The organism is uncultured Microbacterium sp. (genome assembly GCF_963528945.1).
Taxonomy (GTDB): Bacteria; Actinomycetota; Actinomycetes; order Actinomycetales; family Microbacteriaceae; genus Microbacterium.
Genome location: NZ_CAURWX010000001.1, coordinates 1,191,327 through 1,417,514, shown reverse-complemented (window position 1 = coordinate 1,417,514; position 226,188 = coordinate 1,191,327). Strand labels below are relative to the sequence as shown.

At 69.9% G+C, this 226,188-nt stretch carries 228 protein-coding genes and 5 tRNA genes (2 of these 233 running past the window's edge); 158 read left to right on the top strand and 75 right to left on the bottom strand.

All coding sequences use genetic code 11. From position 1 onward, the window contains the following. From RWS82_RS06780 to RWS82_RS06760, 5 genes are all read left to right on the top strand, one after another. Positions 1-1,370 carry the 3' portion of a dipeptidase gene (locus RWS82_RS06780; protein WP_314648014.1) on the top strand. 40 nt of this gene lie to the left of the window's left edge, so 1,370 of the gene's 1,410 nt are visible here — the last part of the coding sequence; its start codon lies beyond the left edge, outside the window; the stop codon is at positions 1,368-1,370. Positions 1,371-1,478: 108 nt separating this feature from the next. Further along, positions 1,479-1,841 (top strand): iron-sulfur cluster insertion protein ErpA, encoded by a 363-nt coding sequence (gene erpA, locus RWS82_RS06775; protein ID WP_314648012.1) that lies wholly within the window; start codon positions 1,479-1,481, stop codon positions 1,839-1,841. Positions 1,842-1,938: 97 nt separating this feature from the next. Beyond that, positions 1,939-2,835, top strand: coding sequence for a cytochrome c oxidase subunit II (coxB, locus tag RWS82_RS06770; RefSeq protein WP_314648010.1), 897 nt, complete (start codon positions 1,939-1,941; stop codon positions 2,833-2,835). A 3-nt stretch (positions 2,836-2,838) separates the two neighbouring features. Then, positions 2,839-4,572, top strand: coding sequence for a cytochrome c oxidase subunit I (gene ctaD / locus RWS82_RS06765; protein WP_314648008.1), 1,734 nt, complete (start codon positions 2,839-2,841; stop codon positions 4,570-4,572). A gap of 3 nt (positions 4,573-4,575) precedes the next feature. Further along, the gene (locus RWS82_RS06760) at positions 4,576-5,010 is read left to right on the top strand and encodes a cytochrome c oxidase subunit 4 (RefSeq protein WP_314648007.1); all 435 of its coding nucleotides are present in this window, start codon (positions 4,576-4,578) and stop codon (positions 5,008-5,010) included. Between the two features lie 67 nt (positions 5,011-5,077). On the opposite strand, the gene RWS82_RS06755 is transcribed toward RWS82_RS06760, so the two are convergent. The 6 genes from RWS82_RS06755 to RWS82_RS06730 form a co-directional block, all read right to left on the bottom strand. Beyond that, positions 5,078-5,497, bottom strand: coding sequence for a rhodanese-like domain-containing protein (locus RWS82_RS06755; RefSeq protein WP_314648005.1), 420 nt, complete (start codon positions 5,495-5,497; stop codon positions 5,078-5,080). An 81-nt stretch (positions 5,498-5,578) separates the two neighbouring features. After that, the gene (locus RWS82_RS06750) at positions 5,579-6,100 is read right to left on the bottom strand and encodes a GNAT family N-acetyltransferase (RefSeq protein WP_314648003.1); all 522 of its coding nucleotides are present in this window, start codon (positions 6,098-6,100) and stop codon (positions 5,579-5,581) included. A 77-nt stretch (positions 6,101-6,177) separates the two neighbouring features. Then, entirely contained in the window at positions 6,178-7,995 is a 1,818-nt protein-coding gene (locus RWS82_RS06745; protein ID WP_314648002.1) for a cytochrome bc complex cytochrome b subunit, read from the bottom strand. Then, positions 7,992-9,068 carry a Rieske (2Fe-2S) protein gene (locus RWS82_RS06740; RefSeq protein WP_314096602.1) on the bottom strand — a complete coding sequence of 359 codons (1,077 nt, stop codon included), beginning with the start codon at positions 9,066-9,068 and terminating at the stop codon, positions 7,992-7,994. Before RWS82_RS06740 ends, RWS82_RS06745 begins: the two co-directional genes overlap by 4 nt. A gap of 36 nt (positions 9,069-9,104) precedes the next feature. Beyond that, positions 9,105-9,905: a cytochrome c gene (locus tag RWS82_RS06735; protein WP_314096604.1), complete on the bottom strand. Its 801-nt coding sequence runs from the start codon at positions 9,903-9,905 to the stop codon at positions 9,105-9,107. Positions 9,906-9,925: 20 nt separating this feature from the next. Then, positions 9,926-10,579, bottom strand: a complete 654-nt coding sequence (locus RWS82_RS06730) for a heme-copper oxidase subunit III (protein ID WP_314096606.1) — start codon at positions 10,577-10,579, stop codon at positions 9,926-9,928. Between the two features lie 191 nt (positions 10,580-10,770). Here RWS82_RS06730 and trpD point away from each other — a divergent pair, with 191 nt between their 5' ends. Further along, positions 10,771-11,835 (top strand): anthranilate phosphoribosyltransferase, encoded by a 1,065-nt coding sequence (gene trpD / locus RWS82_RS06725; protein WP_314648001.1) that lies wholly within the window; start codon positions 10,771-10,773, stop codon positions 11,833-11,835. 7 nt (positions 11,836-11,842) lie between these two features. Beyond that, a complete protein-coding gene (locus RWS82_RS06720; protein ID WP_314648000.1) occupies positions 11,843-12,829 on the top strand; it encodes a PHP domain-containing protein in 987 nt (328 codons plus the stop codon). Positions 12,830-12,837: 8 nt separating this feature from the next. Here the strand turns inward: RWS82_RS06720 and RWS82_RS06715 are convergent, their stop codons facing one another. Next, a complete protein-coding gene (locus RWS82_RS06715) occupies positions 12,838-13,776 on the bottom strand; it encodes a 5'-3' exonuclease (RefSeq protein WP_314647999.1) in 939 nt (312 codons plus the stop codon). A gap of 206 nt (positions 13,777-13,982) precedes the next feature. Between RWS82_RS06715 and rpsA the strand changes: the two genes are divergently transcribed. The 3 genes from rpsA (at position 13,983) to uvrB (ending at position 18,255) form a co-directional block, all read left to right on the top strand. Continuing rightward, positions 13,983-15,437: a 30S ribosomal protein S1 gene (rpsA, locus tag RWS82_RS06710; protein WP_314647997.1), complete on the top strand. Its 1,455-nt coding sequence runs from the start codon at positions 13,983-13,985 to the stop codon at positions 15,435-15,437. 79 nt (positions 15,438-15,516) lie between these two features. Then, positions 15,517-16,116: a dephospho-CoA kinase gene (gene coaE, locus RWS82_RS06705; protein ID WP_314647996.1), complete on the top strand. Its 600-nt coding sequence runs from the start codon at positions 15,517-15,519 to the stop codon at positions 16,114-16,116. Positions 16,117-16,182: 66 nt separating this feature from the next. Then, on the top strand, positions 16,183-18,255 hold the full coding sequence (gene uvrB, locus RWS82_RS06700) for an excinuclease ABC subunit UvrB (RefSeq protein ID WP_314647994.1): 2,073 nt from the start codon (positions 16,183-16,185) through the stop codon (positions 18,253-18,255). A gap of 70 nt (positions 18,256-18,325) precedes the next feature. Here the strand turns inward: uvrB and RWS82_RS06695 are convergent, their stop codons facing one another. After that, positions 18,326-18,568, bottom strand: coding sequence for a hypothetical protein (locus tag RWS82_RS06695; protein WP_314647992.1), 243 nt, complete (start codon positions 18,566-18,568; stop codon positions 18,326-18,328). A 44-nt stretch (positions 18,569-18,612) separates the two neighbouring features. On the opposite strand from RWS82_RS06695, the gene RWS82_RS06690 reads away from it, so the two are divergent. The 11 genes from RWS82_RS06690 (at position 18,613) to RWS82_RS06640 (ending at position 30,561) form a co-directional block, all read left to right on the top strand. Next, complete coding sequence (locus RWS82_RS06690; RefSeq protein WP_314647990.1) at positions 18,613-19,056, top strand: MarR family transcriptional regulator; 444 nt, start codon at positions 18,613-18,615, stop codon at positions 19,054-19,056. Between the two features lie 51 nt (positions 19,057-19,107). After that, complete coding sequence (gene uvrA / locus RWS82_RS06685) at positions 19,108-21,996, top strand: excinuclease ABC subunit UvrA (protein ID WP_314647988.1); 2,889 nt, start codon at positions 19,108-19,110, stop codon at positions 21,994-21,996. Further along, entirely contained in the window at positions 21,996-23,999 is a 2,004-nt protein-coding gene (gene uvrC / locus RWS82_RS06680; RefSeq protein ID WP_314647986.1) for an excinuclease ABC subunit UvrC, read from the top strand. The genes uvrA and uvrC overlap by 1 nt, the downstream gene beginning before the upstream one ends. A gap of 33 nt (positions 24,000-24,032) precedes the next feature. Further along, on the top strand, positions 24,033-24,905 hold the full coding sequence (gene rapZ / locus RWS82_RS06675) for an RNase adapter RapZ (protein ID WP_314647984.1): 873 nt from the start codon (positions 24,033-24,035) through the stop codon (positions 24,903-24,905). A gap of 67 nt (positions 24,906-24,972) precedes the next feature. Continuing rightward, positions 24,973-25,950: a DNA-binding protein WhiA gene (gene whiA / locus RWS82_RS06670; RefSeq protein ID WP_314647982.1), complete on the top strand. Its 978-nt coding sequence runs from the start codon at positions 24,973-24,975 to the stop codon at positions 25,948-25,950. Between the two features lie 185 nt (positions 25,951-26,135). Continuing rightward, positions 26,136-26,762 (top strand): superoxide dismutase, encoded by a 627-nt coding sequence (locus RWS82_RS06665; RefSeq protein WP_314647980.1) that lies wholly within the window; start codon positions 26,136-26,138, stop codon positions 26,760-26,762. A 103-nt stretch (positions 26,763-26,865) separates the two neighbouring features. Beyond that, positions 26,866-27,870 carry a type I glyceraldehyde-3-phosphate dehydrogenase gene (gene gap, locus RWS82_RS06660; protein WP_314647979.1) on the top strand — a complete coding sequence of 335 codons (1,005 nt, stop codon included), beginning with the start codon at positions 26,866-26,868 and terminating at the stop codon, positions 27,868-27,870. 10 nt (positions 27,871-27,880) lie between these two features. Beyond that, positions 27,881-29,095, top strand: a complete 1,215-nt coding sequence (locus tag RWS82_RS06655) for a phosphoglycerate kinase (protein ID WP_314647978.1) — start codon at positions 27,881-27,883, stop codon at positions 29,093-29,095. Further along, on the top strand, positions 29,086-29,877 hold the full coding sequence (gene tpiA, locus RWS82_RS06650; protein ID WP_314647976.1) for a triose-phosphate isomerase: 792 nt from the start codon (positions 29,086-29,088) through the stop codon (positions 29,875-29,877). The genes RWS82_RS06655 and tpiA overlap by 10 nt, the downstream gene beginning before the upstream one ends. 82 nt (positions 29,878-29,959) lie before the next feature. Beyond that, on the top strand, positions 29,960-30,208 hold the full coding sequence (gene secG, locus RWS82_RS06645; protein ID WP_247622132.1) for a preprotein translocase subunit SecG: 249 nt from the start codon (positions 29,960-29,962) through the stop codon (positions 30,206-30,208). After that, complete coding sequence (locus tag RWS82_RS06640; RefSeq protein ID WP_314647973.1) at positions 30,208-30,561, top strand: RNA polymerase-binding protein RbpA; 354 nt, start codon at positions 30,208-30,210, stop codon at positions 30,559-30,561. Before secG ends, RWS82_RS06640 begins: the two co-directional genes overlap by 1 nt. 69 nt (positions 30,562-30,630) lie before the next feature. On the opposite strand, the gene RWS82_RS06635 is transcribed toward RWS82_RS06640, so the two are convergent. Together RWS82_RS06635 and RWS82_RS06630 are read right to left on the bottom strand one after the other, a co-directional pair. Next, positions 30,631-31,854 (bottom strand): hypothetical protein, encoded by a 1,224-nt coding sequence (locus RWS82_RS06635; protein ID WP_314647972.1) that lies wholly within the window; start codon positions 31,852-31,854, stop codon positions 30,631-30,633. 95 nt (positions 31,855-31,949) lie between these two features. Then, positions 31,950-32,020: transfer RNA gene (locus RWS82_RS06630), tRNA-Gly, on the bottom strand. A gap of 107 nt (positions 32,021-32,127) precedes the next feature. Here RWS82_RS06630 and RWS82_RS06625 point away from each other — a divergent pair. The 10 genes from RWS82_RS06625 to clpX all read left to right on the top strand — a co-directional run bounded on the left by RWS82_RS06625 (position 32,128) and on the right by clpX (position 41,509). Then, positions 32,128-32,201, top strand: a tRNA-Pro gene (locus tag RWS82_RS06625). A gap of 63 nt (positions 32,202-32,264) precedes the next feature. Beyond that, the gene (gene tig, locus RWS82_RS06620; RefSeq protein WP_314647971.1) at positions 32,265-33,776 is read left to right on the top strand and encodes a trigger factor; all 1,512 of its coding nucleotides are present in this window, start codon (positions 32,265-32,267) and stop codon (positions 33,774-33,776) included. Between the two features lie 91 nt (positions 33,777-33,867). Further along, on the top strand, positions 33,868-34,362 hold the full coding sequence (locus RWS82_RS06615) for a tetratricopeptide repeat protein (RefSeq protein WP_314647970.1): 495 nt from the start codon (positions 33,868-33,870) through the stop codon (positions 34,360-34,362). 81 nt (positions 34,363-34,443) lie between these two features. After that, positions 34,444-35,034: an ATP-dependent Clp protease proteolytic subunit gene (locus RWS82_RS06610; RefSeq protein ID WP_314647969.1), complete on the top strand. Its 591-nt coding sequence runs from the start codon at positions 34,444-34,446 to the stop codon at positions 35,032-35,034. A gap of 20 nt (positions 35,035-35,054) precedes the next feature. Beyond that, positions 35,055-35,696, top strand: a complete 642-nt coding sequence (locus RWS82_RS06605) for an ATP-dependent Clp protease proteolytic subunit (protein WP_314647968.1) — start codon at positions 35,055-35,057, stop codon at positions 35,694-35,696. 152 nt (positions 35,697-35,848) lie between these two features. Continuing rightward, a complete protein-coding gene (locus RWS82_RS06600; protein WP_314647966.1) occupies positions 35,849-36,784 on the top strand; it encodes a sugar-binding domain-containing protein in 936 nt (311 codons plus the stop codon). After that, a complete protein-coding gene (gene deoC, locus RWS82_RS06595; protein WP_314647964.1) occupies positions 36,781-37,782 on the top strand; it encodes a deoxyribose-phosphate aldolase in 1,002 nt (333 codons plus the stop codon). Before RWS82_RS06600 ends, deoC begins: the two co-directional genes overlap by 4 nt. 12 nt (positions 37,783-37,794) lie before the next feature. Further along, entirely contained in the window at positions 37,795-39,237 is a 1,443-nt protein-coding gene (locus tag RWS82_RS06590; protein ID WP_314647963.1) for an aldehyde dehydrogenase family protein, read from the top strand. Next, positions 39,234-40,085 (top strand): aldehyde dehydrogenase family protein, encoded by an 852-nt coding sequence (locus RWS82_RS06585; protein ID WP_314647961.1) that lies wholly within the window; start codon positions 39,234-39,236, stop codon positions 40,083-40,085. The genes RWS82_RS06590 and RWS82_RS06585 overlap by 4 nt, the downstream gene beginning before the upstream one ends. Before the next feature lie 155 nt (positions 40,086-40,240). Then, positions 40,241-41,509, top strand: coding sequence for an ATP-dependent Clp protease ATP-binding subunit ClpX (clpX, locus tag RWS82_RS06580; RefSeq protein WP_314647960.1), 1,269 nt, complete (start codon positions 40,241-40,243; stop codon positions 41,507-41,509). Between the two features lie 61 nt (positions 41,510-41,570). On the opposite strand, the gene RWS82_RS06575 is transcribed toward clpX, so the two are convergent. Together RWS82_RS06575 and valS are read right to left on the bottom strand one after the other, a co-directional pair. Beyond that, positions 41,571-41,786, bottom strand: a complete 216-nt coding sequence (locus RWS82_RS06575) for a hypothetical protein (RefSeq protein ID WP_314647959.1) — start codon at positions 41,784-41,786, stop codon at positions 41,571-41,573. Further along, positions 41,786-44,401 carry a valine--tRNA ligase gene (gene valS, locus RWS82_RS06570; RefSeq protein ID WP_314647958.1) on the bottom strand — a complete coding sequence of 872 codons (2,616 nt, stop codon included), beginning with the start codon at positions 44,399-44,401 and terminating at the stop codon, positions 41,786-41,788. The genes RWS82_RS06575 and valS overlap by 1 nt, the downstream gene beginning before the upstream one ends. Positions 44,402-44,581: 180 nt before the next feature. Here valS and RWS82_RS06565 point away from each other — a divergent pair, with 180 nt between their 5' ends. From RWS82_RS06565 to ndk, 9 genes are all read left to right on the top strand, one after another. Beyond that, positions 44,582-46,195, top strand: coding sequence for an ABC transporter substrate-binding protein (locus tag RWS82_RS06565; RefSeq protein WP_314647956.1), 1,614 nt, complete (start codon positions 44,582-44,584; stop codon positions 46,193-46,195). 32 nt (positions 46,196-46,227) lie between these two features. Continuing rightward, positions 46,228-47,172 (top strand): ABC transporter permease, encoded by a 945-nt coding sequence (locus tag RWS82_RS06560; protein ID WP_314647955.1) that lies wholly within the window; start codon positions 46,228-46,230, stop codon positions 47,170-47,172. Beyond that, the gene (locus tag RWS82_RS06555) at positions 47,169-47,981 is read left to right on the top strand and encodes an ABC transporter permease (RefSeq protein WP_314647954.1); all 813 of its coding nucleotides are present in this window, start codon (positions 47,169-47,171) and stop codon (positions 47,979-47,981) included. The genes RWS82_RS06560 and RWS82_RS06555 overlap by 4 nt, the downstream gene beginning before the upstream one ends. Continuing rightward, positions 47,978-49,471 (top strand): ABC transporter ATP-binding protein, encoded by a 1,494-nt coding sequence (locus tag RWS82_RS06550; RefSeq protein WP_314647953.1) that lies wholly within the window; start codon positions 47,978-47,980, stop codon positions 49,469-49,471. The genes RWS82_RS06555 and RWS82_RS06550 overlap by 4 nt, the downstream gene beginning before the upstream one ends. A gap of 702 nt (positions 49,472-50,173) precedes the next feature. Further along, positions 50,174-50,497 (top strand): DUF559 domain-containing protein, encoded by a 324-nt coding sequence (locus RWS82_RS06545; protein WP_314647952.1) that lies wholly within the window; start codon positions 50,174-50,176, stop codon positions 50,495-50,497. A 310-nt stretch (positions 50,498-50,807) separates the two neighbouring features. After that, positions 50,808-54,167: an isoleucine--tRNA ligase gene (ileS, locus tag RWS82_RS06540; protein ID WP_314647951.1), complete on the top strand. Its 3,360-nt coding sequence runs from the start codon at positions 50,808-50,810 to the stop codon at positions 54,165-54,167. After that, complete coding sequence (locus RWS82_RS06535) at positions 54,164-55,516, top strand: folylpolyglutamate synthase/dihydrofolate synthase family protein (RefSeq protein ID WP_314647950.1); 1,353 nt, start codon at positions 54,164-54,166, stop codon at positions 55,514-55,516. The genes ileS and RWS82_RS06535 overlap by 4 nt, the downstream gene beginning before the upstream one ends. Continuing rightward, positions 55,504-55,926: a DUF4233 domain-containing protein gene (locus RWS82_RS06530; RefSeq protein WP_314647949.1), complete on the top strand. Its 423-nt coding sequence runs from the start codon at positions 55,504-55,506 to the stop codon at positions 55,924-55,926. The genes RWS82_RS06535 and RWS82_RS06530 overlap by 13 nt, the downstream gene beginning before the upstream one ends. 1 nt (position 55,927) lies before the next feature. Beyond that, a complete protein-coding gene (gene ndk, locus RWS82_RS06525) occupies positions 55,928-56,344 on the top strand; it encodes a nucleoside-diphosphate kinase (protein WP_314647947.1) in 417 nt (138 codons plus the stop codon). Positions 56,345-56,407: 63 nt separating this feature from the next. Here the strand turns inward: ndk and RWS82_RS06520 are convergent, their stop codons facing one another. Then, positions 56,408-57,022 carry a vitamin K epoxide reductase family protein gene (locus RWS82_RS06520; protein ID WP_314647945.1) on the bottom strand — a complete coding sequence of 205 codons (615 nt, stop codon included), beginning with the start codon at positions 57,020-57,022 and terminating at the stop codon, positions 56,408-56,410. Between the two features lie 281 nt (positions 57,023-57,303). On the opposite strand from RWS82_RS06520, the gene RWS82_RS06515 reads away from it, so the two are divergent. Beyond that, positions 57,304-59,928: an Rne/Rng family ribonuclease gene (locus tag RWS82_RS06515; protein WP_314647943.1), complete on the top strand. Its 2,625-nt coding sequence runs from the start codon at positions 57,304-57,306 to the stop codon at positions 59,926-59,928. Here the strand turns inward: RWS82_RS06515 and RWS82_RS06510 are convergent. After that, on the bottom strand, positions 59,893-60,159 hold the full coding sequence (locus RWS82_RS06510) for a DUF4031 domain-containing protein (RefSeq protein ID WP_314647942.1): 267 nt from the start codon (positions 60,157-60,159) through the stop codon (positions 59,893-59,895). The genes RWS82_RS06515 and RWS82_RS06510 overlap by 36 nt on opposite strands. 212 nt (positions 60,160-60,371) lie before the next feature. On the opposite strand from RWS82_RS06510, the gene rplU reads away from it, so the two are divergent. The 9 genes from rplU (at position 60,372) to rsfS (ending at position 67,133) form a co-directional block, all read left to right on the top strand. Beyond that, positions 60,372-60,680 carry a 50S ribosomal protein L21 gene (gene rplU / locus RWS82_RS06505; protein ID WP_314095150.1) on the top strand — a complete coding sequence of 103 codons (309 nt, stop codon included), beginning with the start codon at positions 60,372-60,374 and terminating at the stop codon, positions 60,678-60,680. 18 nt (positions 60,681-60,698) lie between these two features. Further along, entirely contained in the window at positions 60,699-60,956 is a 258-nt protein-coding gene (gene rpmA, locus RWS82_RS06500; RefSeq protein ID WP_314647941.1) for a 50S ribosomal protein L27, read from the top strand. Positions 60,957-61,065: 109 nt separating this feature from the next. Then, positions 61,066-62,565, top strand: a complete 1,500-nt coding sequence (obgE, locus tag RWS82_RS06495) for a GTPase ObgE (RefSeq protein ID WP_314647939.1) — start codon at positions 61,066-61,068, stop codon at positions 62,563-62,565. Continuing rightward, positions 62,562-63,344 carry a glutamate 5-kinase gene (proB, locus tag RWS82_RS06490; protein WP_314647937.1) on the top strand — a complete coding sequence of 261 codons (783 nt, stop codon included), beginning with the start codon at positions 62,562-62,564 and terminating at the stop codon, positions 63,342-63,344. The genes obgE and proB overlap by 4 nt, the downstream gene beginning before the upstream one ends. 29 nt (positions 63,345-63,373) lie before the next feature. Continuing rightward, the gene (locus RWS82_RS06485) at positions 63,374-64,627 is read left to right on the top strand and encodes a glutamate-5-semialdehyde dehydrogenase (protein WP_314647936.1); all 1,254 of its coding nucleotides are present in this window, start codon (positions 63,374-63,376) and stop codon (positions 64,625-64,627) included. Positions 64,628-64,678: 51 nt separating this feature from the next. Beyond that, positions 64,679-64,906: a hypothetical protein gene (locus RWS82_RS06480; protein ID WP_314647934.1), complete on the top strand. Its 228-nt coding sequence runs from the start codon at positions 64,679-64,681 to the stop codon at positions 64,904-64,906. Positions 64,907-64,912: 6 nt separating this feature from the next. Further along, the gene (gene nadD / locus RWS82_RS06475) at positions 64,913-65,515 is read left to right on the top strand and encodes a nicotinate-nucleotide adenylyltransferase (RefSeq protein ID WP_314647932.1); all 603 of its coding nucleotides are present in this window, start codon (positions 64,913-64,915) and stop codon (positions 65,513-65,515) included. Then, on the top strand, positions 65,512-66,756 hold the full coding sequence (locus tag RWS82_RS06470; protein ID WP_314647931.1) for a hypothetical protein: 1,245 nt from the start codon (positions 65,512-65,514) through the stop codon (positions 66,754-66,756). The genes nadD and RWS82_RS06470 overlap by 4 nt, the downstream gene beginning before the upstream one ends. Continuing rightward, complete coding sequence (gene rsfS / locus RWS82_RS06465) at positions 66,756-67,133, top strand: ribosome silencing factor (protein WP_314647929.1); 378 nt, start codon at positions 66,756-66,758, stop codon at positions 67,131-67,133. Before RWS82_RS06470 ends, rsfS begins: the two co-directional genes overlap by 1 nt. Before the next feature lie 39 nt (positions 67,134-67,172). On the opposite strand, the gene RWS82_RS06460 is transcribed toward rsfS, so the two are convergent. Then, positions 67,173-68,828, bottom strand: coding sequence for an ABC transporter ATP-binding protein (locus RWS82_RS06460; protein WP_314647928.1), 1,656 nt, complete (start codon positions 68,826-68,828; stop codon positions 67,173-67,175). A 168-nt stretch (positions 68,829-68,996) separates the two neighbouring features. On the opposite strand from RWS82_RS06460, the gene RWS82_RS06455 reads away from it, so the two are divergent. From RWS82_RS06455 to RWS82_RS06420, 8 genes are all read left to right on the top strand, one after another. Next, on the top strand, positions 68,997-70,205 hold the full coding sequence (locus RWS82_RS06455; protein WP_314647927.1) for a membrane dipeptidase: 1,209 nt from the start codon (positions 68,997-68,999) through the stop codon (positions 70,203-70,205). Next, positions 70,205-71,824: an ABC transporter substrate-binding protein gene (locus tag RWS82_RS06450; RefSeq protein WP_314647926.1), complete on the top strand. Its 1,620-nt coding sequence runs from the start codon at positions 70,205-70,207 to the stop codon at positions 71,822-71,824. The genes RWS82_RS06455 and RWS82_RS06450 overlap by 1 nt, the downstream gene beginning before the upstream one ends. Positions 71,825-71,855: 31 nt before the next feature. After that, entirely contained in the window at positions 71,856-72,818 is a 963-nt protein-coding gene (locus tag RWS82_RS06445; protein WP_314647924.1) for an ABC transporter permease, read from the top strand. Continuing rightward, positions 72,815-73,714: an ABC transporter permease gene (locus tag RWS82_RS06440; protein ID WP_314647922.1), complete on the top strand. Its 900-nt coding sequence runs from the start codon at positions 72,815-72,817 to the stop codon at positions 73,712-73,714. The genes RWS82_RS06445 and RWS82_RS06440 overlap by 4 nt, the downstream gene beginning before the upstream one ends. 10 nt (positions 73,715-73,724) lie before the next feature. Continuing rightward, positions 73,725-74,903 carry a Xaa-Pro peptidase family protein gene (locus RWS82_RS06435; protein WP_314647920.1) on the top strand — a complete coding sequence of 393 codons (1,179 nt, stop codon included), beginning with the start codon at positions 73,725-73,727 and terminating at the stop codon, positions 74,901-74,903. A 35-nt stretch (positions 74,904-74,938) separates the two neighbouring features. Next, positions 74,939-75,838 carry an alpha/beta hydrolase gene (locus RWS82_RS06430; protein WP_314647918.1) on the top strand — a complete coding sequence of 300 codons (900 nt, stop codon included), beginning with the start codon at positions 74,939-74,941 and terminating at the stop codon, positions 75,836-75,838. Continuing rightward, a complete protein-coding gene (locus RWS82_RS06425; protein WP_314647916.1) occupies positions 75,835-76,863 on the top strand; it encodes an Lrp/AsnC family transcriptional regulator in 1,029 nt (342 codons plus the stop codon). The genes RWS82_RS06430 and RWS82_RS06425 overlap by 4 nt, the downstream gene beginning before the upstream one ends. 109 nt (positions 76,864-76,972) lie before the next feature. Continuing rightward, positions 76,973-77,266, top strand: coding sequence for a hypothetical protein (locus RWS82_RS06420; protein WP_314647915.1), 294 nt, complete (start codon positions 76,973-76,975; stop codon positions 77,264-77,266). 79 nt (positions 77,267-77,345) lie between these two features. Here RWS82_RS06420 and RWS82_RS06415 read toward each other — a convergent pair whose 3' ends face one another. Continuing rightward, a complete protein-coding gene (locus RWS82_RS06415) occupies positions 77,346-77,519 on the bottom strand; it encodes a hypothetical protein (protein WP_314647913.1) in 174 nt (57 codons plus the stop codon). 86 nt (positions 77,520-77,605) lie between these two features. Continuing rightward, positions 77,606-78,748 carry an AI-2E family transporter gene (locus RWS82_RS06410; protein WP_314647912.1) on the bottom strand — a complete coding sequence of 381 codons (1,143 nt, stop codon included), beginning with the start codon at positions 78,746-78,748 and terminating at the stop codon, positions 77,606-77,608. Positions 78,749-78,913: 165 nt separating this feature from the next. Here RWS82_RS06410 and RWS82_RS06405 point away from each other — a divergent pair, with 165 nt between their 5' ends. Both RWS82_RS06405 and RWS82_RS06400 read left to right on the top strand, forming a co-directional pair. Continuing rightward, positions 78,914-79,408, top strand: coding sequence for a pyridoxamine 5'-phosphate oxidase family protein (locus RWS82_RS06405; protein WP_314647910.1), 495 nt, complete (start codon positions 78,914-78,916; stop codon positions 79,406-79,408). 43 nt (positions 79,409-79,451) lie between these two features. Continuing rightward, positions 79,452-80,282 (top strand): hypothetical protein, encoded by an 831-nt coding sequence (locus RWS82_RS06400; RefSeq protein ID WP_314647908.1) that lies wholly within the window; start codon positions 79,452-79,454, stop codon positions 80,280-80,282. On the opposite strand, the gene RWS82_RS06395 is transcribed toward RWS82_RS06400, so the two are convergent. Together RWS82_RS06395 and RWS82_RS06390 are read right to left on the bottom strand one after the other, a co-directional pair. After that, complete coding sequence (locus RWS82_RS06395) at positions 80,279-80,731, bottom strand: BLUF domain-containing protein (RefSeq protein WP_314647907.1); 453 nt, start codon at positions 80,729-80,731, stop codon at positions 80,279-80,281. The two genes, RWS82_RS06400 and RWS82_RS06395, sit on opposite strands and share 4 nt — an antisense overlap. Continuing rightward, complete coding sequence (locus tag RWS82_RS06390) at positions 80,728-81,003, bottom strand: hypothetical protein (protein ID WP_314647906.1); 276 nt, start codon at positions 81,001-81,003, stop codon at positions 80,728-80,730. The genes RWS82_RS06395 and RWS82_RS06390 overlap by 4 nt, the downstream gene beginning before the upstream one ends. 163 nt (positions 81,004-81,166) lie before the next feature. Here RWS82_RS06390 and RWS82_RS06385 point away from each other — a divergent pair, with 163 nt between their 5' ends. After that, a complete protein-coding gene (locus tag RWS82_RS06385; RefSeq protein WP_314647904.1) occupies positions 81,167-81,316 on the top strand; it encodes a hypothetical protein in 150 nt (49 codons plus the stop codon). Here the strand turns inward: RWS82_RS06385 and RWS82_RS06380 are convergent. From RWS82_RS06380 to RWS82_RS06355, 6 genes are all read right to left on the bottom strand, one after another. Continuing rightward, on the bottom strand, positions 81,313-81,462 hold the full coding sequence (locus tag RWS82_RS06380) for a hypothetical protein (RefSeq protein WP_314647903.1): 150 nt from the start codon (positions 81,460-81,462) through the stop codon (positions 81,313-81,315). The genes RWS82_RS06385 and RWS82_RS06380 overlap by 4 nt on opposite strands. 77 nt (positions 81,463-81,539) lie before the next feature. Continuing rightward, positions 81,540-82,148, bottom strand: a complete 609-nt coding sequence (locus tag RWS82_RS06375; RefSeq protein ID WP_314647902.1) for an energy-coupling factor transporter transmembrane component T — start codon at positions 82,146-82,148, stop codon at positions 81,540-81,542. After that, on the bottom strand, positions 82,142-82,837 hold the full coding sequence (locus RWS82_RS06370; RefSeq protein ID WP_314647901.1) for an ABC transporter ATP-binding protein: 696 nt from the start codon (positions 82,835-82,837) through the stop codon (positions 82,142-82,144). Before RWS82_RS06370 ends, RWS82_RS06375 begins: the two co-directional genes overlap by 7 nt. After that, complete coding sequence (locus RWS82_RS06365) at positions 82,834-83,946, bottom strand: thiolase family protein (protein WP_314647900.1); 1,113 nt, start codon at positions 83,944-83,946, stop codon at positions 82,834-82,836. The genes RWS82_RS06370 and RWS82_RS06365 overlap by 4 nt, the downstream gene beginning before the upstream one ends. After that, a complete protein-coding gene (locus RWS82_RS06360) occupies positions 83,939-85,048 on the bottom strand; it encodes a class I adenylate-forming enzyme family protein (RefSeq protein WP_314647898.1) in 1,110 nt (369 codons plus the stop codon). The genes RWS82_RS06365 and RWS82_RS06360 overlap by 8 nt, the downstream gene beginning before the upstream one ends. Beyond that, a complete protein-coding gene (locus RWS82_RS06355; RefSeq protein ID WP_314647897.1) occupies positions 85,045-85,689 on the bottom strand; it encodes a biotin transporter BioY in 645 nt (214 codons plus the stop codon). The genes RWS82_RS06360 and RWS82_RS06355 overlap by 4 nt, the downstream gene beginning before the upstream one ends. A gap of 182 nt (positions 85,690-85,871) precedes the next feature. Here RWS82_RS06355 and RWS82_RS06350 point away from each other — a divergent pair, with 182 nt between their 5' ends. The 3 genes from RWS82_RS06350 to RWS82_RS06340 are packed head-to-tail and all read left to right on the top strand — an operon-like array spanning position 85,872 to position 87,753. Continuing rightward, a complete protein-coding gene (locus tag RWS82_RS06350) occupies positions 85,872-86,498 on the top strand; it encodes an MSMEG_1061 family FMN-dependent PPOX-type flavoprotein (protein ID WP_314647896.1) in 627 nt (208 codons plus the stop codon). Then, positions 86,499-87,443: a PDR/VanB family oxidoreductase gene (locus RWS82_RS06345; protein WP_314647895.1), complete on the top strand. Its 945-nt coding sequence runs from the start codon at positions 86,499-86,501 to the stop codon at positions 87,441-87,443. A gap of 58 nt (positions 87,444-87,501) precedes the next feature. Further along, a complete protein-coding gene (locus RWS82_RS06340) occupies positions 87,502-87,753 on the top strand; it encodes a hypothetical protein (protein WP_314647894.1) in 252 nt (83 codons plus the stop codon). An 81-nt stretch (positions 87,754-87,834) separates the two neighbouring features. Here the strand turns inward: RWS82_RS06340 and RWS82_RS06335 are convergent. Beyond that, positions 87,835-87,907 (bottom strand) — tRNA-Ala (locus RWS82_RS06335). Positions 87,908-88,036: 129 nt separating this feature from the next. Between RWS82_RS06335 and RWS82_RS06330 the strand changes: the two genes are divergently transcribed. Genes RWS82_RS06330 through RWS82_RS06315 form a run of 4 tightly spaced genes read left to right on the top strand, consistent with a single transcriptional unit; the run spans position 88,037 to position 91,085 of the window. Next, positions 88,037-89,098 (top strand): NAD(P)-binding domain-containing protein, encoded by a 1,062-nt coding sequence (locus RWS82_RS06330; RefSeq protein ID WP_314647893.1) that lies wholly within the window; start codon positions 88,037-88,039, stop codon positions 89,096-89,098. A 4-nt stretch (positions 89,099-89,102) separates the two neighbouring features. Continuing rightward, positions 89,103-89,894: a hypothetical protein gene (locus RWS82_RS06325; RefSeq protein ID WP_314647892.1), complete on the top strand. Its 792-nt coding sequence runs from the start codon at positions 89,103-89,105 to the stop codon at positions 89,892-89,894. Beyond that, positions 89,891-90,418, top strand: a complete 528-nt coding sequence (locus RWS82_RS06320; RefSeq protein WP_314647891.1) for a hypothetical protein — start codon at positions 89,891-89,893, stop codon at positions 90,416-90,418. The genes RWS82_RS06325 and RWS82_RS06320 overlap by 4 nt, the downstream gene beginning before the upstream one ends. Before the next feature lie 10 nt (positions 90,419-90,428). Next, positions 90,429-91,085 carry an SDR family oxidoreductase gene (locus RWS82_RS06315; RefSeq protein WP_314647890.1) on the top strand — a complete coding sequence of 219 codons (657 nt, stop codon included), beginning with the start codon at positions 90,429-90,431 and terminating at the stop codon, positions 91,083-91,085. A 38-nt stretch (positions 91,086-91,123) separates the two neighbouring features. On the opposite strand, the gene RWS82_RS06310 is transcribed toward RWS82_RS06315, so the two are convergent. Genes RWS82_RS06310 through RWS82_RS06300 form a run of 3 tightly spaced genes read right to left on the bottom strand, consistent with a single transcriptional unit; the run spans position 91,124 to position 93,693 of the window. Next, a complete protein-coding gene (locus RWS82_RS06310) occupies positions 91,124-91,990 on the bottom strand; it encodes a 3-methyladenine DNA glycosylase (RefSeq protein ID WP_314647889.1) in 867 nt (288 codons plus the stop codon). Between the two features lies 1 nt (position 91,991). Next, positions 91,992-93,017 (bottom strand): phosphatase domain-containing protein, encoded by a 1,026-nt coding sequence (locus RWS82_RS06305; RefSeq protein WP_314647888.1) that lies wholly within the window; start codon positions 93,015-93,017, stop codon positions 91,992-91,994. 4 nt (positions 93,018-93,021) lie between these two features. Then, positions 93,022-93,693: a DedA family protein gene (locus RWS82_RS06300; RefSeq protein ID WP_314647887.1), complete on the bottom strand. Its 672-nt coding sequence runs from the start codon at positions 93,691-93,693 to the stop codon at positions 93,022-93,024. Between the two features lie 42 nt (positions 93,694-93,735). Between RWS82_RS06300 and RWS82_RS06295 the strand changes: the two genes are divergently transcribed. From RWS82_RS06295 to holA, 5 genes are all read left to right on the top strand, one after another. Further along, positions 93,736-95,127, top strand: coding sequence for an anthranilate synthase component I family protein (locus tag RWS82_RS06295; protein ID WP_314647886.1), 1,392 nt, complete (start codon positions 93,736-93,738; stop codon positions 95,125-95,127). A gap of 34 nt (positions 95,128-95,161) precedes the next feature. Then, positions 95,162-97,738, top strand: a complete 2,577-nt coding sequence (gene leuS / locus RWS82_RS06290; protein ID WP_314647885.1) for a leucine--tRNA ligase — start codon at positions 95,162-95,164, stop codon at positions 97,736-97,738. Positions 97,739-97,903: 165 nt separating this feature from the next. Beyond that, positions 97,904-98,596, top strand: coding sequence for a ComEA family DNA-binding protein (locus RWS82_RS06285; RefSeq protein WP_314647884.1), 693 nt, complete (start codon positions 97,904-97,906; stop codon positions 98,594-98,596). Positions 98,597-98,835: 239 nt separating this feature from the next. Then, positions 98,836-101,040, top strand: coding sequence for a ComEC/Rec2 family competence protein (locus RWS82_RS06280; RefSeq protein ID WP_314647883.1), 2,205 nt, complete (start codon positions 98,836-98,838; stop codon positions 101,038-101,040). Positions 101,041-101,049: 9 nt separating this feature from the next. After that, a complete protein-coding gene (holA, locus tag RWS82_RS06275) occupies positions 101,050-102,084 on the top strand; it encodes a DNA polymerase III subunit delta (RefSeq protein WP_314647882.1) in 1,035 nt (344 codons plus the stop codon). 97 nt (positions 102,085-102,181) lie between these two features. On the opposite strand, the gene rpsT is transcribed toward holA, so the two are convergent. From rpsT to RWS82_RS06245, 6 genes are all read right to left on the bottom strand, one after another. After that, positions 102,182-102,442, bottom strand: a complete 261-nt coding sequence (rpsT, locus tag RWS82_RS06270; protein ID WP_314647881.1) for a 30S ribosomal protein S20 — start codon at positions 102,440-102,442, stop codon at positions 102,182-102,184. 106 nt (positions 102,443-102,548) lie between these two features. Continuing rightward, positions 102,549-103,301 (bottom strand): alpha/beta hydrolase, encoded by a 753-nt coding sequence (locus tag RWS82_RS06265; RefSeq protein ID WP_314647880.1) that lies wholly within the window; start codon positions 103,299-103,301, stop codon positions 102,549-102,551. An 87-nt stretch (positions 103,302-103,388) separates the two neighbouring features. Continuing rightward, positions 103,389-105,095 (bottom strand): ABC transporter family substrate-binding protein, encoded by a 1,707-nt coding sequence (locus tag RWS82_RS06260; protein WP_314647879.1) that lies wholly within the window; start codon positions 105,093-105,095, stop codon positions 103,389-103,391. A gap of 119 nt (positions 105,096-105,214) precedes the next feature. Further along, the gene (locus tag RWS82_RS06255) at positions 105,215-107,158 is read right to left on the bottom strand and encodes an ABC transporter ATP-binding protein (RefSeq protein WP_314647878.1); all 1,944 of its coding nucleotides are present in this window, start codon (positions 107,156-107,158) and stop codon (positions 105,215-105,217) included. Beyond that, positions 107,155-108,084 carry an ABC transporter permease gene (locus RWS82_RS06250; protein WP_314647877.1) on the bottom strand — a complete coding sequence of 310 codons (930 nt, stop codon included), beginning with the start codon at positions 108,082-108,084 and terminating at the stop codon, positions 107,155-107,157. The genes RWS82_RS06255 and RWS82_RS06250 overlap by 4 nt, the downstream gene beginning before the upstream one ends. A gap of 1 nt (position 108,085) precedes the next feature. Further along, entirely contained in the window at positions 108,086-109,069 is a 984-nt protein-coding gene (locus tag RWS82_RS06245) for an ABC transporter permease (protein ID WP_314647876.1), read from the bottom strand. 247 nt (positions 109,070-109,316) lie between these two features. On the opposite strand from RWS82_RS06245, the gene lepA reads away from it, so the two are divergent. The 16 genes from lepA (at position 109,317) to leuA (ending at position 124,665) form a co-directional block, all read left to right on the top strand. Next, positions 109,317-111,170, top strand: a complete 1,854-nt coding sequence (gene lepA, locus RWS82_RS06240; RefSeq protein ID WP_314647875.1) for a translation elongation factor 4 — start codon at positions 109,317-109,319, stop codon at positions 111,168-111,170. A 2-nt stretch (positions 111,171-111,172) separates the two neighbouring features. Beyond that, complete coding sequence (locus tag RWS82_RS06235) at positions 111,173-111,679, top strand: DUF1990 family protein (RefSeq protein ID WP_314647874.1); 507 nt, start codon at positions 111,173-111,175, stop codon at positions 111,677-111,679. A 10-nt stretch (positions 111,680-111,689) separates the two neighbouring features. Next, positions 111,690-112,343, top strand: coding sequence for a DUF1990 family protein (locus RWS82_RS06230; RefSeq protein WP_314647872.1), 654 nt, complete (start codon positions 111,690-111,692; stop codon positions 112,341-112,343). After that, positions 112,343-113,560 carry a radical SAM family heme chaperone HemW gene (hemW, locus tag RWS82_RS06225; RefSeq protein ID WP_314647871.1) on the top strand — a complete coding sequence of 406 codons (1,218 nt, stop codon included), beginning with the start codon at positions 112,343-112,345 and terminating at the stop codon, positions 113,558-113,560. Before RWS82_RS06230 ends, hemW begins: the two co-directional genes overlap by 1 nt. 84 nt (positions 113,561-113,644) lie before the next feature. Further along, the gene (gene hrcA, locus RWS82_RS06220; RefSeq protein ID WP_314647870.1) at positions 113,645-114,676 is read left to right on the top strand and encodes a heat-inducible transcriptional repressor HrcA; all 1,032 of its coding nucleotides are present in this window, start codon (positions 113,645-113,647) and stop codon (positions 114,674-114,676) included. Between the two features lie 36 nt (positions 114,677-114,712). After that, complete coding sequence (gene dnaJ / locus RWS82_RS06215) at positions 114,713-115,828, top strand: molecular chaperone DnaJ (protein WP_314647869.1); 1,116 nt, start codon at positions 114,713-114,715, stop codon at positions 115,826-115,828. A gap of 3 nt (positions 115,829-115,831) precedes the next feature. Then, on the top strand, positions 115,832-116,560 hold the full coding sequence (locus RWS82_RS06210) for a 16S rRNA (uracil(1498)-N(3))-methyltransferase (RefSeq protein WP_314647868.1): 729 nt from the start codon (positions 115,832-115,834) through the stop codon (positions 116,558-116,560). Positions 116,561-116,609: 49 nt separating this feature from the next. After that, on the top strand, positions 116,610-116,960 hold the full coding sequence (locus RWS82_RS06205; protein ID WP_314647867.1) for a histidine triad nucleotide-binding protein: 351 nt from the start codon (positions 116,610-116,612) through the stop codon (positions 116,958-116,960). 88 nt (positions 116,961-117,048) lie between these two features. Then, positions 117,049-118,071, top strand: coding sequence for a PhoH family protein (locus RWS82_RS06200; RefSeq protein WP_314648209.1), 1,023 nt, complete (start codon positions 117,049-117,051; stop codon positions 118,069-118,071). After that, complete coding sequence (gene ybeY, locus RWS82_RS06195) at positions 118,068-118,526, top strand: rRNA maturation RNase YbeY (RefSeq protein ID WP_314647865.1); 459 nt, start codon at positions 118,068-118,070, stop codon at positions 118,524-118,526. Before RWS82_RS06200 ends, ybeY begins: the two co-directional genes overlap by 4 nt. Beyond that, positions 118,523-119,824, top strand: a complete 1,302-nt coding sequence (locus tag RWS82_RS06190) for a hemolysin family protein (protein WP_314647863.1) — start codon at positions 118,523-118,525, stop codon at positions 119,822-119,824. The genes ybeY and RWS82_RS06190 overlap by 4 nt, the downstream gene beginning before the upstream one ends. Beyond that, complete coding sequence (gene era / locus RWS82_RS06185) at positions 119,817-120,713, top strand: GTPase Era (protein WP_314647861.1); 897 nt, start codon at positions 119,817-119,819, stop codon at positions 120,711-120,713. Before RWS82_RS06190 ends, era begins: the two co-directional genes overlap by 8 nt. 52 nt (positions 120,714-120,765) lie before the next feature. Then, complete coding sequence (locus RWS82_RS06180) at positions 120,766-121,305, top strand: sigma-70 family RNA polymerase sigma factor (RefSeq protein WP_314647860.1); 540 nt, start codon at positions 120,766-120,768, stop codon at positions 121,303-121,305. Beyond that, positions 121,298-122,281 (top strand): hypothetical protein, encoded by a 984-nt coding sequence (locus RWS82_RS06175; protein WP_314647858.1) that lies wholly within the window; start codon positions 121,298-121,300, stop codon positions 122,279-122,281. The genes RWS82_RS06180 and RWS82_RS06175 overlap by 8 nt, the downstream gene beginning before the upstream one ends. Further along, positions 122,278-122,751, top strand: a complete 474-nt coding sequence (locus tag RWS82_RS06170) for a hypothetical protein (RefSeq protein ID WP_314647856.1) — start codon at positions 122,278-122,280, stop codon at positions 122,749-122,751. Before RWS82_RS06175 ends, RWS82_RS06170 begins: the two co-directional genes overlap by 4 nt. 159 nt (positions 122,752-122,910) lie before the next feature. Next, entirely contained in the window at positions 122,911-124,665 is a 1,755-nt protein-coding gene (gene leuA, locus RWS82_RS06165; RefSeq protein WP_314647854.1) for a 2-isopropylmalate synthase, read from the top strand. Between the two features lie 106 nt (positions 124,666-124,771). Here leuA and RWS82_RS06160 read toward each other — a convergent pair whose 3' ends face one another. Next, positions 124,772-125,458, bottom strand: coding sequence for a TRIC cation channel family protein (locus tag RWS82_RS06160; protein ID WP_314647852.1), 687 nt, complete (start codon positions 125,456-125,458; stop codon positions 124,772-124,774). A 34-nt stretch (positions 125,459-125,492) separates the two neighbouring features. Between RWS82_RS06160 and recO the strand changes: the two genes are divergently transcribed. Further along, positions 125,493-126,233, top strand: a complete 741-nt coding sequence (gene recO, locus RWS82_RS06155; RefSeq protein ID WP_314647851.1) for a DNA repair protein RecO — start codon at positions 125,493-125,495, stop codon at positions 126,231-126,233. After that, the gene (locus RWS82_RS06150; protein WP_314647849.1) at positions 126,230-127,033 is read left to right on the top strand and encodes an isoprenyl transferase; all 804 of its coding nucleotides are present in this window, start codon (positions 126,230-126,232) and stop codon (positions 127,031-127,033) included. The genes recO and RWS82_RS06150 overlap by 4 nt, the downstream gene beginning before the upstream one ends. Here the strand turns inward: RWS82_RS06150 and RWS82_RS06145 are convergent. Further along, entirely contained in the window at positions 126,973-127,584 is a 612-nt protein-coding gene (locus tag RWS82_RS06145; RefSeq protein WP_314647848.1) for an AAA family ATPase, read from the bottom strand. The two genes, RWS82_RS06150 and RWS82_RS06145, sit on opposite strands and share 61 nt — an antisense overlap. 53 nt (positions 127,585-127,637) lie before the next feature. Here RWS82_RS06145 and RWS82_RS06140 point away from each other — a divergent pair, with 53 nt between their 5' ends. Further along, on the top strand, positions 127,638-128,336 hold the full coding sequence (locus tag RWS82_RS06140) for a DsbA family oxidoreductase (RefSeq protein ID WP_314647846.1): 699 nt from the start codon (positions 127,638-127,640) through the stop codon (positions 128,334-128,336). Here the strand turns inward: RWS82_RS06140 and RWS82_RS06135 are convergent. Further along, complete coding sequence (locus RWS82_RS06135; protein WP_314647844.1) at positions 128,333-128,824, bottom strand: glutathione peroxidase; 492 nt, start codon at positions 128,822-128,824, stop codon at positions 128,333-128,335. The two genes, RWS82_RS06140 and RWS82_RS06135, sit on opposite strands and share 4 nt — an antisense overlap. 60 nt (positions 128,825-128,884) lie before the next feature. On the opposite strand from RWS82_RS06135, the gene dusB reads away from it, so the two are divergent. The 8 genes from dusB to RWS82_RS06095 all read left to right on the top strand — a co-directional run bounded on the left by dusB (position 128,885) and on the right by RWS82_RS06095 (position 139,001). Next, on the top strand, positions 128,885-130,039 hold the full coding sequence (dusB, locus tag RWS82_RS06130) for a tRNA dihydrouridine synthase DusB (RefSeq protein ID WP_314647842.1): 1,155 nt from the start codon (positions 128,885-128,887) through the stop codon (positions 130,037-130,039). Next, positions 130,029-131,423 carry a deoxyguanosinetriphosphate triphosphohydrolase gene (locus tag RWS82_RS06125; protein WP_314647840.1) on the top strand — a complete coding sequence of 465 codons (1,395 nt, stop codon included), beginning with the start codon at positions 130,029-130,031 and terminating at the stop codon, positions 131,421-131,423. Before dusB ends, RWS82_RS06125 begins: the two co-directional genes overlap by 11 nt. Continuing rightward, positions 131,423-133,285 carry a DNA primase gene (gene dnaG, locus RWS82_RS06120; protein ID WP_314647838.1) on the top strand — a complete coding sequence of 621 codons (1,863 nt, stop codon included), beginning with the start codon at positions 131,423-131,425 and terminating at the stop codon, positions 133,283-133,285. Before RWS82_RS06125 ends, dnaG begins: the two co-directional genes overlap by 1 nt. A gap of 36 nt (positions 133,286-133,321) precedes the next feature. Next, the gene (locus RWS82_RS06115) at positions 133,322-134,095 is read left to right on the top strand and encodes an ATP-binding cassette domain-containing protein (RefSeq protein ID WP_314647837.1); all 774 of its coding nucleotides are present in this window, start codon (positions 133,322-133,324) and stop codon (positions 134,093-134,095) included. A 97-nt stretch (positions 134,096-134,192) separates the two neighbouring features. Continuing rightward, positions 134,193-134,268 (top strand) — tRNA-Asn (locus RWS82_RS06110). 196 nt (positions 134,269-134,464) lie between these two features. Next, entirely contained in the window at positions 134,465-134,680 is a 216-nt protein-coding gene (locus tag RWS82_RS06105; protein WP_314647835.1) for a heavy-metal-associated domain-containing protein, read from the top strand. Then, a complete protein-coding gene (locus RWS82_RS06100; RefSeq protein WP_314647833.1) occupies positions 134,680-136,926 on the top strand; it encodes a heavy metal translocating P-type ATPase in 2,247 nt (748 codons plus the stop codon). Before RWS82_RS06105 ends, RWS82_RS06100 begins: the two co-directional genes overlap by 1 nt. Beyond that, positions 136,923-139,001 (top strand): heavy metal translocating P-type ATPase, encoded by a 2,079-nt coding sequence (locus RWS82_RS06095; RefSeq protein ID WP_314647831.1) that lies wholly within the window; start codon positions 136,923-136,925, stop codon positions 138,999-139,001. Before RWS82_RS06100 ends, RWS82_RS06095 begins: the two co-directional genes overlap by 4 nt. 60 nt (positions 139,002-139,061) lie before the next feature. On the opposite strand, the gene RWS82_RS06090 is transcribed toward RWS82_RS06095, so the two are convergent. Both RWS82_RS06090 and def read right to left on the bottom strand, forming a co-directional pair. Continuing rightward, positions 139,062-139,574 carry a septum formation family protein gene (locus tag RWS82_RS06090; RefSeq protein ID WP_314647830.1) on the bottom strand — a complete coding sequence of 171 codons (513 nt, stop codon included), beginning with the start codon at positions 139,572-139,574 and terminating at the stop codon, positions 139,062-139,064. A 120-nt stretch (positions 139,575-139,694) separates the two neighbouring features. Further along, on the bottom strand, positions 139,695-140,261 hold the full coding sequence (gene def / locus RWS82_RS06085) for a peptide deformylase (protein WP_314647828.1): 567 nt from the start codon (positions 140,259-140,261) through the stop codon (positions 139,695-139,697). Positions 140,262-140,318: 57 nt separating this feature from the next. On the opposite strand from def, the gene RWS82_RS06080 reads away from it, so the two are divergent. Then, a complete protein-coding gene (locus RWS82_RS06080) occupies positions 140,319-141,344 on the top strand; it encodes a DMT family transporter (protein WP_314647827.1) in 1,026 nt (341 codons plus the stop codon). Between the two features lie 9 nt (positions 141,345-141,353). Here the strand turns inward: RWS82_RS06080 and pgl are convergent, their stop codons facing one another. Genes pgl through tkt form a run of 6 tightly spaced genes read right to left on the bottom strand, consistent with a single transcriptional unit; the run spans position 141,354 to position 149,471 of the window. Next, positions 141,354-142,136 (bottom strand): 6-phosphogluconolactonase, encoded by a 783-nt coding sequence (pgl, locus tag RWS82_RS06075; RefSeq protein ID WP_314647825.1) that lies wholly within the window; start codon positions 142,134-142,136, stop codon positions 141,354-141,356. 5 nt (positions 142,137-142,141) lie between these two features. Continuing rightward, the gene (locus tag RWS82_RS06070) at positions 142,142-143,077 is read right to left on the bottom strand and encodes a glucose-6-phosphate dehydrogenase assembly protein OpcA (RefSeq protein ID WP_314647824.1); all 936 of its coding nucleotides are present in this window, start codon (positions 143,075-143,077) and stop codon (positions 142,142-142,144) included. Further along, a complete protein-coding gene (gene zwf / locus RWS82_RS06065; protein ID WP_314647822.1) occupies positions 143,074-144,624 on the bottom strand; it encodes a glucose-6-phosphate dehydrogenase in 1,551 nt (516 codons plus the stop codon). Before zwf ends, RWS82_RS06070 begins: the two co-directional genes overlap by 4 nt. A gap of 22 nt (positions 144,625-144,646) precedes the next feature. Beyond that, on the bottom strand, positions 144,647-146,254 hold the full coding sequence (locus RWS82_RS06060) for a glucose-6-phosphate isomerase (RefSeq protein WP_314647821.1): 1,608 nt from the start codon (positions 146,252-146,254) through the stop codon (positions 144,647-144,649). Continuing rightward, positions 146,251-147,363 carry a transaldolase gene (gene tal, locus RWS82_RS06055; RefSeq protein ID WP_314647819.1) on the bottom strand — a complete coding sequence of 371 codons (1,113 nt, stop codon included), beginning with the start codon at positions 147,361-147,363 and terminating at the stop codon, positions 146,251-146,253. The genes RWS82_RS06060 and tal overlap by 4 nt, the downstream gene beginning before the upstream one ends. Next, on the bottom strand, positions 147,360-149,471 hold the full coding sequence (gene tkt, locus RWS82_RS06050) for a transketolase (RefSeq protein ID WP_314648208.1): 2,112 nt from the start codon (positions 149,469-149,471) through the stop codon (positions 147,360-147,362). Before tkt ends, tal begins: the two co-directional genes overlap by 4 nt. A gap of 205 nt (positions 149,472-149,676) precedes the next feature. On the opposite strand from tkt, the gene RWS82_RS06045 reads away from it, so the two are divergent. Then, positions 149,677-150,591, top strand: coding sequence for a heme o synthase (locus RWS82_RS06045; RefSeq protein ID WP_400190071.1), 915 nt, complete (start codon positions 149,677-149,679; stop codon positions 150,589-150,591). On the opposite strand, the gene RWS82_RS06040 is transcribed toward RWS82_RS06045, so the two are convergent. After that, positions 150,537-151,040, bottom strand: coding sequence for a hypothetical protein (locus RWS82_RS06040; RefSeq protein WP_314647816.1), 504 nt, complete (start codon positions 151,038-151,040; stop codon positions 150,537-150,539). The two genes, RWS82_RS06045 and RWS82_RS06040, sit on opposite strands and share 55 nt — an antisense overlap. 79 nt (positions 151,041-151,119) lie before the next feature. Next, complete coding sequence (locus RWS82_RS06035) at positions 151,120-152,289, bottom strand: COX15/CtaA family protein (RefSeq protein ID WP_314647815.1); 1,170 nt, start codon at positions 152,287-152,289, stop codon at positions 151,120-151,122. 231 nt (positions 152,290-152,520) lie between these two features. Here RWS82_RS06035 and sufB point away from each other — a divergent pair, with 231 nt between their 5' ends. The 7 genes from sufB (at position 152,521) to RWS82_RS06000 (ending at position 159,190) form a co-directional block, all read left to right on the top strand. Beyond that, positions 152,521-153,939, top strand: coding sequence for a Fe-S cluster assembly protein SufB (gene sufB, locus RWS82_RS06030; RefSeq protein WP_314647813.1), 1,419 nt, complete (start codon positions 152,521-152,523; stop codon positions 153,937-153,939). A 1-nt stretch (position 153,940) separates the two neighbouring features. Further along, a complete protein-coding gene (gene sufD, locus RWS82_RS06025; protein ID WP_314647812.1) occupies positions 153,941-155,146 on the top strand; it encodes a Fe-S cluster assembly protein SufD in 1,206 nt (401 codons plus the stop codon). Continuing rightward, the gene (locus RWS82_RS06020; protein ID WP_314647811.1) at positions 155,143-155,469 is read left to right on the top strand and encodes a non-heme iron oxygenase ferredoxin subunit; all 327 of its coding nucleotides are present in this window, start codon (positions 155,143-155,145) and stop codon (positions 155,467-155,469) included. Before sufD ends, RWS82_RS06020 begins: the two co-directional genes overlap by 4 nt. Then, complete coding sequence (gene sufC, locus RWS82_RS06015) at positions 155,470-156,240, top strand: Fe-S cluster assembly ATPase SufC (protein WP_314647809.1); 771 nt, start codon at positions 155,470-155,472, stop codon at positions 156,238-156,240. It abuts the gene before it with no gap. 9 nt (positions 156,241-156,249) lie between these two features. After that, positions 156,250-156,579, top strand: coding sequence for a metal-sulfur cluster assembly factor (locus RWS82_RS06010; protein ID WP_314647808.1), 330 nt, complete (start codon positions 156,250-156,252; stop codon positions 156,577-156,579). Positions 156,580-156,656: 77 nt separating this feature from the next. Beyond that, on the top strand, positions 156,657-157,811 hold the full coding sequence (locus RWS82_RS06005) for an aminotransferase class I/II-fold pyridoxal phosphate-dependent enzyme (protein WP_314647807.1): 1,155 nt from the start codon (positions 156,657-156,659) through the stop codon (positions 157,809-157,811). Further along, complete coding sequence (locus tag RWS82_RS06000) at positions 157,808-159,190, top strand: MFS transporter (RefSeq protein WP_314647806.1); 1,383 nt, start codon at positions 157,808-157,810, stop codon at positions 159,188-159,190. The genes RWS82_RS06005 and RWS82_RS06000 overlap by 4 nt, the downstream gene beginning before the upstream one ends. Here the strand turns inward: RWS82_RS06000 and RWS82_RS05995 are convergent. From RWS82_RS05995 to RWS82_RS05980, 4 genes are all read right to left on the bottom strand, one after another. Then, complete coding sequence (locus RWS82_RS05995; RefSeq protein WP_314647805.1) at positions 159,151-160,503, bottom strand: acyltransferase; 1,353 nt, start codon at positions 160,501-160,503, stop codon at positions 159,151-159,153. The two genes, RWS82_RS06000 and RWS82_RS05995, sit on opposite strands and share 40 nt — an antisense overlap. A gap of 97 nt (positions 160,504-160,600) precedes the next feature. Next, entirely contained in the window at positions 160,601-161,269 is a 669-nt protein-coding gene (locus RWS82_RS05990; RefSeq protein ID WP_314647804.1) for a response regulator transcription factor, read from the bottom strand. After that, positions 161,266-162,507, bottom strand: a complete 1,242-nt coding sequence (locus RWS82_RS05985) for a histidine kinase (RefSeq protein ID WP_314647803.1) — start codon at positions 162,505-162,507, stop codon at positions 161,266-161,268. Before RWS82_RS05985 ends, RWS82_RS05990 begins: the two co-directional genes overlap by 4 nt. A gap of 32 nt (positions 162,508-162,539) precedes the next feature. Next, the gene (locus RWS82_RS05980; RefSeq protein WP_314647801.1) at positions 162,540-163,157 is read right to left on the bottom strand and encodes a VTT domain-containing protein; all 618 of its coding nucleotides are present in this window, start codon (positions 163,155-163,157) and stop codon (positions 162,540-162,542) included. Positions 163,158-163,321: 164 nt separating this feature from the next. Between RWS82_RS05980 and RWS82_RS05975 the strand changes: the two genes are divergently transcribed. Continuing rightward, positions 163,322-164,920: an ABC-F family ATP-binding cassette domain-containing protein gene (locus RWS82_RS05975; RefSeq protein WP_314647800.1), complete on the top strand. Its 1,599-nt coding sequence runs from the start codon at positions 163,322-163,324 to the stop codon at positions 164,918-164,920. A 40-nt stretch (positions 164,921-164,960) separates the two neighbouring features. After that, positions 164,961-165,536, top strand: coding sequence for a pyridoxamine 5'-phosphate oxidase family protein (locus RWS82_RS05970; protein WP_314647798.1), 576 nt, complete (start codon positions 164,961-164,963; stop codon positions 165,534-165,536). A 25-nt stretch (positions 165,537-165,561) separates the two neighbouring features. On the opposite strand, the gene RWS82_RS05965 is transcribed toward RWS82_RS05970, so the two are convergent. The 4 genes from RWS82_RS05965 to RWS82_RS05950 are packed head-to-tail and all read right to left on the bottom strand — an operon-like array spanning position 165,562 to position 167,540. Continuing rightward, positions 165,562-166,371 (bottom strand): SURF1 family protein, encoded by an 810-nt coding sequence (locus RWS82_RS05965; protein ID WP_314647796.1) that lies wholly within the window; start codon positions 166,369-166,371, stop codon positions 165,562-165,564. Then, positions 166,368-166,562: a hypothetical protein gene (locus RWS82_RS05960; protein WP_314647794.1), complete on the bottom strand. Its 195-nt coding sequence runs from the start codon at positions 166,560-166,562 to the stop codon at positions 166,368-166,370. Before RWS82_RS05960 ends, RWS82_RS05965 begins: the two co-directional genes overlap by 4 nt. Continuing rightward, entirely contained in the window at positions 166,559-166,921 is a 363-nt protein-coding gene (locus tag RWS82_RS05955) for a DUF3099 domain-containing protein (protein ID WP_314647792.1), read from the bottom strand. The genes RWS82_RS05960 and RWS82_RS05955 overlap by 4 nt, the downstream gene beginning before the upstream one ends. A 52-nt stretch (positions 166,922-166,973) precedes the next feature. After that, on the bottom strand, positions 166,974-167,540 hold the full coding sequence (locus RWS82_RS05950) for a DUF4190 domain-containing protein (RefSeq protein WP_314647791.1): 567 nt from the start codon (positions 167,538-167,540) through the stop codon (positions 166,974-166,976). A 141-nt stretch (positions 167,541-167,681) separates the two neighbouring features. On the opposite strand from RWS82_RS05950, the gene fabG reads away from it, so the two are divergent. Further along, a complete protein-coding gene (fabG, locus tag RWS82_RS05945) occupies positions 167,682-168,392 on the top strand; it encodes a 3-oxoacyl-ACP reductase FabG (RefSeq protein WP_314647789.1) in 711 nt (236 codons plus the stop codon). 60 nt (positions 168,393-168,452) lie between these two features. Here the strand turns inward: fabG and RWS82_RS05940 are convergent, their stop codons facing one another. Genes RWS82_RS05940 through RWS82_RS05930 form a run of 3 tightly spaced genes read right to left on the bottom strand, consistent with a single transcriptional unit; the run spans position 168,453 to position 171,119 of the window. Then, positions 168,453-169,151 (bottom strand): alpha/beta fold hydrolase, encoded by a 699-nt coding sequence (locus tag RWS82_RS05940; RefSeq protein ID WP_314647787.1) that lies wholly within the window; start codon positions 169,149-169,151, stop codon positions 168,453-168,455. A 40-nt stretch (positions 169,152-169,191) separates the two neighbouring features. After that, on the bottom strand, positions 169,192-169,827 hold the full coding sequence (gene serB, locus RWS82_RS05935) for a phosphoserine phosphatase SerB (protein WP_314647785.1): 636 nt from the start codon (positions 169,825-169,827) through the stop codon (positions 169,192-169,194). Between the two features lie 47 nt (positions 169,828-169,874). Continuing rightward, positions 169,875-171,119: a glucose-1-phosphate adenylyltransferase gene (locus RWS82_RS05930; RefSeq protein ID WP_314647783.1), complete on the bottom strand. Its 1,245-nt coding sequence runs from the start codon at positions 171,117-171,119 to the stop codon at positions 169,875-169,877. Positions 171,120-171,165: 46 nt separating this feature from the next. On the opposite strand from RWS82_RS05930, the gene glgA reads away from it, so the two are divergent. The 3 genes from glgA (at position 171,166) to RWS82_RS05915 (ending at position 173,503) form a co-directional block, all read left to right on the top strand. After that, positions 171,166-172,350 (top strand): glycogen synthase, encoded by a 1,185-nt coding sequence (gene glgA, locus RWS82_RS05925; protein ID WP_314647782.1) that lies wholly within the window; start codon positions 171,166-171,168, stop codon positions 172,348-172,350. Between the two features lie 17 nt (positions 172,351-172,367). Next, positions 172,368-173,153 (top strand): ABC transporter ATP-binding protein, encoded by a 786-nt coding sequence (locus tag RWS82_RS05920; RefSeq protein WP_314647780.1) that lies wholly within the window; start codon positions 172,368-172,370, stop codon positions 173,151-173,153. 92 nt (positions 173,154-173,245) lie between these two features. Next, positions 173,246-173,503 carry a type B 50S ribosomal protein L31 gene (locus tag RWS82_RS05915; RefSeq protein WP_021200734.1) on the top strand — a complete coding sequence of 86 codons (258 nt, stop codon included), beginning with the start codon at positions 173,246-173,248 and terminating at the stop codon, positions 173,501-173,503. Between the two features lie 184 nt (positions 173,504-173,687). Here the strand turns inward: RWS82_RS05915 and RWS82_RS05910 are convergent, their stop codons facing one another. Both RWS82_RS05910 and RWS82_RS05905 read right to left on the bottom strand, forming a co-directional pair. After that, a complete protein-coding gene (locus RWS82_RS05910) occupies positions 173,688-174,935 on the bottom strand; it encodes an alpha/beta fold hydrolase (protein WP_314647779.1) in 1,248 nt (415 codons plus the stop codon). A 37-nt stretch (positions 174,936-174,972) separates the two neighbouring features. Further along, a complete protein-coding gene (locus RWS82_RS05905; protein WP_314647778.1) occupies positions 174,973-176,970 on the bottom strand; it encodes a DUF262 domain-containing protein in 1,998 nt (665 codons plus the stop codon). A gap of 175 nt (positions 176,971-177,145) precedes the next feature. On the opposite strand from RWS82_RS05905, the gene RWS82_RS05900 reads away from it, so the two are divergent. Both RWS82_RS05900 and RWS82_RS05895 read left to right on the top strand, forming a co-directional pair. Further along, positions 177,146-177,919: a hypothetical protein gene (locus RWS82_RS05900; protein ID WP_314647777.1), complete on the top strand. Its 774-nt coding sequence runs from the start codon at positions 177,146-177,148 to the stop codon at positions 177,917-177,919. A gap of 187 nt (positions 177,920-178,106) precedes the next feature. Next, positions 178,107-178,610, top strand: coding sequence for a DUF3145 domain-containing protein (locus tag RWS82_RS05895; RefSeq protein WP_314647775.1), 504 nt, complete (start codon positions 178,107-178,109; stop codon positions 178,608-178,610). An 18-nt stretch (positions 178,611-178,628) separates the two neighbouring features. Here the strand turns inward: RWS82_RS05895 and RWS82_RS05890 are convergent, their stop codons facing one another. Then, positions 178,629-180,032: a PLP-dependent aminotransferase family protein gene (locus tag RWS82_RS05890; protein WP_314647774.1), complete on the bottom strand. Its 1,404-nt coding sequence runs from the start codon at positions 180,030-180,032 to the stop codon at positions 178,629-178,631. A 95-nt stretch (positions 180,033-180,127) separates the two neighbouring features. Here RWS82_RS05890 and RWS82_RS05885 point away from each other — a divergent pair, with 95 nt between their 5' ends. Then, positions 180,128-180,799 carry a hypothetical protein gene (locus RWS82_RS05885; RefSeq protein WP_314647772.1) on the top strand — a complete coding sequence of 224 codons (672 nt, stop codon included), beginning with the start codon at positions 180,128-180,130 and terminating at the stop codon, positions 180,797-180,799. A gap of 63 nt (positions 180,800-180,862) precedes the next feature. On the opposite strand, the gene RWS82_RS05880 is transcribed toward RWS82_RS05885, so the two are convergent. The 6 genes from RWS82_RS05880 to aceE form a co-directional block, all read right to left on the bottom strand. Next, complete coding sequence (locus RWS82_RS05880; RefSeq protein ID WP_314647771.1) at positions 180,863-182,098, bottom strand: beta-ketoacyl-[acyl-carrier-protein] synthase family protein; 1,236 nt, start codon at positions 182,096-182,098, stop codon at positions 180,863-180,865. Between the two features lie 93 nt (positions 182,099-182,191). Then, a complete protein-coding gene (locus tag RWS82_RS05875) occupies positions 182,192-182,440 on the bottom strand; it encodes an acyl carrier protein (protein ID WP_314647770.1) in 249 nt (82 codons plus the stop codon). A 68-nt stretch (positions 182,441-182,508) separates the two neighbouring features. Then, positions 182,509-183,510, bottom strand: a complete 1,002-nt coding sequence (locus RWS82_RS05870) for a beta-ketoacyl-ACP synthase III (RefSeq protein ID WP_314647769.1) — start codon at positions 183,508-183,510, stop codon at positions 182,509-182,511. Next, positions 183,507-184,427, bottom strand: a complete 921-nt coding sequence (locus RWS82_RS05865) for an ACP S-malonyltransferase (RefSeq protein WP_314647767.1) — start codon at positions 184,425-184,427, stop codon at positions 183,507-183,509. The genes RWS82_RS05870 and RWS82_RS05865 overlap by 4 nt, the downstream gene beginning before the upstream one ends. Before the next feature lie 96 nt (positions 184,428-184,523). Continuing rightward, positions 184,524-185,726, bottom strand: a complete 1,203-nt coding sequence (locus RWS82_RS05860; protein WP_314648207.1) for a helix-turn-helix domain-containing protein — start codon at positions 185,724-185,726, stop codon at positions 184,524-184,526. A 32-nt stretch (positions 185,727-185,758) separates the two neighbouring features. Further along, positions 185,759-188,485, bottom strand: coding sequence for a pyruvate dehydrogenase (acetyl-transferring), homodimeric type (gene aceE / locus RWS82_RS05855; protein ID WP_314647766.1), 2,727 nt, complete (start codon positions 188,483-188,485; stop codon positions 185,759-185,761). A gap of 152 nt (positions 188,486-188,637) precedes the next feature. Here aceE and RWS82_RS05850 point away from each other — a divergent pair. Then, positions 188,638-188,710: transfer RNA gene (locus RWS82_RS05850), tRNA-Val, on the top strand. On the opposite strand, the gene RWS82_RS15170 is transcribed toward RWS82_RS05850, so the two are convergent. From RWS82_RS15170 to RWS82_RS05840, 3 genes are read right to left on the bottom strand one after another with little or no spacing between them, the layout of a single operon-like run. Continuing rightward, complete coding sequence (locus RWS82_RS15170; protein ID WP_400190070.1) at positions 188,670-189,008, bottom strand: DUF6510 family protein; 339 nt, start codon at positions 189,006-189,008, stop codon at positions 188,670-188,672. The genes RWS82_RS05850 and RWS82_RS15170 overlap by 41 nt on opposite strands. Then, the gene (locus tag RWS82_RS05845; RefSeq protein WP_314647764.1) at positions 189,008-189,733 is read right to left on the bottom strand and encodes a ferredoxin reductase; all 726 of its coding nucleotides are present in this window, start codon (positions 189,731-189,733) and stop codon (positions 189,008-189,010) included. Before RWS82_RS05845 ends, RWS82_RS15170 begins: the two co-directional genes overlap by 1 nt. Next, on the bottom strand, positions 189,730-190,323 hold the full coding sequence (locus RWS82_RS05840; RefSeq protein ID WP_314647763.1) for a molybdopterin-dependent oxidoreductase: 594 nt from the start codon (positions 190,321-190,323) through the stop codon (positions 189,730-189,732). The genes RWS82_RS05845 and RWS82_RS05840 overlap by 4 nt, the downstream gene beginning before the upstream one ends. Between RWS82_RS05840 and RWS82_RS05835 the strand changes: the two genes are divergently transcribed. The 34 genes from RWS82_RS05835 to RWS82_RS05670 all read left to right on the top strand — a co-directional run bounded on the left by RWS82_RS05835 (position 190,322) and on the right by RWS82_RS05670 (position 217,907). Then, positions 190,322-191,380 carry a sigma-70 family RNA polymerase sigma factor gene (locus RWS82_RS05835; RefSeq protein ID WP_314647761.1) on the top strand — a complete coding sequence of 353 codons (1,059 nt, stop codon included), beginning with the start codon at positions 190,322-190,324 and terminating at the stop codon, positions 191,378-191,380. The genes RWS82_RS05840 and RWS82_RS05835 overlap by 2 nt on opposite strands. 107 nt (positions 191,381-191,487) lie before the next feature. Then, positions 191,488-192,351, top strand: coding sequence for a flagellin (locus RWS82_RS05830; RefSeq protein ID WP_314647759.1), 864 nt, complete (start codon positions 191,488-191,490; stop codon positions 192,349-192,351). Between the two features lie 108 nt (positions 192,352-192,459). After that, complete coding sequence (gene fliD / locus RWS82_RS05825) at positions 192,460-193,824, top strand: flagellar filament capping protein FliD (protein ID WP_314647757.1); 1,365 nt, start codon at positions 192,460-192,462, stop codon at positions 193,822-193,824. A 27-nt stretch (positions 193,825-193,851) separates the two neighbouring features. Further along, positions 193,852-194,265 (top strand): flagellar export chaperone FliS, encoded by a 414-nt coding sequence (fliS, locus tag RWS82_RS05820; RefSeq protein ID WP_314647755.1) that lies wholly within the window; start codon positions 193,852-193,854, stop codon positions 194,263-194,265. Between the two features lie 5 nt (positions 194,266-194,270). Beyond that, positions 194,271-194,546 (top strand): hypothetical protein, encoded by a 276-nt coding sequence (locus RWS82_RS05815; RefSeq protein ID WP_314647754.1) that lies wholly within the window; start codon positions 194,271-194,273, stop codon positions 194,544-194,546. A 109-nt stretch (positions 194,547-194,655) separates the two neighbouring features. Further along, the gene (gene flgB / locus RWS82_RS05810) at positions 194,656-195,000 is read left to right on the top strand and encodes a flagellar basal body rod protein FlgB (RefSeq protein WP_314647753.1); all 345 of its coding nucleotides are present in this window, start codon (positions 194,656-194,658) and stop codon (positions 194,998-195,000) included. Further along, positions 194,997-195,389 carry a flagellar basal body rod protein FlgC gene (gene flgC / locus RWS82_RS05805; RefSeq protein WP_314647752.1) on the top strand — a complete coding sequence of 131 codons (393 nt, stop codon included), beginning with the start codon at positions 194,997-194,999 and terminating at the stop codon, positions 195,387-195,389. Before flgB ends, flgC begins: the two co-directional genes overlap by 4 nt. Beyond that, the gene (gene fliE / locus RWS82_RS05800) at positions 195,389-195,706 is read left to right on the top strand and encodes a flagellar hook-basal body complex protein FliE (RefSeq protein ID WP_314647751.1); all 318 of its coding nucleotides are present in this window, start codon (positions 195,389-195,391) and stop codon (positions 195,704-195,706) included. Before flgC ends, fliE begins: the two co-directional genes overlap by 1 nt. Positions 195,707-195,709: 3 nt before the next feature. After that, positions 195,710-197,353, top strand: a complete 1,644-nt coding sequence (fliF, locus tag RWS82_RS05795; protein ID WP_314647750.1) for a flagellar basal-body MS-ring/collar protein FliF — start codon at positions 195,710-195,712, stop codon at positions 197,351-197,353. Continuing rightward, positions 197,350-198,438: a flagellar motor switch protein FliG gene (gene fliG, locus RWS82_RS05790; protein WP_314647748.1), complete on the top strand. Its 1,089-nt coding sequence runs from the start codon at positions 197,350-197,352 to the stop codon at positions 198,436-198,438. The genes fliF and fliG overlap by 4 nt, the downstream gene beginning before the upstream one ends. Further along, entirely contained in the window at positions 198,435-199,070 is a 636-nt protein-coding gene (locus RWS82_RS05785; protein WP_314647746.1) for a FliH/SctL family protein, read from the top strand. Before fliG ends, RWS82_RS05785 begins: the two co-directional genes overlap by 4 nt. After that, a complete protein-coding gene (locus tag RWS82_RS05780; RefSeq protein ID WP_314647745.1) occupies positions 199,067-200,395 on the top strand; it encodes a FliI/YscN family ATPase in 1,329 nt (442 codons plus the stop codon). Before RWS82_RS05785 ends, RWS82_RS05780 begins: the two co-directional genes overlap by 4 nt. Further along, positions 200,392-200,814, top strand: a complete 423-nt coding sequence (locus tag RWS82_RS05775) for a hypothetical protein (protein ID WP_314647743.1) — start codon at positions 200,392-200,394, stop codon at positions 200,812-200,814. Before RWS82_RS05780 ends, RWS82_RS05775 begins: the two co-directional genes overlap by 4 nt. Beyond that, entirely contained in the window at positions 200,811-202,253 is a 1,443-nt protein-coding gene (locus RWS82_RS05770; RefSeq protein ID WP_314647742.1) for a flagellar hook-length control protein FliK, read from the top strand. Before RWS82_RS05775 ends, RWS82_RS05770 begins: the two co-directional genes overlap by 4 nt. A gap of 12 nt (positions 202,254-202,265) precedes the next feature. Next, positions 202,266-202,721 carry a flagellar hook capping FlgD N-terminal domain-containing protein gene (locus RWS82_RS05765; RefSeq protein WP_314647740.1) on the top strand — a complete coding sequence of 152 codons (456 nt, stop codon included), beginning with the start codon at positions 202,266-202,268 and terminating at the stop codon, positions 202,719-202,721. A gap of 24 nt (positions 202,722-202,745) precedes the next feature. Continuing rightward, the gene (locus RWS82_RS05760; RefSeq protein WP_314647739.1) at positions 202,746-203,909 is read left to right on the top strand and encodes a flagellar hook protein FlgE; all 1,164 of its coding nucleotides are present in this window, start codon (positions 202,746-202,748) and stop codon (positions 203,907-203,909) included. Positions 203,910-204,003: 94 nt separating this feature from the next. Beyond that, the gene (locus RWS82_RS05755; protein WP_314647737.1) at positions 204,004-204,219 is read left to right on the top strand and encodes a flagellar FlbD family protein; all 216 of its coding nucleotides are present in this window, start codon (positions 204,004-204,006) and stop codon (positions 204,217-204,219) included. A 4-nt stretch (positions 204,220-204,223) separates the two neighbouring features. Beyond that, positions 204,224-205,018: a MotA/TolQ/ExbB proton channel family protein gene (locus tag RWS82_RS05750; protein ID WP_314647735.1), complete on the top strand. Its 795-nt coding sequence runs from the start codon at positions 204,224-204,226 to the stop codon at positions 205,016-205,018. Further along, positions 205,015-205,827 carry a flagellar motor protein MotB gene (locus RWS82_RS05745; RefSeq protein ID WP_314647734.1) on the top strand — a complete coding sequence of 271 codons (813 nt, stop codon included), beginning with the start codon at positions 205,015-205,017 and terminating at the stop codon, positions 205,825-205,827. The genes RWS82_RS05750 and RWS82_RS05745 overlap by 4 nt, the downstream gene beginning before the upstream one ends. Before the next feature lie 5 nt (positions 205,828-205,832). Continuing rightward, positions 205,833-206,753, top strand: a complete 921-nt coding sequence (locus RWS82_RS05740) for a flagellar motor switch protein FliM (RefSeq protein WP_314647733.1) — start codon at positions 205,833-205,835, stop codon at positions 206,751-206,753. After that, a complete protein-coding gene (locus RWS82_RS05735) occupies positions 206,753-207,412 on the top strand; it encodes a FliM/FliN family flagellar motor switch protein (RefSeq protein WP_314647732.1) in 660 nt (219 codons plus the stop codon). Before RWS82_RS05740 ends, RWS82_RS05735 begins: the two co-directional genes overlap by 1 nt. Before the next feature lie 2 nt (positions 207,413-207,414). Then, entirely contained in the window at positions 207,415-207,843 is a 429-nt protein-coding gene (locus RWS82_RS05730) for a flagellar biosynthetic protein FliO (protein ID WP_314647731.1), read from the top strand. Between the two features lie 135 nt (positions 207,844-207,978). After that, a complete protein-coding gene (fliP, locus tag RWS82_RS05725) occupies positions 207,979-208,812 on the top strand; it encodes a flagellar type III secretion system pore protein FliP (protein ID WP_400190061.1) in 834 nt (277 codons plus the stop codon). Then, positions 208,812-209,087, top strand: a complete 276-nt coding sequence (gene fliQ / locus RWS82_RS05720) for a flagellar biosynthesis protein FliQ (protein ID WP_314647729.1) — start codon at positions 208,812-208,814, stop codon at positions 209,085-209,087. The genes fliP and fliQ overlap by 1 nt, the downstream gene beginning before the upstream one ends. Further along, on the top strand, positions 209,087-209,848 hold the full coding sequence (locus RWS82_RS05715) for a flagellar biosynthetic protein FliR (protein WP_314647727.1): 762 nt from the start codon (positions 209,087-209,089) through the stop codon (positions 209,846-209,848). Before fliQ ends, RWS82_RS05715 begins: the two co-directional genes overlap by 1 nt. After that, positions 209,845-210,948, top strand: coding sequence for an EscU/YscU/HrcU family type III secretion system export apparatus switch protein (locus RWS82_RS05710; RefSeq protein WP_314647726.1), 1,104 nt, complete (start codon positions 209,845-209,847; stop codon positions 210,946-210,948). Before RWS82_RS05715 ends, RWS82_RS05710 begins: the two co-directional genes overlap by 4 nt. Positions 210,949-210,974: 26 nt before the next feature. Beyond that, positions 210,975-213,035: a flagellar biosynthesis protein FlhA gene (locus RWS82_RS05705; protein WP_314647724.1), complete on the top strand. Its 2,061-nt coding sequence runs from the start codon at positions 210,975-210,977 to the stop codon at positions 213,033-213,035. Positions 213,036-213,119: 84 nt separating this feature from the next. Next, positions 213,120-213,368, top strand: coding sequence for a carbon storage regulator CsrA (gene csrA, locus RWS82_RS05700; RefSeq protein ID WP_314647723.1), 249 nt, complete (start codon positions 213,120-213,122; stop codon positions 213,366-213,368). Positions 213,369-213,488: 120 nt separating this feature from the next. Further along, the gene (flgN, locus tag RWS82_RS05695; RefSeq protein WP_314647722.1) at positions 213,489-213,971 is read left to right on the top strand and encodes a flagellar export chaperone FlgN; all 483 of its coding nucleotides are present in this window, start codon (positions 213,489-213,491) and stop codon (positions 213,969-213,971) included. Positions 213,972-213,974: 3 nt separating this feature from the next. Continuing rightward, positions 213,975-215,381 carry a flagellar hook-associated protein FlgK gene (gene flgK, locus RWS82_RS05690; RefSeq protein WP_314647719.1) on the top strand — a complete coding sequence of 469 codons (1,407 nt, stop codon included), beginning with the start codon at positions 213,975-213,977 and terminating at the stop codon, positions 215,379-215,381. A 25-nt stretch (positions 215,382-215,406) separates the two neighbouring features. Further along, entirely contained in the window at positions 215,407-216,282 is an 876-nt protein-coding gene (locus RWS82_RS05685; protein WP_314647717.1) for a flagellin, read from the top strand. Then, entirely contained in the window at positions 216,279-216,668 is a 390-nt protein-coding gene (locus RWS82_RS05680) for a flagellar assembly protein FliW (RefSeq protein WP_314647716.1), read from the top strand. The genes RWS82_RS05685 and RWS82_RS05680 overlap by 4 nt, the downstream gene beginning before the upstream one ends. Before the next feature lie 118 nt (positions 216,669-216,786). Then, positions 216,787-217,101, top strand: a complete 315-nt coding sequence (locus RWS82_RS05675) for an HU family DNA-binding protein (protein WP_314647714.1) — start codon at positions 216,787-216,789, stop codon at positions 217,099-217,101. A gap of 119 nt (positions 217,102-217,220) precedes the next feature. Next, positions 217,221-217,907 carry a sigma-70 family RNA polymerase sigma factor gene (locus tag RWS82_RS05670; RefSeq protein WP_314647713.1) on the top strand — a complete coding sequence of 229 codons (687 nt, stop codon included), beginning with the start codon at positions 217,221-217,223 and terminating at the stop codon, positions 217,905-217,907. A 6-nt stretch (positions 217,908-217,913) separates the two neighbouring features. Here the strand turns inward: RWS82_RS05670 and RWS82_RS05665 are convergent, their stop codons facing one another. Further along, positions 217,914-219,002 carry an AAA family ATPase gene (locus RWS82_RS05665; RefSeq protein WP_314647711.1) on the bottom strand — a complete coding sequence of 363 codons (1,089 nt, stop codon included), beginning with the start codon at positions 219,000-219,002 and terminating at the stop codon, positions 217,914-217,916. A 234-nt stretch (positions 219,003-219,236) separates the two neighbouring features. Continuing rightward, positions 219,237-220,196: an NAD(P)H-quinone oxidoreductase gene (locus tag RWS82_RS05660; protein WP_314647710.1), complete on the bottom strand. Its 960-nt coding sequence runs from the start codon at positions 220,194-220,196 to the stop codon at positions 219,237-219,239. A gap of 71 nt (positions 220,197-220,267) precedes the next feature. On the opposite strand from RWS82_RS05660, the gene RWS82_RS05655 reads away from it, so the two are divergent. Next, positions 220,268-221,221, top strand: coding sequence for an L-lactate dehydrogenase (locus RWS82_RS05655; RefSeq protein ID WP_314647709.1), 954 nt, complete (start codon positions 220,268-220,270; stop codon positions 221,219-221,221). A 40-nt stretch (positions 221,222-221,261) separates the two neighbouring features. Here RWS82_RS05655 and RWS82_RS05650 read toward each other — a convergent pair whose 3' ends face one another. Beyond that, a complete protein-coding gene (locus tag RWS82_RS05650; RefSeq protein WP_314647707.1) occupies positions 221,262-222,026 on the bottom strand; it encodes an SDR family NAD(P)-dependent oxidoreductase in 765 nt (254 codons plus the stop codon). 101 nt (positions 222,027-222,127) lie between these two features. Between RWS82_RS05650 and RWS82_RS05645 the strand changes: the two genes are divergently transcribed. Continuing rightward, entirely contained in the window at positions 222,128-222,964 is an 837-nt protein-coding gene (locus tag RWS82_RS05645) for a helix-turn-helix transcriptional regulator (protein WP_314647706.1), read from the top strand. 13 nt (positions 222,965-222,977) lie between these two features. On the opposite strand, the gene RWS82_RS05640 is transcribed toward RWS82_RS05645, so the two are convergent. Next, complete coding sequence (locus RWS82_RS05640) at positions 222,978-223,826, bottom strand: aldo/keto reductase (RefSeq protein WP_314647705.1); 849 nt, start codon at positions 223,824-223,826, stop codon at positions 222,978-222,980. 44 nt (positions 223,827-223,870) lie between these two features. Between RWS82_RS05640 and RWS82_RS05635 the strand changes: the two genes are divergently transcribed. The 3 genes in view from RWS82_RS05635 to RWS82_RS05625 are tightly spaced (at most 33 nt apart) and all read left to right on the top strand, a layout consistent with a single transcriptional unit that may run on beyond the window. Continuing rightward, positions 223,871-224,296 (top strand): YchJ family metal-binding protein, encoded by a 426-nt coding sequence (locus RWS82_RS05635; protein ID WP_314647703.1) that lies wholly within the window; start codon positions 223,871-223,873, stop codon positions 224,294-224,296. Positions 224,297-224,329: 33 nt separating this feature from the next. Then, positions 224,330-225,061 carry a C4-type zinc ribbon domain-containing protein gene (locus tag RWS82_RS05630; RefSeq protein WP_314647701.1) on the top strand — a complete coding sequence of 244 codons (732 nt, stop codon included), beginning with the start codon at positions 224,330-224,332 and terminating at the stop codon, positions 225,059-225,061. A gap of 22 nt (positions 225,062-225,083) precedes the next feature. Next, on the top strand, positions 225,084-226,188 hold the 5' portion of the coding sequence (locus RWS82_RS05625; RefSeq protein WP_314647700.1) for a bifunctional 3'-5' exonuclease/DNA polymerase. Its footprint extends 596 nt past the window's final position; 1,105 of the gene's 1,701 nt are visible here — the first part of the coding sequence; the start codon lies at positions 225,084-225,086; the stop codon falls past the right edge of the window.

The following is a 226,188-nucleotide window of genomic DNA, read 5'->3' as shown; positions in this document are numbered from 1 at the left end:
TGCTCGAGGCCGTCGCGACCGGACACCCCGCCGCTCTCGCCGACCTCGGAAGCCTCGTCCGCATCCCCGGGATGGCGTGGCCCGCGTTCGACCAGACGCAGCTCGAGCGCAGCGCTGAGGCGGTGGCCGAGCTCGCCGCGGGAACCGGGGTCTTCGACGAGGTCCGCGTGCTGCGGGCGGCGATCCCCGGGACCGACGAGCAGGGGCAGCCGGCTGTGCTCGCGACGCGTGCCGCACGCAACGGCCGACCGACCATCCTGCTGTACGCCCACCACGATGTGCAGCCTCCCGGAGACGACGCCCTGTGGGAGACCCCTCCGTTCGAACCGACGGTGCGCGACGGGCGTCTCTACGGACGCGGGGCCGCCGACGACAAGGCGGGCATCATGGCGCACATCGCGTCGATCCGTGCGGTGTCCGAGGTGCTGGGCGACGACCTCGATCTCGGTATCGCCCTGTTCATCGAGGGCGAGGAGGAGTACGGGTCGCGTTCGTTCGCGCAGTTCCTCTCCGACAACAAAGAGGCTCTCCGCGCCGATGCCATCGTCGTCGCCGACTCGGGCAACTGGGACTCGACCACCCCCGGCCTCACGGTGTCACTCCGCGGCAATGCGCGCTTCACGCTCCGTGTCCGCACGCTCGACCACGCGTCGCACTCCGGCATGTTCGGGGGAGCGGTGCCCGACGCGATGATGGCCACCGTCCAGCTGCTCGCGACGCTGTGGAACGACGACGGCTCCGTCGCCGTCGAGGGCATGGCGGAGCGGGATGCCGCAACGCCCGAGTACTCGGAGGAGACCCTCCGCGACGAGGCGGGGCTGCTGCCGGGGACCCGACCGATCGGCGGGGGCACGATCCTCAGCCGGATCTGGAACAAGCCCGCCGTCACCGTGATCGGCATCGACGCGACGAGCGTCGCCGCGGCGTCGAACACGCTGCTCCCCGAGGTCACCGTCGTCATCAGCGCCCGTGTCGCGCCGGGGCAGAGCGGGGCCGACGCGTACGCAGCCCTGGAAGCTCACCTGCGCGCTCACGCGCCGCATGGCGCCGAGCTAGAGTTCAGCGACGTCGACCTCGGCGACGGCTTCCTGGTCGACACGTCGGGGTGGGCCGTAGAGCTCGCCCGCGACGCGATGCGCGACGGATACGGCGTCGCGCCGGTCGACCTCGGCGTCGGCGGATCGATCCCCTTCATCGCCGACCTCGTGCGCGAGTTCCCGCAGGCCCAGATCCTGGTGACCGGGGTCGAGGACCCGCATTCCCGCGCCCACAGCCCGAACGAGTCGCTGCACATCGACACGTTCCGGCACGCCGTCTCGACCGAGGCGCTGCTGCTGGCGAGGATGAACGCCCTGACCTCGCCCCGCTGACCGTCGCCTCGCTGCGCCCCGCCGATCCGCCCGCACCGCCTCCCGCGGTGCGGGCGGCGGTAGAATCGGGGATGCACGCCGCGATGGCGGCCCGTCACAAGGAGCGACATGAGCGACACCACCCTGAGCACCGAGACCACCCGCGCGCACGGCATCACCCTGACGTCGGCCGCTGCCACCAAGGTGAAGAACCTCCTCGAGCAGGAGGGCCGCGATGACCTGCGTCTGCGCGTGGCCGTGCAGCCCGGAGGATGCTCCGGACTCATCTACCAGCTGTACTTCGACGAGCGCTACCTCGACGGTGACGAGACCGTCGACTTCGACGGCGTCGAGGTCATCGTCGACAACATGAGCGTGCCGTACCTCGACGGCGCGTCGATCGATTTCAAGGACACGATCTCGGAGCAGGGCTTCACGATCGACAACCCGAACGCAGCCGGAAGCTGCGCCTGCGGCGACAGCTTCCACTGACCCGTACCACCCCCGCCAACCTGCGTGGTTGGCATGAATCGGGTGTGAGGTTGCCCTAGACTTGGGGGTGCCCTATCCGCAATCTGAAAGGTGCATCGTGCCCCCGAAACGCCGCCTTCGTTGGGCCGCACTCCCTCTGGGAGTCGTGGCAGCCGTCGTCCTGGCGGGATGTACCACCGCCGAGCTGAACGGCTACCTCCCGGGTTTCGAGGAGGGTGCCGAGGCAACCACCAACCAGACCGAGCGGGTCTCCTCGCTGTGGGTCAACTCCTGGATCGTGCTCCTCGCGGTGGGCATCATCACGTGGGCGCTCATGGCCTGGGCGGCTATCGCCTACCGCCGTCGCAAGGGCCAGACCGGCCTGCCGGTGCAGATGCGCTACAACATGCCGATCGAGATCTTCTACACGATCGTGCCGCTCATGCTGGTGCTCGGCATGTTCTTCTTCACGGCCCGCGACCAGGCCGCCATCGAGACGAAGTGGGACGACCCCGACGTCGAGATCACGGCGATCGCCAAGCAGTGGGCGTGGGACTTCCAGTACGACGCCGAGTCCGATGACGACACGGTGTGGACGATGGGCATCCAGGCGCAGCCCGACGCCGCCGGCAACATCGATCAGGAGCAACTGCCGACGCTCGTTCTCCCCGTCGACCAGAAGGTCACGATCAACCTGCAGTCGCGCGACGTGATCCACTCCTTCTGGATCATCGACTTCCTCTACAAGAAGGACATGTACATCGGCAAGGACAACTCGTGGTCCTTCATCCCCACCCGCGTGGGCGAGTACAAGGGCAAGTGCGCCGAGCTCTGCGGCGAGTACCACTCGATGATGCTCTTCAATGTGAAGGTCGTCGAGCAGGACGAGTACGACGCCTACCTGAACGACCTCAAGGACCAGGGCAACACGGGCGACATCACCGACGCCTACGACCGTCTGGGCAACCTTCCCGGCACCACCGGAAACAACGACTCCGAGGAAGGAGAGGAGTAAGCCATGTCGACAACTGAAGCACCCCGCACCGACGAGGCGCACCGCTCCCGCCCCACCACTCTGCCCCCGCGCCAGGCCGCTCTGATGAGCACCACGCGCGTGGAGCAGAAGGGCAACGTCGTGGTCAAGTGGATCACCTCCACCGACCACAAGACGATCGGCTACATGTACCTGATCGCCTCGGTGCTCTTCTTCCTCCTGGGTGGAGTGATGGCGCTGGTCATCCGCGCCGAGCTCTTCTCTCCCGGCATGCAGATCGTGCCGACGAAGGAGCAGTACAACCAGCTGTTCACGATGCACGGCACGATCATGCTGCTGATGTTCGCGACGCCGCTGTTCGCCGGATTCGCCAACGCGATTCTGCCGCTGCAGATCGGCGCGCCCGATGTGGCGTTCCCGCGTCTGAACGCCTTCGCCTTCTGGCTCTTCCTGTTCGGCTCGACCATCGCGGTCGCCGGCTTCCTCACCCCGCAGGGTGCGGCATCGTTCGGATGGTTCGCCTACCAGCCGCTCGCGAGTGCATCGTTCTCGCCGGGTGCCGGTGGAAACCTCTGGATGCTCGGACTCGGCATCTCCGGATTCGGCACGATCCTCGGCGCGGTGAACTTCATCACCACGATCATCACGATGCGCGCCCCGGGCATGACGATGTGGCGCATGCCGATCTTCTCCTGGAACACGCTCGTCACGAGCCTCCTCATCCTGATGGCCTTCCCGGTTCTCGCCGCAGCGATCTTCGCCGCCGGTGCGGACCGCGTGCTCGGCGCCCACATCTACGACCCGCAGAACGGTGGAGTGCTCCTCTGGCAGCACCTCTTCTGGTTCTTCGGCCACCCCGAGGTCTACATCATCGCGCTGCCGTTCTTCGGCATCGTGTCGGAGATCTTCCCGGTGTTCAGCCGCAAGCCGATCTTCGGGTACAAGACCCTCGTGTACGCGACCATCGCGATCGCCGCCCTCTCGGTGGCTGTGTGGGCGCACCACATGTACGTGACGGGCTCGGTGCTCCTGCCGTTCTTCGCTCTGATGACGATGCTGATCGCCGTTCCGACGGGTGTGAAGATCTTCAACTGGATCGGCACGATGTGGCGAGGATCCGTGACGTTCGAGACGCCCATGGTGTTCTCGCTCGGCTTCCTGGTCTCCTTCGTCTTCGGTGGTCTGACCGGTGTGATCCTCGCGGCCCCGCCGCTGGACTTCCACCTCAGCGACTCGTACTTCGTGGTCGCCCACTTCCACTACGTCGTCTTCGGCACGGTCGTGTTCGCGATGTTCGCCGGGTTCTACTTCTGGTGGCCGAAGTGGACGGGACGCATGCTCAACGAGCGCCTCGGCTACGTGCACTTCTGGACCCTGTTCATCGGGTTCCACATGACCTTCCTCATCCAGCACTGGCTGGGTGTCGACGGCATGGTGCGTCGCTACGCCGACTACTCCGAGGCCGACGGGTGGACCTGGGGCAACCAGGTCTCCACGATCGGTGCGATCATCCTCGGGGCCTCCATGCTGCCGTTCTTCCTGAACGTCTGGATCACGGCCCGCAAGGCGCCGAAGGTCACCGTCAACGACCCGTGGGGCTACGGAGCGTCGCTCGAGTGGGCGACGTCCTGCCCGCCGCCGCGTCACAACTTCACGTCGATCCCGCGCATCCGCAGCGAGCGTCCGGCCTTCGACCTGAACCACCCCGAGGCCGCGGAGTTCGCCACGACGGCTCCCGGCGAGCGAGAGGTCCACTGATCCATGCGCGACAATGTCATCCTCTGGTGGATCCTGACGGCGTTCTTCGCCCTCATCGGAGTCGTCTACACGGGCTGGAACATCCTCGCCCACCCCACCCTGCCGCTCGTCAACCAGATCGAGTGGGTCGGGACCGTCGCGCTGTTCTTCGCGGCCGCGATGGGCGCGATGATCGCGTTCTACCTCGACCGCACGCACAACGCGCAGGGCGGTGAGCTGCCGGAGGACATCCTGACCTCCGACATCGACGACGGCGACCCCGAGCTCGGCGAGTTCAGCCCCTGGTCCTGGTGGCCGCTCGTGCTCGCGGCATCCGCGGCGGTGTTCGTCGTGGGCCTCGCCGTCGGTCAGTTCCTGCTCCCGATCGGTCTCGCCATCTTCGTGGTCGCGATCGTCGGCTGGGTCTACGAGTACTACCGCGGGAACTTCGCCCGCTGACCGGTACGAACACAGAGGAAGGCCCCGGGAAATCCCGGGGCCTTCCTCTTTTCGTCGGTGGACGGGGTCAGGGGCGCGTACGAATGCGCGGTACTCCCGTGAGCGGATCGACGGGCCGGCGGTGCACACCGTCGGCATCTTCGATGGGGTAGCCCTCACGGGCCCAGTATTCGAATCCGCCGATCATCTCCCGCACGCGGTAGCCGAGCTGCGCGAACGCCAGCGCTCCACGTGCTCCGCCGTTGCAGCCGGGGCTCCAGCAGTAGACGACGATGTCGGCATCTGTCGGGATCTCGTCCGGTGCGCGGTCGGCGATCTCGCTGTGGTGCATCGACAAGGCGCCGGGAAGGCGCCCCTGCGTCCACGCCTCGCGCGAGCGCACGTCGACCACCACGGGGCGCCCGTCGCCCGCGAGATCGTCGTACAGGTCGCTCGGGTCGGTCTCGTACGCGAGCTTGGCCGCGAAATAGTCGGTACGTTCCATCATGATCCGAGCCTAGAGATCGTGACCCGCGTGCGCGTTCGCGATCCGGTCGTCCGCCGTCGGAAATCTGCCACGGCGGGGGAGTCAGAGAAGGGCGGTCATCTGCACCCGTCGTCCCCAGCGGTCGAGACCCAGTCCGTCCTCGACATCGAGGAGAGACCGCAGGAACGCTCCTTCGGGAATGCTCTCGGAGAAGCCGCAGCTCGAATAGAAAGGCGCGTTCCACGGCACTTCGGCGTACGTGCGGAGCGTGATGCGGGAGTAGCCGCGTGCTCGCGCTTCCTCCATCCCCGCCTCGACGAGAGCCCGTCCGATGCCTCGTCGCCCATGGCTCGGCAGCACCGACAACTGCTCGAGGTGCGCGTGTCCGTCCGCGTCGAGAACGTGGACGAACCCGACGGGGGAGTGGTCGTCTCCCTCCACGGCGACGAGCGTGAAACCCGGTGCGGAGAGCCGGGCCGACCCCTCTGCCGCCGGCGGCCAGTCGGCGGCGCCGAGCGCGTCGCGCAGCAGGACGTCCGCGGCGTTCTCGATCGCCTCGATGTGCTCGGCGTCCGACGGGCGTGCTGCGCGCAGGGAGAAGGGCAAGCGGACCACAGATGTCATAGTCTCCGTCCTCGCAGAGCATGCAGAGAGGGGGCCCTGTCCGATGTGGACAAGGCCCCCTCTGACGCGTGAACGACTTACTTGTCGTCGTCCTCGGTCTTCTTCTTGCGAGGCTTCTTCACCGGCTCGGTGGCGATCACCGTGCTCGGGGTGTTCGGCGTCTCGTCGACGTGGTCCTCGGTCGCCTCGAGCGGGGCATCCGGGAACCCGGCACGCTCGTGAGCGCCCTGGATCTCGGCGGTCTCCGCAGCGGCTTCCTGCTCGATGACGTGATGCTGGTGAGCATCCGCCGCGGCGACCTCGGCCTGCGTGAGCGGGGCGAGACGGTCTTCGAAGAACCAGCGGGAGAGCGAGGAACGGAAGTTCTCGGTCCACGGAATGCGACCCTTGGCATTGGGGCGCACGACGAGCGGCTCGTAGCCGTCGACGTCGATGAGCTTCCAACGGTCGTACTTGTCGACCGGCTGGTGAACCTCGATGAACTCGCCGCCGGGAAGGCGCACGATACGGCCCGACTCGAAGCCGTGGAGCACGATCTCGCGGTCCTTCTTCTGCAGGGCGAGGCAGATCCGCTTCGTGACGAAGTAGCTGAGGATCGGTCCGATGAACAGCAGCGCCTGCAGGGTGTGGATCACGCCCTCCATCGTCAGCATGAAGTGCGTCGCGATGAGGTCGGACGATGCGGCCGCCCACAGCACGGCGTAGAACACGACGCCGGCGACACCGATCGCGGTGCGCGTCGCGGCGTTGCGCGGGCGCTGGGCGATGTGGTGCTCGCGCTTGTCGCCCGTGATCCACGCCTCGAGGAAGGGGTAGATCGCGACGACGACGATGAAGAGTCCGAGCACGGCGACCGGCAGCAGGATTCCGAACGACCAGGTGTGGTCGAGGAAGACGATGTCGAGGTTCGACGGAGCCAGGCGCAGCGCACCGTCGGCGAAGCCGATGTACCAGTCGGGCTGGGTTCCGGCCGAGACGGGGGAGGGGTCGTACGGGCCGTAGTTCCAGATCGGGTTGATCTGGAAGAACGTCGCGATCAGCACGATCGTGCCGAAGACGATGAACAGGTAGCCGCCCATCTTCGACATGTACACGGGCATCATCGGGTAACCCACGACGTTGTCGTTCGTGCGGCCGGGGCCCGCGAACTGCGTGTGCTTGTTGATGATCATGAGCATCAGGTGCAGCGCGATGAAGGCGATCACCATCATCGGCAGCAGCAGGATGTGCAGCGTGTACAGGCGCCCCACGATGTCGGTGCCGGGGAACTCGCCGCCGAAGAGGAGGAACGAGGTCCACGTGCCGATCAGGGGGAGACCCTTGATCATGCCGTCGATGATGCGGAGGCCGTTGCCCGAGAGCAGGTCGTCGGGGAGGGAGTAGCCAGTGAAGCCCTCGGCCATCGCGAGGATGAAGAGGACGAAGCCGATCACCCAGTTGAGCTCGCGCGGCTTGCGGAACGCACCGGTGAAGAACACGCGGAGCATGTGCACGCCGATGCCGGCGATGAAGACCAGCGCCGCCCAGTGGTGGATCTGACGGACCAGCAGACCGCCACGCAGGTCGAACGAGATGTGCAGCGTCGACTCGAGCGCCGCCGACATCTCGATGCCGCGCATCGGGGCGTAGGCGCCCGTGTAGTGCGTCTCGACCATCGATGCCTGGAAGAAGAACGTCAGGAAGGTCCCCGAGAGGAACACGACCACGAAGCTCCACAGCGCGATCTCGCCGAGCATGAACGACCAGTGGTCGGGGAAGATCTTGCGGCCGAGCTCCTTGACGATGCCCGACATGCTCGTGCGCTCATCGAGGTAGTTCGATGCGGCGCCGACGAATCGTCCGCCCAGGGGCGCCTTGGTGTCCTTGTCCTCTTTGGACAGCGTTGCGGTGCTCAATGGCGCTCCCAGAAGCTCGGGCCGACGGGCTCGGTGAAGTCACTCCGCGCGACGAGGTAGCCCTCGTCGTCGACGGTGATGGGCAGCTGCGGCAGCGGACGGGCGGCCGGTCCGAAGATGACCTTGGCGTGATCCGTGACGTCGAACTGCGACTGGTGGCAGGGGCAGAGGAGGTGGTGCGTCTGCTGCTCGTAGAGGGCCACGGGGCATCCCACGTGGGTGCAGACCTTGGAGTACGCGACGATGCCGTCGTACGACCAGTCCTTTCGGTCCTCGGCCTCTTTCAGCTGCTCGGGGCGCAGGCGCATCATCAGCACGATGGCCTTGGCCTTCTCCTCGAGGTAGCCGTCGTGGTGGCTGAGCTCGGCGAGGTCGGCGGGGATGACGTGGAACGCGGAGCCGAGGGTGACCTCGGCGGCGCGGATCGGGGTGCCGTCCGGGTCGCGGACGAGACGCATGCCCTCTTCCCACATCGTGTGCTTGAGCAGGTGCACCGGGTCCCCGGCGTGCGGGTCCTCGGGGGTGGCGTGCGGCGCCAGGCCGCGGAAGAGCGTGACACCCGGGATGATCGAGGCGACGACCGCGGCGAAGAGCGAATTGCGGATCATCGTGCGGCGTCCGAAGCCGGACTCCTCGTTCGCCGCCGCGAATGCGGCGATCGCACCGTCGCGGGTGGCGTCCTTGCCGCGGGTGGGGTGGCGGAGCTCGATGTGCTCCTTGTCGGCCATGAGCGCCTTGGCCCAGTGGATCGCCCCGAGGCCGAGCGACAGGAGCGCGAGGCCGATGCCGAGACCGATGAACAGGTTGTTCTGTCGGATGTCGATGAGCGCGCCGCTCTCGATCGGGAACAGCATGTAGGCCGCGACGGCCCAGATGCTTCCCGCGAGCGAGAGGTAGAACAGGGTGTAGACGGTGCGGACCGCGGTCTTCTCGACGCGCGGGTCCTTATCGGTCATCCGCTCCCGGTGCGGCGGCAGCCCCGGGTTCTCCACGGGGTCGCTGACTGCGACACCCAGCCCCGGCGAGGGCTGGTAGGCCCTGTCCAGAGCCTTCGAGTCGTCGTCGTGTGCCATGGTGCTCCTCGTACGTTCCTCTTCGATGAATAAGCGTCAGTTGGACTTCGCCGTGATCCACACGGTCACGGCGACAAGAGCGCCGATGCCGAAGATCCAGGCGAACAGTCCCTCGGAGACGGGGCCGAGGGAGCCGAGCGAGAAGCCGCCGGGCTGCACGGACTGCTGCTGGTACAGCAGTGCGGAGATGATGTCGCGCTTGTCCTCGTCCGAGAGGTTCATGTCGCCGAAGACGGGCATGTTCTGCGGGCCGGTGACCATTGCGGCGTAGATGTGGAGCGCGCTGGTGCTGGTGATCGGCGGGGCGTACTTGCCCTCGGTGAGCGCACCACCCGCGGCGGCCACGTTGTGGCACATCGCGCAGTTGACGCGGAACAGCTCGGCGCCGTGCGAGACGTCGCCCTCACCGTCGATGATCTCGTCTTCCGGGAACGTGGGGCCGGGGGCCTCCGCCTGGACGTACTTCGCCATCGCGAGGATCTGCGGCTCGGTGAACTGCGGGTGCTTCTGCGGAGCCTGGGGACCCTGCATCTGCAGCGGCATGCGTCCGGTCGACACCTGGAACTCGACCGCGAGCTCGCCGACGCCGTACAGGCTCGGGCCGTTCGGGGTGCCCTGGAGGTCGAGACCGTGGCACGTGGCGCAGTTGGCCTGGAACAGCTTCTCGCCGTCCTCGACCGTCAGCTCGGTCGACGCGGTGGGTGCATCGGTCGCGGCGAAGGCCGCGGATGCTCCGGCGTACACGGCGCCGGTGATCATGAGTCCTGCTCCGATGAGGGCCGCGGCAGCCAGGGGGCTGCGGCGACCGCCAGAACGGCGCTTCTTCTCTCGTGCCATCTCGGGGATCAGCTCCGCTCTTATTTCAGGAAGTAGATAACGAAGAACAGCACGATCCAGACGACGTCGACGAAGTGCCAGTAGTAGGACACCACGATCGAGGAGGTCGCCTCCTTGTGCCGGAAGTTCTTGACGGCGTACGCACGGCCGATGACCAGGAGGAACGCGATGAGTCCGCCGGTGACGTGCAGGGCGTGGAAGCCCGTGGTCAGGTAGAAGGCGGAGGCGTAGGCATCGGCCTGGATGGGCATGCCCTCCGCCACGAGCTGCGCGTACTCCCACACCTGGCCGGAGACGAAGACCGCGCCCAGGGCGAAGGTGAGGAAGAACCACTCGACCATGCCCCAGCCGAACAGGCGGCGGCGACCGGCGGCGTTCTTCTGACCCTTCGCGATGCGGTAGGGCTGCAGGTCCTCCGCCGCGAACACGCCCATCTGGCACGTGAAGGAGGAGAGGACGAGGACCGCCGTGTTGACCGCTGCGAACGGGACGTTGAGCAGGTCTGTGCGGTCGGCCCACAGCTCGGGTGAGGTGCTGCGGAGCGTGAAGTAGATCGCGAAGAGTCCCGCGAAGAACATCACCTCGCTGCCGAGCCACACAATGGTGCCGACAGCTACCGGGTTGGGCCGCTTGATGGTTCTCGCCGCCGGGGCATACGTCGCTGAGGTCGTCACCCTTCCATTATGGCCGATGCGCGGGGGTGATTCTCCCACCGCGGGGGTCCGATCCGCTCGTGTTGCACTTAGGGGACCCTAAGAAAACACTGCGAATCGACGGTGAATCCGCAGGAAACCGCACCTTGAACGGGTTCCGCGCCCGAGCAGCGCTGCGGTGCACGTTTTCTCGCGCCGATAGGATCGCACACATGGCTGAAACCCTCACCTGGTCCGATCTGCTCACCACTCTTCTCGAGCGGCGGGATCTGAGCGTGTGGGAGTCGACCTGGGCCATGCGCCGCATCATGCGCGGCGAGGTCTCGGAGGCTCAGCTGGCCGGCTTCCTCGTCGCCCTCCGCGCCAAGGGCGAGACCATCGACGAGATCGTCGGCTTCCGCGACGCGATCCTCGAGGCCGCCGTCCCCCTTCCCGTCTCGCCCGACGTGCTCGACATCGTCGGCACCGGTGGAGACCGGGTCGGCACAGTGAACGTCTCGACGACGGCCGCCGTCATCATCGGCTCCCTCGGCATCCCCGTGGTGAAGCACGGCAACCGCGCCGCGAGCTCGGCCTCCGGTTCGTCCGATGTGCTGGGTGCTCTGGGGCTGGAGCTGTCGCTCGACCCGTCTGCGGTCGCATCGATCCTCGACCGCACGGGCATCACGTTCGCGTGGGCGGGGGCGTTCCACCCGGGGTTCCGGCACGCCGGGGCCGTCCGCTCGCAGCTGGGGGTGCCGACCGTCTTCAACATGCTGGGCCCGCTCTGCAACCCGGCCCGCGCCGAGGCCAACGCCGTCGGGGTCGCCCAGCTCGAGCGCGTTCCGCTCATCACGGGCGTGTTCCGCACGCGCGGGGCGACCGCGCTCGTCTTCCGGGGCGACGACGGCCTCGATGAGCTCACGACCACCGGGCACAGTCGCATCTGGGAGGTCACTCGCGGCGACGTGCACGAGCACGACCTCGATCCGCGCGACCTGGGAATCCCGCTCGCCGAACTCGACGACCTCCTCGGAGGCTCACCCGAGCACAACGCCGAGATCCTGCGTCGCACGCTGGCCGGCGACACGGGGGCGGTGCGCGACATCGTGCTTCTCAACGCCGCCGCGGGCATCGTCGCGTACGAGCTCAGTCAGGACGCGTCCCAGGTGCAGTATCCGATACTCGAGCGTCTGCGCAGCGGCTTCGACCGTGCCGCCGCCGCGGTGGACGACGGGCGCGCCTCCGCCAAGCTGGATGCCTGGATCGGCGCCAGCCGGGAGCTCGCGGAGGCCTGAGGCGGACATGGACCCCGTCAACGCACTCCTCGAGATCGCCTCGCTCCTCGAGCGGGAGCGGGCATCGCGTTACCGCGCCAAGGCCTTCCGCCAGGCGGCGGCGACCTACGCGGGGTTGCCCGACGACGTGCGGACCGATCCGACGGCCCTGCGCGCGAGCCGCGGCATCGGCGAATCGACGTTCGCGGTGATCCGGGAAGCGCAGAAGGGAGAGGTCCCGGCGTACCTCGTCGAGCTCCGCGGTGAGGTGGAACCGCCTCGCGCTTCGGCTCTGCGTCAGCGTCTGCGCGGCGACCTGCACGCACACACCGAGTGGTCGGACGGCACGACGTCGATCGCCGACATGGCGGCGGCCGCCCGTGCCCAGGGGCACGAATACCAGGCCATCACGGATCACTCGCCGCGACTGCGCGTCGCGCGGGGGCTGTCTCCCGAGCGTCTGCGCGAGCAGATCCCGCTCGTCCGAGCCGAGTCCGGTGACGGATTCACGCTCCTCGCCGGCATCGAGGTCGACATCCTGGAGGACGGTTCCCTCGATCAGGAGGACGGCCTCCTCGCCGAGCTCGACATCGTCGTCGCCTCGGTGCACTCGAAGCTGCGGATGGACGCCCGCTCCATGACGAAGCGGATGCTGCGCGCGGTGGCCGATCCGCGCGTCGACGTGCTCGGCCACTGCACCGGTCGGCTCGTGCAGGGGGAGCGGGGCACGCGTCCGCCCTCGGAGTTCGACGCGGCCGCGGTGTTCGCCGCCTGCGCCGAGAACGGCGTCGCGGTGGAGATCAATTCGCGCCCGGAGCGCCAGGATCCCCCCGACGAACTCATCGCGATCGCGCTGGACGCGGGATGCCTGTTCTCCATCGATTCCGACGCGCACGCCCCGGGGCAGCTGTCACTGCTCGACCACGGTGCCGAGCGGGCCGAGCGAGCGGGTGTGCCGGCCTCGCGGATCGTCACGACCTGGGGCTTGGAGCGGCTGCGCGCCTGGGCGGAGTGATCGTCCGCTCAGCGCGTCGCGGTGGCGGCCGCATCGATGGCGGTCACGGCCCGCTCCATCGACGAGCCGAGGTTCCAGCGTTCCGCCAGGGCTGTGGCATCGGCCTGCGCGGCCGGATCGAGGGCCTGCAGCGGGGTCTCGGGAACGCGGATGTCGAGATCCGTGGCGACGGCGACGACGGTGGGGGCGACGTCGAGATAGGCGGCGGCGGCCAGGATCTTCGCTCGGACACCCGCGCTCATCCCGTCGCCGGCTTCGGCAGCGGAGCGGATGCCCTGCAGGTCGCTGTGCGTCTGCAGCAGGGTCGCGGCCGTCTTCTCGCCGATGCCGGCCACACCGGGCAGCCCGTCGGACGCGTCTCCGCGAAGAGTGGCAAAGTCGGCGTACTGGGCCGGGAGCACGCCGTACTTCGCGACGACCGTGGCATCCGTGACGAGCTCGAGGTTGCTCATGCCGCGAGCGGTGTAGACGACCCGCACGCCGCGCGCATCGTCGACCAGCTGGAAGAGGTCGCGGTCGCCCGTGACGATGTCGACGGGCAAGGGCGATCGCGTGGCGAGGGTGCCGATGACGTCATCGGCCTCGTGCTCGGCGACGCCGATGATCGGGATGCCGAGCGCGGCGAGCTCCTCGCGGATGAGGGGGATCTGCGCCTCGAGCGGGTCGGGGACCTCTTCGACATCCGGGCCGGCGGCCACAGTCTCGACGACGCGATGCTGCTTGTAGCTGGGGATGAGGTCGACGCGCCACTGCGGACGCCAGTCATCGTCCCAGCACGCGACGACGTGGCTCGGCTCGTAGAGGGAGACGAGCTTCGCGATCATGTCGAGGAGTCCGCGGGCCGCGTTAATCGGCGAGCCGTCGGGGGCGGTCACCTTGTCGGGGACTCCGTAGAACGCGCGGAAGTAGAGGCTGGCGGTGTCGAGGAGCATGAGGCGACCGGTCACGGGGGACAGTCTCGCACGGGGCTCGGACGGTGCGCTGCGCCGCGGTTCCCCTGGACTCTCCGTTCTGATAATCTGAAGTGTCACTCGTGGCGTGCACCCGCATGCGCTCGTGACATCTCACTCAAATCCACTTGCCGCAGAGCATCCGCCGGCCTTGCCGGTCGCCCGTGCGGCCCGAGTTCCCATTCACAAGGACAACCCACTACATGACTACCGCAACGACCGCCCCGGCCACCAAGCAGGTCGCCATCAACGACATCGGATCTGCTGAGGACTTCCTGGCCGCGGTCGAGAAGACCCTGAAGTTCTTCAACGATGGAGACATCATCGAGGGCACGATCGTCAAGATCGACCGCGACGAGGTCCTCCTCGACGTGGGCTACAAGACCGAGGGTGTCATCCCCTCGCGCGAGCTCTCCATCAAGCACGACGTCGACCCCAACGAGGTCGTCGCCGTCGGCGACCAGGTCGAGGCCCTGGTCCTCCAGAAGGAGGACAAGGAAGGCCGCCTGATCCTCTCCAAGAAGCGCGCCCAGTACGAGCGCGCCTGGGGCGATGTCGAGAAGATCAAGGAGAACGACGGCGTCGTCACCGGTACCGTCATCGAGGTCGTCAAGGGTGGCCTCATCGTCGACATCGGACTCCGCGGCTTCCTGCCCGCGTCGCTCATCGAGCTGCGTCGCGTCCGCGACCTCACGCCGTACCTCGGCCAGGAGATCGAGGCGAAGATCCTCGAACTCGACAAGAACCGCAACAACGTCGTCCTGAGCCGCCGCGCGCTGCTCGAGCAGACGCAGTCGGAGTCGCGCACGACGTTCCTCAACAACCTGCACAAGGGTCAGGTCCGCAAGGGTGTCGTCTCCTCGATCGTCAACTTCGGCGCGTTCGTCGACCTGGGCGGCGTGGACGGCCTCGTGCACGTCTCCGAGCTGTCCTGGAAGCACATCGAGCACGCCTCCGAGGTCGTCGAGGTGGGCCAGGAGGTCACCGTCGAGATCCTCGAGGTCGACCTCGACCGCGAGCGCGTCTCGCTGTCGCTGAAGGCGACGCAGGAGGACCCGTGGCAGGTCTTCGCCCGCACCCACGCGATCGGTCAGGTCACGCCGGGTAAGGTCACGAAGCTCGTTCCGTTCGGTGCGTTCGTGCGCGTCGCAGACGGCATCGAGGGCCTCGTCCACATCTCCGAGCTCTCCAGCAAGCACGTCGAGCTGGCCGAGCAGGTCGTCTCGGTCGGCGAAGAGGTCTTCGTCAAGGTCATCGACATCGACCTCGAGCGTCGTCGCATCTCGCTCTCGCTCAAGCAGGCCAACGAGTCGGTCGACCCCAACGGTACCGAGTTCGACCCGGCCCTCTACGGCATGGTCGCGGAGTACGACGAGAACGGCGAGTACAAGTACCCGGAGGGCTTCGACGCCGAGACGGGTGCCTGGAAGGAGGGCTTCGACGCCCAGCGCGAGGCATGGGAGCAGGAGTACGCCGCTGCCCAGGCTCGCTGGGAGGCCCACAAGGCACAGGTCACGAAGGCTGCCGAGGCCGAGGCTGCGGCCGGCGACGACTTCGGTGGACAGTCGTTCTCGAGCGAGTCGGCCGGCGCCGGCACCCTCGCCGACGACGAGGCTCTCGCCGCACTGCGCGAGAAGCTCTCGGGCGGCAACGCCTGAGCGTCCGACGCTGAGCGAACGGGCCGTCACCTCCGGGTGGCGGCCCGTTCCGCGTATGCGGGCGTGGAAGGATGGGGGCATGCCCCTCATCGCCCTCACCGGTGGCATCGCCTCCGGGAAGTCCACCATCGCGCGACGGCTGGCATCCCACGGTGCGGTGATCGTGGATGCCGACCAGATCGTGCGTGATGTGCAGGCCCCGGGGTCCGCCGTGTTGAGCAAGATCGCGCGGGCGTTCGGCGACGAGGTGCTGAATGCCGACGGATCGCTCGACCGGGCGGCGCTCGGGAGTCGTGTCTTCGGCGATCCGGCGCGGCTCGCAGCGCTCAACGCGATCGTGCATCCCGCCGTTCGGGTCGAGTCGGCGCGCCGTTTCTCGGAAGCGTTCGCGCAGGATGCCGACGCGGTCGTGGTCTACGACGTGCCGCTCCTCGTCGAGGCGCGGGTGGATGACCCCTGGGACCTCATCGTGGTCGCCCATGCTCCCGCCGCCGAGCGTCGTCGACGGCTGGTCGAGCTGCGCGGGATGGACGAACGAGCGGCGCAGGAGCGCATCGACGCGCAGGTGTCGGACGAGCAGCGGCTCGCCATCGCCGACGAGGTGATCCGCACGGGCGGCTCCCTCGGCGAGACGGAGGCGCAGACCGACGCCCTGTGGGAGCGCATCTCCGCGCGCTGATCCGCGGCGCGTTCGCTCGCAGGGAAGCCCGACCCCGATGTCGGTGACCCCGCCTACGCTGGAGGTATGCAGACCACCCGCAGCGTCCGTCCTTTCGAGGTCATCAGCGAGTACGCGCCCGCCGGCGATCAGCCGCAGGCGATCGCCAATCTCGCATCGCGCATCAATGCCGGCGAGACCGACATCGTGCTGCTCGGTGCCACCGGAACGGGAAAGTCCGCGACCACGGCCTGGCTGGTCGAGCAGGTGCAGCGCCCGACGCTGGTGCTGGCGCACAACAAGACGCTCGCGGCGCAGCTCGCGAACGAGTTCCGTGAGCTCATGCCGAACAACGCCGTCGAGTACTTCGTGTCCTACTACGACTATTACCAGCCCGAGGCGTACGTCCCGCAGACCGATACGTTCATCGAGAAGGACTCCTCGATCAACGCCGAGGTCGAGCGCCTCCGGCACTCGACCACCAACTCCCTGCTCAGCCGTCGAGACGTCGTCGTCGTCTCCACCGTGTCGTGCATCTACGGCCTCGGCGCCCCGGAGGAGTACCTTCGGGCGATGGTCGCGCTGCAGGTGGGGGAGCGGTACGACCGCGACGCCCTCATCCGCCAGTTCATCGCGATGCAGTACAACCGCAACGACGTCGACTTCTCGCGGGGCAACTTCCGGGTGCGCGGCGACACGATCGAGATCATCCCCGTGTACGAGGAGCACGCGATCCGCATCGAACTCTTCGGCGACGAGATCGAGGCGCTCTACTCGCTGCACCCGCTCACGGGAGAGGTGATCGAGAAGCTCGACTCCGTGCCGATCTTCCCCGCCTCCCACTACGTGGCGGGCACCGACGTGATCCAGCGGTCCATCGGCACGATCGAGCACGAGCTCGAGGAGCGACTGGCGGAGTTCGAGCGGCAGGGCAAGCTCCTCGAGGCGCAGCGCCTGCGCATGCGCACGACCTTCGACCTCGAGATGCTGCAGCAGCTGGGCTTCTGCTCCGGTATCGAGAACTACTCGCGGCACATGGACGGACGCATGCCGGGCGAGCCGCCGCACACGCTGCTCGACTTCTTCCCCGACGATTTCCTCCTCGTCATCGACGAGTCGCACGTGACGGTGCCGCAGATCGGGGCGATGTACGAGGGTGACGCCTCGCGCAAGCGCACGCTCGTCGACCACGGATTCCGCCTCCCGAGCGCCATGGACAACCGGCCGCTGCGGTGGGACGAGTTCAAGAACCGCATCGGGCAGACCGTCTACCTCTCGGCGACTCCGGGTAAGTACGAGATGGGGATCGCCGACGGGGTGGTCGAGCAGATCATCCGGCCGACCGGCCTCGTCGACCCCGAGATCATCGTCAAGCCCTCGAAGGGGCAGATCGACGACCTGCTCGAAGAGATCCGCCTGCGCGTGGAGCGCGACGAGCGCGTGCTCGTGACGACGCTGACGAAGAAGATGGCGGAGGAGCTCACCGACTTCCTCGGCGAACACGGCGTGCGGGTGCGCTACCTGCACTCCGACGTCGACACCCTGCGACGGGTCGAACTGCTCAGCGAGTTGCGATCGGGTGTCTACGACGTGCTCGTCGGCATCAACCTGCTGCGCGAGGGCCTCGACCTGCCCGAGGTGTCGCTCGTGGCGATCCTCGACGCCGACAAGGAAGGCTTCCTCCGCTCGGGCACCTCCCTCATCCAGACCATCGGTCGCGCGGCACGAAACGTCTCCGGGCAGGTGCACATGTACGCCGACAAGATCACGGACTCGATGGCCAAGGCGATCGAAGAGACCGATCGGCGCCGCGAGAAGCAGGTCGCCTACAACACCGAGCACGGTATCGATCCGCAGCCGCTGCGCAAGCGCATCGCCGACATCACCGAGGTGCTGGCGCGCGAGGGCGCCGATACGGCGGAGATGCTCTCGGGTCGGGGGAAGGCATCCGGCAAGGGCAAGTCGCCGACGCCGAACCTGCGCCGCGTGGGCATCGCCGCCGAGGGAGCGAACCAGCTCGAGGCGATGATCGAGGATCTCTCGAACCAGATGCTCGCCGCCGCCTCGGAGCTGAAGTTCGAGCTCGCCGGGCGGCTGCGCGACGAGGTGCAGGATCTCAAGAAGGAGTTGCGGGCGATCGAGCGCGCCGGTCACGCCTGACCGTTCCGCTCTCGGGGTTCCGGGCGGCGTCGCATCGGTCCGGTGCCGCGTCACCCGCACCCCGCGGGCTTCAGGGGCAGTGGATCAGCGGCTTCGGGCCGGAGCGGTCGATCTCGTGCGCCGTCATGGGTGCCCCGCACAGCGGGCACGCACGCTCGGCGCGCTCCGCCGCAGTGGGCGGCGGGGTCTTCTCGTACGGGCCGACGGATGCCGGCCCCGCGAACCGGATGAGGTTCGTGTTGACCCAGGCGTACAGTCCGCCGGCTTCGCGGATGCGTGTGCGGAGCGGGGGTCGGTCCTGGTCGTGTGCCATGTTCATTAGTGTACTAACTATTAGGGCATGTGTATAGTGGGCGCGTGCCCACCGCCGACGACCTGCTCCGCCTCGAGAATCAGCTCTGCTTCGCCGTCGTGACGGCGGCGCGCAACATCGTGGCCGTCTACCGGCCGATCCTTGAACCGCTCGGACTCACGCACCCGCAGTACCTCGTCATGCTCGCTCTGTGGGAGCGCTCGCCCCGTGCCCTGGCCGATCTCGCGGGGGACCTGGCGCTCGAACCGGCCACCGCCTCGCCCCTGGTCAAGCGGCTCGAGGCCGACGGCCTCGTCGTGCGGCGGCGCGCCCCCGAGGACGAGCGCCGGCTGGAGATCGCACTGACCGATGCAGGGCGGGCGCTGCGGGAACGCGCGGTCGAGGTGCCGGCGCGCGTCATGGCCGCGGTCGGGATGGGGGTCGACGAGGTCGCGGCATTGCGCGACGGGCTCGGCGCCTTCGCGGGTCGCCGGCTCGGAGACGGCTGAGCGTCCAGCCCTCTCGGAGCCAATGTCCGTGGCCCCTCGTAGACTTGTCCGGTGCCCATCGTCCCCGTTGCCTCCGCCGGAAAACTCAGTGTTCGCGGCTCTCGCGTCCACAACCTCAAGAACGTCGACATCGACATCCCGCGCGACTCCCTCGTCGTGTTCACGGGCCTGTCGGGGTCTGGCAAGTCGAGCCTCGCGTTCGACACGATCTTCGCCGAGGGGCAGCGCCGCTACGTCGAGTCGCTGAGCGCCTACGCACGCCAGTTCCTCGGTCAGGTCGACCGCCCCGACGTCGATTTCATCGAGGGGCTCAGCCCCGCGGTGTCGATCGACCAGAAGTCGACGAACCGCAACCCTCGCTCCACGGTCGGTACGATCACCGAGATCTACGACTACATGCGCCTGCTCTGGGCGCGCATCGGCGTGCCGCACTGTCCCGAGTGCGGAGAGAAGATCCAGCGACAGACCGTGCAGCAGATCGCCGATCAGTTGATCGAGCTCCCCGAGCGCACCCGCTACCAGATCGTCGCGCCGATCGTCTCGCAGAAGAAGGGGGAGTTCGTCGACCTCTTCCGTGAGCTGGGCGCGAAGGGCTACTCGCGTGCCATCGTCGACGGCGACCTCGTCCAGCTCGCCGAGCCGCCCACGCTCAAGAAGAGCTACAAGCACGACATCAGCGTCGTGGTGGATCGTCTCGTCGCGTCGGGCGACATCCTCGGTCGGGTGACCGACTCGGTCGAGACGGCCCTCGGGCTCGCCGGTGGCGTGATGCAGGTGAACTTCGTCGACGAAGAGGGCGACGCCGCCTGGCAGTCGTTCTCCGAGAAGCTGGCCTGCCCGAACGGTCACGCGCTCACCCTCACCGAGATCGAGCCGCGCACCTTCTCGTTCAACGCCCCGTTCGGAGCATGCCCGGCGTGCTCGGGCCTCGGCACCCGGATGTCGGTCGACGTCGACCTGATGCTGAGCGATGAGGACCTCTCGATCCGGGAGGGCGTCATCATTCCGTGGACCACGCAGGGCAAGGGTCTGTTCCAGTACTACGAGCGCCTTCTCGAAGGGCTCTCGCGCGACCTCGACTTCTCGCTCGACACCCCGTGGCGCAAGCTGCACTCCGACGTGCAGAACGCCGTGCTCCGCGGTGAGAACTATAAGGTCACCGTCAAGTGGAAGAACCGCTACGGGCGCGAGATGCGCTACGCATCGGGCTTCGAGGGTGTCGTGCCCTACATCGAGCGTCAGTATCTGCAGGCCGAGTCCGACACGCAGCGGGCGCGCTGGGGCGAGTACCTCCGTGAGGTGCCGTGCCCGGTCTGCGACGGCGACCGGCTCAAGCCGGAGGTGTTGGCGGTGCAGGTGCACGGACGCTCGATCGCCGAGGTCTCGCACCTGAGCCTCACCGACGCGCGGGCGTTCATGGAGACGCTCACCCTGACCGACCGCGAAGCGAAGATCGCGGCGCAGGTGCTCCGAGAGATCCGTCTCCGCCTCGATTTCCTGCTGCAGGTGGGGCTGTCGTACCTCAACCTGAGCCGGTCGGCCGGTTCGCTGTCCGGAGGCGAGGCGCAGCGCATCCGTCTCGCCACGCAGATCGGCTCCGGGCTGACCGGTGTGCTCTACGTGCTCGACGAGCCGTCGATCGGTCTGCACCAGCGCGACAACCGTCGTCTCATCAACACCCTCATCAAGCTGCGCGACCTCGGGAACACCCTGATCGTCGTCGAGCACGACGAGGAGACGATCGAGGCGGCCGACTGGGTCGTCGACATCGGACCGGGCGCCGGCGTGAACGGCGGCGAGGTCGTGCACTCCGGGCCGTACGAGTCGCTGCTCGCCGACCGCTCGTCCATGACAGGGGAGTACCTCTCCGGCCGTCGCGAGATCGCCACCCCCGCGAAGCGTCGCAAGCTCGATCGCAAGCGGATGCTCAACGTCATCGGCGCGCGCGAGAACAACCTCAAGAACGTCGACGCGAGCTTCCCGCTCGGGGTGCTGACCGCCGTGACCGGGGTGAGCGGATCGGGCAAGTCGTCGCTCGTCAACGACATCCTCTACCAGGTGCTCGCCTCACGACTCAACGGCGCTCGAACGGTTCCCGGCAAGCACACGCGCGTCACCGGGCTCGACAACCTCGACAAGGTGGTGCACGTCGACCAGGCGCCGATCGGGCGCACGCCGCGATCGAACCCCGCGACCTATACGGGGGTCTTCGACCGCATCCGCACGCTCTTCAGCGAGACCCCCGAGGCCAAGGTCCGCGGCTACCAGCCCGGCCGGTTCAGCTTCAACGTCAAGGGCGGACGCTGCGAGGCATGCTCGGGTGACGGCACGATCAAGATCGAGATGAACTTCCTCCCCGACGTCTACGTCGACTGCGAGGTGTGCCACGGCAAGCGGTACAACCGCGACACCCTCGCTGTGCACTACAAGGGCAAGAACATCGCCGAGGTGCTCGAGATGCCGATCGAGGAGGCCGCCGAGTTCTTCGAGCCGATCCAGGCGATCCACCGCTACATGAAGACGCTGGTCGACGTCGGACTCGGGTACGTGCGGCTCGGCCAGTCCGCCACGACGCTGTCGGGCGGAGAAGCGCAGCGCGTGAAGCTCGCGACCGAACTCCAGCGCCGCAGCAACGGCCGCAGCATCTACGTTCTCGACGAGCCGACCACCGGTCTGCACTTCGAAGACGTGCGCAAGCTGCTCGAGGTCCTGAACGGACTCGTCGACAAGGGCAACACCGTCATCGTCATCGAGCACAACCTCGACGTGATCAAGTCGGCTGACTGGGTCATCGACCTCGGCCCCGAGGGGGGCTCCGGCGGCGGCGAGATCCTCGCCACCGGCACTCCGGAGCAGATCGCACAGGTCGAGGAGAGCCACACCGGGCAGTTCCTCGCCGAGATCCTCGGGAACGGCCGCACGGCGCGCAAGGCCAGCTGATGGCCGACGTCCTTCCGTACCGGCCGCGGACGGGGGAGATCCCGACCGACCCGGGCGTCTACCGATTCCGCGACGCGGACGGGCGTGTGCTGTACGTCGGCAAGGCGAAGAACCTCCGGCAGCGACTGTCGAACTACTTCGCCCCGCTGCGCACGCTGCACGAACGCACGCGCCGAATGGTGACGACCGCCGCGTCGGTCGAGTGGACCGTCGTGCCGACCGACATCGACTCGCTGCAGCTCGAGTACATGTGGATCAAGGAATTCGATCCGCCCTTCAACGTGCGCTACAAGGACGACAAGTCCTATCCCTTCATGGCCGTGACGCTGGGCGACGAGGCGCCACGCGTGATCGTCACCCGCAACCGGAAGATCCCCGGGGCGCGCTACTTCGGCCCGTACCCGAAGGTGTGGGCGGTGCACGAGACCATCGACCTGATGATCAAGGCCTTCCCGATCCGCACGTGCAGCGATGCGAGCTACAAACGTGCGATGCAGACGGGGCGCCCGTGCTTCCCGGGACAGATCGGCAAGTGCGGCGGTCCGTGCTCGATGACGGTCACCATCGAGGAGCACCGGGCGATGGTGAACGACTTCGTCGCTTTCATGGCCGGCGGAGACGAGCGCTTCACGAGGGAGCTCCGGCGCCGGATGCTCGACGCGTCTGCGGCCATGGACTACGAGGCCGCGGCGAAGTACCGCGACAAGCTCGGGGCGATCGACGCCGTGCTCGGCAAGAGCGCCCTCGTGCTGCCCTCCGACGAAGACGCCGACCTGTTCGGAATCGCCGAGGACGAGCTCGCCGCCTCGGTGCAGCACTTCGTCGTGCGCGGCGGTCGGGTGCGCGCGGTGCGCGCGACCATGATCGAGAAGGAACTCGACATCTCGGGTGCCGAGCTGGTCGACCAGGTGCTGCAGCGGGCCTACGGCGATGCGCCGGACATCCCACGCCGCATCCTCGTGCCCGTGCTGCCCGAAGACGCTGCGGCGCTCGAGGAGTGGTTGCGCGAGCGGCGCGGCCGGAAGGTCGAGATCGCGGTCGCCCAGCGCGGCCAGCGGGCGGACCTCATGCGCACGGCCACCATCAACGCCCAGCAGGCCCTGATCCGCCACAAGACGCGACGCACCAGCGACTACGTCGCCCGCACGCAGGCCCTCACCGACCTGCAGGAGGCGATCGGCATGGACGAGGCTCCGCTGCGGATCGAGTGCTTCGACATCTCGCACCTGGGCGGCACGAACGTCGTCGCCTCGATGGTCGTCTTCGAAGACGGACTGCCCCGCAAAGACCAGTACCGGTCGTTCAACATCGCGGAGACCACCGACGACACCGACTCGATGTACCAGGTGCTGCGCCGTCGCCTCGCCTACCTCGATCGGCCGGACGCCGACGACGATGCCGACCCCGGTGCGCGCGCCACCGACACCGGTGCGCGCCCCACTCACGGCGAGGCGGTCGACGGCGCGCTGGCCGACCCCACGACCGGCATCGCCGCCGTCGCCGAAGCCCTGGCGGCCGGAGTCTCCGACGAGGTCGTCGAGACCCCCGTGCGCAAGAAGCCGCGGTTCGCGTACCGTCCACAGCTTCTGCTCGTCGACGGCGGGCAGCCGCAGGTCGAGGCCGCGGCACGGGCGCTGCGCGACGCCGGGCACCCCGAGATCGCCGTGTGCGGCATCGCGAAGCGGCTCGAGGAGGTGTGGCTCCCCGGCGATGACTTCCCGGTGATCCTCCCGCGCACGAGCGAGGCGCTCTACCTGCTGCAGCGACTGCGCGACGAGGCGCACCGATTCGCCATCACGCACCAGCGCAAACGTCGGCGCAACGACATCACGACGGTCCTCGCCGAGGTCCCGGGGCTCGGTGCGTCGCGCATCAAGGTGCTGCTCAAGCACTTCGGCTCGGTCACGGCCCTCCGCGGGGCCGCCCCGGAGCAGATCGAGGAGGTGCCGGGCATCGGACCGGTGCTCGCGCGCAACATCCACACGCACCTCCTCAGTCGATAGGCTGGAGTTCCACGCGAGAAGGAGCATGCTGCGATGACCGAGTCCGAGCAGGGCGAGTTCCTCATCGTCACGGGAATGTCGGGCGCGGGGCGGACGACCGTCGCGAACGCCCTGGAGGACCTCGGCTGGTACGTGGTCGACAACCTCCCGCCGCAAATCCTTCGACCGCTGATCGACCTGACCGACATGGGTGGCGACGCGCTGCCGAAGGTCGCCGCCGTGGTCGACGTGCGCGGCGGCAGTCTGTTCGACGATTTCCCCGAGGTCGCCCGGCTGCTGCGTTCGCGCGGCTCGGTGCGGGTGCTGTTCCTCGAGGCGTCCGACGACGTGCTCGTCCGCCGGTTCGAGGCGGTCCGCCGTCCTCACCCGCTGCAGGGCGACGGCACTCTGCTCGACGGCATCCGCAAGGAGCGGGCGCGGCTGGCCCCGATCCACGAGTCCGCCGACATGGTGATCGACACCTCCAGCTCGAACATCCACCAGCTCGCCACCCAGGTCTCCGAACTCTTCTCCGCCGAGGGGCAGGCACGGCACCGCGTCACGCTGCTCAGTTTCGGCTTCAAGTACGGTCTGCCGACCGACGTCGACCTCGTGGCCGACATGCGGTTCCTGCCGAACCCGTTCTGGAACGAGGAGCTGCGCGGACTGACCGGTCAGGACGAGGCCGTGCGCGACTACGTCTTGTCGCGAGAGGGAGCCGGGGAGTTCCTCGACGCGTACGCGACCGCGCTCGTCCCCGTACTCGAGGGCTACCAGCGCGAGAACAAGAGCCACTCGACCATCGCCATCGGATGCACGGGCGGGAAGCACCGTTCCGTGGCGATGTCGGAGGAGCTGGGGCGGCGGTTGGCGGCGATTCCCGGTGTGGCTGTCAGCGTGCGTCACCGCGACCTCGGGCGCGAGTAGGAGAGCGACCAGAAGGTAAGCTGGACGTTTGCGTCGCGACCCGGCGCGTGAACGGAGAAGGAGTCTCGTGGCACTCACCACCGACGTCAAAGCAGAACTCGTCAGCATTCGGAACGCACCTCCGACGGTGCGCGTCTCCGAGGTGACCGCCATCCTCCGGTTCGCCGGGGGACTCCACTCCATCGCCGGTCGCGTCGCGGTCGAGGCCGAGGTCGACGCCGAGACTCTCGCGCGCCGCGTCGCCCGCGATCTCGCCGAGATCTACGGCGTCCGCCCCGAGATCGCCCAGGTGCAGTCGAGCACCGCCAACGACGGCGCCCGCTGGGCCGTGCGCGTCATCGAATCCGGCGAGACCCTCGCCCGCCAGACCGGACTGCTCGACCAGCGTCGCCGCCCGGTGCGCGGGCTGCCGAACCGCCTCACCACCGGTTCCCGCTCGGAGCTCGCCGGTCTCTGGCGCGGCGCCTTCCTCGCTGCGGGCACGCTCAGCGAACCGGGCCGCTCGGCCATGCTCGAGGTGGTCTGCCCCACGTCCGAAGCGGCGATGGCACTCGTCGGCGCCGCCCATCGCCTCGGCGTTGCCGCGAAGGCCCGCGAGGTGCGGGGCATGCCGCGCGTCGTCGTGCGCGAGGGTGAGGCCATCCGAGGCATCCTCAACGAGATGGGTGCGCGCCGCACAGCGGTCGCCTGGGAGGAGATGCGCCAGCGCCGCGAGGTGCGCGCAGGTGTGAACCGCCTGGTGAACTTCGACGACGCGAACCTCCGCCGCTCGGCGCAGGCCGCCGTGGCCGCCTGCGCGCGTGTCGAGCGCGCCCTCGAGATCCTCGGCGACGAGGTTCCGGCGCACCTGAAGGTCGCCGGCGAGCTGCGCCTCGCCCATCGCGACGCCAGCCTCGACGAACTCGGTCACCACGCGGAGCCGCCCATGACCAAGGATGCCGTCGCCGGGCGCATCCGCCGTCTCCTCGCCATGGCCGACAAGAAGGCCCAGAGTGACGGCGTGCCCGGCACGGAAGCGGCGGTCCCCGCGGGGCTGGACGTCTGATCCGACGGATTCCACACGAGAGCCGACCCTGTCAAGGGGTCGGCTCTCTTCGTCATCCGGCGGAAGGATCGGAGGCCGCCGGGCGTTGTCATCACTAGGATGAGAGACGTCCGCTCCACGCCGCACTTCGGTGGCGCGGAGGATCGGCAAGCGCCGCGGCGCGGCGCGGATTGGATGAAAGCGATATGGCGACCTACACGCTCCCCGACCTCCCGTACGACTTCGCAGCCCTCGAGCCGCACATCAGCGGCAAGATCATGGAACTGCATCACGACAAGCACCACCAGGCGTACGTCACCGGTGCCAACACCGCGCTCGAGCAGCTCGCCGAGGCGCGCGAGACCGGCAACCTCGCCAACGTGAACAAGCTCGAGAAGGACCTCGCGTTCAACCTCGGCGGCCACGTCAACCACTCCATCTTCTGGACGAACCTCTCGCCGAACGGCGGCGGCCAGCCCGAGGGCGAGCTCAGCGCCGCGATCGACGAGTTCTTCGGATCGTTCGAGAAGTTCCAGGCCCACTTCACCGCCGCTGCCACCGGCATCCAGGGCTCCGGCTGGGCCGTGCTGAGCTGGGACCCGATCGGCGCCCGCCTCATCATCCAGCAGCTCTTCGACCAGCAGTCGAACACCGCGCAGGGCACGGTGCCGCTGTTCCAGCTCGACATGTGGGAGCACGCCTTCTACCTCGACTACCTCAACGTGAAGGCCGACTACGTCAAGGCCGCGTGGAACATCGCGAACTGGGAGAACGTCGCCCAGCGCTTCGAAGTGGCCCGCGAGAAGACCTCGGGCCTGCTGGTACTGTCGTAAACAAGACGGGCGTCCCGACGGGCGCAACGCTCGTCGGGACGCCGTCGTCCATGCTTCTCTAGTAGAAACCGCGCTCACGCGCACGAGAAATCAGGAGACCTGAGTGTCTGTCAAGATCGGTATCAACGGCTTCGGCCGTATCGGACGCAACTACTTCCGCGCGGCTCTCGCGCAGGGAGCGGACATCGAAATCGTCGCGGTCAACGACCTCACCGACAACAAGACCCTGGCGCACCTGCTGAAGTACGACTCGATCACGGGCCGCCTCGACGCCGACGTCACCTACGACGAGAACAGCATCACCGTCAACGGCAACGTCATCAAGGCCTTCGCCGAGCGCGACCCCGCGAACCTCCCCTGGGGCGAGCTGGGTGTCGACATCGTCATCGAGTCGACCGGCTTCTTCACCAAGGCCGAGCTCGCCAAGAAGCACATCGAGGCCGGCGCGAAGAAGGTCCTCATCTCGGCTCCCGCCACGGGTGACGACGCGACCATCGTGATGGGCGTGAACGAGGACACCTACAACCCCGAGACCGACCACATCATCTCGAACGCTTCGTGCACGACGAACTGCCTCGCGCCCCTGGCCAAGGTCTTCAACGACGCCTTCGGCATCGAGACCGGCCTGATGACGACGGTGCACGCCTATACGGCCGACCAGAACCTCCAGGACGGCCCGCACAGCGACCTGCGTCGCGCCCGTGCCGCCGCGATCAACATCGTCCCCACCTCCACCGGTGCGGCGAAGGCGATCGGCCTGGTCCTGCCCGAGCTCAAGGGCAAGCTCGATGGCTTCGCGCTGCGCGTTCCGGTGCCCACCGGCTCGATCACCGACCTCACGATCACCACGAAGAACCCGGTGACCGTCGACGAGATCAAGGCGGCGTACAAGGCTGCAGCCGAGGGCCCGCTCAAGGGCATCCTCAAGTACACCGAGGACGAGATCGTCTCGAGCGACATCACGACCGACCCGCACTCGTCGATCTTCGATGCCGGCCTGCTGCGCGTCATCGGCAACCAGGTCAAGCTGTCCAGCTGGTACGACAACGAGTGGGGCTACTCCAACCGTCTCGTCGACCTGACCGAGTACGTCGCCGAGCGTCTCTGACTCCGCGCCCATGACTCTGCGCACCCTGGACTCCTTGGGTCCGCTCGAGGGCAAGCGCGTCATCGTCCGTTGTGACCTCAACGTCCCCCTGCGGGACGGGGTCATAACGGACGATGGTCGTGTACGCGCCTCGTTGCCGACCCTCAACGCACTCATCAACGCGGGTGCCCGCGTGGTGGTGTGCTCCCACCTCGGCCGCCCCGACGGCGCGCCCGATCCCCAGTACAGCCTCGCCCCGGTCGCTCAGCGGCTGTCGGAGCTGCTCGGCAAGCCGGTCGCGTTCGCGCGCGACACCGTCGGCGAGTCGGCGCAGGAGGCTGTCGCCGCCCTCGACGACGGCGACGTCGTCGTGATCGAGAACCTGCGATTCAACCCGGGGGAGACCTCGAAGGACGACGAGACGCGCGCGGCGTTCGCCCGCGAGCTCGCCGCGCTGGGCGACGTGCTGGTGTCGGACGGCTTCGGCGTCGTGCACCGCAAGCAGGCGAGCGTCTACGACCTCGCCGAGCTGCTGCCGTCGGCCGCGGGCCTGCTGATCGCCACCGAGCTCGAGGTGCTCGACCGCCTGACGGAGAACCCCGAGCGGCCCTACGCGGTCGTGCTCGGCGGGTCGAAGGTCAGCGACAAGCTCGGTGTGATCTCGCACCTGCTGCCGCGTGTGGATCGCATCCTCGTCGGTGGCGGGATGCTGTTCACCTTCCTCAAGGCGCAGGGGCACGACGTGGCCGCGAGCCTGCTCGAGGAGGACCAGCTCGACACCGTCCGCGGTTACATCCGCGAGGCGGAGGAGCGGGGCGTCGAGCTCGTGCTGCCGACCGATGTCGTCGTGGCGTCGTCGTTCTCTGCGGATGCCGACCATGAGGTCGCCGCTGCGGACGCGATCGGGTCGACGGCGTTCGGGGAGTCCGGAATCGGTCTCGACATCGGCCCGGAGACCGCGGCGCGGTTCGCCGACGTGATCCGCTCGTCGCGCACCGTGTTCTGGAACGGGCCCATGGGCGTGTTCGAGTTCGAGGCGTTCGCGGCAGGGACGAAGGCCGTCGCCCAGGCACTCACCGAGGTCGACGGACTCAGCGTCGTCGGCGGGGGAGACTCCGCCGCGGCCGTTCGTCAGCTCGGATTCACCGACGACCGGTTCGGGCACATCTCGACCGGTGGCGGCGCGAGCCTCGAATTCCTCGAGGGCAAGAAACTACCCGGCCTGGAGGTGCTCGGATGGCAGTGAACACCCGGACCCCGCTCATCGCGGGCAACTGGAAGATGAACCTCGACCACCTGCAGGCAGTCGCCTTCGTGCAGAAGCTGCACTGGACCCTGAAGGATGCGAAGCACGAGGAGGGCTCGGTCGAGGTCGCGGTGTTCCCGCCCTTCACCGACATCCGCAGCGTGCAGACGCTGATCGACGCCGACAAGATTCCGTTCGCCCTCGGCGCGCAGGATGTCTCGGCGCACGACTCGGGCGCGTACACCGGCGAGGTCTCCGGTGCGTTCCTCGCGAAGCTCGACGCGAAGTACGTCATCATCGGCCACTCGGAGCGCCGCGAGTACCACGCGGAATCCGACGACGTCGTCGCGGCCAAGGTGCAGGCCTCGCTGAAGCACCGCCTCGTGCCGGTGATCTGCGTGGGTGAGACGGCGGCCGACCTCGAGGAGTTCGGTGCCAGCGCCGTGCCCGTGGGGCAGCTCGAGAAGGCGCTCGCGAACGTGTCCGCGACGGCGGACATCGTCGTGGCCTACGAGCCGGTCTGGGCGATCGGCTCGGGCCAGGCGGCCACACCCCAGCAGGCGCAGGACGTCTGCGCGACCCTCCGCGGCGTGGTGGCGAAGGCCCTGGGCGATGAGGCGGCGGCACGCACGCGCATCCTCTACGGCGGTTCGGTCAAGGCGGCGAACATCGCCAGCTTCATGCGCGAGCCCGATGTCGATGGCGCCCTGGTGGGCGGCGCGAGCCTGGTCGTCGACGAGTTCGCGGCGATCATCCGCTTCGAGAAGCACGTCGGAGTGTGAGTGCGGCGGGGCTGCGGCCCCGCTGCACCGTATACTTGACCGTTACCGGGGCTGTCCTGCCCCAGCGAAAGGCTCTTTCCTCGTGGCAATTCTCGAGTTCGTCCTGCAGGTCGTGCTGGGTATCACCAGCGTCCTGCTGACTCTCCTCATCCTCTTGCACAAGGGTCGCGGTGGCGGCCTCTCCGACATGTTCGGCGGAGGCATGTCCTCGGCGGTCGGTTCGTCCGGCCTCGCCGAGCGCAACCTCAACCGCTTCACGGTGGTGCTGGCGCTGGCCTGGTTCGTCGCGATCGTCGCGCTGGGCCTCATCACGAAGTTCGAGGTGATCTGATGGCCACCGGTGGAAACGCCATTCGCGGCACGCGGGTCGGCTCCGGCCCGATGGGCGAGCAGGACCACGGCTACCACGCCGACCGCATCGCGGTGTCGTACTGGGACGGCCTCGGCAACGAGACCGTGCGCTACTTCGCGGCAGGACTGCCCGAAGAGGAGATCCCGGAGATCATCGACCACCCGCAGTCCGGCCTCCCGGCCGGCCGCGACAAGGAGAACCCGCCGGCGGTCGCGAAGGCCGAGCCGTACAAGACGCATCTCGCCTACGTGAAGGAGCGCCGTACGGACGAAGAGGCGGTTCAGCTGCTCGAGGATGCACTGAACCAGCTGCGCGAGCGCCGCGGGCAGTGAGCCCCGCCGGAGACAGACATGAAGAAGCCCCCGGGAGACCGGGGGCTTCTTCATGTCTGTCTCCGGGGATCAACGGCATCCGTACGCCGCATCGATGTAGCTCTGCGGCGGGTATCCGTACGCCCAGACGCCGTTGGCGTCATCGCTGAACCCCATCCCGATCGCCCAGGCGGTGGCCCACTTCTCGATGCTGTCCTGGGTGGACGAGTCGTACATGTCCTCGCACTTCACGCTGATCGCGTGACCGACCTCGTGCGCCACCAGCGCCTTGCTGCGGTCGGCCGGCCACTGCTCGGCGACCGAGTTCGACAGGAGCATGACCGAGCGGTCGGGCTCGTCCCACCACCACGTTGTGTAGCCGCCCATGCTGCCCTGGTCGCCGTAGCCGTTCACGATCGGCGCCCAATCGAACTCCAGCAGCACCCCGGGCGCGAGCGAGCGGGCGAATGCCTCGATCTCGAGGCGGGCGGCACGCAGAGGGCCGTCCTTCTCGGCCAGTTCCGCCGCCTCGGACTCCACGACCTTGGCGGCCGCCGCCTGCAGCTGGGCGAAGCGGGTGACCGCATCGTCGTCCAGCGCGGTCGGGGCGACGGTCGAAGACGCGGCATTGCGCAGCGCGATCACGTCATCGTTGCGGGCGGAGATGTGCGCGGTCTCGAAGGCACCCGCCGCCGCGGACGCACCGCTGATGATCGCCACACCGGCATCCGAGAGCTGACCGTCCGACGTCTCGACCACGGTGACCTGCGCCTCGGCCTCGTCCTCGACGTCTTCGGCGTCGGTCTGGGCCTGCTCGAGCTCGTCCGCGCCGGCGAAGAGCTCCCAGAACCATCCGGGCTTGGTCGGCTCGGCTTCCAGCTCGGTGCCGAGGATCTCGTCGGTCGTGGTCGACACCTCGCTCGCGTCGGCGACGGCCGCGTCGATCGCGTCGAGCGGAACGGCATCCATCAACGCGCCGGTGTTCCCCGCGAGGAGCGCGTCGGCGGATGCTGCGGTGGCGGCGAGTTCGGCGTCGGCGGCCTCGAGGTCGGAGAGGGCGCTCTGCGCCTCCCCGCGTGCCGCGGCGTACGCGGCGGCGGTGTCGTCGAAGCGCAGGTTCGCACTCGTCTGCACGGCGGCGAATGCGCCCCCGATGACAACGGCGGCGGTCGCACCGATGATCAGTCCGCGTGGTACTCGGCGCCGCCGCCGCGAGGCCTCGCGCGCCGCCCCGCCGAACTGCGGCGGGAGGAGATGGATGCCGTGGCCGGCGGGATGGGGCGGGCCACTCTCGGATCGGAACGCATCGCTCACGGGCTTCCCCCTCGTCCTGCCGTCGGTGCGATATTCCCCGAGTCTAGGAGAGGAGACGACGAAGGCCCCCATCTTTCGACGAGGGCCTTCTCCAGAGGGGCTGACGGGAATCGAACCCGCGTCATTAGTTTGGAAGACTAAGGCTTTACCATTAAGCTACAGCCCCGAATTCCCGGGCGCACGGCGCCGGTGGGGACTCATCGATCATAGCGGACGATCGGGTGTGCTCCTGTCCGTTAGACTCGTGGGGGCCGAATCTGCGCGCGGATTCCCCGGGGCGTAGCTCAGTTTGGTAGAGCGCCCGCTTTGGGAGCGGGAGGTCGCAGGTTCAACTCCTGTCGCCCCGACACGGCCCCCGAAGTCTCGAAGCCGCGGGTGCACCGCGGAGATCACAAGGAGAACACACCAGCATGGCGAACAGCACCGTCGAGAAGCTGACCCCGACCCGGGTCAAGCTCAGCATCACGGTCACCCCGGACGACCTCAAGCCCAGCATCGCGCACGCCTACGAGCACATCGCGCAGGACGTCCAGATCCCCGGCTTCCGCAAGGGCAAGGTGCCTGCGCCGATCATCGACCAGCGCATCGGCCGCGGTGCCGTCATCGAGCACGCCGTCAATGAGGGTCTGGACAAGTTCTTCCGCGACGCGACGGTCGAGCACAAGCTGCGCATCGTCGGCCGTCCGGCGGCCGAGATCACCCAGTGGCCGAACGAGAAGGACTTCTCGGGCGACCTGCTGGTCGACGTCGAGGTCGACGTGCGCCCCGAGATCGAGCTCCCCTCGTACGACGGCATCACCGTGACCGTCGACGCGGTCGAGGCCGACGACGCGGCGCTCGACGCCGAGCTCGAGAACATGCGGGCCCGCTTCGGCACCCTGGTGCCGGTCGACCGTCCCGCCGCCAAGGGCGACTTCGTCGAGCTCGACCTCGTCGCCACGATCGACGGTGCGGAGATCGACCGCGCCGAGGGCGTCTCCTACGAGGTCGGCTCGGGCGAGCTGCTCGAGGGCATCGACGACGCCATCGAGTCGCTGACGGCCGGCGAGGACACCACGTTCCGTTCGAAGCTCGTCGGCGGCGACCACGCCGGTTCCGAGGCCGAGGTCTCGGTGTCGGTCAAGGCCGTCAAGGAGCGCGAGCTGCCCGAGGCGGACGACGACTTCGCGCAGATCGCCAGCGAGTTCGACACCATCGCCGAGCTGCGCGCCAGCCTCGCCGAGCGCGTCGCCCAGCAGGGTGTCTTCACGCAGGGTTCCGCCGCGCGCGACAAGCTGGTCGAGACGCTGCTGGAGCAGATCGAGATCCCCGTGCCGCCGCAGCTCATCGAGGACGAGGTGCACAACCACCTCGAGGGCGAGGGCCGTCTCGAGGACGAGGTGCACCGCGCCGAGGTGACCGAGGCGAGCGAGAAGCAGTTCCGCACGCAGGTGCTGCTCGATACGATCGCCGAGCAGGCCGACGTGCAGGTGTCGCAGGAGGAGCTGAGCCAGTACCTCATCCAGTCGGCCGCCCAGTACGGGATGGCTCCGCAGGAGTTCGTCGAGGCGCTGCAGTCGTCGAACCAGCTCCCGGCTCTCGTCGGCGAGGTCGCGCGCAACAAGGCGCTCGCGATCGCGCTGGGCAAGGTGAAGGTCGTCGACACCAACGGCAAGGCCGTCGATCTGTCCGACTTCGTCGTGACCGACGACGAGGACGAGCAGGGCACGGACTCCGAGGCTGCCGCCGAGGAGAAGCCCGCCAAGAAGCCGGCGGCGAAGAAGGCTCCCGCCAAGAAGGCTGCGGCCAAGAAGGACGACGCCGAGAAGGCGGATGCCGACGAGAAGGCTGCCGACGAGAAGCCCGCCGCCAAGAAGCCGGCGGCGAAGAAGCCCGCCGCCAAGAAGGCTCCGGCCAAGAAGGCGGCCGACACGGCTGAGTGATCGCGTCGAGTGATCACCGCGGTCACCGCATGATCGAGAGGGGCGGATGCTACGGCATCCGCCCCTTTCCGTACCGACCGGAGGACGAGGGATGAAGAGCTGGGACGAACGGGTCGATGAGGTCTGGGCGCAGGCGTCCGGCGAGGAGGTCGGTGCCGAGACCATCGCGCGCATCGACGCCCTCGCGGCCGAGCGAGGGGTGGACGACGGGCGGGCGGAGTTCGAGCGTGCCGGGGCCCGCGACTCCGCCGGGCTCCCGGCCGAGGCGGTCGCACTGTACCGACGGGCGCTCGCGCTCGGACTCGACGAGGAGCATCGTCCGCAGTGCGTCGTGCAGCTGGCGAGCTCGCTCCGCAACCTCGGAGAGTATTCGGCGGCGCTCGAAGTGCTGGACGACGAGCAGGACCGTGCGCCGGACGGTCGCTACGGAGATGCGCTGGCCACCGTTCGAGCGCTCGTGCTGGCCAGCTCCGGCCGCCCGGCCGCCGGCCTGTCGGTGGCGCTCCTCGCCCTCGTGCCGCACCTGCCGCGGTATCACCGCTCGATGACCGCCTACGCGCTCGAGATCGCCGACCGCGACACCTGATATGCCGACGGCGAACACGGGCGGAGGGCTCCGTCCGCGCCGGTAGATTCGAATCACCGAAACACGGAAACAGGAGCTGACATGGCTGCAGAACCCCTTGTCGCGACGAGCGTCTTCGACAGGCTGCTCAGAGATCGCATCATCTGGCTGGGCTCGGAGGTGCGTGACGAGAACGCCAACGAGATCTGCGCGAAGATCCTTCTTCTCGCCGCAGAGGACTCGGAAAAGGACATCTACCTCTACATCAACTCGCCCGGTGGATCGATCACCGCGGGCATGGCGATCTACGACACGATGCAGTTCGTTCCGAACGACATCGTGACCGTCGGCATCGGCATGGCCGCCTCGATGGGTCAGCTGCTCCTCACGAGCGGCACCAAGGGCAAGCGCTACATCACCCCGAACGCGCGTGTGCTGCTCCACCAGCCGCACGGCGGCTTCGGCGGAACCGCGAGCGACATCCAGACGCAGGCTCAGCTGATCCTGTCGATGAAGAGCCGTCTCGCCGAGATCACCGCCGGTCAGACGGGCAAGAGCGTCGAGCAGATCAACGCCGACGGCGACCGCGACCGCTGGTTCACCGCCGAGGAGGCGCTCGAGTACGGCTTCGTCGACCACATCCGCGAGCACGCCACCGACGTGACCGGTGGCGGCGGCACGGGCGCCGAGTGACGGATTCGAGGAGACAACGCATGTACACACCCACGTTCCAGTCCGCCGGAAACCTGCCCTCCAGCCGCTACGTGCTCCCGCAGTTCGAAGAGCGCACGGCCTACGGCTTCAAGCGCCAGGACCCGTACAACAAGCTCTTCGAGGACCGGGTCATCTTCCTCGGCGTGCAGGTCGACGACGCATCGGCCGATGACGTCATGGCGCAGCTGCTGGTGCTCGAGAGCCAGGACTCCGAGCGCGACATCACCATGTACATCAACTCGCCCGGTGGATCGTTCACCGCGATGACGGCGATCTACGACACGATGCAGTACGTCGCGCCGCAGATCCAGACCGTCGTGCTCGGCCAGGCGGCTTCCGCTGCGGCGGTGCTGCTGGCGGCCGGTGCACCCGGAAAGCGCCTGGCGCTGCCGAACGCCCGCGTGCTGATCCACCAGCCCGCGATGGGCGAGGCCGGCCACGGTCAGGCATCGGACATCGAGATCCAGGCGGCGGAGATCCTCCGCATGCGCACCTGGCTCGAGGAGACCCTCGCCGGTCACACGAAGAAGTCGGTCGAAGAGGTGAACCGCGACATCGATCGCGACAACATCCTCTCGGCCAACCAGGCTCTCGAGTACGGCATTGTCGATCAGGTGCTCACCACGCGCAAGCGCGCCTGAGTCTTCGGCACGAACGGGGCGTCGGTCTGCGGACCGGCGCCCCGTCGTCGTCTCCACCAGATGTGCGTGGCCGTCCGAGAATCTGCTCATATGAGCACGCGCGTGCACCGAAGCGGCTGGCGACGTACCCTGGGGGAGGAGAGGAGGATGCCGTGGAAGACGAACTGTTGATGGTCCGGGTCGCCGAGCTGTACTACGACGAGGACAAGACGCAGGACGAGATCGGCGGCCTCCTCAAGATCTCGCGCTGGAAGGTCGGTCGTCTGCTGACCCAGGCCCGCGAACGCGGCATCGTGCGCATCGAGATCGTTCACCCGCGCGCCAGACGCCTCGGGCTCGAGCGAGAGCTCGTCGAGCGCTTCGGCCTCTCCGACGCCGTCGTGGTGCCCTCACCGGACGGCGACGACGGCACTCTCGAGCGCGTGGCGCAGGCCGCCGCCGACCTTCTCGCCGCGCTCCGACCGGTGCCGAGAACCCTCGGTGTGAGCTGGGGCCGCACGCTGCGCGCGGTCGCCGAGGCCCTCCCCGTGGACTGGGCGCACGGCGTGTCGGTGGTGCAGCTCAACGGAGGCGTGAGCCTGAACCGGCGTTCCGGAGGCGCTGCCGGTCTCGCGGTGACCATCGCGCAGCGAGGCAACGGCCAGGTGTCTCTCCTGCCGAGCCCCGCGATCCTCGAACGCGTCGAGACGAAGCGTGCCATCGAGGCCGACCGCACCGTCGCGGCCGTCCTGGAGCAGGCGGCCGATGCGCAGGCGTTCCTGTTCACCGCCGGCCCCTGCGACGCCACGTCCGCGCACGTCGAGAACGGCTATCTGAGCGCCGCCGACGTCGAGGAGCTCGCCCGCCGCGGCGCGGTCGGCGATGTGCTCGGCCGCTACGTCGACGCCGAGGGGAACATCGTCGACGCGCAGCTCGACGAGCGCACGGTCGGGGTCGACCTCGACCGTCTGCGCGGCGCCCCGCGCGCGATCTTCGTCACCGCCGGCGCCGCCAAGCACGACGTCGCCCGCACCGTGGTGGCCAACGGCCTCTGCGGGGTCGTGGTGACCGATGAGACCACAGCACGAGCATTGTTGGAGGAACGATGACGACCAAGGAACTCGCACGCCGGACGGCGGTGGACGTGCTCGGCGGAGACCCCGACGACGCGACGCTCCGCCGCTTCCTGCACGGACTGCCGGGCGTCGATGCCGTCGGGCTGGAGCAGCGCGCCGCCGGCCTGGGCACGCGCTCGATCAAGACCACGTCGAAGGCATGGGCCCTCGACACGATCATCCGCCTCATCGACCTGACGACCCTCGAGGGCGCGGACACGCCTGGCAAGGTGCGCTCCCTCGTCGCGAAGGCGAAGAATCCGGATGCCGCCGACCCGAGCACCCCAAAGGTCGCCGCCGTCTGCGTCTACGGCGACATGGTCGCGGATGCCGTCGACGCGCTGGGCGCCCAGCACGGTGACCCCGACGATGGGCTGATCTCGGTCGCCGCAGTCGCGACGGCCTTCCCCAGCGGTCGTTCGTCGCTCGCGATCAAGCTCGCCGACACGGCGGAGGCGGTCGCCGCGGGCGCCGACGAGATCGACATGGTCATCGACCGCGGGGCCTTCCTGTCCGGACGGTACGGCCTCGTCTTCGATCAGATCGCTCAGGTCAAGGAGGCGTGCCGCCGCGAAGACGGGACGTACGCCTCACTCAAGGTGATCCTCGAGACCGGCGAACTCAACACCTACGACAACATCAAGCGCGCGTCGTGGCTCGGCATCCTGGCGGGCGGCGACTTCATCAAGACATCGACCGGGAAGGTGCAGCCCGCGGCGACCCTGCCGACCACGCTGCTCATGCTCGAGACGGTCCGGGACTGGCACCGCGGTACCGGGCAGCGCATCGGCGTGAAGCCCGCCGGCGGCATCCGCTCGTCGAAGGACGCGATCAAGTACCTCGTGACCGTCGCCGAGACCGTGGGGGAGGAGTGGCTGCAGCCGCACCTGTTCCGCTTCGGCGCCTCGAGCCTGCTCAACGACGTGCTCCTGCAGCGGCAGAAGCTCACCACCGGCCACTACTCCGGCTCCGACTACGTCACGATCGACTGACGGGAAACGCACATGTCATTTCTGGAATACGCTCCCGCGCCGGAGTCCACGGCGCTGCTGAACCTCAAGGACAGCTACGGCCTGTTCATCGACGGTCAGTTCGTCGACGGCTCGGGCGACGGCTTCACCACCATCTCCCCGGCGACCGAGCAGCGCATCGCCGAGATCGCGACCGCCTCGGACGCGGACGTCGACCGTGCCGTCGCCGCAGCGCGACGGGCCTACGAGAAGACCTGGTCGCGCATGAGCGGCCGCGACCGCGGGAAGTACCTCTTCCGCATCGCGCGCCTCGTGCAGGAGCGCGCCCGTGAGCTCGCGGTCGCCGAGAGCCTCGACAACGGCAAGCCGATCAAGGAGAGTCGCGACGTCGACGTGCCGCTGGTCGCCGCCTGGTTCTTCTACTACGCGGGGTGGGCCGACAAGCTCGACCACGCGGGCCTCGGCGCGAACCCGCAGTCGCTCGGGGTCGCGGGTCAGGTCATCCCGTGGAACTTCCCGCTGCTCATGCTGGCGTGGAAGGTCGCCCCGGCCCTCGCCGCGGGTAACACCGTGGTGCTGAAGCCTGCCGAGACGACGCCGCTCACGGCGCTGATCTTCGCGGAGATCCTGCAGCAGGCCGATCTGCCGGCGGGTGTCGTCAACATCGTCACCGGTGCCGGCGCGACCGGCGCCGCGCTCGTCCGCCACCCCGACGTCGACAAGGTGGCCTTCACCGGCTCGACCGGCGTGGGCCGCGACATCGCACGAGCGGTCGCCGGGACCGACAAGAAGGTGACGCTCGAACTCGGCGGCAAGGCCGCGAACATCGTGTTCGACGACGCACCCATCGACCAGGCCGTCGAGGGCATCGTGAACGGCATCTTCTTCAACCAGGGGCACGTGTGCTGCGCCGGCAGCCGGCTGCTCGTGCAGGAGTCGATCCACGACGAGGTCATCGATCGGCTGAAGGTGCGGCTCTCGACGCTCCGCCTCGGTGACCCGCTCGACAAGAACACCGACATCGGCGCCATCAACTCGGCGGCGCAGCTGGCCCGCATCCGCGAGCTCAGCGACATCGGCGAGGCCGAGGGGGCCGAGCGGTGGACCGCGGAGTGCGCCATCCCGGAGAAGGGATTCTGGTTCGCGCCGACCATCTTCACCGGCGTCGAGGCCTCGCACCGGATCGCCCGCGACGAGGTGTTCGGTCCGGTGCTGTCGGTCCTGACCTTCCGCACGCCGGCCGAGGCGATCGCCAAGGCCAACAACACCCCCTACGGCCTCTCGGCGGGCATCTGGTCCGACAAGGGGTCGCGCATCCTCGCCGTTGCCGACCGGCTGCGCGCTGGAGTGGTGTGGGCGAACACCTTCAACCGCTTCGACCCGTCGAGCCCTTTCGGCGGCTACAAGGAGTCCGGATACGGCCGTGAGGGCGGCCGCCAGGGTCTCACCGCCTACCTGAAGGGAGCGTCAGCATGAGCAAGCGTCTGACCGTGCCGAAGACCTACAAGCTCGCCATCGGCGGAGCGTTCCCGCGGAGCGAGTCCGGCCGCACCTACGAGGTGGTGTCGACGAAGGGCGGGTTCCTCGCGAACGCCGCGAAGGCGTCGCGCAAGGATGCCAGGGATGCCGTCGTCGCCGCGCGCGCCGCGGTGAAGGGGTGGTCGGGTGCGACCGCGTACAACCGCGGGCAGGTGCTCTACCGCGTCGCGGAGGTGCTCGAAGGACGCCGTGCGCAGTTCATCGACGAGATCATGGCGCAGGAGGGCGTCTCCGACCGGGCCGCTGCCGCCCAGGTCGACGAGGCGATCGACCTGTGGGTCTGGTACGCGGGCTGGTGCGACAAGTACGCACAGGTCGCCGGCAACGCCAACCCCGTGGCGGGGCCGTACTTCAACATCACGGTGCCCGAGCCGACGGGCGTGGTCGCGATCATCGCGCCGCAGGACTCGTCGCTGCTGGGGCTGGTCTCGGTCGTCGCCCCCGCGCTCGTCGCGGGCAACGCGGTCGTGGTCGTGGCGAGCGAGCGGTACCCGCTGTCGGCCATCAGTCTCGCCGAGGTGCTCGCCACGAGCGACGTCCCCGGCGGCGTGGTGAACGTGCTCACGGGGTCGCCGGCCGAGATCGCTCCGTGGCTCGCGTCACACCAGGACGTGAACGCCCTCGACCTGGCGGGTGCCGGTGCGCTCGACTGGGTCGACCTGCAGATCGCCGCCGCCGACACGCTGAAGCGGGTGCTGCCCCCCGGGGCCGTCGTGGCCTCGCCGGAGCGCATCGCGGCGTTCACCGAGGTCAAGACCGTCTGGCACACCAAGAGCATGGTCTGATCTCCGCATCCGCCCGAGGGGCCGGCCCGGCGCCCTGCGCGGGCCGGCCCTTCTGCCGTTCGGCGTGACACGGACGGCCGCCAATGCGTCCCCCTGTCGGATGCAGAGGTTAGGCTCGGAGGACGATCTCTGATCCCCCCACTAGGAGGACGCGCATGGCCCGTATCGGTGAAAGCGCTGACCTGTTCAAGTGCTCGTTCTGCGGAAAGAGCCAGAAGCAGGTGCAGCAGCTCATCGCCGGCCCCGGCGTATACATCTGCGACGAGTGCGTCGAGCTCTGCAACGAGATCATCGAGGAGCGGATGGCCGAGTCCTCCGCCGAGGGCGTCGCGGAGTTCCACCTGCCCAAGCCCCGCGAGATCTTCTCCTTCCTCGAGGAGTACGTCGTCGGACAGGAGCCCGCGAAGAAGGCCCTCGCCGTCGCGGTCTACAACCACTACAAGCGTGTCCGCGCCCACGGCACGCTGCAGCCCGCCGAGCAGAAGGCGGACGAGATCGAGATCGCGAAGAGCAACATCATGCTCATCGGTCCGACCGGTTGCGGCAAGACCTACCTCGCGCAGACCCTCGCCAAGCGGCTCAACGTGCCGTTCGCCGTGGCCGATGCCACCGCGCTCACCGAGGCCGGCTACGTGGGCGAAGACGTCGAGAACATCCTGCTCAAGCTCATCCAGGCCGCCGACTACGACGTCAAGCGCGCCGAGCAGGGCATCATCTACATCGACGAGATCGACAAGGTCGCTCGCAAGGCCGAGAACCCGTCGATCACCCGCGACGTGTCGGGGGAGGGCGTGCAGCAGGCGCTGCTCAAGATCCTCGAGGGCACGGTCGCCTCGGTCCCGCCGCAGGGCGGCCGCAAGCATCCGCACCAGGAGTTCCTGCAGATCGACACGACAAACGTGCTGTTCATCGTGGCCGGCGCGTTCGCCGGGCTCGAAGACATCGTGTCGGCCCGGGTCGGCAAGCACGGCATCGGGTTCGGTGCGCCGTTGCACGACAAGGGCAAGGACATCGACCTCTTCAGCGAGGTGCTGCCGGACGACCTGCACAAGTTCGGTCTCATCCCGGAGTTCATCGGTCGTCTGCCCGTGATCGCCTCGGTGTCGCCGCTCGACCAGGAGGCGCTCATCGACATCCTCACCGGGCCGCGCAACGCCCTGGTGAAGCAGTATCAGCGCATGTTCCAGCTCGACGGCGTGGAACTGGAGTTCGACGACGACGCGCTGCGTTCGATCGCCGACCTCGCGGTCGAGCGCAAGACCGGCGCCCGCGGGCTCCGGGCGATCCTCGAAGACGTGCTCGGCCCGATCATGTTCGAGATCCCGTCGGCCGAAGACGTCGCGAAGGTCATCGTCACCCGCGCCGCCGTCGACGAGGGGGCCCCGCCGACCATCGTCATGGAGCGCAAGCGCAAGAGCGCCTGAGTCATCCCACACGCAGGAGGCCCCGACATCGACGATGCCGGGGCCTCCTGCGTTCTCGGTGTCAGTCCTCGAAGGGCCGGGCGACGACCTCACCCGTGCGGGTCTGAAGGACCTCCCACCCGGCGTCGAGCTCGGCGATCGCGCGCCCCTCGAGCCAGGTGAGGGTCCAGTGACCGCTGAGCCCGCGCCCCTCCACCTCGGCGATCGCCGGGCGGAGGGCGGCGGGGACCGACGCCGGAGCCTCGGTCCCGGTCGCCCAGCGCGTGCCCAGCTGCATCACGATGCCTCCACCGGAGCGAGCTCGATCGCGGAGACCGCGAACTGCTCGCCCTCGACGAACGACAGGTCGGCGATGCGACCGACAGCGCGCAGATCGTCGGCGGCGGCACGCAACGCGTCGAGCTTCGCCGCGGGCGCCACGATCTCGGCACGGCTCACCGGCGTCTTCTGCGAGGCCTTCGCCTCGGTCTTCGCGCGGCGGATGCCGATGAGCGCCTCGCTGGCGGCGGCGAGCACAGCGGTGTCGCCGTCGATGCCGCGCGGCTCCGGCCAGACGGCCGTGTGGATCGAGCCCTCCTCGAACCACGACCACGCCTCCTCGGTCGCGAACGACAGCACCGGCGCGAGCAGACGGAGCAGGGTCGACAGGGCGAGGCGCAGCGCCAGGGCCGCGGATGCCTGTCCCACATCGTTCTGGTTGTAGGCGCGCTCCTTGACGAGCTCGAGGTAGTCGTCGCAGAACGTCCAGAAGAACGCCTCGGTCACCTCCAGTGCGCGGGCCTGATCGTAGTTCTCGAACGCCCGGGTGGCCTCGGCCACGACGCCGTCGAGCGCGGTGAGCATGGACGCGTCCAGCGCGTGCGTCACCTCTGCGCCCTCGGGCACGGGGAACGACAGCACGAACTTCGCGGCATTGAGCACCTTGATCGCGAGACGCCGGCCGATCTTGACCTGGGTCGGGTTCTGCGGATCGAACGCGGCGTCCGCCCCGAGGCGGCTCGACGCCGACCAGTAGCGCACGGCATCCGACCCGTGCGTGTCGAGGATGTCGGCCGGCGTGACGACGTTGCCCTTCGACTTCGACATCTTCTTGCGGTCGGGATCCACGATGAAGCCACTGATCGCGGCGTTGCGCCACGGCGAGCGGCCGTCTTCGAGCACCGAGCGCAGCATGGTGGAGAACAGCCAGGTGCGGATGATGTCCTGCCCCTGGGGGCGCAGGTCGAACGGGGCCGTGAGGTTCCACAGCTCCTCGTCGCGCTGCCAACCGCCCGCGAGCTGCGGGGTGAGCGACGAGGTCGCCCACGTGTCGAAGATGTCCGCCTCCGCGTCGAATCCGCCGGCCGCTCCGCGCTGCTCCTCGGTGTACCCCGGGGGCACGTCGGTCGTCGGGTCGATCGGCAGCGATGCGGCGTCGGGCACGATGACGCGGTCGTAGTCGCGCTCGCCGTTCTCGTCGAGGCCGTACCAGAGCGGGATCGGCACGCCGAAGAACCGCTGACGCGAGACCAGCCAGTCGCCGGTGAGGCCGCCGACCCAGTTCTCGTAGCGCACGCGCATGAAGTCGGGGTGCCACTTGAGCTCGGTGCCGTGGGAGAGGAGCTGGTCGCGCAGCTCGCCGTCGCGGGCGCCGTTGCGGATGTACCACTGCCGCGTCGACACGATCTCGAGCGGCCGGTCGCCCTTCTCGAAGAACTTCACGGCGTGCGAGAACGGCTTGCCGACGGCGGTCATGTCGCCCGTCTCCTGCAGCTTCTCGACGATCGCCTTGCGAGCGCTGAACACGGTCTTGCCGGCGACCTCTTCGGCGTACCAGGCCCGAGCCTCCGCGTTGCCGACCGTGTCGGGGGCATCCGGCAGGAAGCGGCCGTCGAGGCCGATCGTCGTCATGTTCGGCAGCGATTCGCCGTCGGCCGTGCGCAGCTCGCGCCACCAGATGATGTCGGTCACGTCGCCGAAGGTGCAGACCATCGCCGCACCGGTGCCCTTGTCGGGCTGCGCGAGGTGGTGGCCGTGGATCTCGATCTCGGCGCCGAAGAACGGCGTGCGCACCTTGGTGCCGATGAGGTGCTTGTGCGGGCCCTCGGGGTGCGTGACGATCGCGATGCACGCGGGCAGCAGTTCGGGACGGGTGGTGTCGATGGCGATCGACCCGGAGCCGTCGGCGAAGGGGAACTCGATGGTGTGGTACGCGGCCTGCTGGTCGCGGTCCTCGAGCTCGGCCTGCGCGATGGCCGACCGGAAGTCGATGTCCCACAGCGTCGGCGCGAGCGCCTGGTAGGCCTCGCCGCGCTCGAGGTTGCGCAGGAAGGCGAGCTGGCTCTGCCGGATCGTGTCGTCGGAGATCGTGCGGTAGGTCTGGGTCCAGTCGACGCTCAGTCCGAGCTGGCGGAACAGCGCCTCGAACTGCTTCTCGTCTTCGATGGTGAGGCGTTCGCACAGCTCGATGAAGTTGCGGCGGCTGATGGGCTTCTGGTCGGCCGCACGGCTCGACTTGTTGTCGCCGCCCTCGAACGGGGGAGTGAAGTCGGCCTCGTAGGGCAGCGAGGGGTCGCACCGGACGCCGTAGTAGTTCTGCACCCGACGTTCGGTGGGGAGCCCGTTGTCGTCCCACCCCATCGGGTAGAAGACGGTCTTGCCGCGCATGCGCTCGAACCGCGCCTTCACATCGGTGTGCGTGTACGAGAAGACATGGCCGATGTGCAGGCTGCCGGATGCCGTGGGCGGCGGGGTGTCGATCGAGTAGACGCCCTCGCGTCCGGCCTGCGCGGCACGGAGGCGGTCGAACAGGTAGGTGCCCTGCTCGGCCCAGGCGGCGTCCCACTTCGCTTCGAGGCCTTCGAGTGCGGGCTTGTCGGGAATCGGGTTCTGCGACGTGTCTGACGCGGACATGGAGGTCTCCTCGAGCGATGTATACGGCACTGTGTGAGCGTGCCTGAGTGTGGGTGTGCGGACCAGTCTATCGAGCGGGCCGGGCGCGGGTCGGACCGATGGATGCTCGGGCAGATCGACTGCGTCCAAGAATCCGCCGTAGACTGGGATCACCCCGCCCGATCGTCTCGAGGAACCCTCATGCCTGCAGCATCCGTGCGCCGTCTCCTGCCCGCGGCAGCCCTCTTCGCCGCCACCGCCCTGGTGCTCAGCGCCTGCTCCGCCGCCGGCGGTGGAGACGACGAGGGGGGAGAGCTCGTCTGGTCGATCGAGGGCGCGAACCTCTCGGCCGGGCACATGGATCCGCAGGTCAGCCAGCTCGACGTGTCGGGCATGGTGCAGCGGGCAGTGCTCGATTCGCTGGTCTTCCAGGAGGAGGACGGGTCGTTCTCGCCCTGGCTCGCCACCGAGTGGACCGTGTCGGATGACAGCACCGCGTACACCTTCACGCTCCGTGACGACGTGACCTTCACCGACGGGGAGCCGTTCGACGCCGCCGCCGTGAAGGCGAACTTCGACCGCATCGTCGACCCCGAGACCGCCTCGGCGCAGGCGGCCAGCATGATGGGCGCCGACTTCTACGCAGGCACCGAGGTCGTCGACGACCACACCGTGACGGTGCGCTTCACCCAGCCTTACGCCCCGTTCCTGCAGGCGGCCAGCACCCCGCAGCTCGGCTTCTACTCGCCGAAGGTGCTGGAGGAGTCGGCCGACCAGCTCAAGGCCGGCGGCCCCGGGATCACCGTCGGGACGGGTCCCTACGAGCTGACCGAGTACACCCCTGACCAGGAGCTCGTGTACACGCGCAACGACGACTACGCGTGGGGGCCGCACGGAGAGGACGCTCCCTCGGTCGAGACGCTGCGCGTCGAGATCCAGCCCGAGGCGTCGGTGCGCGCCGGTGTCGTGAAGAGCGGCGAAGCAGACCTCGCGAGCAACATCCCGCCGAACCTCGCCGGTGACCTCGGCGACGGCATCACGGTCGACTCGATCGAGTACCCGGGGCTTCCGTACTCGCTGTACCTCAACGAGAAACACGGCGTGTTCGCCGACGAGAAGGTGCGCCAGGCGTTCGCGCGCGGCATCGATGTCGACGCCGCCGTCGAGGAGATCTTCTTCGGCCAGTTCCCCCGCGCGTGGAGCGTGCTCAGCTCCACCACCCCCGGCTACGACGCCGACGTGGAGGGCTCCTGGGCCTTCGACCCCGACGAGGCGAACCGCCTGCTCGACGAGGCCGGCTGGACCCAGCGCGACGCCGACGGCATCCGCATGAAGGACGGTGAGCGTCTCTCCGTGCGCTGGATCGCCTGGACTCCCGTGCCCGACGACCGAGCAGCCCTCGCGAACGCGATCCAGTCCGACCTGAAGAAGATCGGCTTCGAGGTCGAGCGCGAGGTCCTCGAGCCCGGTGCCTACAACGAGCAGTACGAGCCGAAGACCTTCGACCTCACGGACTGGGGCTTCTCGGGAGTCGACCCCGACTTCCTGCGCTCGCACCTGCACACCGACGGATTCCAGAACGCCTCGCAGGTCACCGACCCCGCGATCGACGGCCTGCTCGAGACCGCGGTCGCGACCAGCGACCAGACCCAGCGCGACGACATCTACACGCAGCTGCAGGAATGGAACGCGACCTACACCGCGATCGTGCCGCTCTACAGCCCGTCGGCGATCACCGCGGTGGGCGAGCGCGTCGAAGGACTGCAGTACGACCTCTACGGTCGGCCGCTGTTCTACGATGTGACCGTCGGCTGACCCGGAGGCCGACCCGGCGTGGAGGGAGAGCGGTGAAGGCTGCGCTCGTGCGGATCGCCGGTCTCGCCGCCTCGGTCGTCGCCGTGCTGTGGGGTGCCGCGACCGTGGCATTCCTCGCATTCCGCGTGATCCCCGGCGACCCGGTGTCGGTCATGCTCGGACCGCAGGCCCAGGTGAGCGACGCCGTGAAAGACGGCATCCGCGCCGAGCTCGGACTCGATCGTCCGCCGCTGCAGCAGTACCTCGACTACCTCGGCGGGCTGCTGCGCGGCGACCTCGGGGAGTCGTATCAACTGCGGATGCCGGTGGCCGAGGTGATCGGGCGACAGCTCGGCGCGACCCTGCAGCTCTCGGCCCTCGCCCTCGTGATCGCGGTCGTCCTCGCTCTGACGGTCGCGCTGCTGGTGCGCGGCGACCCCGCGCGGTGGGTCGCCGCCGGCGTCGAACTCGTCGTGCTCTCGTCACCCGTGTTCTGGATCGGTCTCGTGCTGCTGAGCGTCTTCGCGTTCGGGCTCGGGTGGTTCCCCGTGTCGGGAGCGCGCAACCCGGCGACGCTCGTGCTCCCGGCGGTCACGCTCGCCCTGCCGGTGGCCGCGCTTCTCGGACAGGTGCTGCGCGACGGCCTCGTGCAGGCCGAGCGGCTGCCGTTCGCCGAGACGGTCCGTGCTCGCGGCGCCGGCCCCGGCTGGTTCACCCTCCGGCACGGACTGCGGCACGGCGCGTCGAGCGCCATCACCCTCACCGCGTACCTCACCGGCTCGGTGCTCGGCGGTGCCGTGCTCGTCGAGCAGGTGTTCGCACGACCCGGTCTCGGCCGGGTGACGCTCGCCGCGATCAGCGACCGCGACCTGCCCGTCATCACGGGGATCATCCTGCTCAGCGCCCTCGTGTTCGTGGTCGTGAACGTAGCGGTGGAGCTCGTGCATCCGCTTCTCGATCCCCGTCTGCGCTCCGCATCGACGAGGAGGGCGCGGTGACCCCCGGGCGGCGAGCGCTGCTCGGCGTCGCCGTCGCCGTGCTCGGCCTCGTGCTGCTGGCGGCGACGTTCCCTGCGCTCCTGTCGACCCACGACCCCGTGCTCACCGATGTGCGCGGTGCGTTGCTGCCACCCAGCACGGAGCATTGGTTCGGCACCGATCAGAGCGGCCGCGACGTGTATTCGCGGGTCGTGTTCGGCGCAGGACGCTCGGTGGGCATCGGTCTGCTCGCCACGGCGATCGCGCTCCTCATCGGGCTGACCGTCGGCGCGCTCGCCGGGATCGCCCCGCGGTGGATCGACGTCGCGCTCATGCGGGTCAACGACGTGCTCATGGCCTTCCCCGAGTTCCTCGTGGCGCTCGTGGTCATCGCGGTGCTCGGCCCCGGGCCCGTGAACGTCGCGATCGCCGTCACCCTGGCCGCCGCGCCCGTATACGTCCGCCTCGCCCGTGTGCAGACGCGCACCCTGCGTCTCGCCGAGCACGTCGAGGCCGCGCGCATCCTCGGCGTGCCCCGGGGGGCGGCCTTCCGCCGACACGTCGTGCCCGGCGTCGTCGGCGCGCTGAGCGTGCTCGCGACCATCGGCATCGGCTCGAGCATCCTCGCGGCGTCCGGTCTGAGCTTCCTCGGACTCGGCCCCAGCGAACCGACGCCCGAGTGGGGCCTGATGCTGGCCGGCGGGCGGAACGTGCTCGGACAGGCGTGGTGGATCTCGGTGTTCCCGGGCATCGCCATCACACTCACCGTCGTGGCGGCCACCGTCGTCGGGCGACTGCTGCGCGCCCGAGCGGAGGGGAGGGAGCGATGACCGCCGCCATCGAGGTCGAGAACCTCCGCATCGTCATCCGCGGCGCCGAGGTGGTGCGGGGGCTCTCGCTCACCGTCTCGCCGGGGGAGTGCGTCGCGATCGTCGGGGAGTCGGGGGCGGGCAAGTCGCTCACGGCACGGGCGCTGCTCGGACTCCATCCACCGGGCGCGGCGGTCTCCGCGGATGTGCTGCGCATCGACGGGGCCGACGTCCGCGGCGCGACCGAGCGTTCGTGGCGCCGCCTGCGCGGAGACACCGTGGCGCTCGTCGCGCAGGACGCGCTCGTCGCCCTCGATCCGCTGCAGCGCGTCGGATCGGAGGTCGCCGAGCCGCTCCGGCTGCACGGACGCGGCGGTGCGGGGTTGCGCGAACGCGTGCGCGACCTGCTCCGACGCGTATGGATGCCCGAACCCGAGCGGCGTGCACGGCAGTTCCCGCACGAACTCTCGGGGGGCCTGCGTCAGCGCGCTCTCATCGCCTCCGCGCTCGCCGCTGACCCCGCCGCCCTCATCGCCGACGAGCCCACCACGGCGCTCGACGCCACCGTCCAGGCGCGCATCCTCGACCTGCTCCGCGACATCGCCGACCAGAGGACCGCGGTGCTGTTCATCAGCCACGACTTCGCGGCGGTGCGCCGCATCGCCGACCGGGTGCTGGTGATGCGCGCGGGCGAGGTCGTCGAGCAGGGGCCTGTCGACGCGGTGCTCGGCGAGCCGCAGCATCCGTACACCCGTCAACTCATCGCGGCCACCCTCCATGAGCCGCGCGACGCGCATCCCGCGCTCTCGGCACCCGTGCTCACGGTGCAGGGAGTGTCGAAGGCCTTCGACGGGGTGCCCGCGATCGTCGATGCGCACGTCGAGGTGCGCGCGGGGCGCACGCTCGGGATCGTCGGCGAGTCCGGATCGGGCAAGACGACGCTCGCCCGCATCATCCTCGGAGTGGAACGGCCGGATGCCGGCGAGGTGCGGTGGCACGGCGCCCATCGCGTGCAGTTCGTGCACCAGAACCCGCTCGGGGCGTTCGACCCGCGGTGGACCGTCGGACGCTCGCTGCGGGAGGCGCTCGCCGCGGGGGGAGTGCCGCGTGCCCTCCGCCCCGTCCGGGTGCGCGAGCTGCTCGCCGAGGTCGACCTCGACGCCGGACTCGCCGACCGCCTCCCCTCCGCACTCTCCGGCGGACAGCGGCAGCGGGCGGCGATCGCCCGTGCGCTCGCCGCCGAGCCCGACGTGCTCGTGCTCGACGAGCCGGTGTCGGCCCTCGACCCGTCGGTGCGGGAACGCGTCCTCCGCCTGCTGCTGCGCCTCCAACGCGACCGTGACCTCACCATGCTGTTCGTCTCGCACGACCTCGACGTCGTGGGCGCCGTCGCCGATGACGTCATCGTCTTGCAGGACGGTCGGATCGTCGAGGAGGGAGCTGTGGCCGACGTGTTCGCCGCGCCGCAGCATCCGTTCACCCGCGAGCTCCTCGCGGCCTCTCGCCCCTAGCCCCGTCCCTCCCTCCCCACGCACGATCTCGCAGATCTGCACGATCTCGCAGGGGTTCGACGGTTCGGTTGCGGGATTGTGCAGAACTGCGAGCGCGGACTCGTCCTGCACCGCCACGCGGATGGGGCGGAGATGGCGTCAGGGGAGCGAAGGGAACAGGGGGCGGAGGCTGGGGGAGGCACAGTGGCGGGATGACCAGACATTCGGGCCCCGTCGCGGACCACATCGTCCAGCTCGGCGGCGTCGCTCGCACGACGACCCTGCAGGCGCGCGGCGTCAGTCGGCACCGGATCGACTCCGCGCTCCGGGCCGGCACCATCCGGCGCGTGCGGCACGGTTGGGTGGCTGTGCACGAAGCCCCGGGCGGGCTGGTCGCGGCGGCAGAGCAGGGAGTGGTGCTCACGTGCGTGACCCAGGCGCGTCGGCTGGGGCTCTGGGTGCACGCGGAGGCGTCTTCACCTCACGTGGGCGCCACTCCGGGAAGCGCGGTGCGCAGGCGTCCGGGGGTGCACGTGCATTGGGCGAAGCCCCTCCTTCCACGGCATCCGGATGCATTGGTCGATCCGATCGAGAACGTGCTCGCTCTCGTCGCCGACTGCGAGCCGTACGAGCAGGCGCTGGCCACCTGGGATTCCGCGCTGAACAAGGGCCTGGTCGATCGGGCCGCTCTCACGCGACTCCCGTTCAGCGGTGGCGCGTCGCGTGCTGGACGCTGCATGGCCGTTCGCCGATGCGGGGCTCGAGACCTACCTCCGTCCGCGGCTGCGATGGTTGCGGCTCCCGCTCTTCTTCCAGGTCTGGCTCATCGGCCATCGCGTGGATGCGCTGATCGGATCGCGTCTGGTCCTGCAGATCGATGGCGCCACCCATGTCGGCGCGCAGCGCTCGGAGGACATCAGGCACGACGCCCAGCTGAAACTCTCGGGCTATCACGTGATCCGCGTGGGCTACCGGCAGGTCATGGAGCACTGGGAGGTCGTGCAGGACCTCATCATGCGGGCCGTCGCCCAGGGGCTGCACCGATGACCAGCACATGCCCGCAGATCAGCACGATGTCGCAGAGCGGGAGGCAAATCGGTGCGAGATCGTGCAGAACTGCGAGATCCAGCGCGTGCCGCGGGCGCGTACACTGGGAACACGAGCATCGATCCGGCCATCACCGGGGAGCTCTCGGAAGAACGGCCCCCGGGCCCAGTAGAACCGAGCGGGGCAGGCCCGTCACAGCCGCAGTGAGAGTGGCGCGACGACCCAGAACGGGTCGAAGCGCACGCGGGGTGGTACCGCGGTCCGCACGGATCGTCCTCGCAGCAGCCCACGACGACCACTGCGAGACACGATGACCTACCCGCGTTCCTCCTTCGGACCCGCCGCCGATCAGGCCGCCTCTGTGGCGCCGAGCCCCCGCTTCCCGCAGATCGAGGAGGAGATCCTCGACTTCTGGAAGACCGACGACACCTTCCGTGCCTCGGTCGAGCAGCGCGAGGGCGCGCCGGAGTGGGTGTTCTACGACGGCCCGCCCTTCGCGAACGGCCTGCCGCACTACGGTCACCTGCTGACCGGGTACGCCAAGGACGTGTTCCCGCGCTTCCAGACCATGACCGGCCACAAGGTCGACCGCGTCTTCGGGTGGGACACCCACGGTCTGCCCGCCGAGCTCGAGGCCATGAAGCAGCTCGGGATCACCGAGAAGAGCGAGATCGAGGCCATGGGCATCGACGTCTTCAACGCGAAGGCCCGCAGCTCGGTGCTCGCCTACACCCGGGAGTGGGAGGACTACGTCACCCGGCAGGCCCGCTGGGTCGACTTCGAGCGCGGCTACAAGACGCTCGACCTCGGCTACATGGAGAGCGTGCTCTGGGCGTTCAAGACGCTCTACGACAAGGGTCTGGCCTACGAGGGCTATCGCGTGCTGCCGTACTGCTGGCGCGACGAGACGCCGCTCAGCGCCCACGAGCTGCGCATGGACGACGACGTCTACCAGATGCGTCAGGACCCGTCGGTGACGGTCACCTTCCCGCTCACCGGCGCCAAGGCCGAGGCGCTCGGGCTCACCGCCGTGCGCGCCCTCGCCTGGACCACGACGCCCTGGACCCTTCCGACCAACCTCGCGCTCGCCGTCGGGCCGGACATCGAGTACGTCGTCGTGCCCGCGGGTCCGAACGGCGCGGCCGACGTGCACCAGGCCGCCGGCACCACAGACGCCGCCGTCGAGGCATCCGCCCACCGCTACCTCCTCGCCCGCGAACTGCTCGGCGGCTACGCCAAGGACCTCGGCTACGACAGCGCCGAGGAGGCGCTCGCCGCGGTGCAGGCGACCGTGCGCGGCTCCGAACTGCAGGACGTCACCTACGACCGTCTGTTCGACTACTACGCGGATGCCGAGACCTGGGGCACCGAGAACGCCTGGCGCATCCTCGTCGACGACTACGTCACCGTCGGCGACGGCACCGGCATCGTGCACCAGGCTCCCGCCTACGGTGAGGACGACCAGCGCGTCGCCGGCGCCGCGGGGATCCCCACGATCCTGTCTCTCGACGACGGCGGACGCTTCCTCCCCACTGTGACCGACGTCGCCGGCGAGCTCTGGATGGAGGCGAACACCCCGCTCGTGCGGATCATCCGCGACGCGGGACGCCTCGTACGGCTGCAGAGCTACGAGCACTCCTACCCGCACTGCTGGCGGTGCCGGAACCCCCTCATCTACAAGGCGGTGTCGAGCTGGTTCATCCGGGTGACCGACATCAAGGACGATCTGCTCGCGAACAACGAGCAGATCACCTGGGTCCCCGAGAACGTCAAGCACGGCCAGTTCGGCAAGTGGCTCGAGGGGGCGCGCGACTGGTCGATCAGCCGCAACCGCTACTGGGGTTCGCCCATCCCGATCTGGAAGAGCGACGACCCGGAGTACCCGCGTGTCGACGCCTACGGCTCGCTGGAGGAACTCGAGCGCGACTTCGGCACCCTCCCGCGCAACCCCGAGGGCGAGGTCGACCTGCACCGCCCCTACATCGACGACCTCACCCGGCCGAACCCCGACGACCCCACCGGTCGCAGCACGATGCGCCGCATCGACGACGTCTTCGATGTGTGGTTCGACTCGGGGTCGATGCCCTACGCCCAGGTGCACTACCCGTTCGAGAACCAGGAATGGTTCGACTCGCACGCGCCCGCAGACTTCATCGTCGAGTACATCGGCCAGACCCGCGGCTGGTTCTACGTCATGCATGTGCTGTCGACGGCGCTGTTCGACCGCCCAGCCTTCACCGGTGTGAGCTGCCACGGCATCGTGCTCGGCAGCGACGGCTACAAGATGTCGAAGTCGCTGCGCAACTACCCCGACGTCTCGGAGGTGCTCGACCGCGACGGCTCCGACGCGATGCGCTGGTTCCTCATGTCGAGCTCGGTCCTCCGGGGCGGCAACCTCGCCGTCACCGAGGAGGGCATCCGCTCCGGCGTGCGCGAGTTCCTTCTGCCGCTGTGGAACTCCTGGTACTTCTTCGCCACGTACGCGAACGCGTCCGGGCCGGACGGGTACGAGGCGTCGTGGCGCACCGACTCGACCGACGTGCTCGATCGGTACATCCTCGCCCGTCTCGGCGACCTCGTGCGCGAGGTGCGCGCCGACCTCGAAGGCTTGGACTCGACCACGGCGTCTGCGCGTCTGCGCGACTTCGCCGAGGTGCTCACCAACTGGTACATCCGTCGTTCGCGCGACCGGTTCTGGGTGGGTGTCACGGATGACCGGAAGAGCCGCGAGGCGTTCGACACGCTGTACACGGTGCTCGAGACGCTCACCCGCGTGGCTGCTCCGCTCGTGCCGCTCATCAGCGAGCGCGTCTGGCAGGGCCTGACGGGCGGCCGCAGCGTGCACCTGCAGGACTGGCCGGACGATGCCGCCTTCCCGCACGCCGACGAGATCCGCGACGCGATGGACGCGGTGCGCGAGCTGTCGAGCGTGGGCAACGCGCTGCGCAAGAAGGAGAAGCTGCGCGTGCGCCTGCCCCTCGCCCGGTTCACGGTCGTCTCGCCGCTGGCCGCGTCGCTGGGACAGTTCGAGGACATCCTGCGCGAGGAGCTCAACGTCAAGGCGGTCGAGCTCGTGCCGGTCACTGACACGACGGCCGCCGACTACGGCATCGACCACCGGCTGAGCGTCAACGCTCGCGCGGCCGGTCCGCGCCTGGGCAAAGACGTGCAGAAGGCCATCCAGGCGGCGCGCAACGGCGACTGGAGCGAACACGACGGCGTCGTGACCGCAGGTGGCATCGTGCTCGAGCCGGCCGAGTACGAACTCGTGCTGGAGACCACCGGTCGCCCCGAGGGCGAGGCGCTCGCGATCGTTCCGACCGGCGGCTTCGTGCTGCTCGACACCCGGACGACGCCGGAGCTGGAGGCCGAGGGCCTGGCCCGCGACGTCATCCGCGCCGTGCAGGAGACGCGCAAGAACGCCGGCTTCGACGTGAGCGACCGCATCCGCCTGTGGCTCAAGTTCGAGAGCGTCGACGATGCGGCCGCCGTGGCATCCGCCTTCGACACCGCCGACGTCGCGGGGGAGACCCTCGCCGTCGAGCACGCACTGCTGCGCGGCGACGCCGCGCTGCAGGACGCGGAATTCACCGCCGAGATCGCGAAGGGCACGTACGCGAACCGCGACGCATTCACGATCGCGGTCAGCCGGATCGGAGGAGCCGAATGAGCGCACGCGACAGGGCGGATGCCGTCTACGAGACCCTGCTCGCCCGGGCGGGGGAGCGCTGGGTGCAGCCGCGCAAGGAGCGCACCGCGCGCATCCTCGCGTTCCTCGACGACCCGCAGCGCACCTACCGCGTCGTGCACATCACCGGCACGAACGGCAAGACGTCGACGGCACGGATGATCGAGAGTCTGCTGCGCGCCCACGGGCTGCGCACCGGACTGTTCACGAGCCCGCACCTGGAGCGCTTCACGGAGCGAATCATGATCGACGGCGAGCCGATCGCCGACGAGGCCGTGGCCGACGCCTGGGACGAGATCGAGCCGTTCGTCGGCATCGTCGACTCCGAGCTGGAGGCCGCGGGGGAGGAGCCGCTCACGTTCTTCGAGCTGCTCACGGTGCTGGCCTTCGTGGCGGTCGCCGATGCGCCCGTCGACGTGCTCGTGCTCGAAGTGGGCATGGGGGGCGAGTGGGACTCCACGAACACTGCAGACGGTGACGTCGCGGTCTTCGCGCCCATCGACATCGACCACGCCGACCGGCTGGGGAGCACGATCGCCGAGATCGCGCGCGTGAAGGCGGGCATCATCAAAGACGGCGCGGCCGTGGTGTCGGCCCAGCAGCCGGCCGAGGCGGTCGAGGTGCTGCGCGCGGCCGTCGCCGAGCACGGCGCCACGCTCGCCTTCGACGGCGAGGACTTCGGTCTCGCCGAGCAGAAACTCGCGGTCGGCGGGCAGCTGCTGACGATCCGCGGACTCGCGGGGAACTACGTCGAGGAGTACCTGCCGCTGTACGGGGCGCACCAGGGGCACAACGCCGCCCTCGCCGTCGCCGCGGTGGAGTCGCTCATCGGCGGCGGTGGTCAGCGCATCGCCGACGACATCATGTCGGAGGGCCTGCAGGGCGCGACCTCGCCCGGCCGACTGCAGCTCCTGGGCATCGCCCCGACCATCGTCGTGGATGCCGCGCACAACCCGCACGGCGCCGCCGCCCTCGTGCAGGCGCTCGACGACAGCTTCGACTTCGACGAATGGGGCCTCGTGCTCGGCATCCTCGCCGACAAGGATGCTGCCGGCATCGTCGAGCGGCTCGCGCCGGCCGCCGCGCACGTTTTCGCCACCGCCCCCGACTCGGACCGCGCCAGCGACGCCGACGCGATCGCCGACCTCGTCGAGCAGACCGGACAGCGGGCGACCGTGCATCCGTCGCTCGCGGATGCCGCCGACGCGGCGCGCGAGTGGGCGGCCTCGAACGACCGCCGTGCGGTCGTGATCGCCGGCTCCGTCGTGCTCGCCGGCGAGGCGATCGCACTCGCGAACGACGAGGACTGGAAGTCGGGATGGCGCGCGTGAGCGCTGCGGGAGGCGCGCCGCGCCGCGCCCGTGCCCCTCGCACCCTGACGCAGAAGCTCGCGCCGGTGGTGCTGGGCTTCGAGGCGATCGTCGTCTTCCTCGCCGGCCTGACGATCTTCGGACTGCGCTCGCTTCCCGAGGAGGTGCCGCAGTGGTGGGGCATCGTCGGCGGGAGCGTCGTCGGTCTCGCCTGCATCGTCGTCGCCGGGATGATCACCCGGCCGTGGGCGATCAACGCCGGGTGGGCGATCCAGGCGATCGTGGCGCTCTCGGCGTTCTTCGTTCCGGCCATCCTGCTCGTCGCCCTGATTTTCGGCGGCATGTGGGCGTATGCGACCATCATGGGGGCCCGACTGGACGCACGACGCCCGGCCGGACCCTCGACCGAGACTCAGACAGAGAGTGAATGACATGGCCACCGAAGAAACCCTCGTCCTCGTCAAGCCCGACGGTGTGGCACGCGGCCTCACCGGCGCGATCCTCGCCCGCATCGAGGCGAAGGGCTACGCGCTCGTCGACATCCGCCTCGTCGACCCCGACCGCGACCTGCTCGCCGCGCACTACGCCGAGCACGCGGGCAAGCCCTTCTACGAGCCCTTGATCGAGTTCATGCTCTCCGGGCCGTCCGTCGCCATCCGTCTGGCCGGCAATCGCGTGATCGAGGGCTTCCGCTCGCTCGCCGGTACGACCGACCCGACGACCGCCGCGCCGGGTACCATCCGCGGCGACTTCGGACGCGACTGGGGCCTCAAGGTGCAGCAGAACCTCGTGCACGGCTCGGACAGCCCCGAGTCGGCCGCACGCGAGCTCGGCATCTGGTTCGGCTGAACCCGCTGCGACGACGAGAGCCCGCCCCCTTCTCTCGGGGGCGGGCTCTCGTCGTGTCGGCGCTCAGCCGAAGACGATGCGCGCCATCTCGCCCAGGAAGTCGATGCCCTTGGCCTGCGCCATGACGATGATGATCGCGTAGGCGACGACCGTCGCGAGCGGGACCCACACCATGAGCTTGTCGGCGCGCTCCTGCGCCTTCTCCGACGACGTGAACGTGCCGTTGCGTGTGAGGTGCAGCATCGTGGCGAAGAACGTGGGGATGGTCACCGCCCACGTCACCATGCACCACGGGCACAGGACGATGAGGTCGTAGATGCTCTGCGAGATGAGCCAGCAGACGAACCCGAAGGCGAACGTGACGCCGACGCCGAAGAGCGCCCAGAACCAGCGGGCGAAGCGGGCTCCGGCGAGGAGCGCGACGCCGACGACCAGCGGAGCCATCCATCCGGTGAGGCCGAGCAGGGGGTTCGGGAACCCGAAGACCTCGCCCTGCCACGACCCGAGGTTCTTGCCGCACTGGATGAAAGCGCTCAGGTCGCACGAGAGCGCCGCGTCGGGGTCTTTCAGCAGGGCGAACTTCTCGACCGTGAGCTGGAAGGCGGCGAACCATCCGATCACGCTCGCGATGATCAGCCAGACGGCGTAGAACACGGGGCGGGGGCGCTGCTCGCTCATCTGGGGATTATCTCAGTGACGGCTATGGATGCGGCGAGAACGGGCCGGAGAAAAGCATGCGAGCACACGGATGCCGCAATCCGGGCCCTTTGGTGCGATAATGACGTGTGATGCGATGTCCGGCCCAGCCGGGACGCGCATCGACGCAGACTTCGGGGCCCATGCCCCTCGCGACCAGAGCCACGAGCCGGCCGCACTTCGAGTGAGTTCGCGGCACCCGCGGGTGCCGCACGAGATTTCACGGAGCACCCCCGGGTGCACGTGCAGGGAGTACGCCAGAGATGGCCGATGAGAACAATGACAACAACGCCCCTACTCTCGACTTCCCGGCGGATGCCGCGGAAGAGCTGACGGAGCCCACGGCTCCCGAGGCCGAGTCCTCCGCAGAGGAGGAGGCTGTGCAGCCGGTCGCCGACGCGCAGAGCGATGGCGCGGCGCCCGCCGAGGAGTCTGCTCCGGCGGAAGGGCCCGCGCAGGCCGAGGAGCCCGCTCCGGCGGAGGAGCCCGCCTCCACCGAGGACGTCGCCCCGGCGGAGGAGTCCGCTCCCACCGAGGACGCGGCCCCGGCCGAGGAGCCTGCTCCGACGGAAGAGTCCGCTCCCACCGAGGACGCAACCCCCACCGAGGACGCAGCCCCCACCGAGGACGCAGCGCCCACCGAGGAGTCTGCTCCGGTCGAGCAGTCTGCTTCGGTCGAGAAGCCCGCCCCGCAGGGCGAGTCCGCCCCGCAGGAGCAGACCGCGAAGGTCGAGCAGCCCGCCCCGTCGCCGGAGCGGGCGAAGCCCGCGCCGGTCACCGCGGTGACTTTAGGTCTGCTGCCCGAGGTGTTCGTGTCTCAGGTGTCGACGCGACTGCACTTCTACGCGCCCGAGATCGTGCCGCTGCCGGCGCGACCGGGGCGGGACTCCGCACCGGCGGATCGGGAGTTCGACGACAGCGAGGGTGGCCGTCGCGGTCGCCGTCGCCGCGGCGGTCAGGATGCCGACGAGCCTCGCGAGTCGCGCGAGCAGCGCGAGCCCCGTCAGCGCCAGCGCGTGGTCGAGTACATCACCGAGCCCAAGGCCATCAAGGGGTCGACGCGCCTCGAGGCCAAGAAGCAGCGCCGCCGCGACGGCCGCGACGCCGGACGCCGCCGCCCGGTCGTCACGGAGGCCGAGTTCCTCGCCCGCCGCGAGTCGGTCGACCGCAAGATGGTCGTGCGCTCGAAGAACGGCCGCACGCAGATCGGCGTGCTCGAAGACGGCGTGCTCGTGGAGCACTACGTCGCCCGCAATCAGGACGCGTCGCTCATCGGCAACGTGTACCTCGGCCGGGTGCAGAACGTGCTGCCCAGCATGGAGGCCGCCTTCGTCGACATCGGTCGGGGCCGCAACGCCGTGCTCTACTCGGGCGAGGTCGACTGGGACGGTGTCGAGACCGGCAACCAGCCCCGCCGCATCGAGCTGGCGCTCAAGCCCGGCGACCGCGTGCTCGTGCAGGTCACGAAAGACCCGGTCGGCCACAAGGGCGCTCGCCTGACGAGCCAGATCTCGCTGCCCGGCCGCTACCTCGTGTACGTGCCCGGCGGGTCGATGAACGGCATCAGCCGCAAGCTCCCCGACAACGAGCGGGCCCGGCTGAAGCGCATCCTCAAGGAGGTGCTGCCGGAGTCGTCCGGCGTCATCGTGCGCACGGCCGCAGAAGGCGCCACCGAGGATCAGCTCACCCGCGACGTGCAGCGCCTCACCGCGCAGTGGGAGCACATCCGCACGCAGGTCGAGACCCAGCAGGCGCCCGCGCTGCTGCACGCGGAGCCCGACCTGCTGGTCAAGATCGTCCGCGACGTCTTCAACGAGGACTTCACGAAGATGCTCATCCAGGGCGAGGACTCGCAGCGGACCATCCGCGCGTACCTCGAGGGTGTCGCGCCCGACCTGCTGGAGCGCGTCGAGGCCTACGAGGACGAGACCGACCCCTTCGACGCCTTCCGCATCACGGAGCAGATCGAGAAGGCTCTCGACCGCAAGGTGTGGCTGCCCTCGGGCGGCTCGCTGGTCATCGACCGCACCGAGGCGATGACGGTCGTCGACGTCAACACCGGCAAGTTCGTCGGTTCGGGCGGCAACCTCGAAGAGACCGTCACGAAGAACAACCTCGAGGCCGCGGAAGAGATCGTCCGCCAGCTGCGCCTGCGCGACATCGGCGGCATCATCGTGGTCGACTTCATCGACATGGTGCTCGAGTCGAACCGCGACCTCGTGCTTCGTCGTCTCATCGAGTGCCTGAGCCGCGACCGCACCAAGCACCAGGTCGCCGAGGTCACTTCGCTCGGGCTCGTGCAGATGACCCGTAAGAAGCTCGGCCTCGGTCTGCTCGAGACGTTCAGCGAGGCGTGCGAGGTCTGCGCCGGCCGCGGCGTGATCGTGCACCACGACCCCGTGGTCAAGCACCGCTCCAACGGCAACGGGGGCGGCAACGGTAACGGCAACGGCAACGGTAACGGGGGTCGCCGCCAGCGCGGCGGCAACCAGAACCAGAACCAGAACCAGAACACCGCCCCGGCGGCGCCCGTGACCCACAGCATCCCCGAGGGGGCGAAGTCCGCGCTCGCGCAGATCGCCGCGTCGACGCGGGTTCCGGCGGAGGATGCTCCGGCGGAGGCGCCCGTCGTCGAGTCCGCGGCTCAGGGCGACGCGCCCGAGCGGGCCAAGAAGCCGCGCAAGAAGCGCGGGGGAGAGCGCAAGGGCGCTCCGCGCAGCCCGGCCGAGGCGCTGCTCGACTCGGTGCTCGACGCTCTGCCCGAGCCCAAGGCGCCCGGTCAGGGCCGCGGACGGCGACGGGTGAGCACGGCCGCCCTCACCGGAACCCCGGTGGCGGTGAACGGCGAGACGTCAGCGCCGGTCGCGCCCGCGGACCCGGAGTCCTGAGGCGATCAACCGGCGCGTGAGCTCTTTGCCGCCCACGCGCCGAGCGCCGCCGGCCACGAGCCGCTCGATGCTCTCTTCGGGGACGTCATAGTGGTCGCGGTCGAAGGCGCGGGCCGGCAGGTCGTTGCGACGCGCGAAGGCGTGCAGCTCGTCGAGGCTCTCGTCGCTCACCAGATGCGCCCAGAGCCGTCCGTGGGCGGGCCAGACGGGGTCGTCGACGAGAACGGTCATCCCGCCAGCCTAGAACGCGGCACGCCGGTCGGCTCGCTTTGCGAGGAGCCGCGGCATCCGGTAAAGTAGTCCCTTGGTGCGTAAGCCGCGTCGACCTCGTCGGCCGAAGCGGAGAGTCTTGCCTTCGCACCCGCCGCCCCGCGGTGCATGCAAGCAACAGTCTTCCCGTGAGATTCTCGGAGCCGCGAGCTCCCCAACGAAACAGGTATGAAGTGGTTTACGCAGTAGTGCGCGCCGGTGGGCGGCAGGAGAAGGTCGAGGTCGGCACGATCGTTCAGCTCGACCGTGTTCAGGCTGCCTCGGGCGAGAAGATCGAGCTGCCCGCCGTGCTGCTCGTCGACGGCGCCTCAGTGACCACCGACGCCGACGCTCTGGCGAAGGTCAAGGTCACGGCTGAGGTCATCGGCAACCTCCGCGGCCCGAAGATCGTCATCCAGAAGTACAAGAACAAGACCGGCTACAAGAAGCGTCAGGGCCACCGCCAGGAGCTCACGCGCGTCAAGATCACCGGCATCAAGTAAGACCGAGGAGACCAGGACATGGCACACAAAAAGGGCGCGAGCTCGACCCGTAACGGTCGTGACTCCAACGCACAGCGACTGGGCGTCAAGCGCTTCGGCGGCCAGCAGGTCAACGCCGGCGAGATCATCGTCCGTCAGCGCGGCACGCACTTCCACCCCGGTGTGAACGTCGGCCGTGGCGGCGACGACACGCTGTTCGCCCTCGCTGCCGGCGCCGTGCAGTTCGGTGCGAAGGGCGGCCGCAAGGTCGTCAACATCGTCGCTGCGGGCGAGTAACACTCGCACAGCACACGACTTCCGGACGGGGCGGGCTTCGGCTCGCCCCGTCCGTGTATCTGCCCTCCGGCACCGGAGGGCGGGAAGCTTCAATCAAGGAGACCGAGACATGGTCACGTTCGTCGACACCGTGACGCTGCACCTGCGTGCAGGCAAGGGCGGCAACGGATGCGTCTCGGTGCACCGTGAGAAGTTCAAGCCCCTCGGCGGCCCGGACGGCGGCAACGGCGGCGACGGCGGCGACATCGTCCTCGTCGCGGACACGCAGACCGGCACGCTGCTGTCGTACCACCACTCGCCGCACCGTTCTTCGCCGAACGGCGGCTTCGGCATGGGCGACCACCGCTCGGGGTACGCGGGCGAGACGCTCGAGCTCCCCGTGCCCGTGGGCACGGTGGTGAAGTCGCCCGATGGCGAGGTGCTCGTCGACATGATCGAGCCCGGCCAGCGGTTCGTCGTCGCGCAGGGCGGCCAGGGCGGTCTCGGCAATGCGGCGCTCGCGACCCCCAAGCGCAAGGCCCCGGGCTTCGCACTGCTCGGCACCCCCGGCTTCGAGGGCGATGTGGTGCTCGAGCTCAAGACGGTCGCCGACGTCGCGCTCGTGGGTTACCCCTCCGCCGGCAAGTCGAGCCTCATCGGCGCCATCTCGGCCGCACGGCCGAAGATCGCCGACTACCCCTTCACCACCCTGCACCCCAACCTCGGCGTCGTTCAGGCCGGCGATGCGCGGTACACCGTCGCCGACGTGCCCGGCCTCATCGAGGGCGCGAGCGAGGGCCGCGGGCTCGGACTCGAGTTCCTGCGTCACGTCGAGCGCTGCTCGGCGCTGCTGCACGTGCTCGACTGCGCCACGCTCGAGCCGGGACGCGACCCGATCTCCGACCTCGACGTCATCCTCGCCGAGCTGGCCGCCTACGAGGTGCCGGAGGGCCAGACGCCCCTGCTGGAGCGCCCGCAACTCGTCGCGCTGAACAAGGTCGACGTGCCCGAGGCGCGCGACCTCGCCGACCTCGTGCGCCCCGAGCTCGAGGAGCGCGGCTTCCGCGTGTTCGAGATCTCGACGGTCTCGCACGAGGGCCTGCGCCCGCTGACCTTCGCCCTCGGAGAGATCGTCGAGAAGCATCGCGCCGAGCAGGCCGCTGCCGAGCCCGCGATCGAACGCGTCGTCATCCGTCCCCGCGGGTCGAAGAAGGAGTTCACGATCCGCGTCGAGGGCGGCACATACGGCAACGTGTACCGCATCCTCGGCGAGAAGCCCGTGCGCTGGGTGCAGCAGACCGACTTCCAGAACGAGGAGGCCGTCGGATACCTGGCGGACCGGCTCGAGAAGCTGGGCGTGGAGGACGAGCTGTTCCGCCTGGGCGCGGTCCAGGGATCGACGGTCGTCATCGGCGAGGGCGACAGCATCGTCTTCGACTGGGAGCCGACCATGACGTCCGCCGCCGAACTCATGACGGCGCCGCGCGGCACCGACCCGCGTCTCGCGCCGAACGCGCGCCGCACGACGTCGGAGCGTCGTGAGCACTACTACGAGCGCATGGATGCCAAGGCAGCCGCCCGCGCCGAAGCAGAGGAGCGCCGTCTCGCCACCCGCGAGGACGAGGAGTGACCGCGCGCTCACGCGCCGATCTCGCGACCGCCACCCGCATCGTCGTGAAGGTCGGGTCATCGTCGATCAGCGGTGACGCGGCGTGGCGCATCCCGGTCATCGTCGAGGCGCTCGCCCAGGCGCACGCCCGCGGTGCCGAGGTCGTCCTCGTCTCCTCCGGTGCGATCGCGTCCGGCATCCCGTTCCTGCGTCTCGACCAGCGTCCGACCGACCTCGCCACGCAGCAGGCGGCGGCCGCGGTGGGGCAGAACATCCTCGTCTACCGGTATCAGGAGGCGCTGCGCCCCTTCGACATCGTGGCGGGGCAGGTGCTGCTGACGACGGGCGACCTCGAGAACCCGACATCGCGCAGCAACGCGCGTCGGGCGATGGAGCGACTGCTCGGGCTGCGCGTGCTGCCGATCGTGAACGAGAACGACACCGTCGCGACGCAGGAGATCCGCTTCGGCGACAACGACCGCCTCGGAGCCCTCGTCGCACAACTCATCGAGGCCGACGCCCTCGTGCTGCTCAGCGACATCGAATCACTCTACACGAAGCCGCCGTCCGATCCCTCCGCGCAGCCGCTCGACGTGATCGCCGCCGATGCCGATCTCGGCGGCCTGGAGTTCGGAGCCACGGTCGTGAACAGCGTAGGCACGGGGGGTGCCGCGACGAAGGTCTCGGCCGCGCGTCTGGCCGCGGCATCCGGGATCGGAGTGCTCGTGACGAGCGCCGACCTGGTGGGTCGTGCGCTGTCGGGAGAGACCATCGGAACGTGGTTCGAGCCCGCACTCTGACGGTGCGCACGCGCCTCTAGACTGGGCGGATGACCGACCAGACCCCGCAGGCGCGCCTGGAGCGCGCGAAGGACGCCTCCCGTGTGACGGCGGCCCTCACGAGCGCCGACAAGGCCCGCGTTCTCGAGGCGATCGCCGCAGGTCTCGAGCGCGATGCCGAACGCATCATCGCGGCCAACGCGCGGGATGTCGATCGAGGTCGGGAGAACGCGATCGGTGATTCGCTGATCGATCGGCTGCGTCTCGACGAGAAGCGCGTCGCCGCCCTCGCCGCCGCCGTGCGCGAGGTGGCTGCGCTTCCCGATCCGGTCGGGCGCGTGGTGGGCGGACATCGGATGCCCAACGGCGTCGTGCTCGAGCAGGTCCGGGTCCCCTTCGGCGTCGTCGGCGCGATCTACGAGGCGCGACCCAACGTCACGGTCGATATCGCGGCACTCGCCCTCCGCTCCGGTAACGCCGCCGTGCTGCGCGGGGGGAGCGCCGCCCGCGAGTCCAACACCGTGCTGGTCGAGGTCATGCGCGAGGCCCTCGACGGAGCGGGTGTCACCCCGGAGGCGATCCAGACCGTCGACGACTTCGGTCGCGAGGGGGCGACGGCGCTCATGCAGGGGCGCGGCTACATCGACGTGCTCGTGCCGCGGGGGAGCGCCGGCCTGATCGAAACCGTCGTGACGCAGTCGACCGTGCCGGTGATCGAGACCGGCGCCGGCAACGTGCACATCTTCCTCGACGAATCGGCACCGGATGACTGGGCGACCGACATCGTCATGAACGCCAAGGTGCAGCGTCCGAGCGTGTGCAACGCGGTCGAGACCGTGCTCGTGCATCGCCAGGCCGCACCCCGCCTCGTGCCGCTGGTGGCGAGCGAGCTGCAGAGCGAGGGCGTCGCGATCCACGGCGACGACGTCGTCGCGGGGCTCGTCGCGAGCGTGATCCCCGCCACCGAGGACGACTGGAAGACCGAATACCTCGGCCTGGAGATCGCGATCAAGGTCGTCGACTCGCTCGACGAGGCCCTCGACCACATCCGCCGCTACAGCACGGGTCACACCGAGTCGATCGTCTCGACCGACGCCCGCAGCATCGAGCGCTTCCTCGCCGAGGTCGACTCGGCGGTGGTGATGGCCAACGCGTCGACGCGGTTCACCGACGGTGCCGAGTTCGGGTTCGGCGCCGAGGTCGGCATCTCGACGCAGAAGCTGCACGCCCGCGGCCCCATGGGGCTGGCCGAGCTCACGAGCACGAAGTGGCTGGCGCGTGGGTCGGGGCAGACGCGCGGCTGAGGGCTAGACTGGAACGCGCTGCACCGAGTCAGGTCACGAAACGGAGAAACGATGAATCTCATCGCACAGGTCGCGATGGCTGCCGCCGAAACCGAGCACCACGGCAACGTGGCCCTCGAAACGCTGATCTTCGGCGTGATCGCGGCGATCGTCTTCGCGTTCCTCGGTTTCGTGACGCTGTCGTACCGTCACGTCGCCAACCGTCATTCCGCCAAGGCGGAGGCCTGGGCGGCGAAGCACGGCAAGGACGGCCACGAGGCGGCAGGGCACGGCCACTAAGGCACCATGGAGACCGCGACCTCGCGCGCTCCGCGCATCGGCGTGATGGGCGGGACCTTCGACCCGATCCACCACGGGCACCTGGTCGCGGCGAGCGAGGTGGCGCATTCCTTCGATCTCGACGAGGTCGTCTTCGTCCCGACGGGGCGTCCCTGGCAGAAGTCCGACGTCACCCCCAGTGAGCATCGCTACCTGATGACGGTGATCGCGACAGCCTCCAACCCCCGCTTCACCGTGAGCCGTGTCGATGTCGATCGGGCCGGACCCACCTACACGATCGACACGCTGCGCGATCTGAAGCGCGAACGCCCCGACGCCGAGTTGTTCTTCATCTCGGGTGCCGACGCCGTGGCGCAGATTCTCAGTTGGAGAGACCATGATGAACTGTGGGAGTTGGCCCACTTCGTCGCGGTCTCGCGCCCAGGACACATCCTGAGCACCGACGGCCTCCCGAGCGACAACGTGAGTCAGCTCGAGGTGCCGGCCCTGTCGATCTCGTCGACGGCTTGTCGGGAGAGGGTCCGAGAGGATCAACCGGTGTGGTACCTCGTCCCCGACGGGGTCGTCCAGTACATCGCGAAGCATCATCTGTATCGGAGCAAGGCATGAGTACATCGGATCAGCAGGGGCACGGTCCGCTGACGCGCAAGCAGTTGCGAGAAGCGCGGCAGACCGGCGCGACCCCGGTGATCACTGACGAGATGGCAGCGGCCGCGCAGGAGCCCGACGGGGCAGCGGCGCAGGAGCCCGACGCGGCGGTCGCGGCGCCGGAGTCCGACACTGCTGCCGAGACGCCGGAGTCCGACACGGCGGGCACGACGCAGGAGCCCGACGCGCAGCCGGAATCGATCGAGACGGAGGACGCCGCGTCGCCCGGTGACGAGGAGTCGTCGACGGCCGCGTCCGCACCGCTGACCCGGCGCCAGGCGCGCGAGCAGGAGCGCATCCGCACGGCGTCGGTGCCGGTGATCGATGCGACCGAGCAGGAGCAGCCCGCGGTGGTCTCCGAAGTGCCGACGTTCGCGCCGGCGACGACCGGGCCCACCGCTTCCGGCGACACGACTGATCGCGGCGACGACATCGACGACGACATCGACGATGACGACGACGAGCAGCTCGTCGCGACCCCCGTGAGTGCGTCGGACGCGGCTGCGGCGTCGCGCGAGACGCCGGTCGAGGCGGTCATCGTCGATGAGCCCGCGACCGCCGATGACGATGCGGTCACCGAGGATGCGGCTCCTGACGACACCGCCGACGACACGGACGACGTGGTCGAGGTACTCGGCCTCGAGGCGACCGACACCGACGACCTGGTCGACGCGGACGACGACGAGGAACCCCTCGCCGACGGTGAGACGCCGGTCGTCAACCCCGCCTTCGGGGAAGCGGTGCTCCAGCAGGAGCGCCCGGCCTTCACGCCCTCTTTCGATGACCTGATCGCCTCGGGAGACTCGAACGGCTCGCACACGGCGCCCAGCGCGCTGATCTTCACCCCCTCGCCCGGCGAGGGGTCGCTCTCCGGTCCCGTGGCGTCCACGGGCGAGATCCTCGTGACGGGGTCGTACGAGCTGCCCCGGGGCCTCGGCTCGCAGGGGCACGCCCACGGCGTCGCCGACGGCAAAGAGGTCGATGCCGTGCTCATCGACGGCGAACTGCCCCCCGCATCGTCGCCCACGCCGATCGCCGCCAGCTCGGCGGTCAGCACCATCAAGCCCGCCGGAGAGATCATCCGGCCCCCCGCGCCCGAGAAGGGCAACCGACTCATGCTGGTCCTGGCGATCGTCGCCGGTGGCCTGGCGCTCGCTCTCGCCGTCGCCCTCGGGGTGGCCTTCACCACGAATGTGTTCTGATGCAATCACCTGAAACCGCCGACCGCATGCTCCAGATCGCGGCGGCCGCGGCCGTCTCCAAGGGCGGCGAAGACCTCGTCGCCCTGAACGTGTCGGAGCCGCTGCCGCTCGTCGACATCTTCCTGCTCGTCACCGGTAACAGCGAGCGCAACGTCGCCGCGATCGCCGACGAGGTCGAGGATCGCCTGATCGAGGCCGGGCACAAGCGCGTGCGCCGCGAAGGCCGCGCCGAAGCCCGCTGGGTGCTGCTCGACTTCGGTGACCTGATCGTGCATGTCTTCCACCAGGAGGAGCGCGTGTACTACGGTCTCGAGCGCCTGTGGAAGGACTGCCCCGTCGTTCCGATCGAGCTGCCGGAGACCGTCGCGGGGGAGTGAGCCGCGCGGGAGCGACTCGCTCCCCGCATCACCGAGCGGTCACGCGCTGAGACGCGTGCGCCGCTGCAGCATTCCCCGCTCGGCGCGCGTCTGCGGGGGGATCGCGGACAGCAGCGACCGGGTGTACTCGTGCTGGGGGTCGCGGTAGACCGCCTCGGTCGCGCCGACTTCGACCATGTCGCCGCGGTACATGACGGCGACCCGGTCGGCGATGTGGCGCACCAGCGAGAGATCGTGCGCGATGAAGACGATCGACATGCCCAGACGCTCGCGCAGGTCGCACAGCAGGTCGATGATCTGCGCGCGGATCGACACGTCGAGCGCCGAGACCGGCTCGTCGCACACGAGCACGTCGGGGTCGAGCGCGAGCGCACGCGCGATGCCGATGCGCTGACGTTGCCCGCCGGAGAACTGGTGGGGGAAGCGCGAGCCCATCTCGGGGGTCAAGCCGACCAGGTCGAGCAGCTCGGCGACGCGCGCACGGCGGCTCGCCGGGGTGCCGGAGCGCGTGGCGGCGAGCGGCTCGGCGATGATCTGCTGCACCGTCATCCGGGGGTTGAGCGACATGTACGGGTCTTGGAAGACCATCTGCACGCCGCGTCGCAGCACCCTGCGGTCCTTCAGTCGCCCGCGCGTCACGTCCTGATCCCGGTAGGTGAGGGTGCCGGCATCGGGCGAGTCGAGTCCGACGAGCATCCGGGCCAGCGTCGATTTGCCGCTGCCCGACTCGCCGACGACGGCGAGGATCTCGCCGCGTCGCAGCGCCAGGTCGACGCCGGCCACGGCGGCGACGCGATGCGCGCGGCGTCCGGACCCCGAGCGGAACGTGCGTTCCAGACCCCGGCCCTCGAGGATGGGCGCCTCTCCGTCGACGTCCACCGCCGCGCTGACGTCGCGGGGGAGCGAGTTCAACAGCTGCAGGGTGTACGGATGCTGAGGGTCGGTGAGCACCGCGTCGGCGCTTCCCGCCTCGACGATCCGCCCGGCGCGCATGACGGCGACCTGGTCGGCGACCTCCATGACCACGCCCAGGTCGTGCGTGATGAGCAGCACCCCCATGCCGAGGCGGTCCCGCAGCGAGAGCAGCAGATCGAGGATCTGCGCCTGCACGGTCACGTCGAGGGCGGTGGTGGGTTCATCCGCGATGACCAGGTCGGGTTCGAGCGCGATCGCCATCGCGATGAGGATGCGCTGCCGCTGTCCGCCCGAGAACTGATGCGGGTAGTCGTGCACGCGTTTCTCGGGCGAGGGGATGCCCACCAGGGTCAGCAGCTCGACGGCTCGCGTCTCGGCGGCGCGACGGGAGGTCGGGCGGTGCGCGCGGATGAGGTCGGCGATCTGGTCGCCGATGCTGAGCACCGGGTTCAGGGCGGAGAGCGCGTCCTGCATCACGAGGCTCACCTGCACGCCGCGCAGACGACGGTGCTCCTCGGCGGAGAGGCTGAGCAGATCCACATCGTTGAGTGACAGCCGCGTCGCCTCGACATCGTCTTTCGCGAGCAGCCCCATCACGGCGCGGGCGGTCATCGACTTGCCCGACCCCGACTCGCCGAGCAGGGCGAAGACCTCGCCGCGGCGGACCGCGAGGTCGATGCCGTCGACCACGCGGTTGCGTCGACCGTCGGACGAGAGCGTGACGGTGAGGCCCTGGACGTCGAGGACGGTGGCGGGATCGGTGACGGGCGTGTTGTCCATAGACGCCATCATGCCAGCAAATCCCTCTGAATTGTTTCGAACAAGAAACATCTCAGCCGAAAATCATCACAACAGTTGACGTTCGCGCCGAAATCTGTGAGATTCGAGGAAATCTCCCGCCGACTGCCGGCGGAGTCACCCGCACCACCGAGACGAAGGAGCGCATCCGTGCTCGAACCAGCAGACCGTTACACCGGGTACACCGCCTACGAGTACCTGGAGGCAGGCAAGGACTACCGCGAGTTCCGTTACGCGGCGCAGATCGGTCGCGTGCCGGCCTACCAGGGCCTCGAACTCAGCGACGCGCAGAAGGAGCGCACCGAGCGCCTGCTGCGGGAAGAGACCGTGATCTCGCTCCACGAGCACGTGCAGGTCTTCCCCGAGGACATGGGCGAGCTGCGCGACCACATCCGTCAGGGTCGCGAACCCACCGGCTACCAGGGGCTCTCGCGCTCGGGCCTGACCGCGGTCTTCGACAACGGCATGGACGGCACCTGCTGCATCTCGAGCGACGCGGGATGGAAGTACCAGGACGTGCTGTTCGACCTCGGCGTGCGGATGGCCGACCTCGCACACCAGGACTTCGTCATCAAGGCGGAGTCGATCAAGGACATCCGTCACGCCGCCGAGACGGGCCGCGTCGCCCACATCTTCGCGCTCGAGGCCGCGACGATGATCGAGAACGAGGTCGACCGGCTGGACGTGCTCTACGGGTTCGGCGTGCGGCAGATGGGCATCGCGTACTCCGAAGCGAACATGCTCGGCGGCGGGCTCAAGGAGCGCGGCGACGGCGGGCTGACGTACTTCGGCGAGCGCGCCGTCGAGCGCATGAACAAGCTCGGCATCGCGATCGACATCTCGCACTCCGGCGACCAGACCTGTCTCGACGTGGTCCGTCACTCGAAGGTCCCCGTGTTCATCACGCATGCCGGTGCGCGCGGTCTCTGGCCGACGAACCGCATGAAGACCGACGAGACCATCATCGAGTGCGCGAAGCGCGGGGGCGTCATCGGCATCGAGGCCGCGCCGCACACGACCATCTCGCCGCAGCATCCGAAGCACTCCCTCGACTCGGTCATGGACCATTTCCAGTACTGCGTCGACCTCGTCGGCCTGGAGCACGTGAGCTTCGGCCCCGACACCCTGTTCGGCGATCACGTCGGTCTGCACGACGCGTTCTCGTCGAACCTGTCTCTCGGCCAGGCCCACGCCAACGTCGAGTACGAGAAGCAGCCGTACGTCGACGGGATCGAGAACCCCGCCGAGGCGTTCTACAACATCATCGGCTGGCTCGTGAAGCACGACTACTCCGACGACGAGATCCGCGCGGTCGTCGGCGGCAACACCATGCGCGTCCTCGAGGAGGTCTGGGTCTGATGAAGAACAGCAGGTATCTCGCACTCGGCGCCGCCGCCGCACTGGCGGTCGGTCTCGTCGCGTGCGCCCCCACGGCGCCCGAGCCGGGGGAGTCCGGTGGAAGTGCCGGTCCGAGCGACGAGACGCTCAGCATCGGCACGACGACCGACGTCGTGAACTTCAACCCGGTGCTGGGCAACAGCCGCACCGATTCGTGGATCACGAATCTGATGTACCCGCACCTGCTCAGCATCGGAGACGACGGGACCAAGGAGGAGCACGTCGCCACCGACTGGGGCTACGTCGACGACACCACCGGCTTCTACGAGATCCGCGACGACCTCACCTGGAGCGACGGCGAGCCGCTGACCGCCGAGGACGTGGCCTGGACCCTGAATGCCGTCAAGCGCGATCAGGCGCCGGGCACGTTCTTCGGGCAGCTGGGCAACCTCGACACCGCCACCGCCGTTTCTGACACCCGTGTCGAACTCACGCTGACGCAGCCCGACTCGTCGATCGTCGAGGAGATCGGGTTCTGGGGCGTGGTGGTGCCGCAGCACGTGTTCGAGCCCCAGGGGTCGATCGCCGAGTTCGCCAACGACGGCAGCGACGGCGGTTGGGTGGGGATGGGACCCTTCATCCTCAGCGACTTCCAGGTCGGCCAGCACTACACGCTCGACCGCGTCGAGGACTACCCGCTCGTCGAGGGCGGCGTACCCGGGCCCGCCGAGGTGGTGTACCGCGTGTACCCCGACGTGAACACCGAGATCCTCGCGCTGCAGAGCGGTGAGATCGACGTGATCGCGAACGCCCTGCCGCCGGCGCAGGTCGAGCAGCTGCGCAGCAGCGACGGTCTGCAGGTCATCGAAGCAGCCGGGTTGGGCTACGCCCATCTCGTCTACAACATGGAGAAGCCCGACCTGTCGAAGACCGAGGTGCGTCAGGCACTGGCGCACGCGGTCGACTACGAGGCGATCCGTACGGTCGTGCTGCAGGGGCAGGCCGTGTCGACCGGCTCCAGCGCTCTCATGCCCGTGCTCGCGAAGTACTACGACGACTCGGTCACCGAATACGAGTTCGACCCCGAGAAGTCGCGCGAGCTCATGGAGGAGGCCGGGTACACGGCGGATGCCGACGGAACGTTCCCCGTGTCGTTCCGCCTCATCTACTCGCTTCAGGACAGCGTGACGAGCCAGTGGGCGCAGATGGTGAAGGACAGTGCGGCGGAGGCCGGCATCACCATCGAGCTTCAGGGCACCGAGCGCAACACCTACCTGTCGATGACGAGCGAAGGCGATTACGACATCTACGCCGGCAACTTCGCCATCATGGACGACCCGGTGACGAACTTCGCCCTGTCGTACCTCCCCGGAGGGGCGATCAACTACACCCACGTCGACGACCCCGAACTGAACGCCCTGATCGAGGAGGGCATGGTCACCTTCGACGAGGACGACAAGATCGACATTATGCGCGAGGCGAACAAGATCGTGCACGAGCAGGTCTACGACAACATCATGTACACGCAGAACCTGTTCTTCGCCGCCAGCGACGAATGGGCCGGCTTCATCTCGAAGCCGAGCGAGCTGCTCTCGATCGTGAACCCGCTCTCCCTGGCGAGCGCGTACCCGGCCGAGTAAACCCGCCCCACTCTCGAGGAAGGTCGCCCGGGTGTCCCGAGCATCGTTCATTCTCCGTCGCGCAGGTCGAGGTCTGCTCACGATCTGGTTCGCCGTGACCGTGACGTTCCTGCTGCTGCGGCTCCTGCCCGGCGATCCGGCACTCGCGCTCGCGAGCCCCAACATGACGGATGCCATCCGGGCGACCATCCTCGAGCAGTACGGCCTCGACCAGCCCCTCATCGTCCAGTACGGCCTATACATGTGGCAGCTCGTGCAGGGCAATCTGGGGATCTCGTTCACCCAGTCCATCCCGGTGCTCGACGTGCTGCTGCAGCGACTGCCGTGGACGCTGCTGCTGACGCTCACCGCCCTGGCGCTCACGATCGTCATCGGCATCCCTCTCGGCGTCGCCGCCGCCTCGCACAAGGGCCGATTCGTCGACCGGGCCGTGCAGGTGCTCGGGGTGACGGGGCAGTCCCTCTTCGTGCCGAGCGTCGCGATCCTGCTGCTGTTCGTCTTCGGGCTCAACCTGGGCTGGTTCCCGATCGGCGGTGCGTACGCGACGAACACCTACGGGATGGACTGGTACCTCAGCGTCGCCCGTCACCTCGTGCTCCCGGCCGTGTCGCTCATGCTCATCCAGGTGGGCTCCTACGTGCTCACCATGCGCTCCACGCTGATCGAGACGCTCGGGGAGGACTACATCCTCCTCGCCAGGGCGAACGGGCTCCGCGGCCGCCGCATCCTCTGGAAGCACGCCCTGCGCAATGCCCTGCTGCCGACCACCACGCTGATCGGACTGCAGCTGGGATTCCTCGTCGGGGGCGCGGTGCTCACCGAGACGGTGTTCGCCTACCCCGGCATCGGCCGCGGCATCTACGAGGCCGTCACGCAGCTCGACTTCCCCGTGCTGCAGGGCGCGTTCCTCCTCCTCGCCGCCACGGTCGTCGTGGCCAACACACTCACCGACATCATCTACGGCTACCTCGACCCGAGAGTGAAGACGTCATGACCGCTCCGCTGCCGCTGACCGAGAACCTGCAGCCCACCGAACCGGCCGCCGTCGGCAGCGAGCGGGCGAGCGCCCACACCTGGCGCGCGTTCCGCCGCGACCCCCTGGGCATGATCTCCCTCGCCCTCCTCCTGCTCCTCGTCGTCGTCGCGCTCGCCGCCCCGCTCATCGCCCCCTACCCGGCGAGCTACGGGCCCGACGTGCTCCGGCCGCCGGGAGGTGCGCACTGGTTCGGCACCGACGCGCTCGGCCGCGACGTGTTCTCCGAGGTCATCTGGGGAACGCAGCAGAGTGTGCTCGTCGCCGTGGCCGCCTCGGTGATCGCCATCGTGTTCGGCACCCTCATCGCCGTCATCGGCGCGTACTTCCGGCGATTCGACAGCATCCTCAGCGTCATCGTCGACATGACGCTCTCCCTTCCGGTGCTGCCGCTCATGATCCTCATCGCGGCGCTCGTCGGGCCGAGCACGACCACGATCATCCTGGTCGTCGCGGCGTTCTCCTGGCCGGAGGTCACCCGCCTCGTACGGTCGCAGGCCCTCACGGTCGTCGGGCTGCCGTACGTCGACGCCGCGCGGCTCATGACCACGTCGCCGTTCTGGATCATCACCCGGCACGTGCTCCCCGCCGTCACCCCCGTGGTCGTCGTCTCGGTGGTCGTCACCGCCTCCCGGGCAGTGCTCTCCGCCGCCGGACTCGCCTTCCTCGGCCTCGGCGACCCGACCACCTGGTCGTGGGGGCGCATCCTCTACGAGGCGCAGCAGGCCGGGGCGATGGTCAGCGCCTGGTGGCTGACTCTGTTCCCGTCCATCGCGATCCTCATCCTCGTGCTCTCCGCGACGCTGCTCTCGATCGCGTACAACGACGCCCGCAACCCCCGCCACCTGGCCCGCTAGGAGGAGCACCGTGACCGGTCTCTCGCAACGGCTCGACCCCGCCTTCTACGATCGCGTGCAGCAGCGCGTCGTCGCCGCGATGGCGGAGGAGGACCTCGACGGGTTCCTCACCGACGACCCCGAGGACATCGCCTACCTCACCGGGTTCTTCCACCACCCCTCCGAGCGCCCCGTCGCCGCCTGGCTCGCCGCCGACGGGGGCGTCGTGCTGCTCCTTCCCGAGCTGGAACGCGAGTATGCGGCGTCCCAGAGCGCCCGCGCCGAGTCGGTCACGTTCTTCGAGTACCCCGGTGTGGTCTCGCCGTTCTCGGCGCTCGCCGCAGCCGTGTCGCCGCGGGGCGCCGTCGGCTTCGCCCCTGGCATGTCGTACCGGCGCCTGACGGCCGCGCGGGCGGCGATGCCGCGCGCCGAGCTCCGCGCATCCGACCTGCTCACCCGCGCGCGCTTCGTGAAGTTCGACGAGGAGATCGCGCTGCACCGCGAGGCGGCACGCATCACCGACCGGATGCTCGACGCCGGCGTCGCACTCGTCACCGAGGCGATCGCCGCCGGGGGCGAGCTGCCCACCGAGGCGGAGCTCGAGCGTCACGTGACGGCCACCGGCACGCGCATCATGTACGCCGAGCACCGCGAGATCGTCGTGGCCTCCCTGCTGGCCGGAGGCTTGGTGTACTCGGGGGCGAACTCCGCCTTCCCCCACGGCCTGCCGACGGTCAACCGGCTGCGTGCCGGCGACACGTTCATGCTGTCGCTCGGATGCGCGGTCGGCGAACGATTCATCGAGGGCGAGCGCACCTTCGTGCTGGGCGAGCCCACCGCGGCGCAACGTCGATACCACGACACCATCCACGAGGCGCAGCGCGTCGGGCGGGAGACGCTCCGCCCCGGTCTCGAATGCCGGGAGGCGAACAGGCTGTGCCTCGACGTGATCCGCGATGCGGGCCTCGGCGAGTACATCCGCCATCGACAGGGCCATGGCATCGGCCTCGGGATGCACGAGGCCCCCTGGCTCGAGGACGGCGACGACACCGTGCTCACGGCCGGCATGGTCGTCTCGAACGAGCCGGGCATCTACGTGCCGGGACACGCCGGCTACCGCATCAGCGACAGCATGCTCCTCACCGCCGACGGCGCCGAGGCGCTCACCACCTTCCCGCGCGATCTCGACGCGTGCACCATCGCACTCTGATCCACGGATCCAGGACCACCCAGAAAGAGGACGACATGACATCCACCCCCGAGGTCTCGCCGGAGTTCGCCGCGGCCACCAGCGACCATCAGTGGGTCGAGATCAACGGCAACCACCTGGCGGTGGAGGTGCTCGGACCCGAGGGCGCGCCGGTGATCATCACTCATCACGGCGCGCCGGGGCTGGGCTCCCGGGCAGAGCCGCGTGCGAGCTTCGGTCGGTTGGCCGACGAATACCGTGTCGTCGTGTTCGATGCGCGCGGCAGCGGTCAGAGCGAGGGCGAGGGGGAGTACAGCCACGAGCAGTGGGCGGCGGACATCGACGGCCTGCGGCAGTGGATCGGCGCCGAGCGCATCGTGATGGCCGGCGGTTCCTACGGCGGCTTCATGACCATGGAGTACGCGCTGCGTTATCCCGACCGGGTGGCAGCGCTCGTGCTGCGCGACACGTCGCCGGACAACTCGAACGCGCATCTGGCGCGGGAGAACGCGCTGGCCTCCGACCGCGTCGACATCGACATGGAGAAGTTCGACCGCATCGACGTCGGGCAGGTGCGGGACGACGAGGACCTGAAGGACTGCTGGCGGGAGATCCTGCCGCTGTACGACTTCACCTACGACCCCGAGGCGGTCGAACGGAAGGTGCAGGCGACGCCGTACCGCTACCGCGCGCACAACTACGCGTTCTCGGTGAACCTCCCGAACTACGATCTGAAGCCGCGCCTGCACGAGATCGCGGTCCCGACACTCATCACCGTGGGGCGGACCGATTGGATCACGCCAGTATCGTGTAGCGAGACCATCGCCGAGCTCATCCCGGACTCCGAGATGGTGGTGTTCGAGAAGTCGGGGCATTCGCCCCAGATCGAGGAGGCAGAGGCGTGGACGGACACGGTGCGCAGCTTCCTGCACCGGGTGTACCCGCCGACGGCATGAGCGCGCTCCAGGGGGGACGTGAGGTCAGCGACCTCGATCGGCGCATCGTCGTCGCACTCCAGCAGGACGGACGGGCGAGCTGGACGTCGATCGCCGAGTTCGCCGGGGCATCCGTCTCGACCGTCACCCGGCGCGGCCAGCAGCTGCTCGCCGAAGGCGTTGTGCGCGTGGGAATCGTGCCGACGCTCGGGAGCGAAGGGCACGTCGAGACGTTCTTCGTGCGCATCAACTGCACTCCCGGTCGGCAACTAGGCGTCGCCGAGGCCCTGATCGGCTCGCCGTACGTGCGCTTCGTGACGCTGGTGACCGGCAAGTTCGACGTGTTCGCCGAGGTCGTCATCCCGGGCGACTCCGCGACCTACGCCCACGTGCTCACCGACCTGCAGGGCATCCCCGGGGTCGAGCGCTGGCGCAGCGACCTCGTGGTGCATACGTACAAGGTCAGCTTCGACTGGGGCCGTCAGCTCTACGACACGCATGCCGAGGTGGCGAGCGATCCGCAGGCCTTCATGCCGGCGCCCAACACGTGCGATCCGACGCACTTCGACGACGCCGACCGGGCGATCGTGCGCGAGCTGAGTGAGAACGGGCGCGCGTCGTTCCTGTCGATCGCGGCGAAGCTCGAGATGAACGAGAGCAGCGTGCGGCGCCGCTATGACCGGATGCGGGCCGCCGGATGCCTCACCACAGTCACCATGGTGCCGGCATCCGCGCTCGGGATGAGCGCCGAGACGCTGCTGATGCTGCGCGTCGAACCCTCGCGTCTTGCGGCGGTCGCGCGCACGCTGTCGCAGCACGTGTCGGTCCGCTTCCTCGCCGCAGCGCTGGAGGAGAACTCGCTGTACTGCGAGATCATCCTGCCGAGCACCGAGACGCTGCACGACTTCCTCACCGGCACGATCGCGCACCTCAAAGGAGTGCGAGGGTGGACCGCGGCGATGGAACTCGTGTTCATGAAACGCGGCTTCATCGAGACCCCGTGGTGGCGAGCGCAGGTCGCCTCCGCGGGCGGCAGCGAGGCGTAAGCCGATATTCCAGATCGGCATGCTTCTGCAGATCTGTCAAGGCCCTGGCCGCCCCGGCGCTCCTCGCGGAGACTCATCGAGTACGGGGGATGAGTCTTGGAGGGCCGTCATGTCAGGAGATCCAGAGCCGCGTTACGTGCTGCGTCGCATCACCCCCACCGAGTGGGTGATCAACGACCAGCGCTTCCCTGCGAACGACCCGCGTCACATCGTGGCGTGCGTGTACGAGTTCGCCGAGACCGAGGTCGAGGTGGTGTGGGTGCGTGACCTGCCCCTCGCGATGCGCTACTCGAACGCCTTCGAGGTGCTCGCCGACGTCGAGCGCATGCATGCGCCGAACCGCACCAACCGGGCCACCCGGCCGGTGCCGATCCCGTCGCTGCCGCCGCTGCTGGCGAACTGACGACGCGAACCGAGAAGGGGCGGGCCCGGAAGATCCGGGCCCGCCCCTTCGTCGTACCGTCGACCGCTCGTGCGGCCGATCAGTCGCCTTCCGCGGCGATGCGGTCAGCGTCGGCGCTGTCGATCAGGTCGGGGTTCGCGTCCTCGTCGAGTTCGCGCTCGCCGTCGACCTCGCGGGTGGGGACGTCCGTCCCCTCGTCGTCGCCGCCCAGCGGCGGGACCGGGGGGATCGGGGGCGGGGGATTGGTGGTCATCGGATGCTCCTCTCGTCGGTGAGGTCTCCGACGGTACGACCGTCGGAGACGAGCGGGGAGTCGGTTGACGCGCCCGCGACGCGCCGCTAGGAGGCGTGCTCCGGTCCGTCGACCGTCTCGGGCCGCTTCTGCCGGAACGGACGCGCCGGGGTGTGCGGGCCGTCCCACACGGTGATGACACCCCAGGCGGCGGCGGCCAGCGGAACCGAGAGCACCGCCCCGACGATGCCACCGAGGATCGTGCCCGCGGTCAGAGCGAGCAGGATGACCAGGGCGTGCAGCTTCAACGAGCGCGCCATCACGACCGGCTGGAGGAAGTTGCCCTCGAGCTGGTTGACGAGCACGACGATGCCGACCACGATGAGCGCGGCGACCGGCCCGTGGGTCACCAGAGCGACGAGAGCCGCGAGGATGCCGGCGGCCGTCGCCCCCACGAGGGGGATGAACGCCGTGAGGAACACGATGACGGCGAGCGGGATGGCGAGGGGGATCTGCAGGATCGCCAGACCGATGCCGATGCCGAGGGCGTCGGCCGCGGCGACGATCGACGTCCCGCGCACGTACCCGCCGAACGTCGCGACGGTCTTGTCACCGATGCGGCGAGCGCGCTCGTAGCTGCGGCCGGAGAAGGGGCGCAGGAGGAACTCCCAGATGCGCGGACCGTCCTTCAGGAAGAAGAACAGCACAACGATCATCAGGGCGAGCCCCGTGAAGAAGCTGGCGGTCGCCGAGACGCCCGCGAGCGCACCGCGACCGAACGATGCGCTCGTGAGGAACTCCTGCGCGCTGGCCCACAGGTCGTCGAGGTCGAGGGACTGGATGTCGAAGGGGAGGGTGTCGAGCCACGCGGTCACCTGGGAGATGCCGTCCGTGGCGGAGTCGACGAGGTCGTCCCACTGCGATCGCACCGTGAGCACGATCACCCAGACGACCGCCCCGAGCACCAGGATGATCCCGATCAGGGCGATCCAGGTGGCGAGGATCGACGGCACGCCGTGCCGCCGCATGAGGGCGACCAGGGGGTGGATCGCGCAGGCCAGGATGAGCGCGATCGTCACCGGGATGAACACGAGCGACAGTTGCGTGATGACCAGCACGGCGACGGCGACCACGGCGAGAACGGCCAGCGTCTGCAGGCTCCGCGTGGCGACGAGACCCCAGCCCCGCGACCACAGACGCGAATCGTCCTCCTCCATGATCAGCAACTCGGGTCGTCGGAACAGTCCCATCACGTGCGCCTCCCGGCCATCGGCTCGATCGCCCCGGTGGAGATCGCCAGCTCGGCCTTTCTATCCGGGCGTCCCGATGATCGCAAGCCCCTGGCGCGCATCGCCAGAACGCCCCACGCTGGTCGCGAGGCCGCCGCTCCCGGCGGCTCGGAAGGGACCGCACCCATGACAGATCAGACCCCCACCCAGCGCGTCGCCGAGCTCATCAAGGACTTCCGGTTCGCGATGCTCACCACCCGCAACGCCGAGGACCGCCTCGTCGCGCACCCGCTCACCGTTCAGGAGGCCGAGTTCGACGGCGACCTGTGGTTCCTCGTCGCGAAGAGCGCTACCTTCGTGACCGACCTGCGTGCGGACGACCGCGTCGGCGTGTCGCTCAGCTCGAACGACTCGTGGGTCTCGCTGTCGGGTCGCGCCTCGCTGGTCGAGGATCGCGCGAAGATCGATGAGCTGTGGAACCCGGTGGTCGAGGCCTGGTTCCCGAACGGACCGAACGACCCCGATGTGGGTCTGCTGAAGTTCTCGGCCGAGACGGCGGAGTACTGGGACAGCCCCGGCGGCCGCATCGCGTCGCTGTTCAGCTTCGTCAAGTCGAAGATCACAGGTGAGCAGTACGACGCCGAGAACGAGGTCGTCACGCTGCCCCCGTCGAACGACTGAGAGGGCGTCGAGCGGTGTCGGTCGGCTGTGGCAGGGTGAGGGGATGAGCACATCCTCGGGCCCGCGCGACGCCGGCCGCACCCTGCTCGTCGGCTACGGCAAGCTCGGCACCGCCCTGGCGCCGTTGCTCGAGGCTGAGGGCGCCGACGCGATCGCGCTGCGGCGCACGGATGCTCCGCTCCCGCAGGGCGTGCAGGGGATCGTCGCCGACGTCTCCCGGCCGCTCGACGGGCGACTGCCCCGGGTGGATTCGATGGTCGTGACGATGCCGCCGGGGGAGGAGGTCGACGGCTACCGCCGGATGCTCCAGCACCTCGAACGCGCCCTCCCCGACGCTCCCGAGCGCACGGTCTTCGTGTCATCGACCGGGGTCTTCGCGGGCGTCGGGCCCGAGACACCGATCACCGAGGACGACGAGCCGCCGCTCACGAGCGATCGCTCGCGTGCCCTGCGCGACGGCGAACGAGCGGCCGTCGAGATGTTCGGCGCAACGGTCATCCGTCCCTCCGGAATCTATGGACCCGGACGCGATTTCCTCCTCCGCACCGTGCGCGAGGGGCGCGCGGTGGATCGCCGGCGCTGGACGAACCGCATCCACGAGGCCGATCTCGTCCGTGCGCTTCACCTGCTCCTGCGCACGCCGGAGCCGCCCGCGTTGCTACATGCCACCGACGAGCAGCCCGTGCAGCTCGGCGAGGTCGTCGATTTCCTCGCCGCACGGCTCGGCGTGCCCGCGCCGCCCGCTGCTCCCGTCGACGAGGCGTCGGGGCACATCCTCGATGGAGCGCTGTTGCGGCGCACGCTCGGCGACCTCGAGCATCCGACGTACGTGTCGGGCTACACCGAGATGCTCGCCGCTGTCGACAAGCCCTAGCTCGCGACGTCGCTCGCGCGGGGGCTGCGCACGCGGAACCACAGCGTGAGTTCGGCCAGCGCGCGTCGCGCCGCTTCACGGTCGACGCCGGATTCGAGGTCGGCGAAGGAATCGCGATAGCCCGACGGCGACCCCGCGGGGTCGGCACGGAACGCGTGGTAGCCCATCGTCCATTCGACGAAGCGGCGCTCGGCGATCGGTTCCTCGATCAGCATCCGCACGTCGTGGTGACGGGGATCGCGGCTGATCTTGGCGAACAGCTCGTCGACGGTGTCGCGGGCGCCCTCGAGGATCTGGATGAAGCGTCCACCCCGGTAGAGCAGCATGCCGGTGACATCGCGTGTGGCGTTCAGGCGTCGGCAGGTCGCGAGGAGTTCTTCGAGGGCGGTCTCCCGGAACGGCTGCGAGGCCGTGCTGGCATAGACGAGCGAGACGAGGCCACCGCTCATTCGGCCGTACCGATCCGGGAGTCGCCGGCGCTGGCGAGGGGGACGGACGGGGCGGACGTGGTGCTGACGGCGTGCGTCGCGTCGCTCAGGGTGGCGAAGTCGCCGAGTGCCGTGCTGCGCGCATCGAAGGCACGGAAGCGGCCGTCGGGCTGACGATCGACGTAGCCGAGGAAGTCGCCGCCGCGGCTGCCGACATGGAAGCCGTCTTCGACGCACGCCCACAGGACGTCGGAGGAGTGTTCGGGTTGGGTGGTATGCGCAGGGTCGTTCACCCTTGCAGACTATGGGCGGCCTCCGACATCCGTCTCCCCCCTTGCGCGGGAGGGCATCGCCATGGCACCCGGCGCAGTCTGGGGCGCGAGGGGCAGGAGGTCAACCCCTTCCGCCGGTCGCCAGGGCCGGGGTACGGTCGCCGTTCCGATCGAGGAGGACACCATGAGCGATCACGCGCACGATGCCGAGACGTCTGCCGCAGACGAGCAGCATGCCGGCAGCAGCGACAAGCCCGAGCAGGCCGACGAAGCCACGACGGCGCACACTCTCGACGACGACGGCACCCCCGTCGACAACCCGTCGGGCGGTTAGTCGGCCGTGCGGTCCGATGGCTCGTCGTCGTCGGACCGCGTCGGGGGCGCGGCGAAGTCGGCGTCGGTGATGTTGCCCGACGCGATGTCGGAGTCGGGGCCGTCGTAGTCGCGCGGCTCGGTGGTGTCGTCGTGGGGCGTGCTCATGAGGAGCTCCAATCCTGGGGAACGAACCCCCTTCTTAGTTGCGATCAGGGAGCGCGAGAAGACCGTTGACACCGCGGTCAGTCGACTCCGCGGACCGCCAACGCCTCTCCCAGTTCATCGGCGCTCCTCAGCGCGCAGACGAGGAACGGGACGACGAAGATGCGCAGCCCCGCGCGCCCTCCGCGCGCCCGCTGTGCGTCGATCACCTCGTGCCCGAGCCGCACGAGCGTCGGCACCATTCCCACCGTCACCACCAGCAGAAGCGCCACCCTCTCGGCCGCACCCCGCCGGAGGGGGAGTCGGCGCAGCACGTGCTCGGCGGCGCCGAGCAGCTCCGCGAGCGGGGTGGTGCGCACGAGGAGTCCCGCCACCAGCACGGCCGCCACCAGCCGCGCCGTGGTGGCGCAGGCGGCCTCCAGCCCCAAGAAGATCGTCTGGCTCACGAGCAGGAACACGATCATCGCCCGCATCGCCCACAGCTGCCGGGGGATGTCATCCCGCAGGCCGCCGCTCCCGATCGCCGCGGTGAGCGAGGTCGCGAGCGCCACTGCACCGGCGAGGGCCGCTCCTCGCCACGTGCTCGGGGCGAGCAGCGCGACCGTGCTCAGCGCAGTGAGCAACAGCACCTTCGGCCCCACCGGGAGTCGGTGCAACAGCCCCGTGCCGGGGCGGTAGACGCTCAGCATCCCAGGCTCGCCTCGTACGCGTTCACGACTGCGGCGGGATCGCCGACCTGCACGACCCGCCCGCCCTCGCACAGCACCGCGGCCTCGCACCGCTGAGCGAGCGCGAGGTCGTGCGTGACGACGAGGGTGCGATGCCCCTGGTCGGCGAGCAGGTGGTCGGCGACCGTCCGGGCATGGCGGGCGTCGAGGAAGCTCGTCGGCTCGTCGGCGATCACCAGGTCGGGATCGCGGACGAACGCGCCCGCCACCGCCAGGAGCTGCTTCTGGCCACTGGACAGCTCGTGGGCGGCGGCATCCCGGAGGGGTGAGAGTCCGAAGCGGGCGAGAGCGGCATCGACGCGCGTGCTGACCTCCGCGCGCGGGAGCCGGAGAGCACGGAGTGAGAAGGCGACGTCTTCGGCGACCGTGGGCATGACGATCTGCGTGTCGGGATTGCTGAAGACCGTGGCGACCCGCCGCCGCAGCGCCGAGGCGTCCTGCTGCGGGTCGAGGCCGAGCACGCGTGCCGTACCGCGGGTGTGCGTGACGAGCCCGCTCAGCATCCGCGCGAGGGTCGACTTGCCCGAGCCGTTCTCCCCGATGACCGCGATGGTGCGGGCCTCGGAGCGCAGCGTGACGCCCGACAGCACGGCGACGCCACTGCGCAGCACATCGACGTCGGCGAGATCGAGGGTAGGGACACCGCTCATCGCACGACCTCCACGAGCATCGCGACACCGATTCCTCCGCCGGCGGAGACCGCCGCGACACCGAGCGTGCCGGCGGGGGCTCCGCCCCGGATCAGCCGCGAGAACAGACGCACGACCGCGGCCGCGCCGCTCGCACCCCACGGGTGGCCGAGGGCGAGAGCACCGCCGTCGGCGCAGAGGCGCGGGCCGTGCTCAACGATCCCGAGGTGGTCGCAGATCGCGAGCATCTGCGGTGCGAAAGCCTCGACGATCTCGATCGCGCCGATGCCGCCCAGCTCGACGCCCTGGCGCTGCAGCAGGTCATCGACCGCGAACGCCGCTCCGAGCCCGGGCAGAGCGGGGTCGCAGCCGACGGCGGTGGTGTCGCGCACGAGCAGTCCGGGGCGGCCTTCGCGCGCTCCGACGGGGGCCACGAGCACGGCTGCAGCACCATCGCTCACCCGCGTGGCCGTGGCCGCCGTCACGGTGCCGCCGGGATGCAGCGGGCGCAGCCGGGAGAGCACGGGAAGGGCGGCGCCGATGGCGTCGTCGGCGCGCAGTGAACCGATGGCGACGATCTCGGCGTCGAACCGCCGGGCGTCGCGGGCGGCGATGGCTCGGCGATGGCTCCGTTCCGCCTGCGCGTCCTGGCGACCGCGGCTGATGCCGAACCGGGCCGCGAGATCGTCGGCCGCGACGGTCATGTCGGGGTCGTCGAAGCCGTCCGGCGCGAACGGCGCCCGGTCGTGCACCCTGTCCGCGGTGCTGCGCAGAGGAGCGGTGGACGCGCTCTCCGCCCCGCCGGCGAGGTGCACCCGGTCGTCGCCCGCCCGGATGCCCGTCACGGCGCTGACGACGGCGGCGAGTCCGCTGGCGCACTGCCGGTCGATCGTCACCCCGGGGATCCGCGGATCCAGCCCGGACGCGAGCGTCGCGACCCGCGCGGGGTTGCCACCGGGCCCCCGGCAGTTGCCGAGCGTCACGTCGGCGATGGGCACGTCGATCGCGGCATCCGCCACGACCGCACGCAGCACGGGCGCCGCGAGATGCTCGACCGGAACGTCGGCCAGACGCCGGCCGCGCGTGGCGAAGGGTGTGCGGCGCGCCGCGAGGATGACGGCGTCAGGCATAGCGCGCCAGCTCGCCCGCGAGCGCCCGGCGCCGCGCCTCGGCTCGCGCGGGCTTTCCGGATGCCGTGCGGGGGAGAGCGCCGGCGAACCATCGCCGCGGACGGTGCGCCGGGGCGAGCTGCCCCCGCACCGTCGCACGGAGAACGGGCCGGTCCCATCCCGGCGGGTCTGGTTCGAGAAGAGCCGCGACGAGCGATCCCACCCGGCCCCGGGGAACGCCGAACACCACGGCGTCGCGCACGCCGGGGACGGACCGGAGCACCGCCTCGGCCTCATCGGGGCGGATCGTCGCCGAGGCGCTGAGGATCGCCTCGTCGGCACGTCCGAGCAGATCGAGGCATCCGTTCACCCATCGTGCTCGGTCACCGACCGTCGCCCAGGCTCCGTTCCACCGCAGCGGCCCCGGGGAACCTCCGTCGGCATACCCCGCGGAGAGGAAGGGTGAGCGCACCCACAGCTCGTCGTCGACGATGTCGATCTCGACTCCGGGGAACGGCTGCCACCCGGTTCCGTCGTCGATCGCGACGAACGAGAGCTCCGCGGCGCCGTAGTACGAGACCACGCGGATGCCCCGACTCTCCGCCTTCTGCCGCAACGATGCATCGAGAGCAGACCCGCCGACGAGTGCGGTGCGCAGGCGCGGCGTCGCCGCCGGGCCTCGGTCGAGCACGGTACGCAGACCCTGGGGTGTGGCGTGCAGGCAGACGGCATCCGGGTCGGCGGTGCTCCCGGGCACGCACGGTCGCGGACCGCCACCGAGCGCATGCGCGAGCGAGAAGAGCGTCAACGATGAGCTTGCGGGAGCAGGGAGCAGGATGCGGTCGTCCTCATGGGTGCCCAGGAGCTGTTCCACCGCGGGGAACGACGCCGCCCAGGACGCGGCGGACCGCAGCACGATGCGCGGCTGGCCGCTGGAACCGGAGGTGAGCGCCGCCCACCCGACATCGTCGGGGACCGATGCCCGTCGAGCCGCATCCGCGACTGCGTCGAGCTGCGCTCGCGGCCAGCGCGGATCCGTGACGAGTGGCGCATTCCCGGAGTGACGCACGCGCGCCAACCGCTCGAGCAGGTCAGGGGCGTCACCGGCGACGAGCGAGATCACCGTCGCGATGATCCGTCGACACTCGCGGCGCGGGGCGTTCGCCGCGGTGCATCGTTCCATTCGACCGGGAACGCTCGCCGGTAGCCGGTGACCAGGGCCATCACGACGGTGGTGGCGATCACGGCCTTGGTCAGGTCGCCCGGCAGGTAGATGAGGCTGGTGAGCGCCGTCTCGCCCAGCGGCATCCGAGTCAGAATGCTCTGCACCGGGATGCCGATCGCGTACACGACGAGGATGCCGCCCACGACGTTCGCGGCGAAGGTGCGCAGCACCGTCGGACGACGCCGCCCGGCGTGCACGAGAGCGCCGATGACGAATGCGGCCGGAAGCCATCCGACGAGGTACCCCGCGGAGGGCGCCAGGAACACGCCGATCCCGCCGCGGCCGCCCGCCAGCAGCGGCGCACCGATCGCGGTGAGCAGCAGGAAGACGCCGACGGATGCCGCGCCGCGCCACGGGCCGAGGATCGCTCCGGCGAGCATCACACCGAGCGTCTGCGCCGTGATGGGCACGGGGCCGAGGATCGTGAACGACCCGGGCAACCCCAGCACGGCGATGACCGCGGCGAAGATCGCGATGCGTGCGAGGTCGGCCGCGCCGGAGCGCGGGCGGGCGGGGGCGAGGGGAGCGGCTTCGGACATGACGACCTTCCTGAACAGCGTTCACCTGAACGATGTTCAAGAGTAGCCCACCTCCAAGGGGCGCACCGTGCGGACGTCGGCCCGAAGGTCTGCCCTCGGCTGTGTTCACGGCATAGTCAGGGACCCGCTGCCTGTGTCGATGCGACGCAGACGTCGCGGGCATCCGCGTCTAGCGTGGAGAGATGGACGTTCGAGAGTTTCGCCCCGTCGACCTCAGCGGCATGCGCGCGGCCCTGGGAGACGTCGAGGCTCCGACGGTGCAGAAGATCATCGACCACCTCGATGACAACTGCCTGGCTTTCCTTGCGCATTCGCCGTTCTGCTGCCTGTCGACGGCGGATGCCGCCGGCAACTGCGACTGCTCGCCGCGGGGTGACTATCCCGGCTTCGTGCGGGCTCTCGACCGTCGGACGCTGGTGATCCCGGACCGGCTGGGGAACAAGCTCGCCGATTCGATGACGAACATCCTCGACAACGGCCACGTGGGGCTGCTGTGCTTCGTCCCGGGGATGACCGAGACCCTCCGCATCAACGGCACCGCCACCGTGACGGACGACCCGTCCCTGCTCGCGATGCTCGAGCAGGACCACTCGGTTCCCGACCTCGCCATCGTCGTGCGCACGGAGCAGGTCTACCTGCACTGCGGACGCGCCCTGCTGCGGGCGGGCCTCTGGGATCCCGAGACGCAGGACCTCGCCGAGGAGGTGCCGACGTCCGGGCAGATCTGGGCGAGCACGTCCGGCTACGACGCTTCGGTCGGAGATGCGATCGACGGCGCGATGGCCGGTGCGTACAAGGTGCTGTACTGAATGCGCTCTCGCGAAGGGATGATGCCGCTCGTCGTCACCGAGATCGTGCGGGAGACCCCCTCGATCGTGAGTGTGCGCCTCGCAGCGCCGGACGGTTCCCCGCTGCCGCCGTGGGTGCCGGGCTCGCACATCGACGTGCAGCTGATCACGCGGCACGAACGCCAGTACTCGCTGTGCGGCGATCCCGCCGATGTGACGGGCTATCGGATCGCCGTACTGCGTGAGCCGTCGTCGCGCGGGGGCTCGCACTACATCCACTCCTTCCTCCGCGTGGGGAGCCGGGTGTGGGTGCGACCACCTCGCACCCTGTTCGCCCTCGCGGACGCCCCGTCGTACCTGCTCGTCGCGGCTGGAATCGGCATCACGCCCATACTCGCCATGGCCCGGCACCTCGCGGCCGAGGGTGCCGACTGGCAGATGGTCTACCTCGTACGACGCCCCGATGACGTCGCCTTCGCTGCAGATCTCGACACGCTCGGCGACCGGGTCACCGTGCACGTCAGCGGCGAGGACGGACGGCTCGACCTCGCCCGCCTCGTCTCCGACACCGCGCCGGGTACCGCGGTCTACGCCTGCGGTCCCCAGGGCTTCATCGACGCGCTCCGCGCGCTCGACGGCCAACTGCCCAGCGGTGCCAGCATCCATGTCGAGCGTTTCCAACCCGTACCGCGGGAGCGCCGGCCGAACGAGGCGTTCACGGTCGTGTGCAGCAGGTCGGGCATCACGGTGGAGGTACCGGCCCAACGGTCCATGCTCGACGCCATGCGGGACGCCGGCGTCGAGGTGCGCGGTTCCTGTTTGCGCGGCGTCTGCGGTTCGTGTGCGGTGAGCGTGCTCGACGGAAACCCGGAGCACCGCGATTCCCTCACCGTCGACCAGGATTCGTCGACGATGTACCCCTGCGTGTCGCGGTCGCTCAGCCCGCAGCTCGTCGTCGACGCGTGAGCCGACGCGGGAAGAGGTGCCCGAGGTGGGGTTGCGCCCGCACTGGAGCGATGCGAACGTGGACGAGATGAACGGTCAATGGCGAAGCACGACATGGAACTGGTGGGGCCTCGCGTTCGCCCTCGTTTTCGGAACCCTCTGCGTCATCCTCATGCTGACCGGGGCCGTCGGTGGAACCGTGTGGTGGACGGCCGCAGCGATGGGCTTGCTCGCGATATCGAGCGCGCTGAATATCCGCGCCATCTCGCGCAACAACATCAGGCTCGCCGCGGCGCGCACGAGCGCACAGTCGGAGACGACGCGTCAGTAGATCAGACGCGTCGGGAGTTTCGGTGCGCCGATCGCAGGGTTGGAAAACAAGAAAACCCGCGATCTCTCGCGGGTTTCGTTGTGGACCTGAGGGGACTCGAACCCCTGACCCCCTGCATGCCATGCAGGTGCGCTACCAGCTGCGCCACAGGCCCAGAATCGCTCCCGATCACTCGGGGCAACTCGAAAAGCGTACTACACCGGGCGACGCGAGCACCAATCCGGGGCCGCACCCCGGGCGCGTCGGGCGGAACAACGGATTCGCCGCGTGCGTTGTCGTCAGCGTGAGCATCCTCGACAGCATCGTGATCGGCGCGGGCCAGGCCGGCCTCTCGGCGTCGTACCACCTGCAGCGGCTCGGCATCGACCACCTCGTGCTCGATGCCGACGAGGCGGCGGGCGGCGCGTGGCAGCACCGGTGGGATGCTCTGACGATGCGCGACGTGCACGGCGTCGCCGAGCTGCCCGACGACGCCGCCCCGGCCCGCGATGGGCGCCGCGCGAACCTCGTCGTGCCCGCGTCCTTCGCGGCCTACGAGCAGAGGCACGGGCTCCCGATCGTGCGCCCCGTGAAGGTCGACCGCGTCGACGACGTCGACGGCGTGCTGCGGGTGCACGCGGGCGAGCGCGAGTGGCGGACGCGCACGCTCGTGAATGCGACGGGCACCTGGACGCATCCCTTCCTGCCGCACTATCCGGGCATGGAGACGTTCCTCGGCGAGCAGTTGCACACCGTCGACTATCCCGGTCCCGAGCACTTCCGCGGACGACGGGTCCTCGTGGTGGGCGGTGGTGCGTCGGCGGTGCAGTTCCTCGGTGCGCTCGCACCCGTCACCGAGGTGCTCTGGGCCACGCGACGCGAGCCGGTCTGGCGCACCGACGACTTCACCCCCGAGGCCGGGGCGGCTGCCGTGGCGCTCGTCGAGCAGCGCGTGGCCCGCGGGCTCCCGCCCGAAAGCGTCGTCAGCGTGACGGGCCTGATGCTGCGCGAGCAGGAGCGCGAAGCGGAGCGCCAGGGCGTCTACGCGGCACGGCGGCCGATGTTCGTGCGCATCGAACCCGACGGCGTGCGGTGGGCGGACGGTGCGTTCGAGCGGGTCGACGTGATCCTCTGGGCGACGGGGTTCCGGCCGGCCATCGCGCACCTCGCACCGCTGCGCCTGCGCAGCCCCGAGGGCGGCATCCGGCTCGACCGTGACGGGCGGGGGACGACCGCCGTGGCCGATCGCCGCATCCAGCTCGTCGGATACGGCCCCTCCGCGAGCACGATCGGTGCGAATCGCGCCGGCCGCTCGGCGGCGAAGGGCGTGCGTGACGCGTTGGCCGCGGTTCCCTCGATACGCTGAAGTAATGCTCCGCGTCATCCTGCTGATCGTCTGGCTGCTCCTGACCGCCTGGTTGGGGATCTGGGTGGGGGAGGGCCTGTTCGGTATCGACCAGCGCGACTCGATCCTGCCGTTCGCCGACGGCGACTCGCCCGCCGCGACGATCATGATCGGCGTCGCCTGGGGCATCCTGCTGACATTCGGGGGAGCGGGGCGCGGACCGCGCCGGCGCCGCATCGGTGCCGGGGCACCCGAGATCGGCGTCGGCCGCATCGTCGAGACCGCGCCGACGGGCACCTCGATCAACGATGTCCCGCAGTACGACCTCTTCATCCGGGTGGCACCGAAGGAGGGCGACGACTTCATCGGCCAGCTGCGGATGCTCGTGCCGCCGACGGAACTCGGCAATCTGCGCGAGGGACTCGCCCTCCCGGTGCGCTACCGCCCGGGCGACCCGGACGTCGTCGAGCTCGCCGATCTCGAAGACCCCGCGGTCCGCGAGGCGATGCTGCAGTGGCGCATCGACCGCGGTCTGATCGACCCCACCCAGGTGCGGGCCCGGACCTCGGGCCTCCAGGCGCCGGCATCCGTGCTCGCGGTGCGGCCCACCGGGCGTCGCCGCGAAGGTCAGGTCGAGCTCGACCTGCGTGTGCTCGTCGCGCCGGAGGGCGCATCGACGTGGGAGGCCGACACGACCGTCTTCGTCTTCCCCGAAGCCGTCGGACGGTTGCAGGTCGGATCGCCGATCTGGGCGTACTACCGGCGGGAGGACCCCGCCACCATCGCCGTCACCATCGAGAAGGAGGCCGTGCGATGAATCCCCTCGACACCGTCATGTGGATCGCGAACTTCGTCGCCTCGCACGCGTACGCGGTCGTGTTCATCGCGGCGTTCTCCCTCTTCGGCCTGCTGGCGCTCTCGTCAAAGGCCGCGGTGCCCGGGGGAGCGCTGCGTCGCGTACGCGAGCGCGAGGGTCTCCTGCCCGACGGCGACCGTGCCCGCGGGTCCGTGCTCATCGGCATCCGCGTCGTCGTCGCGAGGGTCGCCGCGGTGCTGATGCTCGCTTCGCTCATCGTCGGCATCCTGAGCCTGACCGGTGTCCCGGTGACGCGCGCCTACATCCACGACAACGGCCGACCCACGACCGGTACGGTCGACGGCGACTGGGTGACGTTCTCCGTCGCCGACGGCACCGAGTACACGCTGTCCAACGATTTCTTCAGCCCCGCGGTCTACCCTGATCGCGACGCGTACCTCCTGACCGGGCAACCGGTCGTGGTGCGCTACCTCCCCGGCCATCCGCAGGCCTTCGTGATCGACAGCTCGCAGCTGCCGGAGTAAGGAGAACCGCATGTCCCGCATCATCGTCCTCGGAGGGCACGGCCGCGTGGCCCTGCTCCTCGCACCCCTCCTGGTCGCGCGTGGCGACGAGGTGACCTCTGTCATCCGCAACCCCGACCACGCCGCCGATGTCGAGAAGACCGGCGCCCACCCCCTGGTCGCCGACGTCGAGAAGCTCGGCACCGAGGAGATCGCCGACCTCGTACGCGGTCACGATGCGATCGTCTGGTCGGCCGGTGCCGGCGGCGGAGACGCCGAGCGCACCTACGCCGTCGACCGCGATGCCGCGATCCGCTCGATGGAGGCGGCGGAGGCCGCCGGCGTGCAGCGGTACGTGCTGGTCTCGTGGCTCGGATCGAAGGCCGACCATGGCGTGCCCCAGGACGACCCGTTCTTCGCCTACGCCGACGCCAAGTGGGCGGCCGACGAGCACCTGCGCGGAACCGGGCTCGACGGCACGATCCTCGCTCCCGGCGGGCTGACGCTCGACGAGCCGACCGGACGCATCCGGCTCGACCCCGACGACCGGGGCGAAGTCTCGCGCGCCGACGTCGCCGCCGTCATCGCCGCGGCTCTCAGCGAGCCGTCGACGATCGGGCGCACGATCCGCTTCGGCAACGGCACGGCCGACGACTCGCTCCCCATCGCCGAGGCTCTGCAGAGCTGAGGAGAGTGCCGGCCGCAGAAAGCGGCCGGCACTGCCGCTCAGGCGGCGACGATCGCGGGTTGCGGTGCGAGCCACGCGTCGAGCAGCAGGCCGCGCAGCGCCGCCCCCCGATCGGCGAACGCGCGCTGCCGCCGCACGTACTCGCCCTTGCCCTCCGGCGTCTCGATGCGCACGGGCTCGACGCCCCAGTCGGCGAGGTCGTACGGCGCCGCCTGCATGTCGAGCAGCCGGATGTCGCGGGCGAGCTCGAACGCGTCGAGCAGCAGTTCGCCGGGTACGAGCGGGCCGAGTTTCGTCGCCCACTTGTACACGTCCATGCCGGCGTGGAGGCAGCCGGGCTGCTCGTGCATCGGTTGGTCGTCGCGCGTCAGCGGGGAGCGATTGAGCGGCACTGCTTCCGGCGTGAAGAAGCGGAAGGCGTCGAAGTGCGTGCACCGCAGCTCGTGCGCCTGGACCACGGCATCCGTGCCGTCCCGTCCGAGGCGGAGCGGGACGGGGTGGCGGTGCTCGTCGGCCCGGTACACCATCGCCCACTCGTGCAGCCCGAAGCATCCGAACTGACCGGGACGCGACGCCGTGCGCCGCAGCATGATCTCGATCAGGCGTGCGAGCGCCGGCTTCTCGCGAGCGAAGGCCGCGGCATCCGGCACGACCGAGCCGGGCTCGCGTCCGGCGGCGTACCAGCGCCAGTCGGCGCGTTCCGGGGCGTCGCGCAGCTCGACAGCGGCACCCGGGTGCCATCGCCGCAGCTGCGCGGGCTTGTACGAGTAGTAGGTGAAGAGGAAGTCCCACACCGGGTGCTTCTCGCCGGTCGCCGCGCGTGCACGGTGGTCGGCGGTGAGGGCGTCGGCGCGGTCGCGATGCGCGTCCGCGCGCACCGTCCAGTCGTCGCGCGTGAGGAACATGTCAGTCGAGGATGCCGACCTCGCCGAGCAGGTCGCGCAGGCCCGCGCCGTCCTCGGCGCTCACCCACGGCACGACCGTGTCGGAGTGAGGCTGCTCGCCCGCGCGGCCACCGGCCAGCACCGCCTCGGCGGGGAGCAGGCGGCGGATCGCCACACCCGCGACCGCGTCGGGGTGCTCGTCGAGGAACTGCGTGTAGATGGCCTCGTCGTGCTGCCCGTCGTCTCCGATCAGCAGCCACTTCACGTGCGGGAACTCGGTCGCGAGTCGGCGCAGGTTCGTGAGCTTGTGGTCGCGGCCGCTGCGGAACCACCGGTCGTGCGTGGGTCCCCAGTCGGTCAGGAGCATGGAGCCGGCGGGGAAGAGGTGGCGCCCGAGAAAGCGACGCAGCGTCGGCGCGATGTTCCAGGCGCCGGTCGACAGGTAGATCATCGGGGCGCCCGGATGCTGTCGCAGCAGCTGGTCGAGCAGCACCCCCATGCCGGGCACGGGGATGCGGGCGTGCTCGTCGAGCACGAAGGAGTTCCAGAAGGCGATGAACGGTCGGGGGAGCGCGGTCACCATGACCGTGTCGTCGACATCCGAAAGCACACCGAAGGTGGTCGACTCGGCGACGACGAACGCCGTGCCGTCGACCGGCTCCTGGTCTTCGGTCGAGATGCGGAACGTCTGCCACCCCGGCTCGAGGTCGGCGTGCAGCACCGCGTCCACGACGCCTCCGCGGTCGGCGACGACCTCGTGCACCGTGTCGCCGAGCTGCACGCGCACCTTGGCGAAGCTCACGGGGATACCCACGAAGCTGCGCCAGCCGCGGATGCTGGCGAGCTCGCCGTCCTTGCCCTTGCGCTGCGGCGGGACGATGAGCACCCGCCCGACGACGCGCACCCAGCCCGGGCCGCCGTAGCCGGGGAACGGCACGACGACCGCGGTACGGCCGCGCTTGCGCGCACGCCCTTCGCGCCAGACGTGGAAGCGGTGTTCGAGTCGGGCGAACCAGTGGATGCGCGGGGCCGCGGGTGCAGAGGCCATTGCCTCAGTCTTTCACGTCCGCCCCCGGCTCCGCCTCTTGAGCATCGAGATGCCGAGCTTCGGAGCGTTCGAGCACCTTCTTGCCGATGAACACCAGCACGAGGAACAGCACGATGATGCCGACGAAGACGTACCCCGCGTAGTGCACCCGGTCGACCATCTCGTCGAAGGTGAGGGCGGCGAGCGAGGTGACGCTCACGTAGGCGACCGACCAGATCACGCAGGCGGGTGCGGTCCATGCGAGGAAGCGTCGGTAGGAATAGTGGCTCATGCCGACGGTGAGCGGCACGAGGGAGTGCAGCACGGGCAGGAAGCGCGACAGGAAGATGGCGATGCCGCCGCGCCGTTGCAGGTATCGCTCGGCACGGAGCCAGTTCTTCTCGCCGATGCGTCGCCCGAGCCACGAGGTGCGGATGCGCGGCCCGAGCCAGCGGCCGAGCGCGAAGCCGATGCTCTCGCCGATCAGGGCGCCCACGACCACGGCGATCACCATCATGGTCGCCTGCACCGGACCCTGCACACCGATGGAGGCCATGATGACGACGGTGTCACCCGGGACGATCAGGCCGATGAGGACACTCGTCTCGAGCATCACGGCAACGCCGGCCACCAGGGTGCGGGTGACGGGATCGATCGACCGGATGAACTCGAACAGCCAGGTCAACACGTCGTCCACAGCTCGACAATACGCCGAGGCGCGGGTCGTAGGCTGGAAAACGTGCCCGACCGTCTGCGCGCCCGCCTGCTGGACGACTGGCACGACCCCGCCGTCCTGTTCCGCGCGCTCGAGGCGCAGGCATCCGACGTGTTCTGGCTCGACGCCGGACCGGGCGCCGTCGACGGATGGAGCTTCGTCGGGGTGGGAGATATCGACGCGCTGCCCGCATCGCTTCCGCTCGCGGCCGACGTTGCCCCCGACGACGCCGACGACGAGGACGCCGAACGTCAGGGAGACCTGCCGCCGTTCCGCGGGGGCTGGGTCGGATGGCTCGACTACGAGTCCGGCGCAGCGGCGGCCGGAGCGCCGGTGGCGGCGCCCGGCGATCCGCGGTCGTGGCTGCGGGCGCGGCGCATCGCGGCCTACGACCACGCGCGGCAGCGCGTCTGGCTGTGCGCGACGGGCGACGACCTCGCGGACTGGACCGCAGAGGTGCGCGCCGCGGATGCTCGGGTCGCGCGTGCTCCCGTCGCAGAATCGGCGGCGGATGCCCGCACCCCTCCGAGCGCCGTCGCTCCCACCCCTGCGCGTCCGCTCGTCGCGCAGGGCCGGCACGAGCCCGCCGCGTACGCCGACCTCATCGAGCAGTGCCGGGCCCTCATCCGTGCCGGGGTCGCGTACCAGCTGTGCCTCACGACGCGCTTCACGGTGCCGGGCATCCGCGATGCGGCCGAGGCGTATCTGCGTCTGCGGGCGGCCACCCCCGCGCATCACGGCGGATTCATACGCATCGGAGGGCGCGCACTGCTCAGCGCGAGTCCCGAGCAGTTCCTGCGGGTCGAGGGCGGGGTCATCCGCACCCGGCCGATCAAGGGCACCCGCCCGCGCGGTACGACGCCGGCCGAGGACGCGGCGTTGGCGGCCGAGCTCGCGGCCAGCCCCAAGGAGCGCGCCGAGAACGTCATGATCGTCGACCTCATGCGCAACGACCTCTCGCGCGTGAGCGTGGCCGGCAGCATCAGCGTCGATCGACTGTGGGCGGTGGAGAGCTACCCGGCGGTTCATCAGCTCGTCAGCAGCGTGAGTGGCACGGCCACGCCCGGCGCGACGATCGGCGATCTGCTCGCCGCGACCTTCCCCGCCGGCAGCATGACCGGCGCCCCCAAGCTGTCGGCGATGACACGGCTGCACGCTCTCGAGGGTGGGCCCCGCGGGGTCTACGCCGGGTGTTTCGGGTACGTCGGAGACGACGGCGAGCTCGACCTGGCGATGGTCATCCGCAGCATCCTGGTCGAGCCGGACGGCACGGCGGTGGTCGGTGCCGGCGGCGGCATCACCTGGGGGTCGGATGCCCGCGCCGAGGTCGACGAGGTCGGGGTCAAAGCGCGCGGGCCGCTCGCCGCCCTGGGCGCCGTCCTCCCCGCGGGCTGGGGTTCGGATATCCTGAACTGATCCCGATTTTCCTTTCAGATTGGTCGTGCGTTCGTTGTCTGAGAACCTGTCCACCGTTCCTGCCGAGGACGAGACGTCGTCGGCGCACGCCATCCAGGCCAAGTGGCAGGAGTACTGGGCGGAGAACGAGACGTTCCTCACCGGCGGCGACGACGACACGCGTCCCCGTCGCTACGTGCTCGCGATGTTCCCGTACCCGTCGGGCGACCTGCACATGGGGCACGCCGAGAACTACCTGTACTCCGACATCGTCGCGCGCTTCTGGCGGCACCGCGGGCACAACGTGCTCAACCCCATCGGATGGGACTCGTTCGGACTGCCGGCCGAGAACGCCGCGATCCGCCGCGGCGCCGACCCCCGCGAATGGACCTACCAGAACATCGCCCAGCAGAAGACGGCCTTTCAGAAGTACGGCGTCTCGTTCGACTGGTCGCGGGTGCTGCACACGTCCGACCCCGAGTACTACCGCTGGAACCAGTGGCTGTTCCTGAAGCTGCACGAGCGCGGCCTCGCCTACCGCAAGAAGAGCGCCGTGAACTGGTGCCCGAACGACCAGACCGTGCTCGCCAACGAGCAGGTCGTCGACGGGCGCTGTGAGCGCTGCGGACACGAGGTCGTCAAGAAGAAGCTGACCCAGTGGTACTTCCGCATCACGGAGTACGCCGATCGCCTGCTCGACGACCTGAACCAGCTCGAGGGCTTCTGGCCGCACAAGGTGCTGCAGATGCAGCGGAACTGGATCGGTCGCTCCGTGGGCGCCGACGTCGACTTCCGCATCGAGGGTCGGGACGAGCCGGTCACCGTGTTCTCGACCCGCCCCGACACGCTGCACGGTGCGACGTTCTTCGTCGTGGCGCCCGACTCCGACCTCGCGGCCGAGCTGGTGGCGGATGCGCCGGCCGGGGTGCAGGAGCGCTTCCGGACGTACCTGGAGCAGGTGCAGAAGGAGACCGACATCTCCCGTCAGGCCACCGACCGCCCCAAGACCGGCATCTTCCTCGAGAAGTACGCGATCAACCCGGTCAACGGCGAGAAGCTGCCGATCTGGGCGGCCGACTACGTGCTGGCCGACTACGGTCACGGCGCGGTCATGGCGGTTCCCGCTCACGACCAGCGCGACCTCGATTTCGCGCGCGCGTTCGACCTGCCGGTGAAGGTCGTCGTCGACACCAGCGCCCCGGTCACCGGAGCGATGCCGGTGATCGAGGTCGACGACGAGGGCGTGCCCATCGACACCGCCGCCGCCCTCGACGAGCAGCACCCCGCTACGACGGGCATCGCGCTCACGGGCGAGGGTCGCATGATCAACTCCGGCGAGCTCAACGGACTGTCGAAGCGCAACGCGATCGCTCGGGCGATCGAGCGCCTCGAAGCATCCGGCACCGGGCGGGCGGCGAAGAACTACCGTCTGCGCGACTGGCTCATCTCCCGTCAGCGCTTCTGGGGCACGCCGATCCCGATGCTGCACACCGACGATGGCCGCATCGTGCCGGTGCCCGAGGAGCAGCTGCCCGTTCGGCTCCCCAGCGTCGAGGGTCTCGACCTGTCGCCGAAGGGCACGTCGCCGCTCGGCGGCGCCGAGGGCTGGGTCCGCACGGTCGACCCCGAGACGGGCGACCCGGTGCTGCGCGACCCCGACACGATGGACACCTTCGTCGACAGCTCGTGGTACTTCCTGCGCTTCCTGTCGCCGAACAGCGACACGGTCGCCTTCGACCCGAAGCAGGCGTCGCGCTGGGCGCCCGTCGACTCGTACATCGGCGGCGTCGAGCACGCCATCCTGCACCTGCTGTACGCGCGGTTCATCACCAAGGTGCTGTTCGACATGGGGCTCATCGACTTCACCGAGCCGTTCTCCAACCTGATCAACCAGGGCATGGTCATCCTCAACGGCGCGAAGATGTCGAAGAGCAAGGGCAACCTGGTGCTCTTCGAGCAGGAACTGCAGGCGCACGGCGCGGACGCACTGCGCGTGGGTCTCGCTTTCGCGGGCCCGGTGGAGGACGACAAGGACTGGGCCGACGTCTCGACGACCGGCGCCCAGAAGTTCCTGGCCCGCGCGCTGCGGATCGCGCGTGAGGTCTCGAGCCCGGTCGACGTGGTGTTCGACGGGGGAGATGCGGCCCTGCGCCGCACCACCCACAAGCTCCTCGCCGAGGCGCCGTCCCTCGTCGAGCAGACGAAGTTCAACGTGCTCGTCGCCCGCCTGATGGAGCTGGTCAACACCATCCGCAAGACGATCGACAGCGGAGCGGGAGCGGCGGATCCCGCCGTGCGCGAGGCCGCCGAGACCGTCGCCGTGATGCTCGACCTCGTCGCCCCGCACACCGCCGAAGAGATGTGGGAGACCCTGGGCCACGAGCCGTCTGTGGGCCTCGTGACGTGGCGGTCGGCCGATCCGGCGCTGCTCGTGGAAGACGCGGTCACCGCCGTCGTGCAGGTCAACGGCAAGGTGCGCGCACAGCTCGACGTGCCGGCCCGCATCGGCGAGGCCGAGTTGGAGGCCCTCGCCCGCTCCGACGAGCGGGTCATCCGCGCGGTCGGCGACAAGGAGATCGTCAAGGTCATCGTCCGGGCTCCCAAGATCGTCAGCCTGGTCGTCAAGGGCTGAGAGTCCGACGAAGAGGCCCGGCCCCCTGCGGGGCTGGGCCTCTTCGTCTGTCCGGGCCGCGGGGTGCGTCGTGTCCGTCCTGCACAGGGTGTTCGGTGTGGGCCTTGCGCACATCGCCCGGCTCTGCTCGTCATCGCGGCGCGGTGCGGTGCCTAGCGTGGACGGATGCCGCAGCCAGACTCGTCGACCTCCTCGCCGGAAGCATCCGTCACTCCCGACGCGCAGGCCCCCGTTGCCGACGGATCCTTCTCCCGACGACGGCGGCTCAGCCTGGGCGCCGGGGTGATCCTCGCCCTGGTCGTGCTCTCCGGGGCCGTCGGCCTCGGCATCCTGCGCGGTCAGGCCGCGCCCGTCGACACCGTCGCGCTCGGAACGTCGTCGACCGCGCATCCGCCGACGGCTGCCCCCGCCGGTGCGCCCGGGGGAGAGCTGTACGTGCACGTGCTCGGGGCCGTCGAGCGGCCCGGACTCTATGTGCTCGACCTCGATGCCCGCGTGGTCGATGCGGTGGCCGCGGCGGGCGGCTCGACCGATCAGGCGGACCTCGCCGCAGTCAACCTCGCGCGCGTCGTGGCTGACGGCGAGCAGATCGTCGTGCCCGTGGTGGGCGCGGCGCCAGCGGTCGAACCGCCGGGGAGCGGAGGCACGGGCGGTGAGACTTCCGATGGCGTGATCGACCTCAACACCGCCGACCAGGCGGCACTCGAGACCCTGCCGCGGATCGGACCGGCCCTCGCCGAACGCATCGTCGCCTGGCGGGACGAGAACGGTCGGTTCCGCTCGGTCGACGATCTGCTGGCCGTGCCGGGGATCGGCGAGAAGCTGCTCGAGGGCATCCGCGACGGCGTGCGCGTGTGAGGGCGCGCGACCTGCGGCTGCTGCCCCTCGCCGGCGCCGCGTGGGGCTCGGCGCTCGTGAGCATCTACGTCCCGGTCTCGGCTTGGCCGCTTGCAGCGGGGTGCGTCGTTGCGGCCGTCGCGTGGCTGACGGTGGGCCTCGTCCGGTCGCGGTCCATTCGCGCGACGGTTGGGGCGGGTGCCGATGGGACGCGATCCGTTCCCGCTGGCACGACCCGCCAGCGCGCGGCAGGGGGACTCGTGCCCGTGATTCTCGCGGCGTGCGCCGCTGTGGCGCTGACCGCCGCCCTCGCCGGCCCGGCGCGGGACGTCGCGGCGGATGACGACGGGCGGGTGATCGAGGTCGTGGCGGAGGTGACCTCGTCGGCGTCGCGCGGGGTCGACGGACGGTGGTGGTTCGATGCGCGAACGGTCGTGATCGACGACGGGGCGAGTCGCGGCTCGACGGCTGTGCCGATCAGGGTGGGAATCGCGCCGACGGACGGCACCGACCTCGGTGCGATGATCCGCGTGCGCGGGCAGGCGCGAGCGACGGCGCCGGGAGAGAGCGCCGCACTCCTTCTCTTCGCGAAGGAGGGCGAGGTCGTTCGTCCGGCCGCGGGCCTCTTCGGGGTCGCGGCGTCGATGCGTGCGCAGTTCCTCGATCGCGCCGTCACGCTGCCGGAACCGGGGGCGGGTCTGCTGCCGGGCCTGGCGGTGGGCGACACGCGTGCGGTGTCCGACGCGCTGGGTGCCGACATGCGCGTCACGGGGTTGAGTCACCTCACGGCGGTCAGTGGGGCCAACTGCGCCCTCGTGGTCGGTGCGGCGTTCTGGCTCGTCGCCCTCTGCGGCGGAGGGCGGCGTCTCCGCGTGGCGGTGGCGGGGGCAGCGCTCGTCGCGTTCGTGGTGCTGATCACGCCCGAACCGAGCGTGATCCGCGCTGCGGTCATGGCGGGCGCGGCGATGCTCTCCCTCCTGCTCGGTCGCCCGAGCGCCGGTGCGGGCATGCTGGCCCTCAGCGCGACCGTCATCCTCGTCGCCGATCCGTGGCTCGCCGCGACGCCGGGCTTCGCCCTCTCGGTCGCGGCGTCCGGAGCCCTGATCCTGCTCGCTCCGGCTCTCGCCACCGGCCTCGGGCGCCGGATGCCGCACCCCCTCGCCGTCATGATCTCCGTCCCCCTCTCCGCACAGCTGGTGTGCGGCCCGATCGTGGCCCTGTTCGCCGAGCAGCAGTCGCTCGTCGGGGTCGCGACGAATCTCGTGGCGGCGCCCGCCGCGCCGATCGCCACGGTCATCGGGCTCCTCGCCTGCCTGACCGGTGCGCTGCCCGGCCTCGCGGACGCGTTGGCGGCGTGCGCCTGGCTGCCGGCCGCCTGGATCGCGACGACGGCCGAAGTCGCGGCGGATCTGCCGGTCGGCCAGTTGGTGCTCGTCCCCGGTCCGGCAAGCGCCACCCTCGTCGCCGTCATTGGAGCAGCTCTCGGCGTCGTGGTCTGCGGGCCGATGTGCGGGCCCGGCACGAAGATGCCGCATGCGGGCGACAGCGACCCGGTGCGGGTCGGCGGGGCTGTCGCGCGACTGGCCTCGATGACCGGACGACTCGCGCATCCGCTCTCGGTCGTGGTGCTGATCATCGCGACGTCGCTGGGCGGTGCGCACCTCGTGCTCACCGGGCCCCTGGCTCCGATGGCAGCGCCGGACGGCTGGTCGATCGCGGCCTGCGACGTCGGTCAGGGCGATGCGGTTCTCGTGCGCTCGGGCGATCGGATCGCTCTCGTCGACACGGGGCCCGAACCCGAGCCGCTCACCGAGTGCCTCCGCGGGCTCGCCGTCGATCACATCGATCTGCTGGTGCTGACCCACTTCGATCTCGATCACGTCGGCGGCGTCGCCGCCGTGCAGGGGCGGGTCTCGCGCGTCGTGCACGGCCCGCCGGGCGAGGAGGACGACGAGCGGATGCTCGAGACGCTCCGCCGGGGAGGTGCCGAGCTGGTCTCCGGGGTGGCGGGCCTGCGGGGCGAACTGGGGGAGGCGCAGTGGAGCGTGCTCTGGCCGCAGAGGGAATCGCGCGTCTTCCCGGCGGGCAACGACGCCAGCGTGGTGATGCAGTTCGAGCACGGCGGGGTACCCCGGTCGATCTTCCTCGGCGATCTGGGGGCCGAGGCGCAGCGGATGCTCGTGCGCGCCGCGCGCCCGGCGGGCCCGTTCGCCGTCGTCAAGGTCGCGCACCACGGCAGCGCCGATCAGGACCCGGGGTTGTACGAGGCGCTGCGACCGACGATCGGTCTGGTCAGCTGCGGAGTCGACAACGACTACGGTCACCCGCGCCGCGAGACCCTCGACCTGCTGTCGGCCGTGGGCGCGCACGTCGTGCGCACCGACCGTCAGGGGCGCATTCTGCTGGGGCAGGACGGAGGGGCGATCACGATCCGGACCGAGTCGGATGTCGGCGGCCCCGACTAGGCTGGGACGATGGCAGCTCCGCGATCGTCGTCTCGTTCCGCGGCGAAGCCTCAGATCCCCCAGGTGTCGTGGCGAGAGCCTCGCCCCGCCCCGATCGTGCTGGTCTCGGGACCCGAGGAGATCTGCGCCGAACGGGCGATCGCCGGAGTGCGCGAGTACCTCCGCGCCGAGGATCCGGCCCTCGAAGTCAGCGATGTGCGGGCCGACGACTACGCGCCCGGCACCCTGCTGTCGCTCACGTCCCCCTCCCTGTTCGGCGAACCTCGACTCGTGCGGGTGTCCGGGGTCGAGCGCTGCTCCGACGCGTTCCTGCAGGAAGCCGTGTCGTACATCGAGCAGCCGCAAGACGGCGCCACCGTCGTGCTGCGGCACACGGGCGCGAGCGTGCGCGGCAAGAAGCTGCTCGACGCCCTCCGCGCGGGTACCGGCGGCGGTATCGAGATCCCCTGCGCGGCGATCAAGCGCGACGGTGACCGGGTCGACTTCGCGGCCGGAGAGTTCAAGGCCGCGAAGAAGCGCATCCAACCCTCCGCCCTCCGCGCGCTGGTCTCGGCCTTCGCCGACGACCTCACCGAACTCGCGGCGGCCTGCCAGCAGCTGATCGGCGACGTCGAGGGCGACATCACCGACGACGTCGTCACGAAGTACTACGGCGGGCGGGTCGAGGTGTCGGCCTTCGTCGTGGCCGACACCGCCATCGCGGGCCGCTATGGCGAGGCGCTCGTCTCGCTGCGGCACGCGCTCGCGTCGGGTGCCGACCCGGTGCCGATGGTCGCGGCCTTCGCGATGAAACTTCGCACGATGGCGCGGGTCGCCGGCAACCGCGAGCCGAGCCGTCAGCTCGCGCAGCGCCTCGGCATGAAGGACTGGCAGGTCGATCGCGCTCGTCGCGACCTCGCCGGCTGGAACGAGCGCTCGCTCGGCATGGCGATCCAGGCGACCGCGCGGGCGGATGCCGAGGTCAAGGGTGCCGCTCGCGACCCGATCTTCGCCCTGGAGCGCATGGTCACGGTCATCGCGACCCGCCAGCCCTTCGGCGAGTGAGGCGCTCCCAGGCGGCCTGACGCGCCTCGACGAGGCGCTCCCCGCGAACGACGAAGGCCCGCCCCGCGAACGGGACGGGCCTTCCGGAAGTCGTAGCTCAGAGAGCGGAGACCTGCTTGGCGATGGCCGACTTGCGGTTCGACGCCTGGTTCTTGTGCAGGACACCCTTGCTGACGGCCTTGTCGAGCTTGGCGGCAGCCTTCTTCAGCGTCGCCTCGGCAGCGCTCTTGTCGCCGGCCGCGACGGCGGCGCGGGTCTGGCGGACGAGGGTCTTCAGCTCGCTCTTCACGGCCTTGTTGCGCTCGTGAGCCTTCTCGTTGGTCTTGTTGCGCTTGATCTGCGACTTGATGTTTGCCACGTGTGGACGCTTTCTGTACGGAGTTTTCTGGGAGTGCCGGCAGCAGAAGAGGGCTGCTGCACGGCGGTCGTGAGGGAAGAACCCACACGCAAGCCAAGAACCGAGTCTACCAGTTGTGCACCCGATCGCGCGAAACGGCCCGCCCGGTCTCCACGGTCGCGATCGCGACACCGAGCACCGCGTTGAAAACTCGGGGGCGCATCGCCGTCACGAGGTGAGTCGTGCGGGGCACGACGATCAGTTCGGCATGCGGGGCGAGGCGCAGGAAGAGCCGCTCGTTCACGCGCAACTGGTCCCACTGACCGTTCACGAACCACAGCGGCACGTCGATGCGCGCGACGGCGGTGGCGAGGTCGAGCGCAGACAGACTGCGCAGCACGGCATCCTGCGCATCCAGTGCGTAGCCGCCGGCCCCGAAGTCGAACCGCGTCTCGACCGGCACCGTGGCTGCGAGCATCCGACGCGAGATCCACAGCCCCTGATCGGGGAGCGCATTCGTCATGCGGGTGATCGCGCGGTACCAGAAGAGCCCGGCGCCCAGGGGCAGCGCGGTGCACGCAGCCGCCACGACGCCGGCGAGCGGCGCGGGCTCGGCGCCCCCGGCATACGCCAGGCACAGCAGGCCTCCCAAGGAGTGGCCCACCAGCACCACAGGGCCGCGTTCACCGGCCGCACGCACGGCGGCGTCGATGGTGCTCAGCGCCTCGTGCAGCGTAAAGTCCTCGCCCATGCGGCTGCCGTGGGCGGGCAGATCGACCGCCGTGTGCGGCACGCCGTGATCGTCGAGCCAGGCGAGCTGCGAACGCCACATGGTCGCGGACGTGCGGATGCCGTGCACGAAGACGAACTGGACGGTCACGTCTCCCACCCTACGAGTCGCCGCGCAGACGACGAAGCGGGGCCGGTGGAATGACCACCGACCCCGCTCCCTGTGTCGTGCGACGGGTTACTTCTCCCAGCCGACGTTCTCGACGGGCTGCACGCCGAAGAGGTCGAGACCCACGTAGGGCTCCGGCGTCAGGTTGGCGAGGCCCTCCTTGACGGTGTAGATCGAGGGACCGTTGTAGAGCGGGATGACGCCCCAGGTCTCCTTGATGATCTCCGGCTCGAGCTTCATCGTGGCGGCGGTCCAGTCCTCGGCCGTCGTCTGCGACTCGACCTCGTCAGCGATCTTCTTGTCGATCTCCGGGGTGCCGGTGGCCGACAGGTTCAGGCCGCTGTCCGAGCAGTACAGCTGGCAGAACCACAGCGGGCCGAACGGGTCGGAGTCCGTGAAGCGCAGCGAGAACGCGTCCCAGTTCTTCGTGCTGAAGTCGGTCGAGAAGTCGGCCGCGGCGCGCTTCTCGATCTTCAGGTCGATGCCGATCGCCTTCTCCTGCTGCTGCAGGGCCTTGGCGAGCGCCTCGATGGTGGGGTCGTCGCTGTGGATCGGGTACACGACCTCGAGCTTGACGCCGTCCTTCTCGCGGATGCCGTCTTCGCCCTCGGTCCAGCCGGCGTCGTCGAGCAGCTTCTTGGCGCCGTCGACGTCGAACTTCAGGCCGGCCTCGGCGAACGAGTCGTTGTAGCCGTCCTGGAAGTCGTACAGGTTGAGCGAACCCGCGGTGGGCTCCTCGTAACCGAGGCCGTTCCAGGCGATCTGCTTCTGCTGGTCGATGTCGATCGCCATGAAGAAGGCCTCACGCACGTCGAGGTCCTGCAGCTGCGGCTTCTCGGCGTCGAGGATCACGATCGTCTTGGCGGTCTGCTGCGAGCGGTAGGTGACGACGTCTTCCATGTCGGCGACCTGCGCGAGGCGGTCCTTCGTGTTGGTGCCGACCATGTCGATCTCGCCGTTCTTGAAGGCGTTGATCGAGGCGGAGGCGTCGAGACCCGTGAAGGAGACCTTGTCGAGCAGCGGCTTGTCGCCCCACCACTTCTCGTTCGGCTCGAACGTGGCGGTCTGGCCGTTCACGTCGTAGTCGGTGAGCTTGTAGGGACCGGCGCCCCACTCGGGGTGCGGGTTCTCGATGAAGCCCTCGTTGAAGATCTCCGGCGTGTTGACGGCGGGGTGCATGATGCCCGTGAGGAACGGCATCTTCGGCCAGGCGAACTCGCCCTGGAACGTCACGATGACGTCCTTCGGGGTCTCGCCGGCGGTGACCGACTCGATCTCCTTGTAACCGTCGGTGGCGTTGGCCTCGTAGGCCTCGTCCTGTCCGCTGTTGGCCTTCCACGTCGCCTCGAAGGCGGTGTAGTCGATGGGCGTGCCGTCGTTCCAGGTCGCGTCCTCGTTGACCTTCATGGTGACGACGGTCTTGCCGTCCTTCGTGCCGATCTCCCACTCGTCGAGGTAGGCGGGGTTGGCCGACACCTCGCCCTCGGCGGACATGAGGAAGACCTGCGGCGTGTACCACGACGCGAGACGCTGCGTGTCGGCGCTGCCGTTGCCGTTGAAGGCGTTCATCTGGGGCGTGATCTCGTTGATGCCGAAGTTGACCTCGCCCCCTTCCTTGAGGTTCTCGCGGGGCTGCGGGTTGTAGTCCGCGGCCTTGGTCTCCTGGGGCTCGTTGCCACCATCGGATCCGCCGTTGCCCGACGCGCACCCGCTGATCGCGAGTGCCAGGGCTCCGCTGAGGGCGACGATTGCCGTCAGCTTCCTGGTGCCTTTCATGGTGCTCCTTTCGCCTTGCGGCGTGTCATAAAGGGGAGGTTAGTTCGCGGTCGTCACAAACGCGCCGGATGCGGTCGAATAATGGAATACCGTTATCGGACCTTAACCGGGGTGAAACGTCAGGACGCCAGCGGCTGCGTGGTCATCGTCTTCGCATCGAAGACGACGCGCTGTCGGGTGCGCTCGATGTCGGGGTCCGGGACCGGGATCGCCGAGAGCAGCGCCTGGGTGTACGGATGCTTCGGCGCATCGAACACCTCGTCGACGTCGCCGTGCTCGACGAACTCGCCGAGGTACATCACCGCCACGCGATCGGCGATGTGACGGACGACCGAGAGGTCGTGCGCGACGAAGAGGAACGACAGCCCGAGCTTGACCTTCAGCTCGTCGAGCAGGTTGATGACGCCGGCCTGGATCGACACGTCGAGCGCCGAGACCGGCTCGTCGAGCACGACGATCTTGGGGTTCGTCGACAGCGCGCGGGCGATGCCGATGCGCTGCCGCTGGCCGCCCGAGAACGCGCCGGGGAAGCGGTCGAGGTGCGCGGGGTTGAGGCCCACCAGATCCATGAGCTCCTGCACGCGCTGATGCGCGTCGGCACGCGATACACCGATCGCGGTCATCGGTTCGGCGATGATGTCAGCCACCGTCATGCGGGGGTCGAGCGCACCCATCGGGTCCTGGAAGACGATCTGGATGTCGCGGCGCAGCGTGCGCTCCTCGCGGCCGTTGCGGATGTCGCCCACGCTGGTGCCGGCGATCACGATGTCACCGTCGGTCTGCTTGGCGAAGTCCATGATCTGCAGCAGCGTGGTCGTCTTGCCCGAGCCCGACTCGCCGACGATGGCCATGGTCTCGCCCTCGCGCACGTCGAAGCTGATGCCCTTGACCGCGTGCACCTCGCCGACCTTGCGCTTGAAGACGGCCCCCTTCATGAGGGGGAACGTCTTGGTCATGTTTCGCACCTCGAGCGTGACCGGGCGCTCCTCCCGCGGAGTGCGGGTGAGGTCGCTCTCGGGGATGATCGGCACCGGGTACACCGGGGCGCCCTGGATGAGCCCGCCGTCCTCGATCTCGTCGGCACGGATGCATGCCGCGGTGTGCGACTGCCCACCGCCGGTCGAGACGGGGAGCAGCTCGGGCTCCTTCTCGAGGCAGGCCGAGACCGCGATCGGGCAGCGATCCGCGAACGGGCACGCGTCCGGCAGGCCGATCAGCAGCGGCGGATTCCCCTTGATCGGGATCAGGGGCTCCTTCTCGCTCTTGTCGATGCGGGGGATCGCTCCGAGCAGGCCGATCGAGTACGGCATGCGGGTGCGGTGGAAGAGCTCTCGGGCCTCGGCGTGCTCGACCGGCTTGCCGGCGTACATCACGATCACGTCGTCGGCCGTGCGGGCGACGACGCCCATGTCGTGGGTGATCATGATGACCGCGGCGCCGGTCTCGTTCTGCGCCTTCTCGATCAGGTCGAGGATCTGCGCCTGGATGGTCACGTCGAGCGCGGTCGTCGGCTCGTCGCAGATGATGAGCTTCGGGTTGTTCGCCATGGCGATCGCGATGACGACGCGCTGCCTCATGCCGCCGGAGAACTCGTGCGGGAACGCCTTCATGCGCTTCTCGGGCTCCGGGATGCCGACGAGGCTCAGCAACTCGACCGAGCGGTCCCACGCGTCCTTCTTCGACAGGCTGCGATGCACCGTGAGCGCTTCGATCAGCTGGTCGCCGATCGTGAACACCGGGGTGAGCGACGTGAGCGGGTCCTGGAAGACCATCGTCATGCCGTTGCCGCGGATCATCGACATCTGCTTGTCGGACTTGCCCAGCAGCTCCTGGCCGTCGAACACGATCGAGCCGGTCACCTTGGCGTTGTCGTCGAGCAACCCCATGATCGCGAGCGACGTGACGGACTTGCCCGACCCGGACTCCCCGACGATGCCGAGGGTCTTCCCGGCCTCGAGGTCGAACGACACGCCGCGCACGGCGTCGACGCGGCCGGCCTCCGACGGGAAGCTGACCCGCAGGTCGCGGACGGAGAGGACGGGGTTCGAGGAAGTGGTGGTCATGCGCGGCCTCCTGCCGCCGAGGTGGGATCGAGCGCGTCGCGCAGGCCGTCGGCGACGAGCGCCATCGACACCGTGAGCAGCGTCAGCGCGGCGGCGGGGAAGTAGAAGACCCACGGTGCGCTCGTGATGGTGTTGGCGCCGCTGCCGATGAGCGAGCCGAGCGAGACGTCGGGGATCTTCACGCCGAAGCCGATGAACGACAGCCCGGTCTCGGTGATGACGGCGGCGACGACGCCGAGGGTGAAGTTGATCACCAGCAGCGAGCCGATGTTCGGCAGCAGGTGCCGGATGACGATGCGCATGCCGCGCACGCCCATGTAGCGCGCGGCGTGCACGTACTCCCGCTCCCGGAGCGAGAGAGCCATGGTCCAGATCACCCTCGCCTGGAAGAACCAGCCGATGAAGATCAGGGCGAGCGAGATCACGCGCCAGTCGCCGCCGGCGCTGTTCGAGATAAGCGCGAGCACGAGGAACGTCGGCACGACCATGAGGAAGTGGATGATGAGCAGCGTCGTGCGCTCCACCAGACCGCCGAAGTAGGCGGCCGCGGTACCGACGAGCGCCGAGATGACGGTCGTGCCGATCGAGACCGTGAGGGCGATCATGAGCGAGCGCTGCAGACCGATCGACACCTGGGCGAAGAGGTCGTTGCCGGCGGGCGTCGTCCCGAACCAGTGCTCGGACGAGGGCGGGGTGCCGAGGTTGAGGAAGTCGAGCTCGATGTGGTCCCAGCGCGCGATCAGCGGCCCCACGATCGAGAAGAGCACGAGCGCGAGGAAGATGAACACCCCGAACACGGCCGGCTTGTTGCGCATGAACCGGCGGTAGTAGAGGGAGAACACGGAGAGGCGCTTGCGCGGGACGGTAGCGGTCGCGGCCGGGCTGTCGGTCTGCGGAACGGCGGGATCGATCATTTCGGTGCTCATGTCAGCTCACTCTCACGCGCGGATCCAGCACGACGACGGCGATGTCGGCGAGGATCGCGCCGATCGCCGTGAGGACCGCGCCGAAGGCGGCGATCGCCACGACACCGTGGACGTCGTTCTTGCCGATCGTGTCGACGAAGTACTTGCCCATTCCGTTCCAGCCGAAGATCGTCTCGGTGAGGATCGCGCCGGTGAAGACGGTGGGGATGGTGAAGGCCAGCTGCGTCGCCACCGGGATGAGCGACGGACGCAGGGCGTGCTTGCGGATCGCCTGCTGCTTCGTGAGGCCCTTGGCCCGCGCGGTGCGGACGTAGTCGGCCTTGATGTTGTCGAGCAGCAGCGAGCGCTGGAGCAGGTGGTAGTTCGCGTAGCCGGTGATGACGAGCGCGATGGTCGGCAGCGTGAGGTGCTGCAACTTGTCGATGATGTAGGGGAAGAAGCCGTCGACATCCTTGCCGCCGGCCCCGGTGACGTAGAACACCCGCACGCCGACCCACTCGTTGAAGGCGATCGCGAGCAGCACGATGCCGAGGGCGGCGACGACGATCGGCACGTTCATGGTGACGATGGAGGTCGCCTGGCCGATCCGATCGCCGAGCTTGTACTGCCGGGAGGCCGTGTACACGCCGAGGCCGATGCCGAGCACCGCGCCGAGGATGGTCGCACCGATCACGAGCTCGCCCGAGATCCACATACGGTAGGCGATCTGGTCGTTGACCGACTGGCCGACGGGGCTCTGGCCCCAGTCCCAGTGGAACAGGATGTTGCTGAACCAGGTCCACCAGCGCTCCAGCAGCGGAACGGTGTCACTCAGGTTGCGCGGCTCGAGCATCCGCGTGATCTCCTCGGGGGAGAGCGGCGGGCGGCGTCCGACGTAGTTGCTCCGCGGATCCAGGAACGCCCAGGCGAGGAAGTAGGTGACGTTCGTCGCGACCACGATCATGAGCACCCAGCCCAGACCTCGTCGCAGCAGATACTTGATCAAGGGCGGTCGTCTCTCTCCTCACAGCCGCAGCGGGATCGCCGGAGCGGCTCTGATCAATCGTGCTTCTACGCATCCCGGCGCCTCGTCGCGCCTATCAACGTATTGGTATACCAAACAGCGTACGTGCAATCGGGTCAGAGTACGCGTGATACTGAGTGCCATCGGCCAGGCCGAAGACCTGGGCGACATTACCACCGCGCTGACGGAATCGGGCATTAGGCCTCCCTCACCGTAGAATCGAGGGAACATGTCCCCACGCGCTCTCACCCCGCTTCAGCCCGCCGCGACCCCGGCGACGCAGATCCGGAACTTCTGCATCATCGCCCACATCGATCACGGCAAGTCGACGCTCGCCGACCGCATGCTCCAGATCACGGGCGTGGTCGCCGACCGCGACATGCGCGCCCAGTACCTGGACCGCATGGACATCGAGCGCGAGCGCGGCATCACGATCAAGAGCCAGGCCGTGCGCATGCCCTGGGAACTCGACGGCCAGACCTTCGCCCTCAACATGATCGACACCCCCGGGCACGTCGACTTCACGTACGAGGTCTCCCGGTCGCTGGCCGCCTGCGAGGGGGCGATCCTGCTCGTCGACGCGGCGCAGGGCATCGAGGCCCAGACGCTCGCCAACCTCTACCTCGCACTCGAGAACGATCTGCACATCATCCCGGTGCTGAACAAGATCGACCTGCCGGCGGCCGACCCCGAGAAGTACGCGAAAGAGCTCGCGTCGCTCATCGGCGGAGACCCGGCCGACGTGCTGCGCGTCTCGGGCAAGACCGGTGCCGGCGTCGAGGAGCTCCTCGACCGGCTGGTGAAGGAGATCCCCGAGCCGAAGGGCGATGCGGATGCTCCGGCCCGCGCCATGATCTTCGACTCGGTCTACGACGCCTACCGCGGTGTGGTGACGTACGTGCGCATGATCGACGGCAGCCTCTCGCCCCGCGAGCGCATCCAGATGATGTCGACCGGCGCGAACCACGAGGCTCTCGAGGTCGGCGTGTCGAGCCCCGAGCCCATCCCGACCAAGGGTCTCGGCGTGGGCGAGGTCGGCTACCTCATCACCGGGGTGAAGGACGTGCGTCTGTCGAAGGTGGGCGACACGGTCACGAGCGCCCGCAAGCCCGCCACCGACGCCCTCCCCGGCTACACCGACCCGAAGCCCATGGTCTTCTCGGGCCTATATCCCATCGACGGCAGCGACTACGCCGAACTCCGCGAAGCGCTCGACAAGCTCAAGCTCTCCGACGCATCGCTCGTGTACGAGCCCGAGACCTCCGTCGCCCTCGGCTTCGGCTTCCGCTGCGGGTTCCTCGGCCTGCTCCACCTCGAGATCATCACCGAGCGGCTCGCCCGCGAGTTCGGTCTCGACCTCATCACCACCGCGCCCAGCGTGATCTACGAGGTACTCACCTCCGACACCGGCGAGACGGTCACGGTGACGAACCCGAGCGAGTACCCGGATGGCCGTATCGGCTCGGTGTCTGAGCCGATGGTGAAGGCCGCGATCCTGCTTCCCAAGGACTACGTCGGCACCGTCATGGAGCTCTGCCAGTCGCGCCGCGGATCGCTGCTCGGCATGGAGTACTTCTCCGAGGAGCGCGTCGAGCTGCGCTACAACATCCCGCTCGGCGAGATCGTGTTCGACTTCTTCGACCAGCTGAAGTCGAAGACCCAGGGCTACGCCTCGCTCGACTACGAGCCCTCGGGTCAGCAGGAGGCCGACCTCGTCAAGGTCGACATCCTGCTGCAGGGCGAGAAGGTCGACGCGTTCAGCTCGATCGTGCACCGCGACAAGGCCTACAGCTACGGCACGATGATGGCCGAGCGGCTGCGCAAGCTCATCCCGCGGCAGCAGTTCGAGGTGCCGATCCAGGCGGCCATCGGCGCGCGCATCATCGCCCGCGAGACCATCCGCGCGATCCGCAAGGACGTGCTCGCCAAGTGCTACGGCGGTGACATCACCCGCAAGCGCAAGCTGCTCGAGAAGCAGAAGGAGGGCAAGAAGCGCATGAAGATGGTCGGCCGCGTCGAGGTCCCCCAGGAGGCGTTCATCGCCGCGCTGTCGGGCGACGTCGAGGGCAAGGACAAGAAGTAGCGATGGCCCTCCCGCCCTACGAGCGCGGGATGACCCGGCATCCGATCACCGAGGTGCCGGCCGGCATGCGGCTGTCGGAGCGCAGCATCGCGGTCGCGCCGGAGGCGCAGGATGCCGTGCGGGCGCTGATCCGCTCCTGGGAGTTCAAGCGCCGGGCGGGCTTCGACGGCCCGACCGCCGTTCCGGTCGCGGGCGCCGAGGGCGTGCTGGCGAAGCGTGTGCTCGGCATCCGATTCTCCGAACCGATCCGGGTCGTGTGGGCGGATGAACGGGGCTTCGGCTACGAGACGCGCCGCGGGCATCCGATCTATGGCGAGGAGTCGTTCGTGCTCGAGCACGGCGTCTTCACCGCCCGTTCGATCTCGCGTCCCTCGACGCTCGTGTGGTGGCTGCTGTCACCCGCGCTGCGGCTGATGCAGAACCGCACCCACGCTCGCTACACGCGCGTCGTCGCGGCGGAGGCGGACGCCGCGCTCGGGTGGAGTGTTCGCCCAGGCAACGGGAAGTAGGCTGGAACACATGCGGCGCGGGAACTTCCGAGACGACACGGTGGACTATGCGGCCGTGGGAGCCTCCCACGCGCCCGATCTCATGCAGTACCCGCCGGAGCGCAGCATCCCGGCCGAGGAGTCGTGGCGGATCGGCTCGGGCGCCGAGCGCTTCCAGACCGCCGGTGAAGCCCTCCTGTCGTGGACGGCGCAACGCGCGGCAGGTCTGTCGATCGAAGACGTGCGCCCCGCGTCGGGGGCCGGCTACGCCGGGGTGAGCTTCGACGCCGAGGGAAACCCGATCGCACCGAGCAAGCGCGAGGTCGAGCCCCGCTATGACAGCGAGGGCACCCCGCTGGTCGGTCCGGGGATGACGTTGCGCGTGCGCGGCCGGCTCTCCGGCATGCGGGCGGATGCCGAGCTGCGGGTGATCTCGGTCACCGAGGAGGCCCGCCGCATTGGATTCGTCCTCGGTACGGTCGGCGGCTCGGTGGTGAGCGGCGAGGAGTCGTTCGACGTCGACTGGCGCGAGGACAACGACGAGGTGTGGTTCACCGTGCGCGCCTTCGACAGCCCCAACTCGCTGCTGTACCGCACGCTGCCGCCGCTCGTGAAGCGCCGCCGTAAAGAGCTGTTCGCCCGCTACCTCCGCGCGATCTCCCCGCTGTACGCGACCCCCGTCTGATGGCGGGACCCCTTCCGCTCGGCGACCCCGCGCCGATCGACGGCCGCCTGCCCGCCGATCTGCCGATCGACCCCGCCACGCCGTTCTCCGCGTACCTTCACATCCCGTTCTGCCGAGTGCGCTGCGGGTACTGCGACTTCAACACCTACACCTCCGGTGAGCTGCGGGGTGCCCGGCAGGAGGACTACGCGTCGACCCTCCTGGCCGAGATCGACCTCGCACGGGAGGTGCTCGGCGCCGCGGGTGCGCTCCGCCCCATGGACACCGTCTTCTTCGGCGGCGGCACGCCGACCCTGCTGCCGGCGGGCGACCTGGCGCGGATGCTCGGTGCCGCGGTGTCGGCCTTCGGACTCGCCGAGGGAGCCGAGGTGACCGTCGAGGCGAACCCCGACACGGTCACCCCCGACGTCGCGCGCACCCTCGCCGATGCCGGTGTGACGCGCCTGTCGATCGGCATGCAGTCGGCGGTGCCCCACGTGCTCGCCGCCCTGGATCGCACGCACGACCCCGACAACGTGCGCACCGCCGTCGCCGCGGCGAAGGACGCCGGGCTGGCGGTCAGCGTCGACCTGATCTACGGCGCCCCGGGTGAGACGCTGTCCGACTGGGAGGCGTCGCTCGATGCGGCCCTCGCGCTCGAGTCGGAGCACATCTCCGCCTACGCGCTCATCATCGAGGACGGTACGAAGCTGGCCAGGCAGATCCGCCGAGGCGAGGTGCCCACACCCGACGACGACCTGCAGGCCGACATGTACGAGCTCGCGGACGCGCGGCTGGGCGCGGCCGGATTCGAGTGGTACGAGGTCAGCAACTGGGCCCGGAGCGACGCGCAGCGCTCCCGCCACAACCTCGCGTACTGGCGGGGGAGCGACTGGTGGGGCTTCGGGCCGGGCGCGCACAGCCACGTCGCCGGGCTGCGGTGGTGGAACGTGAAGCATCCGGCCGCCTACGCGCAGCGCCTGGCGGCGGCGGGGTCGCCCGCCGCGGGCACCGAGCGTCCGGACGCCTCGTCGCGGATGCTGGAACGCGTGCTCCTGCGGAGCCGGCTGGCCGAGGGCATCGCGGTCGACGAGCTGCCGGCCGCGAACCGCGGGAGGGTCGCGGGGCTCATCGCCGACGGGCTCGTCGACCCTGCGGCGGCCATCCGGGGCCGCGTACGCCTCACGCTGAGGGGTCGCCTGCTGGCGGATGCCGTGGTGCGGGAGCTCACCGACTGACAACGCGTCCGGGTCGACGCCCCCGCCGTCCCGCGCGGTAGGATTGGCACTCGGATGCATCGAGTGCCAGCGGAAGGAGAGGCGATGGTCAGCGAAAGAGGCCTGCAGGTCCTCCGCGCGATCGTGCAGGACTACGTCGAGACCCGCGAACCCGTCGGCAGCAGGGCCATCGTCGACCGCCATGCGTTCGGGGTGTCGGCCGCGACCATCCGCAACGACATGGCCCTCCTCGAGGATGAGGAGCTCATCACCGCTCCGCACACCTCGTCGGGGCGGGTGCCCACCGACAAGGGCTACCGTGTCTTCGTCAACCACCTCGCTCAGCTGCGTCCGCTCTCGTCGGCGCAGCGCACGGCGATCGAGTCGTTCCTCGCGACCCCGGCCGACCTCGACGACCTGATGGCCCGCACCGTGCGCGTGCTCACCCAGCTCACCGGTCAGGTGGCCCTGGCGCAGTACCCGTCGTTCGCCCGGGCGCACCTCACCCACATCGAGCTCGTCGCTCTCGCACCGCGGCGCATGCTCGTGGTGCTCGTCACCGACGCGGGAGGCGTGTCGCAGCGCGTGACACCTCTCCCTCTCGACGTCGACGAGACCGAGGTCGCCCTGCTGCGGGCCCGGCTGTCGACGCTGCTCACCGGCCAGGCCGTGAGCGACGCCGCCGAGCGCATCCAGGGGCTGCTCGGCGGACCCGAGAAGCCCGGCGAGACGGTGCTCCGTGCGCTGGCGGCGGTCATCGTCGACGAGCTCGGCACGTTCCGGCAGGAGCGACTGGTCATGGCCGGGGCAGCCACGCTCGCCCGGCGCGAGCAGGACTTCCGCGGCAGCATCCATCCGCTCCTCGAGGCGATCGAGGAACAGGTCACCCTGCTGCGCCTGATGAGCGAGATGGTGAGCGACGAGCACGGCCTCGCCGCGAGCATCGGCACCGAGAACGCCCCCTTCGGCCTCGGCGAGGCGTCGATCGTGGCGAGCAACTACGCCGCCCCGAGCGGCACGGCGCGCGTCGGCGTGATGGGGCCGACGCGCATGGACTACCCGAGCAATCTCGCGGCGGCGCGGGCGGTCGCCCGATACCTGTCGCGGATGCTCGACGACGACGAGGCGAGCCGCTGACGCGGACGCCGACGAAGACCACGCAGAAAGGCGATTGTGGCGGACCACTACGAGGTTCTCGGGGTGTCCCGGGACGCTTCCACCGATGAGATCAAGAAGGCGTACCGGCGTCTGGCGCGCCAGCTGCACCCGGATGTGAATCCGGGTGAGGACGCCGCCGAGCAGTTCAAGCTCGTCACCCACGCCTACGACGTGCTGAGCGACGACGATTCGCGGCGGCGCTATGACATGGGCGGCGGCGACGGCGCGGCGAACGGATTCGGCGGAGGGTTCGGCGGCTTCGGCGACATCTTCGAGACGTTCTTCGGCGGCGCGCAGGCCGGCGGCCGGGGTCGTCCGCGGTCGCGCCGGGAGCGCGGACAGGATGCGTTGGTGCGCGTGACGCTCGACCTCGGCGACGTCGTCTTCGGGGCGCATCGCGACATCGAGGTCGACACCGCGGTGCTGTGCGAGACCTGCCAGGGGTCGTGCTGCCAGGAGGGCACGTCCCCCGTCACCTGCGACATCTGCGGCGGATCGGGGCACGTCCAGCGCCAGGTGCGCAGCCTGCTCGGCAACGTCGTCACCTCGCAGCCCTGCGGCACCTGCGAGGGCTACGGCACGACGATCCCGTACCCCTGCGCCACCTGCGGCGGCCAGGGGCGCGTGCGGTCGCGTCGCACCGTCTCGCTCGACATCCCCGCCGGCGTCGAGACCGGTCTGCGGCTCCAGCTGCCCGGCTCCGGCGAGGTCGGCAAGGCGGGCGGCCCGCACGGCGACCTGTACGTCGAGGTGACCGTCAATCCGCACCCCGCGTTCAGCCGTGACGGCGACGATCTGCTCGCGACGCTCGAGGTGTCGATGACGGATGCGATCCTCGGCACCGAGACCTCCATCCAGGGTCTCGACGGCGAGGTCGACCTCGAGGTCCGGGCGGGCGTGCAGTCCGGTGATGTGCTGACCATCAAGGGGCGCGGCATCACTCCGCTCCGTGGCACGCAGCGCGGCGACCTGCGCGTGGGCGTGCAGGTGGTGACACCCACGAAGCTCGACTCCTCGCAGCGGGCGCTCATCGAGGACTTCGCCAAGAAGGCGAAGAGCCCGGGCCCGCAGCTGGCGCAGTTCCAGCAGGGGCTGTTCTCGAAGCTCCGCGACCGCTTCCGTTCGCACTGACCCATGGCGCTGCACTTCCTCGTTCCCGAGGCCGCCGCGGCGACGGTCGGCGACCTCGTCGCGCTCACCGGTGCCGAGGCGAAGCACGCGGCGGTGGTGCGTCGGCTCCGGGTGGGCGAAATCGTCACCCTCGGCGACGGCGCCGGCGTCTGGCTGACCGGCGCGGCCGAGACGGTGGCTCCGACGCGGGTCGAGGTGCGCGTCGGCGGCCGCACCGAGGTCGCGGCGGCGACTCCGCGCATCGTCCTCGCGCAGGCCCTCGCGAAAGGCGACCGCGACGAGCTCGCGGTGCAGGCGGCCTGCGAGCTGGGCGTCGACGAGATCGTGCCGTGGCAGGCGTCTCGCAGCGTCTCGCGCTGGGAGGGCCCGAAGGCCGTGAAGGGTCGCGAGCGGTGGGCGACCATCGTGCGCGAGGCCGCCAAGCAGGCGCACCGCGCCTGGGTTCCCGAGGTCGCCGCTGTCGCCTCGACGGCGCAGCTCGCGACGCGCGCGAACGACGCGCGGGTGCTCGTGCTCGACCCCCGCGCCGAGACCCGCGTGACCCAGCTGCAGCCGGACGGCCGCGACGTGGTTCTCGTGGTCGGCCCCGAGGGCGGCGTCTCCGACGACGAGGTCGACCGGCTCGTCGAGGCCGGGGCCGAGCGCGTGCTGCTGGGCGACACGGTGCTCCGCACCTCGACTGCGGGGCCGGCGGCGATCGCCGTTCTCTCCGCCGCGCTGGGGCGCTGGTGACCGCGCGCGTCCCCGCCGTGGCCGCAGAGGCCGCCGCTAGACTGGATGCATGACCGAGCCCTCGATCTTCACGCGCATCCTCGACGGCGAGATTCCGGCCGAGATCGTCGGCGAGACCGACCGCGTCTTCGCGATCCGCGACATCGCGCCGCAGGCGCCGGTGCATCTGCTGGTGATCCCGAAGACCGCGGAGTACCGCGACGTCGCCGAGCTCGCCGCAGGAGATCCCGCGCTGCTCGCCGAGATGGTCGCCCTCGCGACCCGGCTCGCGGGCGCGCACACCGACGACGGCGACTTCCGCCTCGTCTTCAACACCGGCGAGAACGCCGGGCAGACCGTGTTCCACGTCCACGCGCATGTGCTGGCCGGAGGACTGACCGAGAAGAGCGTCGGTGCCTGACAACCACGAACGACCCGAGGTCCCGGAGCGCCGCAGCGGAGCATCCGCACCGGAGGCCGTCGAGAAGATCTATGCCGACGGCGTCGCGATGGTGCAGCTGCTCGGCCCGCAGGACCGGCTGCTGCGGATGCTCGAGCGCGAGCACCGCGACGTGCAGGTGCTCGTGCGGGGCAATGAGATCACGCTCAGCGGCGAGACGGATGCGGTGGCGAAGGCGCGCACGCTCGTCGACGAGCTGCTCGAGATGACCCGCGGAGGGGCCGACCTCGCCCCGAGCGACGTCGCGAGCTCGGCGCGCATGCTCCGCGACGGCGGGCCGCGCCCCAGCGAGGTGCTGGGGGAGGCGATCCTGTCGACGCGCGGCAAGGTGATCCGACCCAAGACCCTCGGGCAGAAGGAGTACGTCGACGCGATCGAGGAGAACACGATCGTGTTCGGCATCGGTCCGGCCGGAACCGGCAAGACCTACCTCGCGATGGCCAAGGCGGTGCAGGCGCTGCAGCGCAAGGAGGTCACCCGCATCATCCTGACCCGCCCGGCCGTCGAGGCGGGGGAGCGGCTCGGCTTCCTGCCGGGAACCCTCACCGACAAGATCGACCCGTACCTGCGTCCGCTCTACGACGCGCTCAACGAGATGATGGACCCCGAGATCGTGCCCCGCCTCATGGCGACGGGCACCATCGAGGTCGCGCCGCTCGCCTACATGCGCGGGCGCACCCTGAACGACTCGTTCGTGGTGCTCGACGAGGCGCAGAACACCACACCCGAGCAGATGAAGATGTTCCTCACCCGCCTCGGCTTCGGCACGAGGATGGTCGTGACCGGCGATATCACCCAGGTCGACCTGCCGCAGGGGGCATCCGGTCTGCGCCTCGTCACCCGAGTGCTGAACGACATCGACGACATCCACTTCTCCCGCCTGACCAGCGACGACGTCGTGCGGCACTCCCTCGTGGGCCGCATCGTCGACGCGTACAGCGAGTACGACGAGCGCCGCACGGCCCAGCGCGTGGAGCGCGAGCAGGCCGCGGAGTTCGCGAACCGCGCCGACCGCCGAGGTGCGCAGCGACCGGGCCCGCGCGACCGCATGCCGAAACGAGGACTCTCATGATCGAGATCAACAACGAGTCGGCGATCGACGTCGACGAGACGGTGCTGCAACGGCTCACCGACTTCAATCTGGAGCAGCTGCACGTCAGCCCCGACGCCGAGGTGGCGATCGTGCTCGTCGACGAGGGTGCGATGGAGGCCCTCCACGTGCAGTGGATGGACGAGCCCGGCCCGACGGACGTGCTCAGCTTCCCGATGGACGAGCTGCGCCCCGGCAGCGAGGACCGCCCGACGCCCCCGGGGCTGCTCGGCGACATCGTGCTGTGCCCCCAGGTCGCCGAGACCCAGGCGCAGGCCGCCGGCCACACCGTCATGGACGAGCTGATCCTGCTGACGACCCACGGTCTGCTGCACCTGCTCGGCTTCGATCACGCCGAGCCCGACGAGGAGCGCGAGATGTTCGGGCTGCAGAAGGAGCTCATCCAGGGCTTCGCCGCAGCCGAGCGCCGGCGATGACCGTCGCCGTCGCGTTCCTCCTCGCCGGCGCCGTGCTGCTCGTCGCCTTCGGCGGCCTCATGGCGGCGATCGACGCCGCGTTCGGCGTGCGCTCGCGCGCCGACCTCGAGGAGATGGGTTCCGAGGGCCGCAACGCGCCGCAGCTGGCGAGGATCGCGGCCGACCCGGATGCGCACGTCAACGCCGTCGCCTTCATCCGTGTGCTCGCCGAGACCACCGCCGCCGTGCTCGTGACCGTCGCCCTCACCTCGCTGCTCGACAACGTGTGGTGGGCCATGCTCGCCGCCGCCGTGCTCATGACGGGCATCACGTTCGTGCTGGTCGGCGCGAGCCCGCGGTCGTTCGGTCGACACCACGCCGACGGGCTGCTGCGGGGGACCGCGCCGATCGTGCGCGGCCTCCGCATCCTGCTCGGACCGATCGCCCAGGGTCTCGTCGTGCTCGGCAACCGCGTTACCCCCGGCGCCGGTCGCAGCTCGTTCACCTCGGAGGAGCAGCTGCTCAGCATGGTCGACGAGGCGGCGTCCAACGACCTCATCGAGGCCGACGACCGCGACCTCATCCACTCGGTGTTCGACTTCACCGACCAGTTCGTGCGCGCCGTCATGGTGCCGCGCACCGAGATGGTCACGGTCGACGCGACCGCCTCGACCAGCGAGGCGATGGCGCTGTTCCTGCAGCGGGGCGTGTCGCGCATGCCGGTCGTCGACGACGAGGCCGACGACGTGGTGGGGGTGCTCTACCTCAAGGACCTCGTGCAGTTCGCCTATCGCGACGAGGGCGCCTGGCGTGGGGCGTCGATCCGCCCGATCGCCCGGCCCGCGACGTTCGTACCCGAGTCGATGCGTGCCGAGACGCTGCTCCAGCAGATGAAGCGCGACGCCGTGCACGTCTGCCTCGTGATCGACGAGCACGGCGGGATCTCCGGTCTCGTCACCCTCGAGGACCTGATCGAGGAGCTCGTGGGAGAGATCTCGGACGAATACGATCGGGTGTCGGCGGAGTTCTTCGATCTCGGCGACGGCCGATACCGCGTCAGTTCCCGGCTGTCGCTCGAAGACGTCGGTGATCTCTTCGGGCTGGAGCTCGAGGACGAGGACGTGGACTCGATCGGCGGACTGCTGGGCAAGGCTCTCGGACAGGTGCCGCAGCCCGGGGCCACGGCGGTCGTCGACGGTCTCGTGCTCACCGGCGGGGCATCCCGCGGACGCGGCCGCGGGATCGCGACGGTGTTCGTGGAGAGGGCGGCGTCGCACGACGGAGCCGGACAGGAAGAAGGAGAGCAGCGCGATGACTGAGCAGAACCGGAGCGGGTTCGTGACGTTCGTCGGGCGGCCCAACGTGGGCAAGTCCACGCTCACGAATGCCCTCGTGGGCGAGAAGATCGCGATCACGAGCGAGAAGCCGCAGACCACGCGGCGCGCGATCCGGGGCATCGTCAATCGTCCGGACGGCCAGCTGGTGATTGTGGACACCCCCGGCATCCACAAGCCGCGCACCCTGCTCGGCGAGCGCCTGAACGACCTCGTGGAGCAGGTGCTCGGCGATGTCGACGTGATCGGCTTCTGCGTGCCGGCGACCGAGAAGGTCGGCCCCGGCGACCGCCGCATCGCCGCCTCCCTCGACGGCTACCCCCGGGCGAAGAAGATCGCGATCGTGACGAAGACGGATGCCGCGGCCCGCGACGACATCACCGAACGGTTGATCGAGGTCGACGCGCTGCGTGAGGACTGGGCCGCCGTGGTGCCGCTGTCGGCGCTCACCCGGGATCAGCTCGACGTGCTGTCCGATGAGATCCTCGGTCTGATGCCGCACGGTCCGGCGCTCTACCCCGAGGGCATCACGACGGACGAGTCCGACGAGGACCGCATCGCGGAGATCATCCGCGAGTCGGCGCTCGACGGGGTCCGCGACGAGCTGCCGCACTCGATCGCCGTCGTCATCGACGAGGTGGCCGCGCGGGAGGGCAGCGACCTCACCGACGTCCACGCGTCGATCGTGGTGGAGCGCGACAGCCAGAAGGCCATCATCATCGGGCACAAGGGCAAACGCCTGCGGGATGTCGGCGCTCGCGCCCGCGGGGGGATCGAGGAGCTCCTCGGCACCCGGGTCTTCCTGGGATTGCACGTGAAGGTCGCCCGCGAGTGGCAGCGCGACCCCAAGCAGCTCGGCCGGCTCGGGTTCTGATGACCGCGTCGTCCGTGCGGATTCCGGCGCCCCGGCCCCCGGATCTCCGCGGATGAGCACCCGTGGCGAGAACCCGAGACCGCCACGGGACGAAGCATTCCGGCAGCTGTTCGACCAGAACTGGGCTGCCGTCCGCCGGCATGTCGAGGGCGTCGTGCTCGACGACGCGCAGGTGTCGGCGATCGTGTCTGAGGTGTTCCTGCACGCGTGGACGCGTCTGGACGCCCGCACCCCGCCGGGGCGCATCTGGCTGCTGCGCACCGCCGACGCCGTGCTCGGTGCTCGGGCCGAAGACGTGGGGGCTCTGCGCGCTGCGGCGGACACGGTCGAGCACGGGGTGCTCGGCGAGGGGACCGACCCGGAGTCTGGCGAGGGCGATTCGACCCGACGCGGGCGCGTCATCCGTGCACTCGCTGTTCTCAAAGCCAAGGAACGGCGTATCATCATGCTCACGTACTGGGATGGGCTGTCGGTGGGGGAGATCGCCGAACTATGGCGGCGGCCGCGGGGCTCCGTCCGCAGAACGCTCGGCCGTGCACAGATCCGTCTGCGCGCCGCCCTGAGATCGGAGGGGGTGATCGTGGATGACTGAGAGCGCCACGCTGGAGCGCGTGCTGGTCGACGCCGACCCCGCGCGCACGCCCCGGGGATCCACCCCCGACGCCCGTGCCGTGCAGGACCGCGAGCGCATCCTGCGCCGCGCCCGCGCTCGTGCCCCTCGCCCGCGCGGATCCTCGATCGCGGGGTGGGCCATCGGAGCCACCGCGGTCGCCGCGTCGGCTGCCCTCGCGGTGGCGGTGTTCGTGCCGCAAACGGCCGCGGTGGCGGGTGCGCCCGCGCCCCTCGACTTCGACGAGGCCGGTTCCGTCTCCGACATCGTCGATGACGCGCGCACCGCGCTGTCGACCGGCGGTCCTGTCGAGGCGCAGCGCACGGTGCGGTCGGCATCGTGGTCCTTCTCGGTCGACCTCGGTCGAGAGGAGAGCGAGATCGTCCCGCAGCTGGTCGCACTCGACTGGCGACCCGACCTCTCGGCGACGGCAGTCGCCTATGACGGCGTTCCGTACGCTCCCGACGACGCGGAGGCCAACATCGGCGCCGAGGTGTCGAGCAGCGGCGAGGTCTCCTGGCAGGTCGACACGCCCGCCGGCGGCTTCGAGGTTCCGCTCCGCGACCTCGTCGGCTCCAGCCGCACCGAGGTGCTCGACCTGTTGCACGCCTACTGGCTGCCGCAGGAGTACACGGCCTCCGACGTCGTCACCGCTCTCTCCTCCGTTCTCGGGCAGTGGACGCCGACCAACGCGCAGGAAGCGGAGATGCTCGCGATCCTGGCCGAGTCCGACGGCGTGGAGGCGCTGGGGTCGACCGTCGATCGTCTCGGGCGAGCGGCGACCGCGTTGCGCGTGCCCACCCCGGACGGCTCCGCGAGCGATGTCGTGCTCATCTCGGCGGATACCGGGCGCGTGATCGGCATCGAGCGCACGTGGCTCGGAGAGGACGACGTCTTCCCGACCGGCGCCGTGATCTCGTACCAGCTGTGGGACGTCGACGAAGGGATCCTGCGATGAGAATGACGAGAATCGGTGTGGTCGGCCTCCTGGTCACGGCACTCCTCCTGGGTGGTGCGCCGGTCGCGGCATCCGCATCGACGCCCGATGACGTTGATCCGCAGATCGCGCAGCTCCTCGAAGACAATCCGGGGGGCATCCTGATCGACGGCACGCACGCCGTGTGGCCGGAGCTCGGCATGGAGGCCAGCGTCGCGCGATCCGGCGGCCCCGCCGCACGCTCCGTCGGACCGTGCGCCACCGGCAGGATCTGCATCTTCACGGGTCAGCTGACGGGACTGACCGTCAGCTGGAGCATCTGCGGAACGCTCCCGGCGCCGTCCGGATTCATTCCGCGATCCCTGGTGAACGCCCGGCCCAGCGGTTACGCGCAGGCACGCAGCAGCAGCGGCGGCGTCCTCGCCACCGCGTACGCCGGCTCATGGGTACCGGTGGGCGGAACGGCGACCACTGTGCGCTGCGTCTTCTGATCGCGTCCCGACGGGGCGGGTCGTCCTGCTAGCATGACGACATGCCTTTCGGCGGTCTGCTTCTTCTTAGCTGCCGCGACGAGTCCTGAGAGCTAGGGCCTTCCTCGTCGCGGCGCTTGTGTTGGCCCGATAAACGCGACGAAGAGAAGAAGCCCCATCATGCAGAACACTCAGCGCCCCTCCGGCCTGCCGATCCACAAGTACCGCCCGTTCCACGAGCAGATCCGCGTCGATCTGCCCGACCGCACCTGGCCGGACGCCCGCATCACCGAGGCACCCCGCTGGTGCGCCGTCGACTTGCGCGACGGCAACCAGGCGCTCATCGACCCGATGTCCCCCGAGCGCAAGCGCGTCATGTTCGAACTGCTCGTGAGCATGGGCTACAAGGAGATCGAGGTCGGATTCCCGTCCGCGAGCCAGACCGACTTCGACTTCGTGCGCCAGCTCATCGACGACGGCCTGATCCCCGACGACGTGACCATCCAGGTGCTGACCCAGGCCAGAGAGCACCTCATCGAGCGCACCTACGAGGCGATCAAGGGCGCCAAGCAGGCGATCGTGCACCTGTACAACTCGACCAGCGTGCTGCAGCGCGAGGTCGTGTTCCGCACCGACAAGCAGGGCATCATCGACATCGCCCTGGAGGGCGCGCGCCTGTGCCGCGAGTTCGAGAAGCGCATCCCCGAGACCCAGGTGTTCTACGAGTACTCGCCCGAGAGCTACACGGGCACCGAGCTCGAATTCGCCGTCGACATCTGCAATCAGGTGATCGAGGTCTTCGAGCCGACACCCGAGCGCAAGGTGATCGTCAACCTGCCGGCCACCGTCGAGATGGCCACGCCCAACGTCTACGCCGACTCGATCGAGTGGATGAGCCGCCACCTGGCCCACCGCGAGAACGTCATCCTGTCGCTGCACCCGCACAACGACCGCGGCACGGCCATCGCCGCGGCCGAGCTCGGCTACATGGCCGGCGCCGACCGGATCGAGGGCTGCCTGTTCGGTAACGGCGAGCGCACCGGGAACGTCGACCTCGTCGCGCTGGGCATCAACATGTTCACCCAGGGCATCGACCCGCAGATCGACTTCAGCGACATCGATCAGGTCAAGCGCACGGTCGAGTACTGCAACCAGCTGCCGGTGCCCGAGCGCAGCCCCTGGGCGGGCGACCTGGTGTTCACGGCGTTCAGCGGATCGCATCAGGATGCCATCAAGAAGGGCTTCGAGGCGATGGCGACCCGGGCCGACGCGCAGGGCGTCTCGGTCGACGACATCGAGTGGGCGGTTCCCTACCTGCCGGTCGACCCGAAGGATCTGGGGCGGTCGTACGAGGCGGTCATCCGCGTGAACTCGCAGTCCGGCAAGGGCGGCGTCGCGTACCTGCTGAAGGCCGACCACGCGATCGATCTTCCGCGCAAGCTGCAGATCGAGTTCTCCGGCGTCGTGCAGGCCAAGACCGATGCGGAGGGCGGCGAGGTCACGAGCGAGCAGATCTGGTCGATCTTCACCGACGAGTACCTGCCCGCCGCCGCGAGCGCCGACAAGTGGGGGCGCTTCGAGTTGCTGGCGACGCAGACCCGCAGCGACATGTCGGGCGATGTCGTTCTCGACGTCACCCTGCGCGACGACGAGCAGGAGCTCGCCGTCGTCGGTAACGGCAACGGTCCGGTGGCGGCGTTCATCGAGGTGCTGCGCGCCCAGGGCTTCGACATCACCCTCTACGACTACGTCGAGCACGCGCTCAGCGCCGGCGGTGACGCGCAGGCGGCAGCGTACGTCGAGTTGCAGATCGGCGATCAGCGCCTGTGGGGCGTCGGCATCGACGGCGACATCTCGACCGCATCGCTCAAGGCCATCGTGTCGGGCGTGAACCGCTCGATCCGGGCGCGCCAGTCGGAGCTCGCCGGCGTCTGACAACGACGGCCACGGCCCCCTGTCCGCGCGGCGATGACCTTGCGCACAGGGGGCCTTCGCGTGGCGATGGTGTCGTGGGGCTCGGCAGAAGGGCGGCCGCGCAGCCTCAGGGCTTGACGATCGGGATCGTGCCGGTCTCGGCCGCGACCTTGCGACGGTAGAGGCGGCGCTGCTCGGGGAGCGAGACGTCGAAGCTCACCGCCAGCACGCGGATGACAGCGGTCACGGCGATGCCGATCACCGCAGCGAGAGGGATCGGCATGCCGAGGGCGTGCGCGACCACGATGAAGGCGCAGCCGCCACCCGCGGCCACCGCATAGAGCGAGCCGACGTGCATGATCGCCGTGGGGAGCCCCATGAGCATGTCGCGCAGCACACTGCCGCCGACAGCCGCGCACACCCCGATGAAGACCGCGGGCACCTCGGGCACGCCGAACGCGAGCGCCTTGCTCGTGCCGAAGGCCCCGAACATGCCGATCACGACCGCGTCGAGCACCACGATGACCGTGTTGAGGCGCGTGAAGAGGCCGGCGAGGAGCATGCCGAACAGGGCCGCGCCCGCCGCCGTCACCAGGTACCACTGGTTCTGCAGCGTCGCGGGGGTCTGTCCGAGCAGGATGTCGCGGATCAGACCGCCGCCCATCCCGATCATGATCCCGATGATCGCGACGCCGAGCCAGTCGAGCCGGCGCTGCCCCTGGAACCCGGAGGCGAAGAGCGCCCCCTGCACGCCGCCGAGGCCGACGCCGAGCAGATCCGCCCAGAAGGGGATGGTGAAGAGCGGTTCGGTCACCCGTCCATTCTCCCGTACGGAGGATAATCGACGTATGCCCACCTATCGAGACGAAGCGGTGATCCTCCGCACCCACAAGTTGGGTGAGGCCGACCGCATCGTCACGATGCTGTCGCGCCACCACGGCAAGATCCGTGCTGTGGCCAAGGGAGTACGGCGCACGTCGTCGAAGTTCGGGTCGCGGTTGGAGCCGTTCATGGTGGCGGACGTGCAGCTGTACGCCGGGCGGTCGCTCGACATCGTGCAGCAGGCCGAGTCGCTCGGGGCTTACGGCGCCGACATCGTCGCGCACTACGACCGGTTCACGGCCGCGAGTGCGATGGTCGAGACGGCCGACCGCCTGAACGACGCCGAGACCACCCCCGAGCAGTACCTGCTCCTGGTCGGTGGACTGCGGGCGCTGTCGCGCGGGGAGCACGCCCCCCGCAGCATCCTCGACTCGTACCTGTTGCGCGTGATGGCGCTGTCGGGCTGGGCGCCGTCGCTCACCGACTGCGCCCGGTGCGGTGCGCCGGGACCGCATCCGGTGTTCGTGGCACAGCTCGGCGGCGTGGTGTGTTCGGCCGATGCTCCGGTCGGCAGCCCACGGGTGGGGGAGAAGGCCCTCGCGCTGCTGCGTTCCCTGCTCGCCGGCGACTGGGAAGCGGTCGACGCCGCCGCCCACGCCGACAGCGCCGCCGCCTCCGGCCTCGTGTCGGCCTATGCGCAGTGGCATCTCGAGCGGGGCATCCGCTCGCTCGCACACGTCTCGCACGACCCCGGAGGACCCCGGTGACACCGAAGCCCTACACGCACAAGGACGCGGTCGCCTATCGGCCGCTCGACTGGACCGGCGTGCATCCGCCGCAGTTCCCCGCGGTGCCCGAGCACGTCGCGATCGTGATGGACGGCAACGGTCGCTGGGCCAACCGCCGCGGTCTCAACCGCATCGAGGGGCACAAGGCGGGGGAGGAGGTGCTGCTCGACGTCGTCGCCGGCGCCATCCAGGCCGGAGTCAAGCACCTCTCGGTCTACGCGTTCTCGACGGAGAACTGGGCCCGCTCGCCCGAAGAGGTGCGCTTCCTCATGGGCTACAACCGCGACGTCCTGCATCGTCGCCGCGACCAGCTCAACGAGTGGGGCGTGCGGGTGCGGTGGGCTGGCCGCAAACCGCGGCTCTGGGGCAGCGTCATCAAGGAACTGCAGTACGCCGAGCAGTTGACGCGCCACAATGACGTGCTCACGCTCACGATGTGCGTCAACTACGGCGGGCGCATCGAGCTCGTCGACGCGATGCGCCGGATCGCGACCGAGGTGGCCGCGGGCCGCGTCACGCCGAATGCGATCTCCGAGAAGATGATCCGCCGGCACCTCTACGTGCCGGACATGCCCGACGTCGACCTGTTCCTGCGCAGTTCGGGAGAGCAGCGCACGTCGAACTTCCTGCTGTGGGAGTCGGCGTACGCCGAGATGGTGTTCCTCGACACCCTGTGGCCCGACTTCTCGCGCGAGGAGCTGTGGCGGGCGATCGGCGTCTACCTGTCTCGCGACCGCCGCTTCGGTGGCGCCGTCGACACCCCCGACGCCTCGGCCTGAGCGCGGAGCCAGCGCTCCGCCTCCCGCGGATGCCGCAGGCGCACGATCACGAGGTGCGGGAATTCGGCGGCGGCGAGCGGCATCCGCTCCGCCCACTTCGTGAGCGTCGCGGTCTGCCAGGCCAGGATGTTCTCCTCCGGTGTGCCCCCGAACATGCGCCAGATCGGCTTCTCGACGTTGCCGTTCCACATCTTCGTGCGCAGGATGCTGCGGCTGATCGTCCGGCGCAGCAGGCGCGAGCGGACAACCCGGTAGGGGTAGTCGAGCCAGATCACGAGCTCCGTGCGCGGGGTGAGGATGTGGTCAGTGCCCTTGCTGGTGTACTGCCACTCGGTGACCCAGCGATCCTCGGCCGCGAACGCGCGCACATCGTCGAGGAACCGGGGTCGAGGGGTCCAGTCCGGCCCGTGGAACAGGGCGTCCATCTCGACGCGGCGCAGACCCCACAGCCGCGAGATCCGATGGCAGAGCGTCGTCTTGCCCGACCCGGTGACGCCTGCGATCAGCACCCGTCGCGGCACGAGCGGGAGAGGATCGTCGGCGCCGAGCATCCGGAAATCCTATCGGCGGAATACGACTTCCGCGGCTGCGGTTGGATGGTGGTGTGAGCGAACCCATCTCCATCGACATCTGGTCCGACATCGCCTGCCCCTGGTGCTACATCGGCAAGCGCAACCTCGAGAAGGGACTGGAGGCCGTCGCGGGCGATGACGACGCGCCGCAGGTGAACATCACTTTCCACTCGTTCGAGCTCTCACCCGACACCCCCGTGGACTTCGACGGCGACGAGATCGACTTCCTCTCGGGTCACAAGGGCATGCCGCGCGACCAGGTCGAGCAGATGCTGTCGCACGTCACGGGCGTCGCCGAGAACGCGGGACTGCAGTACCGGTTCGACCTGCTGCAGCACACCAACACCGTGAAGGCGCACGAGCTGCTGCACTTCGCCAAGGAGCAGGGCCGCCAGCACGAGATGGAGGAACGCCTGATGTCGGCGTACTTCACCGAGGGCAAGCACGTCGGCCGCATCGACGACCTGGTGGCGCTGGCCGACGAGGTCGGCCTCGATGCGGATGCCGCGCGCGAGGCGCTCGTCAGCGAGAGGTACCTGCCCGCCGTGCGCCAAGACCAGGCTCAGGCGCGGGCCTACGGCATCCAGGGCGTGCCGTTCTTCGTCGTCGACGGGCAGTACGGCATCAGCGGCGCCCAGCCGCCGGAGGCGTTCGAGAACGTGCTGCGCGACCTGTGGTCGCAGCGCGGCGCGTCGGAGGACGGCGTCGAGCCGGAGACCGCCGAGGTCTAACGGATCAGCGCGGCTTCGATCGCGCCGACGATCGCGGGGTCGTCCGGCTTCTGCTTCGGCCGGAACCGGAGGACCTCGCCGTCCGGCAGCACGAGGAACTTCTCGAAGTTCCATTCCACGCGGCCGGCCTTGCCGTTCGCGTCGGGGGTCTCCTTGAGCGCCTTGTAGAGCTCGGCGGCATTGCGACCGTTCACCTTGACCTTGTCGTTCACCGGGAACGTGACGCCGTAGGTGGTCGAGCAGAACTCGGTGATCTGCTCGACGGAGCCGGGCTCCTGCAGGAACTGGTTGCTCGGGAAGCCGACGACACTGAACCCGCGGTCCCCGTAGAGGCGCTGCAGTTCCTCGAGCTGCTCGTACTGCGGCGTGAGTCCGCACTTCGATGCGACGTTGACGACCAGCACGACATCGGCGCCGAGGTCGTCGAGCGTCTTCTCTTGCCCCTGAGCGTCGGTGAACGGGATGGAACGGAGCGCGCGGTCGGTCATAGTCCACAGCTTAGATCGGTGCGGCGCCACCGGCTCCGCGTCTGGGAGAATGGGAAGGTCATGACTCTCGCCCCCGCTTCCGCCCGCACGCTCCGCATCGGTCCGATCGACCTCGACGTGCCGGTGGTCCTCGCACCCATGGCCGGGATCACCAACACCGCCTTCCGTCGACTGTGCCGCGAGTACGGCGCGGGTCTCTACGTCAGCGAGATGATCACCTCTCGCGCGCTGGTCGAGCGCAACGACACGACGATGCGCCTGATCCGACATCACGAGAGCGAGACGCCGCGGTCGATCCAGCTCTACGGCGTCGACCCGAAGACGATCTCCGAGGCCGTGCGCATCATCGTCGCCGAGGACCACGCCGACCACATCGATCTGAACTTCGGATGCCCGGTGCCCAAGGTCACGCGCAAGGGCGGGGGAGCGGCGCTCCCGTGGAAGTCCTCCCTCTTCTCGCAGATCGTGAACCAGGCGGTCGAGGCCGCCGGTGACGTGCCGCTGACGATCAAGATGCGCAAGGGCATCGACCCCGATCACCTCACCTTCCTCGATGCCGGTCGCGCGGCCGAAGACGCGGGGGTCGCCGCCATCGCGCTGCATGCCCGCACGGCGAGCGAGTTCTACTCCGGCCACGCCGATTGGAACGCGATCGGCGAACTCAAGCAGGCGGTCACCAGCGTGCCGGTGCTCGGCAACGGCGACATCTGGTCGGCCGACGACGCCGTGCGCATGATGGACGAGACCGGCTGCGACGGCGTGGTGGTCGGGCGCGGATGCCTGGGCCGTCCCTGGCTGTTTGGCGACCTGGCGCGCGCATTCGGCGCCGACGCGCCGGCGGTCGACGCGACGCTGGGGTTCGTGGCGAACGCCTTCCGACGCCACGCCGAACTCCTCGTGGAGTTCTTCGAAGACGAGGATCACGGCTGCCGCGACGTGCGCAAGCACGTGGCCTGGTACTTCAAGGGCTACCCCGTCGGAGGGGACATCCGCACCGGTCTCGCGACCGCATCGAGTCTGGCCGAGATCGATGACCTGCTCGGTCAGCTCGACCACGACGCGCCGTACCCCGGGGCCGATGCCGAGGGTCAGCGCGGCCGCGCGGGGCGTCCGAAGCGCCCTGCGCTGCCGGACAAGTGGCTCGAGTCGCGCGAGCTCGCCGACTCGGCGTCCGAGATGATGCGCGGAGCGGAGATCGAGAACAGTGGCGGCTGATCCCTCGGGCGTCGCGCGCGCCCCCCGGTCCGACGGCTACGACCCCCGCGACGCCGAACGGTTCTTCTCGGAGACCCACCGCTCCGAGCGCGACGACTTCGCCCGCGACCGCGCCCGCGTGCTGCACTCCGCAGCGCTGCGGCGTCTCGCGGCGAAGACGCAGGTACTGAGTCCCGCGAGCACGGCCGACTTCGCGCGCAACCGCCTCACCCACTCGCTCGAGGTGGCGCAGGTGGGACGCGAACTCGCGTCGGCCCTCGGCGTCTCCGCCGACGTCGTCGACACGGCCTGCCTGAGCCATGACCTGGGCCACCCGCCGTTCGGTCACAACGGCGAACGCGCGCTCAACGAGTGGGCATCCGATATCGGCGGCTTCGAGGGCAACGCCCAGTCGCTGCGCATCCTCACCCGGCTCGAGGCGAAGGTGCTCGACGCCGACGGCGGTTCGGTGGGGCTCAATCTCACGCGGGCGAGCCTGGACGCGACGTGCAAGTACCCGTGGACCGTCGACAGTCCGGTTCCCGATCCGGGCGGCCGCCTGAAGTTCGGCGTGTACCCCGAGGACGAGGCGGTGTTCCGGTGGATGCGCGAGGGCGCCCCGGGGCGCCTGCGCTGCATCGAGGCCGAGATCATGGACCTCTCCGACGACATCGGGTACTCGGTGCACGACTTCGAGGACGCGATCGTCAACGGCTACGTCGATGTCGCCCAGCTCGCCGACCCGGCGCAGCACGATGCGCTCGTGGGGCGCATCCAGCAGTGGGTGGGGTACGACTTCACGCGCGAGGAGTTGGCCGATGCGCTCTACCGGCTCTCGTCGCAGTCGATGTGGCTGTCGTCGTTCGATCGCAGTCGGCAGGACCTGGCGCGCCTGAAGAATCTGACCAGCGATCTGATCGGGCGGTTCGCCCGGGCCGCCGTGTCCGCCACGCGCGAGGCGTACGGCAGCAAGGCGCTCGTGCGGTACAACGCGCACGTCGTCGTGCCGCGCGTGGTCGAGGTCGAGATCGCCGTGCTCAAGGGCATCATGGGGCAGGCGATCGTCACGATCGATGCACGGAAGGGCGTGTACAAGGAGCAGCGGCGCGTGCTGACCCGCCTCGCCGACGCCCTGTGGCAGACCGACACGCTGTGGTCGGCCGGCGCTGACGTGCTCGAACCCGCCTTCGCCGCCGACTTCATGGCCGCCGAGAGCGATGCGGCCCGAGCGCGGGTGATCGTCGACCAGATCGCCAGCCTGACCGACCAGAGCGCGATCGACTGGCACAACCGGCTGGTGGGCGAGATCGACCCGGCGGAGGTCGGCATCTGGACCCCCCGCCATGCGCGTCCGGGGGCGCGGCCGGCGGTCGAGAGACGGGCCGTCGCCGAAGGGGTCGGCTGATGCCCCGCATCCGCCAGGCCGACGTCGACGAGGTCAAGGCGCGCACGAACATCGCCGACATCGTGGGCGAGCGGGTCGCTCTGAAGTCCGCCGGTGTGGGCTCGCTCAAGGGGCTGTGCCCGTTCCACGACGAGAAGAGCCCGAGCTTCCACGTGCGCCCGCAGGTGGGGTACTACCACTGCTTCGGCTGCGGGGAGTCGGGCGACGTCTACTCATTCCTGCGTGAGATGGACCACGTCAGCTTCACCGAGGCCGTCGAGCGGCTCGCCGGCCGCATCGGGTACTCCCTGCACTATGAAGACGGGGGAGCGGCGCCCGAGACGAGCGGCCGCAGTCGTCTCTACGCCGCCAACACCGCCGCCGCCGAGTTCTTCCGGTCGCAACTGCTGTCGCCCGACGCCGAGGCGGCCCGGCGCTTCCTGGGCGAGCGCGGCTTCGACGCCGGAGCGGCGGCGCACTTCGGGGTGGGTTTCGCGCCGCGCGGATGGGACGGGATGCTCAAGGCCCTCAGCGCCCAGGGGTTCACCCGCGACGAGCTGAGCACGGCCGGGCTGGTCTCGACGGGGCAGCGCGGCGTCTACGACCGCTTCCGCGGTCGTCTGGTGTGGCCGATCCGCGACGTCTCCGGACAGACGATCGGTTTCGGCGCGCGCAAGCTCTTCGACGACGATCAGGGACCCAAGTACCTCAACACTCCGGAGACGCCGATCTACAAGAAGGCGCAGGTGCTCTACGGCCTCGACCTCGCCAAGCGCGACATCGCGCGCGGCGACCCGCGGCGGGTCGTCGTGGTCGAGGGGTACACCGACGTCATGGCGTGCCATCTCGCAGGGCTCACCACCGCCGTCGCCACCTGTGGAACCGCGTTCGGTGCCGAGCACATCAAGGTGCTGCGCCGGGTCATGGGCGACGACAACGCCTCGGGCGAAGTCGTCTTCACGTTCGACGGCGACGAGGCCGGGCAGAAGGCCGCGCTCCGCGCCTTCACCGAGGACGACCGCTTCAACGCGCAGACCTTCGTCGCCGTCGCGCCGGACGGGCTCGACCCCTGCGATCTGCGACTGCAGCGCGGAGATGCGGCGGTCCGCGGCCTCATGGACGCGAAGCTGCCCATGTTCGAGTTCGCGATCGATCGCAAGCTCGCCGGCTTCGACCTCTCCACGGTCGAGGGGCGCGTGGGGGCGCTCCGGGCGGCGGCTCCGATCGTTGCCGAGATCCGTGATCGGCTGCTCCGCCCCGGGTACGAGCGGGTGCTCGCCCGTCGACTCGGCATGGACCCGACCGAGGTGCACACCGAGGTCGAGCGGTCGGCGCGCGGCGGCGGGTCCCGTCCGACGAGCACGCGAGACGAGGATGCGGCGAGCAGGTTGCCCGAGGGCCCCGGCGGCATCGCCCCGGTCACTCTCGCGAGCCTGCCGCGCTCCCCGGACGTCGCGGTCGAACGCGATGCCCTGATGGGGGTGCTCCAGTACGGGCATCAGCTCGATCAGGACCTGCTGTCGCGGGCGCTGTCCGGCGCGTTCCGCACGCCGGGTCTCGATGCCGTGCGCGAGGCCGTCGCCGCCGCGCCGGACCGCACGCGCCCCGGGTGGGCGACCGAAGCGGTGAACGGTGTGCGCGAGCCGTACCGCTCGTTGGCCGGGCAGCTGCTGATGATGCCGTTCCCGGCGCGCGACGAAGAGGGAGCGGTCGTCTCGGCGACCGACCTCGCCCGCCGGTTGATCCTGCGGCAGCTCGAACGCGAGAAGCAGGAGCTGCTGGGCGCGGTGCAGCGTGTGCCCGCCGACTCCGACGGGGGCCGTGCGCTGCGCGTTCGACTGCGCGACATCGACATCGAGCGGCAGCGGTTCTCCGAGTCGTAACGCCCGCCCGGGTGCGGCGCACGGCAGGATGGAGTCATGTCCCGTCGGCACGCCTCCTCCTTCGCCATCGATTGCTCCGATGTGGTGATCGATCGGATCGGCCACGGCCTGCCGACGCGGGCCGTCGACGGGGTGAGCTTCACGGTGGCTCCCGGTCAGTTGTTGTGCGTGGCGGGGCCGACCGGATCGGGCAAGTCGAGCCTCGTCGCCGCCCTGGCGGGTTCGACGGACCCGTCGGTCAAGGTCGTCGGCGGGCGTGCAGAGGTGTGCGGTGTCGACATCCGCCGCCCCGGGCGCAAGCACCGTGTCCTCACCTACCGCACCGGTTTCGTGCCGCAGGGTGCGGGAGCCGACCTGCCGCCGCGGCTCACCGTCGCGGAGGTGATCGCCGAGCCGATCCTGCAGCGGGAGAGGCGCGTGAACACGCGCGCGCTGTCGATCCGCGTCGCCACGCTGCTCGATGAGCTGCATCTGCCGCTCGGCACCGCCGACCGGTTCCCGTACGAGCTCAGCGCGGGCATGCGGCAACGCGTCGCCATCGCGCGGTCGTTCGTGCTGGAGCCGACCGTGCTCATTGCCGACGAGATCCTCGCGAATCTCGACCTCGAGGTGCGTCCGGTGGTGTTCGACGCCATCACCCGCCGCCGCAAGGAGGAGTCGATGGCGGCTCTGCTGGTCACGAATGATGCGGCGTTCATCCGCGAGTTGAACGCCGAAACGCTGATGCTGCGGCAGGGGCACGTCGTCGCTCGCGGCGTGGGCAAGGACCTGCTGTGGGCTCCCAATGCGGAGACGCCCGCGCGTCCGTGATCGCGACACGCCCGAGACTCCGATCCCGGCGCCCGATGTCACGAGCAGGGTGCGGAGTTTGCTAAGCTTGTCGAGTTGCCCGCACAGCGGAGCACATTCCTCGGTAGCTCAATTGGCAGAGCAGCCGGCTGTTAACCGGCAGGTTCTTGGTTCGAGTCCAAGCCGGGGAGCCAAGAAGGCCCGGATCCTCCGGGGGTCGAGAAATCGACTCCGGGAAGGTCCGGGCCTTTCCCTTTCCCCCTGCGGATGCCGTCGCTCCGCTCGTCGTGTCGCGCTCGTCGGATCGAGGTGCGCCGCGGGAATAGTCGGAGTACAGTGGCGTTGCACCTGATACCCCCCTGGGGTATCTAACTCATCGAAGGAGCAGCCATGAGCATCCAGACCACTGAATACACCGTCACCGGGATGACCTGCGCGCACTGCGAGACGTCGGTGCGGGAAGAGGTCGAGCAGGTGCCCGGCGTGGAAGCGGTCGAGGTCAGCGCGCAGACCGGAGTGCTGCGGGTGACGTCGACGGCGGATCTCGACGACGCGCACGTCGTCGCCGCGGTCTCGGAGGCCGGTTACACGGCCGCGCGCGCCTGATGGACGCGGTGACCGAGGTCGTCGACCTCGAGATCGGCGGCATGACCTGCGCCTCCTGCGCGAACCGCATCGAACGCACCCTCAACCGCCTCGACGGCGTGACGGCGACGGTGAACTACGCGACCGAGAAGGCCAGCGTCCGAGCACCGCATGGATACGACGCGGCGGATCTCGTCACCGCGATCGAGAGAGCGGGATACACGGCATCCGCCCCCGCCCGCCTCGACGACGAGCGCTCCGGCGCCGACGGCGTCGAGCTGCGGATGCTTCGCACGCGGCTGCTCGTGTCGACCGTCCTCACGATCCCGGTGATCGCGATGGCGATGATCCCCGCGCTCCAGTTCGCATTCTGGCAGTGGGCATCCCTGGTGCTCGCGGCGCCGGTCGTGCTGTGGGGCGGATGGCCCTTCCACCGCGCCGCGTGGGTCAATCTGCGTCACGGCGCCGCGACGATGGACACGCTCGTCTCCCTCGGCACCGGAGCGGCATTCCTCTGGTCGCTGTATGCGCTGTTCTTCGGCACGGCGGGCATGCCGGGCATGCGCCACGAGTTCTCGCTGGCTCTGACGCCGTCGGAGGGGGCATCCGCGATCTACTTCGAGGTCGCCGCCGGGGTGACGACCTTCCTCCTCGCCGGCCGGTACTTCGAGAAGCGCGCCAAGCGCCGGGCCGGCGCAGCACTGCGCGCGCTGCTCGAACTCGGGGCGAAGGACGTCGCCGTGCTGCGAGACGGCGCCGAGGTCCGCATCCCCGTCGGCAGCTTGCGCGTCGGGGACGAGTTCGTCGTGCGGCCGGGCGAGAAGATCGCCACAGACGGCCTCGTCGTATCGGGGGAGTCCGCGGTCGACGCGTCGCTGATGACGGGGGAGTCGGTGCCGGTGGATGTGCGCCCCGGCGACGGGGTGACCGGAGCGACGCTCAACTCCGGCGGACGCCTGGTGGTGCGCGCCACGCGCGTCGGATCCGACACCCAACTGGCGCGCATGGCTCGCCTCGTCGAGGACGCGCAGACGGGCAAGGCCGAGGTGCAGCGGCTCGCCGACCGGGTGTCGGCCATCTTCGTGCCGATCGTGCTGGTCGTCGCCGTCGTCGTGCTCGCCGCGTGGCTGCTCCTGGGGCTGCCGGTGGTGAGCGCGGTCACGGCCGCCGTGGCGGTGCTCGTCATCGCATGCCCGTGCGCGCTCGGTCTGGCCACCCCGACGGCTCTCCTGGTCGGTACCGGCCGCGGCGCCCAGCTCGGCATCCTCATCAAGGGACCCGAGGTCCTCGAATCGGCGCGGCACATCGACACCGTCGTCCTCGACAAGACCGGAACGGTCACGACGGGACGCATGGAGCTCGTCGACGTCATCGTCGAGGACGGGACCAGCCGCTCGGAGCTGCTGGAGGTCGCCGGTGCCCTGGAGGATGCGTCCGAGCATCCCATCGCCCGCGCCATCGCCGACGCGGCACGCGCGGAAGGGCGCGCCCTGCCGATCGTCCACGACTTCGTCGCCCTGGTCGGGCGGGGCGTGCAGGGGCGCGTCGAGGACCGCGCCGCGGTCGCCGGTCGAGCGTCGCTGCTCGACGAGCGTCGGCTGCACCGGAGTCCCGGCCTGACCGCCGCCCAGCACGAAGCCGAGGGGCGCGGCCACACCGTGGTCGTCGTGGCGTGGGACGGTCGCGTGCGCGGCCTGCTCGCCGTGGCAGACGCAGTGAAGGCGACCAGTGCCGAGGCGGTGGCCGGACTGCGCCGGGAAGGCCTCACCCCGATCCTCCTCACCGGCGACAACGCGCAGGTCGCGGCCGAGATCGCCCGTCAGGTGGGCATCGACGAGGTGATCGCCGAGGTGCTCCCCGACGAGAAGGTCGCGGTCGTCGCCCGTCTCCAACAGCAGGGACGCACCGTGGCGATGGTCGGAGACGGGGTCAACGACGCGCCGGCACTGGCGCAGGCCGATCTCGGCCTCGCGATGGGCACGGGAACGGATGCGGCGATCGAGGCCTCCGACATCACCCTCGTCCGCGGAGATCTGCGCGGCGCCGTCGACGCGGTGCGGCTCTCGCGGCGCACGCTGCGGACGATCCGCGTGAACCTCTTCTGGGCCTTCGCCTACAACGTCGCCGCGATCCCCGTCGCAGCCGTCGGCCTGTTGAATCCCATGCTCGCCGGCGCGGCGATGGCTCTGTCGAGCGTGTTCGTCGTCGGGAACAGTCTGCGCCTGCGCGGCTTCCGCAGCGTCGTCGCACGAGAGGAGCGGTCATGAACGACCGTCACGCACACGTCGGCCCCGCGGCACCCGGAGACCACGCCGGTCACGTCGGTCACGCCGGCAACGGCGACCCTGCCGGTCACACCGCCCATGCCGGGCACGCCGGTCACGGCGACCACGTCGGTCAGTTCCGCCGGCTCTTGTGGATCTCCCTCGTCCTGGCCGTGCCGGTGGTGCTGCTGTCGCCGATGTTCGCGATGATCCTCGGCTACGAGATCCCCGCGGGGTGGTTGCGGCTCGTCGCGCCGGTGCTCGGCTCGGTCATGTACGTCTGGGGCGGGTGGCCGTTCCTGCAGGGCGCCATCGAGGAGGTCCGCTCGCGTCGCCCCGGCATGATGCTGCTGATCGGGCTCGCGATCACCGTCGCCTTCCTCGCCTCGTGGGGCGCCACACTGGGGATCCTCCACCACGAGCTGGAGTTCTGGTGGGAACTCGCCCTGCTCATCGTCATCATGCTGCTGGGGCATTGGATCGAGATGCGGTCGCTGGCCCAGACCACCTCGGCGCTCGACTCCCTCGCCGTGCTTCTGCCCGATGAGGCCGAACGCGTCGAGGGCGAGGCCACCGTCGTCGTCGCGCCCTCGGCGCTGCGCATCGGCGACGTCGTGATCGTGCGACCGGGCGGGAGCATTCCGGCGGACGGTCGGATCGTGGCGGGCGAAGCCGCGATCGACGAATCGATGATCACGGGGGAGTCGCGCCCCGTGACCCGCACCGCGGGCGACGTCGTGACCGCGGGGACCGTGGCCACCGACAGCGGTCTGCGGGTCGAGGTCACGGCGGTCGGCGACGACACGGCTCTGGCCGGCATCCGTCGGCTCGTGGCGGATGCGCAGGCCTCCTCGTCGCGTGCGCAGCGCATCGCCGACCGGGCCGCCGCGCTGCTGTTCTGGTTCGCCCTGATCGCGGCCGTCGTCACGGCGATCGTGTGGACCGCGGTCGGCGACGTCGATTCCGCCGTCGTGCGCAGCATCACGGTGCTGGTGATCGCCTGCCCCCATGCGCTGGGTCTCGCGATCCCGCTCGTGGTCTCGATCGCGACCGAGCGGGCCGCGCGGGCCGGCATCCTCGTGACCGACCGTCTCGCTCTCGAGAGCATGCGCACCGTCGACACCGTGCTCTTCGACAAGACGGGGACCTTGACGGCAGGCGAGCCGGTCGTCGTCGCCGTCGCGCCACTGGCCTCCACCGACGAGCGGAGCGTGCTGCGGCTCGCGGCCGCGGCCGAGGCCGACAGCGAGCATCCGCTGGCGCGCGCGATCGTGACGGCTGCGGCAGACCGCGGCGTCGCGGTGCCAGCGTCGTCGGGGTTCGTCTCCGCACCCGCGGTCGGTGTGACCGCGCAGGCCGAGGGGCGCTCGGTGCGCGTCGGCGGGCCGGCCCTGCTCGACGAGCTCGGCGCCGACGAGGTCGACGAGGCCGCGGCGTGGCGAGAGCGCGGATCGATCATCCTGCATGTCGCCGTCGACGGGCGCGTGGTCGGCGGGCTCGCGCTGGCCGATGCCGCGCGCCCCGAAGCCGGCGCCGCGGTCGCCGAACTGCGCAGACGCGGCATCGACGTCGTCATGATCACGGGGGATGCCGCGGCGGTGGCGCACGCCGTCGCGAAGGACGTCGGCATCGACCGGGTGTTCGCCGGCGTCCGACCCGAGCACAAGGCCGCACAGGTGGCGGCGCTGCAACAGGAGGGCCGCCGGGTCGCGATGGTCGGCGACGGCGTCAACGACGCCCCCGCGCTGGCGCAGGCCGACGTGGGCATCGCCATCGGTGCCGGCACCGACGTCGCGATCGCCTCGGCGGGGGTGGTGCTGGCGAGCTCCGACCCCCGTGCCGTGATCGCCATCATCGACCTGTCGCGGGCCGCCTATCGCAAAATGCGGCAGAACCTGTGGTGGGCCGCCGGGTACAACCTGCTCTCGGTCCCCCTGGCCGCCGGCGTGCTGGCACCGGTGGGGTTCGTGCTGCCCATGTCGGTCGGTGCGGTGCTCATGTCGTTGTCGACCGTGATCGTCGCGCTCAACGCACAGCTGCTGCGGCGGATCGACCTGCGGGCGGATGCCCGGCGGTAGCGCCCAGATGCACGAAGGGCCCCGTCGTCGACGGGGCCCTTCGTGCATGCGGGGGAGGGGTCAGCGCGCGGCGCCCTTCAGCGATCCCTCGACCTGACCGGCGGGGTCGACGATCACGCACTGCACGAGGCGGTCGTCGAGCTGCTCCCAGGTGTCCTTGGTCGGGGTGATCGGGTAGACCTCGAGGGTCGACTGGTCGTAGCTGACGCCCACGAACTGGGTGTAGGCGTCGCCGATGCACTCCTCGCTCGCGGTGTTGATCGCGTCTTCGGAGTAGTCGCCGTCGTCCATGGTGATCTCGTGGTAGACCTCTTCGTCGTGCGGCTCGGCGCACGGCACCACGTCGGCGTCCTGGATGAGACCGCTCGGGCTCTCCATCTTGCAGTCGCCCACCTTGAGGGCGAAGATGTCGATGTTCGCGCTCTCGGTGACCTGCCCGGACTCCTCGTCGCGGTTCGCGTCGCCCGAACCGCCGCCCAGGATGCCGCTCAGGGCGCTGCAGCCGGTCAGGGCGATGGACAGAGCCACGGCCGAGCCGGCCAGGGCCAGTGCGCGTCGCGTGCGCATCTTCATGGTGAGGTCCCCTCTGGAAGTCGTCGATGAGCCGGAGAATGGAATACCGGCTAACAAAACGCTATAGGGGCCTCAACCTGTGATGCAACTCCATGAAGGCTATGGCGCGGCTGAGAGCGGTCAGCCCTCGAGGTCGTCGACGCCCGGCATCCAGCTCGCGCCCGGCCGGCCCCAGCCGCGCTTCCGAGCGATCTTCTGCACGGTCTTCCAGTCGCCGTCGTCGAGGCGGTCGACGTACAGGATGCCGTCGAGGTGGTCGAACTCGTGCTGCATGATGCGCGCGCGCCAGCCGTCGACCTCGATCTCCACGCTCTGCCCATCGAGGTCGAGGCCCGTGACCCGCACCTGCTCGGAGCGGCGGAGCGCGAAACGCTCCCCGGGGAATGACAGGCACCCCTCGGCCTCCAGGTCGGGGTCGGGGGCGCCCGGCTCGAGGGGGGTCATCCAGAGCTCGGGGTTGATGAGCACTCCTCGCCACGGCTGGTCGTCGTCATCGACGTACGCGTAGGTGTAGATGCGCAGCGGCACACCCACCTGGGGAGCGGCCAGGCCCACCCCCGGCGCGGTGTCCATGGTCTCGAACATGTCGGAGACGAGGGTGCGGATGTCGTCGGTGATTTCATCGACGGGGGAGGCGGGGGAGTGCAGGACGGGATCGCCCATGATGCGAATCGGGAGTACGGCCACGTCACAACCCTACTCGGCGCGGTCCTGCGGGTAGGGTCGTAGGGTGATCGCAGGGGCATGCACGTGAACGGTGTCGAGGACGTCGGCGAACAGCTCGTCGGCGTGTTCCAGAACCCGGGGCTGCTGCTCGGCATCCCTCTGGCGCTCGCGGGCGCCGTCTTCATGTCGCTCGGTGCGCAGTACCAGCACCGCGGCGTCGAGAAGGTCGAGCGCCTCAGCGGCAACGCGAGCACGTCCGGCCTGAGCGTCGATCAGCTCAAGCGTCTGCTCACCCGGCCGTCGTGGATCATCGGCACGCTCATGCTGGGCCTCGCGATCGTGTGCCAGCTGGCGGCGCTGGTCCAGGCGCCGCTCATCGTGGTGCAGCCGCTCGGCGCGATCGCACTGGTCATCACGACGCTGCTCAACGCCCGCATCACGGGGCACGCTCCCACTCGGCAATCGATCACCGCGATCATCTGCTGCGTGGGCGGCATCTTCCTGTTCGTCTTCTTCGCCGCCCTCTTCGCCACCGAGCAGGACATCACCGAGCGCGAGCTCTTCGTGATCCTCGTCATCCTGCTGGTGGTGATCATCGTGCTCGGCGCGTGTTGGCTCATCCTCCGCCACCGCATGCGCGCGCTGTTCTACGTCATCGGCGCCGGCATCCTCTACGGCTTCGTCGCCACCCTCGCCAAGGCCGTCATCAAGCGGATCGAGGCCGGGCAGTTCGAGTGGATCACCGCGGTCTGCGTGATCGCCCTCATCGCCGCCGCGGCGGTGGGCGCCTACTTCGTGCAGACGGCGTACAGCTCCGGTCCTCCCGACCTGGTCATCGCCGGGCTCACGGTCGTCGACCCGCTCATCGCCGTCCTCATCGGAATGGTCATCCTGGGCGAGGCCGCCGCGGCTCCGCCGTGGGTGCTCGTGATCTTCGGGGTGGCGGGTGCGGTTGCGGTGTGGGGTGTCATCGGCCTCGCGCGCTACCACCCGCAGGTGCTCAGCGACAGCCAGGACCTCGGCATCCCGCGCGGCAGCGGAGGCGGAACGACGAACCCCGGCGCCGAGGAGGCACCGGGGTCCGAGGGTCCGTATCGCGCGTAGGCGGTCGCGTCAGTACGCCTGATCGATGAGGTCGGGCGAGACCTCCGAGGCCGCGGCCTCGTCGACGAAGAAGACCGTGCGCTTGCGCCCGCGTGCTCCGGCCACCGGGACGCTGGTATACGCCGCCCCCGCGAGAGCGAGCCCGAGGGCCGAGGCCTTGTCGGCGCCGGTGAGCACCATCCACACGCGCTTGGCGGAGTTGATCACCGGGCGTGTGAGCGTCACGCGCTCCGCCGGAGGCTTGGGGGAGTTGCGCACGGGGAGGGCGGCGGCATCCGTCACCGTCACCTCCTCGCGGTCGGGGAACAGCGAGGCGATGTGACCATCCGGTCCGACGCCCAGGAAGCACACCGCGAACGACGGCCAGGGGTGCTCGTCGGTGCCGAAGCGCGCGAGCTCGGCGGCGTACGCCGCCGCCGCGTCGTCGAGCGTCAGACCGCTGTCGGACGCCGCCACCTCGTGGATGTTCTCCGCGGGCACCGGCACATGGTCGAGGAGCGCTTCGCGGGACTGCCGTGCGTTGCGGTCGGGGTCGTCGTGCGCGACGAAGCGCTCGTCACCCCACCAGAAGTGCACGAGCGACCAGTCGATGTCGGCCGCACGAGGGTCGGAGCGGGTGGCCGACAGCACGGCACCGCCCATCGATCCGCCGGTGAGGGCGATGTGTGCGAGACGCCCGTCGACCGTACGCGCGCGGAGGCGCGTGAGGAAGCGATCGGCCACCCGCTTCGCGACGTCGTCGGCGGTCTCCTCGATGACGACCCGCTTCTCTGCGGACTGCGTGTGCGACACGGTGGTCACTCTCCTGTCTCGGGCGGGCCCAGCTTCTCCCAGCCCTCGGTGATCACTCGACCGTACAGGAGGTCGGGATCCAGTCGACGCAGCTCCTCGGCGAGGCACTCGCGCAGCGTGCGGCGCGGAAGGTGCAGGTCGTGCTTGGGCTGCTCGGGCTGGGTGAGCACCGCGACTCCGGGCGAGGGGCGCTCGAGCAGGATGTCGCCGGACTCCCGGGTGAGGCGCACGGAGCGGATGCCGTCGTGCCACGTCTCGGGATTCTCGGAGTGCCACCGCACGGGGACGTCCAGCGCCAGCTGCAGCCATGCGGCGAGCAGCGCCGTCGACGGCGACGCCGCGGCACCGCGCACCTCGACCGCGGTGATCGGCTCGAACGGCGGCTGGTCGAGCACGGCGGCGAGCTGCTCGCGCCAGTGCGTGAGCCGCGTCCACGCGAGATCGGTGTCGCCGGGCGCATGGGTGCGACCGAGCAGGGCGAGGCGGTCGCGCACGTCGTGCGCGGTTGCGGCATCCGTGATGCGTCGCTGCGCGATGCGGCCGAGCGGCGACGACGACGGCGCCGTGGGTGCCTCCTCGGGCCACCAGGCCACGACCGGGGCATCCGGCAGGAGCAGACCCGTGATGAGGCTCTCCTCGTTGCTCGCCGCGGCGCCGAACGCGTGCAGCACGACGACCTCGCTCGCGCCGGCGTCGCCGCCCACGCGGATCTGCGCGTCGAGGCGCGACTCGCCCTCGCCGGTGGTCAGCACGATCACCCGCATCGGGTGCTCGCGCGACGCGTCGTTCGCGGCGTCGATCGCGGCCTCCGCCACGCCGTTGCGCGCGGAGATGACGAGGGTGAGCACGCGCCCGAGAGCGACGGCGCCACCCTCCTCGCGTACCTTCACCAGCTGCTTGGCGACCTGGCTGACGGTCGTGTCGGGAAGGTCGATGATCACGGTCGTCTCCAGACTCGTCCGTCGCGGGCCAGCAGGTCGTCGGCGGATGCCGGGCCCCACGATCCGGGCGCATACTGCTCGAGGGGGCTGTTCTGGGCCGCCCAGTACTTCTCCACCGGGTCGAGGATCTTCCACGAGAGCTCGACCTCCTCGTGCCGCGGGAACAGCGGCGGGTCGCCCAGCAGGACGTCGAGGATGAGGCGCTCGTAGGCCTCGGGGCTCGCCTCGGTGAAGGCGTGACCGTACCCGAAGTCCATCGTCACGTCGCGCACGTTGGTGCCGTTGCCCGGCACCTTCGAGCCGAAGCGGATGGTGACGCCCTCGTCGGGCTGCACCCGGATGACCAGGGCGTTCTGCCCGAGCTCCGACGCGTTGCCCCGTCCGAAGAGGTGCTGGGGCGCGCGGTTGAACACCACGGCGATCTCGGTGACGCGGCGGCCGAGGCGCTTGCCCGTGCGCAGGTAGAACGGCACGCCCGACCAGCGGCGCGTGTCGATCTCGAGCTTGATGGCCGCGTACGTCTCGGTCGTCGACTCGGGGTTCATGCCCTCCTCGTCGAGGAAGCCGGTGACCTCTTCGCCGCCCTGCCATCCGCCCGCATACTGCCCGCGCGCGGTGGCCTGCGAGAGGTCGTCCGGAACGTGCACCGCGGCGAGCACCTTCTCCTTCTCGGCGCGAAGGTGCTCGGCCGAGAGGCTGATCGGCTCTTCCATGGCGGTGAGCGCGAGCAGCTGCAGGAGGTGGTTCTGGATGACGTCGCGCGCCGCGCCGATGCCGTCGTAGTAGCCCGCCCGTCCGCCGACGCCGATGTCCTCGGCCATCGTGATCTGCACGTGGTCGACGTAGTTGCGGTTCCAGATCGGCTCGTAGAGCTCGTTCGCGAAGCGCAGGGCCAGGATGTTCTGGACCGTCTCCTTGCCGAGGTAGTGGTCGATCCGGAAGATCGAGTCGGCGGGGAAGGCGACCTCGAGGGCCTGGTTCAACGCTCGGGCCGACTCCAGGTCGTGCCCGAACGGCTTCTCGATGACGACGCGGCGCCAGCGGGAGTCCTCATCCGCATCCTCCCCGACGAGCCCCGAGTCCTTCAGCTGCTTCGCGACCAGCGGGAACGCCTTCGGCGGGATCGACAGGTAGTAGGCGTGGTTGCCCATCGTGCCGCGCTCGACGTCGAGCTGGTCGACCGTGGCCTTCAGCTTCTGGAACGACTCGGGGTTGTCGAACTCACCCGGAACGAAGCGGATGCCCTGCAGCAACTGCGCCCACGTCTCCTCGCGGAACGGCGTGCGCGCGTGCTCCTTGACGGCCTCGTACACGACCTGGGCGAAGTCCTGGTCCTCCCAGTCGCGGCGTGCGAAACCGACGAGGGCGAACCCCGGGGGCAGCAGGCCGCGGTTGGCGAGGTCGTACACCGCGGGCATGAGCTTCTTGCGGGACAGATCTCCGGTGACGCCGAAGATCACCAGGGCGCTGGGCCCGGCGATCCTGTTGAGACGGCGGTCATCGGGATCGCGCAGCGGGTTGTGCCCGCGCGAGAGGGGAACAGACATCGGTGGGGATCTCTCCTGCTGACTACTTCTGCGCTGCTTCGAACAGGGTGAGCACGTCGGCCGACGAGTCGGTGATCGTCAGCGACACGACGGGACGCCCGTGCTCGGCGAGCACGCCGGCGTCGCCGGCGGCCTGCGCCTCGATGAGCTGTCCGAACGTGAACGGACGCTCGGGGATCTCGAGGTCGACGTCGGTGCGCTCCAGGATCTGCAGGAACACGCCCTGCGCCGGTCCGCCCTTGTGGTACTGACCGGTGGAGTGCAGGAAGCGGGGGCCCCAGCCGAAGGTGGTCGGTCGACCGGAATCCGCGGCGACGAGCTCGCGGAGCCCCTGCAGCTGCGGGATGTCGAGGCGATTCACGTAGGCCTGGATCGACACGTAACCGTCGGCGGGGAGCTGCGCCCACAGGGCGTCGAGGACGCCCTCGACGGTACCGGCGGCGGCGAGCTGCGGGTCGGAGACGCGCACCTCCACGCCGTTCTCGACGAACGCGGGAGCGGTGGGCTCGGGGCGCGCGTCGAGCAGCCCGCGGGCCGCGACCTTCGCCGACTCGACGTCGGGCTGGTCGAACGGGTTGATCCCGAGCAGGCGACCGGCGATCGCCGTCGCGTACTCCCAGACGATCAGCTGCGCGCCGAGCGAGCCGCTCACCAGCACCTCGCCCGCGTGGCGCTCATGCAGGTGGAACTCGTTCGCATCGTCGACCAGACGCACGATCTGCAGGTCGGCCGGCGTCTGCTCCACCTCGGGGGAGACGGGCAGCAGCACGACGGGGAGGATTCCCGTGCCGTCCTTGCCGGTCGATTCGGCGATCAGCTGCTCGATCCAGTCGGGCAGGCCCTTGATGTGCGTGCCGTCCTCGACGAGACCGAGCTTGTCGCGACGCGGGCTGGTGGCCGCGATGGCGGCGGCGAGACGGAGTGCCGGGTTCTCGGCGGAGTCGATGGCGACCTCGAGCAGCGTGGCCTCGGCCTCGTCGAGCAGCTCGGAGATGTCGACGCCCGCCAGTCCCGAGGGAACGAGACCGAACGCGGTGAGCGCGGAGTAGCGTCCGCCGACGTTCGGGTCGGCGTTGAACACGCGGTAGCCGGTCTTCCGGGCCGACACGTCGAGCGGCGAGCCCGGGTCGGTCACGACGACGATGCGCTCGAGCGGGTCAATGCCGAGGTCGCGGAAGGCGGCCTCGAAGGTGCGGCGCTGCGAGTCGGTCTCGACCGTCGACCCCGACTTCGACGACACCACGAGCACGGTGTCGGCGAGGCCCTGGTCGAGGGCGGCGAGCACCTGGCCGGGAGCGGTCGAGTCGAGGATGGTGAGCGGCACACCGGAGGTCTGCGAGATGACCTCGGGCGCGAGCGACGAGCCGCCCATGCCGGCGAGCACGACGCGCGTCACGCCCTTGGCGGCGAGCTCGTCGCGCAGGGCGACGATCTCGGCGACGAGGGGACGCGAGATCGACACGGCCTGGATCCAGCCGAGACGGATCGCGGCCTCGGACTCGGCCGCCGGGCCCCACAGGGTGGAGTCGCCGGAGGTGAGGCGCGAGGCGATGAGGTCGCGCACGAGCGCGGGAACGACCTCGTCGATCGCGACGCGGGCGTCACCGGTGGCGTGGATCGAGAACGTCATCGCTGCGCCTCCAGAGCCTCGGTGACCTGCGCGAGGAGGTCGTGCCAGGAGTCGATGAACTTGGCGACGCCCTCCTTCTCGAGCAGCTCGGTGACGTCGTCGAAGTCGATGCCGACCTCGGCGAGGTCTGCGAAGACCTGGTGGGCCTCGGCGTAACCGCCGGTGATCGTGTCGCCGCTGACCACCGCGTGGTCGAACGTCGCCTCGAGCGTCTTCTCGGGCATCGTGTTCACCACGCCGTCCGCCACCAGCTCGGTGACGTAAAGCGTGTCGGGGAGCTCGGGGTCCTTGACTCCGGTCGAGGCCCAGAGCGGACGCTGCAGGTTGGCGCCGAGTGCCAGGAGGTCCTGCGCGCGCTTCTCGGCGAACTTCTGCTCGAAGAGCTCGTAGGCGAGCCGGGCGTTGGCGAGGCCGGCCTTGCCCTTGAGGGCGGCGGCGGCATCCGTTCCGATGGCGGCGAGGCGCTTGTCGGTCTCGCTGTCGACCCGGGAGACGAAGAACGACGCCACCGAGTGGATGCTGGACAGATCGAAGTCGGCACTGTGCGCGCGCTCGAGACCGGTGAGGTACGCGTCGATCACGTCGGCGTAGCGCTCGAGGCTGAAGATGAGCGTGACGTTGACGCTGATGCCGGCGGCGATGGCCTCGGTGATGGCGGGGAGGCCCGCCTTGGTCGCGGGGATCTTGACGAGCAGGTTCGGACGGTTGATCTCTTTCCAGAGCTGCTTCGCGGATGCGACCGTGCCCTCGGTGTCGTGGGCGAGGTCGGGGGAGACCTCGATCGAGACCCGGCCGTCGACGTGGTTCGTCTTCTCCCACACGGGCCGGAACACGTCCAGCGCGGCGGCGACGTCCTGCGTGGTCGCCGCGAAGACGGCGTCCTCGGCGCTCGTGCCCGCGGCGGCGAGCTCGGTGACCTGCGCGTCGTACGACGTGTCGTTCTTGTCGGTGATGGCGTTGGCGAAGATCGTCGGGTTCGTCGTGACACCCACGACGTTGCGCGACTCGATCAGCTCGGCCAGGTTGCCGGAGGAGATGCGGGTGCGCGAGAGGTCGTCGAGCCAGATGCTGACTCCGGCGGCGGCGAGCTGTGCGGTGGGGGTGCTCATGCGTTCTCCTTGGTGCCGTGTGCGGCGATGGTCTCGTGGACGGCCGCGATGACGGCCTCCGTGGTGATGCCGAACTTCTCGAACAGGGTCTTGTAGTCGGCCGATGCGCCGAAGTGGTCGATGCCGACCGAGCGGCCGCGGTCGCCCACGATGCCGCGCCAGGTCAGCGGCGAACCGGCCTCGACCGAGACGCGGGCCGTGACGGCGGCGGGGAGCACGCTCTCGCGGTACGCCTCGTCCTGCTCGTCGAACCACTCCAGCGACGGCGCCGAGACGACGCGCACCTGCACGCCCTCGTCGGCGAGGAGGCGACGCGCCTCGATGCCCAGCTGCACCTCGGATCCGGTGGCGATGATGATGACGTCCGGCGTACCGTTCGGCGCCTCGGCGAGCACGTACGCGCCGCGGGCGGCGTTCGACGCCGCGGCGAACGTCTCGCCCTCGGCCGCACCGTCGCCGCGCTCGAACACCGGGATGTTCTGGCGGGTGAGCGCCAGGCCGGCGGGGCCCTCCTGGCGGCGGAGGATCTCGAGCCAGACCGCGGAGGTCTCGTTGGCATCGGCGGGGCGGACGACCGCGAGGTTCGGGATCGCGCGCAGGGTCGCGAGCTGCTCGATCGGCTGGTGCGTGGGGCCGTCTTCGCCGAGCGCGACGGAGTCGTGGGTCCAGACGAAGATGCTGGGCACGTTCATGAGGGCCGCCAGACGCACGGCCGGACGCATGTAGTCGCTGAAGATGAGGAACGTGCCGCCGAACGCGCGCGTCTTGCCGTGCAGCACGATGCCGTTCACGATCGCGCCCATGGCGTGCTCGCGGATGCCGAAGTGCAGCACACGGCCGTACGGGGTGCCCGACCACTCGTTGGTCGACCACTCGGCGGGGATGAACGACGGTGCGTCCTTGATCGTCGTGAGGTTCGACTCGGCGAGGTCGGCCGACCCGCCCCACAGCTCGGGGAGCTGCGCGGCGAGGGCGTTGATGGCCTGGCCGGATGCGGAGCGGGTGGAGGTGTCCTTGCCCGCCTCGAACACCGGCACGGTGTTCTCGAGTCCCTCGGGGAGCTCGCCGGCTTCGAGGCGGTCGAGCAGTGCCTTGCGCTCGGGGTTCGCGGCGGCCCAGGCGTCGAACGACTCCTGCCAGGCGGCGCGCTCCTCGGCGGCGCGCTCGGCGAGGCCGCGGGTGTGGGCGATCACGTCGTCGGCGACGACGAACGACTGCTCGGGGTCGAAGCCGAGGACCTTCTTCGTGGCGGCCAGCTCGTCGGCGCCGAGAGCGGAGCCGTGGATCTTGCCCGAGTTCTGCTTGCCGGGCGACGGCCAGCCGATGATGGTGCGGAGGATGATGAGCGACGGCTTGTCGGTCTCGCCCTTCGCGGCCTCGATCGCGGCGTACAGCTCGGCGATGTCCTCGACGTACTCGCCGGTCTTCTTCCAGTCGACGACCTGCACCTGCCAGCCGTACGCCTCGTAGCGCTTCGCGACGTCCTCGGTGAAGGCGACGTTCGTGTCGTCCTCGATCGAGATCTGGTTCGAGTCGTAGATCGCGATGAGGTTGCCCAGCTGCTGGTGGCCGGCGAGAGACGACGCCTCGCTCGTCACGCCCTCCTGCAGGTCGCCATCGCCCGCGATGACGTAGACGAAGTGGTCGAACGGACTCGTGCCCGCCTCGGCCTCGGGGTCGAACAGGCCGCGCTCGTAGCGGGCGGCGTAGGCGAAGCCCACGGCCGACGCGAGTCCCTGTCCCAGCGGGCCGGTGGTGATCTCCACACCCTTGGTGTGGCCGTACTCGGGGTGGCCGGGGGTGAGCGAGCCCCAGGTGCGCAGCGCCTTGAGGTCGTCGAGCTCGAGCCCGAATCCGCCGAGGTAGAGCTGCACGTACTGCGTCAGCGACGAGTGCCCGACCGAGAGGATGAAGCGGTCGCGGCCGAGCCAGTCGGTGTCGGTCGGGTCGTGGCGCAGCACGCGCTGGTAGAGGAGGTACGCGGCGGGCGCGAGGCTCATCGCCGTGCCGGGGTGGCCGTTACCGACCTTCTCCACGGCATCCGCTGCCAGGAGGCGGGCGGTGTCCACCGCGCGTCGATCGATCTCATCCCACTGCAATTCCGACACGTTCATGCCCTTTCCGACAGTTTCGAGGGCGCCCGTATTCCCTGCGCGTCCGCATCGTCACGGAGGGGTGCACAGCGCTGGGCGCGAGTGTTTTCAGCATAGCGGTGAGGCCTCCGCCCCGGTCCCCGTCTTACGCTCCGAGTCCCCTCCTCGAGTGCCGTAGACTGTCAAGGCTGTCAGCACGCGCGCGGAGGAGGCGATCGAGATCTCGACCATGTCTGATCAGGCGGTGGCGAAGCGGTCCATCGGTCGCACCGTCAAGGCCTACGTCGCCCTCACCAAACCCCGCGTCCTCGAGCTGCTGCTGGTGTCGACGGTGCCGGTGATGTTCCTGGCAGAGGGCGGGATGCCCGACCTCTGGCTCGTGCTCGCCACGGTGATCGGCGGGTCGATGAGCGCCGGTTCGGCCGCCGCGTTCAACATGTATCTCGACCGCGACATCGACGCGCACATGCACCGCACCGAGAACCGACCGCTCGTGACGGGGGAGATCACCCCGCGCGGCGCTCTGATCTTCTCGTGGACGCTGGCCGTCGTGTCGACGGTCTGGCTCGCGGTCACCACCAACTGGCTCGCGGCGACGCTCTCGGCATCCGCGATCTTCTTCTACGTCGTCATCTACACGATGATCCTCAAGCGGCGCACCGAGCAGAACATCGTCTGGGGCGGCATCGCCGGATGCTTCCCCGTGCTCATCGGCTGGGCAGCCGTTACCGGCTCGCTGGACTGGCCCGCATTCATCCTGTTCGTGCTGATCTTCCTCTGGACGCCGCCGCACTACTGGCCGCTGTCGATGAAGTACCGCGACGACTACGACGACGTCGACGTCCCCATGCTGGGCGTCACGCGCAACGCGTCGCAGGTCGGCCTCCAGGTCATCCTGTACGCCTGGGCGACCGTGGCCTGTTCGCTGCTTCTCGTGCCCATCGCGGGCATGGGCGTGGTCTACACCGTGTCGGCGCTGGTGTTCGGCGGATGGTTCATCTACGAATCGCACCGTCTGTACAACCGGGCGGTGCGGGGGACCGAGGCGCGGCCGATGCGCGTCTTCCACGCCTCGATCACCTACTTGACGTTGATCTTCGTCGCCGTCGCGGTCGACCCGCTGCTGCCGTTCTGATCCTCCTCGGCCTCGGCGGGCTCGACGACTGACGCCTCGTCGTCGATCACCGGCTCCGCGACGGTCGCCGCATCCTCGGCGATCACCGGCTCCGCGACGGTCGCCGCATCCTCGGCGACCACCGGCTCCGCGACGATCGCAACGTCCTCGACGACCGGCGTAACGGGCGCGGGCACCAGCGCCTGCGCGGCGAGCAGGGCGACCGCGATCAGGATGCCGAGCACACCCGCGCCCAACACGGCGGCCCCGACGACGATCAGCGACTGCCCGACGTACACCTCGACACCGGTCGCCGTGCCGTCGAGCAGGGTGGCGGTCATGGTGGATACCTGGCCCGAGATCAGCCAACCTCCGACGGCGGCCGCCGCGAGCGAGAGCGTGAGGAGCAGCCAGAACCAGACAGTACGGGCGACGGTACGGGAGGGAGCCGGGGAAAGGGGAGTGTTCATGCCCCCCACCCTCACCGCCGCTCCGATGAGCCCGGTATGCGGCGGCTATGGATCGGCTGGCCGTCGAAGCGGCCCGGCGTCACCGAGCGGTCGTAACGCCCGGAGCCTCGGCTTCCGAGCGGCCCCGACCGTGGGTCTGCTCGCCCACGGGGCGCTGGAGGTGGAGCACGACCACGGTGTACGCGGCCGCCGAGAGCGACGCAAGCACCATGTGGATGCCCACCAGCAGCGGCGGCAGGCCCTCGCGCGCCTGCCAGACGCCGACGCCCACCTGCACGACGATCGCGACGACCAGCACGAGCAGCCACCGACGCGGAGGCAGCTTCCGCATCCAAGCCCCGATCGTCAGCGTCAGCACGAGCGCCGCCAGGATGTAGCCCGGCCAGGAGTGCACGTGGGCCAGCACGGTGGCGTCGAAGCCGTGGCGGGCGACGTCCTGATCGCCGGAGTGGGGCCCCGATCCCGTCGTGAGCACGCCGAACAGGATGGTCACGGCGAGAGCGAGTCCGGTGACGTGGGTGAGGATCGCGAACCAGGTCGGCACGGCGCGCTCACGACGACCCGGCGCCGCGTAGAGCCGCACGAGGAAGGCGGCGGTCACGCACACCAGCAGGAGCGATGACGTGTAGTGGAACCCGACGATGAACGGGTTCAGGCCGGTGAGCACCGTGATGCCGCCCACGAGCGCCTGCGCGAGCACACCGGCGAACACGATCCAGGCGAGCGCGACGAGGTCGCGGTGGGCGGCGGTGCGACGCGAGGTGTGCACCGCGGCGGCGATCACCGCGGCCAGGAGCACTGCGACCGCGAGGGGGAACGCGGCCTTGCCGAAGGGCGTCGCGGCCGCGTACATGATCGCGGCGCCCACGATTCCGCCGAGCGCGTAACGAAGGGTGAGCATCAGCGCCGGGCGCCCCGTGGTGCGTACGAGCACGAGGAGCACCACGACCAGCGCCACCACTCCCACCACGCCGGTCATGAGCCGGTTGCCGAACTCGATGAGGCCGTGGATGCCGTCGACCTCGTAATGCGGAACGAGCGACGCCGGGGTGCACAGCGGCCACTCCGAGCATCCGAGTCCCGAACCGGTCAACCGCACGGCGCCGCCGGTGCCGATGATGATGGTCTCGGTGAGGAACGAGAGCCAGGCGAAGATGCGCAGGGCCCGGCCCCAGAGACCGCTGCGCGGGTTCGCGGCGTCCGTCGGTGCGTTCGCGGCGAGAGTCGGGGATGTGGCGCTGACGTGCATGGTGCCTCCGGCGCCGCGCAGGGCGGACCGGGCGGCCCGTCCGCGAAGCGGAGCCTGTAGAATCGGATTGTTGCGATGGGCGCCCGCGGGCGCTGGAGCATCGGTAACAGTTTAGGCGCGATGGATGCGCCGGAGATGAGGGCCCACCAGCGGCACCCGCTCCCCGCATACTCGACGGGGATCAGGTGTGTCGGGGCGGATGACACCGTTGAGGTCCAAAAGGAGAGTGTGATGTCGGATGTGCTGATCGACCGCCCGGAGCTCGATGGGCTGGGGGTGTACGAGTTCGGCTGGCACGACGCCGATGCCGCGGGTGCCAGTGCCCGGCGCGGACTCTCGGAGGCCGTCGTGCGCGACATCTCCGCGCTCAAGTCCGAACCCGAGTGGATGCTCAAGACCCGCCTCAAGGGTCTCTCGCTGTTCGACCGCAAGCCGATGCCCACCTGGGGCGCCGACCTCAGCGACATCGACTTCGACAACATCAAGTACTTCGTGCGCTCCACCGAGAAGCAGGCGCAGTCGTGGGAAGACCTTCCCGCAGACATCCGCGAGACCTACGAGCGTCTGGGCATCCCGGAGGCCGAGCGTCAGCGCCTGGTCGCCGGTGTCGCCGCGCAGTACGAGTCCGAGGTCGTCTACCACCAGATCCGCGAGGATCTGGAGCAGCAGGGTGTCATCTTCATGGACACCGACACCGCGCTCCGCGAGCACCCCGAGTTCTTCGAGGAGTACTTCGGCAGCGTCATCCCCGCGGGCGACAACAAGTTCGCCGCCCTGAACACGGCTGTGTGGTCGGGCGGGTCGTTCGTGTACGTGCCCAAGGGCGTGCACGTCGAGATCCCGCTGCAGGCCTACTTCCGCATCAACACCGAGAACATGGGCCAGTTCGAGCGCACGCTGATCATCGCCGATGAAGACAGCTACGTGCACTACATCGAGGGCTGCACGGCGCCGATCTACAAGTCCGACTCGCTGCACTCCGCGGTCGTCGAGATCATCGTGAAGAAGAACGCCCGCGTGCGGTACACGACGATCCAGAACTGGTCGAACAACGTGTACAATCTCGTCACCAAGCGGGCCGTGGCCCACGAGGGCGCGACGATGGAATGGGTCGACGGCAACATCGGCTCGAAGGTGACGATGAAGTACCCGTCGATCTACCTCATGGGCGAGCACGCCAAGGGCGAGACGCTGTCGGTCGCGTTCGCGGGCCCGGGTCAGCACCAGGACGCCGGCGCGAAGATGATCCACATGGCGCCCTACACGCAGTCGTCGATCGTCTCGAAGTCGATCGCCCGTGGTGGCGGACGTGCGGGTTACCGCGGTGAGGTGCGGGTGGATGCCGCCGCGCACCACTCGGCGAACACCGTGCGCTGCGACGCGCTGCTGGTCGACACGAAGTCGCGCTCCGACACCTACCCGGCGATCGACATCCGCGTCGACGACGTGCAGCTCGGCCACGAGGCCACGGTCTCGAAGGTCAGCGAGGAGCAGCTCTTCTACCTGCAGTCGCGCGGCATGCCCGAAGACGAGGCGATGGCCATGATCGTGCGCGGCTTCATCGAGCCGATCGCGCGCGAGCTGCCGATGGAGTACGCCATGGAGTTGAACAAGCTCATCGAGATGGGCATGGAAGGATCGGTCGGCTGAGATGACCTCCCCGACGACGACGCCCACGGCGTCGCATTCTACGAACGCGCACGTGGACCCCGCCGCCCAGGTGGCCGACGCCGGCTTCGTGCCGGTGCAGACCCGATCCGAACGCCCGCACTCGTTCGACCCGACCGATTTCGGTGCGCCGACCGGCCGCGAGGTCAACTGGAAGCACACGCCCGTCGCTGCGCTCGCGGAGCTCTTCCAGCCCGCGGCGTCGAACGACGGCGTCTCGATCACGGTGAGCGCGGGGGAGCAGTACGTCTCCGCGCCGCTGGCGGCAGAGACCGCGCCGCGCGGCGAGTTCTTCCGCCCGGAAGACGTGACCGCCGCCGTGGCGTGGCAGGGTGCCGCCGAGGCCATGCATGTCCGCATCCCGCGCGAGGAGGAGGTCGCCGAGCCCATTCTCGTGACCCTCCGGGGTGAGGGTGCGGGGCGTCGCGCCGACGGTCACCTCGTCATCGAGGCGCTCGAGCACAGCTCCGCCACGGTGGTCCTCGACCACGTGGGCGCCGCCGCGTACGCGCAGAACGTCGAGATCATCGCACGGGCCGGCTCGAAGCTCACCGTCGTGAGCCTGCAGCGCTGGGAGGACGACGCGGTGCACGCCGCGGCCCACCAGGCGCGTGTCGACGCCGACGCGACGCTGAAGCACTTCGTCATCAGCTTCGGCGGCGGCGTCGTGCGGGTGAACCCGAACGTCGAGCTCGCGGGCTCCGGGTCGGAGGGCTACCTCTACGGACTCTCGTACGCCGACGCCGGACAGCACCTCGAGAGCCAGGTCTACCTGCACCACAAGGGCGCGCACACCACCGGAGACGTGCTCTACAAGGGCGCCCTGCAGGGTGCGAGTGCGCACAGCGTGTGGATCGGCGACGTGCTGATCGGCCCGGATGCCACGGGCACCGACTCGTACGAGGCGAACCGCAACCTCGTGCTGACCGAGGGCGCGCGCGCCGACTCGATCCCGAACCTCGAGATCGAGACCGGCGACATCGTCGGCGCCGGTCACGCGAGCGCCACGGGCCGTTTCGACGACGAGCAGCTGTTCTACCTGCAGGCCCGCGGGATCACCGAAGAGGAAGCGCGCCGCCTGGTGGTGCTCGGCTTCCTCAGCGATGTCGTGCAGCGTCTCGGCATCCCCGCCCTCGAGGCCGAGCTCCTCGCCGCGATCGAGGCCGAGCTCGCGGAGGTCGCCCGATGACCGCGCAGCGCGTCTGCGGAGTCGCGGACCTCGAGCAGGACACCCCGCTCCGCGTGGAGCCGGACGGCGTCGCGATCACCGTCATCAAAGACGGCGACGGCGTGATCCACGCGATCGGCGACACCTGCACCCACGGCGACATCTCGCTCTCCGAGGGCTTCGTCGAGGGCGACACGGTGGAGTGCTGGGCGCACGGCTCGGCGTTCTCGCTGCTGACCGGCAAGCCCCAGAACCTCCCTGCTTACGAGCCCGTCCCCGTCTACGTCGTCGAGATCGACGGCGACGACGTGCTCATCGACCCGACTGTGACAAAGGAAATCTGAATGTCTGTTCTCGAGATCCGCGACCTCCACGTGACGGTCGAGACCGAGGCGGGGACCACCCCGATCCTCAACGGAATCACCCTGACCATGAAGACCGGTGAGACGCACGCCATCATGGGCCCCAACGGCTCGGGCAAGTCGACCCTCGCGTACACGATCGCCGGGCACCCGAAGTACACCGTGACCAGCGGCTCCATCACCTTCGACGGTGCGGACGTGCTCGAGATGAGCGTCGACGAGCGAGCCCGCGCCGGCCTGTTCCTCGCGATGCAGTACCCGGTCGAGATCCCCGGGGTCACGGTCACCAACTTCCTGCGCACCGCGAAGACCGCCCTCGACGGCGAGGCGCCGTCGATCCGCGCCTGGACCAAGGACGTCAAGTCGGCCATGGCCAACCTGCGCATGGACCCGAAGTTCGCGCAGCGCAACGTCAACGAGGGCTTCTCGGGCGGCGAGAAGAAGCGTCACGAGATCCTCCAGCTCGAGGTGCTCCAGCCGAAGTTCGCCGTGCTCGACGAGACCGACTCGGGTCTCGACGTCGACGCGCTGAAGATCGTGTCGGAGGGCGTGAACCGCGCCAAGGAGGCCACGGGCCTCGGCGTGCTGCTCATCACGCACTACACGCGCATCCTGCGGTACATCCGCCCGGACTACGTGCACGTCGTCGTGGCCGGCAAGATCGTCGAGCAGGGCGGACCCGAGCTCGCCGACCGCCTCGAGGACGAGGGTTACGACCGCTTCCTCGACCCCGCCGCCCCTCTCGAAGCGTAGGCTGGCGGAATGACCGCGACGCTGACCGACGAGAAGTACGACGAGGTCACCGAGGCACTCAAGGACGTCATGGATCCCGAGCTCGGGATCAACGTCGTCGACCTCGGACTCATCTACGACCTCGCCTGGGACGACGAGAACAACGCCCTGGTGATCCACATGACGCTGACCAGCGCCGGCTGCCCGCTCACCGACGTGCTGGAGGAGCAGACGGCGCAGGCGCTGGACAACGTCGTCGATCGATTCCGCATCAACTGGGTGTGGATGCCGCCGTGGGGCCCCGAGCGGATCACCGACGACGGCCGCGACATGATGCGGGCCCTCGGCTTCGCGATCTGAGGGCTGCGCCGACCCCGGGATGGCGGGGTCGCATCCGCGCGCCCGCTGACGGACGCGTACGAGAACGAGGAGCGGGGATGCTCGAGGTGAAGGCGCTGCCGCTGGCGGAGCTGCGGCAGCGGACGAGCGAGAAGTGGCGCGAGTACCCGGACGACGTCCTGCCGCTCTTCGTCGCCGAGACCGACTTCCCCCTCGCACCCGCGATCACCACCGCGCTGCAGCGCGCGCTCGACGCGGGCGACACCGGTTACGTCGCGTCACGCACTCCACTCGCTGAGGCCTATGCCGGGTTCGCCCGGCGCCGCTTCGGGTGGGATGCCGACCCGGCTCGCATCCGCAGCACGGCCGACGTCAGCATGGGGATCGTCGAGATCCTCCGCCGCGTCACCCAGCCGGGGGAGGGCGTGATCGTCATGCCTCCGGTCTATCCGCCGTTCTACGACCTCGTCGAGGAGGCGGGCGCCGACGTCGTACGGGTCCCGCTCCGCGACACGGGGATCGACTGGGAACTCGATCTCCCCGGCATCCGCACCGCCCTCGAGGACGGCGCGCGTGCCGTGCTGCTCTGCAGCCCGCACAACCCCACCGGAACCGTGCACTCGCGGGCGGCGCTCGAGCAGCTGGCCGAGCTCGTCGACGAGTTCGACGCGATCGTCGTGTCGGACGAGATCCATGCTCCCCTCGCGCAACCGGACGCCGGTTTCACGCCGTTCCTCGCGGTGAGCGAGGCGGCCCGTCGCGTGGGCTTCGCCGTGGTGAGCGCGAGCAAGGCCTTCAACCTGGCCGGGCTCAAGTGCGCGCTCATGGTGGCGGACGACGACCGCACGCACGCGGTGCTCCGCGAGCTTCCGATCGAGGTCGTGTGGCGCACGGGGCAGTTCGGGCTGCTCGCCGCGGTGGCCGCCTTCTCGGAGGAGAGCGACGCGTGGCTCGACGGCCTCCTGCACACGCTCGACGAGAACCGCGTGCTCGTGGAGGATCTGCTCGCGCGTCACCTCCCGGGTGCGCGGTATCGGGTACCGGACGCCGGGTACCTCGCCTGGATCGACCTGCGCGCGCTCGACTGGGGCGACAACCCGGCTCGACGCATCCTCCGCGAGGGGCGCGTCGCCCTGCACGACGGGGCCGCGTTCGGCGCGGAGGGCACGGGCTACGTGCGTCTCAACTTCGGGACCGGTCCCGAGATCCTCACCGAGGCCATCGAGCGCATCGCGGCGCTCGTGCGCCGATGACCGCGGCCGAGCCCGTCGCCTCGATCTGGGACCGCACCCGCATCTGGGTGACGGGAGGGGCCGTCGCCCTCATCTTCCTCGCGGCGATCGAAGCGCTCGCGGTCACCACGGTGATGCCGATCGTGAGCGACGCGCTCGACGGCGCCTCGCTCTATGCGGTCGCCTTCGCCGGCACGCTCGCGACGAGCGTCATCGGCATGGTGGCGGCCGGGGCCTGGTCGGATGCCCGCGGTCCGCGCGGAGCGCTGTACCTCGCCGTGGCCCTGTTCCTCGCCGGGCTGCTGATCTCGGGCCTCGCCTTCACCATGCACCAGTTCCTCCTCGGTCGCCTGGTGCAGGGACTGGGCGCGGGCGGGCAGACCGTTGCCCTGTACGTCGTCGTCGCGCGCCTGTACCCACCACACCTGCACGGGCGCATCTTCGCGGCGTTCGCGGCGGCCTGGGTCGTGCCCTCGATGATCGGCCCGTTCCTCGCGGGCGCTGTGGCCGAGTACCTCGACTGGCGATGGGCGTTCCTCGGCGTGGCCGTGCTCACGGCGATCGCGTTCGTGATCATCGCTCTGCGGCTGCGCGGCGTCGACCTCGGCCACGGCGAGCCGCAGGACCGCCGTGTCGTCGCGCTGCGGCTGCTGCTCGCCGTGGTGGTGGCCGTCCTGGCCGTGGTCATCGGCTTCACCGCCGACATGGCACGCGGGCTCGGGTGGGCGGTCGCGGTCGCCGCGCTCGTGGCGATCGGTCTCGCGATCCTGCCGCTGCTGCCTCGGCGCACGCTCCGCGCCGGGCGCGGCCTGCCGAGCGTCGTGCTGATGCGCGGCATCGTGGCCGGAGCGTTCTTCGCGACCGAGGCCTACATTCCCTATCTCCTGATGGAGAAGTTCGGATGGACCGCGACCTGGGCCGGAGTGGCGTTGATGTTCGCCGCGTTGGCCTGGGCGAGCGCATCCGCTCTGCAGGGGCGCTACGGCGAGCGGCTCGGCAACCACCGCATCACGCTCATCAGCCTCGCACTGCTGACGACGGCGCTCATCGGCGTGCTCCTGACCGCGGTGCTCACGCTCCCGCCGGCGATCGTGGTGATCGGGTGGGGTCTGGCCGGCGGGGCGATGGGCCTGCTCTACCCGCGCCTGACCGTGCTGACGCTGGCGTACTCGGACGAGGCCGACCAGGGCTTCAACTCGTCGGCGCTGTCGATCTCCGATGCCACCGGATCGGCGGTGACGATCGCCGTCGCGGGGCTCGCCGTCGCGACCCTGGGCGGCGGTACCGGAGTCTTCTGGGTCGTCTTCGCGATCTGCCTCGCCCTGGTCTCGCTCGCCTTCGTGCCGGGGCTCCGCCTCGGTCACGCGGCGGAGGAGGCGCGAGACACGTCGCGCGCGTGAACTCCGAGTTCCCGTGCGGAGGCACGGGCGAGTCGGAGCGCCCCGGCCAGGAGAGCCGCGGCGATCGCGGCGGTCACCGGTCCTGTGCCGCAGACGAGCAGCAGCACGACGGCGGCGAGGCCGGCGGCTACGGCGAGGGCAGCGCGGATCCGTGATCGAGACGCGGGGGACGCGGTTCGATTCTCGATGCGTGCGAGCGGCACGGCGAGCAAAGCAGTGAGCGCGAGGGTGACGAGGAGCCACATCGGGCGCTCCGCCATCCAGGCGACGCTGCCGACCGGCGCGAGCACGATGCCGCCGACGAGCGCGGTGAGGGCGGTCGCCCCGGCCATCGCGAGCAGTACCGGCATGTGCCACAGGTAGATCGTCATCGTCCGCCGGTTGACGAACGCGCTGAACGCTGCGGCCACCGGGTGCCGGCTGGCCTGCGTCAGGCGTGTGCGATGCAGGGAGACGAGCGCGGTGTGCGCGACCCCGACGAGCAGCAGCGCGGTGGTCGGCGGGTTGATGTTCTCGATGAGGTCGGGGGAGTGGATGCCGGTGACGACCGTCAGCAGCAGGAGTCCGACCGCGAGGCCTCCTATCGCGGCCCGGGTTCGACGACCGAGAGCGTCGATGCGTCCGTCCGCGAGGAAGAAACCGATCTGCTGCAGGGCGAGCCAGACGAAGGCGAGGTTGAGGAACCCGAGCGCGGGGGTGCCGGTCGTCAGGCGAGCGGCATCGACGGCGACGGCCGCAGCCACGAGCGACAGCAGGGCGATGGCGGGCCGTCGGCGGTGCGCGGCGACCAACGCCGGGAGCAGCGCCTGGCAGAGCATGAACACCCCCAGGAACCACAGCGGCTGACCGTAGCGGTAGCCGGCGACGGCGACGAGCTCGGCGGGCACGCCCGCGGCGAGGAGCAGCACGAGCAGAGCGCCGACGGCACCGATCACCACGAGCGCGGGCCGGAGCAGGCGGTGCACCCGTGCGGTGACGAACGCGGCCGCGGTGCCTCCTCGCCGACGCGCCGCCTCGTACGCGAGAAACCCCGAGAACCCGCCGATCACGAAGAACAGCGGCATCACCTGGAGGAGCCAGCTCACCGGAATAATCCACCACGTGCCCGTGCTGGCGTTGTCGAAGACCGGCGCGCCGTCGGTCACGGTGACGCCCACCATGAGCGCGTGGAGCACGACGACCCCGACCACGCACAAGGCGCGGAGCAGATCGATACCCGTGTCCCGACCGTTCGAGGAGCGTGCAGCCGCGGGTGGGCCGAGCACGGCGGACGGCGCGGGCGAAAGGGCGACGGGGGCCGCGATGACGGTCATGGATCCTCCTGGAACGTGTGTTCCTGGAGGCTATGAACCGGGTGCTGCGGCGGGCATCACCCCGCGGTGCCGTTCCGCACCCGTACCACGGGGGGAGTCAGGCGGGCTCGACGAGGCCGGTGTCGTACGCGACGATCACCGCATGGACGCGGTCGCGTGCACCGAGCTTGGCGAGGATCTTGCCCACGTGGGTCTTGACGGTCTGCTCGGCGATGAACAGGTCGGCGGCGATCTCGCTGTTGGATCGCCCGCGGCCGATGAGCACGAGCACCTCGCGCTCGCGGTCGGTGAGGTCTGCGAGCGTCGCCGTCGCGCGCGGGGTGCGCGGACGTCGGCCGGCGAACTGCGCGATCACACGTCGCGTGACGCTCGGCGCGAGGAGCGCCTCGCCGGCGGCGATCACACGAACCGCGTGCACGAGCTCCTCCGGCAGCGCATCCTTCAGGAGGAAGCCGGATGCTCCGGCCTCCAGGGCGTCGTAGACGTAGTCGTCGATATCGAACGTCGTCAGCATCAGGATGCGCGGCACGCGCGCGGCGGGATACGTCGGACCGAGGATGCGGCGGGTCGCCTCGATACCGTCGAGATCCGGCATGCGGACGTCCATGAGGATGACGTCGGGGTCGAGGCGCGCGGCCATGGTGACCGCCTCGGCGCCGGTCGCGGCCTGTCCGGCGACGCGGATGCCGTCGTGCGCGTCGAGCAGGGCGGCGAAGCCGGCCCGCACCATGGCCTGGTCGTCGGCGATGAGCACGGTGATGGTCACGAATCCTCCGGGGATGCGGATGCGGATGCGGTCGCGCCGGGGGCGCCGTCATCGGGTGCGAGGGGGAGGAGGGCATCGACCGTCCAGTCGCCGTCGGGTCCGACCCCGGCGGTGAGCGTGCCGTCGAGCAGTCCGGCTCGCTCGCTCATGCCGCGCAGACCGTGACCCGCGCTGCGGCCGACCGAAGCCCCGGCAGACGCTGCGGGGACGTCGTTGCGCACGTCGATGCGCACGGCGGACTCCGCCTGCGCCACCTGAACGGTGATGCGCGCACCGGGGGCGTGGCGTACAGCGTTGCTCAGGCTCTCCTGCACGATGCGATAGGCCGCGATCTGCACCGCGGCGGGGGCGCGTACGGTGCTGCTCGCGCCCGATGTGGTCAGGTCGATCTCGGCACCGGCCCGCCGCATGGTGTCGACGAGGGCGGGGATGTCGTCGATCCCGTTCTGCGGAGCGAGCTCGGCGGTCTGATCCTCGGTGCGAAGCACCCCGAGCATCCGTCGCATCTCGGTCAGCGACGCTCGGGCGGTCGCCGCGATGTCGTCGAACTCCGCCGCTGTCGTGTCGTCGAGGGTGGGCAGACGGTACCTCGCGGTCGACGCCTGCACCTGGATCACCGACATGCTGTGGGCGATCACGTCGTGCAGCTCCCGCGCGATACGGGTGCGCTCTTCGACGAGGGTGCGCCGGGATTCCTCGACAGCCGCATGCTCACGCTCCCGCACCAGCTCGGCGCCGACGCGCACCCTGCTCGCGATCAGCAGGGCGACGAGCAGCGCGGCGAAGGCGAGGGAGGACGTGACGATGAGGTCGGCGGTTGCGGATGCCCCGACGCCCGGGCGCGCGAGCACGTCGGGCCGCAGGAGAAGGGCCGCGAGCGCACCGGCGGACCCGACGACGAGCGGCACCGTGCCGCGCCGCACTCCATGCACGCCGGTCACGACCCCGATGAACACGATGAACGACAGCAGCGCCGGCACCGACCACGGCCACGGTGCCGATTCGCCTCCCCACGCCTGCACCACGAGCGGCGAGGCGAACGCGCCGAGGCAGAACACGACGACAGACGTCCACGGGCGCACGAGCGCGAGCAGCGGAGCGCCGCACACGGCGACGCCCAGCAGGAAGGCGAGCGGCAGCGGGGTGCCGTACAGCGCGGCGTGCACGGGGACGAAGACGGCGTACAGCGTCGCGACGGTGACGACGAGCGCGACGAGCGCGATCGATCGACCGCTCATGCGCGCACGAGGCCGAGGGGAGGGCATGATCCTCATCCTGCCAGGCGGGCGGTCGCCCCACGGCGGCGCCGCACCGCGGTGCAGCGGTCGATCACGACGCCGAGCGTCACGGCGACCGCCACCCCGATGAGCGCACCCACGAGCGGCTGATCCTCCACCCACTTGCCGGCCAGCAGACCGATGCCGAGGCTGAGCGCGCTCCAGCCGAGCCCCGCGAGCACGCTGAGGGGCAGGAAGCGCCGCCAGGGATACCCGAACGCGCCGGCCGACATGTTGACCGCGACCCGTCCGACCGGGATGTACCGCGCACCGAGGATCAGCGCGGCACCGCGTTCGTCGAGGGCGCGCTCCGCGTGCGCGAGGGCCGCGGCGACCCGAGGTCGGCGCATCCATCCCCATCGCGACACCCCGATGCGCCGACCCAGCAGGAAAGCGATGTTGTCGCCCACGGTCGCCCCGAGCGCCGCGACCAGGCCGAGCGCCAACAGACCGGTTCCCCCGTCGCTCACCGACACCGCCGCCGCCGCGACGAGCACCGTCTCGCTCGGGACCGGCGGGAAGAACCCGTCGACCACCGTGACGACGAACAGCACGACGAGCAGCCAGGGCGAGGCCACGGCCTGCAGGATCAGATCATTGAGGAGGTCCACTCCGTCACCGTAGGAAGCGGAGAGGGCGCGGGGCATCCCTCTGCGGTATCGACCGCATCCCTCTGCGGGGTGATCTCGGGCGTGGGGCGGACTCACGAACGGGCCGCATATACTGGGGGGCTGGCCGCTCGGCCTCCTTCCACCTGAACGAACGGACGTTAGCTGTGCTCGCCGTGCACGAACTCGAGATCCGCGTGGGCGCACGCCTGCTCATGCAGGACGTGTCGTTCCGCGTCGCCGATGGCGACAAGATCGGTCTCGTCGGCCGCAACGGCGCGGGCAAGACCACGCTCACCAAGGTGCTCGCGGGAGACGGGCTGCCCTCGGGCGGAAAGGTCACGCGGTCGGGAGAGCTGGGCTACCTGCCGCAGGACCCGCGCTCGGGCAACCCGGAAGACCTCGCACGCACCCGCATCCTCGACGCGCGCGGACTCGGCCAGCTCAACCTCGGCATGACCGAGGCGTCGCTCGCGATGGGGTCGGACGACCCGGCTGTGGCGGCCAAGGCCATGAAGCGGTACGCCGCACTCACCGAGAAGTTCGAGGCACAGGGCGGCTACGCGGCCGAGGCCGAGGCGGCGTCCATCGCGCACAACCTCTCGCTGCCCGACCGCATCCTCGACCAGCCGCTGTCGACTCTCTCGGGCGGTCAGCGTCGTCGTATCGAGCTCGCGCGCATCCTGTTCTCCGATGCGCAGACGATGATCCTCGACGAGCCGACCAACCACCTCGACGCCGACAGCGTCGTGTGGCTGCGCGAGTTCCTCAAGAACTACAAGGGCGGGCTGATCGTCATCAGCCACGATGTCGAGCTCGTGGGCGAGACGGTGAACCGCGTGTTCTACCTCGATGCCAACCGCCAGGCCATCGACATCTACAACATGAACTGGAAGAACTACCTGCGGCAGCGTGCCGCCGACGAGGAGCGCCGCAAGAAGGAGCGCGCGAACGCCGAGAAGAAGGCGACGACGCTGCAGCAGCAGGCCGCCCGCTTCGGCGCGAAGGCCTCGAAGGCCGCCGCAGCGCACCAGATGATCGCGCGCGCCGAGAAGCTGCTCGCCGGCCTCGACGACGTGCGTCAGGAAGACCGCGTCGCCAAGCTGCGGTTCCCGAAGCCGGCGCCGTGCGGCAAGACGCCGCTCATGGCCTCCGGGCTGTCGAAGTCGTACGGCTCGCTCGAGATCTTCACCGACGTCGACCTCGCGATCGACCGCGGATCCAAGGTCGTCGTGCTCGGCCTCAACGGTGCGGGCAAGACGACGCTGCTGCGCATGCTCGCCGGCGTCGACCAGCCCGACACCGGGCAGCTCGAGCCGGGGCACGGTCTCAAGGTCGGGTACTACGCCCAGGAGCACGAGAACCTCGACGTGAACCGCTCGGTGCTCGAGAACATGGTCTCGGCGGCGCCGCACATCACCGAGACCGAGGCGCGCAAGGTGCTCGGCTCGTTCCTCTTCACCGGCGACGACGTGCTCAAGCCGGCGGGCGTGCTCTCGGGCGGCGAGAAGACGCGCCTGTCGCTGGCCACGCTCGTGGTGTCGTCGGCGAACCTGCTGCTGCTCGACGAGCCGACGAACAACCTCGACCCGGCCTCCCGGGAGGAGATCCTCGGGGCGCTGGCGCACTACGAGGGTGCCGTCGTGCTGGTGTCGCACGACCCGGGAGCGGTGCAGTCGCTCAACCCCGAGCGCGTGCTGATCCTGCCCGACGGCGTCGAGGACATCTGGAACCAGGAGTACCAGGACCTCATCGAGCTCGCCTGAGTCGCGACCGCCCGGCATCGGGTGGTGGCATAGTCGAGGGGTGAGCGCCCCTTCGACTTCTCCCGAGCTGTCCGCCTGGCTGCGTGCCCTTCCCGCTCAGCGCGGGACCGCGCCCGCCCTCGACACGTCCGGGCTCCCGGATGCTCCCGAGCTGCTGTTCGAGCAGTGGATCCGCGGCGCGGTCGACGCCGGGGTCGCCGAGGCGCACGCCGCGACGCTGGCGACCGTCGACGAGCGGGGGATGCCCGATGCGCGCACCCTCATCCTCAAAGGCGTGGACGAGCGCGGCTGGGCTTTCGCGAGCACGCGCGAGTCGAGGAAGGGCGCTCAGCTCGCCGCGCACCCGGCGGCGGCGCTCAACTTCTGGTGGCAGCCGGTCGTCCGCGCCGTGCGCGTGCGCGGGCGGGTCGAGGAGGCGCCGCGTGAGGAGAGCGCGGCCGACCTGGCGGCGCGATCGGCCGCGGCGCAGGAGGCGGTCGGGGCGGACGAATGGGTGCTGTGGCGGGTCGTTCCCGAGCGCATCGAGTTCTGGCAGGGGGCGCGCGACCGGCACCACACGCGCATCGTCTACACGCGAGACGCGGGCGACTGGTCGCACACGGTCACGCGGGACTGACGGCTCCCCACCTCGCGGGCGCGGTTCAGCGCGCGTCGAGCAGTTCGTCCTCGACATCGGCATCGCGATCGCGGCGACGGGGTGCGCGAGCCGGCTGGGGGACGCCCTCGGACTCTTCGCGGTGCTTCACGATCTCGGTGCGGATGATGTACACGATGAAGATGAAGCCCATCAGCGCGAACAGGATCCACTGGATGGCGTACGACAGGTGGGGTCCGGGGTCGTCGGTGGGCGACTCGAATCCACCGAGGGGCGTGCCCGTCGGGTCTTCCGAGACGAGCTGGCCGTAGGCGGCGGTGATCACGTCACCGCCCACGAGACCGGCGATGGTCGGCAGGTTGATCGTCGGCACCTGACCGTCGGGTGCGCCACGGCCGGACGCCGGCACCTGCTCGTCGGTGCGCAGCCGAACGGTGACCTCGACCTTCCCCGACGGGGGAGCGGGAACGGCATCCGGCGCCTCGCCCTCGCCGGGCGGAACCCAACCGCGATCGACGATGAACACCCGGCCGTCGGCGTCGCGGAACGGAACCAGAACCTCGAATGCGCTCGTCCCGCCGTGCGGGCGGTTGCGCACGAGGAGCTGCTCGTCGGCGAGGTACTCGCCGCGCAGCACGACGGGGTGCCATTCGTCCTCGGGGTCGAGCACGCCGTCCGCCCCGATGAGCTCACCGAGCGGAACGGGCGTCGCGTCGTAGTTGCGCTCGACCAGCTCGATCTGAGCAGCGCGTGACTCGTTCCGCTCGAACTGCCAGTGCGAGAGGAAGGCGCACGCGATCGCGAAACCGATCGCGATCAGCACGTAGACGCTCCACCGGACCGCGCGATTGCTCATGTCGGCACTCCGTCCCGGACGGCCACGGGGAAGTCGCGGGCCGCGAGGTAATCGCGAAGGAACCCGACATGCTCATCGCACGCGAGCCAGATCTTCTCGCGGTCGGCCGCGTGGATGCGCGGGTTGCGCCACACGACCTGCTTCGTCGCCGCGCTCCGGCATCCGGCGCGCGAGCAGATGAGGTCGGTCACGACCGGTCCTGCGGCTTCTCGTGGAGGGTGAAGATCTGCGGGTCCGACGCAGGCGCGCTCGGCTCGGGGCGCTCGGGTGCCGGCGCCGGAGCTTCGATCTCCTGCAGAGGGGACTCCGCCGCCGTCTCCGTGCTGTCGCTGCCGGCGTTCGCGAAGACGACCGCGATGTAGGGCAGCACGGCGGCGGCGATCGCGAAGACCCAGGTGTACCAGCCGTACGGCTGCACGAGCGCCATGAGTGCGAAACAGACGATGCGGATGGTCATCGTGATCGCGTAGCGGCGCACACGATGGTCGCCTTCCTCGCGCGGGGACTGCGGGAGGGAGGTGACGGCGGGGACGTCGCGCTTGCGGTTCACGGTACCTCCAGCCTACGCCGGTGGGAGCAGGGGAGAGCCCGCGCGACCGATATCAGCTGGCGTAGATCCAGGGGAGCGTGAAGGCTCCGACCGCGAAGAAGCTCGCGACGATGATGCCGACTGTCAGCACGCCGATGCCGATCACGACGTAGCCGATGATGAGGCCGGCGTACGCCATGCCGCGACCGCCGAGCGACGGGTCCTCCTTCGTGCGCTTCAGCGCCATGTGCCCGGTGATCACCGCGACGATCGAGGCGAGCGCGGGGATGAAGAGCCAGCTCAGCAGGAAGCTCGCCAGCCCGCACACGAGCGACGTCACGGCCAGCCCGCTCGTCGGTCGGGGCGCGGCGTAGAGCGGGTAGGCGCCGGGCGCGTAGCCCTGCGGGGCGGCGTACCCGGGCGCTGCGCCGTAGGCGGGAGCGGCGCCGTAGCCGGAGGGGGCGCCGTAGGGCTGCACCGCGCCCGGAGCCGGCGGCACCGCCGCGGGAGCCTGGCCGGGCCCCGCCGGGGGATACGCCGGTGCGGCGCCGGGATACGCCTGGTACGGCTGTGCCGGCGCGGCGGGCGGGGGAGTGTATGCGGGGCCGCCGGAAGAAGGAGGAGTGGTGTAGTCGCTCACGCGGAAACGCCTTTCGTCGAAGCCAGGGTGGCAGGGTGTCGATGCACTGTCAAACCTCGCTGCTCGGTGGGCGGATGCGGTCGTCGATAGGATCGGAGCGGTCCGGATGCCCGGGCCCGAGATCTTCAGGAGCGAATGAACATGAGTGAGCAGCGCGTCGTCCTCGTCACCGGAGGCAACCGCGGAATCGGACGCGCGATCGCGGAGCGTTTCGTGCGCGACGGGTACCGCGTCGCCGTGACGGCGCGGAGCGGCGAAGGTCCGGAGGGCACTCTCACGGTGCGGGCCGACGTCACGGACGCCGCGGCCGTCGACGCCGCGTTCACCCAGGTCGAGCAGGAGCTCGGACCGGTCGAGGTCGTGGTCGCGAACGCCGGCATCACGAAGGACACGCTGCTGCTGCGCATGAGCGAGGACGACTTCGACAGCGTCGTCGCCACGAACCTGGGCGGCGCGTTCCGCGTCGTCAAGCGGGCGTCCAAGGGCATGCTGCGTGCACGGTTCGGCCGCGTCATCCTCATCTCGAGTGTGGTCGGACTGTACGGGTCGGCGGGCCAGATCAACTACTCGGCCTCGAAGAGCGCGCTCGTCGGCTTCGCCCGGTCGCTCACCCGCGAACTCGGTGGACGCGGCATCACCGCGAACGTCGTCGCTCCCGGCTTCATCGAGACCGACATGACCGCCGAGCTGCCCGAGGAGACCCAGAAGCAGTACAAGGCGAACATCCCCGCGGGTCGCTTCGCGAGCTCCGACGAAGTCGCCGGGGTCGTGACCTGGCTGGCGGGCGACGACGCCGCCTACATCTCGGGCGCCGTCATCCCGGTCGACGGAGGACTCGGCATGGGCCACTGACTTCCGCCAACGGGAGGGCGTTCGTCCGGGTCTCGCCCGGGCGGGCGCCCTTTCTCATTCTCACCGATCGATCGCTCGCACGACCTCGGCCGCGAGTCGGGCGGGCGCGGAGAACTGCGGCCAGTGCCCGGTGCCGAGTCGCACCACCTCGGTCGACTCGATCGCGCGATACTCGCGGCCGTAGGCTCCCCACTCGTCGATGACGGCATCGAACGCGTCGCGATCCATCGCGCCCATCAGCAGGGTCACCGGAACGCGGAACCGCTCGTCCCCCTCGAAATCCAGAGCGTCGGTCGGTACCCGCGCCGGCACACTGAGAGCGAGAGGGGCGGTACGCGCCCGCACGACGTCGTCGAGGTCGTGCACGTCGTCGTCGTCGAAGAAGTCCCACCCGGGGAACGGCACCACACCGTCCTCGATCGGGAACTCGCTGATGGCGCCACCCGGAGGCGGGGGCACCGTGTCGACGAGGACCACGCGCGCGACGCGGTCCGGTCGTCGAGCGGCCGCCGCCCAGGCCACGTTGCCTCCGCCGCTGTGCCCGACGAGTGCCAGGCGGTCGCCCGGCAGTCCATCGATCGCCGCGACGATCTGATCGACCCAGTCGCGCACGCCCACGTCGGCGGATACCGTCGCCGGCTCGCCGACCCCGCGCATGGTCACCGGATGCGTGCGGTGCCCGGCGTCACGGAGCGCGGGGAGCACGTCGCTCCAGCTCTCGGCGTCGAGCCAGAGGCCGGGGATGAGGATGATGTCCATGCGGCGACGGTACTCGCCGCCGCAGACATCCGGAAGCGGCTCAGGGCAGCAGGGGGATGACCTCGGCCAGGTCCTGCGGACCGACGACGAGGCTCGCCGCCTGCCGAACGGCGGGCTTGGCATTGAAGGCGATGCCGAGACCGGCGACGGCCATCATCCGCAGGTCGTTCGCGCCGTCTCCGATCGCGATCGTCGCGTGCGTGGCGACACCGAGCTCGTGCGCCCACTCCTGCAGGGAGGCGGCCTTCGCCTCGGCGTCGACGATCGCGCCGTCGACCTCGCCGGTGAGAGATCCGTCGGCCACGACGAGCCGGTTCGCGCGCCAGCGGTCGACACCGAGAGTCGGGGCGACCTCGTCGAGGATCTCGTTGAAACCGCCGGAGACGACCCCCACCACCCCTCGGCGTTCGTGCACGGCGGCGGTGAGCTCGCGCACGCCGGGGGTGGGCTCGATGCGCGTGCAGACGCGTTCGAACGCACCGACCGGCACCCCACGCAGCGCCGCGACGCGGGACCGCAGGCTGGTCGCGAAGTCCACCTCGCCGCGCATCGCGGCCTCGGTCGCCGCCTGCACCTCCGGGCCGCGGCCCGCCTCATCGGCGAGGAGTTCGATCACCTCGTTGCGGATGAGTGTGGAATCGGCATCGAGGACGACGAGGAAGCGCGCAGCGGTCACGCCACGAGCCTAGCGAGCGCAGCACGCGCCCCCGACCGCGTGACGCCTCACCGCTCGATGAACATGCCCTTACCCACGACGGTGATCCCCGTCTCGGTGACGGTGAAACCGCGGGCGAGGTCCCGCTCCCGGTCCACTCCCACGGTCGCACCGTCGGCGAGCACGACGTTCTTGTCGAGGATCGCCCGGTGCACGCGTGATCCGGCGCCGACGTGCACGTGATCGAAGACGACGGAGTCGGTGATCGTCGATCCGCCACCGGCGAGCGTCCACGGGCCGACGACGCTGCGCTCCAGGTGCGTGCCGGAGAGCACGGATCCGAGCGAGACGATCGAGTCGATCGCGTTGCCGATACGACCCACCGAGTCGCGCACGAACTTCGCGGGCGGAGAGTTCACGGTCTGCGAGTGGATCGGCCAGGCGGTGTTGTACAGGTTGAAGATCGGCAGCGTCGAGATGAGGTCCATGTGGGCGTCGAAGAACGACTCGATCGTGCCCACATCGCGCCAGTACGAGCGGTCGCGCGGCGACGACCCCGGTACCTCGTTGCGCTTCATGTCGTAGAAACCGGCCTCGCCGCGGTCGACGAAGTACGGCACGATGTCGCCGCCCATGTCGTGACCCGAGGTGGGGGACTCGCCGTCCGCCTCGACCGCCGCGATCAGGGCGTCGGCGTCGAAGACGTAGTTGCCCATCGACGCGAGCACCTCGTGCGGAGCATCCGCCAGGCCCTGGGCGTCGGTCGGCTTCTCGAGGAAGGCGCGGATGCGCGTGGGGTCATCGGGGTCGGCGTCGATCACGCCGAACTGCGATGCGAGCGCGAGCGGTTGGCGGATGCCGGCGACCGTGGCCTTCGCGCCCGATTCGATGTGCGCGTCGATCATCTGCTGGAAGTCCATGCGGTACACGTGGTCGGCACCGATGACGACGACGATGTCGGGCTTCTCGTCGGTGAGCAGGTTCATGCTCTGCAGGATCGCGTCGGCCGAGCCCGAGAACCACCGCTTGCCGAGACGCTGCTGCGCGGGCACCGACGTCACATACGAGTCGAGCAGCGCCGACATGCGCCACGTCTGCGAGATGTGGCGGTCGAGGCTGTGCGACTTGTACTGGGTCAGCACCACGACCTGGCGCAGCCCGGAGTTGATGAGGTTCGAGATCGCGAAGTCGATCAATCGGTACTGTCCGCCGAACGGCACCGCGGGCTTGGCGCGGTCGGCCGTGAGGGGCATGAGGCGCTTGCCCTCACCGCCGGCGAGGATGATGCCGAAGATCTTCTTGGGTGCGGACATGAATCCACATTAGAGGCGATCCGCCCGCCTGTACTAGCGTTCTGGCATGCGAGTCGAAATGATCACCAAGGAGTATCCGCCGGAGATCTATGGCGGTGCGGGGGTGCATGTCGCCGAGCTCGTCGCCGCGCTGCGGCACACGACCGACGTCAGCGTCCGCGCCTTCGGCTCTCCGCGCGACGAGCAGGGGACGGCGTCGTACCAGGCGCCGGCCGAGCTGAGTTCGGCCAACGCCGCCCTGCAGACCCTCGGCACCGACCTCGAGATCGTCGCGGCGATCGAGACCGCAGACGTCGTGCACAGCCACACCTGGTACGCGAACTTCGCCGGGCACCTGGCATCGCAGCTGCACGGAATCCCGCACGTGCTCACCGCGCACAGCCTCGAACCGCTCCGCCCTTGGAAGGCCGAGCAGCTCGGGGGCGGCTACGCCGTCTCCAGCGGCATCGAGAAGCTGGCGTACGAGAACGCCGCCGCGATCATCGCCGTCAGCGCCGGAATGCGCGCCGACATCCTCCGCAGCTACCCCCAGGTCGACCCGGAGCGCGTCCGGGTGATCCACAACGGCATCGACGTCGAGCGCTGGCATCCGGTGAACGACCCGGAGTTCCTGGCATCCGTCGGCATGGATCCCGACCGCCCGTCGGTCGTGTTCGTCGGTCGGATCACGCGCCAGAAGGGGCTGCCGTACCTGCTCCAGGCCGCGCGCCTGCTCCCGCCGGAGGTGCAGCTCATCCTCTGCGCCGGCGCACCCGACACCCCCGAGATCATGGCGGAGGTGCAGGAGGGCGTCCGCCTGCTCCAGCAGACCAGGGAGGGCGTCGTCTGGATCGAGCGGATGCTCCCGCGCGAGCAGCTGTCGGCGATCCTCAGCGCCGCGACGACCTTCGTGTGCCCGTCGGTGTACGAACCCCTCGGCATCGTCAACCTCGAGGCGATGGCGTGCGGCGCGGCCGTCGTCGGAACGGCGACCGGGGGCATCCCCGAGGTCGTCGACGACGGCGTGACGGGTCGGCTCGTGCCGATCGAACAGGTGCAGGACGGCACGGGCACCCCGGTCGACCCCGAGCGGTTCGTCGCAGATCTCGCCGCCGTGCTCACCGAGGTCACGGGCGATCCCGAGCGCGCGCGGACGTACGGTGCCGCGGGTCGTGAGCGTGCGACGCGGGAGTTCAGCTGGGCGTCGATCGCCGACACCACGCGGGCGCTCTACGCGGAGCTGACGGCGTGAGCCGATAGGCTGGGGCCATGCCGATCGCTCTGGACTTCACCGATGTCGTCGTGCGCCGCGACGGGCGCAACATCATCGACCACGTGACCTGGCAGGTCGCCGACGACGAGCGCTGGGTCGTGCTGGGGCCGAACGGGGCGGGCAAGACGACGCTCCTGCAGCTCGCCGACACGCTCCTGCATCCGACGTCCGGCACGGTGACCGTGCTCGGCGAGACGCTCGGCCGCACCGACGTGTTCGAGGTGCGTCCGCGCATCGGCTTCGCCTCGTCGGCGATGGCCCGGCGCATCCCACGCGACGAGACGGTGCTCAACACCGTGCTCACGGCCGCGTTCTCGGTGCTCGGCCGCTGGAACGAGGAGTACGAGGGCATCGACGAGCGCCGGGCGCTGCGCGTGCTCGCGGACTGGAAGCTCGACCACCTCGCCGATCGCACGTTCGGCACGCTGAGCGACGGAGAGCAGAAGCGGGTTCAGATCGCCCGTGCGGTGATGACCGACCCCGAGCTGCTGCTGCTCGACGAGCCGACCGCGTCGCTCGACCTCGGTTCGCGCGAAGAGCTGCTCGGTCTGCTCAGCGGCTACGCCTCGTCGCCCACGACGCCGGCGATGCTGATGGTGACGCACCACGTCGAGGAGATCCCCGTCGGTTTCACGCACGTCATGCTCATCCGCGACGGCGGGGTCGTCGCGGCGGGCCCGCTCGCCGAGACGCTGACGGCCGAGAACCTCACGGACGCGTTCGCGATGCCGATCACCCTCACGTCGGACGGTGGGCGGTACGCCGCCCGCGCCGCATCCTGACACGGCGTCTGATAGAATCGACCCTTGGTGCTCTCTGCACCGCAGACTTCCCTCGTCCCTGGCACAATCCAGGGCAGCAACTAAGGAATCCCATGAAGACTGACATCCACCCCGAGTACAAGGCAGTCGTGTTCCGCGACCTCGGCTCGGGAGAGACCTTCCTCACCCGCTCCACCGTCTCGAGCGACAAGACCATCGAGCTGGACGGCGTCGAGTACCCCGTCATCGACGTCGAGATCTCGTCGGCTTCGCACCCGTTCTACACGGGCAAGCAGCGCATCATGGACTCGGCCGGCCGCGTCGAGAAGTTCAACCAGCGCTTCAAGGGCTTCGGCGGCTCCTCCAAGTAAGGACCGTCCACACGAAGGCCCCGCACTCCTCGGAGTGCGGGGCCTTCGTCGTCTCCGCCGGACGCGTACGTTCCCGTCGCGCGAACGGTCGCACCGCGCCGTTCCGGTCGCACGAACGGCTCGTCCCAGGCCTGAGAAGAGCCGTTCGTGCGACGGGACGGTGGGCGGCCGTGCGGGACGGGGGTCAGCGGATGCGGCGGCCGTGGGCGAGGTCGATGAGGCGCGTCAGAACCCCGCCGCTGCGGAGGCCGTTGTGCTCGTGCTCGCTCGTCTGCCAGAGCTGCACGCCGGGCAGGAGGCGGGAGGTCTCGAGCGAGAACTCGTACGGCACGTAGACGTCGTTGACGTACACGGCCGCGGCGCCGGTCGCCCCGGAGGATGCGATGGCCGCGGCATCGTAGAGGCGGGGCCACGCGAACTCCGCGAGTTCGAGGGTCACCTCGCGCCACGGCTGGAACGCCGGAACGGTCTCGGTCCATTCCCGGCGCACGTGCTCCCCGGTGAACAACGTCACGTCGTCGCGGAAGTCGTCCGGCTCCACGCGCTCCGCCGACCACCGGGTGGCGTGGCCGTCGGCGTAGCTCGACTCGTGAAAAGCGAAGTACAGCGGGTTCCGTCCGCCGTACGGCATCGACGCCGCAAGGTCGTACCGGAAGGCGTTCGTGGTGGGGTCGTGCTCGAGGAGCGACCACACGGTCTGCCATCCGGCATCCGCTCCGAGCGCCGAACCGAACGAGCGCAGTCGCGACGGCGAGACGACCTCGCCGTCGGGGAGCACGATGTCGCCCGCCGCCGCGTGGTCGACGAGTCGCCGCATCGCGTCGCGATGGGCGGGGAAGCGGCGGTAGTAGCGTTCCGAGGCGTCGCGCATCTTGTCGTAGCAGAGCGCGTACACGTCATCGGGGTGCCGCCCGACGGCGCTCAGCCCGCCCGTGATGAAGACGTCGGTGAGCGACTCGGCGTGCGTCGACAGGTAGGCGAGCGTGGTGAAGCCGCCGAACGACTGCCCCAGCACGCTCCACCGCTCGGCGCCGAGGTGCTCGCGCACCGCTTCGCAGTCGCGCACGATGGCGTCGGCGCGCAGGTGCGTCAGATGCTCGGCGACGGCGGATGCTCCGCGCGCGAGATCGCCGTCGGAGACGGGCGTCGAGCGCCCTGTGCCGCGCTGGTCGAGCAACACGACGCGGTAGTGCGCGAGGGCTTCGTCGAGCCATGCCGGCCCGGAGGGGGAGTGGAAGGGGCGGGGGGCTTCGTGGCCGGGGCCGCCCTGGAGGAACACGAGGTAGGGGAGCGTCTCGCCGCCCTCGCGCGTGACGACGGCGGCGAACACGTCGATCGTTCGGGTGTCGGCGGGATCGTCCCACACCAGGGGCAGGCTGAGCGTGTGCTCGTCGACGGTCAGATCCAGGAGGCGGCGGGTGGTGGTGCTCACCGTCCGAGTCTAACGACGGGGCGCACGGCCCCGCGGGTCACATCACGTTGCCGATGTAGGAGTACTTGACGAACACTTCCGACGCGATGCCGGCCTCGTCGAGCACGCCCTGGACCGCGCTCATCATGTAGTTGGAGTCCCAGCCCATGTAGAGATGATGCCCGTCGGTGAGTTCGTCCCACTGGCCCTTCCAGGCGGTCTCGGAGTAGATCGGTCCGCCGTGCGCCGCCGAGTACGACAGCGCGGCGGCACGGGTATCGGTCCAGGCGCGTCGCATGACGCGGTTGAACAGCGCGCGCACGTCGGCGACCTCCCAGCGCTCCCCGCGGTACTCGACGTAGTCGAACTCTCGTTCCCAGCCGGCCGGCCAGCCGCGCCGCCGCACCGCGTCGAGGATCGGCGTGAGGCCGTCGTCGTCGATCTCCGGCAGCGCGGGACGCGCCCAGATGCGCAGAAGGTCGGCGGTGAGCCGCACGGTACGGCGGGTGATCTCGGCGGTCGTCCACGCCCCGACCTCCTGCAGTGCGCGCGTCTCGGCCACGGAGCTGCGGGAATACGCATCCGTCGCCTTCGCGGGGAACGACTCGCCGAACACCCGCTCGGCGAGGTGCTGCTCGAGCAGGGTGAGGTTGCCGAGGGTGGGGGCGAGTGCGCGGTGGCTGTTCTGCTCGTCGTCGCTGTACTCGTTCCAGGCGCGCGTCCCGTCGCCCGACCACGCGTCGCCGGGCGCCGCGGGCACGATGTGCTCCACGTCGAAGTCGTCGGTGTCCGCGACGCCCTCCAGGCGACCGAGCACGTAAGGCGCGTAGGGCAGCTCGCTGTACTTGAGCACGGCGCTGACGCGCTCGTCGGAGGGGGTGATCCGTGCGAACGCACGGGCGAGCGCATCGCGTCCCTCGGCGCGGGCGCGGCAGAGGCGCGCGACGAGCCGCTCGTTCGGCAGGTTCACCAGCGTGCGGCGCAGGTAGAGGGCCTGCAGCCATTCCAGGGTCTCGATCAGCTCGTCGCGCGCGATGAGCCCGCGCGCATGGTCGCTGTAGGCCGCGAGCACGAGGGGGGAGGAGGCTCGGCCGAACGTGTTCACGAAGCGCAGCTGGCGGGCGATCTCGGGGTCGGACTCGCGGGAGGGGTCGAGCAGGATGCCGTAGATCTCGGCGTAGTGCCGCCAAACCTCGGCATCCGCCTGCAGGTGTTCGACGTCGACGTGCGGGAACGAACGGCGGAACGCGCTGTAGACGCCGTGCTCACCGTTCGCGGCGAGCTCGCGACCCGTGGTCATGACGAGGTAGTGCCGCCAGAACGCTCCGATCGTGTCGCCCGTATGCTGCTCGATGGGGAGCCAGAACCGCGCTTCGACGTCGAGCTGCTCGGCGTGCGTGAGTCCCATCAGGATGTAGTTGTGGATGAGCTCGTGGTCGCGCAGCGGCTCGCCCGTGGAGTTCAGGCTCTCGAAGATCTGCTGCGCGTTCGCCTCGGGCCCGAGCGTGATCGAGACGTGTTCGAGGCGTCGCAGGCCGCGCCAGATGCGCGGCACCTCGTCGGGGTGCACCTGGCTGCGGAAGAACGCGTAGTTGTCGTCGAACCGGGATTCGCGCTCGGCATCGTCGCGGACATCGCGCACCACCGACTCGTAGAGCGAAGCCCAGGCGTCGTGCGGACGCAGTTTGGTGCGCGAGGGATCGTCGGCGCGCAACAGCACCCGAGCGAGCTCGGCGGCGAGGGTGGGGTCGTCGTCGCGGATGCTGTGGTGCAGGGCGGCCACGAGCAGCATGAGCGTGGTGATGCGCTGCTGGCCGTCGATCAGGATGAGGTCGTCGTCGGCCCCGTCCTGCGCCGAGAGGATCGAGCCGAGGAAGTGGCGGTGGGTGTCGTCGGCATCCGCCACCGCGCGAATGTCGGAGAGCAGCCGTTCGCAGCCGCCGATGTCCCAGCGGTACTGACGCTGATAGACGGGGACGACGATGGTGGTGGAGCCCGCCGCGAGCCAGTCGATCGTGTTGACGGCCGTCGCCTCGACGTTCGTGGCGGTGCTCATAGCGCTGTCTGTCCTCCTGTACCGCGTGCCGCCCCCGGGCCGGCGCGGCACCCTTGCGAGTCTATTCGGTTATTCACGGCGGCCTCCGAAGCGCACCGGGGGCGCGCTGTTAGGCTTGCCTTATCAGGGCCTGTTAAAACGTGCTGGCCCCCGATGAAAGGAACATGACTCGATCATGGGATACATCAAGTCCAAGGCGCTGGAGGAAAAGGGCTTCGTCGTCCTCGACAGCTACAACCAGGAGCTCGACCCCAAGGAATGGCTCGACATCGAGTACAACGACTGGAAGTCGTCGGGCGACACGCGCTTCGCGCCGCTCGCCAGCGCCTTCGGTGACATCGAGTGCAACGGCTTCTGGAACCACAAGCCGCCGCGCACCGACAAGGACGGCGTCTGGATCGACTCGCAGACCGCCAAGGCCCCCAACCTCACGCGCCGCGCGCAGGAGCCGGGCGCGAACGTCGGCCGCTGCCGCGTCATCGAACTGCAGCCGACCCCCTACGGCGACTGCCTGTACAACCTCCACCAGGACGACAACAACCGTCTGAACCCCGACGGGACCGGCTGGGTCGTCCGCGGGTTCTTCAACCTCACCGACGACAAGGACAGCTACTTCGTCCTGCGCGAGAACCGCACCGACCCGAGCATCGAGTACCGCATCGCTCTGCCGGCCGGCGCGCAGCTGATCGTCGACACGCAGCGCCTGTGGCACGCCGCCACCCACAACGGCACCGAGCCGCGCTACTGCCTCATCACCTCGTGGACCTCGGGCCCGGAGCTCGACGCCTACATCGAGAAGTACCACGGCACCGACGACGTCCCGAACGTCGAGGTCCCGCAGGACGTGCTCGAGCACGGGTACGCCGAGCAGGCCCGCAAGGACGCCGCCCGTGCCGCCTACTACGCGGCCAAGGGTCAGCAGGTGAAGCAGGCCATGAGCGAGGCGTGACGACACGCCCGAGCTGACGCTCACGACGGCGGCCCCGGTCCCTTTCGGATCGGGGCCGTCGTCGTGGAAGCACACGCTTGTGATTCGGCGTGCCGTCAGGGAGAATGAGGGCACAACCGCATATCAGCCGCCGCTTTTCGTCGGTTCAGGTCGTTGGGGAAGACGCACCTGATGAAACGGAGAGATCATGGCGACGCCTTACGCACGCGGAGTGGTGTTCATCCACTCCGCCCCTCGCGCGCTCTGCCCGCACCTCGAATGGGCGGTCGGACGCGCTATCGGTCGTGCGGTCAACTTCGAATGGACCGATCAGCCGGTGCTCGACGGCGCCCGCCGTGCCGAGTTCTATTGGGACGGCCCGGCCGGTACGGGCGCTGCTCTCGCGACGGCGATCCGCGGATGGGAGCACCTGCGGTTCGAGGTGACCGAAGATCCGACGCCCCGCAGCGACGGCGGACGGTGGCTGCATACGCCCGACCTGGGCATCCACTACGCGCAGACGGATGCGGCGGGCAACATCGTCATCGGCGAGGACCGCATCCGGTACGCCATGGAGATCGCTGCGGGCAACGTCGGCGAGCTGCAACGCGAGCTGGACGTCGCGCTGGGCACCGCCTGGGACGAGGAGCTCGAACCCTTCCGCCATGCCAGCGACGATGCGCGCGTCGTCTGGCTCCACAAAGTCGGCTGAGCCGACGGCGGGAAGTGGTCAGATGACCGCGGCGTGCTCCAGGGCGCGGATGCCGGTCTGACGGCCTCCCTGCACGGCCACCCACGCCCGGCGCATGCGCTCCAGCGCCTCCGCCGTGCGATCGGGAGGGAGCGTGATCGGGATGCGCAGGCGGCGCTCCAGCACCCCGCCCGTCGTGAAGCGCGGGCCCGGGGGGAGCACGAGGTGCTGTTCCCGCGCGGCGAGCGAGAGGCGGGTCGACACCGGGGCGCCGAGATCGACCCAGGCCGAGAGGCCCCCGGGCGTGACGGGCATCCGCACGCCGTCGAGCTGCGCGAGGCCGCGCTGGACCGCGTCACGACCCACGCGCAGGCGTTCGCGGACGTGGGAGAGCAGCGCGGGCATGTCGCCGAGGAGCTCGACCGCGATGCACTGCTCGAGCAGGGCGGTGCCGAGTTCGAAAGACGGCCGGACCGCGAGCAGGCGATCGATGAGGTCGCGCTCGGCGCGGATCCACCCGATCCGCATCCCGCCCCAGGCGATCTTCGACATCGACCCGACGGTGATCACCCTCGGGTCGAAAGCGGCGACGGGCGTGCGCGGGCCGTCGCGATCGATGTCGAGCTCGGCGGTCGTCTCATCGACCACGAGATGCGTCCCCGCACTGCGTGCCGTGGCGGCGATACGCGCTCGCTGATCGTCGGGGAGCGACGCGCCCGTCGGGTTGTGGAAGTCGGGGATGAGGTAGGCCAGGTGGGGCCGGCCCTCGAGTAGCGATGCGGACAGGTGGTGGTGATCCCACCCGTCGACGTCGACCGGTGTGGGCAGGAGGCGGTACCCGTGCCGCTGCAGGGCTTCGAGCGCGTGCGGGAAGGTCGGTTGCTCCACCAGTGCTCGTTCGCCGCGGCGCCCGATCGTCGAGAGCACGAGGTTGAAGGCGTTGAGAGCACCCGACGTGATCATGATCTGATCGGCCGAGGTCGCAACGCCCCGGCGGGTGAATCGAGCCGCGACCGCGTCGCGCAGCTCCGGCATGCCCTGCAGTGAGTACCCGCTCGTGCCGCGGAGGGCGGCGAGGCGGGGGAGTGACCGCACCGTGGCGTCGTAGAGGCCCGGGGTCGAGTCCATCGAGGCGATCGAGAGGTCGATCGCATCCGCGTCGTCGCGGATGATCGGTCCGAGGGTGGTGTGCGGAAGTGTGATCCGGGTGCTGCCGCCGTGCAACCGCGACACGAAACCGTCGCGTTCGAGCAGCCCGTACGCCCGCGTGATCGTGGAGCGAGATCGCCCGAGCTCGAGGGCGAGCGCCCGTTCGCTCGGCAGGCGCTCTCCGACGGTCAGGCGTCCGTCGAGGATCAAAGCGCGAACGTGACCGGAGAGGGCCGAAGCGGATGCTCCGGCGACGTTCTCCGCACCGAGCTGGGCGACGAGACGGGAGGTCATGAATCCAGGATGCCGCAAAGTGGACTGCGAGAGTGAGGCCAGTTTGCCGGCAGTGGCACCATCGAGTCGCCATCACCCGGGTCCACGATGGAGGAATGCGCCTCCGCTCGATTCTCCTTCCCATCACGGCCGTCAGTCGGCGCGACCTCGTGGAACGCCTGGGTCAGCTGATCGTCGGCCTCGCTCTGTACGGCGTCGCCCTCGGGTTCATGGTGCGCGGCGGCATCGGGGTCTCGCCGTGGGACGTGCTCGCGCTCGGCGTCGCCGGCACCTCCGCGCTCGGCTACGGAACCGTCACGGTGCTGGTCTCGATCGCCGTGCTGCTGCTGTGGATCCCGCTGCGGCAGCGCGCAGGCCTCGGCACTCTGCTCAACGCGCTGCTCGTCGGAGTCGCCGCCGACCTCGCGCTCCTCGTCATCCCCGAGCCACCGTCGGTGTGGGTCGGAGCGCCGATGTTCGTGTTCGGAATGGTGCTGCTCGCCTTCGCGACGGGCCTGTACATCGCCGCCGATTTCGGGCCGGGACCGCGCGACGGTCTGATGACGGGACTCGTGCGGGTCACCGGCTGGCCGGTGTGGATCGCGCGCACGGTGCTGGAAGGCAGTGTGCTGCTCATCGGCTTCCTGCTCGGCGGCCCGGTCGGGGTCGGAACCGTGCTCTTCGCCTTCGGCGTCGGACCGCTCATCGGGATCTTCCTGCCGTGGATCACCCGCCTGCGCACCGCACGTTCGGCGAAACTCGCGGCCGAGGTGGCGGCGACGCGCTGATCGACCCCACTCATGAGAACGGCCCCCGGAGTGCTCCGGGGGCCGTTCCTCGTGCTGTCGACGTCAGGCGCTCGCGAACACCGCGACCGCGTTGTGGCCGCCGAAGCCGAAGGAGTTGCTGATGGCGATCTGCGGTCCGTCGCCGAGCGGGGTGGGCTCGACCGACAGACGGAAGGGCACAGCGGGATCCTGCTCGGTCATGTTGATGGTCGGGGGAGCGACGCGGTCTCGCAGGGCGAGGAGGGCGAAGATCGCTTCCAGTGCGCCGGTGCCACCGAGGAGGTGCCCGGTCGACGCCTTCGTGGCCGACACGGGGATCTCGTCGAGACGCTCGCCGAACACCTTCTTCAGCGCCACGTACTCGTTCGGGTCGCCCACGGGGGTCGAGGTGGCGTGGGCATTGATGTGGGTGACCTGATCGGCGGTGATGCCCGCCTCGGTCAGCGCCTGCGTCACGGCGCGCGCCGCGCCGTTGCCCTCGGGGTCGTTGCCGGTGATGTGGTACGCGTCGGCGGTGACGCCGCCGCCCAGCACGTAACCGTAGATCTTCGCACCGCGCGCCTTCGCGTGCTCCTCGGTCTCGAGGATGAGGGCGGCCGCTCCCTCGCCCATGACGAAGCCGTCACGGTCGACGGCGCCGGGGCGCGACGCGTGCGCGGGGTCGTCGTTGCGGCGGGACAGGGCTTGCGCAGAGGCGAACGACGCCATGGTGATCGGGTGGATGGCCGACTCGGTGCCGCCGGCGATGACGACGTCGGCCAGGCCCTCCTGCAGGTGGTGGAAGGCGTGGATGATCGACTCTGTGCTCGAAGCGCAGGCGCTGACGACGGTCTGCGCGTACGCGCGGGCGCCGAACTGCAGCGAGAGGTTCCCGGCGGCCGCGTTCGGCATGAGCATGGGAACGGTCAGCGGCATGACGCGGCGCGGGCCCTTCTCGCGCAGGGTGTCCCACGCGTCGAGCAGGGTCCAGAGGCCGCCGATACCGGTGGCGAAGTCGACGCCGAGGCGCTCGGGGGCGACCTCGGGCGAACCCGCATCCTCCCACGCTTCGCGTGCGGCGATCAGTGCGAACTGCGACGACGGATCGAGACGCTTGGCCTCGTGGCGCGGCAGCACCTCTTCGGGGCGGACCATGGCCTCGGCCGCGAAGGTGACGGGGAGCTCGTACTCCTTCACCCAGTCGTGCTCGAGGGTGCGGGTGCCGGACATGCCGGCGAGCAGGTTGGTCCAGTTGTCGGGAGCAGTCCCGCCGATGGCGGACGTGGCGCCGATACCGGTGACGACGATGCGCTGGGTCATGGGTGTGGTTCCTTGTCGAGCGGGATGCGGATAGAGGCGGGCAGGACGGAGGATGCCACGCCCCGGCGAGGCGGGGGTGGCATCCTGCGCGTCTTACTCCTGGCCTGCGACGATGAAGTCGACGGCGTCGCCGACGGTCTTCAGGTTCTTCACCTCGTCGTCGGGGATGGTGACGCCGAACTTCTCCTCGGCGTTGACGACGATCGTCATCATCGAGATCGAGTCGATGTCGAGGTCGTCGGTGAACGACTTCTCGAGCGCGACCTCGGAGGCGTTGATGCCCGTCTCGTCGGTGATGAGCTCTGCGAGGCCGGCGAGGACCTCATCCTTGGTGAAAGCCATGTGGTCTTCCTCTTTCTTGCGGGTTGTTTTCGGAACCGTGGAACAGTCTAGGGAACGTCGGGGCCCGCTCAGGGGAGCACGACGACCTGAGCGGCGAAGACGAGCCCCGCGCCGAAGCCGATCTGCAGGGCGAGACCGCCCGACAGCTCGGGGTGCTCGGTCATGAGGCGGTGGCTCGCGAGCGGGATCGATGCGGCCGACGTGTTGCCGGTGGTCTCGATGTCGCGCGCGATCACGGTGGTCTCCGGCAGACCGAGCTGCTTCGCGAACTCGTCGATGATGCGCATGTTGGCCTGGTGCGGGATGAAGGCCGCGATGTCGTTCGCCTCGACGCCTGCGCGCTCGAGCGCCTGCCGAGCCACCTTCGCCATCTCCCAGACGGCCCAGCGGAACACGGTCTGCCCCTCCTGGCGCAGGGTCGGCCAGGGGGTCTCGCCGTCGCGGAACTGCGTGAGCGTGCCGTTCATGCCGACGGCATCCGCCTTCGACCCGTCCGATCCCCACACGGCGGGCGCGATCCCGGGGGTCTCGCTGGGGCCGATCACCGCGGCACCGGCGCCGTCGCCCAGGAGGAACGAGATGCTGCGATCGGTCGGATCGACGATGTCGGAGAGCTTCTCGCTGCCGATCACGAGGGCGTAGCGTGCCGCGCCGGCGCGGATGAGCGCGTCGGCCTGGGTGACGGCGTAGGCGTACCCGGCGCAGGCGGCGTTCACGTCGTACGCGGCGGCGGGGTTGGCGCCGACGCGGTCGGCGACGATGGCCGACACCGACGGGCTCTGCTTGGGGTTGCTGATGGTCGCGACGATGACCAGGTCGATCTGGTCGGCGGGGATGCCGGCCTTCTCGATGGCCTCCGCACCGGCCTCGGCCGCGAGGTCGATGGCGTCGGTGCCCTTGTCGGCTCGCACGCGCGTGATGATGCCCGTGCGCTGGCGGATCCACTCGTCGCTCGAGTCGATCGGGCCGACGAGGTCGTCGTTCGGGACGGCGTTCTCGCCGCGCGCGGCACCGAACGAGTAGATGCGGGTGTAGGCGGGGCCGGTGGCCTGCGACAGGGTGGCGCTCATGCGGCTTCTCCGTTCAGCAGCGCGACGGCCGCGTCGAGGTCTTCGGGGGTCTTGACGGCGACGGTCGGCACGCCGCGCAGACCGCGCTTGGCGAGGCCCGTCAGGGCGCCGGCCGGCGCGAGTTCGATCAGGCCGGTGATGCCCCGGTCGGCGAACGACGACATGCACAGGTCCCAGCGCACGGGGGACGAGACCTGGTCCACGAGGTACGAAAGGGCCTGATCGCCGCTCTCGACGACCGAACCGTCGCGGTTCGTCCACAGCGTCAGGGCGGGGTCGCGGGGTGCGACGTCGGCGACGGCGTCGCGCAGGGCGTCGAGCGCCTGGGCCATGAAGTCGGTGTGGAACGCGCCGGCCACCTGCAGGGGGATCACGCGGGTTCCCTTGAGCGGTTCGGCAGCGAGGGCGTCGAGGCCCGCGAGCTCGCCGGCGACGACGAGCTGGCCGCCGCCGTTGTAGTTCGCGGGGGAGAGGCCCAGCTCGGTGAGGCGCGCGAGGATCGCGTCTTCGTCGCCGCCGAGAACGGCGCTCATGCCGGTGGGCGTCTGCGCCGCGGCGTCGGCCATGGCGCGCCCGCGGATGCCCACGATCCGCATGCCCGTCACGTCGTCGATCACGTCGCTGCCCACGAGGGCCGCGATCTCGCCGACCGAGTGCCCGGCGATGCCGTCGGCACGGCGACCGGCGCGGTCGACCAGCGCGGAGCCGGCCACGAGCGAGGCGGCGACGATGAGCGGCTGCGCGATGCGCGTGTCGCGGATGGTGTCGGCATCCGACGCGGTCCCGTGCTCACGCAGGTCGACTCCGGCCGCGTCGGAGTAGGCGGCGATGCGCTCGGCCACACCGTCCAGTTCGAGCCACGGGGCGAGGAAACCAGGGGTCTGCGAGCCCTGACCAGGGCAAACGACGACAATCACCACACCAGTCTGCCAACGATCACCGTCGGACGGTGGATGATCCGTCACAAGATTCCGACGAACCCTTGTGTGTGGCGTACAGCCCGGGCCGGCGGGTCAGCGCGGTGCGCGTCGTGACGCCGGACGGCGTCTGGCCTGATCAGCGGTGCCGATCGACCCGAGGATGAGGGCGGTCTGCAGGATCAGCGCCTCGCGCGGGCCCGTCGCATCCCACCCGATGACCTCGCTGACGCGCTTGAGACGGTAACGCACGGTGTTCGGGTGCACGAACAGCTCACGCGCCGTCGCCTCGAGCGAGCGGCCGTTGTCGAGGTAGCTCCACAGCGTCGTGACGAGATCGGTGGAGTGCGCCTGCAGCGGTCGGTGGATACGCTCGATCAGGGTCTGCTTCGCCAGGGGGTCTCCCGCGAGAGCCCGCTCGGGGAGCAGGTCATCCGCCTCGACGGGACGGGGAGCACCACGCCAGGCGCGCGCGACGGCGAAACCGGCGAGGGCGGCACGCGCGCTCTGACTGGCATCGACGAGGGCGGCGACGGGGGGGCCGAGCACGACGAAGCCGGGGCCGAACGAGGGCTCCAGCCGCGTCGCGATCTCGAGGAAGCTCAGCTCGTCGTCGTCGGTGTCGTTCTCCTGCTCCTCATCGCGCGCGCGACCCAGCACGAGGACGAGCCGGGAACCCTGCACACCGATCAGCACGTCGACCGACAGCTTGCGCGCGGTGCGCCGCACCTGGTCGACATCGAACTGCGGCGGGGTCGTGCCGACGAGCACTGCGACCTCACCGTGCCCGTGCCAACCCAGGGCCGCGATCCGGCTCGGGAGCTCCTCGTCGGCCTCTCCGGTGAGGATCGAGTCGACCACGAGCGCCTCGAGGCGAGCATCCCAGAGCCCTCGGGCCTCGGCGGCGCGGGCGTACACGTCGGCGGCCGCGAATGCGACGTCGCGCGAGTAGAGGAGGATCGCCTCGCGGAGGTCCTCGCCGCGACCCGCCACGCGTTCCTCGGTCACCTCGACGGTGACTCGGATGAGCTGCAGCGTCTGCTGCAGGCTCACGCTGCGGAGCAGCTCACGCGGCGCGGCGGCGAAGATGTCGGCGGCGATCCACGGGGTGGAGGTGGGGTCCTCGTACCACTGGATGAACGACGTGATGCCCGCCTGCGCCACCAGCCCGACCGCGGAGCGGCGGGCTGGTGGCATGTCGGCGTACCAGGGGAGGGTTTCCTCCAGGCGCTTGATCGTCACCGAGGCGATGTCGCCGGAGATCCGGCGCAGCCAGGTGAGCGTCGCGGCCTTGTCCATGCCGACGGGCGTGGGGCCTGTCACCGAAGGGCTCAGCTCTCGCCGCCCGCGTTGCCGCTGGTGCCGGCGTTGACGTCGTGCAGCGAGTACTTCTGGATCGCCTGCGCGGCCAGCGAGCGGTCGACGACGCCATCCTCGGCCAGGGCCTGCAGCGTGCGCACCACGATCGACGGGCCGTCGATCTTGAAGAAGCGCCGCGCCGCGGCACGGGTGTCGGAGAAGCCGAAGCCGTCGGCACCGAGCGTCGCGAAACGCTGCGGAACCCACGGGCGGATCTGGTCCTGCACCGCGTGCATGAAGTCGCTGACGGCGACGACCGGACCCTCGGCGCCCTGCAGCTTCTGTGTGAGGTAGGCCGTGCGGGGCTCTTCCTCGGGGTGCAGGAAGTTGTGCTCGTCGGCGGCGAGGCCGTCGCGGCGCAGCTCGGTCCACGAGGTGACCGACCACACGTCGGCGATCACGCCCCAGTCGTTCTTGAGCAGCTCCTGCGCCTCCAGGACCCAGGGGAGTCCGACGCCCGATGCGAACAGCTGTGCGCGGGGGCCGTCGCCCTCGCCGACGGAGACGCGGTGGATGCCGCGCACGATGCCGTCGACGTCGACACCCTCCGGCTCGGCGGGCTGCACGAGCGGCTCGTTGTAGACGGTGATGTAGTACATCACGTTCGGGTCCTCGTGGTCGCCGCCGTACATGCGCTCCAGGCCCGAGCGCATGATGTGCGCGATCTCGTACCCGTATGCCGGGTCGTACGACACCGTCGCCGGGTTGGTCGCGGCGAGCAGGTGCGAGTGGCCGTCGGCGTGCTGCAGGCCCTCACCCGTGAGGGTGGTGCGACCGGCCGTGGCGCCGATGATGAAGCCGCGCGCCATCTGGTCGCCCGCAGCCCACTGGGCGTCACCGGTGCGCTGGAACCCGAACATCGAGTAGAAGAGGTAGATCGGGATGAGCGGTTCGCCGTGCGTGGCGTACGACGTGCCGGCCGCGGTGAACGCCGCGAGGGCACCCGCCTCGTTGATGCCGACGTGCACGATCTGGCCCTGCGGGCTCTCCTTGTAGGCGAGGAGGAGCTCGCGGTCGACTGAGGTGTAGTGCTGGCCGTTGGGGTTGTAGATCTTCGCCGTCGGGAAGTACGCGTCCATGCCGAACGTGCGCGCCTCGTCGGGGATGATCGGCACGATGCGGTGCCCGAAGTCCTTCGATCGCAGGAGGTCCTTGAGCAGACGGACGAACGCCATGGTCGTGGCGATCTCCTGCGTGCCGGAGCCCTTCTTGGGCAGCGCGTAGGCCTTGTCGTCCGGGAGGTCGAGACCGACGTGCGTCGAGCGGCGCTCGGGCAGGAACCCGCCGAGGCTGCGGCGGCGCTCGAGCATGTACTGGATCGTCTCGTCCTGAGCGCCGGGGTTGTAGTACGGCGGCAGGTACGGGTTCTCCTCGAGCTGCGCATCCGTGATCGGGATGTGCATGGCGTCGCGGAACGTCTTGAGGTTGTCCAGCGTCATCTTCTTCATCTGGTGGGTCGCGTTGCGGCCCTCGAAGTGCGGACCGAGGCCGTAGCCCTTGACGGTCTTCGCGAGGATGACGGTGGGCTTGCCCTTGTGCTCGGTCGCTGCCTTGAACGCGGCGTACACCTTGCGGTAGTCGTGACCGCCGCGCTTGAGGTTCCAGATGTCGTCGTCGGAGTAATCCTTGACGAGGGCGGCGGCGCGCTCGTCGCGGCCGAAGAAGTGCTCGCGGATGTACGCGCCGGACTCGGCCTTGTATGTCTGGTAGTCGCCGTCGGGGGTGACGTTCATGAGGTTGAGCAGCGCGCCCTCGGTGTCGCGGGCGAGCAGGTCGTCCCACTCGCGGCCCCAGACGACCTTGATGACGTTCCAGCCCGCGCCGCGGAAGAACGACTCGAGCTCCTGGACGATCTTGCCGTTACCGCGCACCGGACCATCGAGGCGCTGCAGGTTGCAGTTGACGACGAAGGTGAGGTTGTCGAGGCCCTCATTCGCCGCGACCTGCAGCTGACCGCGGCTCTCGACCTCGTCCATCTCGCCATCGCCGAGGAAGGCCCAGACGTGCGACTGCGACGTGTCTTTGATGCCGCGGTTCTCAAGGTACTTGTTCGACATCGCCTGGTAGATGGCGTTGATCGGGCCGAGACCCATCGACACCGTCGGGAACTGCCAGTACTCGGGCATGAGGCGCGGGTGCGGGTAGGAGGGCAGACCGTTGGGGCCGTGCGACTTCTCCTGGCGGAAGCCGTCGAGCTGCTGCTCGGTCAGGCGTCCCTCGAGGAAGGAGCGGGCGTAGGTGCCGGGGGAGGCGTGGCCCTGGATGAAGATCTGGTCGGCGCCGCCGGGGTTGTCCGCACCCTTGAAGAAGTGGTTGAAGCCCACCTCGTACAGGGCGGCCGACGAGGCGTAGGTCGAGATGTGGCCGCCGACGCTGATGCCGGGGCGCTGTGCGCGGTGCACGGTGATCGCGGCGTTCCAGCGGATCCACGCGCGGTAACGGCGCTCGACCTCTTCGTCGCCGGGGAACTCGGGCTCGTTCTCGGGGGCGATCGTGTTGATGTAGTCCGTGGTCGGGACCATCGGAACGCCGAGGTGCAACTCCTTCGAGCGCTTGAGCAGGCTCAGCATGATCTCGCGACCACGGCCGTGGCCCTTCGCGTCGACGAGCTCGTCGAGCGACTGCTGCCACTCACCCGTCTCTTCCGGGTCGCTGTCGAGAGAGTCCTGAGAGTACGGATCCTGATCGTGGACGGTCACGGGGAGCCTTTCGTCAAGCTGGCAGGTCATGCCGAGGAAACGGGAAGCGACGCGGGCAGCCTTGTCGACTGTGCACAACGCGCGCCGTCCTCAGCCTAGCCCTCTTGGACCATCCGGGCGCGCATCCCGGTGCCGATAGACTGGAGGCACCAGGGCCTTTAGCTCAGCTGGTAGAGCGCCACGTTTACACCGTGGATGTCGTCGGTTCGATCCCGGCAGGGCCCACTTCCGGAGCATCCGTGGCATCCACCGCCCATTCGAGACGGGTGAGCGCGCCCAGCGAGAGCGTCGCCCGTCCGCCCGTGACGAGGTGGGTCATCAGCGTGTGACCGCATCCGCGACAGAGCAGGATGACGCACGCGTCGTCGATCTCGGCGACCGCATCGGCGAGCTCGGCCACGCGGTCGCACCGCCCGCAGGTGGCGTGCGCGGTCGTCATGTCGGTGCCGAAGAGGGCGAGCAGGCGTCCGCCGGCGGCGTTGCCGTCGACCCGCTCGACGCGACCGGGGTGCTGAGCATCCATCAGGTGCCTCCGAAACGCTCGGTGCGGATGCGCTCGGGCGGGTGCCCGGCGCTCACGAGGAGGTCGGCGACGGCCTCGACGAACGGGGTCGGGCCGCAGACGTAGACGGTCGGATGCGCGGACGGCGGCAGGGTCGCCGCCGCGATGGTCTCCTCGTCGATGCGCCCGACAGGACGCGTCGACGACGGGGGAGCCGACCGGGTGTACGCCCAGTCGACCGCGAAGGCATCGCCGATCAGTTCCTGCAGCTCGTCGGCGTAGAAGGCGTCGGCGGGGGAGCGCACCGAGTACAGCAGCCGCATCGCCGGAGCATCGGGCGATTCCGCGTGCGCCCGAGCGATCGCGAGAAGGGGGACGATGCCCGACCCTCCCGCGATCAGCTGGACGGGGCCGGCGTGCGCGGGGGTCCAGACGAAGTAGCCCCCGATCGGCCCGCGGACCTCGAGCTCATCGCCGGGGCGCACGTCTTCGACGAGGTACGGCGAGACCTCCCCGTCCGCCACCTCGTCGACGGCCATTTCGATGACGTCGCCGGGCACCGCGGACGCGAGCGAGTAGGAGCGCACCGCCTGATACCCGTCTTCGGCGGTGAGGCGCACGTCGACGTGCTGGCCGGCGAGGTTCCCCGTCCAGCCGTCCACCCGCAGCTGCAGCACTCGACCATGGCTGCCCGCCGGGCGCACTGCCACGACCACGGCTCGGCGCCAGGATGAGGCACCCGTCACCAGTACCGCTCCTCTTTCCACGGGTCGCCGTGCATGTTGTAGCCGTTCTGCTCCCAGAATCCCGGGGCGTCGTCGATGCGCAGGTTCAGGCCATGCACCCACTTCGCCGACTTCCAGAAGTACAGGTGCGGGATCAGCAGTCGGGCGGGTCCGCCGTGCGCGGGTGCCAGGGGCTCGCCATCGAACTCGGTCGCGATCCACGCGCGGCCCGCGGCCAGATCGGTGCGCGCGACGTTGGTGGTGTACCCGCCGTAGGAGAACACCTCGGCGTAAGCCGCGTCGTCGTCGAGCTGCTCGAGCAAATGCGACACCGCGACGCCCCGCCAGCGCGTGTCGAGTTTCGACCAGCGGGTGACGCAGTGGATGTCGGTGGTGATGGTCTCGACCGGGAGTGCGTGCAGCTCGTCCCACGACCACGTATGACGCAGTCCGTCGCGCGCGACGATCACGAACTCCCAGGAATCGGTCGGGATCCGCGGGGTCGGCCCGGCGGAGAGGACGGGGAAGTCCTGGGTGAGGTATTGGCCCGGTGGGAGCCGGTCGTCGGACTCCCGGCGACGTGCGCCGAACCCGCGGGAGATCACACTCATGCGCGCCTGCCTTTCGCTCGTGAGGTCATTCAACCGGATGGGTGTGTCTCCTCGCCACGGCATCCGTCCGGTCGGCGGACGGCGATCGGCTGGGAGGGAAACCGACACGCACCGTTTACATAAGAATTTGCTTGTGTACGAGCGAAACCTGCTAGCTTCACACGTAAATCAGTTGATAACTCAAGGAGCCACGTTGCCGCGGGAATCTGCCTTCTCTGCTGTCTCCGGTTCACGTGCGTCCTCCTCGGCGGAGGCCGAACGGCTCGCGCGCGACAACATGCCTCTGGCGACCTTCCTCGCTCTCGAGAAGGCCCGAACCGCGCAGCACGTCGACATCGACGACCTGCTCTCGGCCGCGCGCTGGGGGCTGGCCAGGGCCGCGCTGACGTACGAGCCCGAACGCGGCATCCCCTTCGGCGCCTTCGCCCGCTCGCAGATCACCTGGGCGATGCTGTCGGACATGCGCCGTGCGGACCCCGCCGGAGAACGAGCGCGCGACAAGATCGAACTCCTCCGCACCGCCGCCGACGCCGTGCGCGAGCGGACCGGACGCGATGCGACGCCCGCCGAACTCTCGCGAGAGTCCGGCCTCGACGCATCGGTCGTCGCCGAGATGCTGCAGATCGACGACATGGTGCGCACCGCGACCAGCTTCGAGGAGCACTTCGACCCGGCCTCCGGTCGACAGGCGACCGACCTCACCGACAGCGTCATCCTGCCCGAGCACGCCGTGGAGCAGACCGAGACGCGCGGCATGCTCGTGCGCATCCTCGACGCGCTGCCCGAGGCCACCCGCCGAGTGATCCGCGGGATCTACCTCGACGACCGCATGGTCAAGGACATCGCCGAGGAGATGGGCGTGAGCCACGCCTACGTCTCGAAACTGCGTTCTCGTGGCCTCGCCCTCATGCGCGAGGCGATGGAGGCCTGGGAGAGCGGCGAAGCGGGCGATCGGTCCAACGCCGCACGCGCCGACTTCTTCGCCGCGGTGCTCGGACCGGTGCCGGCCGCGGCGCCGAAGCCGACCCGCGCAGAGCCCGTGCTCGCTCCTCTCTGAACCTCGTCGCGCCGCGGGTTACGCGGCGGCCCACCCGTCGCGAATGTGGGGTGTGCGGGTCCACGGACGGACCCGCTTCCAAATCCCATCAACCACGGAGGATGAACATGGGTCTTCAGATCGCCACCAACGTCAGTGCGCTCAACGCGTACCGCAACCTGTCGGCAAACCAGAACGACGTCTCGAAGTCGCTCGAGAAGCTCTCGAGCGGCCTGCGCATCAACCGCGCAGCCGACGACGCCGCCGGCCTCGCCATCTCCGAGGGCCTGCGTTCGCAGGTCAACGGCCTGAACGTCGCAGCCCGCAACGCGCAGGACGGCATCTCGGTCATCCAGACCGCAGAAGGCCAGCTCACCGAGGTCCACTCCATCCTGCAGCGCGTGCGCGACCTCGCGGTGCAGGCCGGTAACGACTCGAACAACCCGGACTCGCGCAAGGCGATCACCACCGAGGTGACGCAGCTCGTGGACGAGCTCGACCGCATCGCCGAGAGCGCCAACTTCAACGGCATCCAGCTGCTCGACGGCACGGCCGGCGCGGCGGGCAACGGCGTGCTGAGCTTCCAGGTCGGCGCCGACGGCTCCGCCTCGAGCCAGATCACCGTGAACCTGGGCAGCGCGAACATCGCCCAGCTGGCGACGGACCTGCGTGATGACATCCTCACCACGGCGGACGGCTTCGCCAACCCGACCGTCGCCGCGGCGACGATCGACACGGTCGACACCGCCATCAAGAGCGTGTCGTCGGCGCGCGCCGACCTCGGTGCGGTGCAGAACCGCTTCGAGTCGACGATCAACTCCCTGCAGGTCTCGGCCGAGAACCTGTCGGCGGCGAAGAGCCGCATCGCGGACACCGACATGGCGTCCGAGATGGTGAAGTACACCGCTGCGAACATCCTGCAGCAGGCCGGCACCGCCATGCTCGCGCAGGCGAACCAGTCGGGCCAGGGCGTCCTGCAGCTGCTCCGTTGAGCCGCTGCGCCTGAGGCGCATCGGGCGCCCGGGCGGGGACACCTCCGCCCGGGCGCCTTCCCATAGCAGACCCCCCGCACCGCCCCACCCCACGGAGAGCACCGGAGCATGAAACTCGACGGACTCGTATCGGGCCTGAAGACCGATGAGCTCATCACCGCGCTCATGGACGTCGCCGCGATCCCGAAGAAGCTGATCACCAACAAGATCACGGATCGCACCACGATCATCCAGAACCTCCAGTCGCTGAACACCTCGCTGCAGGCGCTCGTGGAGAAGGCGAAGACCGCCGCAGGCGCGACCTCGCTCGCCGCGTTCACCGCATCCTCCTCGTCGGAGAACGTCACCGTCGCGGCCGGGGCCACGGCGAACGCCTTCTCGACCTCGGTCGTGGTCGACGCCGTCGCCACCGCGCACTCGGTCGTCAGCGCCGCGGCCGGCTCATCGGCCTGGGGCGGAACATTCACCCTCGTCGGCGGGGACGGCGAGCCGGTCGAGATCACCCCGACCGGCACGGGCCCGCAGGACCTGGCGAAGGCCATCAACAGCGCGAAGGCCGGCGTGATGGCCACCGTCGTACCGGCGGGCACGGCCGCAGACGGCACCGCGCTCTCGCGCATCCAGATCACCGCCACCGAGACGGGCGAAGAGAATCGCTTCGCGCTGCACCGCGGCACCGCGGCACAGGTCGCCGCCGGAGGGTCGGTCGATATCGCCGCCGAAGACGGTGCAGCGGTCCTCACCACGGGGGCCGACGCGCGCGTGCGCCTCTTCGCCGGCACCGCCGCCGAGCAGACGCTGCGCAGCGCGAGCAACACGCTGAGCGTGGCAGCGGGGGTCGACATCACCGTTCGCACGGCGAGCGCCGACCCCGTCGTCGTGACCGTGGCCCTCGACCCGAAGGCGCAGGCCGCGAAGGCGGAGGCCTTCGTGAAGGAGATCGCCGGTCTGCTCACCCGCATCGACAACGGATCGAAGGCCACCGTCGGCGGAGTGGGCGAGACCACGACGCTCGGGGTCTTCACGGGCGACAGCACGGTCCGGAACCTCCGCGGGGCGATCGCGAAGGCGATGCAGCATCCCGTCGACGGTGTGTCACCCTCGATGATCGGCATCTCGACCGACAGGAACGGCGTGCTGTCGTTCGACGCCGAGAAGTTCGCGGCGGCCCTGGCCGACGACCCCGATGCGGTCCAGGCCGTCTTCTCGGGCGTCGCCGCCCGCGTGCAGGACGTGACCGGGCAGTACTCCGACAAGTACGACGGCATGCTGACGCAGCGCATCACCGGACAGCAGGACGAGGTCAAGAGCCTCAAGACGCAGTCCGAGCGCTGGGACGTGCGTCTCGAACAGCGCCGCGCCACGCTCGAGCGCACCTACTCCCAGCTCGAGGTGCAGTTGTCGAACCTGCAGGCGCAGTCGACCTGGCTCACCTCCCAGCTCGCCGGGCTCACGCCCGCGAAAGACTCCTGACCCGTCCCGTCCCCCTAGGAGAGCCGCATGCCCCTCACGTCCCTGGAGCGCGCCAAGCAGCAGTACCTCGAGCAGCAGGTCGCCTCCGCCTCGCCCGAGCGCCTGCTGACGATGCTCTACGACCGCCTGCTCGTCGACATCGATCGCGCCGCGGCTGCGCAGCAGGCATCCGACTGGTCGGCCGCCGCTCCGCACCTCACGCACGCGCAGAGCATCGTCGCCGAGCTCAGCGGCTCGCTCACCGACGCGTGGGACGGCGCCGACGACCTCCGCGCGCTCTACACGTACCTGACCGGGCGCCTCATCATCGCCAATGTCTCCCGCGATGCCGCCGCGACGGCCGAGAGCCGGGCTCTCGTCGCGCCCCTGCGCGACGCGTGGCACCAGGCCGCGGCGCTCACCGGCGACGCCCCCGCGATCGCCACCACCGCGACGGCCTGAGTCGGGTGGCGGACAACCTCGCGGCCTGGCTCGCGGTACTCGACCGCTTCGAACGCGCCCTCGACGCGGCCGACGCTCCGGACGAGACGTTCGACCCGCCCGCCGGCCCCGTACCGGACGAACTGCGTGAACGGGCCGAGGCGGTGCTCGCGCGCCAGCAGCTGATGATCAACGGGCTGCTCGCATCACGCGCGGGAGTCGCGCGAGAGCTCGCCGCCCTCCGGCGCGTGCCGGGACGCCCGGGCGGAGAAGCCCCCGTCTACCTCGACGTCGAGGGCTGAACCGACGGGTTACGCCGACCCCGCTGCGTCGCGATAGTGGGGGACGAGCACGGATCGCTCGACGCTGGGCCACGGATCGGCCTCTCCTCTCAACGTCCGGAGTACCCCCGTGCTCGAATCCGTCACCTCCAGCGCGCTCCTCAGCGCTCTCGACGGGCTGGCCCTGCGTCAGCGCGCCATCGCCGAGAACATCGCGAACGTCAACACCCCCGACTACCACGCCCAGCGCGTGACCTTCGAGGACGAACTGCGCGCCGCCGTCGCCCACGGCTCCGGCACGGTCTCGCCGACCGTCGAGCGCTCGCTCGAGCCCACGCGCCTCAACGGCAACAACGTCAACCTCGACACCGAGACGCTGTCGAACATCGACACGGTGCTGCGCTTCCAGTTCGCCAGCCAGGCGATCGGCGGTCAGGCGGCGTCGATCACCAAGGCGATCGGACAGGCGTCATGACGTTCGACGCGATCGGCATCGCCGGCACCGGCCTCACCGCGCACCGCAAGTGGCTCGACGCGCTGAGCGACAACATCGCCAACGTCAACACGGCCACGCCCGCGGGGCAGGAGCCGTTCCGCGAACGCCTGGTCGAGGTGCAGGCGGGAACGCAGAGTCCCGGCGTGTACGTCGCCGGTGTCGTCGAGTCGGATGCCGAGGCGAAACTCGTCTACGACCCCGAGCATCCGTATGCGAACGAAGACGGGTACGTGCAGTACCCGAACGTCGACCTCGGGGATCAGATGAGCATGCTCATCCTCGCCCAGCGCGGGTACGAGGCCAGCGCCGCCGTCGTCGATCGCGCGAAATCGACGTACGAGGCCGCACTGCAGATCGGACGCGGCTGATGAGCACCCCCGTCGAAGGCGTCGTCTCGACGCCGGTCTCCTCCCTCTCGGCGCTGAGCTTCGAACAGGGCACCGACCCCGCGGGTTCGGCATCCGCCGGGGCGTTCGCCACCTCGCTGTCGGGCGCGGTCGAGAACCTTCAGCAGCTGCAGTCCACGTCGAACGAGCTCGCGGTGCAGGCCGTCACGGGCGACCTGCAGGACATCCACCAGGCGATGATCGCGTCGACGCGGGCCTCGGTCACGCTCGACCTCGTCGTGGCGGTGCGCGACCGCAGTGTGTCGGCGTTCAACGAGATCATGCGGATGCAGGCCTAGCCGATGCCGAAGATGCTCTCCACGTCGTTCGACCGCGTCAAGCAGGTCGTCTCGGGCTTCTCGATCGCCCAGCGCACGATCGCCCTGATCGGGATCGCCCTGCTCGTCATGGGCGCGATCGCCCTCGGGTCGTGGCTCACGCGCCCGCAGATGAGTCCGCTGTTCACAGGGCTCAGCGCCGGCGACGCCTCGGCCGTCGTCGAGCAGCTCAAGTCGGCCGGCGTGCCGTACGAGCTGGCCGAGGGTGGGGCGACGGTCCTGGTCCCGGACGACCAGGTGTACCCCCAGCGGCTGGCGGCGGCGTCCGCCGGACTGCCGGGTGACACGAGCGAGGGCTACACGCTCCTCGACCAGATGGGCGTCACGGCGAGCGAGTTCCAGCAGTCCGTCACGTACAAGCGCGCGATCGAGGGAGAACTCGCCGGAACGATCGGGGCGATGGACGGCATCACCACCGCGTCGGTGCAGCTCGCGATCCCCGAGGAGAGCGTGTTCGTGTCGGAGCGTCAGAGCCCCACCGCATCGGTGTTCATCAAGACCCGCAACGGCTCGGAGCTCGGAGACGAGAAGATCGAGGCCATCGTGCACCTCACCAGCGCCGCGGTGCCCGGGATGACGCCCGAAGACGTGGCCGTGACCGACCAGAACGGCCGGGTGCTCTCGGCCGTCGGAGCGGGCGTCACCGGGAACTCCTCGACGCAGGCCACCGAGCACGAGGCGAAGGTCGCGGCGAGCGTCAGCCGGATGCTCGACACGATCGTCGGACCGGGGAACGCCACGGTGTCGGTCTCGGCCGATGTCGCCTCGTCGACGTCGGAGCGCATGGACGAGACGTACTCGGCGCCGGAGGGCGATGCGCTGAGTGCCTCCGAGCAGACGAAGACCGAGACCTACACGGGCGGCCAGGGGAACGGCACCGGTGTGCTCGGACCCGACAACATCGCGGTGCCGAACGGCGGCGACGGGGACGGGTCGTACGAGTTCGAGGAGACGTCGCGCAGCAACGCGGTGAACAAGACCACGGAGAAGACCATCACTCCGGCGGGCGAGGTGACGCGGCAGACCGTGAGCATCGCGCTCAACCGCGGGGCGGTGAACGGGGTGACGGCGGCGCAGGTCGAGGCGCTCGTGGCATCGGCCGCCGGCATCGACGTCGAGCGCGGCGACGAGATCGCTGTCGAGTTCGTGGAGTTCAGCGAGTCGGCGGCCGCCACGGCGCAGACGGCGCTGCAGGCCGCGGAGGAGGAGCGCGCGGCGCAGACGCAGCAGGAGATCATCCGCGCCGCGATCATCGGCGGGTCGGTGCTGCTCGCGGTCATCGTGCTCGTCGTGTTCCTCGCCCTGCGCCGACGCATGAAGCGTCGGGTGCTCTACACCGACGACGGTCCGATCGAGTACCTCGCGACCCTCTCCGAGGACGAGGAGCAGAAGCTGAAGTCGCTCAAGGGCCTCGCCGACCCGATGGCGGTCTCCGCGGTTGCGCCGACGAAGGTGCTGCCGACGGCGGTGCTCGACCTCGACGACGAGCCGGAGCCCCACGCGGTGCTCGTCGAGCGTCGGCGTCGCGAGATCGACGACCTCGCGACGCGCGAGCCGCAGACCACCGCGAACGCGCTCGCCAGTCTGATGGACGAGGCCCGGGTATGAGTCTGCTCGGAGGGCTCGTCGACGAGCAGGACGACACGGTCGAGATCTCGACGGCGCCCGTGGTGGGCGCGACGGGGGACGCCGGACCGGAGATGAGCGGGCTGCGCAAGGCCGCGATCGTGCTCATGAACATGGACCGTGCGGCGAGCGCAGAGGTGCTCCGCCATCTGGGGGAGGAGCGTGCGGAGATGCTCGCCGCCGAGCTCACCCAGCTGGGCGGGGTCGACATCGCGGCCACCGCGCGCGCCCTCGCCGAGTTCCGTCGCATCGCGCAGGGCGGCTCGGTCCCCTCGCGCGGGGGACAGGACCTGGCGACCGGTCTGCTGGAGACCGCCTTCGGGCGGGAGAAGGCCGTCGGCATGGTGGGGCGCGTGATGTCGCAGGGAACGGTGTCGTTCGACTTCCTCAACGCCGCCGATCCGGCGCAGCTCGCCGCCGTGCTCGAGGGAGAGCTGCCGACCACGGTCGCCGTGGTGCTCGCCAATCTGCGGGCGGATCGTGCCGCCGCGGTGCTCGCGGCGCTGCAGGACCCGCTGCGCACCGATGTCGCGCAGGCCATCGCCACCATGGGCACGGCGACGCAGGAGGCGATCTCGATCGTGGCGGACTCGCTGCGGGCGCGCACCGGCGTGTTCGCGATGCGCGACAACCACGAGACCATCGGCGGGGTCCAGCCGCTCGTCGAGATCATCAACCGCTCCGACACCGCGCTCGAGAAGTCGCTGCTGGCGAGCCTGGAGGGGCGTGACCTCGCGCTGGTCGAGGACATCCGCAGCCGAATGGTCACGTTCGCCGACATCGCGCGCCTCGAGGATCGCGATACGCAGCGGGTGCTGCGGGGGATCGATCTGCGGATGCTCGCGCTCGCGCTCAAGGGCGCCGACGAGCAGATCCTCGACAAGGTGCGGTCGAACATGACCGAGCGCAACCAGGAGAACCTCGCGGAGGAGACCCGCGTGCTCGGACCCGTGCGCATGCGTCAGGTCGATGAGGCGCGCGCGGAGGTCGTGCGCATCATCCGCGAGCTGGAGGCGGCCGAGGAGATCACCATCTCGCGCGAGGACGAGGACGAGCTGATCGAATGAGCCCCGAACCCGCCTTCCTGCCTCTCGTGGCCCCCCGCATCGGGGAGCCGCGCGCTGACGTGCGTGCGGAGACCGAGCGGGCACGGGCGCGCGGGTACGCCGACGGTTACGCCGAGGGAAGGCGGGTGGCACGCGAGGAGGCACGTGTCGCGTCGATCGCCGTCGAGGAGCAGGTCCGGCTCGATCGGGAGGAGTTCGCCGCGGCGGCCGGTCGCGCCCTCGAGGCGCTTCACGCCGCACGCCTGGCGGTCGACGCCCGCGCGGCCGACCTGGAAGGCGTGGCCGTCGCTCGCATCGAGGACCTCGCCCTCGAACTCTCGGCGCTGATCGTGGGTGTGGAGCTGGCAGATCCCGCGCGCTCCGCCGCGCACGCCCTGCGCCGCGCCCTGGAGCAGGCACCGACCGCGGAGTGGGTGCGGGTCGCTCTGGACGAGCGCGACCTCGCGGTGCTGCGTGGAGACGCGACGTCGGCCGCTCTGCTCGACCGCCTCGCCGTGGACGCGTCGCCCGCCGTCGGCCCGGGCGGGGCGACGGTCGAGCTGGCGCACGGTCTCGTCGACACGCGGATCGGCGCGGCCTTCGCGCGCGCCGCCGCGGTGCTCCGCGGCGAAGACGACGAGGGAGTCGCATGAGCGACGCGACCCCGACGTGGACCCGTGTGCGCGAGGCCGTGCGTCCCGAGCGCTCCGGCGTCGTGACGAGCGTGCGCGGCCTCGGCGTGGAGGTGCGGGGCATCGACGCGGCGGTGGGCGACCGAGTGCGCATCGACACCCCGCGCGGTGCGGCGGTCGATGCCGAGGTCGTGGCCGTCGACGGCGGGTCGGCCCGGTGCATGCCCCTCGCCCCGCCGACCGGCATCACGTCCCGTGCGCGGGTGCGCCACTCGGGCGCCCCTCTCCGCATCCCGGTCGGACGCGGTCTGCTGGGTCGGGTGCTCGACGGGCTCGGGCGTCCCATCGACGGCAAGGGGCCGCTTCCGGCGGACGTGCCGCGGGTCTCGCTCGACCACGCGGCACCGAGCATCATGCACCGGCAACGTATCGACCGGCAGCTGCCCCTCGGTGTGCGCGTGCTCGACACGATGACGCCCGTCGGCACGGGGCAGCGCCTGGGGCTGTTCGCCGGCTCGGGCGTCGGCAAGTCCTCGCTGATGTCGATGATCGCCCGCGGATCGAGCGCCGATGCCACGGTCATCGCTCTCGTGGGAGAGCGCGGTCGCGAGGTGCGTGAGTTCCTCGAAGACGACCTCGGCCCCGAGGGGCTCGCGCGGTCGGTCGTGGTCGTCGCGACCTCCGATCAACCGGCGATGGCGCGCCTGCGGTCCGCTTTCGTCGCCACGCGCATCGCCGAGGCGTTCCGCGACGACGGGATGCACACCGTGCTGATGATGGACTCGCTGACGCGCGTCGCGATGGCGCAGCGCGAGATCGGTCTGAGCGCGGGGGAGCCGCCGGCGACCCGCGGATACCCGCCATCGACCTTCTCGGTGCTCGCGAACCTCCTCGAGCGCGCCGGCGCGGGAGAGGCGGGCTCGATCACCGGGCTCTACACCGTGCTCGTCGACGGCGACGACCACAACGAGCCGATCGCCGACGCCGCCCGCGGCATTCTCGACGGTCATGTCGTGCTCGACCGGGCCCTCGCGATCCGCGGCCACTTCCCGGCGGTCGATGTGCTCGGGTCGGTGTCGCGCGTGGTGTCGAAGATCACCAGCCCGGCGCAGCGGGCGGATGCCGTCGCGCTGCGCAGCGTGCTCGCGGCGCGGCGTGCGGCGAGCGACCTGATCGACATCGGCGCGTACCGCGCCGGAGCCAACCCGCTGGTCGACGCGGCCCTGGCGCAGGAGGCGGCGATCGCCGGATTCCTCACCCAGCCGATGAGCGAGCCGGCCCCCACGGCGGAGTCCTGGCGGCGTCTCGCCGACCTGGCCCACGACCTCGGAGGTGCAGCAGCATGACCTTCCCCCTGGCAGGACTCCTGCGGGTGCGCGGTGCGCAGGAGCGCATGGCCGCCGAGGAGCTGTCGCGCGCCGGTGCCGCGCGGGCGGCGGCGGAGGCCGCGGAGCAGGATGCCGTGACCGGTCTCGCGCAGATCGGCGACCGGATCGACGACGCGGCGACCCTGCTCGCCATGGCCGCAGCACGGGCATCCGGCCGGAGCGCTCTCGCCGATCTGCAGACGCTGTCGGCGCTGCGACGCGCGGAGGAGCTCGAGGCACGTACCGCGCACGTCGAGGCGAGACGCGAGCTGAAGGGCCTGGAACGGCTGGAGGACGCGCATCGCGCCAAGGCCGCGGCGGCGGAGCTGCGGAGCGAGCAGATGACGCTCGACGAGATCGCCGTGGCGCGCAGCCGCGGCGATGGGAGCGCGGCGTGAGCGCGGCACCGGCCCCGTCCACCGCCGCGGGTTCCCTGATGGTCGGCCCCACGGGCGCACGCGACGGGGCCCGCGCTTCCGGCGCAGCTCGCGACCGCGCCGCCGCCTTCGACGCGGCGCTCTCGACCGCAGATCGGATGCTCGGCGCGGATGCCGTCGGTGCTCGTGGTGTGACCGGTGTCGACGACGATGCCACCACCGCCGCACCGTGCGGCGACGCATCCGAGGCCCTCGCCTCGACGCCCACGGCGGCGGTTCCCGCCCTCTCCGGCGCGCGCGAGGGGGAGGAGCGGGAGAAGGCCTCCGCGGTCTCCACCTCGTCTGGCGGCCTTGCGAGCATCCTCGTCATCCCGGCCGAAGCCCCGCCCGCCGCCGTCACCGACCCTGCGCCGGTCCTCACTGCGGGCGGGACGTCGGTGGACGAGTCAGCGGCGGTTGATGCCGAGACGCCGGCGCAGGGGCTTTCGACGTCGGACCTTTCGGTGCGCGAGAGCCCGGCGGCGCTGTCGGCGGCGGGATCCCCGCCCGCCGGAACGAGTGGCGCCGATGAACCGCCCGCCCCCGCGAGTGGATCCCGATCGACGTCGGGCGACGACCAGCCGATCGCCGCCGCGCCCGCCCTCTCCTCATCCGCATCCAGATCCGCGTCCGGCGCGACACCCGTGATGACGGTCGCCCGCCAGGACCTCCGCAACGTCCCGCTCTCGGCCCCAGCCCTCGCCGCGGGCGGAGGGGGTGCCGCTGCTGTGGCCGACGCATCCGCCCTGCGATCGTCGACAGCGGCGGCGGACGTCGAGGTGCCGGTCGAGGCCGCGCCGGCGGTCTCCATCCGATCCGAGCTTCCCGTCCGGGTCACCGGGGAGGTCGCTGACACGTCATTCCCCTCGCCCGCGTCTCCGGCATCCGTCGCGCCCGTCCTGCCGGGCCCCGCGCCGACGGCATCCGTCACCGCGCCGGCCGCCGCGGCCGCGACCGCGAACGCCCCGCAGCCGTTGGCCGCGCAGGTCGCACCGGCCGTGCTGCACCTCGCGCAGCGTCCGGCCGGCAGCCACCAGCTGACCATGACCATCGAGCCGGAGAGCCTCGGCCCGGTCACCGTGCGCGCGCACATCTCGGCCGACGGAGAGGTGCAGGTGCACCTCCTCGGCGCCACCGACGCCGGACGCGAGGCGCTCCGCACCCTCCTCGGCGACCTGCGGCGCGACCTCGCCGCGATCTCGCCCCACGCGAGCGTCGCCCTGGGCGCGGGGGCGGACGCCGGCGGGGGCGCCGACCGCGGGCCGTCGGGCAACACCGAGCAGGCGCCGCGCGATCAAGCCCGCGGCCGCGAGGCAACGCACGCAGACACCCGCGCCGAGAGCGGAGCATCCCCGTCCGCACGCCTCGAACCCACCCCCGCCCGCCCCACCGCCGGTGCGGGCCTCGACATCTTCGCCTGAGAGGACACCCGCATGACCGTCGACGCCGTGAGCGCCCCGACCTCGATCCACACCGGCAGCACGACCGACCCGGCGAGCCGCAAGCAGACGCTCGACGGAGAGGTGTTCCTGCGACTGCTCGTGACGCAGCTCACCCACCAGGATCCGTCCAACCCCATGGACACCAACGAGATGATCGCGCAGACCACCCAGCTGGCGATGATGGAGAAGCTGACCGTGCTCGCCGACAACGGCACCGAGGCGTTCGCCCTCCACATGCGCCAGGCTGCGACCGCGCTGATCGGGCAGGAAGCCCGATACGAGGACGCCGACGGCAAGACCGTCACGGGCATCGTCACGAAGGTCTCGTTCGACGGTCCCGTCCCGCAGGTGACGATTGGCGGCAAGGACATCGCCCTCGACGCCATCACCGGTATCTCCACCGCACCCCAGACCACCCCCGCCGCGGACGCGTCCGCCGCCGCCTGACCTCCCCACAGAAGAGAGAACATCATGCTCCGCTCGCTCTACTCCGGCATCTCCGGCCTCCGCTCCCACCAGACGATGCTCGACGTCACGGGCAACAACATCGCGAACGTGAACACGGCCGGCTACAAGGCGTCGTCCGTGCTCTTCCAGGATTCGCTGTCGCAGCTCGTCGGCAACCCCGGCATCCCCGACGACCAGGTCGGCGGTCGTAACCCCGCCCAGGTCGGTCTCGGCGTGCAGGTCGCCGGCATCCGCACCAACTTCGCCCAGGGCTCGGCGCAGGCCACCGGCCGCGGAGGCGACCTGATGATCTCGGGCGACGGCTTCTTCGCCGTGCGGGCCGGAGGCGAGACGCTCTACACCCGCGCCGGCGGATTCTCTTTCGACCCGACCGGCAAGATGGTCACCGCCGACGGGGCCATCGTGCAGGGGTGGGGGGCGCAGAACGGCGTGGTGAACACCGGCCAGGCGGTCGGCAACATCGTGCTGCCGCTCGACGCCGTCTCACCCGCGCGCGAGACGACCACCGCGACCGTCACCGGCAACCTGCCGGCCACCGCCGCCGTCGGTGACGAGATCGTGCGCGATGTGACCGTCTACGACCCGCAGGGCGCACCCTCCACCCTCAGCCTCACGTTCACCCGCACGGCCACCGGGTGGAACGTCGTCGAACCGACGAGCGGCGCGAGCGGCGCCCTCGAGTTCGACGAGGGCACGCAGACCGGCGGCGGTCTCGTGCTGAACGCCGGTGTGAGCATCGACCTCACGGCCGTGACCGGGTACGCCACACTCTCGACCGTCGCGGTCACCGGGCAGAACGGATCGGCCGCGGGCACCCTGAAGTCGTACAGCATCACCGGCGACGGATCGATCGTCGGCACGTTCAGCAACGGAGCCACGCAGACCCTGGGCAAGATCGCCATGGCAACCTTCGCGAACCCCGAGGGCCTCGAGAAGGCCGGCGGGTCGTCGTACCGCGTGTCGGTGAACTCGGGCGCCGCGCAGATGGGTGCGGCGGGGCAGGCCGGCTTCGGCAACCTCGTCTCGGGCACGCTGGAGATGAGCAACGTCGACCTCTCGCAGGAGTTCACCAACCTGATCGTCGCGCAGCGCGGATTCCAGGCGAACGCGCGCATCATCACCACGAGCGATGAGGTGCTGCAGGAGCTCACGCAGCTCAAGCGCTGATCCGCCGTCGACGGGGCTCGTCCGGGTTACCCCGGGCGGGCCCCGTCGCAATAGTCGGGGACGACCTGCCGCCCGCACGCCCCCGGAGACTCCGATGATCACCGTCACCCGCCTCGACCGCACGCGGTTCGCGGTGAACCCGGACCTGATCGAGCGGGTGCAGGCCTCGCCGGACACCACGCTGCACATGGTCGACGGCGGCGTCTACGTCGTCGCGGAACGGCTCGACGAGGTGGTCGACCTCGTCATCGCCTACCGGGCGCGCGTGCTCGATGCGGCCCAGGCGCTGACGCGCAGAACGGGGGAGTGAGGTCGTGGATCCCGCATTCCTCATCGGCGTCGTCCTCGCCTTCGGTGCCCTCGTCGCGATGATCACGATGGAGGGCGCGAGCTTCCAGGCGCTCTTCATCCCCGCGCCGATGATCCTCGTGCTCGGGTCGACGATCGGCGTCGGCATCGCCAGCCACACCCTCCGGGACACGCGCCTGGCCCTGTCGAGCCTGGGGCGGATGGTCCGCGGTCCGAAGATGACCCCGGAGGCGGTCATCCCGTTCCTCGTCGGCTACGCCGACAAGGCGCGCACCGAGGGACTGCTGGCCCTGGAACAGGAACTCGAGACCGCACCGGATGCCTTCACGCGTCAGGCCCTGCAGGCCCTCGCCGACGGCACCGATGCCGAGGACCTGCGCCTCATGATGGACGACGAGATCACCGCAACGTCATCGCGCAACCGCGTCGCGTCAAAGTTCTTCGCCTCGCTCGGCGGCTATGCGCCCACCATCGGCATCGTCGGCACCGTCGTCTCGCTCACCCACGTGCTCGAGAAGCTCGACGAGCCCGATCACCTCGGTCCGATGATCGCCGCCGCCTTCGTCGCGACGCTCTGGGGCCTGCTGTCGGCGAACTTCATCTGGAACCCGATCGCCGGACGCCTGGCTCGTATCGGGGCCGTCGAACTGGAGCGCATGACGCTCGTGAGCGAGGGGATGCTCGCGATCCAGGCGGGCAGCGCGCCGCACCTGCTGCAGGAGCGGCTCGAAGCGATGTCGACCGTCAAACCGGCGCAGCGACGGCAGAAGCGGGAGCAGCCCGCCGAGGAGGCTCCGTGAGCACCGCCCGGCGGGGCCGAGGCCGCGCCAACCACGACGACGATCACGACGAGCCCGATGAGCGTTGGGCCGTGTCGTACGCCGACATGGTGACGGTGCTCATGTGCCTCTTCATCGTGCTGTTCGCGGTCTCGAACGTCGACAAGACCAAGTTCCAGATGCTGGCCAACAGCCTCGCCACCGGGTTCGGGCAGGAGGAGGACAAGGGCGGCGCCGACACCTCCGAGGGCATGGTCATCCCTCCCGAGATGGAGACCGAGGACGGCATCGAGGACCTCACGATGCGGGCGACCGCGGAGTACGAGTCGCTGGAAGAGCTGCAGGAGCGGATGCGGTCGGCCCTCGCGGTGCACGGGCTCGAGGGCACGGTCTCGTTCGTGATCGACGACCGCGGCCTGCAGGTCGGCCTGGTCGGCGCGGAGACGTTCTTCGCCGACAACAGCACCGATCTCTCCGACAAAGCGGATGCGGTGCTCGACGTGATCGGCGATGTGCTCACGACCGTCGACAACCAGGTGAGCGTCGAAGGGCACGCCGACCACCGGCTGTCGGCCTTCCCGTTCCCGACGAACTGGGAGCTCTCGGGGGGAAGGGCGACCCAGGTCGCGCGATTCCTCGTCGAACACGAGGGGGTGGCGGGCGGCAGGGTGCGGGCGACCGCGTTCTCCGACACGCGTCCGATCGCACCCGGAGACACCCCGGAGGCGCTCGCGAGCAACCGTCGCGTCGACATCGTCGTCGAATCCGACGAAGAGGATCAGGTGCGGGCACTCATCCCTGCCATCGCCGCGGGCACCGGAGAGGGCTGAGACGCATGACAGACACGATGGAGGAGCGCGCGATGACCGCGACGACGGTGCGGGACGATCCCGCAGGTCGCTACCCCGCCTACGATTTCGGCCGGCCGGCGCAGCTCGGGCGCGAGAGCATCCGGCAGCTGGAGGCCTCGTTCGAGTCGTTCGCCCGTCTGTGGTCGTCGCAGCTGACCGCGAAGATCCGCGTCCGGGCGCACCTGTCGCTGGAGGCCGTGGAGCTGGTGTCGTACCAGGAGTACGCCGACACCCTCCCCGCGACGACCGCGATGGTGGTGGGCTCGTTCGCGGAACGCGAGGAGCCCTGCGTGCTGCAGTTCGGTCTCGACAGTGCCCTGCTCTGGGTCGTGCAGATGATGGGCGGACGCAGCACGATCGCGCCCGAGTCGCGCACCTTCACCCCGATCGAGCTGGCGCTCGTGCGCAATCTCACCGAGGGGACGCTGGAGCATCTCGCCGCGAGCCTCGGTGCGCTGCTGCCCGGGGAGCCCGCGTTCGCCGGCGTGCACTACAACCCCCAGTACCTGCAGGTCATCTCCGGGTCGGCGGCGGTCGTGGTCGCCCGCTACGCCATGCGCCTCGGCGATGCGGTGAGCGCGGCGACCGTGATGCTCCCGGCGTCGGCCGTGGTCGATCGGCTCGCCGCCGCGGTCCCCGACGCGGGGGCCGTCTCGACCGGAGCCCAGGCCTTCGACCAGCTGCGCAGCACGCCGCTGGAGGTCGCGCTCCGTCTCGCGCCGCTGACCATCGACGCCGGCGAGATCCTCGACCTGGCGCCCGGCGACCTGCTGCGGCTCCCGCACCCCGAGACCACGCCGTTCGAGCTCGTCGCGGGCAACACCCCCATCGCGCGCGCCACCCCCGGGAGCCGCGGCTCCCGGCTCACCTGCATGATCACCGCCCTCCCCGAGGAGACCCCCTGATGAGCACGTTCCACGCGACCGCCGTCGCCGCCGCCGTCGCCGGACGCCTGCCGTTCGGCTACCCCGTCATCCCCACGCCCTCGACCGACCCCGGCGCCACTGGCGAGGCGGTCGTCGTCGCCTTCGCGGGTGCCCCCGGGGCGCGTATCGCCCTGCAGGTGCTCGACCCGTCGCAGCTCGAAGACGGCTCGCCGACCGCACCGCTCGCCGACCGACTGCACCCCGTGTTCGAGTCCGCCGTGGCGGTGCTCGGCACGGGCACCCTCGGCGACGGCGAACTCGTCGATGCCGCGGGAGTGTTCACCGCTCCCGGCGCGCAGGTGTTCGACCTCGTCGACGCCGAGGGCGCCGTCGTGGCGCGCGTCGCGGTGCGCATCGACGGGTCGTCCGGCGGAGCAGCCGCGTCGGGATCGCAGCGGCTGAGCCGCATCGCGGGCGTGCAGATGGAGCTGGCGGTCGAGATCGGCCGCACGCGGATGCCCGTTCGCGACGTCCTGACCTTGGAGCCCGGACGCGTGGTCGAACTCGACCGGGCGGCCGGGTCGCCCGCGGACATCCGCTTGAACGGGCGGCTGATCGGTCACGGCACGGTCGTCGTGGCCGACGGGGACTTCGCGATCCGGGTCGAGCGCATCCTCGACACGGCCGAGAGCGTCTGACCGTGGATGACATCCTCGTCGCCCTGCGCATGGTCGTGGCTCTCGCCGCCGTGCTCGGGCTGCTGGTGTTCCTCAGCAGGCGCATGCAGAAGGCGGGAGCGAAGGGGGCGCATCCGCTCTCGGGCCTCGTCCCCGGTCGCCCCCGCGCCCTGCGCGGGCTGTCGCGCCCCGGCGCGCTGCGCACCCGCGGAACGGCCAAGGCGCGCACCGAGAAGATCACGGTGATCGCACGATCGGGGCTCGCCGGCAAGGCGCAGCTCGTCGTCGCCGAGTTCGGCGGCATCCGCTACGTGCTCGGGGTGACCGAGCAGGGGGTCAGCGTGGTCGACACGCAGGAGGCACCGGCGCCGTTCGACGAGGAAGACCCGCACGAGGTCGAGGCCGCTCCGCCCGCCGACCCGGACGGGCGCACGCTGAAATCGGTCGCCTGATCCGCGAGGTTCACGCCATCCGGCGCGAACCGTCGGGTTACGGCGCGGTGCTCGCGCCGCAATAGTCGTCGACGAGCACGGATCGCTCTCTCCCCGGCTACGGATCGGCCACCTCCTCTTCTCCGGAGCGCCGCCGTGCCCGAATCCGTCCCCGTCGTGCTGCCCGCGCGCCCCGCGCGCCGTGCCGTGCGCGTCGGTGCCCTGCTGGCCGTCGCACTCGGCGTCGCGGCGATCGTGGTGCTCGCGGGCATCGGAGACGCGGCCGCGCACGCCACGGTCCTGCCGACGCAGACGGGTGACGGCGAGGGCGTGACGATCAACGGCATCAACGGCACCCCGTCCGACAGCATCGTCACCCTGCTGGGCATCACCGTGCTGAGCGTCGCGCCCGCACTGCTGCTGATGATGTCGAGCTTCACGAAGATCTTCGTCGTGCTCGCGCTCACCCGGAACGCGCTGTCGCTGCCGTCGATCCCGCCGAATCAGGTGCTCGCCGGTCTCAGCCTGTTTTTGACGCTGTTCATCATGTGGCCCGTGCTCACCGACATCAACACGGTCGCCGTGAGCCCGTTCACGGCCGGCGAGGTGGACTTCGGGCGCGCGTTCGAGCTCGCACAGGAGCCGTTGCGGCAGTGGATGCTGTCGTACACCCGCGAGGAGGACATCGCGCTGATGTACCGCGCGGCCCAGATGGACAACCCCGACGACCCCTCGGCCGTGCCGCTGCAGACCCTCGTCCCGGCGTTCATGCTGAGCGAGCTGCGCGCGGCGTTCCTCATCGGGTTCATCATCTTCCTGCCCTTCCTCGTGATCGACCTCGTCGTCGCGAGCGCGCTCATGTCGATGGGCATGATGATGCTCCCGCCGGTGATGATCTCGCTGCCGTTCAAGATCCTGCTCTTCCTGCTCATCGACGGGTGGGGGATGGTCGTCACGGCGCTCGTCCAGTCGTACAGCGGAGGTGGCTGATGAGTCCTGAAGCGGTCATCGACATCGGCCAGGCGGCTCTCATCGTCGGCGCCAAGCTCTGCGCACCGCTGCTCATCACGGCGCTCGTCGTCGGTTTCGCGATCTCGCTGCTGCAGTCGATCACGCAGGTGCAGGAGATGACGATCTCGTTCGTGCCCAAGCTCATCGCGGTCGGCATCGCACTGCTCGTCAGCGGCCACTGGATGATCGCCGAGCTCATCGCCTTCTCGAACGAGATGTTCGCGCGCATCCCCGCCCTGTTGAACGGCGGCTGATGTACATCCCCATCGACTTCACCTGGCTCGAGGCGACGTCTCTGGCGGCCGTGCGCATCACGGCGTTCCTCGTGCTGGCCCCGCCGTTCAGCCACGGCACGATCCCGATGCGCATCCGCGCCATGCTGGGGGTGGGCCTCGCCCTGGCCGTCTCGCCCGTCGTCACCGTCGGGTACGAACGCCTCGACACTCCGGGGTTCCTGTTCGCCTTGATGGGTCAAGCGCTCACGGGGGCGCTGCTCGGCTTCCTCGTGATGGCGCTGTTCAGCGCGATCCAGGGCGCCGGTCACCTCGTCGACACGTTCGGCGGCTTCCAGTTGGCGCAGGCGTTCGATCCGGGGATGGCGGTCAACGGCGCCCAGTTCACGCGACTGTTCCAGATGACCGCGATCCTGCTGCTCTTCGCCTCCGACGGCTACCAGCTGGTTCTGGGCGGGCTGTTCCGCTCGTTCGACGCGGTGCCGGTCGACGGAGTGATCGACCTCGGGCGTCCCGCCGAGGCGCTGATCGGCGCCGCGGGCCAGATGATGCTCAGCGCGGTGCAGATCGCCGGCCCCCTGCTCATCGTCCTGTTCCTCGCCGACGTCGGACTGGGACTCGTGACCCGTGTGGCGCCCGCCTTGAACGCCTTCGCCCTGGGCTTCCCCGTCAAGATCGGTCTCACCCTGCTGCTGGTCGCCTTCGTGTACGCGGTCCTCCCCGGCGTGGTGGCGGCCATCGCCGACGATGCCACGCGGCTGCTCCTGGGGGTGACCGGATGAGCGACACCGACAGCGGCGAGCGCACCGAGAAGGCGACCGACCGCCGCCTCCGAGAGGCGCGACGCAAGGGGCAGATCGGGCGCAGTCAGGACTTCACGGCGTGGGTGTGCATCGCGGCGGCTGCGGTGATGGCGGTGCCGACGATCGCCGCGTCGATGCAGCCGCTCACCGACCTCTCGTTGGGCATCTCGCAGGTGGCCGCGCACCCGGCGGACAGCGCCGCCCTGCAGGCCCTGGGGGCGGCCTTCGGGTCGATGGGCGGCATCCTGCTGCCGATGATGCTCGTGGTGCTGCTCGCGACGGCGGCGACGGCCGTCGCCCAGGGCGGGGTGCACCTGCGCGGGTTGACGATGCGGGCGGAGCAGTTCAACGTCGTGGCCGGGCTGAAGCGCGTGCTCGGACGTCAGGCGCTGTGGGAGGGTGCCAAGGCGCTGTTGAAGACCGCCGCGATCGGGCTGGCGCTCTGGATCGTCGTCGCCGGTCTCGTGCCCGTTCTCATGGCGAGTGGGAGCCACAACATCGCCTGGCTGCTCGAGCAGGCGGCCGGGGGGACGCTCGCGCTCCTGCAGGTCGCCGTGGTCGTGGGCATCCTGCTCGCGGCGATCGACGTCTTCGTGGTGTTGCGGCGCAACCGCAAGCACACGCACATGACGAAGAAGGAGGCGAAGGACGAGCACAAGAAGACCGAGGGTGATCCGCTGATCCGTTCGCAGCGTCGTTCTCGGCAGATCGCCCTCAGCCGCAACCGGATGATCGCCGCCGTCGGCGACAGCGACGTGGTGCTGGTCAACCCGACGCACGTGGCGGTCGCGCTGCGCTACGAGCCGGGCAAAGCAGCGCCGCGCGTCGTCGCGAAGGGGGCCGGAGTGGTGGCGCAGAAGATCCGCGAGAAGGCCGAGCAGAGCGGGGTGCCGCTCGTGCGCGACGTTCCGCTGGCGCGAGCCCTGCACGCGGCGTGCGACGTGGGGCGGGAGATCCCCGAAGGGCTCTACACGGCCGTGGCGCAGGTGCTCGCGTTCATCGAGCACCTGAGGCGTCGCGGTTCGGTGCGGGGCACGCACACCATGCCGTTCGCGAGCACGAGGGACCGCGGGCTCTGAGCCCCGGACGAGGAGAGGAAGAGGCGATGTTCGGACAGCTGATCTCGAAGGCGGGGGTGCCCGTCGGGGTGGTGGGCATCATCCTGCTGCTGATCGTGCCCATCCCGACGGCGCTGCTCGACGTGCTCATCGTGCTGAACATCGCGTTCGCGCTGCTCATCCTGCTCACGGCGATGTTCGTGAAGAAGCCGCTGGACTTCTCGGTGTTCCCCAGCCTTCTGCTGGTGGCGACGCTGTTCCGGCTGGGACTCAACGTCGCCTCCACGCGCCTGGTGCTCAGCGAGGCGCATGCCGGGCAGGTCATCCAGGCGTTCGGCGAGATCACGATCAGCGGTTCGCTGGTGATCGGCGCCGTCATCTTCCTCATCCTCACGGTGATCCAGTTCGTCGTGGTCACCAAGGGCGCCGAGCGCGTCGCCGAGGTGGGGGCGCGCTTCACCCTCGACGCGATGCCGGGCAAGCAGATGGCGATCGACGCCGACCTCAACGCCGGCCTCATCACGGAGCAGGAGGCGCGGGAGCGCCGGGCGGCCGTCGCCGCCGAGGCTGACTTCTACGGCGCGATGGACGGTGCGTCGAAGTTCGTCAAGGGCGACGCGATCGCCGGCATCGTGATCGTGATCATCAACTTCGTCGGCGGCATCATCATCGGCATGGTGCAGCACGGCATGGAGGTCGGCGATGCCCTCCAGACCTACAGCATCCTGACCATCGGCGACGGGCTGGTCACGCAGATCCCCGCGCTGCTGATGGCCGTCTCGACGGGCATGATCGTCACGCGCGAGAACGTCGAGTCGGAGATGGGGCAGGCGGCGGGCCGCCAGCTGCTGCAGTCGCGCGCCGCGCTCGTCATCACGGGGCTCGCCGCCATCGCGATGGGGTTCATCCCGGGCATGCCCCTGCTCGTCTTCGCGGCGATCGGTGCGGTGCTGCTGTTCGCCGCGTCGCGCGTCAAGGCGAACGAGGACCGTGCCGCGGCCCGCGCGGCGGAGGAGCAGGAGCAGACCGCAGCCGATGCCGCCGCCGAGTCGCCGGACGAGCTGATGGAGCGCATGCGCGTGCACGCGCTGGAGATCTCGCTGTCGCCCGACATCGTCGACCTCGCGGCCGGGGGAGCGGGTGACCTGCTCGGCCGGGTGAAGGCGCTGCGTCGCAAGCTCGCGCTGGAGATCGGGATGCTCATGCCTCCGGTCCGCACACGCGACAACATCGACCTGCCGGCCGAGACGTACGCGCTGCTCATCGCGGGCGTCGAGGTGGGGCGCGGAGAGGTGCCCCGCGGCCATGTCCTGGCGATCGGCGCGGGCCTCGAGCACCTTCCGGGCGCCGCTGTCGTCGACCCGGTGTTCGGGCTGGAGGGCAAGTGGGTGCCGGCCGAGATGTCGCACGCGGCCGACATGGCCGGCGCCACCGTGATCGATCGGGCCAGCGTGATCATCACCCACCTCTCCGACGTGGTGCAGGCCAACGCCGAGCGGCTGCTCTCGCTCGAAGACGTCCGTCAGCTCACCGAGCATCTGCGCCAGTCGAGTCCCACGACCGTCGAAGAGCTCACCCCCGCCGTGCTCTCGCTCGCGGCGATCCAGCGTGTGCTCGCCGGTCTGCTGGCGGAGCGGGTTCCCATCAACGACCTCACCCGCATCTTTGAGGCGCTCGCCCTGCGCGGCAAGGTCTCGACCGACACCGCCGGTCTCGTCGACGCGGCACGGAGCGCACTCGGACCCGCCATCGCTGCCCGCTTCGCCCAGGACGGCCGGCTGCGCGTGGTGATGTTCGAGCCGGTGCTCGAGCAGCAGATGCTCGAAGGCATGCGGGTCGTCGACGGCGCACCGCAGATCGTTCTCCCGCCGGACGCCACGATGCAGGTCATCGACAGCGTGCGGCGCACGATGACCGAGCTCGACCCCTCCGGACCGGAGCCGGTGCTGGTGTGCGCGCCGACGCTCCGGGCGGCCGTACGGCGCCTCGTCGCGCCGCAGGTGCGCGGGATCGTCGTCCTGTCGTACGACGAGGCCGCCGCGGGGGGTCTCGCAACCGACGTCGTCGGCGTTGTGCGGTTGACGCCCTCGGCGCTCCCCAGCGCCTAGCGGGTGCATCCGCTCGTTTACGAGGGAATGCAGTACCGTGGTGACGACTGCGCGCGAGCGCGCCGGCCACGGAAGGCGGATGGGTTGCTGGTACTGACGAGACGCGCCGACGAGAGCATCGTGATCGGCGACGACATCACCGTCACCATCCTCGCCGTGACGCCGAGCGGCGTGCGGGTCGGGATCGATGCGCCGCGCGACATGCGCATCCATCGCGCCGAGATCGTCCTCGCCGTGCAGGATGCGAACAAGGATGCGGTGACGGCGGCGTCCGACGGCGCAGCCGAGGATGCTCTGCGGAAGGCCCTCGGCGGCGCATCGCACATCGACTGAGATCCGTCGATGGGGAGTTCTGCCCATGCTCGCCGAGTTACTGCGGTTACCGGTGTCGCGATAGTCGTGGGGGATGGCGGGTGATTCGTCGTCCAGACCCGATCCGACGAGGTGATACACGTGGCCGCCCACGACCTGAGCATGCAGCTGATGCGCGAGCGCGAGTTGCTCGAGCTCCTGCTCTTCAAGCTCGACGTGCAGCAGACGCTCCTGGCCACCGGACGCAACCGGTGGATCCGGCACGCCGTGACCGAGATCGAGCGCGTGCTCGCGGCGATGCCGACGGTCGCCCTCTCGCGGGACACGCTCGTCGTCGCCGTCGCCGACGAATGGGGTGTCCCCGAGGCATCCACCCTCAGCGCGCTGATCGACGCCGCGCCCACCGACGCCTGGCGCGAGGTGTTCTCGGAGCACCTGCGCACCATGAGCGCCCTCGCGGAGGAGATCGAGCAGATGAAGCAGATCAACGAGCAGCGCCTGCGCACCGCGATCCGTGTGACGCAGGAGACCATCGCCGGTCTCGGCGTGCCGAGCGGTGAATACGCCGCCTCCGGTGAGGTCGTCCGCGATGCCGACGCCCGACTCCTCGACACGAGGGCGTGAGGCATGTCGTCGTTCGCAGGCCTCCGCCTCGCCGAATCCGCACTTTCGGCGGCCCGCGCCGGCATGACCGTGACCGGTCAGAACATCGCCAATCAGACCACGCCGGGGTACACGCGGCAGCGCGTCGAGCAGACGCCCGCCGCCGCGCCGGGCCTCGCCGGCCTCTGGCGCACGGGCTTCGCCGTGGGCGGAGGGGTCGATGTCACCGGCATCGCGCGGCTGGGCGACGAGGTGCTCGACGCCCGTGTGCGTGACGCCCTCGCGACTTCCGGCTTCTGGACCGCGCGAGCATCCGCCGCCGCGCAGGCCGAGAAGGCGATGGCCGAACCCACGAAGCAGGGGCTCGCGGCGAACCTCGACCGGTTCTGGGCCGGATGGTCGGATCTCGCCAACACCCCGGACGGCGCGGCGGCGCAGGTGGTTCTCACCAACGCCCAGGTGCTGGTCGGACAGATCGGCGCCGGGTACGACGCGGTCGCCGGCCAGTGGGCCGACCTTCGGGGCGCGGTCGATCGGCAGCTCTCCGAGGCCAACTCGCTCGCGGGCCAGGTGGCGACCCTCAACGGGCAGATCCGGGAGGCGCTGCAGTCGGGGCGCAGCGCGAACGAGCTCATCGACCAGCGCTCCACCCTCGCCCAGCAGCTCTCCTCGATCGTCGGAGCGACGGGCACGCCCGAAGCCGACGGCACCCTGACGCTCCGCGTCGACGGCAACGCCCTGGTCTCGGGCGACTCCGCGCGCGCACTCGTGGCGAGCGGCCCGCGGACCATCGCGGATGCGGGCCGGGTCACCGTGGCCTGGGCCGATCGCCCGGGCGTGACGGTGCCGGTGGTCGGCGGCACGGTCGGCGGATCCCTCAGCGCGCTCGCCCCGGCAGCGGACGGCGGCTCTCTCGCCGCGGTCGCCCGCGCCTACAACGAGACCGCCGCCGCTCTCGCCGCCGCCGTCAACGACGTGCATCGATCGGGCGTCACCGCGGCCGGAACCCCGGGGGGCGACTTCTTCGCGATCGACCCCTCCGCACCCCCGGCTCGCGGGCTGAGCGTCGTGCCGACATCCCTTGCCGACCTCGCCCTATCGGCACCCGGCGCCGGGGCGAAGGACACGACGATCGCCGACCGGCTCGGCGCGCTGGCCACGTCGGCGACGGGGCCCAGCGCGACCTGGGGTGCGTTCGTCACCGGGTTCGCCGTGTCGGTCGCCGGCGACCTGCAACGCGCCGACATCGCCGGATCGGGGGCGGTGGCCGCCGTCACGGCGCAGCAGTCGAGCGCCTCGGTCGACGGCGACGAGGAGACCATCAACCTCCTGACCTACCAGACCGCCTACCAGGCCGCGGCCCGCGTGCTGACCACCATGGACGAGGCCCTGGACCTCCTCATCAACCGCACCGGCCTCGTCGGCCGCTGACCCGGGAGACGACATGATCGGCCGAGTGACGAGCACCACGATGACCCAGCAGTCGCTGCGCACCCTGCAGGGCACCCTCGCCGACCGCGAGCTGCTGCAGTACCAGGCATCCTCCCAGCGGGCGTTCCGCGCTCCGAGCGACGACCCGGCTGCCGCGGCGACGACTCTCGGGGTGCACGGCGAGCAGTCGCGCGTCGCCCAGTTCGCGCGCAACGCCAGCGATGGAATGGCGTGGGTGACGACGGTCGACACGGCGCTCGGCGCGAGCGCCGACCTGCTCAACCGTGCTCGCGACCTCACGGCGCAGGGGGCGAACTCCGGCGCGCTCAGCCCCACGGCCCGCGAGTCGATCGCGCAGGAGCTCGAGACGATCAGCGCCGAGTTGCTCGCTCAGGCCAACACCACCGTGCTCGGTCGCAACGTGTTCGCCGGCACGAGCGACGCGGGTGCGGCGTTCGCCTCCGGTACCTTCGTCTTCCAGGGCACTCCGGGCAGCACGGTGCAGCGCCGCATCAGTGACAACGAGACCGTGCGGGTCGACTTCGACGGTTCGCAGGCCTTCGGCGACGGGCCGGCGAGCGCCTTCGCGCTGCTGAACGACATCGCCGCGGAACTGCGCGGCGGTGCCGACGTCGGCACGCGTCTCGACGACATCGACGCGCGCCTCACCGCGGTCGTCGCCGCGCGGGGTGCGACCGGTGCACGCCAGGTGCAGTTGGAACGCGCGTCGTCGCTCCATCTGGCGGCGTCGACCGACCTCGAGGCCCGACGGGCCGAGGTCGAGAACGTCGACAGCCTCGAGGTCCTCGTGCGCCTCCAATCCGCCGAGCTCGTCTTCCAATCCGCTCTGCAGGTGACCGCACGGTCGTTGCAGACCAACCTCCTGGAGTTCCTGCGATGACCGCCGTCGGCACCACGCCCGAGAGCGTGACCTTCGTCACCCCGATGCCGGGTCTGCACCCGTACACGGCGTTCTCGTTGCATGCCGTCGACGGGGCCGCCGGGCTCTTCGCGTTGCGCTCGGTCGAGGCCGATGTGCGATTGTTCCTCCTCGACGCCTCCGATGGTCCGAGCGAATACGAGCCGCGGGTTCCCGCCGTCGCGCTCGAGGAGATCGGCGCGGCCGCGACCGAGGACGTGCGCGTGCTGGTCGTGGCGAACCCGGCCGACGACGGCATCCACCTCAATCTCCGTGCACCGCTGCTCGTGCACCGGGAGACCGGTCGCGCCCTGCAGGTGATCCTCGACGACCAGGACTATCCGCTACGCGCCCGGCTCGGCGGCTGAGCGCTCGAAGATCAGGTGAACTCTCGGTTCACCGCAGATATCAAGAAAGAACGACTATCCTCGGGGGACCGGGCTGGGGACCCGCCCGTGGAGCGAACGACTTACTGGGGGTAAGTGAATGAGCACGTCCAAGACGTTCGATGCGAATCGCGTCAGCAAGAGGGAGTTCGTGCAGCGCTTCGCGCGGCGCGGAGGCATCTCCGTCCAGGCCGCGCAGACGGCGTACACCGCGATGATCGACGAGCTGCTCGATCTGGTGGGGCAGGGGCACACGGTGACCCTGACGAACTTCGGCAAGTTCTATCCGCAAGCGCACAAGGGCCACCGCGTGCAGTTCGCCAAGGACGACGGATCGGCCGAGGTCACCGACTACACGGTGCTGAAGTTCTCGGCCACGCGGGAGGTCAACCGCCGCGTGCAGGTGAACGACTGACGACGCATCGCGGCGCGCCGGGCGCCGTGTGATTCAATGAGGGTTCCAGCCACCATGCGGTGGCTGCGCTGTGGGCTGCTGGGGAGGGCTTGCACCGACAGTGAAAGAGGCCTCGCTCCATGCCGTTGCGCGCTCGGAACCAGCTCGTCGTCGACCATCTGCACATCGTGCGCGCGGCGACGGCGAGCCTCGCCTCGCGGCTCACGAACGTGGCGCGCGACGACCTCCTCTCGGCGGGGTCGTACGCGCTCGTGCGTGCGGCCGATCGGTTCGACGACACACTCGGGGTCCCGTTCGGCGCCTTCGCGCGCGGCCGCGTCGACGGGGCGCTGAAGGACGAGCTGCGGGCGATGGACTGGGCGCCGCGCGCGGTCCGGTCCCGCGCGAAAGAGGCCGCCGCCGCGCGCGAACGCCTCACCGGCGCTCTCCGACGCCAGCCGACCGTCGCCGAGGTCTCGCACGAACTCGGTCTCCCGCCGAAAGCCGTACGCGATGCTCTCGCGGTCGCCGATCTGCGGATGCTGAGCCTCGATGCCGACGAGGTGCGCGAGGCCCCGTGGTCGGGCCACCTGCCCGAGGAGCTCGCGGCGGCGGAGGAGCGCGATGCCTTCCTCCGCCGGGCGGTCGAGGCACTGCCCGAACGCAAACGATGGATCATCCGCGCCGTCTACTTCGACGAGCGCACGGTGGGCGAGATCGCGTCGGAGCTCGGTGTCTCGCACGCGGCCGTCTCGCAGCAGCGCGCCGAGGCGGTGCGGATGCTGCGGCAGGCGTTGCAGGTGCACGACGTGTCGGCCGTCGGATAGCTCTCGTCAGAGCGGGTACCCGAACGTCGCCTGCCCCACGAGCGTGAGGGTGACGGAGGTCGGGTAGATCTCGGGCTCGTCGTCGTGGTCGTCGAGCAGTTCGAGGCGGTCCACGGGCACGAGGATCGTCCCGTCGCTCTCGAACACGAGGTCCTGGGGCACGAACGAGGCGAACATCGAGCGCATGCCGTGGCGCAGCTCGAAGGTGCGGCCCACGTCGCCGCGCTCGAACAGGTTCACCTCGGTCTCGTCGGCCCAGATTCGGCCGTCGGGGAAACGCGCCTCGATGCGGTAGACGCTCGGCTCGACCGACTTGATGTTCAGGTCGTCCACGATCTCGGAGAAGACGGACCCGGCGTGGTCGAGCTCGAAGGCGATCGCCCGAAGGTGGTCGTAGTTCAGCCGCGCGCGACGTGAGAACAGGGCGACGTTCTCGATCTCGACGGGGTCGGCGTGCGGTGCCTGATCGCGCAGGTACTGGCGCACGTCGTCGGGGCCCGGGTACTCGAATCGCATGTGGTAGTGGAAACGGCCGGGGCGGTTCACGAGGTAGGTGCTCACCTCCGACACGTCGTTCACGGTGAGGCAGTAGATGCGCTTGACGGCCGAGAGCCCGTCGAAGAGCGTGAGGAACTGGTTCTGCCGGTTGACGCCGTCGCCGAGGCTGCGGCGGCCGAGCGGGAACGTCTTCTCGAACTCGTCGAACACGACCAGGCACTCGTCGAGGCTGTCGAGGAACTCGACGATGCCGTCGTGGTCCTCGGTGACGACCACGACGGGCAGGTCGTGCGCACGGGCGCGCTCCGCGACCATACGAACGAACATCGACTTTCCGATGCCTTTGTCTCCCGAGAGCATCACTCCGAGGCTGCGCTCGGCGCGGGCGTAGGCGGCGAAGATCTTCTCGACCTTCTGCTCGCGACCCCCGTAGACGCGTTCGCCCCCGACGGCGAGGTCGTCGATGCGCACGAGGCTGAACCCCTCCTTCGCGGTGAAGTGCACGCGGTAGGTGCCGTGGGGGAACATCTCGTGGGTGCGCACGGCGTCGTCGTAGACGCGGACGTGCCCGCCCGTCTCGATGTAGGTGCTCGTCACGTCAACGTCCTCCTGGCCGATCTTCTCCCCGATATTGATATATCGGCCCGGTTCCGCGCGCCGTAAGTGTCGGTTCGAAAGATTTCGACCGGGCAGGGGAGAGGCCCCTGCAGACAGGGGGAGGTGCGCAGGGGCCTCGGGAAGACGGCGGGGGGCCGTCTGGTATACCATTTCACGACCGACGGGGCCGGACCAAGCGGGGCCGGGGACCCGGGCGCGTCGCGCGCGTGAAGGTCAATCGCGAACCGCGAGCACGACCTTTCCCACGTGCCCGCCGCGGGCGAGCACGGCATGCGCCGATCCGGCGTCCTCCAGCGGATGCACCGCCTCCACGGGCACGCGGATCGTCCCGTCCTCGATCAGAGGCCAAACCAGCTCCCGGGTGCGTCGCAGGATGCGAGCCTTGTCGTCCACGCCGCGGGAACGCAGGGTCGTCCCGATGACCCGCGCCCTCCGGGACATGAGCGTCCCGACGTCGAGCGTCCCCGTGCTGCCGCCCAGGGTGCCGATCACGACGAGGCGGCCGAATTCCGCCAGCATCCGCACGTTCGTATCGACGGCCGGACCGCCGACGACGACGAGGATGATGTCGACCCCTCCGAGGCGCTCCACCGCGGCGCCGACATCGTCGGTGTGGCGGTTCCACGCCCGCTCCGCGCCGAGCTCTTCCGCGTGACGCACCGCCTCGGCCGAGCCGACGGTGGTGAAGACCCGCGCGCCCGTCGTGCGTGCGAACTGGAGGGCGAAGGAACCGATGCCGCCGGTGCCGCCGTGCACCAGGACCCGCGTGGGCTCCGCGCCCTCGGGGGTCTCGACCGGCAGGCCGGCCTCCAGCACGAGGTTCGAGACGACGGTCGCCGCGACCTCCACCAGGCCCGCCGCTTCGATCGGGGACAGCCCGCGGGGCATCGGCAGGAGCTGCGCTTCGGGAACAGCGACGGTCTCGGCGTAGCCGCCGCCGGCGAGCAGCGCGACGACCTCTTCGCCGGTGTCCCGCCGTCGTCCGGACACCTCCAGCCCCAGAATCGGTGAGGCACCGGGCGGTGGCGGGTAGGTGCCGGCGGCCTGGGCGAGGTCCGCCCGGTTCACGCCCGCCGCGATGACGTCGACGAGCACCTCGCCCTCGTCGGGACGCGGTTCCGGGGTGTCTTGGACCTCGAGACGGTGATCGGCGGTGACGACGACGGTGCGCATCCCTCCACGGTAGTCGCGCGCCTCGCCTGCGGCGCTGGAAGGGGGCGACGCCGTGCTGCCACACTGGGCGCATGGAGATCATCGAGAACTCGAAGCTCACGGTCGTCGGCGCGGGCAGTGTGGGGTCGAGCGTCGCGTACGCCGCACTCATCCGCGGCTCGGCGCGACATGTCGCGCTGTACGACATTGCGCAGGAGAAGGTCGAGGCCGAGGTGCTCGACCTCGCGCACGGCACGCAGTTCACCGGCAGCAGTGACATCACGGGCGGCAGCGACGTCTCGGTCGCCGCCGGGTCGCACGTCGTGGTCATCACCGCCGGTGCCAAGCAGAAGCCCGGCCAGACGCGCATCGAGCTCGCGGAAGTCAACGCGGGGATCATCCGCGGCATGATGCCGCAGCTGCTCGAGGTCGCGCCGAACGCGGTCTACGTGATCGTGACCAATCCCTGCGACGTGCTGACGGTCATCGCGCAGGAGGAGACGGGTCTGCCGCCCGAGCGCATCTTCGCCTCCGGCACGGTGCTCGACACCTCCCGCCTGCGGTGGAAGCTGGCGCAGCGCGCCGGGGTCTCGACCGCGAGTGTGCACGCGCACATCGTGGGGGAGCACGGAGACACCGAGTTCCCGCTCTGGTCGAGGGCGACGATCGGCACCGTGCCGCTCCTCGAGTGGGAGACGCCGGGGCATCCGCCCATCACGCTCGACGAACTCCGCGAGATCGCGGTCGACGTGCGCGATGCCGCGTACAAGGTCATCCGCGGCAAGGGGGCGACGAACTACGCGATCGGCCTGTCGAGCGCGCGCATCGTCGAGGCGATCCTCGGCGACGAGCACGCGGTGATGCCGGTCAGCACCGTGCTGCACGACTTCCACGGCATCGACGGGGTGGCCCTGTCCGTGCCGTCGATCGTCAGCGCCTCCGGCGCGGTTCCGATCCGAACCACGTCGTTCTCCGACGAGGAGCTCGCGCTGCTGCGGCAGTCGGCCGACGCACTCTCGGCGGCGGCCGACTCGCTGCGGCGCTGAAGACCGATGGGGGCGTCACGCCGGTGACGCCCCCACCGTCTCACTTCCCGTGCGGGTCGATGCGGTTGAGCGCCGCGACGACGGCGGGGTAGTCTCCGCGCGCCTCCCCGTACCGCAGGAACTTCACGCTCTCCACCTGGATCTCGGGTGCATCCGGATGCGCCTCGATGAGCTGCATCACCTCGTCGACGAAGGCGTCGAGGGGCATCGCCTGCTCGTTCTCGGCGTGACCGGGCATCAGGTCGGTGCGCACGGCCGGCGGCTCGAGTTCCATGACCGAGACGCCCGTGCCGGCGAACTGCAGCCGCAGCGACTCGCTCAGCATGTGGATCGCTGCCTTCGTCGCGTTGTAGGTGGGCGTGACGCGGAGCGGGGCGAACGCGAGACCCGACGACACCGTCATGATGGTGGCGGACGGTCGCGATTGCAGATGCGTGGTGAGGGCGGCGATGAGGCGCATCGGACCGAGCAGGTTGGTGGTCACGATCTCTTCGGCGGTGTCGAGCAGGCCGTCGGCCGAACGCCAGTCCTCGACGCGCATGATCCCCGCCATCGCGATCAGGGTGTCGAGGGTGGGGTGGGCATCCACCACGTCGGCCACCGCCTTGCGGATGCTGTCGGCGTCGGCCGTGTCGATGCGCACGGCGTGGAGGCCGGGGTGCTCCGCCACGATCGCCGCGAGGCGTTCCTCGCGACGCCCGCCGACGATCACCGTGTTGCCGCGTTCGTGCAGCGCGAGGGCGAGGGCCAGTCCGATGCCGCTGGTCGCGCCGGGGATGAAGATGGTGTTTCCGCTGATGTCCATGCCCACAGCCTGCGCGCGCGACCCGGCGTCCTCCAGAGAGCGGTGATCGGGGGAGGGGCGGTCCCTGGATGCAGCGACGGATGCCGCGGCATACTGCTGAGGTGGATCGAGAAGCGCTGGCCGACTTCCTGCTGCGGCGACGAGAGGGCCTGAACCCGCACGACGTCGGATTGCCCTCCGGCTCCCGACGACGCACGCCCGGCCTGCGGCGCGAGGAAGTCGCGCAGCTCGCGACGATGTCGACCGACTACTACACGCGTCTCGAGCAGCGTCGCGGCCCCCAGCCCAGCGTGCAGCTCCTGGCGTCGTTGGCCCGCGCGCTGCGTCTCACGGAGGACGAGCGCGACTACCTGTACCGGCTGTGCGGCCACAGCGCCCCCGATCGCGCCCGCCTCACCGACTACGTGCGGCCCGGCATGCTGCGCGTGCTCGACCGTCTTCACGACACCCCGGCGTTCGTGGTCTCGGTGCTCGACGAGGTGCTCGTGCAGAACGATGCCGCGCGCGCCGTGCTCGGCGACGCCCGCGTGCTGTCCGGGCTCGATCGGAGCGGCATCTACCGCTGGTTCGCGCATCCCGAAACGGAGCGTCATCGCTACCGCGAGGTCGACCACCCGCGGCAGAGCCGCGCGCTCGTCGCCTCCCTGCGTGCCGCGGTCGGGGTGATGGGCGAGCGGTCGCGTGCCGGCGAGATCGTCGCCGAGCTCTCCCGGCGCAGCGACGAGTTCGTCGAACTCTGGGACGCGCACGAGGTGGGCAGGCGTTTCGAGCAGCACAAGGTGATCGTGCACCCGGAGGTCGGCGAGATCGAGGTCGATTGCCAGGCGCTGTTCACCGAGGACGAGTCCCAGGCGCTCATCGTGCTCACCGCCGCGCCGGGCAGCGAGGCCGCGGGGAAGCTCGACCTCCTCCGCGTCGTCGGCACCCAGCGCGTCTGACGGTCGGGCGGCCTCAGCTCTCCTCGTGGCGCGCCGGGTCGGCGTCGAAGAGGCGGCCGTCCGGTCGGCCGAGTGCGGTGAGCGCGGACACCTCGGCATCATCGAGCGCCACGTCCACGGCCTGCAGGTTCGCGAGCTGGTGCGCCGTGGACGAGGCCTTGGGGATCGACACGACGCCCCGGGCGACGTGCCAGGCCAGCACCGTCTGGGCAGGGGTCGCGTCGTGGGCTGCCGCGATCTCGCGCACGACCGGCTCGTCGAGCAGTTCCTTCGCACGGCCCAGCGGGCTCCAGGCCTCGGTGAGGATGCCGTGCTCCCGGTGGTAGGCGAGCTGCTCCTCCTGCGGGAAGTACGGGTGCACCTCGATCTGGTTCACGACCGGACGCACGCCGGTCTCGCGCTCGATGCGCTCGAGGTGCTCCGGCAGGAAGTTCGAGACGCCGATTTGACGCACTGTGCCGCGCTCCTGCGCCTCGACGAGGGCGGCCCACGCCTCGACGTACTCGTCCTGGCTGGGGTTGGGCCAGTGGATGAGGTGGAGGTCGGTGGCGTCCAGGCCGAGGCGCGAACGGCTCTCCTCGATGCTCGTGCGCGCTCGGTCTCGGCGGTGGTGCCGACCGGGGAGCTTCGTCGTCACGATGATCTCCGCACGGGCGACGGACGCGGCGGCGACGCCGCGCCCGACCGAACCCTCGTTCTCGTAGTTGAAGGCCGAGTCGACGAGGCGGTAGCCGGCGTCGAGAGCGGCGGAGACGGCCTCCGCGCCGGCATCGCCGTTCAGTGCATAGGTGCCCAGCCCGATCGCGGGGAGGGCGAAGCCGTTGTGGGCGGTGAAGGTGGGGACGACGGGCGTGGTGCTCACGGGGTGCTCCTTCTCGGTGGGTCCTCCGAGCGTACGCTGGGACGATGACCACTGAGGCCGAGACGTCGAACGGCGACACCGTGCTCGATCCGGCGGAGCGCTGCCCCTGCGGGTCCGGCGACGTCTTCGGATCGTGCTGCGGTCCCCTCCTCGCAGGGGCGTCGGCCGCACCGACCGCGGAACGACTCATGCGTTCGCGGTACTCGGCGTTCGCGCTGGGACGGCCGGCGTATCTGCTCGACACCTGGCACCCGTCGACGCGTCCCTCCCGTCTCGACCCCGACCCGGGCCTGATGTGGCGCCGCCTCGTGATCGTCGACCGCGAGGCGGGCGGACCCTTCGACGACCGGGGCGTGGTCGAGTTCGAAGCGCACTGGGTGCACGACGGCGAGCGCGGCAGGTTGCATGAACGCAGCCGCTTCGTGCGCGAGGATCGACGGTGGCTGTACGTCGACGGCGCGGTCCGGTGACGGGCGTCGGGGGCAAGCGATAGATTTGAGAGCGTGAAAGCCACCCCCGCGGACCAGCGCGTCCTGCTCGACATCGCCGACCTCGACCGTCGGATCGCCCAGGCCGATCGCGCCAGGACTCACCCTTCCCAGGCCGGGCGCATCAACGAGCTCGTGGCGATCCGTCAGGATCAGCTCCGCGAGCTCACGACGCTGACCGGTGTCCGCGACGATGCCCGCGCCGAGCTCACGCGCATCGAGTCCGACGTGGTCATCGTCGAACAGCGTCGTGCTCGCGACGCCGAGCGGCTCGCGGTGGCGACCGACCCGAAGCAGGCGCAGGCTCTCGAGCACGAGCTCGCGAGTCTGGCGCGGCGTCAGAGCGACCTCGAAGACGCGCAGCTCGAGGTCATGTCCCGCGTCGAGGAGGCCGAGGCCGCCGTCGATGCGCAGCAGGCGCTCCTCGACATCACGACCGCCGAGGGCGCATCGCTGACGGCCGCGGGGAAGGCCGATGTGTCGGCGGCGGCCGAGCTCGGCGTGCAGCTGGCACGCGACCGTGCGGCGGTCGCCGAGACCATCCCGGCCGATCTGCTCGCCGAGTACACACGGCGTGCGACCAACAACTCCGGGGCGGCGTTGCTGACCCGCGGCACGTGCGAGGGGTGCCGCATCCTGCTGCCGGGCATCGACCTGGCCGAGATCCGTCGCGCGCCCGAGGACGAGGTCGTGTCCTGCCCGGAGTGCGGAAGCATCCTCGTCCGCACCGAGGAATCGGGGCTGTGACCGCAGCGACGCCCTCGTCGACATGAGCGCGTCGCCCACCGCCGACCGCCGCATCGCGTTGATCGCCGACGGCCCGGCCCATCTCCTCGCCGTCGAACTCTCCCCGGACGGGGCCGAGGCCGACCGCATCCGCCTGACCTCCACCGAGGCGGCGGCGTGGATCGCGGAGGCCGAGCGCGACGACGCTCCGCGGTGGATCCTGCGGAGTGCGCGCGACGTCTATCCGCGGCTGCTGGCCGCGGGTGCCCGTCTCTCGCGCGCGCATGACCTGCTGCTGTGCCATGCGATCCTCCGCGACACGGCCTCCGTGCCCACCGCGCTCCCGCCGTCGCCGGAGTGGGTGCCGCAGGACGCGCCCGACGACGCGCCCTCCCTGTTCGATCTGTGGGAGACGGCGGCCACGGCCGGCGACCCGGCCGAGACCGTCCTGGAACAGTACGCCGCGCAGCAGCGGGTGCTGGCCGCCGCCCCCGACGGCCGCCTCGCCCTGCTCTGCGCGGCGGAATCGGCCGGAGGGCTGATCGCCGAGGAGATGCGTGCCGCGGGGCTGCCGTGGGACCCCGCCGTGCACGACGGCATCCTGCAGGACGCGCTCGGCGCGCGCCCTCGCGCCGGCGGGACGCCGAGCCGGATGGTCGAGCTCGGCGATCGCGTTCGGGCGATCCTGGGCGACGCGGGCCTGCGGCTCGACAGCCAGCCCAAGCTGCTGCGGGCGTTGCACCGTGCCGGGGTGTCGGTCGAGTCGACGAGCCGGTGGGAGCTCGCGCGGCACGAGCATCCGGTCGTCGAGCCCCTGCTCGCGTACAAGAAGATGTCGCGGCTGCTCGCCGCGAACGGCTGGGCCTGGCTGGCGGAGTGGGTGCATGGCGGACGCTTCCGCCCGGTGTACGTGCCGGGCGGCGTGGTGACCGGCCGATGGGCGTCGTCCGGCGGCGGAGCGCTGCAGCTGCCGCGGATGCTCCGGCCCGCCGTGCGCGCCGACCCGGGGTGGACGCTCGTGGTCGCCGACGTCGCGCAGCTGGAGCCGCGGATGCTCGCCGCGCTGTCGTCCGACCGGGCCATGGCCCGCGCCGCGCAGGGTGCCGACCTCTACGCGGGGGTCGTCGCATCGGGCGCCGTCGCCACGC

Coding starts and splice junctions, on each gene's coding strand:
- erpA (WP_314648012.1), top strand. CDS start 1,479: ATGAGCGACACCACCCTGAGCACCGAGACCACCCGCGCGCACGGCATC.
- ctaD (WP_314648008.1), top strand. CDS start 2,839: ATGTCGACAACTGAAGCACCCCGCACCGACGAGGCGCACCGCTCCCGC.
- RWS82_RS06760 (WP_314648007.1), top strand. CDS start 4,576: ATGCGCGACAATGTCATCCTCTGGTGGATCCTGACGGCGTTCTTCGCC.
- RWS82_RS06755 (WP_314648005.1), bottom strand. CDS start 5,497: ATGATGGAACGTACCGACTATTTCGCGGCCAAGCTCGCGTACGAGACC.
- RWS82_RS06750 (WP_314648003.1), bottom strand. CDS start 6,100: ATGACATCTGTGGTCCGCTTGCCCTTCTCCCTGCGCGCAGCACGCCCG.
- RWS82_RS06740 (WP_314096602.1), bottom strand. CDS start 9,068: ATGGCACACGACGACGACTCGAAGGCTCTGGACAGGGCCTACCAGCCC.
- RWS82_RS06735 (WP_314096604.1), bottom strand. CDS start 9,905: ATGGCACGAGAGAAGAAGCGCCGTTCTGGCGGTCGCCGCAGCCCCCTG.
- trpD (WP_314648001.1), top strand. CDS start 10,771: ATGGCTGAAACCCTCACCTGGTCCGATCTGCTCACCACTCTTCTCGAG.
- RWS82_RS06720 (WP_314648000.1), top strand. CDS start 11,843: ATGGACCCCGTCAACGCACTCCTCGAGATCGCCTCGCTCCTCGAGCGG.
- rpsA (WP_314647997.1), top strand. CDS start 13,983: ATGACTACCGCAACGACCGCCCCGGCCACCAAGCAGGTCGCCATCAAC.
- coaE (WP_314647996.1), top strand. CDS start 15,517: ATGCCCCTCATCGCCCTCACCGGTGGCATCGCCTCCGGGAAGTCCACC.
- uvrB (WP_314647994.1), top strand. CDS start 16,183: ATGCAGACCACCCGCAGCGTCCGTCCTTTCGAGGTCATCAGCGAGTAC.
- RWS82_RS06695 (WP_314647992.1), bottom strand. CDS start 18,568: ATGGCACACGACCAGGACCGACCCCCGCTCCGCACACGCATCCGCGAA.
- uvrC (WP_314647986.1), top strand. CDS start 21,996: ATGGCCGACGTCCTTCCGTACCGGCCGCGGACGGGGGAGATCCCGACC.
- rapZ (WP_314647984.1), top strand. CDS start 24,033: ATGACCGAGTCCGAGCAGGGCGAGTTCCTCATCGTCACGGGAATGTCG.
- RWS82_RS06665 (WP_314647980.1), top strand. CDS start 26,136: ATGGCGACCTACACGCTCCCCGACCTCCCGTACGACTTCGCAGCCCTC.
- RWS82_RS06655 (WP_314647978.1), top strand. CDS start 27,881: ATGACTCTGCGCACCCTGGACTCCTTGGGTCCGCTCGAGGGCAAGCGC.
- tpiA (WP_314647976.1), top strand. CDS start 29,086: ATGGCAGTGAACACCCGGACCCCGCTCATCGCGGGCAACTGGAAGATG.
- RWS82_RS06640 (WP_314647973.1), top strand. CDS start 30,208: ATGGCCACCGGTGGAAACGCCATTCGCGGCACGCGGGTCGGCTCCGGC.
- tig (WP_314647971.1), top strand. CDS start 32,265: ATGGCGAACAGCACCGTCGAGAAGCTGACCCCGACCCGGGTCAAGCTC.
- RWS82_RS06615 (WP_314647970.1), top strand. CDS start 33,868: ATGAAGAGCTGGGACGAACGGGTCGATGAGGTCTGGGCGCAGGCGTCC.
- RWS82_RS06610 (WP_314647969.1), top strand. CDS start 34,444: ATGGCTGCAGAACCCCTTGTCGCGACGAGCGTCTTCGACAGGCTGCTC.
- RWS82_RS06605 (WP_314647968.1), top strand. CDS start 35,055: ATGTACACACCCACGTTCCAGTCCGCCGGAAACCTGCCCTCCAGCCGC.
- deoC (WP_314647964.1), top strand. CDS start 36,781: ATGACGACCAAGGAACTCGCACGCCGGACGGCGGTGGACGTGCTCGGC.
- RWS82_RS06590 (WP_314647963.1), top strand. CDS start 37,795: ATGTCATTTCTGGAATACGCTCCCGCGCCGGAGTCCACGGCGCTGCTG.
- RWS82_RS06585 (WP_314647961.1), top strand. CDS start 39,234: ATGAGCAAGCGTCTGACCGTGCCGAAGACCTACAAGCTCGCCATCGGC.
- clpX (WP_314647960.1), top strand. CDS start 40,241: ATGGCCCGTATCGGTGAAAGCGCTGACCTGTTCAAGTGCTCGTTCTGC.
- RWS82_RS06575 (WP_314647959.1), bottom strand. CDS start 41,786: ATGCAGCTGGGCACGCGCTGGGCGACCGGGACCGAGGCTCCGGCGTCG.
- valS (WP_314647958.1), bottom strand. CDS start 44,401: ATGTCCGCGTCAGACACGTCGCAGAACCCGATTCCCGACAAGCCCGCA.
- RWS82_RS06565 (WP_314647956.1), top strand. CDS start 44,582: ATGCCTGCAGCATCCGTGCGCCGTCTCCTGCCCGCGGCAGCCCTCTTC.
- RWS82_RS06550 (WP_314647953.1), top strand. CDS start 47,978: ATGACCGCCGCCATCGAGGTCGAGAACCTCCGCATCGTCATCCGCGGC.
- ileS (WP_314647951.1), top strand. CDS start 50,808: ATGACCTACCCGCGTTCCTCCTTCGGACCCGCCGCCGATCAGGCCGCC.
- RWS82_RS06535 (WP_314647950.1), top strand. CDS start 54,164: ATGAGCGCACGCGACAGGGCGGATGCCGTCTACGAGACCCTGCTCGCC.
- RWS82_RS06530 (WP_314647949.1), top strand. CDS start 55,504: ATGGCGCGCGTGAGCGCTGCGGGAGGCGCGCCGCGCCGCGCCCGTGCC.
- ndk (WP_314647947.1), top strand. CDS start 55,928: ATGGCCACCGAAGAAACCCTCGTCCTCGTCAAGCCCGACGGTGTGGCA.
- RWS82_RS06520 (WP_314647945.1), bottom strand. CDS start 57,022: ATGAGCGAGCAGCGCCCCCGCCCCGTGTTCTACGCCGTCTGGCTGATC.
- RWS82_RS06515 (WP_314647943.1), top strand. CDS start 57,304: ATGGCCGATGAGAACAATGACAACAACGCCCCTACTCTCGACTTCCCG.
- RWS82_RS06510 (WP_314647942.1), bottom strand. CDS start 60,159: ATGACCGTTCTCGTCGACGACCCCGTCTGGCCCGCCCACGGACGGCTC.
- rpmA (WP_314647941.1), top strand. CDS start 60,699: ATGGCACACAAAAAGGGCGCGAGCTCGACCCGTAACGGTCGTGACTCC.
- obgE (WP_314647939.1), top strand. CDS start 61,066: ATGGTCACGTTCGTCGACACCGTGACGCTGCACCTGCGTGCAGGCAAG.
- RWS82_RS06485 (WP_314647936.1), top strand. CDS start 63,374: ATGACCGACCAGACCCCGCAGGCGCGCCTGGAGCGCGCGAAGGACGCC.
- RWS82_RS06480 (WP_314647934.1), top strand. CDS start 64,679: ATGAATCTCATCGCACAGGTCGCGATGGCTGCCGCCGAAACCGAGCAC.
- nadD (WP_314647932.1), top strand. CDS start 64,913: ATGGAGACCGCGACCTCGCGCGCTCCGCGCATCGGCGTGATGGGCGGG.
- RWS82_RS06470 (WP_314647931.1), top strand. CDS start 65,512: ATGAGTACATCGGATCAGCAGGGGCACGGTCCGCTGACGCGCAAGCAG.
- rsfS (WP_314647929.1), top strand. CDS start 66,756: ATGCAATCACCTGAAACCGCCGACCGCATGCTCCAGATCGCGGCGGCC.
- RWS82_RS06460 (WP_314647928.1), bottom strand. CDS start 68,828: ATGGACAACACGCCCGTCACCGATCCCGCCACCGTCCTCGACGTCCAG.
- RWS82_RS06450 (WP_314647926.1), top strand. CDS start 70,205: ATGAAGAACAGCAGGTATCTCGCACTCGGCGCCGCCGCCGCACTGGCG.
- RWS82_RS06440 (WP_314647922.1), top strand. CDS start 72,815: ATGACCGCTCCGCTGCCGCTGACCGAGAACCTGCAGCCCACCGAACCG.
- RWS82_RS06430 (WP_314647918.1), top strand. CDS start 74,939: ATGACATCCACCCCCGAGGTCTCGCCGGAGTTCGCCGCGGCCACCAGC.
- RWS82_RS06425 (WP_314647916.1), top strand. CDS start 75,835: ATGAGCGCGCTCCAGGGGGGACGTGAGGTCAGCGACCTCGATCGGCGC.
- RWS82_RS06420 (WP_314647915.1), top strand. CDS start 76,973: ATGTCAGGAGATCCAGAGCCGCGTTACGTGCTGCGTCGCATCACCCCC.
- RWS82_RS06415 (WP_314647913.1), bottom strand. CDS start 77,519: ATGACCACCAATCCCCCGCCCCCGATCCCCCCGGTCCCGCCGCTGGGC.
- RWS82_RS06410 (WP_314647912.1), bottom strand. CDS start 78,748: ATGGGACTGTTCCGACGACCCGAGTTGCTGATCATGGAGGAGGACGAT.
- RWS82_RS06405 (WP_314647910.1), top strand. CDS start 78,914: ATGACAGATCAGACCCCCACCCAGCGCGTCGCCGAGCTCATCAAGGAC.
- RWS82_RS06400 (WP_314647908.1), top strand. CDS start 79,452: ATGAGCACATCCTCGGGCCCGCGCGACGCCGGCCGCACCCTGCTCGTC.
- RWS82_RS06395 (WP_314647907.1), bottom strand. CDS start 80,731: ATGAGCGGTGGCCTCGTCTCGCTCGTCTATGCCAGCACGGCCTCGCAG.
- RWS82_RS06385 (WP_314647904.1), top strand. CDS start 81,167: ATGAGCGATCACGCGCACGATGCCGAGACGTCTGCCGCAGACGAGCAG.
- RWS82_RS06380 (WP_314647903.1), bottom strand. CDS start 81,462: ATGAGCACGCCCCACGACGACACCACCGAGCCGCGCGACTACGACGGC.
- RWS82_RS06375 (WP_314647902.1), bottom strand. CDS start 82,148: ATGCTGAGCGTCTACCGCCCCGGCACGGGGCTGTTGCACCGACTCCCG.
- RWS82_RS06370 (WP_314647901.1), bottom strand. CDS start 82,837: ATGAGCGGTGTCCCTACCCTCGATCTCGCCGACGTCGATGTGCTGCGC.
- RWS82_RS06365 (WP_314647900.1), bottom strand. CDS start 83,946: ATGCCTGACGCCGTCATCCTCGCGGCGCGCCGCACACCCTTCGCCACG.
- RWS82_RS06355 (WP_314647897.1), bottom strand. CDS start 85,689: ATGTCCGAAGCCGCTCCCCTCGCCCCCGCCCGCCCGCGCTCCGGCGCG.
- RWS82_RS06350 (WP_314647896.1), top strand. CDS start 85,872: ATGGACGTTCGAGAGTTTCGCCCCGTCGACCTCAGCGGCATGCGCGCG.
- RWS82_RS06345 (WP_314647895.1), top strand. CDS start 86,499: ATGCGCTCTCGCGAAGGGATGATGCCGCTCGTCGTCACCGAGATCGTG.
- RWS82_RS06325 (WP_314647892.1), top strand. CDS start 89,103: ATGCTCCGCGTCATCCTGCTGATCGTCTGGCTGCTCCTGACCGCCTGG.
- RWS82_RS06320 (WP_314647891.1), top strand. CDS start 89,891: ATGAATCCCCTCGACACCGTCATGTGGATCGCGAACTTCGTCGCCTCG.
- RWS82_RS06315 (WP_314647890.1), top strand. CDS start 90,429: ATGTCCCGCATCATCGTCCTCGGAGGGCACGGCCGCGTGGCCCTGCTC.
- RWS82_RS06310 (WP_314647889.1), bottom strand. CDS start 91,990: ATGTTCCTCACGCGCGACGACTGGACGGTGCGCGCGGACGCGCATCGC.
- RWS82_RS06305 (WP_314647888.1), bottom strand. CDS start 93,017: ATGGCCTCTGCACCCGCGGCCCCGCGCATCCACTGGTTCGCCCGACTC.
- RWS82_RS06285 (WP_314647884.1), top strand. CDS start 97,904: ATGCCGCAGCCAGACTCGTCGACCTCCTCGCCGGAAGCATCCGTCACT.
- holA (WP_314647882.1), top strand. CDS start 101,050: ATGGCAGCTCCGCGATCGTCGTCTCGTTCCGCGGCGAAGCCTCAGATC.
- RWS82_RS06260 (WP_314647879.1), bottom strand. CDS start 105,095: ATGAAAGGCACCAGGAAGCTGACGGCAATCGTCGCCCTCAGCGGAGCC.
- RWS82_RS06255 (WP_314647878.1), bottom strand. CDS start 107,158: ATGACCACCACTTCCTCGAACCCCGTCCTCTCCGTCCGCGACCTGCGG.
- RWS82_RS06250 (WP_314647877.1), bottom strand. CDS start 108,084: ATGAGCACCGAAATGATCGATCCCGCCGTTCCGCAGACCGACAGCCCG.
- lepA (WP_314647875.1), top strand. CDS start 109,317: ATGTCCCCACGCGCTCTCACCCCGCTTCAGCCCGCCGCGACCCCGGCG.
- RWS82_RS06235 (WP_314647874.1), top strand. CDS start 111,173: ATGGCCCTCCCGCCCTACGAGCGCGGGATGACCCGGCATCCGATCACC.
- RWS82_RS06230 (WP_314647872.1), top strand. CDS start 111,690: ATGCGGCGCGGGAACTTCCGAGACGACACGGTGGACTATGCGGCCGTG.
- hemW (WP_314647871.1), top strand. CDS start 112,343: ATGGCGGGACCCCTTCCGCTCGGCGACCCCGCGCCGATCGACGGCCGC.
- hrcA (WP_314647870.1), top strand. CDS start 113,645: ATGGTCAGCGAAAGAGGCCTGCAGGTCCTCCGCGCGATCGTGCAGGAC.
- RWS82_RS06210 (WP_314647868.1), top strand. CDS start 115,832: ATGGCGCTGCACTTCCTCGTTCCCGAGGCCGCCGCGGCGACGGTCGGC.
- RWS82_RS06205 (WP_314647867.1), top strand. CDS start 116,610: ATGACCGAGCCCTCGATCTTCACGCGCATCCTCGACGGCGAGATTCCG.
- RWS82_RS06200 (WP_314648209.1), top strand. CDS start 117,049: ATGGTGCAGCTGCTCGGCCCGCAGGACCGGCTGCTGCGGATGCTCGAG.
- ybeY (WP_314647865.1), top strand. CDS start 118,068: ATGATCGAGATCAACAACGAGTCGGCGATCGACGTCGACGAGACGGTG.
- RWS82_RS06190 (WP_314647863.1), top strand. CDS start 118,523: ATGACCGTCGCCGTCGCGTTCCTCCTCGCCGGCGCCGTGCTGCTCGTC.
- era (WP_314647861.1), top strand. CDS start 119,817: ATGACTGAGCAGAACCGGAGCGGGTTCGTGACGTTCGTCGGGCGGCCC.
- RWS82_RS06180 (WP_314647860.1), top strand. CDS start 120,766: ATGAGCACCCGTGGCGAGAACCCGAGACCGCCACGGGACGAAGCATTC.
- RWS82_RS06175 (WP_314647858.1), top strand. CDS start 121,298: ATGACTGAGAGCGCCACGCTGGAGCGCGTGCTGGTCGACGCCGACCCC.
- RWS82_RS06170 (WP_314647856.1), top strand. CDS start 122,278: ATGAGAATGACGAGAATCGGTGTGGTCGGCCTCCTGGTCACGGCACTC.
- leuA (WP_314647854.1), top strand. CDS start 122,911: ATGCAGAACACTCAGCGCCCCTCCGGCCTGCCGATCCACAAGTACCGC.
- recO (WP_314647851.1), top strand. CDS start 125,493: ATGCCCACCTATCGAGACGAAGCGGTGATCCTCCGCACCCACAAGTTG.
- RWS82_RS06145 (WP_314647848.1), bottom strand. CDS start 127,584: ATGCTCGGCGCCGACGATCCTCTCCCGCTCGTGCCGCGACGGGTGCTG.
- RWS82_RS06135 (WP_314647844.1), bottom strand. CDS start 128,824: ATGACCGACCGCGCGCTCCGTTCCATCCCGTTCACCGACGCTCAGGGG.
- dusB (WP_314647842.1), top strand. CDS start 128,885: ATGACTCTCGCCCCCGCTTCCGCCCGCACGCTCCGCATCGGTCCGATC.
- dnaG (WP_314647838.1), top strand. CDS start 131,423: ATGCCCCGCATCCGCCAGGCCGACGTCGACGAGGTCAAGGCGCGCACG.
- RWS82_RS06115 (WP_314647837.1), top strand. CDS start 133,322: ATGTCCCGTCGGCACGCCTCCTCCTTCGCCATCGATTGCTCCGATGTG.
- RWS82_RS06105 (WP_314647835.1), top strand. CDS start 134,465: ATGAGCATCCAGACCACTGAATACACCGTCACCGGGATGACCTGCGCG.
- RWS82_RS06100 (WP_314647833.1), top strand. CDS start 134,680: ATGGACGCGGTGACCGAGGTCGTCGACCTCGAGATCGGCGGCATGACC.
- RWS82_RS06095 (WP_314647831.1), top strand. CDS start 136,923: ATGAACGACCGTCACGCACACGTCGGCCCCGCGGCACCCGGAGACCAC.
- RWS82_RS06090 (WP_314647830.1), bottom strand. CDS start 139,574: ATGAAGATGCGCACGCGACGCGCACTGGCCCTGGCCGGCTCGGCCGTG.
- RWS82_RS06080 (WP_314647827.1), top strand. CDS start 140,319: ATGCACGTGAACGGTGTCGAGGACGTCGGCGAACAGCTCGTCGGCGTG.
- zwf (WP_314647822.1), bottom strand. CDS start 144,624: ATGTCTGTTCCCCTCTCGCGCGGGCACAACCCGCTGCGCGATCCCGAT.
- RWS82_RS06060 (WP_314647821.1), bottom strand. CDS start 146,254: ATGACGTTCTCGATCCACGCCACCGGTGACGCCCGCGTCGCGATCGAC.
- tal (WP_314647819.1), bottom strand. CDS start 147,363: ATGAGCACCCCCACCGCACAGCTCGCCGCCGCCGGAGTCAGCATCTGG.
- RWS82_RS06040 (WP_314647816.1), bottom strand. CDS start 151,040: ATGAACACTCCCCTTTCCCCGGCTCCCTCCCGTACCGTCGCCCGTACT.
- RWS82_RS06035 (WP_314647815.1), bottom strand. CDS start 152,289: ATGCACGTCAGCGCCACATCCCCGACTCTCGCCGCGAACGCACCGACG.
- sufB (WP_314647813.1), top strand. CDS start 152,521: ATGTCGGATGTGCTGATCGACCGCCCGGAGCTCGATGGGCTGGGGGTG.
- sufD (WP_314647812.1), top strand. CDS start 153,941: ATGACCTCCCCGACGACGACGCCCACGGCGTCGCATTCTACGAACGCG.
- RWS82_RS06020 (WP_314647811.1), top strand. CDS start 155,143: ATGACCGCGCAGCGCGTCTGCGGAGTCGCGGACCTCGAGCAGGACACC.
- sufC (WP_314647809.1), top strand. CDS start 155,470: ATGTCTGTTCTCGAGATCCGCGACCTCCACGTGACGGTCGAGACCGAG.
- RWS82_RS06010 (WP_314647808.1), top strand. CDS start 156,250: ATGACCGCGACGCTGACCGACGAGAAGTACGACGAGGTCACCGAGGCA.
- RWS82_RS06005 (WP_314647807.1), top strand. CDS start 156,657: ATGCTCGAGGTGAAGGCGCTGCCGCTGGCGGAGCTGCGGCAGCGGACG.
- RWS82_RS06000 (WP_314647806.1), top strand. CDS start 157,808: ATGACCGCGGCCGAGCCCGTCGCCTCGATCTGGGACCGCACCCGCATC.
- RWS82_RS05995 (WP_314647805.1), bottom strand. CDS start 160,503: ATGACCGTCATCGCGGCCCCCGTCGCCCTTTCGCCCGCGCCGTCCGCC.
- RWS82_RS05985 (WP_314647803.1), bottom strand. CDS start 162,507: ATGAGCGGTCGATCGATCGCGCTCGTCGCGCTCGTCGTCACCGTCGCG.
- RWS82_RS05965 (WP_314647796.1), bottom strand. CDS start 166,371: ATGAGCAATCGCGCGGTCCGGTGGAGCGTCTACGTGCTGATCGCGATC.
- fabG (WP_314647789.1), top strand. CDS start 167,682: ATGAGTGAGCAGCGCGTCGTCCTCGTCACCGGAGGCAACCGCGGAATC.
- RWS82_RS05940 (WP_314647787.1), bottom strand. CDS start 169,151: ATGGACATCATCCTCATCCCCGGCCTCTGGCTCGACGCCGAGAGCTGG.
- RWS82_RS05930 (WP_314647783.1), bottom strand. CDS start 171,119: ATGTCCGCACCCAAGAAGATCTTCGGCATCATCCTCGCCGGCGGTGAG.
- glgA (WP_314647782.1), top strand. CDS start 171,166: ATGCGAGTCGAAATGATCACCAAGGAGTATCCGCCGGAGATCTATGGC.
- RWS82_RS05920 (WP_314647780.1), top strand. CDS start 172,368: ATGCCGATCGCTCTGGACTTCACCGATGTCGTCGTGCGCCGCGACGGG.
- RWS82_RS05915 (WP_021200734.1), top strand. CDS start 173,246: ATGAAGACTGACATCCACCCCGAGTACAAGGCAGTCGTGTTCCGCGAC.
- RWS82_RS05905 (WP_314647778.1), bottom strand. CDS start 176,970: ATGAGCACCGCCACGAACGTCGAGGCGACGGCCGTCAACACGATCGAC.
- RWS82_RS05900 (WP_314647777.1), top strand. CDS start 177,146: ATGGGATACATCAAGTCCAAGGCGCTGGAGGAAAAGGGCTTCGTCGTC.
- RWS82_RS05895 (WP_314647775.1), top strand. CDS start 178,107: ATGGCGACGCCTTACGCACGCGGAGTGGTGTTCATCCACTCCGCCCCT.
- RWS82_RS05890 (WP_314647774.1), bottom strand. CDS start 180,032: ATGACCTCCCGTCTCGTCGCCCAGCTCGGTGCGGAGAACGTCGCCGGA.
- RWS82_RS05885 (WP_314647772.1), top strand. CDS start 180,128: ATGCGCCTCCGCTCGATTCTCCTTCCCATCACGGCCGTCAGTCGGCGC.
- RWS82_RS05880 (WP_314647771.1), bottom strand. CDS start 182,098: ATGACCCAGCGCATCGTCGTCACCGGTATCGGCGCCACGTCCGCCATC.
- RWS82_RS05875 (WP_314647770.1), bottom strand. CDS start 182,440: ATGGCTTTCACCAAGGATGAGGTCCTCGCCGGCCTCGCAGAGCTCATC.
- RWS82_RS05870 (WP_314647769.1), bottom strand. CDS start 183,510: ATGAGCGCCACCCTGTCGCAGGCCACCGGCCCCGCCTACACCCGCATC.
- RWS82_RS05860 (WP_314648207.1), bottom strand. CDS start 185,726: ATGGACAAGGCCGCGACGCTCACCTGGCTGCGCCGGATCTCCGGCGAC.
- RWS82_RS15170 (WP_400190070.1), bottom strand. CDS start 189,008: ATGGATGCTCAGCACCCCGGTCGCGTCGAGCGGGTCGACGGCAACGCC.
- RWS82_RS05835 (WP_314647761.1), top strand. CDS start 190,322: ATGCGCGCCTGCCTTTCGCTCGTGAGGTCATTCAACCGGATGGGTGTG.
- RWS82_RS05840 (WP_314647763.1), bottom strand. CDS start 190,323: ATGAGTGTGATCTCCCGCGGGTTCGGCGCACGTCGCCGGGAGTCCGAC.
- RWS82_RS05830 (WP_314647759.1), top strand. CDS start 191,488: ATGGGTCTTCAGATCGCCACCAACGTCAGTGCGCTCAACGCGTACCGC.
- fliD (WP_314647757.1), top strand. CDS start 192,460: ATGAAACTCGACGGACTCGTATCGGGCCTGAAGACCGATGAGCTCATC.
- fliS (WP_314647755.1), top strand. CDS start 193,852: ATGCCCCTCACGTCCCTGGAGCGCGCCAAGCAGCAGTACCTCGAGCAG.
- flgC (WP_314647752.1), top strand. CDS start 194,997: ATGACGTTCGACGCGATCGGCATCGCCGGCACCGGCCTCACCGCGCAC.
- fliE (WP_314647751.1), top strand. CDS start 195,389: ATGAGCACCCCCGTCGAAGGCGTCGTCTCGACGCCGGTCTCCTCCCTC.
- fliF (WP_314647750.1), top strand. CDS start 195,710: ATGCCGAAGATGCTCTCCACGTCGTTCGACCGCGTCAAGCAGGTCGTC.
- fliG (WP_314647748.1), top strand. CDS start 197,350: ATGAGTCTGCTCGGAGGGCTCGTCGACGAGCAGGACGACACGGTCGAG.
- RWS82_RS05785 (WP_314647746.1), top strand. CDS start 198,435: ATGAGCCCCGAACCCGCCTTCCTGCCTCTCGTGGCCCCCCGCATCGGG.
- RWS82_RS05780 (WP_314647745.1), top strand. CDS start 199,067: ATGAGCGACGCGACCCCGACGTGGACCCGTGTGCGCGAGGCCGTGCGT.
- RWS82_RS05775 (WP_314647743.1), top strand. CDS start 200,392: ATGACCTTCCCCCTGGCAGGACTCCTGCGGGTGCGCGGTGCGCAGGAG.
- RWS82_RS05765 (WP_314647740.1), top strand. CDS start 202,266: ATGACCGTCGACGCCGTGAGCGCCCCGACCTCGATCCACACCGGCAGC.
- RWS82_RS05760 (WP_314647739.1), top strand. CDS start 202,746: ATGCTCCGCTCGCTCTACTCCGGCATCTCCGGCCTCCGCTCCCACCAG.
- RWS82_RS05755 (WP_314647737.1), top strand. CDS start 204,004: ATGATCACCGTCACCCGCCTCGACCGCACGCGGTTCGCGGTGAACCCG.
- RWS82_RS05740 (WP_314647733.1), top strand. CDS start 205,833: ATGACAGACACGATGGAGGAGCGCGCGATGACCGCGACGACGGTGCGG.
- RWS82_RS05735 (WP_314647732.1), top strand. CDS start 206,753: ATGAGCACGTTCCACGCGACCGCCGTCGCCGCCGCCGTCGCCGGACGC.
- fliQ (WP_314647729.1), top strand. CDS start 208,812: ATGAGTCCTGAAGCGGTCATCGACATCGGCCAGGCGGCTCTCATCGTC.
- RWS82_RS05715 (WP_314647727.1), top strand. CDS start 209,087: ATGTACATCCCCATCGACTTCACCTGGCTCGAGGCGACGTCTCTGGCG.
- RWS82_RS05710 (WP_314647726.1), top strand. CDS start 209,845: ATGAGCGACACCGACAGCGGCGAGCGCACCGAGAAGGCGACCGACCGC.
- RWS82_RS05705 (WP_314647724.1), top strand. CDS start 210,975: ATGTTCGGACAGCTGATCTCGAAGGCGGGGGTGCCCGTCGGGGTGGTG.
- flgK (WP_314647719.1), top strand. CDS start 213,975: ATGTCGTCGTTCGCAGGCCTCCGCCTCGCCGAATCCGCACTTTCGGCG.
- RWS82_RS05680 (WP_314647716.1), top strand. CDS start 216,279: ATGACCGCCGTCGGCACCACGCCCGAGAGCGTGACCTTCGTCACCCCG.
- RWS82_RS05675 (WP_314647714.1), top strand. CDS start 216,787: ATGAGCACGTCCAAGACGTTCGATGCGAATCGCGTCAGCAAGAGGGAG.
- RWS82_RS05670 (WP_314647713.1), top strand. CDS start 217,221: ATGCCGTTGCGCGCTCGGAACCAGCTCGTCGTCGACCATCTGCACATC.
- RWS82_RS05660 (WP_314647710.1), bottom strand. CDS start 220,196: ATGCGCACCGTCGTCGTCACCGCCGATCACCGTCTCGAGGTCCAAGAC.
- RWS82_RS05655 (WP_314647709.1), top strand. CDS start 220,268: ATGGAGATCATCGAGAACTCGAAGCTCACGGTCGTCGGCGCGGGCAGT.
- RWS82_RS05650 (WP_314647707.1), bottom strand. CDS start 222,026: ATGGACATCAGCGGAAACACCATCTTCATCCCCGGCGCGACCAGCGGC.
- RWS82_RS05635 (WP_314647703.1), top strand. CDS start 223,871: ATGACCACTGAGGCCGAGACGTCGAACGGCGACACCGTGCTCGATCCG.